The sequence below is a fragment of the Streptomyces sp. NBC_00554 genome (assembly GCF_041431135.1).
Classification (GTDB): domain Bacteria; phylum Actinomycetota; class Actinomycetes; order Streptomycetales; family Streptomycetaceae; genus Streptomyces.
Genome location: NZ_CP107799.1, coordinates 2,353,307 through 2,583,992, shown reverse-complemented (window position 1 = coordinate 2,583,992; position 230,686 = coordinate 2,353,307). Strand labels below are relative to the sequence as shown.

At 69.7% G+C, this 230,686-nt stretch carries 177 protein-coding genes, 1 pseudogene and 1 riboswitch (1 of these 179 only partly in view); of the genes and pseudogenes, 102 read left to right on the top strand and 76 right to left on the bottom strand.

The features are described from left to right. Nucleotides 1-318: 318 nt before the first annotated feature. Together nrdR and OG266_RS11215 are read left to right on the top strand one after the other, a co-directional pair. Complete coding sequence (gene nrdR / locus OG266_RS11220) at nt 319-882, top strand: transcriptional regulator NrdR (RefSeq protein WP_266833575.1); 564 nt, start codon at nt 319-321, stop codon at nt 880-882. Nucleotides 883-1,032: 150 nt separating this feature from the next. Beyond that, entirely contained in the window at nt 1,033-3,933 is a 2,901-nt protein-coding gene (locus tag OG266_RS11215) for a vitamin B12-dependent ribonucleotide reductase (RefSeq protein ID WP_329545145.1), read from the top strand. A gap of 140 nt (nt 3,934-4,073) precedes the next feature. Here OG266_RS11215 and OG266_RS11210 read toward each other — a convergent pair whose 3' ends face one another. Beyond that, complete coding sequence (locus OG266_RS11210) at nt 4,074-4,607, bottom strand: TerD family protein (protein WP_266474329.1); 534 nt, start codon at nt 4,605-4,607, stop codon at nt 4,074-4,076. A gap of 155 nt (nt 4,608-4,762) precedes the next feature. On the opposite strand from OG266_RS11210, the gene OG266_RS11205 reads away from it, so the two are divergent. From OG266_RS11205 to OG266_RS11190, 4 genes are all read left to right on the top strand, one after another. Continuing rightward, complete coding sequence (locus OG266_RS11205) at nt 4,763-5,368, top strand: DUF4937 domain-containing protein (protein WP_266474328.1); 606 nt, start codon at nt 4,763-4,765, stop codon at nt 5,366-5,368. Nucleotides 5,369-5,472: 104 nt separating this feature from the next. Beyond that, a complete protein-coding gene (locus OG266_RS11200) occupies nt 5,473-6,132 on the top strand; it encodes a histidine phosphatase family protein (protein ID WP_266474327.1) in 660 nt (219 codons plus the stop codon). A 12-nt stretch (nt 6,133-6,144) separates the two neighbouring features. Continuing rightward, nucleotides 6,145-7,074, top strand: a complete 930-nt coding sequence (locus OG266_RS11195; protein WP_371545154.1) for an ADP-ribosylglycohydrolase family protein — start codon at nt 6,145-6,147, stop codon at nt 7,072-7,074. 372 nt (nt 7,075-7,446) lie between these two features. Continuing rightward, a complete protein-coding gene (locus OG266_RS11190) occupies nt 7,447-9,150 on the top strand; it encodes a DUF4153 domain-containing protein (RefSeq protein WP_371545152.1) in 1,704 nt (567 codons plus the stop codon). A 228-nt stretch (nt 9,151-9,378) separates the two neighbouring features. Here OG266_RS11190 and OG266_RS11185 read toward each other — a convergent pair whose 3' ends face one another. Further along, nucleotides 9,379-10,938 (bottom strand): MFS transporter, encoded by a 1,560-nt coding sequence (locus OG266_RS11185; protein WP_371545149.1) that lies wholly within the window; start codon nt 10,936-10,938, stop codon nt 9,379-9,381. Nucleotides 10,939-11,111: 173 nt separating this feature from the next. On the opposite strand from OG266_RS11185, the gene OG266_RS11180 reads away from it, so the two are divergent. The 3 genes from OG266_RS11180 to OG266_RS11170 all read left to right on the top strand — a co-directional run bounded on the left by OG266_RS11180 (nt 11,112) and on the right by OG266_RS11170 (nt 13,352). After that, complete coding sequence (locus OG266_RS11180; RefSeq protein ID WP_266474319.1) at nt 11,112-11,735, top strand: TetR/AcrR family transcriptional regulator; 624 nt, start codon at nt 11,112-11,114, stop codon at nt 11,733-11,735. Nucleotides 11,736-11,955: 220 nt separating this feature from the next. Further along, nucleotides 11,956-12,657 (top strand): ribonuclease HII, encoded by a 702-nt coding sequence (locus OG266_RS11175; RefSeq protein ID WP_266474317.1) that lies wholly within the window; start codon nt 11,956-11,958, stop codon nt 12,655-12,657. A 68-nt stretch (nt 12,658-12,725) separates the two neighbouring features. Continuing rightward, nucleotides 12,726-13,352 carry a hypothetical protein gene (locus tag OG266_RS11170; protein ID WP_371545145.1) on the top strand — a complete coding sequence of 209 codons (627 nt, stop codon included), beginning with the start codon at nt 12,726-12,728 and terminating at the stop codon, nt 13,350-13,352. Between the two features lie 449 nt (nt 13,353-13,801). Here the strand turns inward: OG266_RS11170 and OG266_RS11165 are convergent, their stop codons facing one another. Next, the gene (locus OG266_RS11165; RefSeq protein WP_266474313.1) at nt 13,802-14,437 is read right to left on the bottom strand and encodes a hypothetical protein; all 636 of its coding nucleotides are present in this window, start codon (nt 14,435-14,437) and stop codon (nt 13,802-13,804) included. A 221-nt stretch (nt 14,438-14,658) separates the two neighbouring features. Continuing rightward, nucleotides 14,659-16,839, bottom strand: a complete 2,181-nt coding sequence (locus tag OG266_RS11160; protein WP_371545143.1) for a RecQ family ATP-dependent DNA helicase — start codon at nt 16,837-16,839, stop codon at nt 14,659-14,661. 133 nt (nt 16,840-16,972) lie between these two features. Here OG266_RS11160 and OG266_RS11155 point away from each other — a divergent pair, with 133 nt between their 5' ends. From OG266_RS11155 to OG266_RS11125, 7 genes are all read left to right on the top strand, one after another. Next, complete coding sequence (locus OG266_RS11155) at nt 16,973-18,811, top strand: DUF4192 family protein (protein ID WP_371545142.1); 1,839 nt, start codon at nt 16,973-16,975, stop codon at nt 18,809-18,811. A 410-nt stretch (nt 18,812-19,221) separates the two neighbouring features. Continuing rightward, nucleotides 19,222-21,261 carry a glycogen debranching N-terminal domain-containing protein gene (locus tag OG266_RS11150; protein ID WP_371545139.1) on the top strand — a complete coding sequence of 680 codons (2,040 nt, stop codon included), beginning with the start codon at nt 19,222-19,224 and terminating at the stop codon, nt 21,259-21,261. A 131-nt stretch (nt 21,262-21,392) separates the two neighbouring features. After that, a complete protein-coding gene (locus OG266_RS11145; RefSeq protein ID WP_266474305.1) occupies nt 21,393-22,151 on the top strand; it encodes an NUDIX hydrolase in 759 nt (252 codons plus the stop codon). A gap of 125 nt (nt 22,152-22,276) precedes the next feature. Then, on the top strand, nt 22,277-24,037 hold the full coding sequence (locus tag OG266_RS11140) for an ATP-binding cassette domain-containing protein (protein ID WP_371545136.1): 1,761 nt from the start codon (nt 22,277-22,279) through the stop codon (nt 24,035-24,037). Between the two features lie 162 nt (nt 24,038-24,199). Continuing rightward, nucleotides 24,200-25,087, top strand: a complete 888-nt coding sequence (locus OG266_RS11135) for a FadR/GntR family transcriptional regulator (RefSeq protein ID WP_266474301.1) — start codon at nt 24,200-24,202, stop codon at nt 25,085-25,087. A gap of 408 nt (nt 25,088-25,495) precedes the next feature. Then, nucleotides 25,496-27,034: an RNA polymerase sigma factor gene (locus tag OG266_RS11130; RefSeq protein WP_266474299.1), complete on the top strand. Its 1,539-nt coding sequence runs from the start codon at nt 25,496-25,498 to the stop codon at nt 27,032-27,034. A 132-nt stretch (nt 27,035-27,166) separates the two neighbouring features. Beyond that, complete coding sequence (locus OG266_RS11125) at nt 27,167-27,985, top strand: serine protease (protein ID WP_371545133.1); 819 nt, start codon at nt 27,167-27,169, stop codon at nt 27,983-27,985. A gap of 109 nt (nt 27,986-28,094) precedes the next feature. On the opposite strand, the gene OG266_RS11120 is transcribed toward OG266_RS11125, so the two are convergent. Further along, the gene (locus tag OG266_RS11120; RefSeq protein WP_121406526.1) at nt 28,095-28,325 is read right to left on the bottom strand and encodes a hypothetical protein; all 231 of its coding nucleotides are present in this window, start codon (nt 28,323-28,325) and stop codon (nt 28,095-28,097) included. A 442-nt stretch (nt 28,326-28,767) separates the two neighbouring features. Between OG266_RS11120 and OG266_RS11115 the strand changes: the two genes are divergently transcribed. The 6 genes from OG266_RS11115 (at nt 28,768) to OG266_RS11090 (ending at nt 35,955) form a co-directional block, all read left to right on the top strand. After that, complete coding sequence (locus OG266_RS11115) at nt 28,768-30,891, top strand: type IIA DNA topoisomerase subunit B (protein WP_266474297.1); 2,124 nt, start codon at nt 28,768-28,770, stop codon at nt 30,889-30,891. 532 nt (nt 30,892-31,423) lie between these two features. Further along, on the top strand, nt 31,424-31,951 hold the full coding sequence (locus OG266_RS11110; RefSeq protein ID WP_371545130.1) for a DUF1453 domain-containing protein: 528 nt from the start codon (nt 31,424-31,426) through the stop codon (nt 31,949-31,951). Further along, nucleotides 31,948-33,099 (top strand): sensor histidine kinase, encoded by a 1,152-nt coding sequence (locus tag OG266_RS11105; protein WP_371545128.1) that lies wholly within the window; start codon nt 31,948-31,950, stop codon nt 33,097-33,099. Before OG266_RS11110 ends, OG266_RS11105 begins: the two co-directional genes overlap by 4 nt. Beyond that, nucleotides 33,096-33,773, top strand: coding sequence for a response regulator (locus OG266_RS11100; protein ID WP_371545125.1), 678 nt, complete (start codon nt 33,096-33,098; stop codon nt 33,771-33,773). The genes OG266_RS11105 and OG266_RS11100 overlap by 4 nt, the downstream gene beginning before the upstream one ends. Before the next feature lie 104 nt (nt 33,774-33,877). Beyond that, nucleotides 33,878-34,366, top strand: a complete 489-nt coding sequence (locus OG266_RS11095) for a DUF485 domain-containing protein (protein WP_266474293.1) — start codon at nt 33,878-33,880, stop codon at nt 34,364-34,366. Next, nucleotides 34,363-35,955, top strand: coding sequence for a cation acetate symporter (locus tag OG266_RS11090; RefSeq protein ID WP_266474292.1), 1,593 nt, complete (start codon nt 34,363-34,365; stop codon nt 35,953-35,955). Before OG266_RS11095 ends, OG266_RS11090 begins: the two co-directional genes overlap by 4 nt. Before the next feature lie 18 nt (nt 35,956-35,973). Here the strand turns inward: OG266_RS11090 and OG266_RS11085 are convergent, their stop codons facing one another. The 4 genes from OG266_RS11085 to OG266_RS11070 form a co-directional block, all read right to left on the bottom strand. After that, the gene (locus tag OG266_RS11085; RefSeq protein WP_371545123.1) at nt 35,974-36,654 is read right to left on the bottom strand and encodes a response regulator; all 681 of its coding nucleotides are present in this window, start codon (nt 36,652-36,654) and stop codon (nt 35,974-35,976) included. Then, a complete protein-coding gene (locus tag OG266_RS11080; protein ID WP_371545121.1) occupies nt 36,651-38,441 on the bottom strand; it encodes an ATP-binding protein in 1,791 nt (596 codons plus the stop codon). The genes OG266_RS11085 and OG266_RS11080 overlap by 4 nt, the downstream gene beginning before the upstream one ends. Nucleotides 38,442-38,725: 284 nt before the next feature. Then, nucleotides 38,726-39,670 carry a sucrase ferredoxin gene (locus tag OG266_RS11075; RefSeq protein ID WP_371545119.1) on the bottom strand — a complete coding sequence of 315 codons (945 nt, stop codon included), beginning with the start codon at nt 39,668-39,670 and terminating at the stop codon, nt 38,726-38,728. 99 nt (nt 39,671-39,769) lie between these two features. Continuing rightward, the gene (locus OG266_RS11070; RefSeq protein WP_371545117.1) at nt 39,770-41,029 is read right to left on the bottom strand and encodes a citrate synthase; all 1,260 of its coding nucleotides are present in this window, start codon (nt 41,027-41,029) and stop codon (nt 39,770-39,772) included. 97 nt (nt 41,030-41,126) lie between these two features. Here OG266_RS11070 and OG266_RS11065 point away from each other — a divergent pair, with 97 nt between their 5' ends. Beyond that, nucleotides 41,127-42,293, top strand: coding sequence for a citrate synthase/methylcitrate synthase (locus tag OG266_RS11065; protein ID WP_371545114.1), 1,167 nt, complete (start codon nt 41,127-41,129; stop codon nt 42,291-42,293). Between the two features lie 134 nt (nt 42,294-42,427). Here the strand turns inward: OG266_RS11065 and OG266_RS11060 are convergent, their stop codons facing one another. Both OG266_RS11060 and OG266_RS11055 read right to left on the bottom strand, forming a co-directional pair. Continuing rightward, a complete protein-coding gene (locus tag OG266_RS11060) occupies nt 42,428-42,664 on the bottom strand; it encodes a hypothetical protein (RefSeq protein ID WP_266474281.1) in 237 nt (78 codons plus the stop codon). 338 nt (nt 42,665-43,002) lie between these two features. Then, the gene (locus tag OG266_RS11055) at nt 43,003-43,509 is read right to left on the bottom strand and encodes a DUF6082 family protein (protein ID WP_266474278.1); all 507 of its coding nucleotides are present in this window, start codon (nt 43,507-43,509) and stop codon (nt 43,003-43,005) included. A gap of 412 nt (nt 43,510-43,921) precedes the next feature. Between OG266_RS11055 and OG266_RS11050 the strand changes: the two genes are divergently transcribed. Beyond that, entirely contained in the window at nt 43,922-45,001 is a 1,080-nt protein-coding gene (locus OG266_RS11050; protein ID WP_371552737.1) for a GTP-binding protein, read from the top strand. A 10-nt stretch (nt 45,002-45,011) separates the two neighbouring features. Here OG266_RS11050 and OG266_RS11045 read toward each other — a convergent pair whose 3' ends face one another. After that, on the bottom strand, nt 45,012-47,468 hold the full coding sequence (locus tag OG266_RS11045; RefSeq protein ID WP_371545111.1) for a DNA topoisomerase (ATP-hydrolyzing) subunit A: 2,457 nt from the start codon (nt 47,466-47,468) through the stop codon (nt 45,012-45,014). A gap of 258 nt (nt 47,469-47,726) precedes the next feature. Between OG266_RS11045 and OG266_RS11040 the strand changes: the two genes are divergently transcribed. The 4 genes from OG266_RS11040 to OG266_RS11025 all read left to right on the top strand — a co-directional run bounded on the left by OG266_RS11040 (nt 47,727) and on the right by OG266_RS11025 (nt 52,514). After that, on the top strand, nt 47,727-49,070 hold the full coding sequence (locus OG266_RS11040) for a M16 family metallopeptidase (RefSeq protein ID WP_371545108.1): 1,344 nt from the start codon (nt 47,727-47,729) through the stop codon (nt 49,068-49,070). Beyond that, on the top strand, nt 49,067-50,455 hold the full coding sequence (locus OG266_RS11035) for a M16 family metallopeptidase (RefSeq protein WP_371545105.1): 1,389 nt from the start codon (nt 49,067-49,069) through the stop codon (nt 50,453-50,455). The genes OG266_RS11040 and OG266_RS11035 overlap by 4 nt, the downstream gene beginning before the upstream one ends. Before the next feature lie 213 nt (nt 50,456-50,668). Beyond that, a riboswitch (cyclic di-AMP (ydaO/yuaA leader) is annotated at nt 50,669-50,829 on the top strand. 12 nt (nt 50,830-50,841) lie between these two features. Further along, nucleotides 50,842-51,606 carry a M23 family metallopeptidase gene (locus OG266_RS11030; RefSeq protein WP_371545103.1) on the top strand — a complete coding sequence of 255 codons (765 nt, stop codon included), beginning with the start codon at nt 50,842-50,844 and terminating at the stop codon, nt 51,604-51,606. Between the two features lie 212 nt (nt 51,607-51,818). After that, on the top strand, nt 51,819-52,514 hold the full coding sequence (locus tag OG266_RS11025; protein ID WP_266474267.1) for a GntR family transcriptional regulator: 696 nt from the start codon (nt 51,819-51,821) through the stop codon (nt 52,512-52,514). A gap of 209 nt (nt 52,515-52,723) precedes the next feature. Here the strand turns inward: OG266_RS11025 and OG266_RS11020 are convergent, their stop codons facing one another. Next, nucleotides 52,724-53,005 (bottom strand): HPr family phosphocarrier protein, encoded by a 282-nt coding sequence (locus OG266_RS11020; protein WP_266474265.1) that lies wholly within the window; start codon nt 53,003-53,005, stop codon nt 52,724-52,726. A gap of 206 nt (nt 53,006-53,211) precedes the next feature. Here OG266_RS11020 and OG266_RS11015 point away from each other — a divergent pair, with 206 nt between their 5' ends. From OG266_RS11015 to OG266_RS11000, 4 genes are all read left to right on the top strand, one after another. Continuing rightward, nucleotides 53,212-56,289 carry a GNAT family N-acetyltransferase gene (locus OG266_RS11015; protein ID WP_371545099.1) on the top strand — a complete coding sequence of 1,026 codons (3,078 nt, stop codon included), beginning with the start codon at nt 53,212-53,214 and terminating at the stop codon, nt 56,287-56,289. A 64-nt stretch (nt 56,290-56,353) separates the two neighbouring features. Further along, complete coding sequence (locus tag OG266_RS11010) at nt 56,354-56,941, top strand: DUF5998 family protein (protein ID WP_266474263.1); 588 nt, start codon at nt 56,354-56,356, stop codon at nt 56,939-56,941. After that, entirely contained in the window at nt 56,941-58,128 is a 1,188-nt protein-coding gene (locus tag OG266_RS11005) for an alkaline phosphatase family protein (protein ID WP_371545096.1), read from the top strand. The genes OG266_RS11010 and OG266_RS11005 overlap by 1 nt, the downstream gene beginning before the upstream one ends. Before the next feature lie 48 nt (nt 58,129-58,176). Then, entirely contained in the window at nt 58,177-58,827 is a 651-nt protein-coding gene (locus OG266_RS11000; RefSeq protein ID WP_266474261.1) for a thymidine kinase, read from the top strand. On the opposite strand, the gene OG266_RS10995 is transcribed toward OG266_RS11000, so the two are convergent. Beyond that, nucleotides 58,814-59,743 (bottom strand): LysR family transcriptional regulator, encoded by a 930-nt coding sequence (locus tag OG266_RS10995; RefSeq protein WP_371545093.1) that lies wholly within the window; start codon nt 59,741-59,743, stop codon nt 58,814-58,816. The genes OG266_RS11000 and OG266_RS10995 overlap by 14 nt on opposite strands. Nucleotides 59,744-59,814: 71 nt before the next feature. Between OG266_RS10995 and OG266_RS10990 the strand changes: the two genes are divergently transcribed. Further along, nucleotides 59,815-60,702, top strand: a complete 888-nt coding sequence (locus tag OG266_RS10990) for an SDR family NAD(P)-dependent oxidoreductase (protein ID WP_371545091.1) — start codon at nt 59,815-59,817, stop codon at nt 60,700-60,702. A gap of 53 nt (nt 60,703-60,755) precedes the next feature. On the opposite strand, the gene OG266_RS10985 is transcribed toward OG266_RS10990, so the two are convergent. Further along, complete coding sequence (locus tag OG266_RS10985; RefSeq protein ID WP_371545089.1) at nt 60,756-61,559, bottom strand: VOC family protein; 804 nt, start codon at nt 61,557-61,559, stop codon at nt 60,756-60,758. A gap of 324 nt (nt 61,560-61,883) precedes the next feature. Here OG266_RS10985 and OG266_RS10980 point away from each other — a divergent pair, with 324 nt between their 5' ends. Further along, nucleotides 61,884-62,711, top strand: coding sequence for a sulfurtransferase (locus tag OG266_RS10980; protein WP_371545086.1), 828 nt, complete (start codon nt 61,884-61,886; stop codon nt 62,709-62,711). Nucleotides 62,712-62,789: 78 nt separating this feature from the next. On the opposite strand, the gene sepH is transcribed toward OG266_RS10980, so the two are convergent. Further along, nucleotides 62,790-63,875 carry a septation protein SepH gene (gene sepH / locus OG266_RS10975; RefSeq protein ID WP_266474255.1) on the bottom strand — a complete coding sequence of 362 codons (1,086 nt, stop codon included), beginning with the start codon at nt 63,873-63,875 and terminating at the stop codon, nt 62,790-62,792. A 457-nt stretch (nt 63,876-64,332) separates the two neighbouring features. Between sepH and OG266_RS10970 the strand changes: the two genes are divergently transcribed. After that, a complete protein-coding gene (locus OG266_RS10970) occupies nt 64,333-65,091 on the top strand; it encodes a hypothetical protein (RefSeq protein WP_371545082.1) in 759 nt (252 codons plus the stop codon). Here OG266_RS10970 and OG266_RS10965 read toward each other — a convergent pair. Then, complete coding sequence (locus OG266_RS10965) at nt 65,015-66,334, bottom strand: D-arabinono-1,4-lactone oxidase (RefSeq protein ID WP_371545079.1); 1,320 nt, start codon at nt 66,332-66,334, stop codon at nt 65,015-65,017. The genes OG266_RS10970 and OG266_RS10965 overlap by 77 nt on opposite strands. Next, nucleotides 66,294-67,532, bottom strand: coding sequence for an MFS transporter (locus OG266_RS10960; protein WP_371545076.1), 1,239 nt, complete (start codon nt 67,530-67,532; stop codon nt 66,294-66,296). Before OG266_RS10960 ends, OG266_RS10965 begins: the two co-directional genes overlap by 41 nt. 176 nt (nt 67,533-67,708) lie before the next feature. Here OG266_RS10960 and OG266_RS10955 point away from each other — a divergent pair, with 176 nt between their 5' ends. Together OG266_RS10955 and OG266_RS10950 are read left to right on the top strand one after the other, a co-directional pair. After that, nucleotides 67,709-68,836: a ferrochelatase gene (locus tag OG266_RS10955; protein ID WP_371545074.1), complete on the top strand. Its 1,128-nt coding sequence runs from the start codon at nt 67,709-67,711 to the stop codon at nt 68,834-68,836. An 8-nt stretch (nt 68,837-68,844) separates the two neighbouring features. Beyond that, complete coding sequence (locus OG266_RS10950; protein ID WP_266474248.1) at nt 68,845-69,660, top strand: inositol monophosphatase family protein; 816 nt, start codon at nt 68,845-68,847, stop codon at nt 69,658-69,660. Nucleotides 69,661-69,780: 120 nt separating this feature from the next. On the opposite strand, the gene OG266_RS10945 is transcribed toward OG266_RS10950, so the two are convergent. After that, nucleotides 69,781-69,954 (bottom strand): hypothetical protein, encoded by a 174-nt coding sequence (locus tag OG266_RS10945; RefSeq protein ID WP_167459062.1) that lies wholly within the window; start codon nt 69,952-69,954, stop codon nt 69,781-69,783. Between the two features lie 391 nt (nt 69,955-70,345). Here OG266_RS10945 and OG266_RS10940 point away from each other — a divergent pair, with 391 nt between their 5' ends. The 4 genes from OG266_RS10940 to OG266_RS10925 all read left to right on the top strand — a co-directional run bounded on the left by OG266_RS10940 (nt 70,346) and on the right by OG266_RS10925 (nt 73,877). Next, the gene (locus tag OG266_RS10940) at nt 70,346-70,999 is read left to right on the top strand and encodes a response regulator transcription factor (protein WP_266474245.1); all 654 of its coding nucleotides are present in this window, start codon (nt 70,346-70,348) and stop codon (nt 70,997-70,999) included. Nucleotides 71,000-71,005: 6 nt separating this feature from the next. Beyond that, nucleotides 71,006-72,238, top strand: coding sequence for a HAMP domain-containing sensor histidine kinase (locus OG266_RS10935; protein ID WP_266474244.1), 1,233 nt, complete (start codon nt 71,006-71,008; stop codon nt 72,236-72,238). 393 nt (nt 72,239-72,631) lie between these two features. After that, complete coding sequence (locus OG266_RS10930) at nt 72,632-72,928, top strand: DUF4193 domain-containing protein (RefSeq protein ID WP_003997302.1); 297 nt, start codon at nt 72,632-72,634, stop codon at nt 72,926-72,928. A 13-nt stretch (nt 72,929-72,941) separates the two neighbouring features. Beyond that, entirely contained in the window at nt 72,942-73,877 is a 936-nt protein-coding gene (locus OG266_RS10925; protein WP_266474243.1) for a hypothetical protein, read from the top strand. Between the two features lie 52 nt (nt 73,878-73,929). Here the strand turns inward: OG266_RS10925 and OG266_RS10920 are convergent, their stop codons facing one another. Continuing rightward, nucleotides 73,930-74,391 carry a DUF3093 domain-containing protein gene (locus tag OG266_RS10920; RefSeq protein WP_266474242.1) on the bottom strand — a complete coding sequence of 154 codons (462 nt, stop codon included), beginning with the start codon at nt 74,389-74,391 and terminating at the stop codon, nt 73,930-73,932. A 58-nt stretch (nt 74,392-74,449) separates the two neighbouring features. Between OG266_RS10920 and OG266_RS10915 the strand changes: the two genes are divergently transcribed. From OG266_RS10915 to OG266_RS10880, 8 genes are all read left to right on the top strand, one after another. Next, complete coding sequence (locus tag OG266_RS10915; RefSeq protein ID WP_266474241.1) at nt 74,450-75,034, top strand: PaaI family thioesterase; 585 nt, start codon at nt 74,450-74,452, stop codon at nt 75,032-75,034. Continuing rightward, the gene (gene dut / locus OG266_RS10910) at nt 75,031-75,546 is read left to right on the top strand and encodes a dUTP diphosphatase (RefSeq protein WP_329545112.1); all 516 of its coding nucleotides are present in this window, start codon (nt 75,031-75,033) and stop codon (nt 75,544-75,546) included. Before OG266_RS10915 ends, dut begins: the two co-directional genes overlap by 4 nt. Before the next feature lies 1 nt (nt 75,547). Then, a complete protein-coding gene (locus OG266_RS10905) occupies nt 75,548-76,309 on the top strand; it encodes a DUF3710 domain-containing protein (RefSeq protein WP_266474239.1) in 762 nt (253 codons plus the stop codon). Between the two features lie 226 nt (nt 76,310-76,535). Next, on the top strand, nt 76,536-77,756 hold the full coding sequence (locus tag OG266_RS10900) for an alginate lyase family protein (RefSeq protein WP_371545063.1): 1,221 nt from the start codon (nt 76,536-76,538) through the stop codon (nt 77,754-77,756). Between the two features lie 177 nt (nt 77,757-77,933). Continuing rightward, nucleotides 77,934-80,480 (top strand): ATP-binding protein, encoded by a 2,547-nt coding sequence (locus tag OG266_RS10895; protein ID WP_371545061.1) that lies wholly within the window; start codon nt 77,934-77,936, stop codon nt 80,478-80,480. Continuing rightward, a complete protein-coding gene (locus OG266_RS10890; protein WP_266474236.1) occupies nt 80,477-81,160 on the top strand; it encodes a response regulator in 684 nt (227 codons plus the stop codon). Before OG266_RS10895 ends, OG266_RS10890 begins: the two co-directional genes overlap by 4 nt. 72 nt (nt 81,161-81,232) lie before the next feature. Then, the gene (locus OG266_RS10885; protein WP_266474235.1) at nt 81,233-81,631 is read left to right on the top strand and encodes an OB-fold nucleic acid binding domain-containing protein; all 399 of its coding nucleotides are present in this window, start codon (nt 81,233-81,235) and stop codon (nt 81,629-81,631) included. Nucleotides 81,632-81,634: 3 nt separating this feature from the next. Next, nucleotides 81,635-82,390 (top strand): DUF3159 domain-containing protein, encoded by a 756-nt coding sequence (locus OG266_RS10880; protein WP_371545058.1) that lies wholly within the window; start codon nt 81,635-81,637, stop codon nt 82,388-82,390. Nucleotides 82,391-82,463: 73 nt separating this feature from the next. Here OG266_RS10880 and OG266_RS10875 read toward each other — a convergent pair whose 3' ends face one another. Together OG266_RS10875 and OG266_RS10870 are read right to left on the bottom strand one after the other, a co-directional pair. Further along, entirely contained in the window at nt 82,464-83,141 is a 678-nt protein-coding gene (locus tag OG266_RS10875) for a TrkA family potassium uptake protein (RefSeq protein ID WP_266474233.1), read from the bottom strand. After that, nucleotides 83,141-83,812, bottom strand: coding sequence for a TrkA family potassium uptake protein (locus OG266_RS10870; RefSeq protein WP_266474232.1), 672 nt, complete (start codon nt 83,810-83,812; stop codon nt 83,141-83,143). The genes OG266_RS10875 and OG266_RS10870 overlap by 1 nt, the downstream gene beginning before the upstream one ends. A 402-nt stretch (nt 83,813-84,214) precedes the next feature. On the opposite strand from OG266_RS10870, the gene OG266_RS10865 reads away from it, so the two are divergent. From OG266_RS10865 to OG266_RS10855, 3 genes are all read left to right on the top strand, one after another. Continuing rightward, nucleotides 84,215-86,269, top strand: coding sequence for an APC family permease (locus OG266_RS10865; RefSeq protein ID WP_266474231.1), 2,055 nt, complete (start codon nt 84,215-84,217; stop codon nt 86,267-86,269). 120 nt (nt 86,270-86,389) lie between these two features. Further along, on the top strand, nt 86,390-87,718 hold the full coding sequence (locus tag OG266_RS10860) for a class I SAM-dependent RNA methyltransferase (RefSeq protein ID WP_371545055.1): 1,329 nt from the start codon (nt 86,390-86,392) through the stop codon (nt 87,716-87,718). Between the two features lie 452 nt (nt 87,719-88,170). Beyond that, nucleotides 88,171-88,914 carry a CDP-alcohol phosphatidyltransferase family protein gene (locus OG266_RS10855; protein WP_266474229.1) on the top strand — a complete coding sequence of 248 codons (744 nt, stop codon included), beginning with the start codon at nt 88,171-88,173 and terminating at the stop codon, nt 88,912-88,914. Nucleotides 88,915-88,918: 4 nt separating this feature from the next. Here the strand turns inward: OG266_RS10855 and OG266_RS10850 are convergent, their stop codons facing one another. Beyond that, nucleotides 88,919-89,689: an FkbM family methyltransferase gene (locus OG266_RS10850; protein ID WP_371545052.1), complete on the bottom strand. Its 771-nt coding sequence runs from the start codon at nt 89,687-89,689 to the stop codon at nt 88,919-88,921. 187 nt (nt 89,690-89,876) lie between these two features. Then, nucleotides 89,877-91,487, bottom strand: coding sequence for a sulfatase (locus tag OG266_RS10845; RefSeq protein ID WP_371545049.1), 1,611 nt, complete (start codon nt 91,485-91,487; stop codon nt 89,877-89,879). Between the two features lie 742 nt (nt 91,488-92,229). On the opposite strand from OG266_RS10845, the gene OG266_RS10840 reads away from it, so the two are divergent. The 4 genes from OG266_RS10840 to OG266_RS10825 all read left to right on the top strand — a co-directional run bounded on the left by OG266_RS10840 (nt 92,230) and on the right by OG266_RS10825 (nt 98,132). Then, entirely contained in the window at nt 92,230-94,014 is a 1,785-nt protein-coding gene (locus OG266_RS10840; RefSeq protein ID WP_371545046.1) for a protein kinase, read from the top strand. A gap of 243 nt (nt 94,015-94,257) precedes the next feature. Next, nucleotides 94,258-96,195, top strand: coding sequence for an FHA domain-containing protein (locus tag OG266_RS10835; RefSeq protein ID WP_371545042.1), 1,938 nt, complete (start codon nt 94,258-94,260; stop codon nt 96,193-96,195). Between the two features lie 264 nt (nt 96,196-96,459). Next, complete coding sequence (locus OG266_RS10830) at nt 96,460-97,158, top strand: alpha/beta hydrolase (RefSeq protein WP_371545040.1); 699 nt, start codon at nt 96,460-96,462, stop codon at nt 97,156-97,158. Next, nucleotides 97,155-98,132 (top strand): phosphotriesterase, encoded by a 978-nt coding sequence (locus tag OG266_RS10825; RefSeq protein WP_371545037.1) that lies wholly within the window; start codon nt 97,155-97,157, stop codon nt 98,130-98,132. The genes OG266_RS10830 and OG266_RS10825 overlap by 4 nt, the downstream gene beginning before the upstream one ends. Here OG266_RS10825 and OG266_RS10820 read toward each other — a convergent pair. After that, entirely contained in the window at nt 98,129-99,067 is a 939-nt protein-coding gene (locus tag OG266_RS10820; RefSeq protein WP_371545034.1) for an AraC family transcriptional regulator, read from the bottom strand. The two genes, OG266_RS10825 and OG266_RS10820, sit on opposite strands and share 4 nt — an antisense overlap. 147 nt (nt 99,068-99,214) lie before the next feature. Here OG266_RS10820 and OG266_RS10815 point away from each other — a divergent pair, with 147 nt between their 5' ends. Next, nucleotides 99,215-101,437: an MMPL family transporter gene (locus tag OG266_RS10815; protein ID WP_371545032.1), complete on the top strand. Its 2,223-nt coding sequence runs from the start codon at nt 99,215-99,217 to the stop codon at nt 101,435-101,437. 110 nt (nt 101,438-101,547) lie between these two features. Here the strand turns inward: OG266_RS10815 and OG266_RS10810 are convergent, their stop codons facing one another. From OG266_RS10810 to OG266_RS10795, 4 genes are all read right to left on the bottom strand, one after another. Continuing rightward, nucleotides 101,548-102,399: a GNAT family N-acetyltransferase gene (locus OG266_RS10810; RefSeq protein ID WP_371545029.1), complete on the bottom strand. Its 852-nt coding sequence runs from the start codon at nt 102,397-102,399 to the stop codon at nt 101,548-101,550. A gap of 59 nt (nt 102,400-102,458) precedes the next feature. Further along, nucleotides 102,459-103,361: an alpha/beta fold hydrolase gene (locus OG266_RS10805; protein ID WP_266475044.1), complete on the bottom strand. Its 903-nt coding sequence runs from the start codon at nt 103,359-103,361 to the stop codon at nt 102,459-102,461. A 136-nt stretch (nt 103,362-103,497) separates the two neighbouring features. Continuing rightward, the gene (locus OG266_RS10800; protein ID WP_266474216.1) at nt 103,498-104,466 is read right to left on the bottom strand and encodes an RNA polymerase sigma factor; all 969 of its coding nucleotides are present in this window, start codon (nt 104,464-104,466) and stop codon (nt 103,498-103,500) included. An 83-nt stretch (nt 104,467-104,549) separates the two neighbouring features. After that, the gene (locus OG266_RS10795) at nt 104,550-108,551 is read right to left on the bottom strand and encodes a molybdopterin-dependent oxidoreductase (RefSeq protein ID WP_371552735.1); all 4,002 of its coding nucleotides are present in this window, start codon (nt 108,549-108,551) and stop codon (nt 104,550-104,552) included. A gap of 210 nt (nt 108,552-108,761) precedes the next feature. On the opposite strand from OG266_RS10795, the pseudogene OG266_RS10790 reads away from it, so the two are divergent. Further along, nucleotides 108,762-108,890: pseudogene (locus tag OG266_RS10790) on the top strand (HoxN/HupN/NixA family nickel/cobalt transporter); the annotation flags it as partial. A 69-nt stretch (nt 108,891-108,959) separates the two neighbouring features. On the opposite strand, the gene OG266_RS10785 reads toward OG266_RS10790, so the two are convergent. Next, nucleotides 108,960-109,544 carry a TerD family protein gene (locus OG266_RS10785; RefSeq protein WP_266474214.1) on the bottom strand — a complete coding sequence of 195 codons (585 nt, stop codon included), beginning with the start codon at nt 109,542-109,544 and terminating at the stop codon, nt 108,960-108,962. A gap of 175 nt (nt 109,545-109,719) precedes the next feature. On the opposite strand from OG266_RS10785, the gene OG266_RS10780 reads away from it, so the two are divergent. Beyond that, the gene (locus tag OG266_RS10780) at nt 109,720-110,739 is read left to right on the top strand and encodes an endonuclease/exonuclease/phosphatase family protein (RefSeq protein ID WP_371545025.1); all 1,020 of its coding nucleotides are present in this window, start codon (nt 109,720-109,722) and stop codon (nt 110,737-110,739) included. Between the two features lie 36 nt (nt 110,740-110,775). Here the strand turns inward: OG266_RS10780 and OG266_RS10775 are convergent, their stop codons facing one another. Further along, complete coding sequence (locus OG266_RS10775; RefSeq protein ID WP_371545022.1) at nt 110,776-112,821, bottom strand: molybdopterin-dependent oxidoreductase; 2,046 nt, start codon at nt 112,819-112,821, stop codon at nt 110,776-110,778. Nucleotides 112,822-113,025: 204 nt separating this feature from the next. Here OG266_RS10775 and OG266_RS10770 point away from each other — a divergent pair, with 204 nt between their 5' ends. Further along, complete coding sequence (locus OG266_RS10770; RefSeq protein WP_371545020.1) at nt 113,026-114,297, top strand: hypothetical protein; 1,272 nt, start codon at nt 113,026-113,028, stop codon at nt 114,295-114,297. A 21-nt stretch (nt 114,298-114,318) separates the two neighbouring features. Here the strand turns inward: OG266_RS10770 and OG266_RS10765 are convergent, their stop codons facing one another. The 6 genes from OG266_RS10765 to OG266_RS10740 all read right to left on the bottom strand — a co-directional run bounded on the left by OG266_RS10765 (nt 114,319) and on the right by OG266_RS10740 (nt 121,739). Continuing rightward, nucleotides 114,319-114,999 carry a response regulator gene (locus tag OG266_RS10765; RefSeq protein WP_371545017.1) on the bottom strand — a complete coding sequence of 227 codons (681 nt, stop codon included), beginning with the start codon at nt 114,997-114,999 and terminating at the stop codon, nt 114,319-114,321. Between the two features lie 123 nt (nt 115,000-115,122). Next, nucleotides 115,123-116,304: a sensor histidine kinase gene (locus OG266_RS10760; RefSeq protein WP_371545014.1), complete on the bottom strand. Its 1,182-nt coding sequence runs from the start codon at nt 116,302-116,304 to the stop codon at nt 115,123-115,125. Nucleotides 116,305-116,410: 106 nt separating this feature from the next. Next, nucleotides 116,411-118,624, bottom strand: coding sequence for an MMPL family transporter (locus tag OG266_RS10755; RefSeq protein WP_371545012.1), 2,214 nt, complete (start codon nt 118,622-118,624; stop codon nt 116,411-116,413). A gap of 169 nt (nt 118,625-118,793) precedes the next feature. Further along, nucleotides 118,794-119,837 carry a zinc-binding dehydrogenase gene (locus tag OG266_RS10750; protein WP_371545009.1) on the bottom strand — a complete coding sequence of 348 codons (1,044 nt, stop codon included), beginning with the start codon at nt 119,835-119,837 and terminating at the stop codon, nt 118,794-118,796. Between the two features lie 68 nt (nt 119,838-119,905). Then, the gene (locus tag OG266_RS10745) at nt 119,906-120,670 is read right to left on the bottom strand and encodes an SDR family NAD(P)-dependent oxidoreductase (RefSeq protein WP_329545064.1); all 765 of its coding nucleotides are present in this window, start codon (nt 120,668-120,670) and stop codon (nt 119,906-119,908) included. A 100-nt stretch (nt 120,671-120,770) separates the two neighbouring features. Beyond that, nucleotides 120,771-121,739, bottom strand: coding sequence for an SGNH/GDSL hydrolase family protein (locus OG266_RS10740; RefSeq protein WP_371545007.1), 969 nt, complete (start codon nt 121,737-121,739; stop codon nt 120,771-120,773). A 235-nt stretch (nt 121,740-121,974) separates the two neighbouring features. Here OG266_RS10740 and OG266_RS10735 point away from each other — a divergent pair, with 235 nt between their 5' ends. After that, complete coding sequence (locus OG266_RS10735; RefSeq protein WP_371545004.1) at nt 121,975-122,490, top strand: MarR family winged helix-turn-helix transcriptional regulator; 516 nt, start codon at nt 121,975-121,977, stop codon at nt 122,488-122,490. A gap of 177 nt (nt 122,491-122,667) precedes the next feature. Continuing rightward, the gene (locus OG266_RS10730; protein ID WP_371545001.1) at nt 122,668-123,414 is read left to right on the top strand and encodes a response regulator transcription factor; all 747 of its coding nucleotides are present in this window, start codon (nt 122,668-122,670) and stop codon (nt 123,412-123,414) included. 16 nt (nt 123,415-123,430) lie between these two features. On the opposite strand, the gene OG266_RS10725 is transcribed toward OG266_RS10730, so the two are convergent. Continuing rightward, complete coding sequence (locus OG266_RS10725; protein WP_371544999.1) at nt 123,431-124,201, bottom strand: SDR family NAD(P)-dependent oxidoreductase; 771 nt, start codon at nt 124,199-124,201, stop codon at nt 123,431-123,433. A 286-nt stretch (nt 124,202-124,487) separates the two neighbouring features. On the opposite strand from OG266_RS10725, the gene OG266_RS10720 reads away from it, so the two are divergent. The 4 genes from OG266_RS10720 to OG266_RS10705 all read left to right on the top strand — a co-directional run bounded on the left by OG266_RS10720 (nt 124,488) and on the right by OG266_RS10705 (nt 127,983). Beyond that, a complete protein-coding gene (locus OG266_RS10720) occupies nt 124,488-125,726 on the top strand; it encodes a cytochrome P450 (RefSeq protein WP_326720185.1) in 1,239 nt (412 codons plus the stop codon). Between the two features lie 37 nt (nt 125,727-125,763). Beyond that, the gene (locus tag OG266_RS10715; protein WP_266474197.1) at nt 125,764-125,961 is read left to right on the top strand and encodes a ferredoxin; all 198 of its coding nucleotides are present in this window, start codon (nt 125,764-125,766) and stop codon (nt 125,959-125,961) included. A gap of 8 nt (nt 125,962-125,969) precedes the next feature. Continuing rightward, nucleotides 125,970-127,169, top strand: a complete 1,200-nt coding sequence (locus OG266_RS10710) for an NAD(P)/FAD-dependent oxidoreductase (RefSeq protein ID WP_266475041.1) — start codon at nt 125,970-125,972, stop codon at nt 127,167-127,169. Between the two features lie 376 nt (nt 127,170-127,545). Next, on the top strand, nt 127,546-127,983 hold the full coding sequence (locus OG266_RS10705; protein ID WP_266474196.1) for an SDR family oxidoreductase: 438 nt from the start codon (nt 127,546-127,548) through the stop codon (nt 127,981-127,983). Nucleotides 127,984-127,992: 9 nt separating this feature from the next. Here the strand turns inward: OG266_RS10705 and OG266_RS10700 are convergent, their stop codons facing one another. Both OG266_RS10700 and OG266_RS10695 read right to left on the bottom strand, forming a co-directional pair. Next, nucleotides 127,993-129,705 (bottom strand): hypothetical protein, encoded by a 1,713-nt coding sequence (locus OG266_RS10700; protein WP_266474195.1) that lies wholly within the window; start codon nt 129,703-129,705, stop codon nt 127,993-127,995. Between the two features lie 94 nt (nt 129,706-129,799). Then, nucleotides 129,800-130,219, bottom strand: coding sequence for a molybdopterin-binding protein (locus OG266_RS10695; protein WP_266474193.1), 420 nt, complete (start codon nt 130,217-130,219; stop codon nt 129,800-129,802). 175 nt (nt 130,220-130,394) lie between these two features. On the opposite strand from OG266_RS10695, the gene OG266_RS10690 reads away from it, so the two are divergent. The 4 genes from OG266_RS10690 to OG266_RS10675 all read left to right on the top strand — a co-directional run bounded on the left by OG266_RS10690 (nt 130,395) and on the right by OG266_RS10675 (nt 133,184). Next, nucleotides 130,395-130,784: a cell division protein SepF gene (locus tag OG266_RS10690; protein WP_266474191.1), complete on the top strand. Its 390-nt coding sequence runs from the start codon at nt 130,395-130,397 to the stop codon at nt 130,782-130,784. Between the two features lie 165 nt (nt 130,785-130,949). Continuing rightward, complete coding sequence (locus OG266_RS10685) at nt 130,950-132,101, top strand: ATP-binding protein (protein ID WP_371544995.1); 1,152 nt, start codon at nt 130,950-130,952, stop codon at nt 132,099-132,101. Nucleotides 132,102-132,187: 86 nt separating this feature from the next. Next, nucleotides 132,188-132,520 (top strand): nucleotide pyrophosphohydrolase, encoded by a 333-nt coding sequence (locus OG266_RS10680; protein WP_266833718.1) that lies wholly within the window; start codon nt 132,188-132,190, stop codon nt 132,518-132,520. A gap of 181 nt (nt 132,521-132,701) precedes the next feature. Next, the gene (locus OG266_RS10675) at nt 132,702-133,184 is read left to right on the top strand and encodes a DUF6099 family protein (RefSeq protein ID WP_266474186.1); all 483 of its coding nucleotides are present in this window, start codon (nt 132,702-132,704) and stop codon (nt 133,182-133,184) included. Nucleotides 133,185-133,242: 58 nt separating this feature from the next. Here OG266_RS10675 and OG266_RS10670 read toward each other — a convergent pair whose 3' ends face one another. After that, on the bottom strand, nt 133,243-133,407 hold the full coding sequence (locus tag OG266_RS10670; protein WP_371544991.1) for a hypothetical protein: 165 nt from the start codon (nt 133,405-133,407) through the stop codon (nt 133,243-133,245). A gap of 237 nt (nt 133,408-133,644) precedes the next feature. On the opposite strand from OG266_RS10670, the gene OG266_RS10665 reads away from it, so the two are divergent. The 6 genes from OG266_RS10665 to OG266_RS10640 all read left to right on the top strand — a co-directional run bounded on the left by OG266_RS10665 (nt 133,645) and on the right by OG266_RS10640 (nt 141,468). Next, a complete protein-coding gene (locus tag OG266_RS10665; protein ID WP_371544990.1) occupies nt 133,645-134,568 on the top strand; it encodes an LLM class F420-dependent oxidoreductase in 924 nt (307 codons plus the stop codon). Between the two features lie 93 nt (nt 134,569-134,661). Beyond that, nucleotides 134,662-135,096: a hypothetical protein gene (locus OG266_RS10660; protein WP_371544988.1), complete on the top strand. Its 435-nt coding sequence runs from the start codon at nt 134,662-134,664 to the stop codon at nt 135,094-135,096. Nucleotides 135,097-135,196: 100 nt separating this feature from the next. Then, a complete protein-coding gene (locus OG266_RS10655) occupies nt 135,197-135,871 on the top strand; it encodes a DUF305 domain-containing protein (RefSeq protein WP_371544985.1) in 675 nt (224 codons plus the stop codon). An 84-nt stretch (nt 135,872-135,955) separates the two neighbouring features. Next, nucleotides 135,956-137,137, top strand: coding sequence for a permease (locus OG266_RS10650; protein ID WP_371552733.1), 1,182 nt, complete (start codon nt 135,956-135,958; stop codon nt 137,135-137,137). 312 nt (nt 137,138-137,449) lie between these two features. Continuing rightward, a complete protein-coding gene (locus OG266_RS10645) occupies nt 137,450-138,934 on the top strand; it encodes a 3' terminal RNA ribose 2'-O-methyltransferase Hen1 (protein ID WP_371544983.1) in 1,485 nt (494 codons plus the stop codon). Next, nucleotides 138,931-141,468, top strand: coding sequence for a polynucleotide kinase-phosphatase (locus tag OG266_RS10640; RefSeq protein WP_371544981.1), 2,538 nt, complete (start codon nt 138,931-138,933; stop codon nt 141,466-141,468). The genes OG266_RS10645 and OG266_RS10640 overlap by 4 nt, the downstream gene beginning before the upstream one ends. Before the next feature lie 132 nt (nt 141,469-141,600). Here the strand turns inward: OG266_RS10640 and OG266_RS10635 are convergent, their stop codons facing one another. Both OG266_RS10635 and OG266_RS10630 read right to left on the bottom strand, forming a co-directional pair. Continuing rightward, nucleotides 141,601-142,500: a hypothetical protein gene (locus OG266_RS10635; protein WP_371544980.1), complete on the bottom strand. Its 900-nt coding sequence runs from the start codon at nt 142,498-142,500 to the stop codon at nt 141,601-141,603. Continuing rightward, on the bottom strand, nt 142,497-143,543 hold the full coding sequence (locus OG266_RS10630) for an SPFH domain-containing protein (RefSeq protein ID WP_266474176.1): 1,047 nt from the start codon (nt 143,541-143,543) through the stop codon (nt 142,497-142,499). The genes OG266_RS10635 and OG266_RS10630 overlap by 4 nt, the downstream gene beginning before the upstream one ends. A gap of 173 nt (nt 143,544-143,716) precedes the next feature. On the opposite strand from OG266_RS10630, the gene OG266_RS10625 reads away from it, so the two are divergent. Further along, a complete protein-coding gene (locus OG266_RS10625; protein WP_326720173.1) occupies nt 143,717-144,940 on the top strand; it encodes an arginine deiminase in 1,224 nt (407 codons plus the stop codon). A gap of 61 nt (nt 144,941-145,001) precedes the next feature. Next, nucleotides 145,002-146,009 carry an ornithine carbamoyltransferase gene (argF, locus tag OG266_RS10620; protein ID WP_371544977.1) on the top strand — a complete coding sequence of 336 codons (1,008 nt, stop codon included), beginning with the start codon at nt 145,002-145,004 and terminating at the stop codon, nt 146,007-146,009. 22 nt (nt 146,010-146,031) lie between these two features. On the opposite strand, the gene OG266_RS10615 is transcribed toward argF, so the two are convergent. The 6 genes from OG266_RS10615 to OG266_RS10590 all read right to left on the bottom strand — a co-directional run bounded on the left by OG266_RS10615 (nt 146,032) and on the right by OG266_RS10590 (nt 150,795). Continuing rightward, complete coding sequence (locus OG266_RS10615) at nt 146,032-146,484, bottom strand: ATP-binding protein (protein ID WP_371544975.1); 453 nt, start codon at nt 146,482-146,484, stop codon at nt 146,032-146,034. A gap of 273 nt (nt 146,485-146,757) precedes the next feature. Continuing rightward, nucleotides 146,758-147,999 carry a sulfate adenylyltransferase subunit 1 gene (locus tag OG266_RS10610; protein WP_371544972.1) on the bottom strand — a complete coding sequence of 414 codons (1,242 nt, stop codon included), beginning with the start codon at nt 147,997-147,999 and terminating at the stop codon, nt 146,758-146,760. A 2-nt stretch (nt 148,000-148,001) separates the two neighbouring features. Further along, the gene (gene cysD, locus OG266_RS10605) at nt 148,002-148,940 is read right to left on the bottom strand and encodes a sulfate adenylyltransferase subunit CysD (RefSeq protein WP_371544970.1); all 939 of its coding nucleotides are present in this window, start codon (nt 148,938-148,940) and stop codon (nt 148,002-148,004) included. After that, nucleotides 148,937-149,488, bottom strand: a complete 552-nt coding sequence (gene cysC / locus OG266_RS10600; RefSeq protein WP_329545041.1) for an adenylyl-sulfate kinase — start codon at nt 149,486-149,488, stop codon at nt 148,937-148,939. The genes cysD and cysC overlap by 4 nt, the downstream gene beginning before the upstream one ends. 188 nt (nt 149,489-149,676) lie before the next feature. Then, nucleotides 149,677-150,501, bottom strand: coding sequence for a PaaX family transcriptional regulator C-terminal domain-containing protein (locus OG266_RS10595; protein ID WP_371544968.1), 825 nt, complete (start codon nt 150,499-150,501; stop codon nt 149,677-149,679). Nucleotides 150,502-150,600: 99 nt separating this feature from the next. After that, a complete protein-coding gene (locus tag OG266_RS10590) occupies nt 150,601-150,795 on the bottom strand; it encodes a DUF5999 family protein (RefSeq protein WP_266474166.1) in 195 nt (64 codons plus the stop codon). Nucleotides 150,796-151,070: 275 nt separating this feature from the next. Here OG266_RS10590 and OG266_RS10585 point away from each other — a divergent pair, with 275 nt between their 5' ends. Beyond that, complete coding sequence (locus tag OG266_RS10585) at nt 151,071-151,502, top strand: DUF6299 family protein (RefSeq protein ID WP_371544966.1); 432 nt, start codon at nt 151,071-151,073, stop codon at nt 151,500-151,502. A 95-nt stretch (nt 151,503-151,597) separates the two neighbouring features. Here the strand turns inward: OG266_RS10585 and OG266_RS10580 are convergent, their stop codons facing one another. Further along, the gene (locus OG266_RS10580; protein WP_371544963.1) at nt 151,598-152,392 is read right to left on the bottom strand and encodes a hypothetical protein; all 795 of its coding nucleotides are present in this window, start codon (nt 152,390-152,392) and stop codon (nt 151,598-151,600) included. A gap of 281 nt (nt 152,393-152,673) precedes the next feature. On the opposite strand from OG266_RS10580, the gene OG266_RS10575 reads away from it, so the two are divergent. From OG266_RS10575 to OG266_RS10560, 4 genes are all read left to right on the top strand, one after another. Then, nucleotides 152,674-154,482: a CHAT domain-containing protein gene (locus OG266_RS10575; protein WP_371544960.1), complete on the top strand. Its 1,809-nt coding sequence runs from the start codon at nt 152,674-152,676 to the stop codon at nt 154,480-154,482. 186 nt (nt 154,483-154,668) lie between these two features. Next, complete coding sequence (locus OG266_RS10570; protein WP_371544958.1) at nt 154,669-158,616, top strand: hypothetical protein; 3,948 nt, start codon at nt 154,669-154,671, stop codon at nt 158,614-158,616. Nucleotides 158,617-158,656: 40 nt separating this feature from the next. Continuing rightward, nucleotides 158,657-160,546 (top strand): hypothetical protein, encoded by a 1,890-nt coding sequence (locus OG266_RS10565; protein ID WP_371544957.1) that lies wholly within the window; start codon nt 158,657-158,659, stop codon nt 160,544-160,546. An 18-nt stretch (nt 160,547-160,564) separates the two neighbouring features. After that, nucleotides 160,565-165,415 carry a hypothetical protein gene (locus tag OG266_RS10560; RefSeq protein WP_371544955.1) on the top strand — a complete coding sequence of 1,617 codons (4,851 nt, stop codon included), beginning with the start codon at nt 160,565-160,567 and terminating at the stop codon, nt 165,413-165,415. A gap of 22 nt (nt 165,416-165,437) precedes the next feature. On the opposite strand, the gene OG266_RS10555 is transcribed toward OG266_RS10560, so the two are convergent. The 8 genes from OG266_RS10555 to OG266_RS10520 all read right to left on the bottom strand — a co-directional run bounded on the left by OG266_RS10555 (nt 165,438) and on the right by OG266_RS10520 (nt 179,764). After that, the gene (locus OG266_RS10555; protein ID WP_371544953.1) at nt 165,438-167,156 is read right to left on the bottom strand and encodes a hypothetical protein; all 1,719 of its coding nucleotides are present in this window, start codon (nt 167,154-167,156) and stop codon (nt 165,438-165,440) included. A gap of 4 nt (nt 167,157-167,160) precedes the next feature. Next, nucleotides 167,161-168,309 (bottom strand): hypothetical protein, encoded by a 1,149-nt coding sequence (locus OG266_RS10550; protein ID WP_371544951.1) that lies wholly within the window; start codon nt 168,307-168,309, stop codon nt 167,161-167,163. After that, nucleotides 168,309-169,355 carry a hypothetical protein gene (locus OG266_RS10545; RefSeq protein WP_371544949.1) on the bottom strand — a complete coding sequence of 349 codons (1,047 nt, stop codon included), beginning with the start codon at nt 169,353-169,355 and terminating at the stop codon, nt 168,309-168,311. Before OG266_RS10545 ends, OG266_RS10550 begins: the two co-directional genes overlap by 1 nt. Nucleotides 169,356-169,415: 60 nt before the next feature. Beyond that, a complete protein-coding gene (locus OG266_RS10540; protein ID WP_371544947.1) occupies nt 169,416-171,911 on the bottom strand; it encodes a hypothetical protein in 2,496 nt (831 codons plus the stop codon). Then, nucleotides 171,908-175,147 (bottom strand): tubulin-like doman-containing protein, encoded by a 3,240-nt coding sequence (locus OG266_RS10535; protein ID WP_371544944.1) that lies wholly within the window; start codon nt 175,145-175,147, stop codon nt 171,908-171,910. The genes OG266_RS10540 and OG266_RS10535 overlap by 4 nt, the downstream gene beginning before the upstream one ends. Before the next feature lie 132 nt (nt 175,148-175,279). Beyond that, nucleotides 175,280-177,550 carry a vWA domain-containing protein gene (locus tag OG266_RS10530; RefSeq protein ID WP_371544942.1) on the bottom strand — a complete coding sequence of 757 codons (2,271 nt, stop codon included), beginning with the start codon at nt 177,548-177,550 and terminating at the stop codon, nt 175,280-175,282. 388 nt (nt 177,551-177,938) lie between these two features. Next, on the bottom strand, nt 177,939-179,468 hold the full coding sequence (locus OG266_RS10525; protein WP_266474161.1) for a UDP-N-acetylglucosamine 1-carboxyvinyltransferase: 1,530 nt from the start codon (nt 179,466-179,468) through the stop codon (nt 177,939-177,941). Between the two features lie 95 nt (nt 179,469-179,563). Further along, on the bottom strand, nt 179,564-179,764 hold the full coding sequence (locus OG266_RS10520) for a DUF4236 domain-containing protein (protein ID WP_326720160.1): 201 nt from the start codon (nt 179,762-179,764) through the stop codon (nt 179,564-179,566). 251 nt (nt 179,765-180,015) lie between these two features. Between OG266_RS10520 and acnA the strand changes: the two genes are divergently transcribed. The 5 genes from acnA (at nt 180,016) to OG266_RS10495 (ending at nt 190,096) form a co-directional block, all read left to right on the top strand. Continuing rightward, on the top strand, nt 180,016-182,730 hold the full coding sequence (acnA, locus tag OG266_RS10515) for an aconitate hydratase AcnA (protein ID WP_371544940.1): 2,715 nt from the start codon (nt 180,016-180,018) through the stop codon (nt 182,728-182,730). 165 nt (nt 182,731-182,895) lie between these two features. Then, on the top strand, nt 182,896-183,612 hold the full coding sequence (locus tag OG266_RS10510; protein ID WP_371544938.1) for a response regulator transcription factor: 717 nt from the start codon (nt 182,896-182,898) through the stop codon (nt 183,610-183,612). Then, on the top strand, nt 183,609-185,213 hold the full coding sequence (locus OG266_RS10505; protein ID WP_371544935.1) for a sensor histidine kinase: 1,605 nt from the start codon (nt 183,609-183,611) through the stop codon (nt 185,211-185,213). Before OG266_RS10510 ends, OG266_RS10505 begins: the two co-directional genes overlap by 4 nt. A 193-nt stretch (nt 185,214-185,406) precedes the next feature. After that, nucleotides 185,407-186,483, top strand: coding sequence for a lytic polysaccharide monooxygenase (locus OG266_RS10500; RefSeq protein WP_371544933.1), 1,077 nt, complete (start codon nt 185,407-185,409; stop codon nt 186,481-186,483). Between the two features lie 337 nt (nt 186,484-186,820). Then, entirely contained in the window at nt 186,821-190,096 is a 3,276-nt protein-coding gene (locus tag OG266_RS10495; protein ID WP_371544930.1) for a GH92 family glycosyl hydrolase, read from the top strand. A gap of 73 nt (nt 190,097-190,169) precedes the next feature. On the opposite strand, the gene OG266_RS10490 is transcribed toward OG266_RS10495, so the two are convergent. Beyond that, entirely contained in the window at nt 190,170-193,997 is a 3,828-nt protein-coding gene (locus OG266_RS10490) for a GH92 family glycosyl hydrolase (protein WP_371544927.1), read from the bottom strand. 485 nt (nt 193,998-194,482) lie between these two features. Between OG266_RS10490 and ngcE the strand changes: the two genes are divergently transcribed. From ngcE to OG266_RS10440, 10 genes are all read left to right on the top strand, one after another. Further along, entirely contained in the window at nt 194,483-195,928 is a 1,446-nt protein-coding gene (gene ngcE / locus OG266_RS10485; RefSeq protein WP_266474148.1) for an N-acetylglucosamine/diacetylchitobiose ABC transporter substrate-binding protein, read from the top strand. Between the two features lie 33 nt (nt 195,929-195,961). Then, nucleotides 195,962-196,894, top strand: coding sequence for a carbohydrate ABC transporter permease (locus OG266_RS10480; protein WP_371544924.1), 933 nt, complete (start codon nt 195,962-195,964; stop codon nt 196,892-196,894). A gap of 15 nt (nt 196,895-196,909) precedes the next feature. Beyond that, nucleotides 196,910-197,848, top strand: coding sequence for a carbohydrate ABC transporter permease (locus OG266_RS10475; RefSeq protein ID WP_371544921.1), 939 nt, complete (start codon nt 196,910-196,912; stop codon nt 197,846-197,848). Between the two features lie 263 nt (nt 197,849-198,111). Next, entirely contained in the window at nt 198,112-199,311 is a 1,200-nt protein-coding gene (locus OG266_RS10470; RefSeq protein WP_266474144.1) for an ROK family transcriptional regulator, read from the top strand. A gap of 122 nt (nt 199,312-199,433) precedes the next feature. Further along, a complete protein-coding gene (locus tag OG266_RS10465; protein ID WP_266474143.1) occupies nt 199,434-200,519 on the top strand; it encodes a sugar ABC transporter substrate-binding protein in 1,086 nt (361 codons plus the stop codon). A gap of 294 nt (nt 200,520-200,813) precedes the next feature. Further along, nucleotides 200,814-201,605: an ATP-binding cassette domain-containing protein gene (locus OG266_RS10460; protein WP_266474142.1), complete on the top strand. Its 792-nt coding sequence runs from the start codon at nt 200,814-200,816 to the stop codon at nt 201,603-201,605. Continuing rightward, nucleotides 201,602-202,909, top strand: a complete 1,308-nt coding sequence (locus OG266_RS10455; protein ID WP_371544918.1) for a sugar ABC transporter permease — start codon at nt 201,602-201,604, stop codon at nt 202,907-202,909. The genes OG266_RS10460 and OG266_RS10455 overlap by 4 nt, the downstream gene beginning before the upstream one ends. 199 nt (nt 202,910-203,108) lie before the next feature. After that, complete coding sequence (dxs, locus tag OG266_RS10450) at nt 203,109-205,049, top strand: 1-deoxy-D-xylulose-5-phosphate synthase (protein ID WP_329545027.1); 1,941 nt, start codon at nt 203,109-203,111, stop codon at nt 205,047-205,049. Between the two features lie 145 nt (nt 205,050-205,194). Next, entirely contained in the window at nt 205,195-206,718 is a 1,524-nt protein-coding gene (locus OG266_RS10445; RefSeq protein WP_371544916.1) for an amino acid permease, read from the top strand. Between the two features lie 82 nt (nt 206,719-206,800). After that, complete coding sequence (locus tag OG266_RS10440; RefSeq protein WP_371544913.1) at nt 206,801-208,258, top strand: ArnT family glycosyltransferase; 1,458 nt, start codon at nt 206,801-206,803, stop codon at nt 208,256-208,258. 138 nt (nt 208,259-208,396) lie between these two features. Here OG266_RS10440 and OG266_RS10435 read toward each other — a convergent pair whose 3' ends face one another. The 6 genes from OG266_RS10435 to OG266_RS10410 form a co-directional block, all read right to left on the bottom strand. Next, nucleotides 208,397-208,762 carry an NTP pyrophosphohydrolase gene (locus tag OG266_RS10435; RefSeq protein WP_371544910.1) on the bottom strand — a complete coding sequence of 122 codons (366 nt, stop codon included), beginning with the start codon at nt 208,760-208,762 and terminating at the stop codon, nt 208,397-208,399. 109 nt (nt 208,763-208,871) lie between these two features. Beyond that, complete coding sequence (locus tag OG266_RS10430; RefSeq protein ID WP_371544907.1) at nt 208,872-210,998, bottom strand: 3-hydroxyacyl-CoA dehydrogenase NAD-binding domain-containing protein; 2,127 nt, start codon at nt 210,996-210,998, stop codon at nt 208,872-208,874. Next, nucleotides 210,995-212,221 (bottom strand): acetyl-CoA C-acyltransferase, encoded by a 1,227-nt coding sequence (locus OG266_RS10425; protein WP_371544904.1) that lies wholly within the window; start codon nt 212,219-212,221, stop codon nt 210,995-210,997. The genes OG266_RS10430 and OG266_RS10425 overlap by 4 nt, the downstream gene beginning before the upstream one ends. 278 nt (nt 212,222-212,499) lie before the next feature. Continuing rightward, the gene (locus OG266_RS10420; protein ID WP_371544901.1) at nt 212,500-213,783 is read right to left on the bottom strand and encodes an HRDC domain-containing protein; all 1,284 of its coding nucleotides are present in this window, start codon (nt 213,781-213,783) and stop codon (nt 212,500-212,502) included. Nucleotides 213,784-214,160: 377 nt separating this feature from the next. After that, the gene (locus OG266_RS10415) at nt 214,161-214,823 is read right to left on the bottom strand and encodes a response regulator transcription factor (protein WP_266474130.1); all 663 of its coding nucleotides are present in this window, start codon (nt 214,821-214,823) and stop codon (nt 214,161-214,163) included. A 378-nt stretch (nt 214,824-215,201) separates the two neighbouring features. Then, nucleotides 215,202-215,828 carry a DUF3000 domain-containing protein gene (locus OG266_RS10410; protein ID WP_371552732.1) on the bottom strand — a complete coding sequence of 209 codons (627 nt, stop codon included), beginning with the start codon at nt 215,826-215,828 and terminating at the stop codon, nt 215,202-215,204. A 258-nt stretch (nt 215,829-216,086) separates the two neighbouring features. Here OG266_RS10410 and hemE point away from each other — a divergent pair, with 258 nt between their 5' ends. Further along, the gene (hemE, locus tag OG266_RS10405; protein WP_266474129.1) at nt 216,087-217,157 is read left to right on the top strand and encodes a uroporphyrinogen decarboxylase; all 1,071 of its coding nucleotides are present in this window, start codon (nt 216,087-216,089) and stop codon (nt 217,155-217,157) included. 7 nt (nt 217,158-217,164) lie between these two features. Here the strand turns inward: hemE and OG266_RS10400 are convergent, their stop codons facing one another. Beyond that, a complete protein-coding gene (locus OG266_RS10400) occupies nt 217,165-217,980 on the bottom strand; it encodes a rhomboid family intramembrane serine protease (RefSeq protein ID WP_371544898.1) in 816 nt (271 codons plus the stop codon). Nucleotides 217,981-218,229: 249 nt separating this feature from the next. Here OG266_RS10400 and OG266_RS10395 point away from each other — a divergent pair, with 249 nt between their 5' ends. After that, nucleotides 218,230-218,571, top strand: a complete 342-nt coding sequence (locus tag OG266_RS10395; protein ID WP_266474126.1) for a hypothetical protein — start codon at nt 218,230-218,232, stop codon at nt 218,569-218,571. A gap of 38 nt (nt 218,572-218,609) precedes the next feature. Here OG266_RS10395 and OG266_RS10390 read toward each other — a convergent pair whose 3' ends face one another. Then, on the bottom strand, nt 218,610-220,022 hold the full coding sequence (locus OG266_RS10390; protein WP_371544895.1) for an FAD-dependent oxidoreductase: 1,413 nt from the start codon (nt 220,020-220,022) through the stop codon (nt 218,610-218,612). A 27-nt stretch (nt 220,023-220,049) separates the two neighbouring features. Beyond that, entirely contained in the window at nt 220,050-221,036 is a 987-nt protein-coding gene (locus OG266_RS10385) for a DUF4349 domain-containing protein (RefSeq protein WP_266474124.1), read from the bottom strand. A 159-nt stretch (nt 221,037-221,195) separates the two neighbouring features. On the opposite strand from OG266_RS10385, the gene hemG reads away from it, so the two are divergent. Both hemG and hemQ read left to right on the top strand, forming a co-directional pair. Further along, nucleotides 221,196-222,656 (top strand): protoporphyrinogen oxidase, encoded by a 1,461-nt coding sequence (hemG, locus tag OG266_RS10380; protein WP_371544892.1) that lies wholly within the window; start codon nt 221,196-221,198, stop codon nt 222,654-222,656. Nucleotides 222,657-222,660: 4 nt separating this feature from the next. Continuing rightward, nucleotides 222,661-223,380 (top strand): hydrogen peroxide-dependent heme synthase, encoded by a 720-nt coding sequence (gene hemQ / locus OG266_RS10375; protein ID WP_266474122.1) that lies wholly within the window; start codon nt 222,661-222,663, stop codon nt 223,378-223,380. A gap of 25 nt (nt 223,381-223,405) precedes the next feature. Here the strand turns inward: hemQ and OG266_RS10370 are convergent, their stop codons facing one another. From OG266_RS10370 to OG266_RS10335, 8 genes are all read right to left on the bottom strand, one after another. Continuing rightward, nucleotides 223,406-225,034, bottom strand: coding sequence for an alpha/beta hydrolase (locus OG266_RS10370; protein ID WP_371544889.1), 1,629 nt, complete (start codon nt 225,032-225,034; stop codon nt 223,406-223,408). 120 nt (nt 225,035-225,154) lie between these two features. Further along, a complete protein-coding gene (locus tag OG266_RS10365; protein WP_329545014.1) occupies nt 225,155-225,943 on the bottom strand; it encodes a TIGR04222 domain-containing membrane protein in 789 nt (262 codons plus the stop codon). A 99-nt stretch (nt 225,944-226,042) separates the two neighbouring features. After that, on the bottom strand, nt 226,043-226,810 hold the full coding sequence (locus OG266_RS10360; RefSeq protein ID WP_266474119.1) for a DUF4142 domain-containing protein: 768 nt from the start codon (nt 226,808-226,810) through the stop codon (nt 226,043-226,045). A 249-nt stretch (nt 226,811-227,059) separates the two neighbouring features. Then, nucleotides 227,060-228,370, bottom strand: a complete 1,311-nt coding sequence (locus OG266_RS10355; protein ID WP_371544885.1) for a DUF692 domain-containing protein — start codon at nt 228,368-228,370, stop codon at nt 227,060-227,062. Between the two features lie 185 nt (nt 228,371-228,555). Beyond that, nucleotides 228,556-229,344 carry a DUF4142 domain-containing protein gene (locus tag OG266_RS10350; RefSeq protein ID WP_266474116.1) on the bottom strand — a complete coding sequence of 263 codons (789 nt, stop codon included), beginning with the start codon at nt 229,342-229,344 and terminating at the stop codon, nt 228,556-228,558. A gap of 84 nt (nt 229,345-229,428) precedes the next feature. Next, complete coding sequence (locus OG266_RS10345; protein WP_371544882.1) at nt 229,429-230,088, bottom strand: TIGR03086 family metal-binding protein; 660 nt, start codon at nt 230,086-230,088, stop codon at nt 229,429-229,431. Next, on the bottom strand, nt 230,085-230,495 hold the full coding sequence (locus OG266_RS10340) for a hypothetical protein (protein WP_371544880.1): 411 nt from the start codon (nt 230,493-230,495) through the stop codon (nt 230,085-230,087). Before OG266_RS10340 ends, OG266_RS10345 begins: the two co-directional genes overlap by 4 nt. A 117-nt stretch (nt 230,496-230,612) precedes the next feature. Beyond that, a protein-coding gene (locus OG266_RS10335; RefSeq protein ID WP_371544877.1) for a TetR/AcrR family transcriptional regulator crosses the window boundary here: on the bottom strand, nt 230,613-230,686 show its end. The gene runs 571 nt beyond the window's last position; only the last 74 of its 645 coding nucleotides appear in the window; the start codon falls outside the window, past its right edge; the stop codon is at nt 230,613-230,615.

Genomic DNA, 230,686 nt, shown 5'->3' with positions numbered 1-230,686 from the left:
TGGGCCGCTGCCCAGTCTGCCATCCGGTACCCCGTCGACCGGGAACCGCCCCCCATTCCGTGCGGCGACCACGCTATCCCTGTGTGTCTGAAATCGGTATGGCCTTGCGGCACATGCCAATACGTGTGCGACACGCGCGTCATCGGTGAATTTGCGGGCCAAGCCCCACATGTAGTGGTTGGATTGCAGTAGCAGCCCAGAAGTTGTGGTCCCCCGGGTCTCCGGCCCCTCGGTCATCGCCTATGCTTGGGGCTGCTTCGAGGGACCCAAGGGGTCTCCCGAGCTCTATGAGTCGTGCTGTGAAGGAGGGTTGGAGCCATGCACTGCCCCTTCTGCAGGCACCCCGACAGCCGCGTCGTCGACAGTCGTACGACCGATGACGGCACGTCGATCCGCAGGCGCCGCCAGTGTCCCGACTGCTCCCGTCGTTTCACGACCGTGGAGACGTGCTCGCTGATGGTGGTCAAGCGCTCCGGCGTGACCGAACCCTTCAGCCGTACCAAGGTCATCAATGGCGTCCGCAAGGCGTGCCAGGGGCGGCCTGTCACCGAGGACGCACTCGCCCAGCTCGGCCAGCGGGTCGAGGAGGCGGTGCGAGCCACCGGAAGTGCCGAACTGACCACCCACGACGTGGGACTGGCCATACTCGGCCCGTTGCAGGAACTCGACCTCGTCGCCTATCTGCGATTCGCGTCCGTCTACCGGGCGTTCGACTCGCTCGAGGACTTCGAGGCGGCCATCGTGGAACTCAGGGAAGAGACGAGGCAGCGCCCCGCTGCGGACGAGGCGGACGACGAAGACGCCTCCGCGGAGCGCCCGGAAAGCGACCGCGGGTCCGGAGAGGCCGTCCAGGTCCCCGTGCCCGCCAACGCCGCCGACTGACGGGAAGGCCGACTCGGGTCGGCTCGTCGGTGGCGACCACAGACCTGTTGCGGGCGGCCGCGCATGCGGCGCGCGCAGCATCAGACACACACCGTGCCACGGGAAGAACGAGGCACTTCTGGGCGTTTTAGCCCGATACAGGGAGGCGGCATGACAGAGACGGCGAGCGGTCCGGCACGAGGTTCCCGCGCCAAGGGAACCAAGGCCAGCAAGGGACTGCGCATCGAGCGCATCCACACCACTCCTGGCGTGCACCCGTACGACGAGGTGGAATGGGCGCGCCGTGACGTCGTCATGACCAACTGGCGCGACGGCTCGGTCAACTTCGAGCAGCGTGGCGTCGAGTTCCCCGACTCGTGGTCGGTGAACGCGGTCAACATCGTCACCAGCAAGTACTTCCGCGGTGCTGTCGGCACCCCGCAGCGCGAGGTGAGCCTCAAGCAGCTCATCGACCGCATCGTGAAGACGTACCGGAAGGCCGGAGAGGACTACAAGTACTTCACCTCGCCCGCCGACGCCGAGATCTTCGAGCACGAGCTGGCGTACGCGCTCCTGCACCAGATCTTCAGCTTCAACTCCCCGGTGTGGTTCAACGTGGGCACGCCGCAGCCCCAGCAGGTCTCCGCCTGCTTCATCCTGTCCGTCGACGACTCCATGGAGTCGATCCTCGACTGGTACAAGGAAGAGGGCATGATCTTCAAGGGCGGCTCCGGCGCCGGCCTGAACCTCTCCCGCATCCGCTCCTCCAAGGAGCTGCTCTCCTCGGGCGGCAACGCCTCGGGTCCGGTCTCCTTCATGCGCGGTGCCGACGCCTCCGCAGGAACGATCAAGTCGGGTGGCGCCACGCGCCGCGCGGCCAAGATGGTCATCCTCGACGTCGACCACCCCGACATCGAGGGCTTCATCGAGACCAAGGTGAAGGAAGAGGAGAAGATCCGCGCCCTGCGTGACGCGGGCTTCGACATGGACCTGGGCGGCGACGACATCACGTCCGTCCAGTACCAGAACGCCAACAACTCGGTCCGTGTGAACGACACGTTCATGAAGGCGGTCGAGGCGGGCGGCAAGTTCGGCCTGACGTCCCGTATGACCGGCGAGGTCATCGAGGAGGTCGACGCCAAGTCGCTCTTCCGCAAGATGGCCGAGGCGGCCTGGGCCTGCGCCGACCCCGGCATCCAGTACGACGACACGATCAACGCCTGGCACACGTGCCCGGAGTCCGGCCGGATCAACGGCTCGAACCCGTGCAGTGAGTACATGCACCTGGACAACACGTCCTGCAACCTCGCCTCGCTGAACCTGATGAAGTTCCTGAAGGACGACGGCAAGGGCCACCAGTCCTTCGACGTCGAGCGCTTCTCGAAGGTCGTCGAGCTGGTCATCACCGCGATGGACATCTCCATCTGCTTCGCGGACTTCCCGACCCAGAAGATCGGCGAGAACACCCGCGCCTTCCGTCAGCTGGGCATCGGTTACGCCAACCTCGGCGCCCTCCTGATGGCGACCGGCCACGCCTACGACTCCGACGGCGGTCGCTCCCTCGCCGGCGCGATCACCTCGCTGATGACCGGCACCTCGTACAAGCGTTCCGCGGAACTCGCCGCGGTCGTCGGCCCGTACGACGGCTACGCCCGCAACGCGCAGCCGCACCAGCGCGTCATGAAGCAGCACTCCGACGCCAACGCCGTGGCCCCTCGCGTGGACGACCTGGACAGTCCGATCTGGGCCGCCGCCACGGAGTCCTGGCAGGACGTTCTGCACCTCGGTGAGAAGAACGGCTTCCGCAACGCGCAGGCCTCGGTCATCGCCCCGACCGGCACCATCGGTCTCGCGATGTCCTGTGACACCACCGGTCTTGAGCCCGACCTCGCGCTGGTCAAGTTCAAGAAGCTGGTCGGCGGCGGCTCGATGCAGATCGTCAACGGCACCGTTCCGCAGGCCCTGCGCCGCCTGGGCTACCAGGAGGAGCAGATCGAGGCGATCGTCGCCCACATCGCCGAGAACGGCAATGTGATCGACGCCCCGAGCCTCAAGCACGAGCACTACGAGGTGTTCGACTGCGCCATGGGCGAGCGCTCCATCTCCGCGATGGGCCACGTCCGCATGATGGCCGCGATCCAGCCGTGGATCTCCGGCGCGCTCTCCAAGACGGTCAACCTGCCGGAGACGGCGACCGTCGAGGACGTCGAAGAGGTCTACTTCGAGGCCTGGAAGATGGGCGTCAAGGCGCTCGCGATCTACCGCGACAACTGCAAGGTCGGCCAGCCCCTCTCCGCGAAGACCAAGGACAAGGAGAAGGTCGAGGTCACTGCCAAGGCCGAGGAGACCATCCGTACCGCGGTCGAGAAGGTCGTCGAGTACCGCCCGGTCCGCAAGCGTCTCCCCAAGGGCCGTCCCGGCATCACCACCTCCTTCACGGTGGGCGGCGCCGAGGGCTACATGACCGCCAACTCCTACCCGGACGACGGTCTCGGCGAGGTCTTCCTGAAGATGTCGAAGCAGGGCTCGACCCTCGCCGGCATGATGGACGCCTTCTCCATCGCCGTCTCGGTGGGCCTGCAGTACGGCGTGCCCCTGGAGACGTACGTCTCCAAGTTCACGAACATGCGCTTCGAGCCGGCCGGTATGACGGACGACCCGGATGTGCGGATGGCGCAGTCGATCGTCGACTACATCTTCCGCCGCCTGGCGCTCGACTTCCTGCCCTTCGAGACGCGCTCCGCGCTCGGCATCCACTCCATCGACGAGCGTCAGCGTCACCTGGAGACCGGGTCGTACGAGCCGTCCGACGACGACGTGGACGTCGAGGGCCTTGCCCAGTCCGCGCCTCGCGCGCAGGAACTGAAGGCCGTCGCCGCCCCCAAGGCGGAGGTCGTGATCGAGGCGGCCAAGCCCGCCCCGCAGGAGGCCCGCACCAGTGCCGAACTGGTGGAGATGCAGCTGGGTATCCAGGCGGACGCCCCCCTGTGCTTCTCCTGCGGTACGAAGATGCAGCGGGCCGGATCCTGCTACATCTGCGAGGGCTGCGGCTCGACCAGCGGTTGCAGCTGATCTGAAGAACTGAAGGGCGGCACGGCCACTGGCCGTGCCGCCCTTCAGCGTTTTCGCGTCCTGCTGATGTCCTACTGACGCCTTAGTGCTGTCCTACGGAGAGGCCTGTTTTGAAAACGCGGTCCCCCAAGGAGTGCGTTTCAGGAGTCCTCGCCGCTCCCCATGATCCTGGCGAAGGTCGCCGGGTCCGTGTCGTATCCACGGATGCCGGGGTGGAAAGTCCACTCTCCGGAACCGTCGCGCAAAAACTCCCCGACGGTAGCCGCCGTCGACCCCAGGACATCGCCGAATTCGTCCTCGGCCAGGACGGTGTAGCCCTCGCGCATGCGTAGACCGGGGTTCAGCACGCCGACGAACGTCTTGTGGCCGGAGCGCTGTTGGATGAGCACGCCGACGACCACGCGCGCGTAGCGGCTGTCGAGGCGGTTCAGCTCCAGCGTCATGACCTCGTCCCAGCCGAAGCCCTTGCCGTCCTTGCTGTCCCGGTTCAGATAGATGGTGCCGTCCGGGGAGCGGCTGTCGAAGTGCACTACGTAGGCGGGCTTTCCCTGCGGATCGGCCGCCAGATATGTCGCCGCGATGATGTCGAGATCGGTCGAGGGCTCACCTACGGGACTCGGATCCCACTTCACCGCGAGCTCGACCTTGCGGATGCCCTTGTTGAGACCGTTCACCAGATCTCCCCTCCCCGTTCCCCATCTGCTTCCCGACCCAACTGCTGTGAAATCAGGGTTGGTTGCCCATCGTGCCACGCGCGCGGGGGCGCTCGCGCGGCTGCAGTGCGCCGGAGCGTGACCGGCGCCACGTTCCATGGCCGTACGATGGCGCGGTGCTGGTCAAGTGGATTCGCTGCACCGTGGTGGACCGCCGCGGTTTCGAGCGGGGGCAGCGAAAGTGGGCGGGGCTTCTGGGGGAGCCGGGTTTCCGGGGACAGGGCGGGGGATGGAGCCGGGGGCGGTCCGGCGTCGCGCACATTTTCGCCTTCTGGGAGAGCCGTGCCTTCTACGACTCCTTCATGGCCCGTTCTCACGACAGGCTCGCCGCGACGCAATCGGGCACCTTCAAGGATTCCCAGGTCAAATTGTTCGACCACCGTTTCGACGTGAAGACCGGCTTCGAGCCGCGCTTCACGGACACCGACCTGTTGCGGGTGGCTCACTGCCGTATCCACGAGGAACGGGCCGAGCACTTCGCGCTGATGCAGGAGAAGGTCTGGAACCCCGCGATGGCTGGTTCGCCCGGCATGGTGCGGGGCCTCTTCGGGGAGGCGCCAGGACATGAGTTCCTGATCCTCTCCATGTGGCAGTCCGCCGCCGAGTTCGGCAAGTACCGCTCCGAGCGCGTGGAACGGCTCGCGCTGCGCGCTCAGACCGAGGCCGACGTGGCCGCCCTCGCGGGCGACATCGTGGAGCTGGAGCCCGCCTGGACGGTCTGACGAGGCCGCCTGCCGCGCCCCGTGTGTGCCGATGTTGTGTGATCTACGCCGTATGGAGCCCGTACGAGTGCTCGATCCGGGGTCACTCGACTTAGGGTCTTGGCATGGCACGACCACGGCGCATCGTCCTTGTCCGGCACGGCGAGTCAACGGGCAACGCCGACGACACCGTGTATGAACGCGAGCCCGACCATGCCCTGGCGCTCACCGAACGGGGCTGGCGGCAGGCGGAGGAGACCGGGAAGCGGCTTCGGGAGGTGTTCGGGCGCGAGAGCGTAAGCGTTTACGTCTCCCCGTACCGGCGTACGCACGAGACGTTCCGCGCCTTCCACCTCGACCCGGAGCTCGTACGGGTACGCGAAGAGCCGCGGCTGCGCGAGCAGGACTGGGGCAACTGGCAGGACTGCGACGACGTACGCCTTCAGAAGGCCTACCGGGACGCGTACGGGCACTTTTTCTACCGCTTCGCACAGGGCGAGTCCGGCGCCGACGTGTACGACCGGGTCGGCGGCTTTCTTGAGAGCCTTTACCGGAGCTTCGAGGCTCCCGACCATCCGCCGAACGTGCTCCTGGTGACTCACGGCCTCGCCATGCGGCTGTTCTGCATGCGCTGGTTCCACTGGACGGTCGCGGACTTCGAATCGCTGTCGAACCCGGGGAACGGGGAGTCGCGGATGCTCGTCCTCGGCGAGGACGGCAGGTACACGCTAGACCGGCCTTTCGAACGCTGGCGTGATCCGGAACCGTACGGAATCACCGGATAGAGTGGCAGTGCGATGACCGCTGACTCCTCTTCCCCCGGACGCCTGGACCGTGCCATGGCCAGCCTGCGTGGACTCGCGGTGGGGGACGCGCTGGGCTCGCAGTTCTTCGTGCCCGCGAACTACCCGCTGCTCAAGCGCCGTGAGCTGCCGCCCCGACCGTGGCAATGGACCGACGACACCGAAATGGCCTGCTCCGTAGTGGCCGTTTTGGCCGTACACGACCGCATCGACCAGGACGAGCTGGCCCGCTCCTTCGCCGAGCACCACGACTTCGACCGGGGGTACGGCCCCGCGGTCAACCGGCTGCTGAGGCTGGTCCGAGAGGGCGGTGACTGGCGCGCGCTGTCGTCCGCCCTCTTCAACGGACAGGGTTCGTGGGGCAACGGTGCCGCGATGCGGATCGCCCCTCTGGGAGCCTGGTACGCGGACGATCCGGAGCAGGCCACGCACCAGGCCGAGATCTCCGCCTACCCCACACACCAGCACCGCGAGGCCGTGGTCGGCGCCATGGCCGTCGCCGCTGCCGCCGCGCTGGCCGCCGACCCCGCCGGCCCGCCGAGCGCCGAGGCCCTGCTCGACGGCGTCATCGCGCTCGTCCCGCGCAGCGCCGTCGGCGCGGGGCTGCGGCGCGCCCGGGACATGCTCGACTACGCCGATACCGCCACCGTCGCCGCCGTCCTCGGCTGCGGGCGGCGTACTACGGCCCACGACACCGTTCCTTTCGCGCTCTGGTCGGCGGCCAGAGGCCTGGGCGACTACGAAAAGGCCTTCTGGGCGACCGCCCAGGTGGGCGGCGACATGGACACGACCTGCGCCATCGTGGGCGGCGTCGTCGCCTCCGGGAAGGCGGGGGCGCCGCCGGGGACTTGGCTGGAGCGGACGGAAGGGCTGCCGGACTGGATGCCGGGGGCGGCGTACGGGCGTATGGCGAGCGGGGCCTAGGGCCTGTCCGGCGGATCAGGCCGGAGACGCCCGGCCTTGGTGGGCGTCTCCGGTGGGCCGCAGTGGTGCTTCCTGTCTACGGCCCGCTGTGTGACTGCTTCGTGGAGGGCGATCCGCTTCGGAGGGATCCGGGACGCTGACGGGTCCCGTGAGGGGCGCGCCACACCGACGCCCGTGCCGGTAACGGCGGCCTCTGTCACAGGCTTGCTACAGCGCCACAGCCACACCCTGAGGCAGGTTGCCTGTGGATACCCTTTCCGCCACGCCGCCTGTTGATCATGCCGGGCGTGCGCCGACAAGACACCGGTCACCAGCCCTTCCGCCGTCGCGGCGTGTTGTGGGCTGTGTCAGGGCCGGCAGGGAGGGGGTTCCGTGTCCGACATACCGTCCACGTCCGAGCCGAGAGATCAGGGGACCGCGCGGCCGGGAGATGCAGAGCCCGATGCGCCGAAGATCGTGGGTTCGAGCGGAATTCGTGATCCTGAAGATGCCGTCCCCAAATCGGCCTCCAAGGGGGGCGCGACCGAGCCCGACGGGGAGGACGCGAGCGAACCCGACGAGGACACGCACTGGGCCCATCCGTCGCCCGTCCCCGTCCCCTGGCTTGCCGAGCTCCAGGTGGAGGCCCCCGCCCCGGTGCGTACGGCCACACTGTGGGCCGCGCTCGCCACCGGACTGCTCAGCATGCTGCTCCTGGGTGACGGCCTGGCGCTCAACCTGGTGATGGTCGCGATCCCGGCTGCGCTCGCCGCGTACTTCGCCGCCCAGGCCGCGGGACGACGCCCGCGTGCGTGGACGCTCGTCTGGGGCATCGGCGGAATCGCCCTGCTGGCCGTGCCCGCACTGCGCGACGCGGACTGGCCTTCGTTCCTGGCCGTGGTCACCGCGATCGCGCTGGGCTCGATGGCGGTGCACGGCGGCCGTACCTGGCCGGCCGTCCTGCTGGGCCCCATCGGCATCCTCAACGCCCTGGTCACCGGCCCCGCGTGGGGCTGGCGCGGTCTGCGCGAACGGTCCGGGAGCTCCCGTGGCAACGTCGGATCGGGGCTGCGCGCGCTCGCTGTGACGGCGGTTCTGCTGCTGGTCTTCGGGGCGCTGTTCGCGGGTGCCGACGCTGCCTTCGCCGATCTGCTCGGTGCTCTGGTGCCGGACACCTCCGTCTCCGGCGGACCCTGGCGCTTCCTGCTCCTGCTGCTCGGCCTGGTCGGCGCGCTCGCGGTGGCGCACACAGCCGCCGCGCCCATCCAGTGGGACCGCGTCGAGGTACCTGCGGGACGGCCCCGCGGCCGACTCGAGTGGGCGCTGCCGCTGATCGTGCTCACCGGGCTTTTCGCGGCCTTCAACGCCGTCCAACTCGCCGTCCTCTTCGGCGGATACGAATCCGTACTGAAGAAGACCGGCCAGACGTACGCCGAGTACGCGCGCCAGGGCTTCTGGCAGTTGCTCCTCGTCACGCTTCTGACCCTGCTCGTCATCGTCTTCGCCCTGCGCTGGGCGCCGCGTGACGGCGGGCGTGACCGGAAGCTGGTGCGCGGTGTGCTGGGAACTCTGTGCGTGCTGGCGCTCGTTGTCGTGGCATCGGCGGTGCGGCGTATGGACATGTATGTGGAGGCTTATGGACTGACGCGGCTGAGGGTCTCCGTGGTGGCCGTGGAGCTCTGGCTGGGCCTGGTCATTGTGCTCATCATGGCGGCCGGAGTGTGGGGCGCTCGCTGGTTGCCGCGTGTGGTCGCGGCGAGTGCGGCCGCCGGTGTACTCGCGTTCGGGCTGATGTCGCCCGACGGCCTGATCGCCGAGCGCAACGTTCAGCGGTACGAGGACACCGGCAAGTTCGACCTCGACTACGCGCGAGGCCTGTCCGCCGACGCGGTACCCGCCCTTGACCAGCTGAAGGAACCGTTGCGTTCGTGTGCGCTGCGATCCATCGCGGCTGACCTGGAAGAGGGCGCCGAACCCTGGTACGCCACCAGTTGGGGGGAGGCCCGTGCCCGGGACATCCTCCGCGACCAGCCCGTGTCGAAGGACGCGGACTGGAGCGCGTGCAGTGGGCTGAGCAACGAGCTCCTGTACCGGTGAGACCGGCGTGGGTCACTGAGGCGACAGCTGTCGCGCGGTGACCTGGGCAGCAGAGGTGAAAGTGCGCCGCTGAGACGCGCTCGTCGCTCGTACTTCAGACCTGCTCGTTCTTCAGATCTGCTCGTTCGTCGTACTGGAGTCCCACTTTCATGGTCCTCCTGCGGATGGCCGGACCGGCGTCCTCGCCGTCGATCCCCGGACCCCGGGCCCGGCCCTCCGCAGCCCGCGTCAGCCTCCGGCCGGCCCTGCTGTGCTTGCCGTGCCGGCGAGGGCGTCCAGGTCGCTCTTGCGGACCCGGATCACCAACGTTGCGGTAATCAGAGCCAGTAGAGCCATCGCGACGGCCGGGATGAAAGCGGTCGAAATGCCGTTGGCGAGCACCTCGTGACCCCAAGGGGCGGGCAGCTGCTGCGTCTTGGCGAACTCGGCCTTCTGTTCGGCCGAGGCGTTCGCCATGAAGTCCGGGATCTGCTTCTCCGCCTCGTTGCGGCTGGCCGAGCCGAAGACCGTGGTCAGGATGGAGAGTCCGAGCGAGCCGCCCACCTGCTGGGTGACATTGAGCATGCCTGAGGCCGCGCCTGCCTCGTGGACGGCGACACCAGAGACCGCCGTGAGGGTCAGCGTGACGAAGTTCAGCCCCATGCCGAAGCCGAACAGCAGCATCGGGCCCAGCACCCCACCGACGTACGAACTTCCGGGGTCGATGAAGGTCTGCCAGCCGAGCCCGAGCGCGACGAGCGCCGAACCGACGAGCATGAACGGCTTGGGCCCGAGGACCGGCAGGAACCGCTGGGACAGACCCGCGCCCGTGACGATCGCGACGGTCACCGGAAGGAAGGCCAGGCCCGCCTCGATCGGTGTGTAGTCCAGCACGTTCTGCACGAAGAGGACGATGAAGAAGAACATGCCGAACATGGCCGCGGCCAGGCTGAGCATGATCACGTAGGTGCCCGAGCGGTTGCGGTCGGCGAACATCTTCAGCGGGGTGATCGGTTCCTTGGCCCGCATCTCGATGAACACGAAGGCCGCCAGCAGCACCACCGCGGCACCGAAGGACCCGATGGTGAGGCTGTCGCTCCAGCCCTCCTCCGCGGCGCGGATGAACCCGTACACCAGGGCGGCCATGCCGGCTGTCGAGGTGAGCGCGCCGGAGATGTCGAAGCGCCCGGGATGGCGTTCGGACTCGCTGATGTACAGCGGTGTGAGTACGGCGATCAGCACACCGATGGGCACGTTGACGAAGAGCACCCAGCGCCAGTCGAGCCACTCGGTGAGCATGCCGCCCGCGAGGAGCCCGATCGCGCCGCCGCCGGCCGAGACCGCGGCGAAGACTCCGAAGGCCCGGTTCCGCTCCGGTCCTTCGGGGAACGTGGTGGTGATGAGGGCCAGCGAGGTGGGCGACGCGATCGCGCCGCCGACCCCTTGGAGGGCGCGCGCGGCCAGCAACTGCCAGGGTTCCTGGGCGAATCCGCCCAGCAGTGAGGCGAGCGTGAAGAGCAGGATGCCGGTCATGAAGACCCGGCGCCGCCCGAGGATGTCACCAGCGCGCCCGCCGAGAAGCAGCAGGCCACCGAAGGTGAGGGTGTACGCGCTGACCACCCAGGTGAGATCGGTCGTACTGAACTTGAGCGCGTCTTGAATGTGCGGGAGGGCGATATTCACAATCGTCGCGTCGAGTACCACCATGAGTTGGCAGGCCGCGATGACGGTGAGTGCGATGCCGGGATGCCCCTCCCGGCGGGCCGCTCCTGGTTTTGGGCCGTCCTGAATCAACTGAGAGGTTGTCACTATGGGTCCCCCACAAGTGCGTTAGTGAACGCTCGCGTTCACTGTTGCGTCAACGGTAGTGAGTCCCCGACAGTGAACGCAAGCGTTCACTGAATCTCTGCCGCGTGACGTCATGAGACCAACTCGCCCCGCCCTGGAAGTCCCGCTCCCTCATGCTCAACGGAGACACTCAGATGGTTACTTCGCGTTGGACGGCTGCCCCCGCTCGGACGGCCTCCCCGCGTCGACGCGGTGCCGTACTCGAACGGGCGATCCTCGAGGCCGCGCTGGAGCAGCTCAGTACGGTCGGCTGGAACGGCCTCACCATGGAGGGTGTCGCGGCGCGCGCCCAGACAGGCAAGGCCGCGGTCTACCGCCGCTGGCCCTCCAAGGAGGACCTTGTCGCGGACGCGCTCCAGGCCGGACTGCCGAGCCTGACGGAGGCGCCCGACTTCGGGAGTGTCCGGGAGGACCTGCTCGAGCTGTGCCGACGGGTGCGCGAGGCGATGTTCTCGCAGCCCGGTTTCGCGCTTCGCTCAGTTCTTTACGAATGCGATGCAGCTCAGGCTGAACGCTTCCATGCCGTGATCCTCGGCGGAGTCGTCGAGCCGACGCTGCACCTGCTTCGCGAGGTCATTCACCGTGGAATGGAGCGGGGAGAGGTGCGACCCGACGCCGCGAACGCATACGTCTTCGATGCCATCCCGGCGATGATGATGTACCGCTCAAAGGTGTGCGCGAGCGAATGGAGTGATGGGGATCTGGAGGAGATGATCGACCAGCTGATGGTCCCGCTGCTGCGGCGGGAGGCTGTCTGAGCGGCGTCGCGCGAGGTGCCGGATCCACCTGGTTCGAGGTGCCTGATCGGCCTTGGTCGACGGGTCCGACCGGTGTCGCTCAGGGTGCCTGATCGGTACCGCTCAAGGTCTCTGATCGGTTCCGTTCAAGGCGTCTGATCGGCCTCGCCGCGGAGCCCGTGGTCGCTCGGGAAAACCAGGGTGTCGCGAGGGGCTCCGGGCGGCGTAGTCTGATGACGCCATGCCGTACGAACCACCCACCCACACCGTCGAGCGCTCCCTCCGCGCCACGACCGGAGCGAAGATCATTGCCGGTGTCGACGAGGTGGGGCGCGGCGCTTGGGCCGGCCCGGTCACCGTCTGCGCCGCCGTCACGGGACTGCGTCGTCCCCCCGAAGGGCTCACCGACTCCAAACTCCTGACCGTCAAGCGGCGTACCGCGCTCGCAGCCGAGTTGGAGAAATGGGTGACGTCGTACGCCCTTGGTCATGCGTCTCCGGAGGAGATCGACAGCCTGGGGATGACGGCCGCCCAGCGGCTGGCGGCCGTACGCGCGCTGGAGGCCTTGCCCGAGCGTCCGGACGCCGTCATTCTCGACGGGAAGCACGACTATGTCGGCTCTCCGTGGCGGGTCCGGACGGTGATCAAGGGCGACCAGTCCTGCGTGTCCGTCGCGGCGGCCTCGGTGATCGCCAAGGTTCAGCGCGACAAAATGATGGCCGAACTGGGTATCGACCATGCAGACTTCGGTTTTGCGGCCAACGCCGGGTATCCGTCGCCCGTGCACAAGGCCGCACTGGAGGAGCGGGGCCCCACCCCGTACCACCGGCTGTCATGGGCGTATCTTGATGCGCTGCCCCAGTGGCGGCACCTCAAGAAGGTCCGCAGCTGGGCGGATGGAAGCGTTCCAGAGATCGAGGGCCAGCTCGGCTTCGATTTCTGACGGTTCCGCTCGCACTCATGTGCCACCCGCCGACGCGAGTCGCACCGGCGTTTGATAAAAATCAGCTCATGCCTCTCATTCCCGAGGAGCCTCAGATTCACGAGAGTGCCCAGGGTCCCCGCGCTACTCCGGCCAGTGGCCGCACCGCGCCGACCCCCCGTCCCGTACCTGGTCCCCGTCCCGCGGCTCCGCCGCGTCCCGGCCGTCCGGGTCCTGTCCGGCCGATGCCGGCCCAACGCACCCCGCGCGAGCCGGTCGTGGCCGCTCCGGGGCCGTCCGCCCCGGCAGCCGCAGCCGCAGCCGCCACTCCGCAGATCCAGCTCATCCCGGCCTCGGCCGAGGGCGCGCTGGACGCCGCCGAAGAAGCCGTCGACCTGCTGTTGGAGTCGGGCCGCGCCCCCGGTGAGGTGCTGGTGATCACCACCGGCGAACCGCACCCGTGGGCCGCGCACGAACTCTCCTTCGGCGAGACCGCCTACTGGGCGCAGCACGACGCGGGCGACGACGTCTTCTACGCCGACGCCTCAGTTGTGGGCCGGGCCGCGTCCCGTCCCGTGGTCGTGGTCGCCGTCAACGGCGGTCCCGACCCTGTCGCCGCCACCGCCCTGCCGCTGGCCATTGGCCGGGCCGGTGCCTTGCTGATCGTCTGCGGTGACCCGCAGCAGATCAACTCGGTGCTGGGCGCGGGGGTCTGAGCGCGTTCCGGACGTCGTCCGGGGCACGCTCGGGGGGACGCTGAGGGTGCCGCCGCGGCGGCACCTGTCCGGCGGTCATCTTGACGTGCGCGCATGCCTGTGCGCCTGTGCGGGGTGTTCCATCGGCGGTGCCCCGCGAGGGCGGTACTCCTTGCGAGCTTGCCGCATGCGGGGCCTGTAGGCGGCTTTGGCGTACGACGGGCTCTGCAGGGATCGTGCGTGCCGGTACGGGGCGTACGACTGTTGTGGCCCCGGAGGCGGGGGTTCGAGACGTGGTTCGCGAGGTGCCGTCATCTCGCCCGGCATGCGTGGGCACTTCCTCGCGACGCCTGGCCGTACGTCCTCTCGGCTGCCGTACGTCCTGCCAGCTCGCTTGGGAGATTGTTCGCCCCGGTTTTGGCTGACGGAGGCAAGCGGCTGCCCCGCCTTGGCCTGCGGTTGCCTCGGGCTCAGCGGGCGGCTGCCCGGCGAAGCACCTCCGAGGCGGCGCCGCCGGTGCGCGGCAGCAGCGGCGGTGCCGCCGTCGCGGTGAAGGACTCCGGGGGTGAGTCCGTGTTCGGACGGCGTCCGCCGCGGCCCTCGCCGAGGACCTGCCAGCCGTCACGCGTCAGTGTGATGTACGCCCCGCAGCGCAGCCCGTGAAGCGTGCAGGCGTCCCGCAGCCCCCACATCCAGGCCCCGTCCTCCTCCGTCCAACGCGCGTCGCCGTCACGGCAGTAGAGCAGCACGGCCGTGCGCACCGGAGTGCGGCGCCGCAGGTCGTGCGGGATGACCCGGCGCAGCTGCGCCAGCAGCGCGTTGCGGAACATCCAGCCGTCCGCCGGATCCGGACGCCGGGTGAACGAGGCGCTCGCGCTCAGCCGCTCGTCCGGATCAAGGACGGCCACGACCGCGGTCGAGGGCCTTGGCCGGTGCCGCGCATGCAGTCCGCTGACGACCTCACGGGGATTGCGCAGCAGCGGAATCCCGGCGGAGGCCCACTCGGCGGGTTCGAGCATCCGGGCCAGTGGGTCGGTGGAAGCGGCGGACAGATCGGCAGACGTCGACAAGGATGCCGCCGAGGACGGAGCGAATCCGAAGGTCACGTTCCTCCCTTCGGCTACGCGCCCACACTGCGGGCGGGGGTCGGACTTGGGGGAGCGCGCCGCGGCACAGCCCTACCGGACCACCGATGAGGCGTGCGGGGAGCGATCCCAATTCTTCCTGTCGAACTGGGATGCGGCAACGAGCAATTGGGGCCACCGACCGTTTTCCGGCTATACGTCGCCTATATCCCTGCCCACTGTTCTTGGTAGCGACACGAGAGTCACGCTTGCACGGCGAGGACCAGCGGCAACACCCCCTGCGCACCGGCTCGTCGAAGCATGCGCGACGCCACGGCGAGAGTCCAGCCGGTCTCCGTCGCGTCATCCACAAGCAGCACTGGACCGTCCGCTTCTTTCAGAGCGGCAGCCAGCTCGGGTGACACGGTGAGCGCTCCGTCGAGCGCCTTGAGCCGCTGAGCGCTGTTGCTCCGGGAGATCTGGGCGGCCGCACCGACGTACTCCACGGACCCCAGCAGCGGCAGCCGGCCGATCTCCGCGATCCGTGCGCCCAGCGACTGGATGAGCTGCGGACGCGCCCGTGAGGCCACGGTGACGACACCGGCCGGGCGGGGTTGTGCGTCGGGCTGCCCCGAGGCCCAGCCACCGGGTCCCTTCGCCCAGTCGGTCAGCACACCGACCACGGCTTTGGCGACATCGTCCGGCACGGGTCCGTCCGGTGCCTGGGGCGCGAGGATCGGCCGCAGCCGATTGCCCCAGCCGATGTCCGAGAGTCGCCCCAAAGCGCGCCCCGGCGCGGCCTGTTCGCCGACCGGGATACGCCCCTTCAGGTCGACGCCGACCGCAGGCAGGCCCGTCGGCCACATCTTCCGGGGTTCGACCTCGACGCCCGCGCGGCCGAGCTCGCCATTGGCCGTGTCCAGTGCTCCGGGCGAAACTGACGCCTCGAACCGGGCTCCCGCGCAGTTGTCGCAGCGCCCGCAGGGTGCCGCTCCTTCGTCGTCCAGCTGCCGCCGAAGGAACTCCATGCGGCAGCCGGTCGTCGTGATGTAGTCGCGCATCGCCTGTTGCTCGGACGCCCGCTGCTTGGCCACCCAGGCGTAGCGCTCGGTGTCGTACGTCCATGGGTTGCCCGTGGAGATCCAGCCGCCCTGTACGCGCCGCACCGCCCCGTCCACGTCGAGCACCTTGAGCATCGTTTCGAGGCGGGACCGGCGCAGCTCCACCAGTGGTTCCAGGGCGGGGAGCGACAGCGGCCTGCCCGCCTGGGCCAGTACATCCAGCGTGCGGCGTACCTGCTCCTCCGGAGGAAAGGCGATCGACGCGAAGTACTGCCAGATCGCCTGGTCCTCCTTGCCCGGCAGGAGCAGCACTTCCGCATGCTCCACTCCGCGGCCCGCGCGTCCCACCTGCTGGTAGTACGCGATGGGGGAGGAGGGCGAACCCAGGTGAACCACGAATCCGAGATCGGGTTTGTCGAAGCCCATGCCCAGCGCCGAGGTGGCGACCAAGGCCTTGACGCGGTTGGCGAGCAGGTCCTCCTCGGCCTGCTGACGGTCCGCGTTCTCCGTCTTCCCGGTGTACGACGTCACCGTGTGCCCGCACTGGCGCAGGAACGCGGTGACTTCCTCGGCGGCGGCCACGGTGAGGGTGTAGATGATGCCCGAGCCCGGCAGGTCACCGATGTGCTCGGCGAGCCAGGCCATCCGGTGGGCGGCGTCCGGGAGCCTCAGCACACCGAGGCTCAGGCTTTCCCGGTCCAGCGGCCCGCGCAGGACGAGGGCGTCCGTGCTGACTCCGGTGCCCAGCTGCTCGGCCACATCGGCCGTCACACGCGCGTTGGCCGTCGCGGTGGTGGCCAGGACGGGGACGCCGGGCGGGAGATCGGCGAGCATGGTGCGCAGTCGGCGGTAGTCCGGCCGAAAATCGTGGCCCCAGTCGGAGATGCAGTGCGCCTCGTCGACCACGAGCAGGCCGGTCGCGGCGGCCAGCTTGGGCAGCACCTGGTCCCGGAAGTCGGGGTTGTTGAGCCGCTCCGGGCTCACCAGGAGAACATCGACCTCGCTCGCCGCGACCTCGGCCTGGATCGTCTCCCACTCCTCCGTGTTGGACGAGTTGATGGTCCTCGCGCGGATTCCCGCGCGTGCCGCCGCCTCCACCTGGTTGCGCATGAGCGCGAGGAGCGGCGAGACGATGACGGTGGGCCCGGCGCCGCGCTCGCGCAGCAGGGCGGTCGCGACGAAGTACACCGCGGACTTGCCCCAGCCGGTGCGCTGCACGACCAGGGCTCTGCGCTTGTCGGCCACCAGGGCCTCGATGGCGCGCCACTGATCCTCGCGCAGCCGGGCCTCGCCGGGCCGGGCGCCGACGAGGCGGGCCAGCACGGCATCGGCCGCGGTACGCAGTTCTTCGTTGGCCGTGGGTCGCGGGTCTTCGTTGGTCATGGCCCCATGCAACCCGATGGGTCGGACAAAGCGCGAACGAAGCCCGTGAGCTGTGGACAAATCCTGTCGTGACCATGGTCATGGTTATCCACAGGGCAAAGCGGAATTTTGAGATCCGCGGGATGGTCACGGCATGACGAATCACGACGAAGCGGCCGGCTGGTCCGGCGACATGTACGGCAAGACGTCCGACAGCGCGTCCGGCGAAAGGTCCGACGACACGTCCGACATCGGGTTCGGTGGCGGGCGAGTCGAGCCCACGGAGCCGGGCGGGAGTATTGGCGGTGCCGGTCGCGCGGGCCATGGCGGGACTGGGCAGTACACGGGGCATGGCACCCCTGAGCCGGACTCACCGTACGGCATCCTCGAGCCGGACTCACCGCGTGGCGCCCCCGAGCCGGACCCAGCGACGGACGCACCCGGGCAGCACGCGGGACACGGCGCCCCGGGCGGCGAGCATCAGGTGACCCTGCGCACACCGGCGGAACTGGCCGACGCCCTGCCGTATTTGCTCGGGTACCGGCCCGAGGACAGCATCGTGCTGGTTGCCCTGCACGACGGGGAGCGGCGCGGTCGCTTCGGCGGGCGTGCTCGGCTCGGCATCCCCGCCAACGCCGAAGACTGGTCGTCCGTGGCCGAGGAGCTGGCGCAGGGGCTGGTGAAGGGGAGCGAGCGGCGAGGTGCCCGGCCCGAGAGCATGGTCGCCTACCTCTGCCAGGAACCGGCACGCGGTGAGTCGGGACGGGAGGTCATGGAACGGCTGCGCTCGCTGGCGCAGCTACTGCGTACGGCTTGCGGCCGCCTCGACGTTCCGGTGATCGAGGCCCTCTGCATCTCCGACGGTCGCTTCTGGTCGTACTGCTGCCCGGGCCAGGGGTGTTGCTCGCCCGAGGGTGAGTCGATGGGCCTGCCCGGCACCTCGGTTCTCGCCGCCGCCGCGACTTACGCGGGACTCCAGGTGCGGGGCACCCTGCGGGAACTGACGGCCAGGCTCGTTCCTTGGGAGACCGCGGTGGCGCTGGAGCAGGAAGCCGCGCTCGACACGGCGAGCATGGCCCTCGTTCCCAGGATTCTGGACGGTGAGAACCGTGCCGCTGTGGCCAAGGAGACCCTCGAACTCGCCCAGCGGGTCATGGTTCGGTTCACCGACGCTCCGCCTGTGTCCGGGACGCGTCCGGCGGACCTGCGTGACGACGGCCTGGTGGAGCACGAGGAGGCAGCCACCTTGATCCTCGGCCTTCAGGACCGCACGACCCGCGACCGTGCCGCCGAGTGGATGGAGGGCGAGGAGGCCGGACCCGCCCTGCGGCTGTGGCGAGCCTTGGCGCGCCGCTGCGTCGGCCCCTACCGCGAGCACGCCGCGGCACCCCTCACGCTAGCCGGGTGGGTCGCCTGGTCGACCGGTGACGAGCTTGAGGCGCGCGAGGCCTTGGCCATGGCTCTCGGTGCCGATCCCGATTACCTCTTCGCCCGCCTCCTCCACCAGGCGTGCAACGAGGGCCTGGACCCGGAATCGGTCCGCCGCTGCCTGCGCGCGGAGCGCACCGACCGTGTCGCAGCGGGAACGGAGCATCCCAGGGATCTTGCGGCACCGTTCGACGCAGCTGAACCGGCGCCGGGTTCCCGGACGGCAGGAACCGGGGCAGGACCGGTGGCCGGACCCGGGGTCGAACCAGTGGCCCGGTCACAGTCACTCGACGTCGTGGCGTCCTCGACCGACTTTGTTTCGGTCGAAGGAGCCGCTCCGCCCTCAGCGACCCCCGCCCGGCGCCGGCGCCGGGCACGCCCGGCAGGGAGCGGCGACGCACGTCAGAGTCGCCGGGCCCCTGGCGGAGGCAGTGCCCGGCGGCGTCGGCCCACCGAAGGGGGTTCGCCCGCAGGGGACGGACCAGGACGTGCGGCCGAGGGCGCGAGCAGTCGGTCACGAAACCGCCGTGAGGGCGGTCGGCATGGTGCGGAGGAGGACACGTGAGCGCCGGCTCCCACCGGGCCGACGACGTACGGCGCCTCCGGCACGCAAGGGCTTACGGCTGCGCAGCCCCGGGATCGAGCGTCGGCCGCGCCGAGCACGCCGACAGTGCACTTCCGCGGCGCGTCAGGCCCTGCCCGCCACCCCACCGCCATTCGGTCGGCTTCCCCGGTCGAGAGCGTGACCCCGAGTGGGGCCGCTCCGTTCACCTGAGTGGCGGAACCGTGGCCGGGCCGCGCCGCCGCAACGCCCCTGCCCCTCCGGAGCCCCCCACCCGGCGCCGAGTGCGCCCAAGGCGCGCCGAGCGCGGAGGAAACCGCCCCATGTCCTTGCCCACCCCGCCCTCGGCCCCCGACGGCGACCGTCCGCCCCTTCACAGAACCCCGCAGCCCTTCACGAGTAGAAGCGGCCCAATGAACCCGCGCGCGGCAAGGGACAGCGCCCGGCCCTCCTCCGCGGCGGCAGGCGGCTCCGGGGATCCCCAGGCGTCGCTGCCCACACCGCCCCGGGCCGTGGACCTGCCACCCGCCCACACTGCCCTGATCTGTGTTGCCCTGCCGGGACTGGTGATCTCCACGGATCAGGGGCAACTGACCGGCCGGGGGCTGGAGGGCTTCTACCGCGCGGGACGGCGGATGCTCTCCCGGTGCCAGGTCCGGGTCGCCGGACGCGAACCGCTCGCGGTTCAGGCCCGGATGCTCGCGGCCGACCGCGCTCGCTTCGTGGGGACGCTGCGCGCGTCCGCCGACGGAGGCCCGGATCCGGACGTCGTCGTGGAACGGACACGGCATGCGGACGGAACGGAGCGGATCACCTTGCGGAGCGCGGCCACCCGCACGCTGCGACTGCCCGTCGAAGTCGCTCTGGGTACGGATTTCGCGGAACTGAGCTCGGTGGCCGCGGGCAGAGCTGGGCCCGAACTGCCCGCCAGCGTTCACGACTCCGGCCTGCGCTGGTCCTGTGCCGCAGGACACTCGGCCGTCACCGCCGATCCGCCGCCCACCGACGCGCTGGCCTCCGCGGGACTGCTGCGCTGGGAGTTCGAACTGCCGCCCGGCGGCACCCGGAGCGTGGAGCTGCGCGTCCGGCCGGACGGTGCGGGGGCCGGCAGAGCGGTGGGACGCGGTGCGACAAGCCCGTTCGCCGAGGCCCGGGCAGCGGGCGACGACTCAAGGGTCCAGGCACTCCTGCACTCCTGCGTCGAGGATCTCCGGGCTCTGTTGGTGCGTGACCCCGGGCACCCGTCCGACACACACCTCGCGGCCGGGGCGCCCTGGCGGTGCGGCCTGGCCCCGGCCGAAGCGCTGGCCGCGGCGCGTATGACCCTGCCGCTCGGCACCCGGCTCGCAGCGGGCACCCTGCGGACTCTCGCGCGTACCCAACTTGCGGGCCCGAGGTCCGGGCTGATTCCCGGGCCGCGCCGGGACGCGGGCCCACACCTGCCGCCGGGGTGCACGGCCACCGAGGCGACCCTGTTGTTCCCCGCACTCCTTGCGGAAGCTCGGCGCTGGGGGCTCGCGGCGCAAGAGGTCGAGGAGCTGCTGCCCACGGCCGAGCGGTGCCTGGAGTGGCTCCGGACGGCTGTCGGCGACAGCACCTACCTCCCCGACTCCTACCCCGGCGGGCCGCTCCGCTGCGAGACACAGGCTCACGCCCACCGGGCGGCGCTGCTGGGCGCCGACCTGCTCGACGCTCACGGGCGGCCGGGTGGCGCGGGGCTGCGGCAGTGGGCCCAGGCGCTGCGAACCGCGTTCCGCGAGGACTTCTGGTTCGAAGACCGGGGAGGAGGCAGACCCGCGGCCGCCCGCGCCCCGGACGGACGCCTCGTGCCGCACCTCGGCGCGTCCACCGCCCACCTCCTCGACACCGGGCTGCTCGGCGCCGGCGCGACAGCCCCCGGCCTGCTCGACAAGGTGCAGACCGAGCAGCTCGCGCGGCTGCTCGGCGGCCCCGCCATGGACTCGGGGTGGGGGCTGCGCAGCCTCGGAGTGAAGGAAGCGGCGTACAACCCGTTCGGTCATCGCGCCGGCGCCGTACGCGTTCAGGAGAGCGCGGTCGCCGTCGCGGGGCTGGCCGTCGCGGGCTATGAGAAGGAGGCCAGCTCGCTGTTGCACGGAGTGCTGGCGGCGGCCGAGACCTTCGGCCACCGGCTGCCCGAGATGTACGCGGGGGAGCAGCGCGCGCAGGGCAGCGCACCACTGCCCCATCCCGCAGCTTGCAGACCCGCGGCCACGGCCGCCGCTGCGGGAGTGCTGCTCCTGACCTCCCTCGCGGGGATCCGCCCCGACGCCCCGGCCGGGACGGTCACCCTGCGCCCGGTCCGCAGCGCTCCGCTGGGCGAGATCGGGCTGACGGGACTGCGGATCGCGGGCGCCCCCTTCTCCGTACGCGTCAGCAGGCTCGGCCTGGCCATGGTCGAGGAAGCGGCCGAAGGGCTGCAGTTGGGAGTGTGACCTTGCCTGAAGCGCCTGCGTACGGCGACCGGCCGCGGTCGGGGAGACCTGTACCGGACGGAAGTGGATCAGCCTTGGAAGCGGTCGGCGAAGGGCGTGTTTATCGTCAGGCAGACGACTATGATCGCGGCATGCCCTACGACCCGTCAGCGTTTCCGCCCTTCGCCGTGACCGTGGACCTGGTTGTGCTGACAGTGCGCCGCCACGCCCTGTGTGCGCTGGCGGTACGCAGGGGTGAGCAGCCGTTCCAGGGTCGGTGGGCGCTCCCGGGTGGCTTCGTACGGACCGACGAGGATCTGTCGCAGGCGGCGGCGCGCGAGCTGGTCGAGGAGACCGGGCTGTGCGCCCACGACCCGTCCGCTCCAGCCCAGGACAACGGTGCACACCTGGAGCAGCTCGCGACGTACGGCGACCCCAAGCGCGACCCGCGGATGCGGGTGGTCAGCGTCGCCCATCTCGCCCTTGCCCCCGATCTGCCCGCGCCCAGGGCCGGTGGCGACGCCAACAGCGCGCGCTGGGCGCCCGTCGAGGAGTTGCTGCAACAGGGTGGCTACGGCCGTGACGGCGAGCAGGCGGCGCCCCTCGCCTTCGACCACGCGCAGATCCTCTCGGACGGGGTGGAGCGCGCCCGGTCCAAGATCGAGTACTCGTCGCTGGCCACCGCCTTCTGTCCCACGGAGTTCACCGTCGGCGAGCTGCGTCGGGTGTACGAGGCCGTCTGGGGTGTGGTGCTCGACCCGCGCAACTTCCATCGCAAGGTGACGGGCACACCGGGCTTCCTGGTGCCCACAGGCGGTACGACCACCCGCCAGGGCGGCCGGCCGGCCCAGCTTTTCCGCGCGGGCGGCGCCACGCTGCTCAATCCACCGATGCTGCGCCCCGAGGTCTGACGAAGAGCGGAGAACGCAGGTCCGGGCGTCGAGGACCGGAGTGTGCCCGCGAGCGCCCCGAGTTCCGTCCGAGACGAGCCTCAAGGTGCCCGAAAAAACAGACATTTCGCGCTATCTTGCTTCGGGTGATCCAGGCCATCGGACTGACCAGCAACCCCCGCAAGGAGCTTCCGCCCGCCGTCGACGACGTGTCCTTCGAGGCGCGCGGGGGCCGGGTCACAGCGATCGTCGGAGCCCCGGGCGCGGGCAAGACGACGGTGCTGAAGCTCCTGCTCGAACTCCAACAGGGCCGCGGAATCACCTACTTCAGAGGCCGGCCGCTGCACCGGATCGCTCACCCGTCGCGCGAAGTCGGCGTACTCCTGGGCGAGGTGCCGGGCCATCCGGCGCGGACCGTCCGTGGTCAGCTCCGCATGCTGTGCGCCGCCGCCGGTGTGCCCGTACGGCGCGCCGACGAAGTCCTTGAAGTGGTCGGCCTCGTCAGCCTGCGCGACGAGCGCCTGGGCACGCTGTCGCGTGGCATGGACCGGCGCCTCGGTCTGGCGTGCGCACTGTTGTCCGACCCGCACACCCTCGTCCTCGACGACCCGGCCGATGGGCTCTCCGCCCGCGAAGGCCGTTGGCTGCACGGGATTCTGCGCGCGCATGCGGCTCAGGGCGGCACGGTGCTGTTCACCACGGACGACCCGAAGGAGGCCGCGCACACCGCCGACCGTGTCGTCACGCTGGAAGCGGGCCGACTCGTCGCCGACCAGGAGGTCGCGGACTTCGCTCGTACCCGGCTGCGGCCCCGAGTCGCCGTCCGCAGCCCGCACGCCGCCCGGCTCGGTGCCCTGCTGACAAAGGAGGCCCGCACCGCGCGGCGTTCCGTCGAGATCGTGCGCGAGGACGGAAACCGGCTCTCGGTGTACGGCAGCACGTGTGCCGACGTCGGCGAGACCGCCTTCCGGCACGGCGTCCTCGTACACCAACTCGCCGACGAGATCGGCGACATGGGGCCTGTCGCCGCGCCGCCGGCCGAGGGCGACGCGCACCCTGGCGACGAGCCGCGCCCGGCCGGGACGCCGACCGTGGACGGCCTGTCGCCCCTCCCACCGCCCATCGCCGTGCGCCAGGCGCCCAGCCCCCTGCGCCCCCTGCGCTACGAACTGCGCCGCGCAGCCGGAGTCGGCACCGGATACCTCACCACGGTCGCCGTCCTCGCCGTCTCGGCCCTCCTGTCCGTGCTGCTGGCCAGAATCGGTCACACGCCCCAGCCGCGCCTGCTGGCCGCCTGGCCGCAGGAGCTCCCGCTGCCGCCCGCCGCGCTCGGCGCGGGACTGCTCGGCGCGATCGCCTTCGGCGACGAGTTCCGCCACCCCGCCCTGGCCGCGGACCGCGGCACCGTCCCCCGCCGCCTGGGACTGCTCGCCGCCAAACTCCTCGTCGCCTCGGTCACCGCGCTGATGCTGGCTCTTCTCACCATCGGATGCGACCTCGAAGCGCTCTATCTCGTCTACGGACGGGAGCTCACCGGAGTTCCCGCCGACTGGCTGTCCCTGAGCGCGAGTTGGACCGGCCTTGTGGTGGGCTGCGCCTGGGCTGGTGTGCTGGCCTCGGGCATCTTCCGGTCCACGACCGCCGGGCTCGCCGCGGTGCTCGCCGTGCCGATCCTCGTCGTACCCCTCGTACAAAAGGCCTTGGAGGGGCCGTCTGTGCGGACCGCGGCCGGGTTCTCCGGAAGGCTGCGGGAGCTGGTGCTGATGCAGTGGCCGTTCGGAGGAGAGCGCTATCTGGCGGCCGGGGTGCGGATGGTCGCCCAACCTGTCGGCGGTGCGCTGATGTTGTCGCTGACCGCTCTGCTCTGCGCATATCTGCTCACGACACTGCGGAGCAGGGTCCGATGACGACCTGCGGCGCCCTTCCGGTTCCGTGGTGCGCACAACTCCCCGGAGAACGCCCATTTCTTTCCGATAAGGCGTCAATTGCGACGGGGTGAGCGATCACCCTTTCGTGTGCTTTTCACCAAAGACCTCAAGGGAGTTGGAGACAGCGCCGACAAAGGATCCGTGAGTACCCTTGCGCAGACCATGATGACCGCCGCCCGCTCCGCAGACTCCGGCCTGGCCGGCCCGGGCGAACTCGACCGCTATCCCTATGCCGAGGCCCCTGGTGCCGGCCGCGTGGGTCCCCCCGCCTGGGAGAGTGCGGAACCTGAGCTGGGCCGTGTGGGCCGGCGTGCCGCGGGCAGCCGCGGACGCGGGCTGCACGGTCAACTCGTCCAGCAGCTCGGCCAGATGATCGTCTCCGGCGACCTGGGCGCGGACCGCCCGCTCGTTCCCGAGGAGATCGGTCAGCGGTTCGAGGTCTCCCGCACCGTCGTTCGTGAATCGCTCCGCGTCCTGGAGGCGAAGGGACTGGTCAGCGCCCGCCCCAACGTCGGTACGCGGGTACGCCCGGTCAGTGACTGGAATCTCCTCGACCCGGACATCATCGAATGGCGGGCCTTCGGACCGCAGCGCGACGATCAGCGGCGTGAGCTGAGCGAGCTGCGCTGGACGATCGAGCCGCTCGCCGCGCGTCTTGCCGCGGGTCACGGGCGCGAGGATGTCCAGCAGCGGCTCGGCGACATGGTCGAGATCATGGGCCATTCCATGGCGCAGGGTGACTCCCTCACCTTCTCGCGGGCCGACGCGGAGTTCCACGCGCTGCTCATCCAGCTCGCGGGCAACCGGATGCTGGAGCACCTCTCCGGGATCGTGTCGGCCGCGCTGCAGGTCTCCGGCAACCCCGTCACCGGCTGCGACCGGCCGAACGAAGCCTCCCTGGGGCACCACGCCCGGATCGTCGACGCCCTCGCCGCGGCGGACGGCGCAGCGGCCGAAGCGGCCATGCGCCAACTGCTCACCGTCCATCCCGAGGTGGAGCGCGTGGTGCCCGCGCCGCGCGAGCACTGACCGCGCATCGAGGGCGACACGGTCGGGGGCGTGTGCTCTCTCGTGGCATCGCCTGGCCGGCGAACCATCTCCCACGGGACCCCGTCGGATCCTTCTTGGACCTGGCGGGGTCCGGCGGTGTGATGGGGCGGCGGGCCCATCGGCTGACCTTCTCTGACCGTATCTGGCCGCTTTTGCGCGCTTACGGGGTGTGACTCGGGCCACGCAGATTGGGCGTAACGCTCGTCGAGGCAGCGCGATGACCTAAGAGGTGGCAGCCGAGGAGGGAATACAGACGCCGTTCATGGCGCTGTGCATCTTCCAGGCCCCCGCCCGCGCCGTCGGCCCATCCCCAAGTCGGCGGTCGTCGGCTCCTGTCCGTAGTGGACGGGGCCGGAAGCCGTTTTCCAACGTTCCGAGAGGTTGTTCGTGTCGGCCAGCACATCCCGTACGCTCCCGCCGGAGATCGCCGAGTCCGTCTCTGTCATGGCGCTCATCGAGCGGGGAAAGGCTGAGGGGCAGATCGCCGGCGATGACGTGCGTCGGGCCTTCGAAGCTGACCAGATTCCGGCCACTCAGTGGAAGAACGTACTGCGCAGCCTCAACCAGATCCTCGAGGAAGAGGGTGTGACGCTGATGGTCAGTGCCGCGGAGCCAAAGCGCCCCCGAAAGAGCGTCGCAGCGAAGAGTCCGGCCAAGCGCACCGCCACCAAGACGGTCGCGGCGAAGACGGTGACCACCAAGAAGGCCACCGCCACCGCCGCCCCGGCCGTGCCCGCCGCCGACGACCCGGCTGAGGACGCGACCGCCCAGAAGGCCGCTGCCAAGAAGGCGACCGCCAAGAAGACCGTCGCCAAGAAGACGGTCGCCAAGAAGGCTGTAGCGAAGAAGACCACCGCCAAGAAGGACGACGCGGAGCTGGTCGACGACGAGGCGGCCGAGGAGACCCCCGGCGGCAAGCCCGGCGAAGAGGAAGAGGAGGGGGCCGAGAACAAGGGCTTCGTCCTCTCCGACGACGACGAGGACGACGCGCCGGCCCAGCAGGTCGCCGTGGCCGGTGCCACCGCCGACCCGGTCAAGGACTACCTCAAGCAGATCGGCAAGGTCCCCCTCCTCAACGCCGAGCAGGAGGTCGAGCTCGCCAAGCGCATCGAGGCCGGTCTGTTCGCCGAGGACAAGCTGGCCAACGCCGACAAGCTCGCGCCGAAGCTCAAGCGCGAGCTGGAGATCATCGCCGAGGACGGGCGCCGCGCCAAGAACCACCTCCTGGAGGCCAACCTCCGCCTGGTGGTCTCCCTGGCCAAGCGCTACACCGGCCGCGGCATGCTCTTCCTGGACCTCATCCAGGAGGGCAACCTCGGTCTGATCCGCGCGGTCGAGAAGTTCGACTACACCAAGGGCTACAAGTTCTCCACGTACGCCACCTGGTGGATCCGTCAGGCGATCACCCGCGCCATGGCCGACCAGGCCCGCACCATCCGTATCCCGGTGCACATGGTCGAGGTCATCAACAAGCTCGCGCGCGTGCAGCGCCAGATGCTCCAGGACCTGGGCCGCGAGCCCACCCCGGAGGAGCTGGCCAAGGAGCTCGACATGACCCCTGAAAAGGTCATCGAGGTCCAGAAGTACGGCCGTGAGCCGATCTCCCTCCACACCCCCCTGGGTGAGGACGGCGACAGCGAGTTCGGTGACCTCATCGAGGACTCCGAAGCCGTCGTCCCGGCCGACGCGGTCAGCTTCACGCTCCTCCAGGAGCAGTTGCACTCCGTTCTCGACACCCTGTCCGAGCGCGAGGCGGGCGTCGTCTCGATGCGCTTCGGTCTCACCGACGGTCAGCCGAAGACCCTCGACGAGATCGGCAAGGTGTACGGCGTGACGCGCGAGCGGATCCGCCAGATCGAGTCCAAGACGATGTCGAAGCTGCGTCACCCGTCGCGCTCGCAGGTGCTGCGCGACTACCTCGACTAGGTCTCGGCCGTACGTCACTGAGGGCCCGACTCCCACGGGGGAGCCGGGCCCTCAGTCCGTGCGCGGAGTGCGAGTCCCCGTGTGCTGGATCACTCTGGGTTTTCCATGACCATCCCAGAGTGAGGAGCGCGCATGCGCCGTCCCCTTGCCTCCGCACTGGCCCTCGCGGCCGCTGCGGTCGCGATACCGCTGGCTTCCCCCGCCCCGGTGGCGGCCGACAGCATCATCATCGGCGGCTATCCGGTCGAGATCTCCGAGACTCCGTGGACGGTGGCGCTGTCCAGCCGTGACCGGTTCGGAGGTACGCGCGCGGGCCAGTTCTGCGGAGGCGTGGTGATCAGCCCGTCCACGGTCCTGACCGCGGCCCATTGCCTGGGGACGGACGTGCTGGGGGCGCCACCGCAGCAGGTCCGCGACCTGAAGGTCATCGCCGGCCGGGGAGACCTGCTGTCGGGCGGCGGCAAGGAGATCCCGGTGAGCGGCATCTGGGTCAACCCCCAGTACGACAGCTATACGAACGCCGGGGACTTCGGCGTGCTCACCCTCGCCGCGCCGCTTCCCGAGAGCTCGGTCGCCCGTATGGCGCCGGCTGGAGACGCCGCGTACGCGCCGGGTACGGCCGCCGTGGTCTACGGCTGGGGCGATACGACGGGCGGCGGCGACTACGCGCGCAGTCTGCGGGCCGCGCGTGTGACTGTGCTCCCCGATGCCGCCTGTGGGGGCGCCTATCCGGGCAGCGCGGTCGGCACCTACCAGGCGGCGTCCATGCTGTGCGCCGGGGAGCTCACGGGCGGGCGGGACGCCTGCCAGGGGGACAGCGGCGGGCCACTGGTCGCCCAGGGGCGGCTCATCGGCCTGGTGTCGTGGGGGAGCGGCTGTGGGCGGGCCGGGAGCCCCGGTGTCTACACGCGGGTCTCCGATGTCGTCCGGAGGCTCGGCGGGAAACGCTGAGCGCTACCTGTGACGCGGTACGAGTACGGGCGGCCACTCCCTGTGTCCAGGGAGTGGCCGCCCGTACACCGGCCTGATGCCGGCACCCGCTCGTCGTTGATGCGAAGTGTCAGCGTTCTTCGTCGTTGACGCTTTCCGGAACGGACGTCAGTCGCTCCGTCTCGTCCTGTATCTCAGCGGCGATCTTCTTGAGTTCCGGCTCGAACTTGCGACCGTGGTGGGCGCAGAAGAGCAGTTCTCCGCCGCTCAGGAGGACGACGCGCAGATATGCCTGGGCGCCGCAACGGTCGCAGCGGTCAGCGGCCGTCAGCGGGCTCGCGGGGGTCAGAACAGTAGTCACGTCGCCTCTTCTCTAGCTCGACGAGCTGTCGTACCAGGGTCAACATCCAACCAGGCCGAAAACGTTCCCGCTCGTGGCTTTTCCTCGAAAATTTCTCTCCGGGGCGGCTGTCTGCTGCCAGGTGGCGGCGAATGGGCCGTATTGCGTGTCTTCGTGTCTTACGGGTTCGCGCTGTCTGTCAGGGGGTCGGTCCTCCCGGCTGGCTTGCCGGTTGTTCATGAGGACGTGCCCGGAGCCTAAATGGTTCATGCCCCGAAGGGAACGTGATATGTACTTCACTCCATCGAGGGATCGAACACCCATACGATCCTGGACTAGTGTGAGTTCGTGCGAGGGTGGCGTTACAACGGCTCTACCAGGCCTCGGTACCCTCTCAGCGGGGACCGAAGCCCGGCCCTTACCCAAAAGGGCCCCATTTGAAATTCAGCGAGGAGCGAACCGCGTGACCGCCGAGACGTCCGTGCCGTCCACTGCGTTGCTGACCGGAGCAGACCGGGACGGTTCCAACTACACCGCGCGGCACCTGCTCGTCCTCGAGGGGCTCGAGGCCGTGCGCAAGCGCCCGGGCATGTACATCGGGTCGACCGACAGCCGCGGCCTGATGCACTGCCTCTGGGAGATCATCGACAACTCTGTGGACGAGGCCCTTGGGGGGTACTGCGACCACATCGAGGTGATCCTGCACGACGACGCCTCGGTGGAGGTGCGGGACAACGGCCGTGGCATCCCGGTCGACGTGGAACCCAAGACCGGCCTCTCCGGCGTCGAGGTCGTGATGACCAAGCTGCACGCCGGCGGAAAGTTCGGCGGCGGCTCGTACGCGGCCTCCGGCGGTCTGCACGGCGTCGGCGCCTCCGTGGTGAACGCGCTCTCCGCCCGCCTGGACATCGAGGTGGACCGCAGCGGTCACACCCACGCGGTGAGCTTCCGGCGCGGCACCCCCGGAGAGTTCAAGACGGACGGCCCCGACGGGGCGTTCGACGCGGCGGGTGGGCTGCGCAAGCTCAAGCGGATCCCCAAGACCCGCACCGGCACGCGCGTGCGCTACTGGGCCGACCGTCAGATCTTCCTCAAGGACGCCAAGCTCTCCCTGGAGGGCCTGCACCAGCGGGCCCGTCAGACCGCCTTCCTGGTGCCGGGCCTGACCATCGTCGTGCGCGACGAGTACGGGCTCGGTGAGGGCGGCAGCAAGGGCGAGGAGTCCTTCCGCTTCGACGGCGGCATCAGCGAGTTCTGCGAGTATCTGGCCACCGACAAGCCCGTCTGCGACGTCCTCCGTTTCTCCGGACAGGGCAGCTTCAAGGAGACCGTCCCGGTCCTCGACGACCACGGACAGATGACGCCGACCGAGGTCACCCGCGAGCTGGGTGTCGATGTCGCGATGCGCTGGGGCACCGGGTACGACACGACCCTGCGGTCCTTCGTGAACATCATCGCCACGCCCAAGGGCGGCACCCACGTCGCAGGCTTCGAGCAGGCGGTCGCCAAGACGATGAACGAGGTGCTGCGGGCCAAGAAGCTGCTGCGCGTCGCCGAGGACGACATCGTCAAGGACGACGCGCTGGAAGGCCTGACCGTAGTCGTCACCGTCCGCCTCGCCGAGCCGCAGTTCGAGGGACAGACCAAGGAGATTCTCGGCACCTCGGCGGCCCGCCGCATCGTGACGAACGTGGTGTCCAAGGAGCTCAAGGACTTCCTCACCACCACGAAGCGGGACGCCGCCGCACAGGCCCGGGTCGTGATGGAGAAGGCCGTCGCCGCCGCCCGTACGCGGATCGCGGCCCGTCAGCACAAGGACGCGCAGCGTCGGAAGACGGCCCTGGAGTCCTCCTCGCTGCCCGCCAAGCTGGCCGACTGCCGCAGTGACGATGTCGGACGCAGCGAGCTGTTCATCGTCGAGGGTGACTCCGCGCTCGGTACGGCCAAGCTCGCCCGGAACTCCGAGTTCCAGGCGTTGCTGCCGATCCGGGGCAAGATCCTGAACGTCCAGAAGGCGTCCGTCACGGACATGCTCAAGAACGCCGAGTGCGGGGCGATCATCCAGGTCATAGGGGCCGGGTCCGGTCGGACGTTCGACATCGACGCGGCTCGCTACGGCAAGATCATCATGATGACCGACGCCGATGTGGACGGGTCCCACATCCGCACGCTGCTGCTGACGCTGTTCCAGCGCTACATGCGGCCGATGGTCGAGGCCGGGCGGGTGTTCGCGGCGGTTCCGCCGCTGCACCGGGTCGAGCTCAGCCAGCCCAAGAAGGGGCAGGACAAGTACATCTACACGTACTCGGACCGTGAGCTGCGGGAGACGGTGCTCGAGCTGCAGCGCAAGAACGTGCGGTACAAGGACTCGATCCAGCGGTACAAGGGTCTCGGTGAGATGGATGCCGACCAGCTGGCCGAGACCACGATGGATCCGCGCCATCGGACTCTGCGGCGGATCAACATTTCTGACCTGGAGGCGTCGGAGCAGGTGTTTGACCTGCTGATGGGGAATGACGTGGCTCCGCGTAAGGAGTTCATTTCCAGCTCTGCGGCTACGTTGGATCGGTCTCGGATCGATGCGTAGGCGCGGCTGCTGGGCTGCGGCTGGCGGCTGCGGTTGGGTGGTGGGTCGGGGCCGGGGGCCGGTACATCCGCCCGTCGCCGACGGATCAGACCTTGGCCGAGCAGTGAAGCGTCCGGTGACGCGAACGTACGCGACGGGCATTTGATGTACCGGCCCCCGGCCCCTTCCGCCGGTGGGCGGCTGCGGGTGCGTTTTCGGTGGGGGCACGTAGCGCCATCGCGTTGCCCCACCCTCTCGTCGGGGCTGGGGTTTCAGCCCGTCCGGCGTTTGAGGACGAGCCCTTCGGGCGAACGGGGGTCTGGGGGCGGAGCCCCCGGGTACGGGTTGGGTAGGGGCGGAGGGGGCGAAAAACGTCCTGGGCCGGCAGCCGTGTGGTGAGAGGCTCCACCCGTGGGTGGAGGTTTGGTCTGGGTGGAGATCCACCTGTGGTCCACCCTGGCTCCGATCCGCTGACCAGCCATTTTCCGTAGCGTCGAAGGCGTCGACAGCTCCCGCTGTCGGCACTCGCTCTTCTTCGTCCACGGAGGCCGTGATGTCTGGGCTGGTCGATGCCTTGGCGATCTTCGCCGTTGTCGTGCTGGTGATCGTGCGGCAGTTCCGCGCGCAGAGGATCAGTGCGGACAGGCGCTGGTGGATCCTGCCTGCCGTTCTGGGTTTCATAGCTCTGCGAGAGCCGGGGGTGATCGACCCTCACCACCAGGCGGAGGCGATTTTCCTGCTTGGCGCGGAGCTGCTCATGGGCCTTGCCACTGGAGCCGGTTGGGCGTGGACGACGCGGATATGGACGGCGCCGGACGGCTCGGTGTGGGGCAAGGGCACCAGGGCAAGCGTGGTCGTGTGGGGTGTTGGTATAGGTCTGCGCGTGGGGCTGTTCGGCATCGGTGTCCTGCTCGGTGTGCATCAGGACGCCACTGCCATGGTCCTGCTGGCGCTCGCTGCCACGCTGTTGGTCCGCTCCGGAATTCTGGCCTGGCGGTCGCAATCCCTGCATCCGGCGAGCCGGCAGGGCGCGGCGTACGGTGACGTCGTGCCCCAGGCCCCGTGGAAGGAGCGTGTGTGACGGCGGACGTCTGGACGCGCTGGCCCTCTCGCGAGGCGCTGTCCCGAGCGGAACTGACCCGGCCCCGGCGCATGCTCGCCTGGGCCACGCGCATCGGCGCCTTCGGCATTCTTCTGGGGACAACCTTCACCAACAGCGACCTGCACGGCTGGGGTATCGCGGCGGGTGTTCTGGGAGTCGCGGCGTGCGGGGTCGCAGCGTGGGGCTTCTGGCGGACCACGCTTGAACACCGCCTGCTGCCTTCGCTGGGGCTGCTCGCGCTCCTGCTCGGGATCGCCACGGTGGGGCAGAGTGTCGGATTCCGGGTTCCGGCCCTCGTGCTGTGGTGCGGGTGCGCCATCAGCGCCATCGAGCGGTTGCCTCTCGCGGCTGCGCTTCCCGCGACTTCCGTGGCGCCGGGGGCGTACGCGGTGGTCAACGACGATGTCTGGCTGACCACCCTGGCCACGACGGTGGGGCTCGCCCTGGCCGGGTATGTGCTGCGCCTGGACGCGGAGGCGCGGGGGAGTGCGCAGCGACTGCTGGCTCAGGAGCGTGCGGCGCGTGCGGCGGAGGCGGAGTCTGCGGCACTCGCGGAGCGGGGCAGGATCGCGCGGGAGATCCACGACGTGCTGGCGCACAGCCTCTCGGCACAGCTCGTGCACCTGGAGGCGGCCCGTCTGCTCATCGAGCGCGGTGCCGACCGGGAGACGATCCTCGAACGGGTCGTGGCGGCACGGGGCATGGCACGGGAGGGGCTTGCCGAGACCCGGCAGGCGCTGTCCGCCTTGCGCGGCGAGATGTCCCCGCTGGAGGACTTCCTGAGCGAGCTCGTCGCCACGACCGACGGTGCCGACGTCACTGTGACGGGTGAAAGGCAGCCGTTGCGCGCGGAGGCCTCGCAGGCGGTGCGCAGGGTCGCTCAGGAAGCTCTGACGAACGTCCGCAAGCACGCTCAGGGCGCCAAGGTCCAGATATCGCTGGACTACGGCGAGCGTGAAGTGACCCTGGGCGTACGGGACTCGGGCGGGACGTCGGGTGAGCTCAGCGGCTCCGGCGCCGGGTACGGTCTGCTCGGCATGAGGGAGCGGGCCGAGTTGCTGGGCGGCTCGCTGGAGGCCGGGCCGGACGAGGAGGGGTTCGTCGTGACGCTGAAGGTGCCCGTATGACGGATCAGGAGGGGAGGAAACCGGCGCGGGTCGTGGTGGCGGACGACCAGACCGTGGTGCGCGAGGGCATCGTGATGCTGCTGGGGCTGTTGCCCGGGATCGAGGTCGTCGGTGCGGCCGGAGACGGTGACGAGGCCGTGGCGCTTGTCGCCGAACTCGCCCCGGACGTCGTGCTGATGGATCTGCGGATGCCTCGTTGCGACGGTGTCGAGGCGACCCGGCGCATCCGTGCCGAGTACCCGGGAACGCAGGTCGTCGTGCTCACCACGTACGAGGACGACGAGTCTCTGTTTCCCGCGCTCAGAGCGGGGGCGCGGGGCTATCTGACCAAGGACGCGGGAGGTGACGAGATCGTCAGAGCGGTGCGGAGTGTGCTCTCCGGGGAGGCGGGGCTCTCGCCGAGTGTCCAACGGCGGCTGCTGGAGCGGCTGTCGGAGCCGGAGCCGGTCGCGCCTCCGGAAGCGCCGGACGGGCTCACCGCACGCGAGACGGAAGTGCTGCTCCTGATCGCCGAGGGCCTCACCAACCAGGAGATCGCCCGCGCGTTGCACGTCTCCACGGCGACGGTGAAGACTCACATCAACAACCTCTTCGCCAAGACGGGGATCAAGGACCGGGCTCAGGCAGTCCGTTACGCCTATGGGAAGGGTCTCGTACGGCCACCGGCAGGCTGAGTCACCTGATGGAGTGAAGAGCGCGGGGAGAAGAGTCCGGGATCTTCCCGATCTGCACATCCTTGGGCACGCGGCGGAAACGGGCCGCGGACAAGGAGAGTTCGGTGGAGAAGCACGACGGTCGTGACACCGGGAAGGTCCGGTTCGACGACCCCTGGTACGACGCGCTTGCCTCCGGCTGGGGTGAGTTGGACGGCACGGGTGCGCCCGCTCCCGCCGTGCCGCCCGCGCACCCGGAGCAGGAACGTCGGGCGGGCGGGGCGGCAGACGTCTATCTGGAGGTGCAGCGCAGTGCGGCCTTCCAGGAGGTGCGGAGCCGGTACCGGAGGTTCGTGGTCCCCGGCGTCGCCGTCTTCTTCACCTGGTACGTGGGCTATGTGGTGACGGCGACGACGGCACCCGGCTTCATGGCCAGGCCCGTTGCCGGGGCGGTGAACGTGGCGATGGTCGCGGGGCTCGGACAGTTCCTCACCACCTTCCTGTTCACCTGGGCGTACGCGCGGCATGCGCGGTTGCGCAGGGACCGGGCCGCGCTCGATCTGCGCTGGGACACCCAGGAGCTGACCCGCAGTGTCAGAGGTGGTGAGCGGTGAGCGGCAACCATCAGACGCTGGCGCTGCTGCTGTTCAGCGCGTTCGTCGCGGTGACGTTGGCGATCACGACATGGGTGAGCCGCAACCGGCATGGTTCGGCGGAGGAGTTCTATGCCGGCGGACGACTGTTCTCGCCGATGGAGAATGGTTTTGCCATCTCCGGTGACTACATGTCGGCGGCGTCCTTCCTGGGCGTCACAGGACTGATCGCGCTCTTCGGCTATGACGGGCTCCTGTACGTCGTGGGGTTTCTGGTGGCCTGGCTCGTGGTCCTGTTCCTGGTCGCCGAGTTGGTGCGCAACTGCGGGCGGTTCACGCTCGCCGACGTCGTCGCGGCCCGGATGAGCGAGCGGCCGGTGCGGATCGCGGCGGGAACTTCGTCGGTGACGGTGTCCGTTCTGTATCTGGTGGCGCAGATGGTGGGAGCGGGCAGCCTGGTCGCGCTGCTGCTCGGGGGTACGAGCGAGGCGGCGCGGAACTGGACGGTCATCGGCGTCGGCGCGCTCATGGTGATCTATGTGTCGATGGGCGGGATGCGGGCCACCACGTGGATTCAGATCGTCAAGGCGGTCCTGTTGATGGGCGGGGCCATTGCGCTGACCGTGCTTGTCCTCGTCCGGTTCCACGGGGACTTCAACCAGTTGCTGCGCTCGGCGGCGGCGCGCAGCGGACACGGTGACGCGTTCCTCGCGCCCGGGCTGAAGTACGGCGGGGACTGGACGGCACGCTTGGACTTCATCAGCCTGGGCCTCGCGCTGGTGCTGGGCACGGCCGGGCTGCCGCACATCCTGTCGCGGTTCTACACCGTGCCGACGGCGCGGGCCGCACGGCGTTCGGTGGTCTGGGCGATCGGCCTCATCGGGAGCTTTTACCTGATGACGTTCGTGCTGGGCTTCGGTGCGGCCGCGATCGTCGGTCCGGAGGCGGTGCGTGGGTCGAACGCGGCGGGGAACACGGCGGTTCCGCTGCTGGCGCTCGATCTGGGCGGTGGCGCCGACTCAACGGGAGGAACGGTTCTGTTCGCGATCGTCGCCGCCATCGCGTTCGCAACGATCCTCGCGGTCGTCGCCGGAATCACCCTCGCGTCCTCGGCGTCCGTCGCCCACGACCTGTACGCGTCACTGCGACGACGGCGTGCCAAGCCACGCAGCGAGGTCGCCGTGGCGCGCACCGCGGCGGTCGGTATCGGCGTGGTCGCGATCGCGCTCGGCCTCCTCGCCCGCGACCTGAACGTGGCCTTCCTGGTGGGCCTCGCCTTCGCGGTCGCCGCGTCCGCGAACCTGCCCGTCCTGCTGTACTCGCTGTTCTGGCGGGGCTTCACGACGCGCGGCGCGGTGTGGGCCGTATACGGGGGACTGGTGCCCGCGCTGTTGCTCGTGCTGCTGTCGCCGGTGGTGTCGGGGAGCCCCGAATCGCTGTTCCCGGGAGTGAACTTCCAGTACTTCCCGCTGCAGAACCCGGGCCTCGTGTCCATCCCGCTGGGCTTCCTCGCGGGCTGGCTGGGCACGGTCACCTCGGCGGAGCCGCCGGACGAGGCCAAGCACGCGGAGACCGAGGTGCGGTCGTTGACGGGGGCCGGGGCGGTCTGAGGGCGTCGCCGCGTGCCCTCAGACGTGGGTCGCCCAGACGTAGCGATGCTCCGGGCGGCCGGCGTCGCCGTACTTCAGGGTCAGCCGGGCCCGTCCAGTGCGCTCCAGGAGCTTCAGATAGCGCTGGGCGGTCTGCCGGCTCAGTCCGGTCTCCTCCGCCACCTCCTGGGCCGACAAGGGGCCCTCGGAGTTCACCAGGGCGCGGCGTACGAGCTCCGCGGTCGTGGCGGAGTGCCCCTTGGGCAGGTCCGTCTCCGTGCTCGCCGACAAGGCGCCGAATATCCGGTCCACCTCGGCCTGTTCGGCCTCTCCGCCGCCGTCGAGGGTGCGGCGCAGATCCGCGTACGCCTCCAGCTTGGCGCGCAGGCCCGCGAAGGCGAACGGCTTGACCAGGTACTGGAGCGCGCCCTGCCGCATCGCAGCCTGGACGGTCGAGATGTCACGGGCGGCGGTCACCATGATGACGTCGGTCTGGTGGCCGCGCTGGCGCATCTCCTGGACGACTGCCAGGCCCGTGTCGTCCGGCAGGTAGTGGTCCATGAGGACCAGGTCCAGGTGGGGCAGCGCCTCCATCCGGCTCAGAGCCTCGGCCGCACTGTGGGCCTCACCCGCGACATGGAAGCCCGGAACCTTCGCCACGTATGCGGCGTTGACCCGCGCGACCCGGATGTCGTCGTCCACGACCAGGACCTCGATCATCGCGACCCTTCCTTGGCATCCATGGCTGTGGTGGTGACGGCAGGGGATTCAGGAGGCTGGTGCGGTTCGGGTACGAGCTGCGGGCGCGTCCCTGGTGCGAGGCCCGCCTCCGGCGTGAGCCCCGCGTCCGGTGCGTGGCCCGGCTCCGACGCGAGACCCGCCTCCGGCTCAAGCACCGGTTCCCTGAGTGCCTCCGGTAGTACGACGGTGAACTCCGCGCCTCCGCCGTCCGCCTCGGCCACCTGTGCGCTGCCGCCCTGCCGTTCGGCGAGACGGCGCACCATGGGGAGACCGATGCCGCGCTTGCCGTGCGCGGGCGGCTTCTTGGTGGACCACCCGTCCGTGAAGATCAGCTCCCACCGATCCTCCGGGATTCCGGGCCCTGTGTCCCGTACCCGCAGCACGGCGGTACGCCCCGTGGCGCGCAATTCGACCTCCACGCGCGCGTGGGGCGTGCCCGCGACGGCGTCCAGCGCGTTGTCGACCAGATTGCCGACGACCGTGACCAGCCCCCCGGGGTCCACCAGGCGATCCGGCAGGAACGTCGTGTCCGAGATCCACAGGGCCACGCCCCGCTCGGCCGCCACGGCGGACTTGCCGACCAACAGGGCGGCGAGCAGCGGGTCGTGGATCTTCTCGGTGACCTGTTCGGCGGTGACCCTGTGGTCTCCGACCACCTCGCCGACGAACTCCTTGGCGTCGTCGTACATCTCCAGTTCGAGCAGCCCCAGGAGTGTGTGCATCCGGTTGGCGTGCTCGTGGTCCTGGGCGCGCAGGGCGTCGATCAGGCCGCGTGTGGAGTCGAGTTCGCGGCCGAGCTGCTCCACCTCGGTGCGGTCGCGCAGTGTGGCCACGGCGCCGCCGTCGTCCGTGGGCATGCGGTTGGCGACCAGGACGCGTTGGCCGCGAACGGTGAGCAGGTCGGTGCCGGTGACACGCCCGGCCAGCACATCGGTCGTACGTCCCGGTCCGAGCGTGTCGTCGAGCGGCTGTCCGATGGCCTCCGCATCGAGCCCCAGCAGGCGTTGCGCCTCGTCGTTGAGGAGGCGTACGCGGCCGTCGCCGTCCAGCGCGACGACGCCCTCACGTATGCCGTGCAGCATCGCCTCACGCTCCGCGAGCAGCGCTGAAATATCAGAAAAGGCCAGGTCGCGAGTCTGCCGCTGAACCCGGCGGGAGATCAGGTAAGCGGCCAGCGCACCGACGGCCAGAGCTCCGCCCGCGTACGCCAGCAGCCCGGGGATCGCGTGGATCAGCCGGGCCCGCACGCTGTCGTACTCGATACCGACCGAGATCGCGCCGACGATGTCGCCGTCGGCGTCGCGCAGCGGCACCTTGCCGCGGGCGGAGCGGCCCAGGGTGCCGTCGTCGATCTCCATGACCTCCTTGCCGGCCAGAGCCTGGCTGGGGTCGGTCGAGACGACCTTGCCGATCTGCGTGGTGTCGGTGTGCGACCAGCGCACGCCGTCCATGTTCATCACCACGACGTACTCGGCCCCGCTGGCCTTCCGTATCCGCTCCGCCTCGGCCTGCACCGGCCCGTCCACGGACGGCCGTGTCGTCTGCAGGTCCTCGGCGATCTGTGGCTGGACCGCTGTGGTCTGCGCGATCGCGAGCGCGCGTCGCATCGCCTGGTCGTCCAGCTGCGCGCTGAGCGGGGCGAGGAACAGCCCGGTCGCGAGCACGGCGACACCGGCGGCGATCGCCACCTGCATCAGCAGTACCTGCGAGAACGCCCGCCGCGGCAGACCGAGGCGCAGTCGTCGTACGGGGGGAGTGGGGCTCATGTCTATGACGGTACGGCGGTGAGCGGGTCCTGCCGTAGGGGTGTGGCGTGGATCTCTTGGGCGCCGGGTTTGAGGGCCGGGACTGGACGGTGCGGCGCGGACTGAGTGCGGTCGACCTCAGGTGCGGGTGCTGGGCCCGGTGGGCTCGGGCGGCGTCGAGCGGCGGATGTGGCCGTCGGTGGGCCGGTCGCGTGTCTGGTGCCCCGCCCGGCCTCGCTGCAGACCCGTGAACTGGCCACCTTCGATATCTCGCCGCGGCACGCCTCTGTCGGGCCGAGAGTCGATCAGCAGGGCAGGGGAAGCGGTGCCGGGGACAGTTCCCGTACCGCCACCACGTCCATCCGGGCCGGTGAACCCAGGGCCGAGCCGCAGCTCTCCGGGCGGGGCGGGAGCGAGGTGCCCTGGGCGACGACGACGCGCCACACGCGGCCGTCGGTGTGGGCGACGGTCACCTCCCAGCGTGGGGCCTCGCCGTCCGTGCGGACGACGCTCAGGGTGTCCACGGCGTGCTCTCTGGCGGCGGTACGCACGGCCAGCTCGGCCGCCTGTCCGGGACGCTCCCAGGCGGAGCCCCCGCGACAGCCCTCGGTGACCACACGCCCCTCCCGGACGCCCTGGAGGATCTCCTTGACGGCATGGGCCTCGGCCCGCCCGTACGCGTATCCGTACGGCAGGACGAGCAGGGTGGGCGAGAAGCGGTGACCGCCGAGGTGGGTGACCTCCCAGGCGCCCTCCACTCCGGAGGCTGCGAGCTCGGCCGCGAGAGGGCGGCCGAGCAGGGCGCAGCAGCGGTCGCGCTTGCCGTTGGTGCAGACGAGGGCGAGTGGATCGCCGGTGTGGGACCGGCCCCCGAGAACGGCGTCGAAGGTGTGATGGTCCCCCATACCGAGCGCCGTGAAGTCGAGGTTGAGCAACTGCTCCGGGTCGGACGTTGTGGCGCTGTGCAGCCATACGTTTCCCGGAGCTGTGTGGGCCGCATACACCTGGCGCTCGGCGGGCTGACCGAAGTCTGCGTGCCGTCCCGGGCGCCGGATGAGTGCGACCCGTACGCCGGTGTCCGCCGCGGCTGCCTCCAGGGCGCGGCCGAGCACGGGGTCCAGGTGGCTCGAAGTGAGCGCCTTGGCACCCCAGGGACCGGGCTGCTCAAGGAGCAGCCATGTCTTCGCGGTGGCCGCGGTCCCCGCGAGGGGCTCATCGAGGTCCCGGGACGCGGTCGTGCACGTACTCACAGAGGTGAGCCTAACCTGACTTCGGTCAGGGCGACTTCCGGTCGCGGGGAAGGGGGCGCACTTTCGGCGCGTTCGGCGCGCGTCGGCGTGAGGGAGCGCTCACCCGGGGAGCGGCTGTGGCGGCCGCGCGCCCACGTACCGACCGCTGGGACGCATGCGCAACGGGCGCTCTTCGTACTCCTCGAGGATGTGGGCGATCCAGCCCGCCGTACGGGCGATGGCGAAGACCGTCTCGCCTGCGGAGGCGGGCATGCCGGAGGCGACCGTGAGGACGGCGAGCGCCAGGTCGACGTTGGCGTGCAGCGGCCTGTGGCGGGCGGTGGTGGCCACGATGTCGTGGGCCGCCGCCAGGGCGGGCGCCGCGCCGGGAACCTCCTCCAGGAGGGCGAAGAGGGCACGCGCGCGTGGGTCCTCGCCGGGGTAGAGGCGGTGGCCGAGCCCCGGGACACGGCGACCGGCGCGCAGCTCGTCCGCGACGACGGGGGCCGCGGTGCCCTGCTCCAGGACGTCGAGGAGCAGCCGGTGCGCGAGTCCGCTGGCCGCGCCGTGCAGAGGGCCCTCGAGGACGCCCAGACCGGCTGACACGGCTGCGTAGGCGTGTGCCCGGGCCGACGCGGCGACCCTGACCGCGAGTGTCGAGGCGGCCAGATCGTGGTCGACGAGCAGTCCAAGTGCCGCGTCCAGTGCGCGCAGCGACGCCTCGTCGGGCGTGCGGCCGCTGAGCCGTGTCCACAGGCGGTGGGCCAGCGGGCCGTCGTCCTGGGGGGCGTACCGCGTCGGTGGGAGGGCGGCGACGAGGGTGGGGATGAGGGTGCGTGCGGTGCCGAGGACGGCGTTCTCGGAGAGGTCGAAGCGCAGCGGGTCGTTGGCCGAGGCGGCGATCGCGGCGACGCGCAGCCGGTCCGTCGGGCCGCTGTGTTCGGGCAGCGCGTCGACAGCGCGGCGGGCGGCGGTCACGGATGCCTCCGGGGCGCTGAACAGTACGCCGGGGCGCAGCTCTCCCGTCCACAGCCACTCGGCGATCTCCTCGTAGGAGTGCCGGGCCGCCAGTTCGGTCGCGTCGACGCCCCGGTAGTAGTACCGGTCGTCGTCGATCAGGGTGATGCCGGTACGGACGGACAGCTCGCCGCCGGTGCTCGAACTCCCGCCGGTCTCCCGTCTGTTGCGCCGTGCGAGCGCCTCCACCTCCCCGGCGTCGAACGTGCTCCCGCGGCCGCCGGATTCGCGTCGGCTGCCGAGCTGGCCGCGGCTCACGTACGCGTACACGGTCTCGGGCTTCACCCCGAGCAGCTCGGCGGTCTCCTTGGTGCTGAGCCGCCGGCCCTCGTCGCCTCGGGTTACCGCTTGTTGATCCCTCATGTGTGCCACCGTATCCATGGATCGATATATTGATTGAATCAATATTGACAGTGAATGAGTCAATCATGGACAGTCGAATCAAGTCCAGGGAGGAAACATGTCGATCAGCAGGGCCGCGACCACCTCTGTCGACGTACCGCGAGGGCTCGCGGGCGTCGTCGTCACCGACACCGAGTTGGGTGACGTCAGGGGGTTGGAGGGCTTCTACCACTACCGCCAGTACTCGGCCGTCGAACTCGCGCAGGCCCGCGGTTTCGAGGACGTCTGGCATCTCCTGGTCCACGGTGAACTGCCGGACGCGGTACAGCGCGCCGAGTTCGCCGGGCGGACCGCTGAGCTGCGGCGGCTGCCGGACGAGGTGCGTGCCGCGCTGCCCGCGATCGCTGCGGCGACCGGCCACTCCGGGGCGCTCGCCGGGCTGCGGACCGCGCTGTCCCTGCTCGGGGCCTCGCTGGGGTTCCGGCCGGTGTACGACATCGACGCCGGCCGGCGTCGCGCGGACACACTCGCGGCGTGCGCGGCCGTGCCCACGCTGCTCACCGCGCTGTACCGGCTCGGGCAGGGGCTGGAGCCGGTGGAGCCACGCGAGGATCTCGCGTACGCCGCCAACTACCTCTACATGTTGACTGGTTCGGAACCGGACGATGCGCGTACGCGGGCGATCGAGCAATACCTCATCTCAACCATTGACCACGGATTCAATGCGTCAACATTCACGGCGCGGGTGATCGCGTCCACCGGGGCGGACGTGGCGGCCTGCCTGGTCGGCGCCGTAGGAGCTCTCTCGGGCCCCCTCCATGGCGGTGCCCCGAGCCGCGCCCTGGACACCCTCGACGCGATCGGCACCCCCGACCGCATCGACCCGTGGATCCGCGAACGCGTCCTCGCCGGCGAACGCATCATGGGTTTCGGCCACCCCGTCTACCGCACGGAAGACCCCCGCTCACGCATGCTCCGCGGCATCGCACGCGGGTTCGGCGGCCCGTTGGTCGACTTCGCCGTCGAGGTCGAACGCCAGGTGGAAGCGATCCTGGCCGAGCTCAAGCCCGGCCGCGAACTCCACACCAACGTGGAGTTCTACGCAGGCGTGGTCATGGAACTCTGCGGGCTGCCTCGGGAGATGTTCACGCCGACGTTCGCTGCCGCCCGCGTGGTCGGATGGAGCGCGAACATCCTGGAACAGGCGGAGGACTCGAAGATCATTCGGCCGGCGGCTCGGTATGTGGGGCCGATTCCGGCGGCGGCGGTACCGACGGTGAACTGACGGAATCGCAGGTCGCGACTCGTCAAAAGCCTGGCATCGAGCCGATGCCAGGCCTGCGCGTCGGGGCCGAAGGGGTAACCGGGCGGAACCTATTTGTCGGTTCCTTGAGGCCTCAGTTCCTCGGGTTTGCGATGTCAAGCATCCGGAATGTCGCTTTTCGCGCGTAGCAGTGTCTCGCGCGTGATGATTACGATCCGCTCGTAATCGGCTCGTGCGGCGTCGGGTGGGAGCTCGGGGTCCAGCTCCATGGTGGCCTCTCGTCCAATGACAGCGAAGCTGCCGTCACTGAGCTCGAAGATGTCGGGGCATGTCTGGCCAGAAGCGCTGCCGCGCTCGCGTGGACTAGCCCCAACACGTCGCACGATCTTCACAGAGAGGTACCAACCTTATGGCTCGGAATGATGGGCGTCCTCCGAGCTGAGGGGTCCTCGGAGCGTGACGGACTCCGAGCGGAGATGTGCGCCGGAGGCAATGTCTCCGAGCGCAGGGGTGTTCGTCGGAGTGGTCAGGAATCTGGCCAGGCGACAACTTACTGGCTTCTGTCGTCCGTAGTGCAGAAAGAAACAACGAGCAGCCGAGTGAAGTTCGACATCCTCCCTTGACGAACAGTGGCATAAGGGTGCATCGGGGTCACTGGTGGCGCACGGGGGTACGGGAGGGCGCGCGAAAGGTGCGGGCCACCTGCGAGGGTGCCGTCTGGTGTGAAGAGTCACTGCGACTCGTCGTCGGGCTCTCCGACGACCCACCACTCCTCGGTGTCGGAATCAGCCTGATCCTGAATCAGTCCGTCCATCATCCGGCCCAGTTTGGCCTCCTCGGACGAGTCAGGCAGGCTCTTGCGGTGGTGCTCCGTAGCCGCCCAGTATTTCCGGAAGATCATGTTCTGGCACATGACGCGGAAGTGGCCGTGGAGTTCGGCGCGCGACAGGGCTCCGATCCGGTAGAAGTACAGGGCGTTGATGTAGAGGGCATTCGCGAACAGGTACTGCCGCTGCTCCTCATGCGTGATTTCGGTCTCGTATGTGTTGAGGACGGAAGCGAGGGCCGGATCGTCCATGGCCTTGCACAACAGGTCGAAGTGGAGCCGGTGCTGCTCGGTGAGCACGGCGCGCCTGCGCTGTCGTGAGCTTCGTTCCGCGACGGAGTTGGCTGCGAACGCGAGCTTGGCCCAGGTGCCTGAGCCGAACCTCCGTATCGCGGAAATCTGTGTGGCCATGTCAACCCCCGAATCAGGCGACCGTTCCGCCGGTCGTCGGTTGTGGGGCGACAGGGAGCGGACCGGCGAGCGGTGGGCGGCGCGCTTGCCGTCTCCCAGTTTTGCCGAGCGGCTCTGATCGGCAGGGAGGCGGAGAAGAGGCGCACGGAGGGATGTGCGGGTGGCGTTCACCGGCGCCATGCCCAACGTGTGCCCCGCGAGCGCCGCTAACAATCGTTCACTTCGCGGCGTTTCCTCCCACTCGTATCCTGGGTCGGCATTCATTCCTCGTACGAGTGCCGGTGCGTGAGCCGCCCGCGTACGGGAGCCGGTCCCGAGCCGGTGTACGCACCGGTGTGAAAGAGGTCGCCCGTTGAGCCAGCCCAGTCCGCAGCAGATCCCTGGCAAGCAGCCGTCGACTGGCGAGGCAGCCATGCGGCAGATCCCGGGCGAGCAGCCGTCGACCGGGGAGGCCGCCATGCGGCAGATCCCCGTCATCGTCCTCGCCGGCTTCCTGGGATCCGGCAAGACCACCCTGCTCAACCACCTCCTGCACCGCAGCGGAGGCAGCCGGATCGGGGCCGTCGTCAATGACTTCGGCGCGATCGAGATCGACGCGATGGCGGTGGCCGGGGCGCTCGGGGATTCCACCGTCTCCCTGGGGAACGGGTGCCTGTGCTGTGCCGTCGACGCGGGTGAGCTCGATGTCTATCTGGAGCGGCTCGCTCAGCCCTCGGCCGGTATCGACGTCATCGTGATCGAGGCGAGCGGGCTCGCGGAGCCCCAGGAGCTGGTGCGGATGGTGCTGGCCAGTGAGCATCCGCGGATCGTGTACGGGGGGCTCGTCGAGGTCGTCGACGCCGCCGAGTTCGACGGCACGCGTGAGAAGCATCCCGAGATCGACCGGCATCTCGCCCTCGCGGATCTCGTCGTCGTCAACAAGATCGACCGGGCGGCGGACGGCGAGCGGGTGCTTCGCGTCGTCCGGGAACTCGCGGACCGGGCCGCCGTCGTGCCCGCCACCTACGGCCGCGTCGATCCCGAGTTCCTCTTCGACTGCAGGCCGACCGAGGAGCGCATCGGGCAGCTGTCCTTCGACGATCTCCACGAGCACGACGGGGATGAAGGGCACGACCATGCCGACCACCTCCACTCCGCCTACGAATCCCTCTCCTTCACCTCCGAAGTCCCGCTCAGCCCCCGGCGGTTGATGGACTTCCTGGACAGCAGGCCCGAAGGGCTCTACCGCATCAAGGGGTACGTCGATTTCGGCGCCCACGACCGCGGCAATCGCTACGCCGTCCATGCCGTCGGACGGTTCCTGCGCTTCTACCCGGAACCCTGGGCCCGTGGTGCCGCCGAGCGCCTCACCCAGCTCGTCCTCATCGGCTCGGGCATCGACACCGCTGCCCTCGCCAAGGAACTGGAGGCGTGCAAAGAGGACGCCCCACACGCCGACGAGCACAGCATGTGGGGCGTCCTCCGCTACGTACAGGACAAGGATTCGGAGTAACCGGATCCGGCTACGCCGGGCCTGCCACCACTCCCACCGTCTTCGCCAGGGACACACCCGAGCCGTCGCGGCGCGGGTCCATCTCCGGCAGTTCGGCCGGTGTGCCGTTCTTCTGCGCGGCCCGTGCCGGGGACGGGCCCGCCCAGGCGAGGGAGAGGCAGTCCTCGCCCTTCAGGAACCGCTGGCAGCGCACGCCACCCGTGGCGCGGCCCTTGCGCGGGTACTGGTCGAACGGGGTCAGCTTGGCCGTCGTCTGGACGGAGTCGTCGAGCGTGCCGCGCGAGCCGGCGACCGTGAAGACCACCGCGTCCACCGCAGGGTCGACCGCTGTGAAGGAGATCACCTTCGCGCCCTCGGTGAGCTTGATGCCCGCCATGCCGCCCGCCGCCCGGCCCTGCGGGCGTACCTGCGAGGCCTGGTAGCGCAGCAACTGGGCGTCGTCCGCGATGAAGACCAGGTCCTCCTCGCCGGTGCGCAGCTCGACCGCGCCGACGATCCGGTCGCCGTCCTTGAGCGTGATGACCTCCAACTCCTCCTTGTTCGAGGGATAGTCGGGGACCACGCGCTTGACGACGCCCTGCTCCGTGCCGATCGCCAGGCCCGGTGACGACTCGTCGAGCGTCGTCAGGCAGATCACCGTCTCGTCCGCCTCCAGGGAGGACAGGAACTCCGAAATCGGCGCGCCTCCGGAGAGGTTGGGCGCCGACGCCGTCTCCGGCAGTTGCGGGAGGTCGATCACGTTCAGCCGCAGCAGGCGGCCGGAGGAGATGACCGCGCCGATCTCGCCGCGGGCCGTGGCGGGCACCGCGGAGACGATCAGGTCGTGCTTGGTGCGCTTGTCCTCCTCGGCTTCTCCGAAGGGGTCGCCGTTGGCCGTACGGGCGAGCAGGCCCGTCGAGGACAGCAGGACCCGGCACGGGTCGTCCGCGACCTGGAGCGGAACCGTCGCGGCGGCGGCGCCCGCGGACTCCAGGAGCACCGTGCGCCGGTCGGTGCCGAACTTCTTGGCCACCGCGGCCAGTTCGGTGGAGACCAGCTTGCGCAGCTCCGAGTCCGAATCCAGGATGCCGGTCAGCTCGTCGATCTCGCCGTTGAGCCGGTCGCGCTCCGACTCCAGCTCGATGCGGTCGAACCTGGTCAGCCGGCGCAGCGGCGTGTCCAGGATGTACTGCGTCTGGATGTCGCTGAGCGAGAAGCGCTCGATCAGGCGCTCCTTGGCCTGCGCCGAGTTGTCGCTGGAGCGGATGAGGCGGATGACCTCGTCGATGTCGATCAGGGCGACGAGGAGGCCCTCGACCAGGTGCAGCCGGTCGCGCTTCTTGGTGCGGCGGAACTCGCTGCGGCGGCGTACGACCTCGAAGCGGTGGTCGAGGTAGACCTCGAGGAGCTCCTTGAGGCCGAGGGTGAGGGGCTGGCCGTCCACCAGCGCCACGTTGTTGATGCCGAAGGACTCCTCCATCGGCGTCAGTTTGTAGAGCTGCTCCAGGACCGCCTCGGGCACGAAGCCGTTCTTGATCTCGATGACCAGGCGCAGGCCGTGCGTGCGGTCCGTGAGGTCCTTCACGTCGGCGATGCCCTGCAGCTTCTTGGCGCCGACCAGGTCCTTGATCTTGGCGATCACCTTCTCCGGGCCGACGGTGAAGGGCAGTTCGGTGACGACGAGGCCCTTGCGCCGGGCCGTCACGTCCTCCACCGACACCGTGGCGCGGATCTTGAAGGTGCCGCGGCCGCTCTCGTACGCGTCCCTGATCCCGGAGAGGCCGATGATCCGGCCGCCGGTGGGCAGGTCGGGGCCGGGGACGTGCTTCATCAGCGTGTCCAGGTCGGCGCCCGGGTAGCGGATCAGGTGGCGGGCGGCCGCGATGACCTCGCCGAGGTTGTGCGGCGGCATGTTTGTGGCCATGCCAACGGCGATGCCCGACGCGCCGTTGACCAGCAGGTTCGGGTACGCCGCCGGGAGGACGCCCGGTTCCTGCTCCTGGCCGTCGTAGTTCGGCGCGAAGTCGACCGTGTCCTCTTCGATGGACTCGGTCATGAGCGACGTGGCGTCGGCCATCCGGCACTCGGTGTAACGCATGGCGGCCGGCGGGTCGTCGTTGCCGAGCGAGCCGAAGTTGCCGTGGCCGTCGACCAGCGGCAGGCGCATCGAGAAGGGCTGGGCCAGGCGCACCAGCGCGTCGTAGATCGACGAGTCGCCGTGCGGGTGGAGCTTACCCATGACCTCGCCGATGACGCGGGCGCACTTCACATAGCCGCGGTCGGGGCGCAGGCCCATCTCGTTCATCTGGTAGACGATGCGGCGGTGCACCGGCTTGAGGCCGTCGCGGGCGTCCGGCAGGGCTCGGGAGTAGATGACCGAGTACGCGTACTCGAGGAAGGAGCCCTGCATCTCGTCGACGACGTCGATGTCGAGGATGCGCTCCTCGAAGTCGTCGGGCGGCGGGGTCTTCGTGCTACGGCGGGCCATCGCTGCTGCGACTCCTTCACAGTCTCTGCCGGGGCATGAACGGGTTCTGACGCGCACCATTGTGGACCGCCCCACTGACAACGCGGACCACGACCCGTCCGTTGAGGGCTTTCGAGGGTCCGTCGCAGGGTCGTTCGCCGTTCGCGATTCTCGCTCTGGGCGTAGGAGGCGCGGGAACTTCGCCAGCTGTCCGCGCGCTTGCATACAGTGGCAGGACCGACAGGAAATCCGTAGTTTTCCGCGATCGAAGGGACGTACATGCCCATGGGTCACACGGCCACAGCTGAGGCAGGCTCCGGCGGGCTGACAGCGACCGAGCACCGCCTGGCCAACGGCCTGCGCGTGGTGCTCTCCGAGGACCACCTGACCCCGGTCGCCGCGGTGTGCCTCTGGTACGACGTCGGCTCGCGCCACGAGGTCAAGGGGCGTACAGGACTTGCCCACCTCTTCGAGCACCTGATGTTCCAGGGCTCGGGACAGGTGAAGGGCAACGGCCACTTCGAGCTGGTGCAGGGAGCCGGTGGTTCGCTGAACGGCACCACCAGCTTCGAGCGCACCAACTACTTCGAGACCATGCCCACCCACCAGCTGGAGCTCGCCCTCTGGCTGGAGGCGGACCGCATGGGCTCGCTGCTCGCCGCGCTCGACGATGAGTCCATGGAGAACCAGCGGGACGTCGTCAAGAACGAGCGGCGGCAGCGCTACGACAACGTGCCCTACGGGACCGCGTTCGAGAAGCTGACCGCCCTTGCGTACCCGGAGGGCCACCCGTACCACCACACCCCGATCGGGTCGATGGCAGACCTGGACGCGGCCACCCTGGAGGACGCCCGCGCGTTCTTCCGCACGTACTACGCGCCCAACAACGCGGTGCTCTCGGTCGTCGGGGACATCGACCCCGAGCAGACGCTCGCCTGGATCGAGAAGTACTTCGGCTCCATCGCCGGGCACGACGGCAAGCCCGCCCCGCGCGACGGCGCCCTGCCCGACACCATGGGCGAGGAGCTGCGCGAGGTCGTCGAGGAAGAGGTCCCCTCGCGCGCGCTGATGGCCGCCTACCGGCTCCCGGAGGACGGCACGCGCGCGGGTGACGCCGCCGACCTGGCGCTGACCGTCCTCGGTGGCGGCGAGTCCTCCCGGCTCTACAACCGGCTCGTACGCCGCGACCGCACCGCCGTCGCGGCCGGGTTCGGCCTGCTGCGGCTCGCCGGAGCGCCCTCCCTGGGATGGCTTGACGTGAAGACCTCCGGCGATGTCGAGGTCCCCGTCATCGAGGCCGCCGTGGACGAGGAGCTCGCCCGGTTCGCCGAGGAGGGCCCCACGGCCGAGGAGATGGAGCGCGCCCAGGCCCAGTTGGAGCGCGAGTGGCTGGACAGGCTCGGTACGGTCGCGGGCCGCGCCGACGAACTGTGCCGGTACGCCGTCCTGTTCGGCGACCCGCAGCTCGCCCTGACCGCCGTACAGCGCGTCCTCGACATCACCGCCGAGGAGGTCCAGGAGGTCGCCAAGTCCCGCCTGCGCCCCGACAACCGCGCGGTTCTCGTCTACGAACCGATCGCCACTGAAGACGCCGAAGACACCGACGAGGAGGCGGCGAAGTGACCGAGCTCGCCACCATGGAGTTCCACCCCCAGCCGCAGGCCGGCGAGGCCAGGCCGTGGGCGTTCCCCGCACCCGACCGTGGCACCCTCGGCAACGGCCTGACCGTGCTGCGCTGCCACCGCCCCGGCCAGCAGGTCGTCGCCGTGGAGGTGCTGCTCGCCGCGCCGCTGGAGGCCGAGCCCGCGGGCCTCGACGGCATCGCCACGATCATGGCGAGGGCCTTCTCCGAGGGCACCGACAAGCTCTCCGCCGAGGAGTTCGCGGCCGAGCTGGAGCGCTGCGGGGCCACGCTCGACTCGTACGCCGACCACCCCGGCGTACGCCTGTCGCTCGAAGTCCCCGTCTCGCGCCTCCCGAAGGCGCTCGATCTGCTCGCCGACGCCCTGAGGGCACCGGCGTTCGCGGACAGCGAGGTCGAGCGGCTGGTGCGCAACCGGCTGGACGAGATCCCGCACGAGACCGCCAACCCGGCACGCCGCGCCGCGAAGGAGCTCTCCAAGGAGCTGTTCCCGGCCACCTCGCGCATGTCCCGTCCGCGCCAGGGCACCGAGGAGACGGTCGAGGCGATCGACTCGGGAGCCGTACGCGCCTTCTACGAGAAGCACGTACGCCCCGCCACGGCCACCACCGTGATCGTCGGCGACCTCACCGGGGTCGACGTCGACGCGCTGCTCGCCGACACGCTCGGCGCCTGGACCGGCTCGTCCGCCGAGCCGCGCCCCGTGCCGCCGGTGACCGCCGACGACACCGGCCGTGTCGTCATCGTGGACCGCCCCGGCGCCGTCCAGACGCAGCTGCTCATCGGCCGTGTCGGCGCCGACCGGCACGACCGCGTCTGGCCCGCCCAGGTGCTCGGCACGTACTGCCTCGGCGGCACCCTCACCTCGCGTCTGGACCGCGTCCTGCGCGAGGAGAAGGGTTACACCTACGGTGTGCGGGCGTTCGGCCAGGTGCTGCGCTCGGCCCCGGACGGCACCGGTATCGCGATGCTCGCCATCAGCGGCTCCGTGGACACCCCGAACACCGGCCCGGCACTCGACGACCTCTGGAAGGTGCTGCGCACCCTCGCCGCGGAGGGCCTGACGGACGCCGAGCGCGACATCGCCGTACAGAACCTGGTGGGTGTGGCGCCCCTCAAGTTCGAGACGGCGGCGGCCGTCGCGGGCACGCTGGCCGACCAGGTCGAGCAGCACCTGCCCGACGACTACCAGGCGACGCTGTATCAGCAGCTCGCCGCCACCGGCACCGTGGAGGCCACCGCGGCCGCCGTGAGCGCCTTCCCGGTGGACCGCCTGGTGACCGTCCTGGTGGGCGACGCCGCGACGATCGAGGAGCCCGTCAAGGCGCTCGGAATCGGTGAAGTGAGCGTCGTTCCGGCGGAGTAGGGCCGAGTAGGACAGAGCGGAACAGCACGCTCCCATGGGGGCCCAGGAGACCACGGAGTCTCCTGGGCCCCCATTTGTCCGTATTGATAGAGAGGTTGCCTGTCTGCCCTGTGGCATGCGCTACAAAAGCCGTGATCCGTTTGTCGATTGAAAGATGTCCCGTTTAGCGTCGGTCCGGCTGTTCGTCAGGCAGTGCGCCGCGCCCGCGGCACCGGACAGCCATCGCTTAGTCCCCGTACGGCGTGAGCCAGGGGAGCCGGGGACCCACACGTAGTCCCTGGGGTGAATCGGACGCCCTCTCCGGAGGTGGTCCGTAGGAGACCTTCCTGCTCCGAACCCGTCAGCTAACCCGGTAGGCGAGAAGGAAGGAAAGGATCAGCCCCTACATGGCGTTCACCTGTGGCACAGGCAAGCACCGTCGCCCGAGCCGCGTGCAGCGCACGACCAAGAACGCCATCGGCGTCGCGGCGCTCACCACCACCGGCGTCCTCGGCTCCCTGGCCTCCCCGGCGCTCGCCGCGGACAACTCGGTCGAGCAGACCGGTCTGACCCAGGCCATCGAGATCGGTGACTCGATCGCCGACCAGATCGACGCGCAGGCCGCGGCCCAGCAGCACGCCGCCGACGAGGCAGCCGCGAAGAAGAAGGCCGACGCGGCCGCGAAGAAGAAGGCCGAGGAGAAGGCCAAGGAGGAGCGCGAGGCCAAGGAGCGCGCCGCCCGCGAGGCCGAGCGCAAGCGCCTCAACACCTTCGTCTCACCGGTCACCGGCTCGTACGTCTCCACCGGCTACAAGACCGGCGGCAGCCTCTGGTCCTCCGGCAGCCACACCGGCATCGACTTCCATGCCGCGTCCGGCACCTCGGTCCACGCGGTCGGCTCCGGCACCGTCGTCGAGGCCGGCTGGGGCGGCGCCTACGGCAACAACATCGTCATCAAGATGAACGACGGCACGTACACGCAGTACGGCCACCTGTCGTCCATCGGCGTCTCCGTGGGCCAGACGGTCACCCCGGGCCGGCAGATAGGCCTCTCCGGGTCCACCGGCAACACCACCGGGCCGCACCTCCACTTCGAGGCCCGGACGACCGCCGAGTACGGCTCGGACATCGACCCCGTCGCGTACCTCCGCTCGCACGGTGTGAACGTCTGACGCCGCCCGGCATGAACGACTGATCACTCGCTTACGTACCTGTACAAGGCCCCGGCTCGCACGAGCCGGGGCCTTGTGGTTTCGAACCGCTTCCTGTCCAAAAAATATCCATGGATTCCGGTCCGCCATCGGAAATTCCGAGTCTCTGCAATAGAGTCACTGAACAAGCGTCAATCGACGGCGTTTCACGGGGATTAAAGCGGAGGTCCGGTATGCGTGTTCCTGCGCACTCGGTATGCACAGCGATCCGCGACGACATCGTCGCGGGTGTCTACGAGCGCGGCAGCCGGCTCACCGAGGAACTGCTCGCGCGCCGCTACGGCGTCTCGCGCGTCCCCGTGCGTGAGGCCCTGCGCACGCTGGAAGCCGAGGGCTTCGTCGTCACCCGGCGGCACGCGGGCGCGTGTGTCGCGGAGCCGACCGAGCAGGAGGCCGGGGACCTGCTCGAGATGCGCATGCTCCTTGAGCCGCTGGGCGCCGCGCGGGCCGCACAGCGCCGCACCGAAGCCCACCTCAAGGTGCTCCGAGGCCTGGTCAGGCTGGGTCAGGAGCGGGCCAGGAGGGGCAACAGCGAGGATCTGCGCTCGCTGGGCGGCTGGTTCCACGAGACCCTCGCGCAGGCCTCCGGAAGCACCGCGCTGACCTCCACGCTCGCCCAGCTGCGGCACAAGATCGCCTGGATGTACGCGGTCGAGGCACCGGCCAACCCCGCGGAATCCTGGGCCGAGCACGGCGGGATCGTGGACGCCGTGGCGCGCGGCGACAGTGAGCGGGCCCGGGCGATCACGGCCCTGCACACCGAACGCGCGACGGCCGCGCACCGGCTTCGCTTTCCCGGCGCGGGAGATCGCCCGGACCGTGTGAGGACTTCGCAACATCCCGTAAACATGACGGGCCTGCGGCATTAACAAGAGCGCCGTATACAAAGAGGAGTAATTCGCGGGAGATTATTTATGCTGCCCGCACAATGGAATTGCGAAGGGCCCGCCCGATAATTCGGACGGGCCCTGCGTGGCATTTTTTGGAGCGTCGAACACCCCAACCATCAATTGAGAAACCCCAACGGCGCGCAACCACCACCGCGAGAGCGGCGCCGGTTAAGGCGCAAAGAGGTGTCTCAGACGGTCTCGGGAAGCTCCTCGAGCCCCTCGGCGACCAGCTTCGCCAGACGGTCGAGGGCGACGTCCGCGCCCTCGGCCTCGGACGCGAGGACGATCTCCTCGCCGCCCTGGGCACCCAGGCCGAGGACCGCGAGCATGGAGGCCGCGTTGACGGGGTTGCCGTCAGCCTTGGCGATCGTCACGGGGACGCCGGAGGCCGTGGCCGCCCGGACGAAGATGGAGGCGGGGCGGGCGTGGAGGCCCTCGGCCCAGCCGACGTTGACGCGGCGCTCAGCCATGTGATGCTGCCCTTCAGATGTCTCAGGTTGTCTAGACCAGTGTCCCATATCGTGAAGCGTGTCCGGAGCGGGCCCATTCGGTGACAAACCGTCTGTTGCCGTCTGGGGCCGTCCCGAACCCCGTCGTCGGATCCCGGCCTGGATCCGACTTCGGTCCCCCAAGACTGCCTCGCGCCGTTGTCGTACGCGAGCCGTACTGTGGGCGCATGCAGAACTCGTCGGACCGGCACGAGTACCCCTCCCACTGGGAGGCGGACGTGGTGCTGCGCGACGGCGGCACGGCACGCGTCAGGCCCATCACCGTCGATGACGCCGAGCGTCTGGTCAGCTTCTACCAGCAGGTCTCCGACGAGTCGAAGTACTACCGCTTCTTCGCGCCGTATCCGCGCCTGTCCGCGAAGGACGTCCACCGCTTCACGCACCACGACTTTGTGGACCGGGTGGGACTCGCGGCCACGGTGGGCGGCGAGTTCATCGCCACCGTACGCTACGACCGCATCAACGCCGACGGCCTGCCCGCCTCCGCGCCCGCCGACGAGGCCGAGGTCGCCTTCCTCGTCCAGGACGCCCACCAGGGGCGCGGCGTCGCCTCCGCCCTCCTCGAACACATCGCGGCCGTGGCCCGCGAGCGGGACATCCGCCGGTTCGCCGCCGAGGTACTGCCGGCCAACAATAAGATGATCAAGGTGTTCACGGACGCCGGGTACCAGCAGAAGCGGCACTTCGAGGACGGCGTCGTACGCCTGGAGTTCGACCTCGAACCCACCGACAAGTCGCTCGCCGTGCAGCGCGCGCGGGAGCAGCGCGCCGAGGCCCGGTCCGTGCACCGGCTGCTCGCCCCCGGCTCGGTCGCCGTCATCGGCGCCGGCCGCACGCCCGGTGGCGTGGGCCGCAGCGTCCTCACGAACCTCCGCGACGCCGGCTTCACGGGGCGGCTGTACGCCGTGAACAGAGCGGTCCAGGAGAGCGAGCTCGACGGAGTCCCCGCGTACCGCTCCATCGGTGACATCGGCGAGCCCGTCGACCTCGCGGTCGTCGCCGTGCCCGCGCAGTACGTCCCCGAGGTCGTCGCGGAGTGCGGTGAGCACGGCGTGCAGGGGCTCGTGGTCGTGTCGGCGGGGTACGCCGAGAGCGGCGCCGAAGGGCGGGAACGCCAGCGCGAACTGGTGCGCCAAGCCCGTACGTACGGCATGCGCATCATCGGCCCCAATGCCTTCGGGGTCATCAACACATCCCCCGAGGTGCGGCTCAACGCCTCGCTCGCGCCGGAGATGCCGCGGCCCGGACGGATAGGCCTGTTCGCCCAGTCGGGTGCGATCGGGATCGCCCTGCTCTCCCGGCTGCACCGGCGCGGCGGCGGCGTCACCGGCACCACCGGTGTGTCGACCTTCGTCTCCTCCGGGAACCGGGCGGACGTGTCCGGCAACGACGTACTCCAGTACTGGTACGACGATCCGGACACCGACGTCGCCCTGATGTACCTCGAATCCATCGGCAACCCGCGCAAGTTCACCCGGCTCGCCCGGCGGACCGCCGCGGTGAAACCGCTGGTCGTGGTGCAGGGAACCCGGCACTCTGCCGCCCCCCAGGGGCATGCGGTACGGGCCACGCGGTTGCCGCACACCACCGTGTCCGCGTTGCTGCGGCAGGCCGGGGTGATCCGGGTGGACACGATCACCGAGCTCGTCGATGCGGGGCTTCTGCTGGCACGCCAGCCGCTTCCTCACGGGCCCCGGGTGGGGATCCTCGGGAACTCGGAGTCGCTGGGGCTGCTCACCTACGACGCGTGTCTCGCCGAAGGGCTTCGTCCGTTGCCGCCGTTGGATCTGACGACGGGGGCGTCGGCGGAGGACTTCCGGGGTGCGCTGTCCGAAGCCCTTGCCGATGACGGGTGCGATGCCGTCGTGGTGACCGCCATCCCGGCGGTGGGGGAGACCGGTGCGCGGGACGCGGCCCTGGCCGAAGCCCTCCTCGCGGCGTCCGCCTCGGCTCCGGCCAAGCCTGTGCTTGTCGTGCACGTCGAGCTCGGCGGTCTCGCCGAAGCGTTGTCGGCGGCTGCCAGCACCGCACCACCTGCCGCTGCCACGGCACCCGGAGCGGAGGGCGGTGCCCACCCGTTCCGCCCTGCGGAACGCCTGCCCACCGCGGGAGCGGAGCGGCTGCCGGCCGCCGGAGCGGACCCCTCGCAGGCGGCGGGAGCGCAGCACCTGCAGGCAGAGCACGCGCCCGCCGCCGGAGCGAGCCGCTCGCACGCTGCGGAACCGCAACGCCCGCAGACCGCGCACGCGCCCGCCGCGGGAGCGGACCGACCGCTCGCCACGGAAGCCAAGAAGTCACCCACTGCCCGAGCGGACCGCCCGCCAGGCGCAGAAGCCGCGCCGCCGCCCACCGCCAAAACACCCCCACCCGACTCCCGCCTCATCCCCGCCTACCCCGCCGCCGAACGTGCGGTCCGGGCCCTCGCCGAAGCCGTGAGGTACGGCCAGTGGCGGCGGGATGCCGCCGAGCCCGGGCGGGTGCCGGAGTACGAGGACATCGATGAGAAGGGTGCCGCCGGGCAGATCGACGCCCTCCTTGCGCAGGAAGAGGGCGGGGAGGGGCTGACCCTCGGCACCGAGGAGACCCGGGAACTGCTCGGGCGGTACGGCATCGACGTACACACTGCTTTGCCCGCCCCGACATCGGACGACGCGGCGCGGGCCGCCCGCGAGCTCGGCTACCCGGTGGCCCTGAAGACCACCGCCCCGCACCTGCGGCACCGCGCGGACCTTGGCGGCGTACGGCTCGATCTGGCGGACGAGCAGCAACTGCGGCGGGCGTACGCGGAGTTGACCGAGCTGTTTGGGAAGCCGGCCGAGCTGCGGCCGGTCGTGCAGGCCATGGCGCCGCGCGGGGTCGACACGGTCGTACGGGCCGTCATCGACCCGGCGGCCGGAGCGGTCCTCTCGTTCGGGCTGGCCGGGGCCGCCTCGGAGCTGCTCGGGGACACCGCGCACCGGCTGATTCCGGTCACCGACCGGGATGCGGGCTCGCTGGTCAGGTCGATCCGGACGGCGCCACTCCTCTTCGGCTGGCGCGGCTCCGACCCGGTCGACACGGCGGCCCTCGAAGAGCTGATGCTGCGCCTCTCGCGGCTGGTCGACGATCACCCGGAGGTCGTCGCGGTCGCCCTGGAGCCCGTGGTCGTCGCCACGCACGGCCTGAGCGCGCTCGGCGCCACCGTGCGGCTGCACCGAGCCCCCGTCCGCGACGACCTCGGCCCGCGGACGCTCCCCGCCTACTGATCTCCGTCAGGCGGACCTCCCGAGCGGTGCCTCGCAGTCAGTGGGCGCCCGTAAGATGGACATCATGGCCAAGACCAGTACGACGACCCAGGGGCTGCGAGCGGCGATCGAGCGCAGCGGCTACTACCCGGCCCTCGTGGCCGAGGCGGTGGAGGCCGCGATCGGCGGCGACACCATCCGGTCGTACCTGGTTCATCAGGAGACGACGTTCGACGCGAACGAGGTGCGTCGGCACGTCACGGTGCTCGTCCTCACGGGCAACCGTTTCATCGTGAGCCACACCGACGAGCAGGCCGAGGACACCACCTCCCCGACGCCGTACGCCACCACGTCGACGGAGTCCGTGAAGCTCGGCCGGATCTCGTCGGTCGTCGTCAGCAGGGTCGTCGCCAACCCCGAGTCGTACGCACCGGGCACGCTGCCCCGCGAGGTCGTCCTCACCATCGGCTGGGGCGCGGTCTCCCGCATCGACCTGGAGCCCGCCGCCTGCGGTGACCCCAACTGCGAGGCGGACCACGGCTACACGGGCAACTCGACGGCGGACGACCTGAGCCTGCGCGTCAGCGAGGCCGGGGACGGCCCGGAGACGGTGCGCCAGGCCCTCGCCTTCGCGCAGGCCCTCTCCGAGGCGACCGCGGACATCGCGCGCTGATGGTCCTGCCCGCCTGGGACCACCCGGAACCCCTTGCCCTCGACACCGCGCCCGTCCCCGAGTACGGCGCCGGCTCGCTCGCCGATCTGCTCCCCACGCTCGCCGCGGGCATGTCCGTGCCCGGCATGACCGCCGCCATACCCGAGCTGACCGAGGCCGACCGGAACTGCGTCTTCCTGATCGACGGCCTCGGCTGGGAGCAGCTGAAGGCGCACCCCGACGAGGCCCCCTTCATGACGTCGCTCCTGGCGTCCTCGCGAGGAGGCACCGGCCGCCCGATCACCGCGGGCTACCCGGCCACCACCGCGACCTCGCTCGCATCGGTCGGCACCGGTCTGCCGCCCGGCGCGCACGGCCTGCCCGGCTACACCGCGCGCAACCCGAGGACCGGCGAGCTGATGAACCAGCTGCGCTGGAATCCGTGGACGGACCCGCGCAAGTGGCAGCCGTACCCCACTATCTTCCAGCTGGCCGACGCGGCGGGCGTACACACCGCCCAGGTCTCCTCGCCCGCCTTCCAGAACACCCCACTGACGAAGATCGCGCTCAGTGGCGGAACGTTCCACGGCCGGCTGACCGGCGAGGAGCGCATGGACGTCGCGGCCGCGCAACTCGCCGCGGGCGACCGCTCCTTGGTCTACACGTACTACGCCGAGGTGGACGGCAAGGGCCACCGCTTCGGCGTCGACTCCGACCCCTGGCGCGGCCAGCTGATGTACGTCGACCGCCTGGTCCAGCGCCTCGCGGAGCAACTGCCGCCGCGCACGGCCCTGTATGTCACCGCCGACCACGGCATGATCGACATCCCCTTCGACGAGCAGCACCGCATCGACTTCGACGAGGACTGGGAGCTGCGCGCCGGAGTCGCCCTCCTCGGCGGCGAGGGCCGCGCCCGGCACGTCTACGCCGTACCCGGCGCCGAGTCCGACGTCCTGACCTGCTGGCGCGAGGTGCTCGGCGAGCAGTTCTGGGTGGCCTCGCGCGACGAGGCGATCGCGGCGGGCTGGTTCGGCCCGCAGATCGACGAGCGCGTGTACGCCCGTATCGGCGACGTGGTCGCGGCGGCTCGCGACGACGTCCTGATCACCGCGTCCGAGCGGGAGCCGAAGGAGTCGGCGATGGTCGGCAACCACGGCTCGATGACACCGGTGGAGCAGCACGTCCCGCTCCTGCAAGTACGTTCCTGATACCTCCCCCTCCCCCTCTCCCCGTTGCCGAAAGGTGCCCAACTTCCCATGCCTGAGCTGGTGTTCTTCTCCGGAACCATGGATTGTGGGAAGAGCACTCTGGCACTGCAGATCGGGCACAACCGCTCGGCCCGCGGGCTTCAGGGTGTGATCTTCACGCGGGACGACCGGGCGGGCGAGGGAAAGCTGTCCTCGCGCCTCGGCCTGGTCACGGAGGCGGTCGAGGCCACCGAGAGCATGGACCTGTACGGGTATCTGGTCGATCAGCTGTCCAAGGGCGGCAGGGTCGACTACGTGATCGTCGACGAGGCGCAGTTCCTCGCGCCGGACCAGATCGACCAGCTGGCGCGGGTCGTCGACGACCTGGGGCTCGATGTCTTCGCCTTCGGTATCACCACCGACTTCCGCACCAAGCTCTTCCCCGGCTCGCAGCGGCTGATCGAGCTGGCCGACCGGATAGAGGCCCTCCAGGTGGAGGCCCTGTGCTGGTGCGGCGCCCGGGCCACGCACAATGCCCGCACGGTCGGCGGGGAGATGGTGGTCGAGGGCGCCCAGGTGGTCGTCGGCGACGTCAACCGCCCGGTGGGGGAGATCGGTTACGAGGTCCTGTGCCGCCGCCACCACCGTCGCCGTATGACCAGCGCCTCGGCCCACGCGAGCGTGCTGTCTCCCGACGTCCTGCCGGTCACATCGGCCTGACGACAGCGGCGTCGAGGGCCGCCGCGCGGAGGGCGGCTGCCACCCGGGTGACCGGATCGGTCGGCGGGTGGGGGAGACGGGCCAGGAGCAGGCGCCGCTGTTCCTGGGGCCCGCCGCGGACCGGGAGGACGCGGACACCCGGTGGCGCGGCGGCAGCGAGGACGGCGGGCACGGTGGTCAGCCCGCAGCCGGCGGCGACGAGTTGGAGCTTGGCGAGCCAGTCCCGGGCGGTGTGGGCGATCTCGGGCCGCTCGTCCAGGCCGGGCCATACGCCCATCAGCCGGTCCTCTCCCGAGGAGGAGCCCGCGATCCAGCGCTGCCCGCGCAGGTCGGCCACGTCGACGAAGTCGCCGCGGGCAAGGGGATGGGTGGCGGGCACCGCCAGACACAGCGCACGTTCGGTGAGCGTGTGCAGCACGAGCGGGGGCGACTCGGCGTCCGGCGGCCGGAACGGCGGCGCCGAAGCGAGCAGGGCCAGGTCGAGGCTGCCCGCCCGCAGGGCGCGCACCAGCGCCGGGGTGCTGCCCTCCCGGCCGACCACGTGAAGGTCCGGGTCTGAGTGGTGCAGCGCGGCCAGGGCCCGGGGCAGCAGGACGGCGCCGGCGCTCGGGAACCATCCCAGGCGGACCGTCCCGGCCTGGCCGGGCAGGCCGGACAGCTCCCTGGCGGTCGCGTCGATCTCGTCCAGTACGACAGTCGCGCGGCGCATGACGACGCGGCCGACCGCGGTGAGCCGTACTCCGTCGCGCCGCCGCTCCACCAGCTCCGCGCCCGCGGCCCGTTCGATCGCGGCGATCTGCCGGGACACCGCCGACTGGGTGTAGCCCAGCGACGCGGCGGCCGCGGTGAAGGTTCCCTGTTCGGCCACGGCGCGGAAGACGCGCAGCGCGGTCAGTGACACATCCGTGAAGTCCATGACGTTCACGCATGCTAGCCGTGCCGAACTCTCGTTGGACTCATGGATGCGGCGTTCCTAGCGTGGGACGCATGAACGCTTCACGCATCGCCCTCGTCACGGGCGCCAACCAAGGACTCGGCCGGGCCCTCGTCGAAGGACTGGCGGCCCGTATGAGCCCGGACGACCTGGTCCTGCTGACCGGCCGCAGCCACCAGCGCGTGACGGACGCCGCCCGCGAGGTCACCCAGCTGCCCGGTACCCGCGCCCGCGTCGAGGGCCGCGTCCTGGACGTCACCGACACCGAAGCCATCGCCCACCTCGCCGAGGACCTCCGGGCCCGCCACGGAGGGGTCGACGTCGTCATCTCCAACGCGATCGCGCGCCTGCTGCCCGAGGAGTCACAGGCCGAGCGGGCCGACGAGTTCATCGACGTCTCCAACACCGCCACTCACGCGATCCTGCGCTCTTTCGGTCCCGCCCTGCGCCCGGGCGGACGGCTGCTCGTCGTGGCCAGCAGCCTGGGCACGCTCGGCCATCTCGACCCGCGGCTGCACCACTTGTTCGACGGCGCGAGCCTCGACCAGGTCGCATACGCCGTCGAGTCGTGGCGCCGCGCCATCCACAACAGGACCGCCGCGGAGGCGGGCTGGCCGATCTGGCTGAACGTGCCCTCGAAGGTGGCTCAGGTCGCCGCCGTCCGCGCGCTCGCCGCCGAACGCCGCGAACACGACCTCGCCACCGGCACGTTGATCGCGGCGGTGTGCCCCGGCATGGTCGACACCGCCACCTCGCGCCCCTGGTTCAGCGACTACAGCCATGCCCAGTCGCCGGCCCGGGCCGCCCGAGCCGTGCTCGACCTGATCTTCGCCGACCACGCCGATCCCGCCCTCTACGGCGAACTGGTCCGCTTCGGCAAGCCTCTGCCCTGGTACGACGGCACACCCCCGGTGGAGCAGGACCGGATGCTCACGCCCTGAACGCATCAGGAGAGTGAAGTCCGGCGTCCGTTCAATGGACGGTGTTGATCACGTCAATGGACGGTGTGGATCAGGGAGAACATCGCGCCCTCCGGGTCCGCCACCGTCGCCACCCGCCCGTAGTGCGAGTCGTGGGCCGGTTTGAGGAGATGCCCGCCGAGGTCCGTGACACGGGCGACCATGTCGTCCACGTCCGCGGCCTCGAAGTACGTCATCCAGTGCGGGCCCCGGTCGCGGGGCAGGCCGTGGCCGACGCCGTGGATGCCGGCCACCGGACTGCCGTTGATGTGCAGGGTCACGTAGTCGAAGTCGGCCGAGACGACCGGCTCCAGCTCGTAGCCGAAGACCCCCTGGTAGAACTTGACGACGCTCTCGGTGTCGCGGGTCACGAGCTCGTTCCACGCGGGGGTACCGGGCACGCCGGTGATCCCTGTCCCCAGGTGGGCGGCCGCCTGCCAGATCCCGAAGACGGCGCCCGTCGGGTCCGAGGCGATCGCCATGCGGCCGGCCTCGCCCGCGTCCAGGGGGCCGACCCCCACGGTGCCGCCACTGTGCCGCACCGTCTCGGCGGTCAGGTCGACGTCGTCCGAGGCGAGATACGGCGTCCAGGCGATAGGCAGATGCCGGTCGGGCGGCAGCTGCCCGATCCCCGCCACCTCTTGATCGTCGAGCAGGGCCCGTACGTAGGGGCCGAGCTGGTGCGGGCCCGGCTGGAACTCCCAGCCGAACAGCGCTCCGTAGAAGTCCTGGGTCGTGGCCATCCCGTGCACCATCAGGCTCACCCAGCAGGGTGTGCCGGGCGCGTGCCGAGCGTGCGTTGTGCCGTTCAGGCCGGCCGACCCCCGTGCCTCGGTCATCGTCACTCTCTTCTCGGCCCCTCGCGGTGGCCGGGTCACCTTCCGCCTACCGCACGCGTACCGCGATCGCGTGCTCATAAGCCCCGTGCCGATGTTCGCACCACCGGTCGCACCGTGCGTCCCGGCCGCGCCGTCGTTCAGCGGCCTACGGCCGGAGGATGCCCGATGAGCCGTTTCCCGTCCGTTTCCGCACGATTGCCGCGTGGTGTCCATCGGCTGTACAGCATGTGCCCGATCCCATACGCCTGGTGATCGGACCCGCCCGGCGGAGCACAGTAGCCCGACATGGACGACGCGGCCACCCCGTGCGCAAGGATGGTGGCCATGAACGCCATCATCTCCGCACCCGAGCTGGCGAGCGACCTGGCCGGACCGAACCCCCCGGTCGTCCTCGACGTCCGCTGGCAGCTGGGTGGTCCGAGTCTGCGCTCCGAGTACGAGAAGGCGCACATTCCTGGCGCCGTTTTTGTCGATTTGGATTCTGAACTTGCAGGTCCGGCGGGGGCCGGGGGCCGTCATCCGCTGCCCGATCCCGAAGTCTTCGGCGCGGCGATGCGTGCCGCCGGTGTCTCGGCGGACCGCGATGTCGTTGTGTACGACGGCGGGCTCGGCTGGGGCGCCGCGCGCGCGTGGTGGCTGCTGGGCTATACGGGTCACCCGTCCGTGCGTGTGCTTGACGGCGGGTTCACCGCCTGGAGCGGTCCGGTGTCGTCGGAGCTGCCCGCCCCCGCTGCCGGATCCTTCGTACCCGTGCCCGGCGCCCGGCCGCTGCTCGACGCGGACGGGGCGGCGGCGCTGGCCCGTACCGGACTGCTGCTCGACGCCCGGGCGGGCGAGCGGTACCGCGGCGAGGTCGAACCGATCGACCCCGTGGGCGGGCACATCCCCGGCGCGGTCTCCGCGCCGACCACGCAGAACGTCACGGACGACGGACGGTTCCTGCCCGCCGCCGAACTCGCCGACCGCTTCAAGTCCCTTGGCGCGACCGGCACGTCCGAGGTCGGCGTCTACTGCGGTTCGGGCGTCTCCGGCGCGCACGAGGTGCTGGCGCTCGCCGTCGCGGGTATCCCGGCCGCGCTGTACGCGGGTTCCTGGTCGGAGTGGTCCAGGGACGGGAGCCGCCCGGTCGCGGTCGGTCCGGACCCTCAGTAGCGGCGGCCGGTCCCGATCCTCAGCAGCAGCGATGGGGCCCGCACCGAACCGGCGCGGGCCCCATCGTCGTACGACTGATCAGTCCTGCTTCTTCCGCCGTGTACCGAACACGATCTCGTCCCAGCTCGGGACCGCCGCGCGGCGGCCCGGGCGGACGCCGTCGGCCTCGGCCTGGCGGTCGGTCGCGCCGACGAGACGGTCGCGGTGGGCGCCGACCGAGCGGGGCATGAGCACGTCCGCGTAGGCGGATCCGGCACCGGCCGAGGCCGCGGGAGCCGGGGGCTCCTCGGTCTCGGGCTCGGGGGCGGGTTCCTCCGTGTCGGGCCGCTCCGTGGTGGAGGGACGCTCGGGCACCACCATGTCGCCGCGGAAGCTCGGCACCGCCTCCAGGAGGCTGGTGAGCGAGTCGCGCTCGGACTCCTCGACCGGCTCCGCAGAAGGCGCGGGCAGGCTCGGCCGCTCCATCTGCCGGTCCAGGGCGCGGTCCAGCGGACGGTCCCGGGGCAGCCGGGCGATCCGCGGCACGAACGGGAAGCTCGGTTCGGCGGCCGCCGAGAGGTCGTCGGACTCGCCGATCAGCGAGCGCGCCTCGTCGTCGACGGCCTGGACGAGCCGCCGCGGCGGGTCGTACGTCCAGCTCGCCGAGTGCGGCTCACCCGCGACCCGGTAGACCAACAGCACTTCCCAGGTGCCGTCGTCACGACGCCAGGAGTCCCACTGGGCGGTCTCCTTCTCGGCGCCGCGCAGCGTCAGCCGCTCCTGCACGGCCTCACCGAGCTGGGGTCCCGCGTTCTCGCCTGGACGGCGGACAGGGGTCTTCCTTGCGCGCTCGGCCATGAAGGCACGCTCGGCGAGGACAGGCCCCTCGAAGCGCCGCACCCGGTCGACGGGGATCCCGGCGAGCGAGGCGACCTCCTCGGCGGAGGCGCCGGCACGTATACGCGCCTGAATGTCTCGGGGGCGGAGATGACTCTCCACCTCGATTTCGATCTGGCCGAGGCGGGGACGGTCGCCGCGTACAGCGGCGCGCAGACGCTCATCAATCGGAAGCGTGTACTCCGTGCTGTCCGCAGCCTTCAGCACCAGCCGTGTGCCGTCGTTAGAGACGGCCACGACACGCAGTTCCGGCATGGGGACCTCCCGGGTGGTGCCTGCCGACGTCACGTGCGTCGCTGCTTCCGCTAGTCGAGTGTGGCCTGCCCGGGTGCAGCCTGCCACAACCTTGCCGAGTTGCCCGGCGTGTCGGGCACAGGCCCGGGATCGCCGTTATGGCACGGTTACCTATTCGCAACGCTAAGTGACGAACTCCATCACCCTGTGCAACGAGCCCCCTCCCGGCGGTCCTGCAAGGCCCCGGACACCCTGGCGGGAGTCCGGTCCCAGGGCTCGCAAGAGTACTCCATTCGGGCCACTTGCGTGGATCGGCACGCCGCCCAACTTCGAGCAGGGGGTGGTAGTTGGCCGGCGGATGCGGTGTTTTCGTGACCATGAAAAGTGGCGCACTTCACGTAATCGTCGCAAACGGAACTAATTGTTTCGCCCGTACGTCCCTTTCTCGTGCAGTCGGTCGATCAAGTGAGGCAAGTCGATCAAGTTCGGGAAAGGCAGGCAAGGTCCGGGAATGCGTGAAAAGCCGGATGTAGGTGCGGAGTCGGGGATCGGTGAGGGGGTCGGGAAGAAACGATTGGATCTGAGCGTCCCGCAAGTGGCGGGCAGTGCGGTGGCCGCGGTGGTGGCCGCGAAACTCGCCTCCTACTTCGGGGTCTACGGGACGATGCTGGGCGCAGGCCTGGTCAGCGTGGTCGCCACCTGCGGCGGCACCGTCTTCCAGCACTTCTTCAAGCGCACCGGCGAGCAGATACGCGACGTGACGGTGCAGGCCAAACCGAAGGCCCAGCAGGCTCCGGCCGCGGGGGAGTTCACCGAGGGGACCGTCTACCGCGCGCGGGTCAGGAGCTGGAGGCGGCCGGTGGTCGCGGCGGCGCTGGTCTTCGGCGTCACCATGGCGGGCATCACGACATACGAACTCGTGTCGGGCCGGAGCTTCAGCGGCGACGGCCGGAGCACGACAGTCGGCGACGCCTTCGGCGGGAGCGGCTCCAACTCCACGTCGGAGCCCGGCACATCCAGTACATCCGGTACGACGCCCTCGGCAGGGTCCTCCTCCGTGGGGCCGTCGGGCGGCAGCGGCGCCGGTGCCACCCAGGACGACGACGGAGCTACGACGCCCACGCCGACGCCGAGTTCCAGCGCCACCCCGCAGACCGGGGACGGCAGCCCGACCCCCACACCCAGCGCGACGGCTACGAGCCCAACACCCGACGCAAGTAGTCGTTCCCAAAGCGCCGATCCGGGTCGAGCCGATCCCTCAGCTCAGTGAACTCGCCGAAGCGCGGATAGACCCCGGAGAAGTACTCCGCGTCACGCGTGTGCACCTTGCCCCAGTGCGGCCGCCCCTCGTGCGCGGTAAGGATCCGCTCGGCGGCGGTGAAGTACGCCTGATAGGGGGTGCCCTTGAACATATGGACGGCGATGTACGCGCTCTCCCGCCCGGACGCCGTCGAGAGCGTGATGTCGTCCGCGGGGGCCGTGCGCACCTCGACGGGGAAACTGACCCGCAGGGACGAGCGGTCGACCATCGTCTTCAGCTCGCGCAGCGTTTCGACGAGGGCCTCGCGCGGAACGGCGTACTCCATCTCCACGAAGCGCACCCGGCGCGGAGAAGTGAAGACCTTGTAGGGAATGTCGGTGTAGGTCCGCGCGGACAGCGCGCGGCTGGAGATCTTCGCGATCGTCGGGACGGTGGCGGGCACGGCGCGGCCGAGCAGATTGGCCGCGTGGAAGACGCCGTTGGAGAGGAGCTCGTCCTCGATCCAGCCGTTGAGCTGTGGCACCGGCTTCTCGGGGCCCGCGCTGCGGTTGTTGCGCTTGGTGTTGCAGTTGCCGGTGTGCGGGAACCAGTAGAACTCGAAGTGCTCGTTCTCTGTGAACAGTTCATCGAAGTCGGCGGTGACCTTGTCGAAGGTCATCGCTTCCTCGCGGGCCGTGAGCAGAAATATGGGCTCTACGGAGAGGGTGATCGCGGTGATGATCCCCAGGGCACCGATGCCGACCCGGGCGGCCGCGAAGACCTCGGGGTTCTCCTTCTCGGAGCAGACCAGGACCGAGCCGTCGGCGGTGACCAGCTCAAGGCCCTTGATCTGGGCGGCGATCGAGGCGGAATCGCGCCCGGTGCCGTGCGTCCCGGTGCTGACCGCCCCGGAAACCGTCTGCTCCATGATGTCGCCCATGTTCGTGAGCGACAGCCCCTCGCGGGCGAGAGCCAGGTTGAGACGCTTGAGCGGGGTGCCCGCCTCGACGGTGACGGTGCCCGCCTCGCGATCGATCCTGCGTATCCCCGTCAACAGTTGAGGGCGGATCAATACGCCGTCGGTCGCGGCGACTGCCGTGAAGGAGTGCCCGGTGCCGACGGCCTTCACCTTCAGACCGTCCTCGGCGGCCCTGCGCACGGCCGCGGAGAGTTCCTCCACGGAAGCGGGGGTGACCTCTCGTGCCGGCCGGGCGGTGACCGTGCCCGCCCAGTTACGCCACGTTCCGCTCTTCCCGTTCGCTGTGCTGCTCATGGGTCCCTCCCCGATGCGGAACCGGCCTGCTCAGCCGGCGATACCCGAGGAAACCGACCGCGACCGCGACGGCTCCGGACACCGCCGGAACCCCGTACCCGGCCTTCGCACCGGCGGCGTCGATCACCCAGCCGGCCACGGAGGAACCGAGCGCGACCCCGACCGCGAGCCCGGTGCTGATCCAGGTCATGCCTTCGGTCAATTTCGCGCGTGGTACGTGCTGCTCGATGAGGGACATCGTGGTGATCATCGTGGGAGCGATGGACAGGCCCGCAACGAACAGCGCCACAGCCAGAAACGGCAAGTTTCCGACCAGTAGGAGGGGGATCATACTCACGGCCATCGCGCATATGCCCAGCAGCCACCGAGGTTCGGGCGACCCCTTGAAGTGCAGCAGCCCGAACACGGCTCCCGCCACACAGGAGCCCGCCGCGTACAGCGCAAGCACGATGCTCGCCGCACCCTTGTGGCCCTGCTCCTCGGCGAAGGCCACCGTGACCACGTCGACGGCACCGAAGATCGCTCCGGTCGCCACGAACGTGGCCACCAGGACCTGGAGTCCGGCCGAGGCCATCGCCGAACCGCCCTTGTGGTGCTCGCGCGGATGAGGCACGGGTTCGGTGGCGCGCTGGGCCGTCAGCCAGAAGACGCCGACGGCGAGGAAGCAGGCGGCGAGCAGCGGCCCGGCCTCCGGGAACCACACCGTGGACAGCCCGATGGAGATGATCGGTCCGAAGATGAAGCAGATCTCGTCCATCACGGACTCGAAGGAGTACGCGGTGTGCAGCTGCGGGGTGTCCCGGTAGAGGGCTGCCCAGCGCGCCCTGATCATCGCGCCGATGCTCGGTACGCAGCCGATGCCGGCCGAGCAGACGAACAGCACCCAGTCCGGCCACTCGAACTTCGCCGCGAGCAGCAGCCCGGCGGCCGCGGCCAGGGCGAACAGCGTCACGGGGCGCAGTATTCGCCGCTGCCCGTGCCGGTCCACCAGGCGGGAGACCTGCGGGCCCAGCGCCGCGGCGGCCAGAGCCATCGTCGCCGACAGGGCGCCCGCGAGGCCGTACCGCCCGGTGAGCTGGGAGATCATCGTGACCACGCCGATGCCCATCATCGACAGGGGCATCCGGCCGAGGAAGCCCGCGGCGGAGAATCCCTTGGTGCCGGGGGCGGCGAACAGGGCGCGGTACGGGCTGGGCACGGGGAACTCCGGTCGGCTCGGCTCGGCCCCCCGGTCACTACGGGCGGCCTGAACACCGGTAAGGCGTGAATCTGGCCGATACAGCTTACGGGTGAGGTGACCCTAACGCACTCTCGCGGACCGCTTGTCATGTGGCCGTTGTCCGTCTGTCAGCGACGGATGGCAGGATCGAAGACATGCCAGACGTGCTCGATGCCACCCCCTACGACGCCCTTCTCCTGCTCTCGTTCGGCGGCCCGGAAGGCCCGGACGACGTGGTCCCGTTCCTGGAGAACGTGACGCGGGGGCGCGGCATCCCCAAGGAACGGCTCAAGGAGGTGGGGCAGCACTACTTCCTGTTCGGCGGGGTGAGCCCCATCAACGACCAGAACCGCGCCCTGCTCGACGCCCTCCGCAAGGACTTCGCCGACCACGGCCTGGACCTGCCCGTCTACTGGGGCAACCGCAACTGGGCGCCGTACCTGACCGACACCCTGCGCGAGATGGCAGCCGACGGCAGGCGCCGCATCCTGGTCCTCGCCACCAGCGCGTACGCCTCGTACTCGGGCTGCCGCCAGTACCGCGAGAACCTCGCCGAGGCGCTGGCCACCCTCGAGGCCGAGGGCCTGGACCTGCCGAAGGTCGACAAGCTGCGGCACTACTTCAACCACCCCGGCTTCGTCCGCCCCATGGCCGAGGGCGTCCTGAAGTCCCTGGCCGAACTGGACCAGGACGTACGGGAGGGCGCGCACCTCGCCTTCACGACGCACTCCATCCCGGACGCGGCCGCAGACACGTCCGGGCCCGTGGAGGACCACGGTGACGGGGGCGCGTACGTCAGGCAGCACCTGGACGTCGCGCGGCTGATCGTCGACATCGTGCGCGAGGAGACGGGGATCGAGCACCCCTGGCAGCTCGTCTACCAGTCGCGCTCGGGAGCGCCCCACATCCCGTGGCTGGAGCCCGACATCTGCGACCACCTGGAAGAGCTGCACGGCGACGGTGTCCCGGCCGTCGTGATGGCCCCCATCGGGTTCGTCTCGGACCACATGGAGGTCCTGTACGACCTCGACACCGAGGCCACGGCCAAGGCGGCGGAGCTGGGGCTGCCGGTGCGCCGTTCGGCCACCGTGGGCGCCGATCCGCGGTTCGCCGCGGCGATCCGTGAACTCGTTCTGGAGCGCGCCGCCTCCGAGAGCGGGCGCCAGGTGACACCCTGCGCCCTGGGTGCGCTCGGCGCGAGTCACGACCTGTGCCCCGTGGGCTGCTGCCCCGCCCGCGCCCCGAAGCCCGCCGCCGCGGGCGCCGACAGTCCGTACGCCTGAGGAGCCCCGTGATCGAGCCCCTGCACACCGAACTGCTCCAGCTCGCCCACCAGGCCGCCCGCAGCGCCGGTGAGCTGCTCCGGGACGGACGCCCGGCGGACCTCACGGTCGCCGCGACCAAGTCCAGCCCGATCGACGTCGTCACCGAGATGGACATCGCCGCCGAGAAGCTGATCACCGACCTGATCACCCAGCACCGCCCCGCCGACGGCTTCCTCGGCGAGGAGGGCGCCGCCACGGAGGGCACCAGCGGCATCCGCTGGGTCGTCGACCCGCTCGACGGCACGGTCAACTACCTGTACGGGCTGCCGACCTGGGCGGTGTCCATCGCCGCCGAACAGAACGGCGAGACCGTCGTCGGAGTCGTCGCGGCGCCGATGCGCGGCGAGACCTACCACGCGGTACGCGGCCGTGGCGCCCGGGCCACCGGAGCCTGGGTCGGCGAACGCCGGCTGACCTGCCGCCCGTCGCCATCCCTGGACCAGGCCCTGGTCTCCACCGGCTTCAACTACGTGACCGAGGTCAAGACCCACCAGGCCGACGTCGCACAGCGGCTGATCCCGCTGCTCCGTGACATCAGGCGCTCCGGCTCGGCGGCGGTCGACCTGTGCGACGTCGCGGCGGGCCGCCTCGACGGCTACTACGAGCGCGGGCTCCACCCCTGGGACCTCGCGGCGGGCGACCTGATCGCCCGTGAGGCGGGCGCCCTGACCGGTGGACGCCCTGGAGAGCGCCCCGGAGGCGATCTGGCGGTCGCGGCCTCCCCGGGCGTCTTCGAGCCCCTCCAGCGGCTCCTGGAGGAGTTCGGCGCCTGGCACGACTGACGGCGCGTACAACAACGCGGCCACCACGCTTGCGAACAGGCGGCGAACAGAGCGGGGCCCCGGCACTGGATCGATGCCGGGGCCCGCTCTCGTACGGATGAAGTTTTAGAGAAGAACTGATCAGACGCGCGTCGCGCCGACCTCGACACCGTGCTCGGCGGCGAGGCGGTGCAGGTCGTCGAGCTCGGCCTGCTCGACCTCCGCGAGGAAGTCGTCGCCTGTTTCGCGAGCCCGCGTCAGGTCGGACTCGGTAGCCCTTATGCGCTGCAGAAGTCCTGCGGTGAAAGCGTCCATGCTGCGCCCCCTCGTCCTGGGTCGTGGGTCGATGGCACGGGGGTGTGCCGTTCGGAAGGGGCGATCACGTCTCCAAGGGGTGCCCAGCGCTGCCCGGCTGGGCGGCGACGGTGCCGGACACCCACGCCCACTCTGCGGAAAGCGGATTGACGTACCACAAGGTGGCTTGCCACAAGCAGAGCGTGATCGCGGGGTGTAAAGCCGTCCTCCCCCCGCTCTCTTCCGTGGAAACCTCAACCGCACGAGAAAATCTGGCATTCCCACACGCTCTCACCCGTCTTACAGCCGACTTATGGCCGAAAAGGGCAGGATGGAGGTCTTACCCCCGACAGACCCTGCCCGCATGCGCCGAAGAGGCGCTACGCGGGTGGACAGAGGAAGGACAAGCGACGTGCGTGTACTCGTCGTCGAGGACGAGCAGCTGCTCGCCGATGCGGTGGCCACCGGACTGCGCCGGGAGGCCATGGCCGTCGACGTCGTGTACGACGGCGCGGCCGCCCTGGAGCGCATCGGGGTCAACGACTACGACGTGGTCGTCCTCGACCGTGACCTCCCGCTCGTGCACGGCGACGACGTCTGCCGCAAGGTCGTCGAGCTCGGCATGCCCACGCGCGTGCTGATGCTCACCGCGTCCGGCGACGTCAGCGACCGCGTCGAGGGCCTGGAGATCGGCGCCGACGACTACCTCCCCAAGCCCTTCGCGTTCAGCGAGCTGACGGCACGCGTGCGTGCCCTCGGCCGCCGTACGAGCCTGCCCCTGCCGCCCGTCCTCGAGCGCGCCGGGATCAAGCTCGACCCCAACCGCCGCGAGGTCTTCCGCGACGGCAAGGAAGTCCAGCTCGCGCCCAAGGAGTTCGCCGTCCTGGAGGTGCTGCTGCGCAGCGAGGGCGCCGTCGTCTCCGCGGAACAGCTCCTGGAGAAGGCCTGGGACGAGAACACGGACCCCTTCACCAACGTCGTACGGGTCACGGTCATGACCCTGCGCCGCAAGCTCGGCGAGCCCCCCGTGATCGTCACCGTGCCCGGCTCCGGCTACCGGATCTGATCCACTGTGGCCACGACCCCCGCGCCTCCCACGGCGCCTCCGAAGCCCACGTGGGACCCCAGAAGAGTCGAGCCTCCGTTCCCCTGGCTGAGGCCGACCATCCGGATACGGCTGACGCTGCTGTACGGCGGCATGTTCCTGATCGCCGGCATCATGCTGCTGTCGATCATCTATCTGCTCGCCGCGCAGGCCCTGAACGTGGGCAGTGATCTGCCCTTCAGGATCGTCTCCGGCGGAGTGAGCAGCCAGACCTGCAACTTCCCGGCCCAGCCTTCGGCGACCGAGCTCAACAGCGCGATGAACGCCTGCGTCAACGAGCAGCGCCAGCACGCCCTGGACGACCTGCTCAGCCGTTCGCTGCTCGCCCTGCTCGGCCTGGCCATCATCGCCTTCGCCTTCGGTTACGCGATGGCGGGCCGGGTGCTCTCGCCGCTCGGCCGGATCACCCGCACCGCGCGCGCGGTGGCCGGCTCGGACCTCTCCCGACGGATCGAACTGGACGGCCCGGACGACGAGTTGAAGGAGCTGGCGGACACCTTCGACGACATGCTGGAGCGGCTGCAGCGGGCCTTCACCGCTCAGCAGCGCTTCGTCGGGAACGCCTCGCACGAACTGCGCACCCCGCTCGCGATCAACCGCACGCTCCTCGAAGTGCACCTCTCCGACCCCGGGGCGCCGATGGAGCTGCAGCAGCTCGGCAAGACCCTGCTGGCCACCAACGAGCGCAGCGAGCAGCTCGTCGAGGGCCTGCTGCTGCTCGCCCGCAGCGACAACCAGATCGTCGAGCGCAAGCCCGTGGACCTTGCGGAGGTCGCCTCGCAGGCCGTCGACCAGGTGCACGCCGAGGCGGACGCCAAGGGCGTGGAGATGCGCGGGGAGCGCGCCCCGGCGGTCGTCCAGGGCAATGGCGTCCTCCTTGAGCGGATCGCCCTGAACCTCGTCCAGAACGCCGTCCGGTACAACGTGCCGGAGGACGGCTGGGTCGAGGTCACCACGGAGGTCCAGCACGGGCAGGCGGTCCTGGTGGTGTCGAACACGGGGCCGGTGGTTCCCGCGTACGAGATCGACAATCTTTTCGAGCCCTTCCGGCGGCTGCGTACGGAGCGCACGGGCAGCGACAAGGGCGTGGGCCTCGGCCTGTCCATCGCCCGGTCGGTGGCCCGCGCGCACGGGGGTCTCATCGTCGCTCAGCCGCGCGAAGGAGGTGGGCTCGTGATGCGAGTCACCCTTCCCATCTGAGACCATGTCGCCGACACGCGAGGATGTTCGCTTTGCGCGGAATTTCCTGGGCATAGGTCCAGGAGTCTCGTGTGTGATCGATCACAAGGGCGATTTTCCGGCCATCTACTCTCCGTGATCAAGAAGGCCGTCGGAAAGCCGGGAAAATCCGGGTTTTCGGGGGTCCAGATCACGGGAAGTACACGGTGGAACGCCTTTGAAGTGCGGCCTTAGGACCGTGTACGGTCCGCATCGCCATCCAAGCCGATCACTCTTGAGGAGTCCGGTTGGGTGTCGATTGAGTAACAGACCTTGATGTGAGGCAAAATCTCCGCCTCGGGTCGGGCACAAGTCCGGCCTCTCACGCGTTACGTGCGCTGGAGACACCGCAGACACCCAGAGGGGGAGAGCGACATGGCAACGGATTACGACACCCCACGCAAGACCGACGACGACGTCGATTCGGACAGCCTTGAAGAACTGAAGGCTCGCCGGAACGACAAGTCGACGTCGTCTGTCGACGTAGATGAGTTCGAGGCCGCAGAAGGCCTGGAGCTGCCCGGCGCGGACCTCTCGAACGAAGAGCTGGCCGTCCGGGTCCTGCCCAAGCAGCAGGACGAGTTCACTTGCATGAGCTGCTTCCTGGTGCACCACCGCAGCCAGCTGGCCCGAGAGAAGAACGGCCAGCCGATCTGCCGCGACTGCGACTGAGGCAGGGTCGGCCGTGACTGGCTCGACCCCTCCTTGGAAGCGCCGCTCCTCCGGACGGGGAGCGGACGAAGGGCCGTCAGACGGCTCTGAAGGCGTGCGTGACGACGAGCGGGGCTCTTCCGGACCAGGATCAGCCTCGCTCGAGCCGGCGCCCGCGACAACGTCGTCAGGGGCTTTTGGGCCCGCCGACGACCTGGTGCCCGTGGGCACCCCGGCGCCCACGGCGAAGAGCCGTGCGGCCGCCGTCCGTGACGGAGTCAGGGAAGGCGTCCGCAAGGGCGGCAGCAGGGCCAGGGCAGGACTGTCCTACCTTGCCGACCGCATTATCGAGATGGCTCCGCGTATCCCCGTACGGGATCTCGCGGCCCTCCGTCGGCAGTTCCCCGGGCTGACCGCCGAGGAGCTCGCGGACAAGCTTGTCGCGGGCGCGGCCAACGCGACGTCCGCGGTGGGCGCCGGCATCGGCGCGGCCGCGATGCTTCCGGTGCCGCCCGCGATGCCGACGGAGATCGCCGCCGAGATCACCGGCGTCGCCGCGATCGAGCTGAAGCTGATCGCCGAACTGCACGAGGTCTACGGCGTACGGCCGCCGGGGAATCTGACGCAGCGCAGCACCGGGTATCTGAACTCCTGGTCCACCGAGCGCGGGATCGACGTGACGAAAGCGGCGACTCTCAGCGCGGCGTTGGGCGGCCCGATGAAGCGCCAGCTGCGCCAGCAGATCATGAAGCGCGTGGTCCGGGACCTGCCCAACCTGATGCCGTTCATGGTCGGCGCGGCGGTCGGAGCGGTGATGAACCGCCGCGACACCAAGCGCCTCGCGGAGCACATCCGCAAGGACCTGCGTAAGTCCCAGGTGCCGTGGGACGCGCTTCCCGAACTGCCGCCGCTGGAGCGGCCCGCCGACCCCCTGCGGATGGGGGAGATCCCCAAGGAGCTCGGGAACTGAGCTCGTCCCGCCCGTCCCGAGAGCGCCCCGCCTGTCCGGAGGGCGCCTGTCCCTACGCCTTCGTCCGTGCGGCCACTAGGGCCGCTGCCAGGCGCTCCGGCTCCCGGGTCGACAGATACAGGTAGGGCGTCGGGTCTTCCGGGTCGGTGACCTCGACGCGGAGGGCTGTGGGGATGTAGGCGCGCAGGAGCATGAAGGCGCGAGTGTCGGCCTTGAACGTGCGCCAGGCGCGCGCCTCCTCCGGGTCCAGGATCTCGGCGTCGCCGAGGGCCGCGACCGGGATCTTCGCGTCGCCCGCGATCAGGGAGTCGCCCACGACGCGGATGCGGATCGAGCCGTACGAGCTCGTCACGACCGCCGCGACCGCGGTGCCGCCGACCAGGCCGCCGAGCAGCGGCAGCGCACCGAACGGCAGGAAGATCAGGGCCATCGAGACCCCCACCAGGAAGCAGACCAGCCACCAGGTGCGGGGCGCGTGGAGGCGTTCTTCGTACGGCGAGGCGGAGAGCTGCATGCGGCCAAGCTTGGCACGGTGCGGGTGTTGCTCTGACGCGCGGGTAAGGTCTGCGGCTGTGAGTGGTACATCCTCAGTTCTGAAGCCTCCCGCCGACGCCGTCGCGCCGGTGCGGCACCCCGACGCGCCCCCGCCCGGGGAACTCCTCGGCGCGCACTACGGAGAGTGTTTCGGGTGTGGCGAGGGACAGGCCCACGGGCTGCACCTCGAAGCCCGCGCGGGGGAGGGGGTCCGGATCACGGCCGAGTTCACCGTGCGGGCCGCCCACCAGGGTGCGCCCGGTCTCGCGCACGGCGGGGTGCTCGCCACCGCGCTCGACGAGTCGCTCGGCTCGCTGAACTGGCTGCTGCGGACCATCGCGGTGACGGGACGGCTGGAGACGGACTTCGTACGGCCGGTGCCCGTCGACACCGTGCTGTATCTGGAGGCCGAGGTCACGGCGGTGGCGGGACGCAAGATCTACTCGACCGCCACCGGGCGGATCGGCGGCCCCGAGGGGCCCGTCGCCGTCCGGGCCGAGGCCCTCTTCATCGAGGTGAAGGTCGACCACTTCATCGACAACGGCCGCCAGGAGGAGATCCGGGCGGCCATGAACGACCCGGACCAGATCCGGCGCGCCCGCGCCTTCGAGGTGAACCCGTGACCCGTAATCCCGTGGATGTGCTGATCAGGCGCATCGACCCGGAAGTTCCGCTTCCCGAGTACGCGCACCCCGGTGACGCGGGAGCGGATCTGCGCACCACCGAGAGTTGTGAACTGAAGCCGGGCGAGAGGGCCGTTCTGCCCACGGGGGTGTCTGTCGCGCTGCCCGAGGGGTACGCGGCCTTCGTGCACCCCCGTTCCGGGCTGGCCGCCCGCTGCGGTGTCGCCCTCGTGAATGCCCCGGGGACGGTGGATGCCGGGTACCGTGGGGAGATCAAGGTGATCGTGGTGAATCTCGACCCGCGCGAGTCCGTGCGGTTCGAGCGCTTCGACCGGATTGCCCAACTGGTCGTCCAGCAGGTCGAGAAGGTCCGCTTCCAGGAGGTCGCGGAGCTTCCCGACTCGGTGCGGGCCGCAGGGGGCTTCGGGTCTACCGGCGGTCATGCCGCCGTGGGCGGCGGGGCGGGTGGGAATCGATACGCTTCGGTCGTATCCGACCGGGAAGGACAGTGACGTGTTCGGACGTCGCAAGAAGGGCAGTGCCGCCGAGGACGCGGCGGGCGAGGCCGAGCAGGTCGTCGACGATGTCGACACTGAGGCGGACGGGACGGAACGGGAGCGGGTGAGGCTCGAGCCGGAGCCGCGGCCCGACGGTCCCTGGGACGACTCGGAGGTGCGCGACCCCGCCGAGGGCCGTGTGGACCTGGGCGGCATTCTGGTGCCCGGAGTCGACGGCATGGAGCTGCGGGTCGAGGTCGCGGGCGACGCGATCGTCGCCGCCACCGTCGTCCTGAAGGACAGCGCCATCCAGCTGCAGGCCTTCGCCGCTCCCAAGCGCGAGGGCATCTGGGGCGAGGTGCGCGAGGAGATCGCTTCCGGCATCACCCAGCAGGGCGGTGTCATCGACGAGGTCGAGGGTCCGCTGGGCTGGGAGCTGCGCGCGCAGGTTCCTGTGCAGCTGCCGGACGGCACGGGCGGTTTCCAGGTCGTACGGTTCGTCGGTGTGGACGGTCCCCGCTGGTTCCTGCGCGGAGTGATCTCCGGGCAGGGCGCGGTGCAGCCGCAGGCCGCAGGTCTGCTTGAGCAGATCTTCCGGGACACGGTCGTCGTCCGCGGTGAGGGCCCGATGGCTCCCCGCGACCCGATCGTCCTGAAGCTGCCGGACGACGCGCAGATGGTCGCCGAGGGTGTCCAGCAGGAGGAGCAGGCGGGTTCCCGCTTCTCCGGCGGCATGGGGCAGTTGCAGCGTGGGCCGGAGATCACCGAGGTTCGCTGACGGTTCTCGGCACGAGAGTCGGGCCGCATCCCCTTCACCGGGGGTGCGGCCCTTTCGTATGCCCAAGCTGCCCTGTCGTGTGCCCAAGCTCTGTTCCACGAAGGGCGGTTGAGGTGCGGGTCTTTCTTCAGGTCTTGACGGAAGTTTGGTCTGGACCTATGGTCCCGGCCAACGCGTGTGTTCAGTCCCCAGTGTGTCGTTCACATACGAGAACGGATTCCCTCACATGCCCGAAACCCCCACAGCCCCCCTCCGCAGACGGCGCCCGGCCTTCCTCGTCACCATCGCCGCGACCGCCGCCCTGGTCGCCGGACTCCTCTCACTGCCCGGCGCCCAGCAGCAGGCCGAAGCCGCGCCCGCCACCTTCGTGCACCCCGGAGTCGGCGTCTCCAGGGGGCAGTTGGACTTCACCCGCACCCAGGTCCTCGCCGGCGCCCAGCCCTGGAAGGGCGCGTACGACCAGATGCTGGCGAGCAAGTACGCCTCGCTGACGCGCACCCCCGCCCCTCGCTCGGTCGTCGAGTGCGGCTCGTACTCGAACCCCAACTACGGCTGCACGGACGAGCGTGAGGACGCGATAGCCGCGTACACGACGGCCCTCGCCTGGTACATCACCCGCGATGTCCGCTATGCGCAGAAGTCCATCCAGCTGATGGACGCCTGGTCGGCCACGATCACCGACCACACCAACAGCAACGCGCCCCTGCAGACCGGCTGGGCCGGCTCCTCGTGGCCGAAGGCCGCCGAGATCATCAAGTACACGTACACCGGCACCTGGGCCAACTCCGCGCGCTTCGGGACCATGCTGCGCAACGTCTACCTGCCCGAGATCATCAACGGCTCCAACTCCAACGGGAACTGGGAGCTGTCGATGATGGAGGCCGCCATCGGCATCTCCGTCTTCCTGGAGGACAAGGGGGTGTGGGACTCCGCGATGGCGAAGTTCCGTACGCGTACGGCCGCGTACGTCTACCTCTCCTCCGACGGCGCCGTGCCGAAGACCGTGCCGAGCCAGAACCTCAACACCACGGCCAAGATCGTCGCTTACTGGCAGGGGCAGTCCACCTTCACCACCGGCCTCACCCAGGAGACCTGCCGCGACTTCGTGCACACCGGGTACGGCATCTCCGCCATCTCGCACGTCGCGGAGACCAGCCGGATCCAGGGCATCGACCTGTACACCACCGACGTGGGTGAGCGGCTGCGCCAGGCGCTCGGCTTCCAGTCCAAGTACCAGCTGGGCGAGGCGGTGCCCAGCTCGCTGTGCGGCGGGTCCCTCACCCTCGGGCTCGGGCCGATCACCGAGGTCGGCTACAACGCCATGCACAACCGCCTCGGCTACGGCATGACCAACACCCAGAACCTGACCATGCAGAACCGTCCGTCCGGCACCAACAACCTGTTCGTCGCCTGGGAGACGCTGACCCACGGGGACAACCTCAGCTGACGCACTCCGCGGCCGGGTGCCTGGTGACGTCACCAGGCACCCGGCCGATGTCTTCCAGGCCCGCATCAGGGTTGCGTCAAAGTCACTCCCCGGCAGACCCCCTGCCCCTTTTGCCGGGATTATTGGCCGTAGGGTCGACGCTGCGTACACAGCGGTGACAGGAAGACAATAGGGGCCATGGGACGCGGCAAGCTTCGGATCTACCTCGGCGCGGCACCGGGCGTCGGCAAGACCTACGCGATGCTCTCCGAGGCGCACCGGCGCGTGGAGCGGGGTACCGACTGCGTCGTCGCGTTCGTCGAGCACCACAACCGGCCGCGCACCGAGGTGATGCTGCACGGCTTGGAGCAGCTCCCGCGCAGGGAGCTGGAGTACCGGGGCTCCCTCTTCACCGAGATGGATGTGGACGCCGTACTGGGGCGCGCCCCGGCCGTCGCCCTGGTGGACGAACTCGCGCACACCAATGTCCCCGGTTCACGGAACGCCAAGCGCTGGCAGGACGTCGAGGAGCTGCTGGCCGCGGGGATCGATGTCGTCTCCACCGTCAACATCCAGCACCTGGAGTCGCTGGGTGATGTGGTGGAGTCGATCACGGGCGTACGGCAGCGGGAGACCGTTCCGGACGAGGTGGTCCGGCGCGCTGATCAGATCGAACTGGTCGACATGTCGCCACAGGCGCTGCGGAGACGCATGGCGCACGGCAACATCTACAAGTCCGACAAGGTCGACGCGGCGCTGTCGAACTACTTCCGGCCCGGCAACCTGACCGCGCTGCGCGAACTGGCGCTGCTGTGGGTGGCGGACCGGGTGGACGAGTACCTGACCGAGTACCGCACCGATCACCGGGTCTCGAAGATCTGGGGTTCGCGGGAACGGATCGTGGTGGGGCTGACCGGCGGTCCGGAGGGCCGGACCCTGATCCGCCGTGCCGCACGGCTCGCGGAGAAGGGTGCGGGCGGTGAGGTGATGGCCGTCTACATCGCCCGCAGCGACGGTCTGACCTCGGCCTCGCCCAAGGAACTGGCCGTCCAGCGCACCCTGGTCGAGGACCTGGGCGGCACCTTCCACCATGTGGTCGGGGACGACATACCGGCGTCGCTGCTGGACTTCGCGCGGGGTGTCAACGCCACACAGATCGTGCTCGGCTCCTCGCGCCGCAAGGCCTGGCAGTACATGTTCGGGCCGGGCGTCGGTGCCACGGTCGCCCGGGAGTCGGGCTCCGACCTGGACGTGCACATCGTCACCCACGACGAGGTCGCCAAGGGGCGGGGGCTGCCGGTCGCGAGGGGTGCGCGGCTCGGCCGGTCCCGGATCATCTGGGGCTGGATCGTCGGCGTCGGGGGCCCGGTGGTCCTCGCGCTGCTCCTGAACACGGTGGATCTCGGCCTCGCCAACGACATGCTGCTGTTCCTGACGGTGACGGTGGCGGCGGCCCTGCTCGGCGGCCTGTACCCGGCGCTCGCCTCGGCGGCCTTCGGCTCCCTGCTGCTGAACTACTACTACACGCCGCCGCTGCACCGGCTGACGATCGCCGATCCCAAGAACATCGTCGCCATCGCGATCTTCGTCGGCGTCGCCGTCTCCGTGGCCTCCGTGGTGGACCTCGCGGCCCGCCGCACCCACCAGGCGGCACGCCTGCGCGCCGAGTCCGAGATCCTCTCCTTCCTCGCGGGCAGTGTGCTGCGCGGCGAGACCAGCCTGGAGGCCTTGCTGGAGCGGGTCCGCGAGACGTTCGGGATGGAGTCGGTGGCGCTCCTCGAGCGGGAGAGCGACGTCGATCCGTGGACGTGCGCGGGGAGTGTGGGCCCGCGTCCGCTGGTGGAGCGGCCCGAGGACGCGGACGTGGACATGCCGGTCGGCGACCACATGGCGCTCGCGCTGTCCGGGCGTGTCCTGCCCGCCTCCGACCGCCGGGTTCTGGCTGCCTTCGCCGCGCAGGCCGCGGTCGTCCTGGACCGGCAGCGGCTCCAGCACGAGGCGGACCAGGCCAAGGAGCTGGCGGAGGGCAACCGGATCCGTACGGCGCTGTTGGCCGCTGTCAGTCACGACCTGCGCACCCCGCTGGCCGGGATCAAGGCGGCGGTCTCGTCCTTGCGTTCGGACGACGTGGCCTGGTCCGAGGAGGATCAGGCGGAGCTTCTCGAAGGCATCGAGGACGGCGCCGACCGGCTCGACCACCTGGTGGGCAACCTGCTGGACATGTCCCGCCTGCAGACCGGCACCGTCACTCCGCTGATCCGGGAGATCGACCTCGACGAGGTGGTCCCGATGGCGCTCGGCGGCGTACCCGAGGACAGTGTCGAGCTGGAGATCCCGGAGAGCCTGCCGATGGTCGCGGTCGACGCGGGGCTGCTGGAGCGGGCCGTCGCCAACCTGGTGGAGAACGCCGTCAAGTACAGCCCCGCCGACGAACTGGTCCTGGTCTCGGCGAGCGCCATGGCCGACCGGGTGGAGATGCGGGTGGTGGACCGCGGTCCCGGTGTCCCCGACGAGGCCAAGGACCGGATCTTCGCGCCCTTCCAGCGCTACGGTGACGCTCCGCGCGGCACCGGGGTGGGCCTCGGCCTCGCGGTCGCCCGCGGGTTCGCCGAAGCCATGGGAGGCACACTGAACGCCGAGGACACCCCCGGCGGCGGACTCACCATGGTGCTCACGCTCCGGGCGGTGGACAGCCGCCCCGACCTGACCACCGCAGCACCAGCAGCAGAAAGGCAGGCCTCATGACCCGGGTCCTCGTGGTCGATGACGAACCCCAGATCACCCGAGCCCTCGTCATCAACCTGAAGGCACGCAAGTACGAGGTCGACGCGGCCCCCGACGGCGCCACCGCGCTCCAGCTCGCCGCCGCCCGCCACCCCGACGTCGTCGTGCTCGACCTCGGCCTGCCCGACATGGACGGTGTCGAGGTGATCAGGGGACTGCGCGGCTGGACCCGGGTGCCGATCCTGGTGCTCTCCGCCCGGCACTCCTCCGACGAGAAGGTCGAGGCCCTGGACGCGGGCGCCGACGACTACGTCACCAAGCCCTTCGGCATGGACGAGCTGCTGGCCAGGCTGCGCGCCGCCGTCCGTCGCGCGGAGCCCACCGGGGCCGGCGAGGACGACGTGATCGTCGAGACCGACGACTTCACCGTCGACCTGGCCGCCAAGAAGGTCAACCGCGACGGACGCGATGTGCGGCTGACCCCCACGGAGTGGCACCTCCTGGAGGTCCTGGTGCGCAACACGGGCCGCCTGGTCAGCCAGAAGCAGCTGCTCCAGGAGGTGTGGGGGCCGTCGTACGGCACGGAGACGAACTATCTGCGGGTCTACATGGCGCAACTGCGCCGCAAGCTGGAGGTGGACCCCTCACATCCGCGGCACTTCATCACGGAGCCGGGGATGGGATACCGGTTCGAACGCTGATCATCGCGGGTATGTTCGAACGCGGACCCTCGCGGGTACGACGCTGTGAGCGGGCCCCGGTACGCTTTCGGTATGAGTGCTGTTCCTCGTTCCGAAAAGCCGGCGGGCCGGTTCCGGCGCATGCTGGACAGGCTCTCCTCGTCCCAGGAGGACCTGGAGTCCGAGGAGCTGCGCGAGGACGCCGAGACCGCGGGCTGTACGCGCATCGGTGACTGCCACGACCGACAGATCGTGACGGTTACTGGTACCTTGCGCACGGTCACTCTGCGGCCGCGCGCGGGAGTCCCGGCCCTGGAGGCCGAGCTGTTCGACGGCTCGGCGGCCCTGGACGTGGTGTGGCTCGGCCGGCGCTCCATCGTGGGTATCGAGCCGGGGCGCAAGCTCATCGCATCGGGCCGCGTCTCCATGAGCCGGGGCCGTAGGGTGCTGTTCAACCCGAAGTACGAACTCAGACCGCTCGGACGGGAGTAGCCGGTGACGTCGCTCGACAAGCCGACCGAAGACGCCCAGCAGGATTCGAGGGCGGTGACGGAGGCCGCGCTCTTCGAGGCGTTCGGCGGTGTGCGGGGCATGGTCGAGACCGTCGTGCCCGGCCTCCTCTTCGTCACCATCTTCACGATCAACAAGGACCTGCATTCGGCGGCCATCGCCGCCCTTGCCACGTCCGTGCTGCTCGTGGTGGTCCGCCTGGTCATGAAGGACACCGTCAAGCACGCCTTCAGCGGCGTCTTCGGCGTCGCCTTCGGTGTGGTCTTCGCGATGATGACGGGCAACGCCAAGGACTTCTACCTGCCGGGCATGCTCTACACGCTCGGCCTGGCCCTCGCCTACATCGTCACCACCCTCGCGGGCGTGCCCCTGATCGGCCTGATGCTCGGCCCGGTCTTCAAGGAGAACCTCTCCTGGCGCACCCGCAACCCCGGCCGCAAGAAGGCGTACACGAAGGCCAGCTGGGCCTGGGGCCTGATCCTGCTCGCCAAGTGCGCGGTCCTCTTCCCGCTCTACTGGTGGGCCGACACCACCCAGTTCGGCTGGGTCCTGATCGCCCTGAAGATCCCGCCCTTCCTGCTCGCCGTCTGGCTCACCTGGGTCTTCCTCGCGAAGGCGCCGCCGCCGATCGACGTGTTCGCGGAAATGGAAGCCGAGGAGAAGGCCGAGGAGGAGCGGAAGGCCGCACTCGCGCAGGAGCGTGGCGAGACCACTCCGACCAGCCACCGCCGCGAGGCGTAAGCACTTCAGCCCGTACGACGATGGGGGCGCCCGGAGAATTCTCCGGGCGCCCCCATCGTCGTACAGGAAGCGGCTAGCTCGATGCGTCCTCGCGGCGCACCGACAGCAGGTCCTCCAGCTGCTCCTCGCGGGCCTGCGCGGCCACGAACAGGAGCTCGTCGCCGGCCTCCAGGGAGTCCTCCCGGGAGGGGGTCAGGACGCGGGTGCCGCGGATGATGGTGACCAGGGACGTGTCCTCGGGCCACTCGACGTCGCCGACCTGGGTGCCGGCCAGGGCGGACTCCGGCGGCAGGGTCAACTCGACGAGATTGGCGTCGCCGTGGCTGAAGCGGAGCAGTCGGACCAGGTCGCCGACGCTGACGGCCTCCTCGACCAGGGCCGACATCAGGCGCGGGGTGGAGACGGCGACGTCGACGCCCCAGGACTCGTTGAACAGCCACTCGTTCTTGGGGTTGTTGACGCGGGCGACGACCCGCGGAACCCCGTACTCGGTCTTCGCGAGCAGCGAGACGACGAGGTTGACCTTGTCGTCGCCGGTGGCCGCGATGACCACGTTGCAGCGCTGGAGCGCGGCCTCGTCCAGGGAGGTGATCTCGCAGGCGTCGGCGAGCAGCCACTCCGCCTGCGGGACGCGCTCGACCGAGATGGCGGTCGGCGCCTTGTCGATCAGCAGGATCTCGTGACCGTTCTCCAGGAGCTCGCCCGCGATCGAGCGGCCCACGGCGCCGGCACCGGCAATGGCGACTCTCATCAGTGACCGGTCTCCTCTTCAGGGCCCTTGGCGAAGGACGCCTCGACCTTGTCCACGTCGGACGTGCGCATCATCACGTGCACCAGGTCGCCTTCTTGCAGCACGGTCTGCGAGGTGGGCAGGACCGCCTCGCCCAGCCGGGTGAGGAACCCCACGCGCACGCCGGTCTCGTCCTGGAGCCGGCTGATCTTGTGGCCGACCCAGGAGGTGGAGGTGTGCACCTCGGCGAGCTGTACGCCGCCGGTGGGGTCGCGCCACAGCGGCTCGGCGCCCGAGGGCAGCAGCCGGCGGAGCATCTGGTCGGCCGTCCAGCGGACGGTGGCGACGGTCGGGATGCCGAGGCGCTGGTAGACCTCGGCGCGGCGCGGGTCGTAGATGCGCGCCGCGACGTTCTCGATGCCGAACATCTCGCGGGCCACCCGGGCCGCGATGATGTTCGAGTTGTCACCGCTGGAGACCGCGGCGAACGCCCCGGCCTCCTCGATGCCCGCCTCGCGCAGGGTGTCCTGGTCGAAGCCGACTCCGGTGACACGACGGCCGCCGAACCCGGAGCCCAGTCGTCGGAAGGCGGTGGGGTCCTGGTCGATCACGGCGACCGTGTGCCCCTGTTGCTCCAGGGTCTGGGCAAGAGCGGAACCCACTCTTCCGCAGCCCATGATGACGATGTGCACGACCGTCCTTCCGAATGTGAATGGTTACGGCTCAGGCTAAACAGGGTCTCAGACCGCCGCCCAAGCTACACACGCGCGGTCAGTCGGGGGCACCCCCGTGCACGTTCGCCCGCTGGATTTCCGCGATCAGTGGCGATCGGCCGCGATCAGCGGCGGTTGATGCTGCGGACGCTCACCAGAGTGAGGATTCCGAGGCCGATGAGTCCGGCGGCCGCGCCGATGAGCTCCGCGGTGGCGTGCATGGAACCTCCATAAGCGGGCAAATATGGACGTTTTTCATATAGGCATGCGGATCTCCGCGGGTGCGGAATCCGCAGCGCGGCATGTGCCCGTTTTCACTCGGACGCCAGATGTCGGACGGCAGGTGGGCGGGCCCCCGTTCGAACGCTTACGATCCTCTGCGTGTCCAAACTGACCGACGTGCCCAAACGGATCCTGATCGGGCGCGCACTGCGCAGTGACCGGCTCGGAGAAACACTCCTGCCGAAGCGCATCGCACTCCCCGTCTTCGCATCCGACCCGCTCTCCTCCGTGGCGTACGCACCCGGAGAAGTGCTCCTGGTCCTCTCCATCGCGGGCGTGTCGGCCTACCACTTCAGCCCCTGGATCGCGGTCGCGGTCGTCGTGCTGATGTTCACCGTCGTCGCCTCGTACCGACAGAACGTGCACGCGTACCCGAGCGGCGGTGGCGACTACGAGGTGGCCAACACCAACCTCGGCCCCCGGGCGGGCCTCACGGTCGCCAGCGCGCTGCTCGTCGACTACGTCCTCACCGTTGCCGTGTCGATCGCGTCCGGCATCGAGAACCTTGGCTCGGCGATCCCGTTCGTGATCGAGCACAAGGTGCTCTGCGCGGTCGCCGTCATCGTGCTGCTCACGCTCATGAACCTGCGCGGAGTGAAGGAGTCCGGAAAGCTCTTCGCGATTCCGACGTACGTCTTCGTGGCGGGCGTCTTCATCATGATCGCGTGGGGCTCGTTCCGTGGGCTCGTGCTGGACGACACCATGAAGGCGCCGACCGCCGACTTCCACATCCAGGCCGAGCACCAGGGACTCGCCGGCTTCGCCCTCGTCTTCCTGCTGCTGCGCGCCTTCTCCTCCGGCTGTGCCGCACTCACCGGCGTGGAGGCGATCTCCAACGGTGTCCCGGCCTTCCGCAAGCCCAAGTCCAAGAACGCCGCGACCACCCTCGCGGCGATGGGCCTGCTCGCCGTCACCATGTTCTGCGGCATCATCGCCCTGGCCATGGCGACCAAGGTGCGGATGGCCGAGAACCCGGCCGTCGACCTGATCCACAACGGCGTGGCGGTCGGCGCCGACTATGTACAGAACCCGGTGATCTCGCAGGTCGCCGAGGCAGTCTTCGGCAAGGGCAGCTTCCCGTTCGTCGTGCTGGCCGCCGCCACCGCGCTGGTCCTCTTCCTCGCCGCCAACACCGCGTACAACGGCTTCCCGCTGCTGGGCTCGATCCTCGCGCAGGACCGTTACCTCCCGCGCCAGCTGCACACCCGCGGCGACCGCCTCGCCTTCTCCAACGGCATCGTGCTGCTCGCGCTCGCGGCCGCCGTGCTCGTCTGGGCCTACGGGGCGGACTCGACCAAGCTCATCCAGCTCTACATCGTCGGTGTCTTCGTCTCCTTCACGCTCAGCCAGACCGGCATGGTCCGGCACTGGAACCGTCACCTGCGCACCGAGAAGGACCAGGCCAAGCGCCGCCACATGATCCGCTCCCGCGCGATCAACACCTTCGGAGCCTTCTTCACCGGCCTTGTGCTGGTCGTCGTACTCGTCACGAAGTTCACGCACGGCGCCTGGGTCGCCCTGCTCGGCATGGTGATCTTCTACGCGACGATGAGCGCGATCCGTAAGCACTACGACCGGGTCGCCGAGGAACTGATCGCGCCCGAGGGGCCCTCCGACGACAGCGTCCGCCCCTCCCGCGTCCGCTCCGTCGTCCTGATCTCCAAGATCCACCGCCCCACACTGCGGGCCCTCGCCTACGCCAAGCTGATGCGCTCCGACAGTCTGGAGGCGCTCAGCGTCAACGTCGACCCGGCCGAGACGAAGGCCCTGCGCGAGGAGTGGGAGCGGCGCGGCATCGACGTACCGCTGAAGGTCCTCGACTCGCCGTACCGCGAGATCACACGTCCCGTCATCGAGTACGTGAAGGGGTTGCGCCGTGATTCGCCGCGCGACGTGGTCTCCGTGATCATCCCCGAGTACGTGGTCGGCCACTGGTACGAGCACCTACTGCACAACCAGAGCGCCCTCCGGCTGAAGGGCCGGCTGCTGTTCACGCCGGGCGTGATGGTGACGTCGGTGCCCTACCAGCTGGAGTCGTCCGAGGTCGCGCGGAAGCGGGCCCGCAAGCGGCAGGACTGGAGCGCGCCAGGGGCGGTGCGGCGTGGTCCCGCCCACGAGCGTCCGAAGGAGCCGTCGGAGCCGACGAAGGGCTGATGTCCCTTCGCCTTGTGGTGAGCGGCCGGGCAGTGTCCACGTAGACTGGTGGGCTGTTGTCCGGCCGTTCCCCCTTCCCGCACCGTTTCCGCACCCATTCGCATTTGGAGTCACCCCGCCATGCAGGCAGAACCGAAGAAATCGCTGGTGGGGGAGGAGTACGAGGTCGAGATCGGCCCTGTCGCCCACGGCGGGCACTGCATCGCCCGTACGGCCGAGGGCCAGGTCCTCTTCGTGCGGCACGCCCTGCCCGGCGAGCGGGTCCTCGCGCGCGTGACAGAGGGCGAGGAAGGTGCGCGGTTCCTGCGCGCCGACGCCGTCACCGTGCTCGAACCGTCCAAGGACCGCGTCGAGGCGCCCTGTCCGTACGCCGGTCCCGGCCGCTGCGGCGGCTGTGACTGGCAGCACGCCAAGCCGGGCGCTCAGCGACGGCTCAAGGGCGAGGTCATCACCGAGCAGCTGCAGCGGCTCGCGGGCCTCACGCCGGAGGAGGCGGGCTGGGACGGCACGGTGATGCCCGCGGAGGGCGACAAGCTGCCGGCCGGCGAGGTCCCGGCCTGGCGCACGCGCCTGCAGTACGCCGTCGACGCGGACGGCAACGCCGGGCTGCGCCGCCACCGCTCGCACGAGGTCGAGCCGATCGAGCACTGCATGATCGCGGCGCCGGGCGTCAGCGAGCTGGGCATCGAGGAGCGTGACTGGTCCGGCATGGAGTCCGTCGAGGCGATCGCCGCCACGGGGTCCCAGGACCGCATGGTGATCCTGGAGCCCAGGCCCGGCGCCCGCCTGCCCCTCGTCGAGCTCGACAAGCCCGTCTCCGTCATGCGCGTCGAGGAGCACGACGGCGGTATCCACCGCGTCCACGGCCGCGCCTTCGTCCGCGAGCGGGCCGACGGTCGCACCTACCGTGTCGGCAGCGGCGGCTTCTGGCAGGTCCACCCGCAGGCCGCGGACACCCTGATGAAGGCCGTCATGCAGGGCCTGACGCCGCGCAAGGGCGAGATGGCGCTCGACCTGTACTGCGGCGTCGGCCTCTTCGCCGGCGCCCTCGCCGACCGCCTCGGCGACAAGGGCGCGGTCCTCGGCATCGAGTCCGGCAAGCGCGCGGTCGAGGACGCCCGCCACAACCTCGCCGCCTTCGACCGCGTCCGGATCGAACAGGGCAAGGTCGAGGCGGTCCTCCCGCGCACCGGAATCACCGAGGTCGACCTGATCGTCCTCGACCCGCCCCGCGCGGGCGCCGGCAAGAAGACCGTCGAGCACCTGTCCTCTCTCGGCGCCCGCCGCATCGCGTACGTCGCCTGCGACCCTGCGGCGCTCGCCCGCGACCTGGGGTACTTCCGCGACGGCGGGTACAAGGTGCGGACGCTTCGGGCATTCGACCTGTTTCCGATGACGCACCACGTGGAGTGCGTGGCGATTCTGGAGCCTGCCGCAAAGGGCGCGTGACCTGCTGTTTTAGGTGGTGTACGTAATGTGCGCCGTGCGCGTTACTGGCGACGTCTGACGCAGGTTCTGACTGGTTGCCACGGTGGAAGGGGCGCTTCCCACCTTGCTCGGAGCAAGGTGGGAAGCGCCCCTTCTCGTTGCTGCTCGGCATGGCGGGGACGTACCGCTGCCTGCCGCATCCGTGTACCTCGGCCGAGGGGCCGACTCGCCGTCGTACCGCTTTTGTTGGCCCTGGTGGGCCTACTCTCTGCTCTCTCACCCCGTGGTGGCAGGGACGGGCCGGGGGCAGTACTCGCCTCCGATGGGCCTGCTCCCCGTCGGCGACGGGCTCCCGGGACAGAAAACAGTCAAATGCCTGTGCGTCAGCTGAACTCTGTGCCGTCGGCGGACGTATTGATCAGGGCACGGCGCCAATACCGGGCCGTGTTGACGGGTGGTCTTCAGGAGGAATAGTGACGGATCTCGGACAGCGAGCAGTAGATCTCCGGATCTACCCGCCGGCTCTGGGCGTCCTGGCCCAGGCGGCGGTTCTGTTTTCGCTGGCGGCGTCGGTGGGGCTCGGTGCAGCCGGTTGGCTCATCGGACTGGGATATTCCGTTGCCACGTGGGTCCTGCTCTCCCGCGCCCTGCAACATCCTGACGTTCGCCAATGGGGGCCCGCTGACAGCGTCACCTTTTGCCGGTTGATCCTGACCGGTGGTGTAGCCGCTCTTGTGGCCGACGCCGTTGTCGGAGACGAGCATCGGGCAGTACTGATCGGATTGGCTGCGGTGTCCTTGATTCTCGATGCCGGAGACGGTCAGGTGGCCCGCCGCACAGGAACCGCGTCGAGATTCGGTGCACGGTTCGACATGGAGGCGGACTCCGTCCTGGCGATTGTCCTGAGTATCTACCTCGGGACATCTCTCGGTTGGTGGGCCGTTACGATCGGGCTTTTCCGCTACGCCTTCGTACTGGCATCACGGGTGATGCCGTGGCTGGATGCCCCGCTGCCCTTCCGGATGTCCCGAAAAGTTGTGGCCGCATCACAAGGAGTTGTACTGGTTGTCGCCAGTGCAGGTCTCCTTCCCACGCCAATGGCCCAAGCCTGCGTCGCGGTCTCGATCGGTACGCTGGTCTGGTCGTTCGGCATCGATGTCGGGTATCTGTGGCGACAGTCGGCGCTGAAGCGCGTGAGGGAATTCAGTTACAACTAATTCGTTACAACTGACTTGCGCTCGGCAGTGACAGGCAGTAGATGTCGCCGGCGTTGGCCTCATGCGGAAGCGCCAGAATATGAGCGGCCATCGTCTCCGACGAAACCCAGTCGTCGAACTCCAGGTTCATGCTCTCTCCCATGGACAGATTGAAGAGCTCGAACCCCAGTCCGGTCACGCGGTCGAGGCAGCGCTGCGCCACTGAACGTTCGATCGTCGTGAACTCGAATGACAGTGCGGGCAACGCGTGGTTGAGGCCGTCCAGCACTGCGGCTTCGAAACCTTCGACATCGACCTTGACGAACGCGGGCGTACCGTAGGTTCGAATGAGATCGTCGAGCGTGACGACCGACACGTCCATCTCCGCGTCCCATACCTGGTCCTGCCAGCCGCTCGCTCCATCAGCGGCTTTCACGAATTCCGCCGATGCTGTGGAAACGGTGGGATTCGCCGAGTTGACATAGAACTTCGTGGCTCCTCCGTGTGCACCGCACACGGCTTCGACCAACACCACGTCTTCGTCACCGGCATAGATTTCTCGGATGGCCCGGATGCACAGTGGTTGCGGCTCAACTGCCGTCACACGTGCACCTAGACGACGAAAACTGCCGATGCGATCACCGACGTGGGCACCAATGTCGAAAACGAGGTCGCCGGGCTTCACGAACTGGCCGTAGAAAGCGTCCATCGCCACGTCTTGGCCGGCGTTTCCGTAGTAGAACTCGAGCGACCGGCGGATAGAAGAAGCAGCCGGATCGGCCTTGAGGGATTCCAACGCGCCACGGTTTACGTTCATATGGGATTATACCCCGGCGTGGACGTCGCGCAATGCCCGAAGTTGACGCGCCGACCGACGCTCGAAACGGCCGTGAGTATTCGGGTATTCCATCAACTCGGATGTGTTGAGCGTCAGGTGGCTTCTCGGGGGCAGCGCGGTCTCGGGCTTGGCGTCCGATTCGTCATCACGGGGTCGGCGTGGAACCGTACGCCGTCAGGAACCGGTCGCGGAAGTCGCTCATCTTCCAGACCGGGGTGCTCTTTCCGGGCTGCAGCCCGTCCGTCCAGCCCCAGTCGGCGATCTTGTCGAGGACCTTCGGGTCCTTGGCGACGATGGAGACCGGCACGTCACGGCTGGCGTTGTTGCCGCTGACCCGGGCGATGGGCTGGTGGTCGCCGAGGAAGATGAGCACGGTGTTGTCGTTGCCGTACTTCACCAGGTAGTCGATGAGGCTGGTCACCGAGTACTGGATGGACTTGCCGTACTCCTCCTTCGACCTGGTGGAGTTGGTGAGAAGCTCCGACGGGTCGGTGCCCTCCTTCTCGATGGCGTCGAAGATCGAGCCGTCGCCGAGCTGGTCCTGGGGGACCGTCTTGGGGATGGGCCCCCAGGGCTGGTGGCTGGAGGTCAGGATGATCTCCGACATCAGGGGCTTGTCCTGCTTCTTGCCGTGCTCCAGGCGTTCGAACGAGGCCAGGGCGAACTGGTCGGGCATGGGCGACCAGCTGAACTTGGGCCCCTCGTAACCGAGGTGTTTGGAGTCGTAGACGTTGTCGAGGCCGAAGAACTTCGCCTCCGGCCAGGTCTTCTGGACGCCCGGCATGATGCCGACCGTGCGCCAGGCGCCCGTCTTCTGGAAGGCGCTGGTGAGGGTCATGTGATCGCCGTTGGTGACCGTGCGGTAGCGCTGCTGGTTGTTGATCCACAGGCCCGACAGGAAGGTGGAGTGACCCAGCCAGCTGCTTCCGCCGTACGTCGCCGAGGTGAGCCAGCCGCTCTCCGCCGCGAACCCCGCCTTCTCCAGCTTCTCGTTCTCTGTTGTGAGGGTCGCGTTCACCCCCGGCGAGATGAGCGGGTCCTCGATCGCGCTGCGGCCGTAGCTCTCGATGAAGGTGATCATCATGTCCTTGCCGCGCAGGTCGGTAAGGAGCTGGTCCGGCGGGGTGTTGGCGAAGACGTCCTTCTTGGCCACCTTGGCGAACTCCGCCTCGTCCCGCAGGGTCGACTGCACCGCCTTCACCCGGATATGGGCGAGGTGGGCCGAGCGCTCGGCGGCGACCGGCATGTCGGCGGTGAACTGCACGCCGAGGGCCGCGCACGTGACCCAGACGGTGGCGAACACCAGGGTCGTGCGGGTCGCGGTGGTGGTGTGCCGGGCCATGACGTTGCCCAGCCGGACGACCGCCAGCACCGTGACGACGAGCACGACAAGGACGAGGACAATGATCGCGACGACGAGGCCGAGCGTGCCCTTCGCGCCGATCGTGTCCTTGAGATAGGTGTGCGCGTCGTCGAACAGGGTCCAGTCGAGGACCAGGTTGAAGTCCCGCCCGAGATATTCCTTGAACCCCATGTCGAGGACGTTCAGGATCAGCTGCACTCCGACGACCAGCCCAAGCAGCGACGCCACGACGACGCGCGGCCTGCGCGGCAGGACGATCAGCACAGCGGCGCCGAAGATCGCCTCGACCGGGATGCGTACGAAGGCGATGGGCGTCACGCCGGCGGCGTTGTTCGACATGAGCAGGGTGAACAGCACGAGTGCGGCGGCGAGGGTGTTGACGGTCCACGACACCGCCTTCGCGGCGACGGGGTACCTGTCACGCCACCCACGCCAGATGCGCCATCCTCGTCGATCGAGACCCGGGGCCACCTCCGGCGTGGGCTCGTCGGTGGTTTGGGCAGCGGTCTCCGGTGCGTTGTCCGCAGGGGTCTCACCGGCGGCCTCCGGCGTCGGCCCCTGCTCGGGCGTCAGCCCCTCTTCCGGCGTCAGTGCCTCATCCGGAGGCGCCTGCGTCTCATCCGTCGGCTCGCTCGTTTTCGGTAGCTGTCGAGAGCTGCTGTGGGATGACACCCGGCGGTCCTTCCGTGCGAAACACTGTGCTGGTGCGGCGGATCGGCCCCGAACACATGAGGGCGGTGCGCCTGCAATTGTGTACGGCACCCTGACGGCCCCCGTTCAATCACCCGGGTCCGCTTCCGGTCAAGCGGGTCACCCTGTTTGGTCAACGGGTCACCCTGTTCGGTCAAGCGGGGTCACGCGGCCCGCGCGGCCGAGCGGAGGCCAGGGGCTCGCAGAGAAGTCGACGGTATGACCGCCGCGACGTCACAACTTCCCTACAGCGAGCGGTAGTACGGGCGCTTGTCCAGGTCCGCACTTCACGAACTTCAGGTGTTTGATCATACTGTCCAAGGGCTGTGTCCGGCGGGTCGTCCGGCCGTGGCCGAACCGAAGGCAACCGCCCCGGCAGACCACGGATCCGACGGGGGCGTCGCCACTCCTCGGCCGTTCGCAAGGGACAAGGAGCAGGGCCCTCATGCCACAACAGAACACCGCGTCGCCGGACGCGGGTGCCGAACGGCTGGTCGCCGGTCGCTACCGCTTGCTGTCCGTTCTCGGCGAGGGCGGCATGGGCACCGTGTGGCGCGCCCGCGACGAGGTGCTGCACCGCGAGGTCGCCGTCAAGGAGGTACGCGCTCCCGTCGGACAGACCGTGGCGCAGGTCGAGCGGATGTACACCCGCCTGGAGCGGGAGGCCTGGGCGGCGGCGCGCATCAGTGCTCGCGGTGTGGTGACCGTCCACGACGTCGCCACCGACGACGGACGACCCTGGATCGTCATGGAGTTCGTCCGCGGCCGGTCGCTGGCCGACGCGATCGGCTCCCAGGGTGCCCTCACGCCGAGGGAAACCGCGCGCATTGGCGCCGAAGTGCTGGCCGCGCTGCGCGCGGCGCATGGCGCCGGAGTGCTGCACCGCGACGTGAAACCCGCCAACGTCCTGCTCGCGGACGACGGCAGGGTGGTGCTCACCGACTTCGGCATCGCCACCGTGGAGGGGGATTCCGCGCTGACGATGACCGGTGAGCTCGTCGGCTCTCCCGAGTACCTGGCGCCGGAGCGGGCACTGGGCCGGAACCCCGGCCCCGCGTCGGACCTGTGGTCTCTCGGAGCGTTGCTCTACGCGGCCGTCCAGGGCCGTTCGCCCTTCCGTCGGACCACCGCGCTGAGCACCCTGCGTGCCATCGTCGACGACGAGTTGCCCCCGCCGCATCGGGCCGGACCCCTCGCGTCCGTCATCGAAGGCCTGATGCGCAAGGACCCCGACGAACGGATGTCGGCCGAACAGGCCGAGCAGGAGCTGCGCCTGGCTGGTGCTGACGGCGCCTCGGGCGCCGACACGGCCACGCCGTCCACCACGCCGTCCGCCCCACTGCCCACAGCGGCCGCCGAGGAGCTGCCCACCGCCGAGTCCCCTCTCGGGGAGACCGTGCCCACGGCCACGGCCGGGGCACCGACCGTCTCGGCGTCCTCGCCTGTCCCGGAAGGCGGCACGGACGCCGGGGACACGGCGGCACCCACGGCTGACACCCCCACCGCCACGGTCGTCGTACCCACGGACGCGGCACCACCCGACGCCCCCACCGCCCAGGCACAACCCCCGCTTCCCAGTGCAGCGCCCGCGGTCACCGCCGAGACGGCAGGCCCGGTGTCAGGGCCCGTGCCCACGGCCGCTTCCGCGATGCTCGCCTCGCCGGTGGTGCTCGAGCCCGGGGACGCCGAAGCGACCGGTCGCGGCCCCACGAAGGGGAGACGGCTCATCGGGTACGCGGCGGGAGCGGTCGTGCTCGCGCTGCTCGTGGGCGGCCTGGGCTATGTGCTCGGCGGCGGCGACGATGAGGGCAGCAAGGGCAGCAGCTCGCCCACGGGGCAGGCGCAGGCCTCTTCCTCCGGGGCGGCTAGCAGCGGGTCGGACGACACTGCCGAGCAGCCCGTCTCGGTCACCGCGACCGGGGGCGCGACCACGTACGCCGGCGACTGCCCTCCGGCGGACTCGCAGGCCCCCTGGTTCACCGCGACCTTCACGGTGTCCGAGCTGCCCTTCCAGTTCTCGTACCGGTGGGTCTCGACCAACGGGTCCGTGATCGACCGGCAGTGGCGGACGCTGTCGTTCCCGGACGGCGGCCCCCGCACCCATAAGGAGACGGTGCGGCTGTCGACGTACGCACAGTCCGGAACCCTCCGCAGCGAGATGGCCGTGGAGATCCGCTCACCGTTCGAGGCGGTGTCCAACTCGGTGCCGTTCTCGGTGACTTGCTCCTAGACGAACGGCGGCTGGTCAACCGGGCGTCAAGGCCGACGCGGAGCGGCCTAGTCATCCCCGCGCATCGGCCATACTGCAACAAGCACGAGTCGGACCGAAGTTGGCCGACTCGGACATCACCGGTCAAGTGAGCCCCACTGGACCGGAGTTCGGTGGGAGTGACGTACGGCTCCCACTCTCGTAGCGGATCAACCGCAGGGCGCGGTTCCTCTGCCGCACCCGAGACGTTCGCAAGGAGTTTCTGTGTCGTCGGTCATTGTGGGACGCACGGGTCCCTTCGCCGGTCAGAGCGCGGTTCTGGGTAGCGCTCCACTGCGATTCGGACGCAAGAGCGACAACGACGTGGTCATCGTCAGTGTCAGCGCCTCCCGTCTGCACACCGAGATCGTGGCGGAGGGCGGCGAGTTCGTCCTCTACGACCGCAGCAAGAACGGCACCTTTGTAAACGACCAGCCCGTCACCCGTCACGTGCTCGTGCCCGGCGATTCCATACGCATCGGCGACGAGACCTTCCTGTTCGAGACGCAGGAGGCCGTGGAGACGGTCCTGGACCTCTCCCAGCTCGACCTGCCTCGCGCCAACGCCTCTGCGAACCCGGGCGAGTTGCGGGTCACGGTGTCCGGAGGAGGCCCGGTCGGCCTCGCCTTCGCCCTGTTGCTGGAGAACGCCCTGCCGGGGAAGGCGTCCATCACCGTCTACGACGGCCGGTGGATCAGGAACGGCTCCACCGTGGTCTGGAAGGACGAGACCCACGGCAACAACCGGCGTATGCAGGTCGTCACCGCCCAGAGCCGTCAGTACCTCGCGCTCACCGACGAGATGCAGTCGGCGCTGTTCGACGCGGGCGGATTCTCCGAGATGTGGCCCCTGGGGCCGGACTCGGTGGAGGGCCGTCCGCCTCGCAACATCCGGATCGCCTACATCGAGGACAAGCTGCTGGAACTGGCCAACGCCAAGTCCGCGATCCGCCTGGTGCCGAAGCGATTCGATGCGTCGGAGCAGCAGCGCCGGCTCTCCCAGGAACACGTCCTGGTGATCGCCGAGGGCGGCGGGTCGCGCACCCGGGAGCACTTCGCGGACCGTTTCGGCGCGGCCGACTCCTCGATCTACTCCCTCGACGGGGAGCACCTTCAGGACCTGGTCCTTGGACTGCGGGTCAAGTCCCAGCTCTCGGACCCCATGAGCGTCCTGCTGACCGTGGCGCAGAACCGGTTCCTGCTCAACTCGCTGCGTGGCGAGGGGTTCCTCAACATGAGGCTGACCCGCGAGGAGGCCGGCGCAGTGATCGGCATCGACCCGGTCCGGCAGGTCTTCGAGGATTGTGTGGCGGCCCGGCCCTGTCTGATGAGCCGTCAGGAGGACAACGAGTTCGTCTGCCCGACCCATGGGACCCTGTTCCTGCCCGCCCTGCTGCGTAGTTCGCCGCTGTGGAAGCGGATCCAGGAGGGCCTGAAGATGTTCGCCGTCCCCGAGGACGATCTCAGCGCCATCACCTCGTTCCGGCTGGACATGGTGCAGCGCCCCCGGTTCACGGCCCAGCTCAACCGCCCTACCTCCACCAGCCCCGGAACCTACGGCTTCCTGCTGGGCGACGCGGCCAACGCCATCCACTTCTGGCCCGGGCGCGGCCTCAACAGCGGTCTCGCCTCGGCTGTTTCGCTCTCCCGCTCCCTCAGCCGGGTCTGGCAGGGCCGTCCGCTGCGCGACGCCGACTTCATCCGGCACGAGGCGGCGATGTCCATGCTCCAGTACCGGCACAAGAGCCGGGCCTGGAACGCCATGGTCACCACCGACGAACGAGGCGTGACCCGCGCCATCAAGGACATCATCGCCGACAGCATGGAAGGGGAACGGGCCGTCGCCCAACCCGACGGCGAGCGGTCCGATCTCGACCTCTTGCTGGAGAGGATGCGCGCGATCCGCGAGCGCCTCGCCCCCCGCCTCCCCGGACTGCCCAGCGACGAGGAACTGCGCAGCCATCTGTCCACCCTCGCTCCGTCGACCCTGCGGTCCCTGCAGGAGAGCGGCGCCTGGGACACGCTGATCGTCGGCGGCGAGGAGGCCGACATCGACATCTTCTACCAGTCGGACGCCCCGGTTTTCGTCGGCCGCCCCGTCGATCCGCGCATCAACGGCCAGGCGACAGGACCGCGGCAGGCGGGGGCGCTCGACCCGGCGTAATGCGGGCACTCCGCCCCTGAGGCCGAAGGTCCACATCCTGTCCCGCTGTCAGAAGAAGGGGGCCCGGCACAGCCGGGCCCCTTCCGCGGTCGGAGAAGACTGTTCGGCAGCCCGGACCACTCGCCCCCCGCCGACACGCATCGCGTCCACGCGAAAGGACTGCGCGCCGACGCGAAAGACGGCCCGGCACGGGCCTGGAAAGGTCGTCTTCGAGTCGAACCAGCGAGCCAGCCGCTCGCGGTGTCATCGAAGTGGGGACCATCAATGAGTAGGCAACCGGTGAGAAACGTGGTGCTCGTCCACGGGGGATTCGTGGACGGCTCCGGATGGCAGGGGGTGCACCGCCTGCTGACGGACGACGGCTTCCGGGTCAGCGTCGTGCAGAACCCGACGCACTCCCTCGAGGGAGACGTCGCGGCGACCGGGCAGATCCTGGACGAGCAGGACGGGCCGACGATTCTGGTGGGGCACTCGTACGGCGGAGTCGTCATCACCGAGGCCGGCAACCACGACGGCGTCGCGGCGCTGGTGTACATCGCGGCGTTCGCGCCCGACAAGGGCGAGTCCGTCAGCACGCTGATCGCCGATCCCGAGCCGGGGGCGCCCGTCCCGCCGATCCTCCCGCCGGTCAACGGGGTGCTGTTCCTCGACCGGGAGAAGTTCCACGCCTCCTTCGCGGCCGATCTGTCCCGGGCCGAGGCGGAGTTCATGGCCGACGCCCAGGTGCCCTGGGGCCTCGACGCGCTCGGCGGCACCGTCACCGAGCCGGCCTGGCAGCACAAGCCGAGTTGGTACCTGGTGGCGACCGACGACCAGATGATCCCGCCTGCCGCGCAACGGGCCATGGCACAGCGGGCGGGCAGCACCGTCACCGGGACCGACGGCAGCCATGCGATCTACGTCTCCCAGCCGGGGGCCGTGGCCGACCTGATCAAGCAGGCCGCAGCCGGAGTTGCCGGATGACCGCGACCCCGCAGGTGCAGACCGTCCGCGGTCCCGTGGCGGTGAGTGAACTCGGCGCCGTACTGATGCACGAGCACGTCTTCGTGCTCAGCGAGGAACTCCGGCAGAGCCTTCCGGAGACCTGGGACGAGCAGGAGCGCGTCAGCGACGCCGTGACCCGGCTCAAGGCCCTGGCCGCGACCGGCGTCACGACCATCGTCGACCCCACCGTCATCGGGCTCGGACGCAACGTCGCGCGAGTCGCCGTGGTCAACGAACAGGTCGACCTCAACATCGTCGCGGCAACCGGCCTCTACACACTGGCCGACATCCCCGACTTCTTCCGCTACCACGGGCCGGGAACCATGCTCGGCGGCCCCGAAGGCATGACCGAGTTGTTCGTCCGCGAACTCACCGAGGGCATCGCGGACACCGGCATCAGGGCCGCGTTCCTGAAGTGCGCGATCGAGGGCGAACTCACCCCGGGAGTGGAGCGGGTGATGCGAGCGGTGGCCCAGGCGCACTTGCGGACGGGCGCTCCGATCACGGTGCACACCAGCGCGAGCGCCCGTACGGGGCTCATCGCGCAGGACGTACTGCGCAGCGAGGGCGTGGACCTCGGGGCGGTCGTCATCGGCCACAGCGGTGACACCGCCGACCTGGACTATCTGCACCGGCTCATCGACAACGGCAGTTACGTCGGAATGGACCGCTTCGGCCTCGACATCCTCCTGCCCGCCGACGAGCGGGTGGCGACCGTCGCGACTCTCGCGCGCGAAGGGTTCGCCGAACGGATGGTGCTGTCGCACGACGCGTCCTGTCACATCGACTGGTTCCCGCCCGGCGTACGCGAGCAGATCGCGCCCAACTGGCACCACACCCACCTGCACGACGAGGTACTCCCGGCGCTGCGCCGAGCCGGCGTCACCGAGGAGCAGCTCACCACCATGCTGGTGGACAATCCACGCCGGTACTTCAGCCCGGCAAACGGCTAGCCGCCGCGGGCGCTGCGTCTGGCCTCGCGAGGTGTCGTGCCGAACTCCTCGCGGAATGCGGTGGCGAACGAGGCGTGACTGCCGAAGCCGCAGGAATGGGCGATCTCCGCGATCGAGTACGTGGACCAGCTGGCGCTGACCAGACGGGTGCGGGCGACGTTCAGCCGTTCGCGGCGGATGAGGTCGCGTGAGGTGGTGTTGGCCGTCTGCAACACCTGCTGGACGTAGCGCGCGGACCAGCCGAGCGCCCGCGCGATGCCGACGACGTCCAGGTCCCTGTCGCAGGCGTGCCGGCGTACATAGCGTCGGATCGAGGCCTCGACCGTCGCCCGCTGCCCCGTGGGCGCCGAGTCGTTGCCGCCCTCCGCGGCCAGACACACCAGGTCGAGCAGCCGGTCGCAGGCGATGTCGAAGGTCGTCTCGGAGAGTTGCTCGCGCTCCTCGTGCAGTGTGGTGGTCAACTGCCGGACGACTCGGCCCAGTCCGCCGGCGCCGTTGAGTATGTGCGGCCCCCCGGCTGCGATCGGGCTGCGCCCTGCGACGTTCTGGCCGGCCATGAAGAAGGAGATCCCCCGGAGTTCGGCACCGTGGGCGAACGTCAACGGGCGGTCGATGTCGCACAGCGCCATGCTGCCGGGCCCGATCTCGACGGACGACGAGCCCTGCTCCACCCAGGCCGTCCCGGCGAGCGGTACGAGCAGTTCGTACGTGCCCCGGGGATCGGACCGGATGTGCCGGGCGTCCCTGTTGACCACTTCCTCGCCGCCGGAGCAGAGGGCGAGACCGTAGGACTTCGACCGCTGCCACTCCAGGCGTCCGCTCCAAGGAGCGTGGCGGTCCGGGACTTTGATGCGGCTCGCGCCGTGGAGGTCGGTGAAGACCTCGTCCCAGGCGCTCGCCGAGGACAGGGTCAGAACTTGGCTCCAGGAAGACACGCCTCATCGTATGGGCCGACCCGAAAGCCCCTCTCGCGCTGTGACCCAGTTCACGTTTCCCGAACCGAACTAGTAGGCCGGTCCTCCGTCTTGTCTGCGCGCAGCCGAACGGCCTCGCATCAGGATCCCCTCAGTGAAAGGAATGACATGTTTGACCGCGTTGCGGAATTGACGGTCCGGCGGCCCGGAATCGTGCTCGTCGTGGCCTCCGTGCTCGTCGCTGCGATGAGCTTTGTGGGTGTGGGCGCTTTCGGGAAACTCGTGGGAGGCGGCTTCGACGACCCGGACTCGCAGTCGACACGGGCGAGTCGGGTCATCGACGAGAAATTCGGCGGGGAAGCGAACCTCGTGCTGCTGGTCAGTAGTCGCGCACAGCGCGTCACCGACCCGGAAGTGGAGCAGGACGGCGCACAGTTGGTGGCCGAGCTGCGCAAGGAGACCGAACTCAGCAACGTCGTCTCCTACTTCGACACGCACAGCGACTCACTGCTCGCCCGGGACGGCCTCTCGGCCATGGTCCTCGCGCATGTGAAGGGCGATGAATCGACGCGGGAAGAGCACGCGCAGGACATCATCGACGCGTACGCGGGCCAGTACGAGGGACTCACCGTCCGGGCCGGTGGCGGTACCGCGGTGGGCGCCGAACTGTCGGAGCAGGTACTGCAGGACCTCCTTCTCGCGGAGGTCATCGCCGTTCCCGTGACGCTCCTGCTCCTGCTCATCGTGTTCGGGGGAGTGGTCGCGGCCTTGCTGCCGCTCGCCATCGGCACGGTGGCGGTCGCCGGGACCTTCGCGGAACTCGCTCTCCTCGGCAGCGTCACCGACGTGTCGGTCTTCTCGATCAACCTGACCACCGCCCTCGGGCTCGGACTCGGCATCGACTACGCGCTGTTGATGATCAGCCGCTTCCGGGAACAGCTCGCCCTCGGGACGAGCGTGGCCGACGCGGTCCGGACGACGGTGCACACCGCCGGACGTACGGTCGTGTTCTCGGCGGGCACGGTCGCGGTCGCGCTCACCGCGCTTCTCGTCTTCCCGCAGTACTTCCTCCGCTCGTTCGCCTATGCCGGCGTGGGCGTGGTCGTCATCGCGGCCGTCGGCACCCTCTTCGTGATGCCCGCTCTGCTCATGCTGCTGGGGCATCGCATCAACAGCGGCAGGCTTCCCTGGCCCAAGGCCGACCGTCATCGCAGGCGGGCACCGTTCTGGGGCCGGCTGGCCGGGACCGTGATGCGCCGGCCGGTGCTGATCAGCGTGCCGGTCCTCGCGGTGCTGCTGCTCGCCGCGGCCCCGCTCCTGGGCGTCACATTCGGTACCCCCGACGAACGGGTCCTTCCCGAGGACGCCGCGAGCCGACAGGTGTCCACGGCACTGCAGGCGGACTTCGAGGGAGACGACGAAGCGGCCGTCCAAGTGGTGGTCGACGGGGCCGTGGGTGACGAGGCCCTGGACGCCTACGCGGAGAAGCTGTCGCTCCTCAACGGGGTCGTTCGGGTCGAGGCGGCGACGGGCACCTACGAACAGGGAAGCTCGGGGGCCCCCGGCCCGACGAGCGAGGCCCTGAACCGCCCCGACGCACAGCGGGTCACCGTCATCGGCACCGCTCCGCCCAAGTCGGACAGCGCCCAGTCCCTCGTCCGGGTGGTCCGGGACGTCGACGCGCCCGCCGGCTCCAAGGAGGTCCTGGTGGGAGGCGGAGACGCAGAGCTGCTCGACACGAAGGAATCGATCGCGAGCCGCCTGCCCATTGCCGCTGGACTGGTCGCCGTCACCACCTTCATCCTCCTTTTCCTTTTCACCGGAAGCATCGTCCAGCCGATCCGTGCGCTGGCCCTGAACATGACCAGCCTGGCCGCGGCGATCGGCGCGATGACGTGGATGTTCCAGGACGGCCATCTCAGCTCCGTGCTGGGATTCACCGCCCAGCCGATGGACACCTCCATGACGGTATTGCTCTTCTGCATCGCCTTCGGTCTGTCCATGGACTACGAGGTGTTCGTCACCAGCAGGATCAAGGAACTCCACGACGCCGGTGAGAGCACCGAGGCCGCCGTCGTCCACGGCCTCGGACACACCGGAAGAATCGTCAGCGCCGCGGCCTGTCTCCTCGCGGTCGGATTCTTCGCCTTCGCCACGGCGAAGGTCAGCTTCATGCAGATGTTCGGCCTCGGAAGCGGTCTGGCGATCCTCATCGACGCCATCGCCGTACGTGGAGTGCTGCTGCCTGCCGCGATGCGGCTGCTCGGCCGCACGGCCTGGTACGCGCCGGGACCTCTCCGGAAGTTCCACCGGCGCTTCGGAATCAGCGAAAGCGCACCACAAGCAGCTGCGCCAACGCTTGAGTCGGAATTTGCGACGCGAATCACCTGAGATCAGGGATGTGAATCACCTGAGATCAGCGATGCGAATTAACTGAGTTCAGGCGCGACGCACCTGAACTCGACTGACCGGCCGTCTTCCAGACGGCCGGTCAGGCTGTCTCAGCGTTCGTCGGGCGTGAGCCGCCAGCGCCAGTTGCGGCGTTCGTAAGCCACTTGGAAGCCGAGGCGGAGCATGTTGTGCAGGGACGAGTTGTGGGTCCCCGGGGTCTCGGCGCCTGTCTCGGCGATGAGAAGACGACACCCCAGCTTCTGCGCCACTCGGGCCCTTGCTGCCAGCAGAGCGGTCTGGCCACCGCGGCCCCGCGCGTGGGGAAGCACGGCGCCGGCGAACAGCTGAGCCGTGTCACCGCGGACGAACAGGGTTCCGGTTCCGACGAGTTCCCCGTCCAGCCAGGCGGCGAAGGGATGCCAACCGGGCCGGGTCGCGGACGCGGCGCTCATCTCCGCGTACTGCTCGACCGGCATTCCGAAGGCCCGCATCATGACCGTTCCCCACTCGGCGGCCTGCTCCGCCTCCACGGGGGCGACGCGGATTCTGTCCGGGGTGATGTCGAGAGCGTCGGCACGGGCGACAGCCTCGTCGGTCGGGCAGACGAGCTTCACCCAGGACGAATCCGGGACGATGCCTTCCCGTTCGCATGTCTCCTGCCACTCCTCGGGCAGGAAGGCAGGTGCGATCTGGAAGACGGCCTGCGGAGTTTGCGCAGCCCGGTAGAAGCCGCAGACTTCACTGATCAACTCGGCGGTGACCGGTGCGGTGACACCGAAGCCGAGGGCCTTGCTCCAGAAGTGGGTGATGTCGTTGCGCATTGACAGCACCACTCCGCCACCTATCCGCGCGGCGCTCATTCCTAGTGCTTTGCGGACGGTCTCGGGAGCCCCTGTCTGGAATCGGAAGAGTGCTTCCGCCTCGGACTGCTCGGTGACGGACGGCTGAACGTCGGTAGTCATGAATCCGTTTCTCTTTCAGTTCCCTTGTCAGAAATCGGTTCTCTTCTCAGAACCGACGGTCACTGTGTGCCGCGTGCCGTGGCCGTCACGAAACGCGTCACCGCTTGAGAGAAGGCGGCCGGTTCCTCGATGTGGCCGAAGTGCCCGCTGTTCTCCAGGATGAGCAGCTCCGATCCGGGGATCAGCTCGTGCAGTTCCTCGGCCCACCGCACCCCGCAGATGACGTCGTGGCGGCCGACGACGACAAGGGTCGGCACGGTGAGTGAGCCGAGGTCCGCACGGTCGTCGATGACATTCGGGGAGAGGTCCTCGTCCAGGCCGGAGATGTGCGTGGCCGTCACGGAGGCGCGCAGGGGAGCGAACTCCTCCTCGCGGCCCCAGTAGTCGGCGAAGTACGAGGGGATGATCCCCCTGGCGACGGCCGTCATCTGCGCGTCGTCGGAGATGGTGGGGATGGCCTGGAACGCCGCCAGGACCTCGGGGAGTTCGGGGTGGTCGAAGTGGAGCTCGGCGAACGACTGCACCAGGCGCATGGCCTCGGCGCCGTGTTCGGGGCCGGTCACCGGCGCGCTCTCGTAGAGGATCACCCCGGCGACGCGCTCGGGGAAGTGCAGGGCGTGGTACTGGACGACGAAGCCGCCGTGCGAATGGCCCAGCAGGTGCACCTCGGGGACGCCGAGGTGCTCGATCAGCGCACCGAGGAACCGGCTGTAGCGGGGCCGGGTGTAGCCGTGCGGGTGGGAGGGCAGGCGGTCGGAGGCTCCGGTGCCGATCGGCTCCGGGTAGACGACCGTCAGATGCCGCTCCAGCGCGGGCATCCGCAGGTACTCCCAGAAAATGCCGGGCCCGCCGGAATGCGCGACGCACACCGGGCCCGTGCCGTGGACGTGATAGCGCTGCACGACTCCGTCGACTTCGACGGTGTGCGTTCCGACGGCCAGCGGATCGGCTGGACCAGCCATATCAGTCAGGTCGGTGGGGTCGATCGGGTCGGTCAAAGAGGTCGTCATGTGGGTGTCTCCGTATCCGGCAGGTGTCAACGACACCGACAGGACGCCGGAGGCAGAGCGAAGTTCGATCCGAGTTGTGTGATGGCCGTCACACGGGAAGGAGCGGGTTGGTGGCCCGCGACGGCCTGGCATGGAACAGGCGCAGCCGGTGTACGCGGCCGGTGTCGTCCAGGGTCATGAGCCAGGCGACCTCGGGCGGACAGTGCTCGGGGTTGTCGGCGGGATTGAGGATGTCCATCTCCCAGATGACGAGCGACCGCCCGGCCACGGCATGGGCGAGACGCTGCCGTACGCCGGCTTCGAGGTCGCACTCCATTCCGTGCACCAACCGATTCCTGTCGCCCACCGGGTCGTTCCCCCTGAGCAGGGCGACCTCGGGGGACCAGCGCTCGGTGAGCAGCGCGCCGAAGTGTCCGCTCTCGGCGGCGGCCAGTGTCTCGTGCGCTTCGACACGGCTGGCGCGGGTGCGCCGCGCGGTGTCGCCGTGCGGGGCGTCCGCCGTGGACGCGAGGGCGGTCGCCAGCTTGGACCGTCCCTGGCTGAGCCGGCTGCGGACCGTGCCGACCGGGACCCCGCAGACGTCGGCTATCTGCTCGTAGGAAGTGACGTGGGTGCTGAAGTGACGCAGTACCAGGGGCAGTCGCAGCGCGGGGGAAAGCTCTTCGATGGCCTCCCAGATCCAGTCCCGCATCGTGTGGTGCTCCAGCCACCGTTCCGGACCGGCGTCCGTGGAGGGCACGTGCAGATCGTCGAGCGGCTGGAAGGCGACGGAGCCTCGCAGCAGGGAACGGCCGGCGTTGCGCACGATCATCCGCAGCCATGGGCCCACGGCCGCCGGGTCGCGGACGTCGCCCACGCGCCGGAGCGCGGTCACGGCCGCGTCCTGGACCACGTCGTCGACGTCGGGTCCCGGTCCCAGAATGCTCACCGCGACCGCGCGCATACCTGCCCGGTGTCGTTCAAGGAGCAGACCCAGTGCAGCCACATCACCCGCCTGCGCGGCACGCGTGAGCACCGCGTCCTCGAGGCGTCCGGTCTCGCCCGCGTTCGTGCTCAAGGAGTTCCTCCGCCACTCTCCGTCGTGCGTTCGACCGTACTGCGCACGGCCCGGCGGCGTCACGGCGGCCCGGCGGGCCGGGGTCAGTACACGTCGCGGACGTACCGTTTCTCGGCGGCGAGCTGCTTGACGTACGCGGCGGCCCCGTCCTCGTCCAGGCCGCCGTGGACGGTGGCGATGTTGCGCAGGGCCTGGTCGACGTCCTTGGCCATGCGGGAGGCGTCACCGCACACGTAGAAGTGCGCGCCGTCCTGGAGCCATGACCACAACTGGGGGCCGTGTTCACGCATGCGGTCCTGGACGTAGACCTTGGCGCGCTGGTCGCGGGAGAAGGCGGTGTCCAGCCGGCTGAGGGTGCCGTCGGCGAGGAGGGCGGTCAGTTCGTCCTCGTAATAGAAGTCGCTGGCCCGGTGCTGTTCGCCGAAGAACAGCCAGTTGGGCGCGCGGTGACCGAGGGCGCGGCGCTCGTGGAGGAAGCCGATGAAGGGGGCGATCCCGGTGCCGGGACCCACCATCACCATGGGGGTGGCGGGGTTGGCGGGCGGCCGGAACTTCGGCGAGGGCTGGACGAAGACCGGCACGCGGATGCCGGGGGCGGCGTCGGCGAGGAAGGGCGAGCAGACGCCCTGGCGCGGTCGTCCGTCCGGGTTCTCGTACCGGACGACGGAGACCGTCAGCGAGACCAGGTGGGGGTCGGTGAGGGGGCTGGAGGAGATGGAGTACAGGCGGGGTTGGAGCGGCCTCAGCACCTCGGCCCACTCCTGGGCCGAGGCACGGACGGGGTGTTCGGCGATGACGTCGACGGCCTGGCGGCCCCAGGACCACTTGGCCAGTTCGTCCTTGTTGTCGGGGCGCAGCAGCTTCTTCAGCACGCGGTCGTGGGTGCGTTCGGCGACGAAGCGCAGCAGGTCGGGCGTGATGCGGGTGATGTCGAGATGCCGGAGCAGGGCCTCGTGGAGAGGGACCTCCCCGGTGCCGTTCAGGTCCACCGTGGCCGCCGGGTTGACGCCGGTGCCTGCCAGCCATTCGGTGACGACGTCCGGGGAGTTGACGGGGCGTACGCCGAGGGCGTCCCCGGCCTCGTAGCGGAGCGGAGTCTCGCTGTCGCGGGTGTCGAAGGTGAAGCGGCGGACCTCCTTGCCCGCGCCGGGCAGGCTGAGCAGCTGGTTGCCGGTGAGGCCGGCGGTGACGGGGGCCGGCTTCTTCGGCCGGGGAGCGGGTGCGGGCGCGGGGGCCGAGGTCGTTTCCGGGGCGCCGTTCAGGGCGGTGAGGACCTCGTCGAGCCAGGCCGTGGCCGAGAGTTCGTAGTCGGGTTCACAGTCCGTCCGCGGGGTGAGACGCACCGCGCCCAGCTCGTCGAGGCGCTGGTCCACGCGGCGGCCGTGGCCGCAGAAGTCGTCGTACGAGGAGTCGCCGAAGGCGAGGACCGCGTACCGCACGCCGTCCAGACGGGGTGAGTCGGGCGCGGCCAGGGCGTCCCAGAATCCGGAGCCGTTGTCGGGGGCGTCGCCGTCGCCGAAGGTGCTGGTGATCAACAGGACGTCGGCTCCGGTGGGCAGGTTCCCCGGGTGGGCGTCGTCCATGTCGAGGAGGGTGGCCTTGTGACCGGTGGTGGTGAGCCGGTCGGCGGCGGCCGCCGCGAACTCCTCCGCGTTGCCGGTCTGCGAGGCCCACAGGACGACGACCTCCCGGACGGGGGCGGCAAGTGCCGCCGGTGCGGCGGGCGTTGTGGGCACGGCCCTGGAGTACATGCCGGCCAGCACGCCGTTCACCCACAGCGCGTGCTCGGGGCTGAACGGCGCGCCCGGCGGCAGCACCGGCACACCGGGAGCGCCTGAGTCGATCCCGGCGAGGAATCCGATCAGGTACTGGCGCTCGTGCTCGGCCAGCACGGGCGGCGGGGCGGGCTCCAGCCCGAAGGCGCCGGCGGGACCGGCGGTGGGAGCGGCCGGTTGGGGAACCACCACGGACGTGGGAGTTACGACGGACACCGGAGCCGCCACCTTCGTAAGCGACACCGCGCAGACCTTGAACTCCGGCTGGAAGGAGAGCGGGTCGACGGCGTCGCTGGTGACGGCGTTGACGCTCAGGTACTCGCCGAACAGGTCGTTCCAGTGGAAGGGCGCGAAGCAGCAGCCGGGCCGAACCCGGTCTGTCACCACGGCGGGCAGCACCGCCCGTCCGCGCCGCGAGGCGACCTCCACCGAGTCGCCGTCGGCGATGCCGAGAGCGGCGGCGTCGCCGGGATGCAGCTCCACGAACGGCCCGGGGTTGAGCCTGTTGAGTTTGGCGACCTTGCCCGTCTTGGTGAGGGTGTGCCACTGGTGCTGCAGCCGCCCGGTGTTCAGGACGTACGGATAGTCGTCGTCGGGCATCTCGGCGGCCGGGATGTGCGGTCGGGCGTGGAACACCGCCCGGCCGCTCGCCGTCGGGAAGACCGGACCGCCGAAGCCGCTGCCGTCCCCATCCATGTAGCGGATCGGATTGCGGTCGGGCCCGTCGGTGCTCGCCGCCGGCCACTGCACGGGGGTGGACCGCAACCGTTCGTAGGTCACGCCCCGAAGGTCGTATCCGGTCTTCGGATTCCAGGCGCCCTTGATCTCCTCGAAGACCTCTTCCGCGCTGTCGTACGAGAAGCCCTCCTCGTATCCCATCGCGCGTGCGACGGCGGCGATGATCCGCCAGTCGGCCATCGCCTCCCCGGGCGGCTCCACGGCGGGCTGCGCGAGGGTGAGGTTGCGCTCGCTGTTGATGAGGACGCCCTCGGTCTCGGTCCACAGCGCTCCGGGCAGTACGACATCCGCGTACGCGTTCGTCTCCGTCTCGGCGAAGACGTCCTGGGCGACGACGAACTCGGCCCTCTCCAGGGCCTCGATGACGGTCTTGCGGTTGGCCACGGAGGCGACGGGGTTGGTGCAGATGATCCAGCAGGCCTTGATGTCCCCGTCCGCCATCTTCTGGAACATCTCGACGGTGCCCTGGCCGACCCCGTCCTTGCGGACCGTGCCAGGGGGCAGGTCCCACAGCTCCTCGACGAAGGCGCGCTCCTCGTCCACCAGCACCGACCGCTGGCCGGGCAGCCCTGGACCCATGTAACCCATCTCCCGGCCGCCCATGGCGTTGGGCTGGCCGGTCAGCGAGAACGGACCGGAACCGGGGCGGCAGATCGCGCCCGTCGCCAGATGCAGGTTGACCAGGGCGTTGGTGTTCCAGGTGCCGTGTGTGGACTGGTTGAGGCCCATGGTCCAGAGGCTCATCCACTCACCGGCCGAGCCAATGAGCCGGGCCGCCTCCTGGATGTCGGCCTCGGCGAGGCCCGTGAGCTCGGCGACCGTGGCGGGCGGGTAGTCGGCGAGGAACTCCGGTATCGCCTCCCAGCCCTCGGTGTGGGCGGCGATGAAGTCGGGGTCGGTGTCGCCGTTCTCGTGCAGGAGGTGCAACAGGCCGTTCAGCAGCGCGAGGTCCGTGCCCGGCTTGATCTGCAGGAACAGATCGGCCTTCGCGGCGGTGGCGGTACGGCGCGGGTCCACGACGATCAGCTTCGCGCCCGCCTTGACCCGCTCCATCATGCGCAGGAAGAGGATGGGGTGGCAGTCGGCCATGTTGGAGCCGATGACGAAGAAGACGTCCGCGCGGTCGAAGTCCTGGTAGGAGCCGGGCGGGCCGTCCGCGCCGAGCGACAGCTTGTAGCCGGTGCCCGCGCTGGCCATGCACAGCCGCGAGTTCGACTCGATCTGGTTGGTGCGGACGAAGCCCTTGGCCAGCTTGTTCGCCAGGTACTGGGCCTCCAGGCTCATCTGCCCGGAGACGTAGAAGGCGAAGGCGTCGGGCCCGTGCTCGTCGATCACCGCCCGCAGCCTTCGTGCCGTCTCGGCGATCGCGGCCTCCACGGGGGCGGGCTCGGCCTGCGCCCCGCGTTCGGGGCGCGTCAGCGCGGTGGTCAGCCGGCCCGGGGCGGCGAGCATGTCGGCCGTGGTCGCGCCCTTGGTGCACAGGCGGCCGAAGTTGGCGGGGTGCGCCTTGTCGCCGGACGCCTTGAGGACCGTACGCCGCCCGTCGGGGCCCATCCCGATGTCGAGCACCATCCCGCAGCCCACACCGCAGTACGAGCAGACCGTCCGTACCTGCGTGGGGGTCGTGGTCACGGGCGGCCCTTCAGGCGATCGGATGCTTTCTCCCTCGACGCTACGAAGTGCCCGTTACGCGGTTGTCACACCGTTCGATCATTGGGGGTTACGCCCTCCACACAGCTGTGATCGAGGGTCTGTGAGGAGGACGGGATCCTCGTGTGCGACATCGGCTACGTCGTCGTCGGCCTGTTCTTCGCCACCTGGGCGGTCGCCCTGCTGGTGTGGAAGTTCGGCCGGATCGAGGAGAAGTGGACGGCGGGACTGGCTCAACCTGCCGAACAGGGAGCCGAGTAGGGGCCCTGATCGCCGCACGGTATGCCGCAGGTCGGGTCGGCGCCGGTGTCGGCGCCGACCCGGACCGCGCTACTTGCTCACGGCGAAGCGCATCAGGGCCTTCTCGTCGCCCTGCTTGATCTTCCCGGTCTCGTTGATCACCTGGAGCTTCCAGCTCGCGCCGTCCCGCATGGCCTTGGCCACGGCGCAGCCGTTGTCCGAGCTGAGCAGGCTCGGCCAGATGTCGGCGACCTGCTGGGAGCTGCCGCCCGTCGCGTCGTACACCTTGAAGCTGATGTTCCGCGCCTTCTGGAAGTTGCTGCCCTTCTTGTACGCGGCGGCGACGAACACGATGGACGTGATGTTGCCCGGCACCTTGGCGAAGTTGACGGTCACCGTCTCGTCGTCGCCGTCCCCCTGCCCGGTCTGGTTGTCCCCGCTGTGCAGCAGCGAGCCGTTGCCCAGCGGATCCAGGGAGTCGAGACCGGCCAGCCGCACCGGCTCCGAACCCTGCATCGCGATGGCGATCAGGTCGAGGTCGGTACCGACCTTCTGGCGGATCTTCCCTATGATGCCGCCGCTGCTTCCAACGGTCGGGTCCCAGGACGCTCCGATGGTCAGATGGGTCACCCCATCCAGATCCGCCGGGCCGTCTTCTTTCGTGAGCGTGATCATTCGTGAACCCCTTGGTGAGGCGACTGCGACAGACGAATTGTCCCTGGAGTCTCTGTGCTTCGGCGCACCAGGTCCAGTAATGCCGGGACCGATTACGGAAGGCGCGCGCGACCAGAGGGGCTCGGGGCGGGATTCGGCCAAGGAAGATCGCTCCGTGTAGTGGCGTCGCGGCTGTATGTGCTCATTTCGGTGGTGTGGGTGCTCAGGGACTCAAGCGCTTGCTGCGCGCCTACGATGTGGTCGTGTGACGTCGTGCGAGTGGCCGGGCTGGAGACAAGGGCGCGTCCTGGCGCTGCTTTCCCTGTTGCTCGCTCTCCTGTTGGTCTTTCATTCCGTTCTGCCCAACACGCTCGGGCACCTGGGCAGCCTTCTTGAGACGTTCCTTCCTTGGCTCGGACTGGCCGTCCCGGGACTGCTGGTCGCGGCATTGCTGCGCCGCTCGTTCGTCGGGCTGATCGCGTTGCTGCTGCCCGTCGCCGCCTGGATGAGCCTTTTCGGCGATCTGCTACTTCCCGGCCACGACCTGGCGGACTCGGCGGGCCGGATCACCGCGCTCCAGCACAATGTCAGCGACGTCAATCCAGACCCGGCGGGCACCGCGAGGACCTTGGTCGAGACCCGGGCCGACCTCATCGCCCTGGAGGAGTTGACGCCTTCCGCGTTGCCGGCCTTCGCGGCGGTCATGGCGTCGGACTATCCCCACCATGCGACCAAGGGCACGGTCGGGCTCTGGTCGAAGTACCCGCTCTCCGACGTGCGGTTGGTGGACATCAGGCCGGAGGGGATCGGCGAGGGCTGGAACCGCGGGCTGAGGGCGACCGCCACGACGGCACAGGGGGATGTCGCTGTCTATGTGGCTCATCTGCCGTCCGTGCGCCTCGGTCCCAGGAACGGATTCAGTTCCGCGCTACGGGACGAAAGCGCTGTTCTCCTCGGTGAAGCGATCGCGGCCGAGCGGCTGGACAAGGTGATTCTGCTCGGGGACCTCAACAGCACTGTGGACGACCGCGGTCTGGCACCGGTCAGTTCACAGCTGAACGCGGCGGGCTCAGGATTCGCGTTCAGCTGGCCGGCGTCGCTGCCCATGGCTCGCATCGACCAGATCATGGCCCGCTCGGCGACAGTCACCGAAGTCTGGTCGCTGCCCGAGACGGGGAGCGACCACCTGCCGATAGCCGCTCACATCGGACTGTGAATCGGATCGAGGGAAATCGAGGGAATCGGCGAGGGATCAGAGCGGCACGATCTCAACCCGGTTGTCATGGAAGACGGCGCCCCCGCCGAGGTCGGTGTCCCGTTCGGCGACGGTGGCGTTCACGCCCGTCCCGCTGTCCTCCTGGAGTTTGGGCCAGTGGCCCTTCTCGGTGAGGGCGACTCCCGGGGTGACCCGGTCCTCGACGGCGATGAGGGCGGTGAAGGATCCGCGGTCGTTGATGACACGGGCACGGTCGCCGGGCTTCAGGCCGCGTGGGGCGGCGTCGTCGGGATGGAGGACGACCGTGGGCGGGCCCGCGCGGCGGCGCAGCTCCGGCTTGTTGCCGAAGACGGTGTTGATGGTGAAGTGCTGGGCGGCCGAGATGAGCACCAGGGGGTGGCGGTCGGAGGCCGGTTCCGCCGCGGGCACATGGCCGGGCAGCGCGTCGTGGCCGTCGGCCGCGGCCGTCCCCGAGACGAATTCGAGCCTGCCGCTCGGTGTGGGGAAGCCGTCGGAGAACGGCAGCCGGTCGGTGATCAGCCGGGCCCAGCCGCGTTCCCGCAGGCTCTCCACCGTGATGCCGTCCAGGGAGGGGTGGTCCGAGTCGAGGAACTGGCGGGCCAGGTCCTCGTCCGAGTCGTACAGGGCAGGTTCGGTCAGCCCGAGCGCGCGGGACAGGCGGCGGAACGTCTCGGTGGTGGAGGCGCATTCGCCGGGCGGCGAGACGGCGGGTTCGTTCCAGGCCAGGTAGTGGTGGCCGTAGGCGTCGTGGATGTCGAGGTGTTCGGTCTGCATGGTGGCGGGGAGCACGATGTCCGCCCAGTCGGCGGTGTCGGTGCGGAAGTGGTCGAGGACGACCGTGAACAGGTCCTCGCGGGCGAGTCCCTGGCGGATGCGGGTCTGGTCCGGTGAGCTGACGGCCGGGTTGGCGCCGTAGACGAACAGGACCTTGACGGGCGGGTCGTCGGTCTTCAGCAGGCCCTCGGCGAGGCGGGTCATGGACAGGCCGCGTACGGGGTGGGGGAGCAGGTCGTCACGGGTGAGGGCGGCGAGGTTGCCGCCGTGGGCACCGTCGGTGGCGTAGTGCAGGCCGCCACCGGGGTACTGCCAGTCGCCGGTCACGCCCGGTATGCACGCGAGGGTACGCAGCGCGGTGCCGCCGCCCGCGTGGCGCTGCATGCCCATGGAGGTGCGGATCGCGGTGGGCCGGGTGTGGGCGAGGCGCCGCCCCAGGGCGGTGATCCGCTCGGGGGCCAGTCCGGTGTCGAGGGCGGCCCGCTCCGGGGTGAACTCCTCGATGCGGGACCGGAATTGCTCCCAGCCGTGGGTGTGCCGGGCCAGGTAGGCGCGGTCCTCCGCGCCCTCGGCCAGGACCACGTTCAGGAGCGCGAGGGCGAGCGCCGCGTCGCCGCCGGGGCGGATCGGCAGGTGCTCGTCGGCCTGTTCCGCGGTGCGGGTACGGACCGGGTCGATGGCGACGACGTACGCACCCTTCTTCCGCGCCTCTTGGATCAGCCGCCACAAGTGGTGGCCGGTCGTCAGGGTGTTGGTGCCCCAGAGGAGGATCAGGCGGGAGTGGCGCAGGTCTTCGGGGTCCATGCCCTCGCTGGTGCCCTGGGTGTACCTCAGTCCCGCGGACCCGGCGCTCGCGCAGATGGTCATCCGGTGGCGGGAGGCGCCCAGGACGTTCCAGAGGCGGCTGCCCGCCCGGCCCTGGAGACCTTGCAGGTAACCGAGGGTGCCGGTGCCCTGGTAGGGCCAGATCGCCTCGCCGCCGTGGGTGTCGATCGTCTCGCGCAGACGGGCGGCGATCTCCGCCAGTGCCTCGTCCCAGCTGATCCGCTCGAACCTGTCCTCGCCCTTCGCGCCCACCCGCCGCAGCGGGAACATCAGGCGGCCGGGGGCGCGGGTGTGCTCCAGGTACTGGTTGACCTTCACGCACAACGCGCCCCGCGTGTACGGGTGTTCGCGGTCTCCGCGCAGCCCGGTCGCCAGCCCGTCCCGAACGGTCACGGTCCAGGCGCAGCCGTCCGGACAGTCCAGCGGGCAGGCGCCGGGGACCTGCCGCTCGCCGCCGCTCACGGCCCGGCCTCTGTACTGCGGTCGAGTTCGTCGAGATCGGCGCATGGCATTGGTCCAGTACAGCAGAGAGGCCCCGGCGGGGTGACCGGCAGCCGCGATCACCCGAACGGCCCTGCCCGGAAGGTCGCACCCGCCGCCACCACTGAGGCTGGACGTGATCTCTAGCGAGGAGCCTTCCATGGCGGAGAAGACCGGTCCGGCCGCATGACGAGCACGGGAGCGCAGGAGGAGCTGACCGAACTACGCGCCAGAGTCGCGGAGTTGGAGAAGCGCGGCCCCAAGGTTCACAGGCATCGCGTACGGGCGATCCTTGCCGTGCTGCTGATCGTCCTCGCCGCCGTGCTCACCCCGCTGAGCGCCGTCGCGTCCTGGGCGAGCGACACGGTGGGGGACACCGACCAGTACGTGAAGACCATGGAGCCCCTCGCCTCGGACCCCGACCTCCAGGCCGCCGTCGCCAACCGGGTGACCGACGCGGTTATGGAGAGACTCGACGTAGCGACGATCCTCTCCTCCGTCGAGCCCGCCGACCGCCCGCTGGCCGGCAAGGCCCTGGACGCGCTGAGCGGCCCGGTCACCACCGGGATCAGCGGGTTCGTGCACAGCACGGCGCTGAAGTTCGTGAGCAGTGACGCGTTCGCCACCCTGTGGACCCAGCTCAACAGGAGAGTTCACGCGGCCGTCGAGAAGGCGCTGACCGGAAGCGGCGGCGGAGCGGTGAAACTCACCGACGACGCCGTGATCATCGACCTCGCCCCCGTCATCGAAAAGGTCAAGCAGGCGCTCGTCGACAACGGACTCGCCGTGGCCTCGAAGATCCCCGAGGTGCACACCGAGTTCACGGTCATGACCTCCGAGTCCATCGGCAAGGCCCAGAAGGGCTTCAGGCTGCTGCAACTCGTCGGATTCTGGCTGCCCGTGCTGACACTGCTGCTCGCGGCGGCGGGTGTGCTCACCGCCGTACGCAGACGCCGTGCCCTGGTCGTGGCCGCCCTCGCCGTGGCGGTCGGCGCGGCACTCCTCGGACTGGCGCTCTGGGTGTTCAGGGCTCTCTACCTCGACGGCCTCCCGGCCGGGGTCTCCCAGCCCGCCGCGGGGGCCGTCTTCGACACCTTGGTGCGCTTCCTGCGGACGACGGTACGGATGGTGATCACCCTCGGCGTGATCGTCGCGCTGAGCGCCTGGCTGACCGGTAAGGGCCGTGCGGCCTCCCGGGTCCTGGCCGCGTGGACGGGCGGCATCGGCGCCGTACGCGACGCTACCGGGTTCGCCGCGGGGCCGACCGGAGAATGGGTGCACCGCGTCAAACCCTGGCTGAACTGGACGGTGGTCGCGGTCGCCGCCGCCACGCTGCTCGCCTGGAACCGCCCGACGCCCGCCGTCACCGTGTGGATCGCACTGGGCGCGCTGCTGGCGTTGGCCCTGGTCGAGTTCCTGGACGACCGGGAACCGCATCTCGCCGCCGGCACTGCGTGACGACCACCTCCTGCCCTGCGATCAGCCCTGCGGCGGCATGGGGCGTACCAGGCCGGACTGGTAGGCGATCACGACCAGTTGGGCGCGGTCACGGGCGTTGAGCTTCGTCATCGCACGGTGGACATGGGTGCGTACGGTCAAAGGGCTGACGAAGAGCCGCTCGGCGATCTCGGTGTTGGAGTGACCCTCCGCGGCCAGCGCCATCACCTCGCGCTCACGGGCGGTGAGGGCGTCGAGGGCACCGGGGAGCGCCAGCGGGGTGCCGGGTGCCGGGGTGGTGAGGAAGCGGGTGATGAGGGCACGGGTGGCCAGCGGTGAGAGGAGGGTGTCCCCGGCGGCCACGGTGCGGATGGCGTCCAGGAGTTCGTCGGCGCGGACGTCCTTGCCGAGGAAGCCGCTGGCACCTGCGCGCAGCGCCTGGGCGACGTACTCGTCGATCTCGAACGTGGTGAGGATCAGTACGCGGGTGGCCGACAGGTCCGGGTCGGCGCAGATCGCGGCGGTGGCGGCAAGGCCGTCCGTGCCGGGCATCCGGATGTCCATCAACACGATGTCGGGATGGTGCACACGGGCGAGCTCGACCGCTTCCTTCCCATCAGTGGCCTCCGCGACCACCTCCAGGTCGTCACAGGAGTCGATCAGGATCCGAAAGGTGGCCCGCAGAAGGGCCTGGTCGTCGGCGAGGAGAACGCGGATGGTCATTTTCTTCTTCCGGATCTTGGCTTGGATACGAGGGGGAGGGGAGGCGCCCCAAAGGGGCGCGGGGAACTGCGCGACCAGCCACAGCGAGCCCGCAGACGAAGCACCACACCTCCTGCGGAGCGCCTACACACGGATCGGCAATTCCGTCGTCACGGTGAAGCCACCGCCTGGCCGGCGGCCGGCCTCGAGACGCCCCCCGACGGACTGGGCACGCTCCCGCATCCCGATGAGACCGAAACCGCCGCTCGGCCCCGGAACGGCGGGCCCCGCAGCGTCCCCGTCATCGCTGACAGTGACGGTCAGCCGATCGCGGGAGTACGCGAAGCGAACCCGCGCCGTCTTCGCGGCGGCGTGCTTCGCGACATTCGTCAGTGCCTCCTGCACGATCCGGTACGCGGTCAGGTCCACGCCCGGTGAGAGCGGCCGCTCCTCACCTTCCGTGGTGACACTGACGGTGAGCCCGGCGGCGGCGAACGCGGTGGTCAGGTCGGAGAGCCGGCCGAGCCCGGGGGAGGGCTCCAGGGGCGCGTCGGGCTCGTTCGCCTGCCGCAACAGGCCGACGGTGGACTTGAGTTCACGCAGTGCCGAGGACGTCGTGTCGGCGAGGTCGTCGAGCATCCGCGGGACCCGGTCGGGATGAGTACGGGCGAGGTGCGCGGCCGTCCCGGCCAGGGCGTTGGCCAGCGCCATGTGATGGGCGACGACGTCGTGCAACTCGCGGGCGATGCGTACGCGCTCCTCGGCGACCCGGTGCCGCGCCTCCTCCTCGCGGGTGCGCTCGGCGTGTTCGGCGCGGGCCTGCACGGCCTCGACGTAGGCGTGGCGCAGCCGGGTCGCGGTGCCCCAGGCCAGTGGCGACAGCACCCAGAACACGGGGCCGATCGTCTCGAGGGGCCACGGATGGTCGTAGTGGTCGCCGAACACGGCCGTGCCGACGAGAAGGACGACGACGGCGAAGAGGGCGATGCGGCCCGTCCTGCGGTTGGTGTACATGGCCAGCGCGTACAGCGCGACCATGAGCGGTGCGAGCAGCAGGGGTGTGAGCAGATAGCCCACCGCGCTGCCGGTGTTGACGGTGACCGCGGTCACCGCCACGACGGTGCGGGGGTGGCTGCGCCGCCACCAGAGGGCCCCGGAACCGATGACTCCCAGGAGTGCGCCGGGCCACCAGGGGACCTCGACGCCCGACGGTTCCCGGAGGCTCGTCGCGCTACCGAGGACGGCGATGAGCAGCACCTGCACGATGACCATCAGGTCGACGAAGCGTGGATGGTCTTTCGCGTACCGCTGCAAGTTGTTGATCATCGGTTCTCCGGTCGGGGTGGGGCTGGGTCCATCGTGAGCGTCGGCGCGGACGAACCGCCGCCGAGGACCGCCCGTGTCGCCACGGACGGCCCTCGGCGCGGTGTCCTCAGACCCGGGCCTTCTCCAGGTCGGCCGCGTCGTCCTGGGCAGGGGCAGCGGTGACGGACTGCCCGCCGAGCGCCTCACCCTCCACATCGACCTTCGGCAGCAGCCGGTCCAGCCAACGAGGCATCCACCACGCCGCCCTGCCGAGCAGCGCGAGGACCGCGGGCACGAACACCATGCGGACGACGAACGCGTCGAAGAGGACGGCGATGGCCAGACCGAAGCCGATCATCTTGATCATGGATTCGCCGGCGCCGATGAACCCGGAGAACACCGCGATCATGATCAGCGCGGCCGCCACCACGACCCGGGCGCTGTACCGGAACCCGGTGACCACCGCCTGACCGGGCCCGTCCCCATGGACGTACGCCTCACGCATCCGGGCGACGAGGAACACCTCGTAGTCCATCGCGAGACCGAAGACGATGCCCACCAGGAAGATCGGCATCATGCTCATGATCGGCCCGGTCGACTCGACGCCCAGGAGCTCCGCGCCCCAGCCCCACTGGAAGACCGCGACGACGGAACCGAGGGCCGCGAGGACCGACAGGAGGAAGCCGAAGGCCGCCTTTATCGGTACGAGGATCGAGCGGAAGACCACCATCAGGAGCACGATCGCCAGGCCCACCACGACGATCAGGTACGGGATCAGCGCGTCCTGCATCTTCTGCGCGACGTCGATGTTCAGCGCGGTGGTTCCAGTGACCTCGAACTCGGCGCCGGTCGAGGACTCGGTCGCGGGACGGTCGTCGCGGATGGTCTGGACGAGGTCCTTGGTCTTCTCGCTGGTGGGCGCGTCGGCCGGGACCGCGGAGAAGACGGCCGTGTCACCCGCGGGGTTGAACCGCGCGGCCGACACGGAGACGACTCCCTCAGTGTCACCGATCTTCTCCTCGATCACCTGGACCGCGGCCTTCGGGTCGGCGGCGCCCTTGGCGTCCACGACGATGGTCAGCGGGCCGTTGAAGCCGGGGCCGAAGCCCTGGGCGAGGTCGTCGTAGGCGCGGCGCTCGGTGGTGGAGGTGGGCTTGGCCTCGTCCCCGCTCGTGCCCAGCTGGAGGTCGAGGACCGGGATCGCGAGGGCGCCGAGGCCCACGACCGAGAGGAGGAGCACCGGCAGCGGACGGCGCAGCACGAACCGTGCCCAGCGGGTGCCCCCGTTCTTCTCGCCGGCCTCCTTCACCCGGCCGCGCTTGCGGGCGGAGCGGGACAGCACGGCGTTCGGCCAGAAGCCGAGCAGGGCCGGGACCAGCGTCAGCGCTATGAGGACGCCCACGGCGACCGCTCCCGCGGCGGCCAGACCCATCTTGGTGAGCATCGGCACGCCGACGACCGCGAGCCCTGCCAGCGCGATGACGACGGTGAGCCCGGCGAAGACGACCGCGGACCCGGCGGTTCCGGTGGCAAGACCCGCCGCCTCCTCGGGCGCATGGCCCTTGGCGCGCTCCTCGCGATAGCGGGAGACGATGAACACGGCGTAGTCGATGCCGCACGCGAGGCCCAGCATCGAGGCCAGCGTGCCGGTCGTCGAGGACAGGCCGAACGTACTGGCCAGAGCCATGATCGCGGCCATGCTGACGCCGACTCCGATGATCGCGGTGAGCAGCGGAAGCCCGGCGGCGGTCAGTGAACCGAACGTGACCAGCAGCACGACGGCCGCGATGGAGATACCGATCACCTCGGCCATTCCGCCCGCCGAAGGCTGGGTCGCCAGCGCGGTCCCGCCCACCTCGACGGTCAGATCCGAGCCCTGGGCCTCCTTGATGGCGGCCTTCAGGGTGTTCTTGGCGGCGTCGGTGAGGTCGTCGGCCTTCGCCGTGTAGGTGACGGTGGAGTACGCGGTCGAGGCGTCCTCACTCACCGCCTTCGCCTGGAAGGGGCTCACCGCACTGGCGACCTGCGAACCGTCGGACGCCTCGGCCACGAACTTCTCGATGACCGCACGGTTCTCGGACGAGGTGACCTTCTGCCCGTCGGGCGCGACGAACACGATCCGGGCGTTCGCCCCGTCGGCCGTGGAGCCGGGGAAGCGCTGCTCCATCAGGTCGAACGCCTTCTGGGACTCGATGCCCGGCATCGAGTTGCTCGCGTCGGGGGCGGCGGGCGCCGTGGCCGCGCCGAAGCCGACGCCGCCGAGCACCGCCACCCATAGAAGGGCGGCGAACCAGCGCCGCCGGAAGGCCAGTCGGCCCAGTCGATTGAGAAAAGTAGCCACGGGCAGAGGTCTCCACATCTGATCTCGGATACATCCCCAGACTCGCGGGGAGAGGGGTGTCCCGTCGTCGTGCGCCTGCCGACAATCCGGACTACTGAGAACGCAGTACGTCGGCCCTGGCGCGTGGTCCCCGAGCACGACAGCCCGGGGGCCACGGCATGCACGGTGGCTACGCCTGGCCGTCGAAGGTGACGACGACCTTCTCGGCGGCGCCGGGCGTCATCGTCAGCTCGAAGGCGTGCTCGACCTCGGAGAACGGAACGCGGTGGCTGATGAGCCTGGCGAAGCGCTCATGGTGCTCGGCGATCTCCGCGGTCACTTCGAAGATCTCGGTGGGGTAGCCCTGGGAGGCGATGAGCGTCAGTTCGCTGCGCAGCATGCCGCCGAGGTCGATGGCGTCGGACTTCTTCTGTACGGCGACCATGACCAGCTTTGCTTTCCACTTGGCGGAGGCGATGGTGGCGTTGAAGACGGCGGGAGCCCCGGCGGCGTCGATGTAGATGTCGGTGCCGGCGCGCGGCTGGCCGAGGGCGTTGGCGGCCTGCCCGTGGAGTTCGGTCAGGCGGGCGGTGACGTCCTCGGTGGCCGAGTTGATGACGGCGTCCGCGCCGATGGCGAGCGCGGTCTCCAGGCGCTCGGGGATGACGTCGGCGACGACCACGTGCTCGACGCCGCGCAGCTTGAGCCAGATGGTGGCGCCGAGTCCGATGGGTCCGGCGCCGAAGACGACGACCTTGTCGGCGGGCTTGGCCTCGGAGCGGTTGACGCAGTGCCGGGCGACGGCCATCGGCTCGTTGAGCGCGGCGACATCGAAGGGCACGTGGTCGGGGAAGACGGCCACACTCTTGCCCACGACGGCGTCCTCGATCAGCAGGTAGTCACTCATGCCGCCGAGCCTGCCGCCGCAGCCGATGATGCCGGAGGGCGCGCCCTGCGGGTTGACGACCACCCGGTCGCCCGCCTTCAGACCGCTGACCTCGGCCCCGACCTCGACGATCTCACCGGCCGGCTCGTGCCCCAGCGGCACCGAGATCATCGAACCGCCCGGCCCGAACGGCATCCCGCCCATGTGCAGGAAGGTCACATCGGTGCCGCAGATGCCGCAGGCGCGGATCCGCAGCAGCGCGTCCTTGGGGCCGGGCGTCGGACGTTCCACGTCGACGACCTCGACCTTGCCGACCGCGCCGGTCCGTACGGACTTCATGGTGGTCATGGAGTTGCTCGCATTCTCTCGGGTGATGGCTGACTGTCGGACTCGCTCGGTGCCTCGGCTTCGGCCGCTCAGACCGCGGCCCAGCCGAAGTCGACCGGCAGGATCACGCCGTTGACGTTGCTGGCCGCGTCGGAGGCGAGGAAGACGATGGCGGCGGCCTGTTCCCTGGGGTCGGCCACCTTGCCGGAGAGGCCGATGTAGGGGCCGATGACACCGGGGCCGTGGGCCGTCCGCTCGGCATCGACCTGGATGCTGGTCGCGGTGGGACCGGGGGCGATGGCGTTGGTGCGGATTCCCTGGCCCCGGTACATCACGGCGAGGGACTTCGTCAGGCCGACGATGCCGTGCTTAGAGGCGGTGTACGCGGCACCGGCCGCGCTGCCCCGCAGGCTCGCCTCGGACGCGGTGAACACGATCGAGCCGCGGCCCGCCGCCAGCATGTGCGGCAGCACGGCCCGGCTGAGCAGGAACGGCGCCGTCAGGTTGACCCGGATGACGCGCTCCCACTCGGCGTCGGTGGTGTCGGCGAGGGCCGACATGTTGTCCATGACGCCCGCGTTGTTCACCAGCACGTCCACGCCGCCGAAGGCGTCCACGGCCACCGCGACGACCTCGTCCACCACCAGCGGGTCGCTGAGATCGCCGACGACCGCGCGGGCCACACCGCCCGCCTCCTCGATCTCCTTGACGACCTGCTCGGCGGAGTCCTTGTTCAGATCGGCGACCAGGACCTTCGCGCCCTGCCCGGCGAACTCAAGGGCGGCGGCCCGCCCGATTCCGGACCCCGCTCCGGTGACGACGACGCCGCGCCCTTCAAGACCTGTGCTGCTCATGCCCTGCTCCTCTTGCTCGATGTACTCGATGTGCTCGATCTACTCGTTGGATTCGCTGTACGCCGGTACGGACGGCCGGTGTTCGCGGTGTGCCCCGGGCTCATCGCAAAGCCTTGAGGGTGCGCAGGACGGCGTCGGCCATGCCGCGCTCCCCGCGCTCGTTGGGGTGCACGGGGGCGGCGGGGTTCGCCGGAATGAGGGGCTCGACCCAGCGGGTCTCCCGCGCCGAACAGGCGTCACGGCCGGCGGAGGGGGTGTACGTGTCGACGTACCCGGCACCGGCAGACGCCGCCTGCTCCCGCAGCACGCTGTTGAGCTGACGCTCCTTGTCGTCGAGGTAGGTGGCGTCGTCGGGCGCGAGGGTCATGTCGTCGTCGCAGCCGGCGCCCTTGGCCGGCAGGATCGCCGGGTATCCGACGACGTACACCTGGGCCTGCGGGGCGCGGCGCTCGACCTCGCGCAGTGTGTCGGCCAGGCGTTCCCCCGCCGCCTGGATCCGCTGGCGCACCTCGTCGGTGTCGCCGGAATCGGAGACGTACCGGCCGCGGCAGGGCGCGTCGTCGCCGGTGTACTTGCCGCTGCCGGTCGCGACGTAGAGGGCGCCCTGCTTGACGCAACTCTCGACCAGCGAGCCGAACCCGATGTCGTTCCCGCCGATGCCGATGGTGACCAGCCGGGTCGAGGCCGACAACGCCGACAACTGGGCGGGGTTGACCCCGTCGCCGGTGGTCTGCGGCGCGGACAGGTCGGCGAGGGTGGCGCCGCTGCAGCTCACGTCCCGGAAGTCGGCCGCCTTGATCTCCAGCTCCTGGGCGACCAGCGCCGGGTAGTTGCGGTCGGAGCGGTCGCATCCGGCGGGCGTGCCCGTCTGGGCCGGGATCCCCGGGCCGGAGGTGTAGGAGTCGCCGAGGGCGACGTACGGGCCCTTCGGCGGCGCGGCGGTCGCGTTCCTCGGCTGTGTGGAGGCGGCCGGGTCGTCGTCGCCGTTGTGCCCGACGCTGAGTGCGAGGAGCAGCAGGCCGCAGGTGACACCTGCGCCGGCCAGCCCCACTCGTGTGTACGTTCCCATCTCGGTGTCCTGTCTTCCGTCTCAGGTGGTCCCTGCGCGGTGTTCGCCTGATACGCGCAGTGCTCGACTTCGCAGGCTCGCCGGGAGAGGGGTGTCCCGTCGTCGTGCGCCTGCCGACAATCCGGACTACTGAGAACGCAGTACTTGAGTCAGGCAAGCATGTGTGACTTACTTGAGTCAAGCAAGCTAGTCGCCAATTTACTTGAGTCAGGCAAGTAGATGGTAAAGTGTGTCCATGCCCACCACACCGCCAGCAGACGACTCGGTCTCGACCGACATCGCGGCGATCGAGAGTGCCCTCAATCGCATCTCCTACCTGACCGGCCGGGTCCGGCAGCACGACCGCCTGATGGCCCTGGCCGGAGTGACGCTGGACCGAGCGGCCGTGGCGCTCCTGCGGCAGGTCGCCGATTCGGAGCCGCTGCGTCTCGGCGAGCTGGCGGGCCGGCTCGCCGTGGAGGCGTCCCACGTCACCCGGCAGGTGCAGCAGCTGGAGAGGACGGGCTACCTGACCCGCGTCCCGGACCCGGACGACCGGCGTGCCCAGCGGATTCAGATCACCCCGCTCGGCCAGGAGGCGATCGACCGCATCCGCGAGGCGAGCTGCCGGGGTATGGAGGTCGCCCTGAAGGACTGGTCCCCGGAGGAACTGCGGCAGCTGGCAGGTCTGTTCCACCGGATGGTCGACGACTTCCACTCGGCGGAGGACGTGGACGTCTCGTACGAGCGCGCCCAGGCGGCACGGGCCTGACGGCGCGCACGTCTGCTGTACGGGCGTACCGCTCGGCCGGCCCACTGCTCGACTGGCTTACTGCTTACGGATGTAGTGCTTTCCGGAGTCCGCGCAGGCGTGCTCCGTCCGGAGATCCACGGAGGAATCCGTGCCGTCCCGGTCCGAGGCCCGATCCCTACGCGAATGGGTTCTGTGATGTCGATGCTCAATGGTCTGTCCGTGGACGGGAGCGTCAGCGAGAAACCGTCGCCGATGCGTGGAAACGGGCAGCACGTACTGGTCGCGGTGGACGACCCCGCCGCCGTCGAACTGCTCTCGACCACCCTTGAGTTGGCGGGCTATCAGATCGACACGGCGGGCTGCGGGACCGAGGCGCACGCGCGGCTCATGGAGCACCGGTTCGACCTGATGGTCCTCGACGTGACGCTGCCGGACATGGAGGGCCTGTCCCGCGGACACCGGCTCACCCCCGCCGCCGACCGTCCGCCGGTCCTCTTCCTGGTCGCCTGCGAGTACCTGAGCCGGCTGCTCCCCGGGCTCGGCCCGGGCGCCAGCGACTACGTCACCCAGCCGTTCCGGATAGCCGAAGTGCTGGCCAGGGCGCAGGTGCTGCTGTGCGGCAGAACCCCCGCGTGGCGGGGCAGTACGCCGTACTACGGCGATCTCGTCCTGGACGACAGCACCTGCCAGGCATGGCGCGGGCGCCGGGCCCTCGACCTCACGCCCGCCGAGTACCGGCTGCTGCGCTATCTGCTGGTCAACGCGGAACAGGTGATCTCGAAGGGGCAGATCGGCCGGCACGTCTGGGGCGAGGTCCGTGCCGACAACGCGATCGAGCAGCTCCTCTCCCGCCTCCGGCGCAAGGTGAACCAGGAGCAGCCGGCCCTGATCCACACGCGTCGGGGGTTCGGCTACTGGCTGGGCCGGCCGACGCGATTATGAACGGCCGACAAGCGGGCTAGACGCTGTACCCGCCATCCACCCCCAGCGCCTGCCCGGTGATGAAACCGGCACGGTCGGACGCCAGGAACGCGACCGCCTCGGCGATGTCCGTCGCGGCGCCGAACCGGCGCAGTGGGATGTTGCGCCGGGTGATCTCCAGCGCCTTGTCGTCGAGTTCGCCGGAACTGATCAGACGTGCGGCGTTGCCGTCGGTCAGCATGCCGGGGCCGACACAGTTCACACGTACCCCGTACCGGCCCTCCTCGGCGGCCAGCGCCCGTGCGACCGCCTCGACCGCGCCCTTCGTGCCCGAGGAGAGCCCGTCCCGGACCGGGAAACGGCGCGTGGCCACCGTGGTGACGGCGACGATGCTGCCCCGGCTCTCCCGCAGTCCCGGCAGCGCGGCATGAACCAGGTTGAAGAACGCCCCCGCGTCCGCGTCGAGTTGGGCGCGGTACTGACTCGGCGACACTCGGCTCAGGTGCACCATCGGCACGGGCGGGCCCGCCGCGTACACGACGGTGTGGATGCCGCCGCCCGCCGACGCGGCCTCGGACACCGCCTCCGCCGTGGCCGACTCGTCGCTCAAGTCGAGCCGCAGCGCCAGCACTTGGCGCCCGTACGCCTTCACCTCGCCGGCGAGACCGTCGGCCGCCGCCTGGTTCGCGCGATAGGTGAACGCCACGTCGCTGCCCCGCTCGGCCAGCGTCCGCACGATCGCCGCGCCGATGCCACCCGTGCCGCCCGCGACGAACGCGGTACCCGTCCTGTTCGCGAAGTCCGACATCACAGTCCCCAGGGAATCGGCGTAGAGCCGGGCGATCGGTCACTCCTGCATCTACCGGTAATCGCCGAAGAGTTGAAGACGGCGAGGGGCGGCCGGGCGATCGAGCTTCCTCTCCGAGTACGTGACCTACGTCACGTCAGTCCGCTGTCAGGTATCTGACCGGCAGCTGTCAGTCCGTTCCGCTTGCATGTGATCACCGAGGCCCCCCAATCGGCCTCGCGACCCCAAGTCCCCGCTCTCCGTTCTCCGTTCGCTGTTCCGACGGAGCCCCCACCGAGGAGTGACATTGGCCGAGACACTGACAGATCCCGCGGACGACGCGGCCCGGATCGCCGAGTACCCGATGCCCAGGGCGACCGGCTGCCCCTTCGCCCCGCCGCCTGCCCTCGAGGCGCTGCGCGAGGAGACGCCGGTCACCCAGGTGAGGATCTGGGACGGCAGCGAGCCCTGGCTCATCACCGGCCACGCCCAGCAGCGGGCCCTGCTCGCCGATCCCCGCGTCAGCAACGACGACCACTTCGGCAGCTTTCCGCATGTGAGCGAGTACCGGGCGCAGATCGCGCCGTTCACCCCCAGGATGATCGTCAACACCGACGCCCCCGAGCACACCCGGCTGCGCCGCATGGTCACAGGACCGTTCCTCATCAAGCGGATCGAGAAGCTGCGGGAGCCGATCCAGAAGATCGTCGACGATCTCATCGACGACATGCTCGCGGGCCCCAACCCGGCGGACCTGCTCACGGCCCTTGCCCTCCCCGTGCCGTCCCTGGTCATCTCCGAACTGCTCGGAGTGCCCTACGCCGACCACGAGTTCTTCCAGCGCAACAGCAGCCTCGCCCTCGACCGGGCCGCGCCGCCGGCCGAGTCCCAGGCGGCGAGCCGGGCCATGAGCGACTACCTGGACAAGCTGCTCGGCGAGAAGCTCACCGACCCGGGCGACGACACGCTGTCCGAACTCGCGGGCCGGGTCAACGCCGGCGAGATGACGCGCAGCGAGGCCGTCCACATGGGCGTCGCGATGCTCATCGCCGGGCACGAGACCACCGCCACGATGATCAGCCTCGGCACCCTCGCCCTGCTGGAGAACCCCGAGCAGCTCGCCGTGCTGCGCGACACCGAGGACCCGAAGGTCGTCGCGAACGCGGTCGAGGAACTCCTGCGCTACCTGACCATCGTCCACTCCGGGCTCCGTCGGGTCGCCAAGGAGGACATCGAGATCGACGGCCGGACCATCCGCGCCGGGGACGGCATCCTCGTCGAGATCACCGCCGCCAACTGGGACAGGGAAGTCTTCCCCGACGCCGACCGGCTGGACCTCTCCCGGCCCGCGCGCCACCACAACGCGTTCGGCTACGGCCCCCACCAGTGCCTCGGCCAGTCCCTCGCCCGCCTGGAACTCCAGGTCGTCTACAGCACGCTCTACCGCCGCGTTCCCACGCTGCGCCTGGCGGCCCCGATCGAGCAGCTGGAGTTCGACAACAGCGGGACCACGTATGGCGTCCGCTGCCTGCCCGTCACCTGGTGAACCTCTCCCCCCCACAGAACAGCCGAGGAAGAAACCCATGCGTGTAGAACTGGACGAGCCGAAGTGCGTGGCATCGGGGCAGTGCGTCGTCGCGTCTCCGGAGGTCTTCGACCAGCGTGACGACGACGGCGTCGCGATCCTGCTGGTCGAGGAGCCCGGCGCCGAACTCCTCGACGGAGTACAGGAAGCCGTGGCGATCTGCCCGGCGGCGGCGATCCGGCTGGTCGAGAAGTGAGCCGAGACATCGGGCGGATCCTCGTCGTCGGTGCCTCGGCCGCCGGGCTCGCGGCGGCCGAGACACTGCGCCGCGAGGGGTACGACGGCACGATCACCCTCGTCGGCGACGAACCGCACGTCCCGTACGACCGGCCGCCGCTGTCCAAGCAGATCCTGGCCACGCAGTGGGAGCCCGAACGGCTGGCCCTGCGCACGCCGGGCGACCTGGGCGCCCTGGACCTGGACCTGCGCCTCGGCGCCACCGCGACCGGCCTCGACCTCGCCGGACGCACGGTGCTGCTGGCCGACGGCCCACCGGTGCCGTACGACGGTCTGATCGTGGCAACGGGGGTACGGCCCCGCCGGCTCCCGGGTGAGGGCGCGCACGTACTGCGCACCCTGGGCGACGCCCTGGCCCTGCGGGAACGGCTGGGCCCCGGAAAGCGGTTGGTCGTCGTCGGCGCCGGATTCCTCGGGGCGGAGGCAGCCGCCGTGGCCCGGGGCCTCGGCGCCGTGGTCACCCTCCTCGAACCGGCGCCGGTGCCGCTGGCCCACGCGGTCGGCGAAGCGGTCGGGCGGGTGCTGTCGGAGGCCCATCTGGTGAGCGGTGTGGATCTGCGGACCGGGGTCACGGTGAGCGAGGTGACCGACGAAGGGGTACGGCTCGCGGACGGTGAACTGATCGAGGCCGACGAGGTGTTGGTGGCCGTCGGCTCGCTGCCGAACACCGAGTGGCTGGAGGGCAGCGGGCTGACCCTGGGTGACGGTCTGGTGTGCGACGAGTACTGCGAGGCCGCGCGGAACGTGTACGCGGCCGGTGACGTGGCCCGCTGGTACAACCCGCTGTTCGGCACCTCGATGCGCATCGAGCACCGTACGAACGCCGCCGAGCAGGGCATGGCCGCCGCACGGAACCTGCTCAACCCCGAGGCCCGCAAGCCCTTCGCTCCCGTGCCGTACTTCTGGTCCGACCAGTACGACATGAAGATCCAGGCGTTCGGCTACCTCCGCAGCCATGACGAAGTCGCCGTGGTGGAAGGGGACTTGGACGAGCGCCGTTTTGTGGTCGCCTATCGCGCCGGCGACCGGCTGACCGGAGCCCTCGCGGTCGGTATGCCGCCCAAGGCGATCCGCCCCTGGCGGCAGGCGATCGCGGCGAGCGCCCCGTGGCGGGAAGCCGTGAAGACCTCAACAGGAGCTGAAAACAAGGAGGTTGGCCGTGGATGACCGACCGCATGAGTCCCGTCGTGACATGGTCGTGGTCACCGGGTTCCTCCGAGGATGCCTCAGCCTTCAGACCGGCGAGGAATCGGACTCCTGCGGAGCAGGGCAGGAAGCGGTGTTTCGTCCCCAGGGCGAAACACCGTCCACCTGATCGGGTAAGCTGTGCGCCGTGCGTTGCGAGAACCAAGCGCGTACGCCGTGCTGATCGAGAGCCAAGACAGCACATGCACCTCCGAGTTTTGCCGTATCAAACCGGGCTGGTTTCAACCCGGCTGGTGTTGATCGTGGAAGACCTGTTGGGTTGCTGACCCACAGGCAGCGTGAGCCAGGAATCCCCCTGCTTCAGCTGGGGGAGGATTCAATGGTGTGCGTCTCCAGCATGGCCGGTCACTACGCGTCCCTGAGCGGCGCGGACGAGGCCGCCCTCGCGACGACTCCCACGGAGGAACTCCTGGGACTCGACGTCGTCACCGCCATCGGAGACGACGCGCAGTCCGCGTACATCGTGTCCAAGCGCGCCAACCACCTGCGGGTACAGGCCGCCGCACTCGCCTGGAACCTCCGCGGCGCCCGCGTGAACAGCGTCAGCCCGGGTGTGATCTCCACCGCGATGGCGAAGGCCGAGGCCGAGTCGCCGTCCGGCGAGCACATGCTGAAGATGCTCGACGCGTGCGGCGCGGGCCGCACCGGAACGCCCGGAGAGATCGCCGAGGTGGTGGCCTTCCTCGTCGGTCCCGGGGCGCCGTACATCACCGGCACCGACCTCCTCGTCGACGGCGGCCAGGCCGCCTGGATCCGCTGGCACCGGCCGCGATGACGGCACCCGTCAGCTCTTCTCGACGGCCGGCAGGTGCACATCCGCGCTCGACAAGGTCATTGGCGAGGCTGAGAAGGCCCGTATGCGGATGCGTACGCCGGCGCGGGGGAGGGCGAACCTGCCGCTGGGCGGCAGGAGTTCGTACCGCGCGGAGCTGTGGGCGGGGATTGTGGTCAGGCCGGAGGCGATGAACCAGTAACGGCCCATGCCCTGGCCCGTGGTGAGGGTGAAGTGGGGGCGCAGCGCCGAGTCGCCGAGGTTGGCGGCGCGGACGGTGAGTCCGGCGAGGGCGCCGGTGGTCCGGCGGGCTCCGAGGACCTGCATACGCAGAGGTGGTGAGCCCGTCGCCGCCAGGGTCACCGCCGCCAGAGACGGGGTCAGCAGGAGCAGGGCCGTGGCCATACGGGCCCCGCGCCGGTGCGGACCGCGCAGGAAGGCCGGGCGGGGCTGCCACGCGGTGGTGAAGGACTGCGGGGGCGCGGTGACGGCCGCCGCCAGCCACAACGGGGTCATCAGCAGGTAGTAGCCGTCCTGCGAGCGGGTCGCCAGAAAGAACGCGCACCAGGGCAGGACCGTCGCCGCAGGACCCAGCCGCCGTACGAAGAGGACGAACAGCGCCAGCAGGGCGGCGGCCAGCAGCAGGCTGGCGTGGGAGTACCAGGCCAGGCGGCCGCTGCCGTCGGTGAGGTAGAGCGAGATGCCGACCAGACCCTGGCCGTGCAGGTCCGCCTTCTGGGTCAGGGGCAGCGCGATGCCCGAGAGCCAGGCGCGCGGCTCGCTCACGATGAAGTACGCGTTGATCAGCAGCCAGGTCGTGGCGGCCACGCCCACGATCCGGCCCACGGCGGCCGCGGCGGCGCGCGGTCCCAGTTCGCCGCGGCGCAGTGCGTAGATCCCGGCCAGCAGGAACGGCGCCAGGAACCAGGGCAGTTGCTGCGCCGCGCAGGCCGCGCCCAGGCACGCCGCCCGCACCAAGTCGCCCCGGCCGCCGCCGCCCATCCGGGGCCAGCCGACCACCACCGGGACCAGTAGGGCGAGCGCGACGATCGCCGGATAGCCGAGCCTGCCGTACACCGGCAGCAGACCGAAGCCCAGGCAGACCAGCGTGGCCGCGGAACGCCACGGCACCGGCAGCAGCCGCCACATCACGATCGCGCCCAAGATCAGGGCTAGGGTGCTGACCAGCGTCGCCGCGGCGGCACCGTGACCGATCCACAGCAGCGGTGCGGTGAGCATGAGGGGCAGCGGCGGATAGCCGTACGTGTAGTCGTAGCCGCCCGTCATCGTCGGGGTGAGCGCGACGCCGTGACCGAACAGCCAGGGCCAGGGCCGCCCGTAGACCTGGTGACCGGCGAGGAACTCATGGGCGGCCCGAGTGGTCAGCACCGCCTCGTCGCTGCCGCCGTGGTTCATGGCGTACGCGCACAGTGCGAGCGTCACGGCGGTCACGAGGACGCAACCGTCGAGACGGGCGAGCGTGCGGCGCCGGCGTACGACCAGGGCCAGTACGCCGGTCGCGAGGATCGAGGCGTAGCAGAGCGAGACGACCGCGGCCACGACCAGGTGGTGACTCGCGGCCTGCGTCCACACCGCACGCGTACCGATGAAGAGGCTGATGTCGGCGAGCAGCGTCAGGACCCGATGCCACTGAGCGGGCGCCTCGTCCGGCGCTGTCCCCGTGAGGTCCTGTCCGCTGGTCGGCGACGGTCTCGTATCTGCCAAGTACACGGCTCGGGACGTTAATTCGCGCAGGTGAGCGGCGTACGGGCGGAGGTGAAGAGTCCGGTGTGAGGCGGGTAAGAGGGGCGGCTGCCCGTCAGGCGTTGGAGAGTGACACCTCGGTGGCCTTGATGAGTGCGACGACCGGGGAGCCGGTGGCCAGGCCGAGTTCGGTGACCGCGTCCTTGGTGATCGCGGAGGTGAGCTCGGCGCCCGCGACGTCGACCTTGACGCGGGCCATGGCGCCGCCGGTGGCGACGTCGGTGACCGTGCCGGGGAGCTGGTTGCGGATGCTGACCCCGTTCACCGGGCCGGTGGCCAGGGACACCTCCGTCGACTTGATCAGTGCGCGGACCGCGGAGCCCGTGGTCAGGCCCAGGTCCTCGACGGCCTCCAGGGTGACGGCCGCGGTGAGGTCCTGACCGCCGTCGAGACGGATCTTCACCGTCGCCATCACCTCACCCGGGGTGACGGAGGCGACGGTGCCGGGGAGTTGGTTGCGGATGCTCAGACTCATGGGAGAAGGCCTCGATTGCTGAGGGGTGCTGGTTTTGGCTAATTATGTCCGCATCGTCACCGCGTCGGCGCCTGCGAACGGGTCGCGGACCGTGTCGCTGTTGGGCCGAACGGGTGACCATGCGTAAGAATTGCCCGGTGCAGACAACCAGTGCGAGCCAGGACGGGGTGGAGCGGTGAACAGTCACGACGCCACCGACGAACAGTGGGAGGGGCTCGCCCAGGTCGTTCCGTTGCGAGGCCGGGACGCCTGGCCGTCGGCGGTCGACCACCGGTCGATACCCGAGGCCCCCACGGAGGCGCGCCGCCGCTTCGTGGTCCTGCGGATCAACGTGTTCGCGGACGCCCGCGAGGTCGCCGAGACGCTGATGGCGGGGATACCCGTCCTCCTCGACCTGACCGCCGCGGAGACCGACGTCGCCAAGCGGGTCCTTGACTTCAGTACGGGCGTGGTCTTCGGGCGGGCGAGCGGCATGCACCGCGTCGACCGGAACGTGTTCCTGCTGACACCGCCGGGGACCGAGGTGAGCGGGCTGATGGAGGGGGCGGGGGCTCCTGGAGGGTGATGCGGGGGTTGTCGGCCGCTGACACCCAGTGGTCCATCGACCGCTGAAACTCTGCGGTCCGTCGCCCGCTGAAATCCTGCGGTCCGTCGCCCGTCCGTCCCTCGATCGTAGGAAGGTCACCTAGGCGGAACGGTTCGCCTGTCGGCGGAGGCCTAACGTCCGGATATGACCATGTCATCCCTGGAGGCCCCCGCGGCGGCGGAGGCGCGCCCCGACCGCCCGGGCGTCACCGAACTGCGGCTCGCCGCTTTCGCCACGCACCGGCGCGTCCGGTTCCCGCTGGGACCGCTCACCCTCATCGCGGGGCCGAGCGGCAGCGGCAAGACCAGTGCCCTGCGGGCGTACGAGGCACTGGCACGGCTGGGCAGCGGCGCCGAGCTGGAAGAGGTGTTCCCGGACCCGGTCACCTGCGTGCCCGAACGGGCCCGGCCCGATGCCCAGCGGCGCCGCGGCTTCCGCATCGGCTGCACGGTCGACGGTCCCGAAGGCCCCGTACGCCTTGACGTCGCCGTACAGGCCGAGCCCGAACTGCGCATCGTGGGCGAGCGGTTGACAGCGGGCGGCGTGACCCTGCTGGAGACGGCGTTACGGGATCCGGGGCGCCCCGTCGTCCAGGCCGCCTGGCACACCGGAGGCACGTCCGCGGTGACCCGCGGCCCCCTCCCCGACGACCGCCTCGGCACCGCGCTCCTGCCGCTGCGCGTCGCGGGCAGGACCGACGGGGAGCGCCAAGTCCTCGCCGCCGCCGAGCAGATGGTGCTCGCCCTGCGGTCCGTCTACGCCTGCGACCCGAGCCCCCGCCGGATGCGCGCCCCCGTCGCGGTCGGCTCCGGCCTGCTGCTGCGGGGCTGCGACAACATCGCCGAAGTGCTGTGGCGTACGCGGGCGGAGTGCGCCCGGCGGCATGCGCTCCTGGTCGGCGCGGTCGGGGCCGGATGCGCCGGCCCGGTCATGGACGTCCTGGGCGAGACCCTGCGCGACGGCACGATCCGAGGGTTCCTCGACCGCGGCGATGGCGTTCGTACGGAACTGGGGCTGCTCGGGGACGGCGAGTTGAGGTATCTGGCGCTGGCCCTGGTGCTGCTCACCGGACCTGGCGTGCTGGCGGTCGACCAGGCGGGAGAGGTGCCCGCCGCGCTCCAGACGCTGACCGTTCTGGCCGACGGTCTCGACCGCTGTCTGGACGCCCGGCAGACGGGGGAGCTGGTGCGGCTGGCGGCGCGGATGTGCGAACGCGGGCACATCCGGCTGGTCGGCGCCATGAGCGACGCTTCCTGGGCCTGCGGGGTGCCGGGTGTGAGGGTGGTGGATCTTTGACCTTGGCCTTGACGGAGACTGGACGTGAGCCGTGAGCGGGGCGGCAGGGCTGGGGCGTGAGCCGTGACAGAGACTGGACGTGAGCCGTGACCGAACTGGACGTAGCGAAGCTGCAGCGCCGCCTTGCCGAGTTCGCGGCCGCGCGGAACTGGGGGCCCTACCACACCCCCAAGAACCTCGTCGCCGCGCTGAGCGTGGAGGCGTCCGAACTGGTCGAGATCTTCCAGTGGTTGACGCCGGAGGAGTCGGCCCGGGTGATGGACGACGCGGACACCGCCCACCGTGTCACCGACGAGGTCGCGGACGTCCTGGCCTATCTGCTCCAGCTCTGCGAGGTGCTCGGCATCGACCCGCTCGCCGCGCTCGACGCGAAGATCGACCGGAACGAGCGGAGGTTTCCGGCGCCGGAGGAGTCGTGACAGCGGGCGGATTCGGCAGTCTGTCACTCTCCGGAGTTGTCGAGTTGTCCACACTCAACTCCGTGTCCACCGATTTCAGGCTTCCTCTGGCTTTTCGTCCCGGGCTCCCTCACTCTGGGTAGTGGACGGCGGAGTTCGGGCGGACGTGTGTTGAGCGCGTCGGGACAGACGGGGGCAGCGCATGGATGCGGTGCGTCTCATTGTGGCGAGCAGGCGTGCACTGGCGGAGACGGGAGAGTCCCCGGAGGTGATGGAGGAGGCGTGGCAGGCGCACTCCCTGGCTCAGGCGATCGGCAGCCGTTTCGCCGTCTCCGGCCCCCCTGAACTCCGGGGCGAGGCCCTCGGCCTGACCGAGCTTGCGGGACGGGGCTGCGGTGTCCTCGGGGCTCCCGTCCTCGACGTCGGTGCCTTACGGGCCGCCCAGCTCACCGAGTTGGGCGACGCCCGCGAGGCGCTCCTCTGCCTCGGCGGTCTCCTCGGCGAGGTCGGCATAGCCCTCGTCGGCATAGCCTGCGCGGCGGACGACCACGGGACCTACTGGCAGTGCATGGAGGCCATCGACGCGGCAGACGAGTCCCGGGACCGGGTGCTGGAGATGCTGAGACGGCTGGCGGTGCGGGACCGGATGGTCCTGGAGCGTGAGCGGGATTCGGCGGCGGGGTGACGCGTCTCGGGAATTGCAGGACGGACCGTGCCCCCGCCGCCGCTGGCAGCAGCAGGCTTCAGGCGTGGTCGGGCTCGTCCGTGAGGGCGGGCCGGGTGCCCGAGAGGTCCGCGTCCAACTGGGACAGGTCCGCGTTGAGCGACGCCATGAGCTCTTCCATCTGCTGAAGCAGCCCCTTCGGCTGTGCAGGTACCACCTGCTGCGGAACTGCGTCTTGGGACATGACGGCCTCCTCGGCCCTTGGCCCCTGAGCGGGACCGATGCGGGTGACGCCCCGGCGACCGCCGGCGACGGGCGCCGGGCGGTCCGGCTCCGCCCGAGCCAACGATCACCGCCGAGCGGGGTCACTGGCGCGAACCCGCAGCACACGCGGGGTTGACGGATTTTCACCCGACCGGGGACGGGAGTGACCGGCGGGACCGGTGGGGTTGACCGGCACACGACCGTGCAGGATGGAGGCATGGATCTTCGAATCTTCACCGAGCCCCAGCAGGGCGCCACCTACGACACCCTCCTCGCTGTCGCCAAGGCCACCGAAGACCTCGGCTTCGACGCCTTCTTCCGTTCCGACCACTACCTCAGCATGGGTTCGGCCGACGGCCTTCCGGGCCCGACCGATGCCTGGATCACCCTCGCCGGGCTCGCCCGCGAGACCAAGCGCATCCGGCTCGGCACGCTGATGACCGCCGGCACCTTCCGCCTGCCCGGAGTCCTCGCGATCCAGGTCGCACAGGTCGACCAGATGTCCGGCGGCCGCGTCGAACTGGGCCTGGGCGCGGGCTGGTTCGAGGAGGAGCACAAGGCGTACGGCATCCCGTTCCCGAAGGAGAAGTTCGCGCGACTGGAGGAGCAGCTGGCGATCGTCACCGGGCTGTGGGCGACCGAGGTCGGCAAGACCTTCAGCCACCACGGCACCTACTACGACCTCACCGACTCGCCCGCTCTGCCCAAGCCCGCCCAGGCGAAGGTGCCCGTCCTCATCGGCGGCCACGGCGCGACCCGCACCCCCCGGCTCGCCGCGCAGTACGCCGACGAGTTCAACATCCCGTTCGCCTCGATCGAGGACAGCGAGCGCCAGTTCGGCCGGGTGCGTGCCGCGGCGGAGCAGGCCGGCCGCAAGGCAGCAGGCATCACGTACTCCAACGCGCTCGTGGCCTGCGTCGGCAAGGACGATGCCGAGGTGGCCCGCCGCGCCGCCGCGATCGGCCGCGATGTCGACGACCTGAAGGCGAACGGCCTGGCCGGTTCCCCGGACGAGGTCGTCGAGAAGATCGGCCAGTACGCCGCGATCGGCTCCCAGCGGATCTACCTCCAGATCCTCGACCTCGACGATCTGGACCACCTCGACCTGATCGCGGCGCAGGTCCAGTCGCAGCTCGCGTAACCGGACGCGCGCAAGAGCTGAGACACCCGGTGGGGGTATCGTCGTGCCCGCACCGCAGGACGCGTACGACCGAGTGAGGGAGCGCGAGGCAGAGTGGACCGCAGGCTGACGTGTGGGCCGGGAGTTCCCCGGCTGCTCGCGCTGTGTGCTGTCCTCTTCGGGCTGTTCCTCATGCACGGGGCGCCGGTGAACGCCGGTGGCGGCTGTCACGGCGAGGGCGTCATGCCGGCGCCCGTGAGCATGCCCGCGCATTCGGGCCACGCGGCCGCGCAGGGTGAACAGGCCGTCGTCCCCGCCGTCTCCCTCACGACAGCCATGGCCGCGATGAGCGGCGAGCTGTGCGTGTCCACTCCCGCCCGTGACCGGTTGCCGCTCCCCGCGAGCGGGCTGCTCGCCGGTCTGGGCCTGGTGGCCCTGGTGGTGTGGGGGCTCGCCGGGTGTCCCTCGGCGATGTGGGGGCCGGCACGGCGGGGACCGCCATCGGGCGGCAGAGATTTCCTGCTTCAGGTGTGCGTCGCGCGGACGTGACAGGCATCCACCGGATCCGGCCCCGAGCCGGACCGGCAAGGAGAACCTGCCCCTTTCGCGCGCCACCGGTGTGGCGCGTCCACCCGGAAAGAACCCTGTGATGTCCGCTTCTTCGTCTTCCGCTGCCCGCCGCCGCACTCTCGCGGCCGCCGGCACCGTCGCCGTTCTCGCCCTGGCCCTGGCGGCCTGCGGCTCGGACGGTTCCACGTCCAACGACTCGTCGATGCCCGGGATGAACCACGGCTCCGGCAGCGCTTCGGCGTCGGCCACCCCGGACAGCGCTTTCAATGACGCGGACGTGATGTTCGCGCAGCAGATGATCCCGCACCACCAGCAGGCCGTCGAGATGGCCGAGCTCGCCGACGGCCGCGCCGACGACCAGGAGATCAAGGACCTGGCCGCCGCGATCGAGAAGGCCCAGGACCCCGAGATCAACACGATGGAGGGCTGGCTGAAGTCCTGGGGCAAGCCGCTGCCCTCGGCCTCGTCGTCGACGGGTGACATGGCCGGTATGGATCACGGTTCGGGCGAATCCTCCGCGATGCCCGGGATGATGTCCGACCAGGACATGACCGACCTCCAGGCAGCCAAGGGCAAGGACTTCGACAAGGAGTTCGCCCAGCTGATGATCGGCCACCACCAGGGTGCGATCACCATGGCCAACGACGAGCAGAAGAACGGCGAGAACGCCGACGCGAAGAAGCTCGCCACGGCCATCGTCACGGCCCAGACCGCCGAGATCGAGAAGATGAACGAGATCCTCGACCGGCTCTGACCCACAGTGGGGTGGGCCTTCGTCCCGGCGAAGGCCCACCCCTGCCAAAGCTCCTCCACCGGAAGGCAAGCCGTGGATGCCGCACTGCAGGCCGTACTGCATGCCCTGTCCATCACCGGGTCGATGACCTGGGAGATCACCTGGGCCCTGATCCTCGGCTTCGGCCTGTCCGCCGTCGTCCAGGCGGTGGTGCGCAAGGCCACGATCGTCCGCCTGCTCGGTGACGACCGGCCCCGGACCCTCGCACTGGCGGCAGGCCTCGGCGCGGCCTCGTCGTCGTGCTCGTACGCCGCCGTCGCCCTGGCGCGTTCCCTGTTCCGCAAGGGCGCGAACTTCACCGCCGCGATGGCCTTCGAGATCGCCTCGACCAACCTGGTCGTCGAACTCGGCGTGATCCTGGCCCTGCTGATGGGCTGGCAGTTCACCGCGGCGGAGTTCATCGGGGGACCGATCATGATCGTGGTCCTCGCGGTGCTCTTCCGCCTCTTCCTGCGCGACAAGCTGCTGCGTGAGGCGGGCGAACAGGCCGAACGGGGCCTCGCGGGCTCGATGGAGGGCCACGCCGCGATGGACATGTCCGTACGGAAGGAGGGCTCGTTCCGCCGGCGGCTGTTCTCCGGAGAGGGCTTCACCTCCACCGCCCATGTCTTCGTCATGGAGTGGGCCGCGATCCTGCGCGATCTCGTCATCGGCCTGCTCATCGCGGGAGCGATCGCCGCATGGGTGCCGGACTCCTTCTGGAGCGCGTTCTTCTTCGAGGGCCACCCGCTGGCGTCCAAGCTCTGGGGCCCGCTGATCGGCCCGCTCGTCGCCATCGCCTCGTTCGTCTGCTCGATCGGCAACGTGCCGCTGGCCGTCGTGCTGTGGCAGGGCGGCATCAGCTTCGGCGGCGTGGTCGCGTTCATCTTCGCCGACCTGCTGATCCTGCCGATCCTCAACATCTACCGGAAGTACTACGGAGCGAGGATGACGCTCTTCCTCCTCGGCACGTTCTACGTGGCGATGGTCGTCGCCGGCTACATCGTGGAACTCGTCTTCGGCGGCCTCGGCCTCGTCCCCGACCAGGCCGACGCCACGATCCCCATGGAGGGCATCACCTGGAACTACACGACCTGGCTCAACATCGCCTTCCTCCTACTGGCGGCCACACTGATCGCGCGCTTCTTCCGGACCGGCGGGACGGACATGCTGAGGATGATGGGCGGGGCACCCAGCGACGGCCACGACGCCCACGACGGCCACGACGCCCACGACAGCCGCGACTGAGGGCGGTCGGTGCGGTCGCGGCGGTCGGCGGAAAATGCCTGAGTACGCCCGAGGCGTTCGCTGTACGTTGTGCAGGCGCGCCGAACAAGGGGCGTTGCGCATGCGGGGCTGACCGCGGCGCGGCGTACGCATCGCTACGAGGTCGAGGAAGGGCCGGGAGCTGTGATCACCGAGGCGCGCTCACCCATCACCGCGGTTCATCGCGGCCGACGTATGTGCGTGAGATACGGCCGACATATGTGCGCGCGATCCGCGACCTGATGTCCGCCTGAAAGTATCCGCAGTTCAGAAGACGTTTAGAGGCAACCCACCGTGTTCCTGACGATCAGTGCCACCGGCACCCCAGAGCGCCCCGCGACCGACCTCGGCTACCTGCTGCACAAGCATCCCGACAACGCGCAGACGTTCTCGACCTCCTACGGCACGGCGCATGTCCTCTACCCCGAGGCGTCCGCCGAGCGGTGCACGGCCGCGCTGCTCCTCGAGGTCGACGCGGTCGCGCTGGTCCGGCGCGGCAAGGGCAAGGGCCGCGGCGGCGCACCCGACGCCGCGCTCGCCCAGTACGTCAACGACCGCCCGTACGCGGCCTCCTCGCTGCTCGCCGTGGCGCTGAGCGCGGTGTTCTCCAGCGCCATGAAGGGCCAGTGCAACGCCCGGCCCGAGCTGCCCGCGCGGCCCCTCCCGCTCCGCATCGAGGTGCCCGCACTGCCCGCCCGAGGCGGCGCGGACCTCGTACGCGCGCTGTTCGAGCCGCTGGGATGGACGGTGACGGTCGAAGCCGTGGCGCTGGACGCGGAGTTCCCGGGGTGGGGCGACTCGCGGTACGTGCGCCTCGTACTGGAGTCGGAGCGGCTGACCCTGTCCGAAGCCCTGCGTCACCTCTACGTCCTCCTCCCGGTGCTCGACGACGCCAAGCACTACTGGGTCTCGTCCGACGAGGTCGACAAGCTGCTGCGGGCGGGCGACGGCTGGCTGCCGGACCACCCGGAGCAGAAGCTGATCACCAGCCGGTATCTGTCGCGCCGTTGGTCGCTGACGCGTGAGGCGATGGAGCGGCTGGAGCTCGTACGGCTCGCCGAGGCCGACGACAGCGCGGTCGAGGAGATCGACAACGCGGTGGCCGAGGAGACGGAGGCCGACTCGGAGGACGCTGCGGAACCGGAGGAGAGGTCCGTGTCCCTCGCCGTCCAGCGGCGGGACGCGATCCTCGCCGCACTGCACGCCTCCGGTGCGGCGCGGGTGCTCGATCTCGGCTGCGGACAGGGCCAGTTGGTGCAGGCGCTGCTCAAGGACACACGGTTCACCGAGATCGTCGGTGTCGACGTGTCGATGCGCGCGCTCACCGTCGCCTCGCGGCGGCTCAAGCTGGACCGCATGGGAGAACGGCAGGCCGAGCGCGTCAAGCTCATCCAGGGCTCGCTGGCGTACACCGACAACAGGCTCAAGGGGTACGACGCCGCCGTGCTCAGCGAGGTCATCGAGCACCTCGACCTGCCCCGGCTGCCCGCCCTGGAGTACGCGGTGTTCGGCTCCGCACGCCCCAAGACCGTGCTCGTGACCACGCCGAACGTCGAGTACAACGTCCGTTGGGAGACCCTCCCGGCCGGCCACTCCCGGCACGGCGACCACCGCTTCGAGTGGACGCGGGAGGAGTTCCGGGCGTGGGCGGAGCGCGTCGCCGGGCGGCACGGATACGGCGTGGAGTTCACGCCCGTCGGCCCCGATGACCCGGAGGTGGGGCCGCCCACCCAGATGGCCACGTTCACCATGACCACGAAGGAGGAGAAAGCAGCATGACCGACACCAAGGGGCGCACCCTGCCCGTCACCGACCTCTCCCTCGTGGTGCTGATCGGCGCGTCCGGCTCGGGCAAGTCCACCTTCGCCCGCAGGCACTTCAAGCCGACCGAGATCATCTCCAGCGACTTCTGCCGCGGCCTTGTCGCCGACGACGAGAACGACCAGAGCGCCAGCGGCGACGCCTTCGACGTGCTCCACTACATCGCGGGCAAGCGCCTCGCGGCGGGCCGCCGTACGGTCGTCGACGCGACGAACGTGCAGCAGGAGAGCCGCAAGCAGCTGATCGAACTCGCCAGGCAGTACGACGTGCTGCCCATCGCCATCGTGCTCGACGTGCCCGAGGAGGTCTGCGCCGAGCGCAACGCCGCACGCTTCGACCGCGCCGACATGCCGCGCCGCGTCATCCAGCGCCACACCCGCGAACTCCGCCGTTCCCTGCGGCACTTGGAGCGCGAGGGGTTCAGGAAGGTGCACGTCCTGCGGGGTGTCGAGGAGGCCGAGAGCGCCGAGATCCGCACCGAGAAGCGCTACAACGACCTGACCCACCTCACCGGACCCTTCGACATCATCGGCGACATCCACGGCTGCGCCTCGGAGTTGGAGACGCTGCTCGGCAAGCTCGGCTATGTCGACGGGGTGCACGCGGAGGGCCGTACGGCCGTCTTCGTCGGCGACCTCGTCGACCGCGGCCCGGACACCCCCGGCGTACTGCGCCGAGTGATGTCCATGGTCGGATCCGGCAACGCCCTGTGCGTGCCCGGAAACCACGAGAACAAGCTCGGCCGCCACCTCAAGGGGCGCCAGGTCCAGCACACGCACGGACTCGCCGAGACCATCGAGCAGTTGGAGGGGGAGAGCGACGAATTCATCGCGGGTGTACGGGAGTTCGTCGACGGGCTCGTCAGTCACTACGTCCTGGACGGTGGGCGTCTCGTCGTCTGCCACGCGGGTCTGCCCGAGAAGTACCACGGCCGTACGTCGGGCCGGGTGCGCTCGCACGCGCTGTACGGGGACACGACCGGCGAGACCGACGAGTTCGGGCTGCCGGTGCGCTACCCGTGGGCGGAGGACTACCGGGGGAGGGCGGCCGTGGTGTACGGCCACACCCCTGTCCCCACCGCCACCTGGCTGAACAACACCATCTGCCTCGACACCGGTGCCGTCTTCGGCGGCAAGCTCACCGCGCTGCGCTGGCCGGAGCGCGAGCTCGTCGACGTACCGGCCGAGCGCGTCTGGTACGAGCCGGCGAAGCCGCTCGCCTCGGAGGCGCCCGGCGGGCACGAGGGACGGCCGCTCGCCCTCACTGACGTGCAGGGCCGGCGGGTCGTCGAGACACGGCACGCGGGCCGGGTGTCCGTCCGTGAGGAGAACGCGGCCGCGGCCCTGGAGGTCATGAGCCGCTTCGCCGTGGACCCGCGGCTGCTGCCGTACCTGCCGCCGACGATGGCTCCGACGGCGACCTCGCACGTCGAGGGCTACTTGGAGCACCCGGCCGAGGCGTTCGCCCAGTACAAGGACGACGGGGTCGCGCGGGTTGTGTGCGAGGAGAAGCACATGGGTTCGCGGGCGGTGGCGCTGGTGTGCCGGGACGCGGAGGCCGCGCGCGAGCGGTTCGGAGTGGAGGGGCCCACGGGTGCGCTGTACACGCGTACCGGTCGTCCCTTCTTCGACTCCGCCGAGGTGACGGAGGAGATCCTCGGACGGGTGCGGGCCGCCGTGAGTGCCGCGGGGCTGTGGGCGGAACTCGAGACCGACTGGGTGCTGCTCGACGCCGAGTTGATGCCGTGGTCGCTGAAGGCTTCCGGGCTGCTGCGGACGCAGTACGCGGCGGTGGGCGCCGCGGCCGGGGCCGTGTTCCCTGGCGTGCTCGCCGCGCTCGAAGGTGCCGTCGAGCGGGGTGTCGACCTGCGGGATCTGCTGGTCAAGCAGCGCGAACGGGCCGCCGACGCGGCGGCGTTCACCGATGCATACCGGCGGTACTGCTGGACCACGGACGGACTGGAGGGTGTGCGGCTCGCCCCCTTCCAGATCCTCGCCGTCCAGGGGCGCAGTCTGGCCGCCCTCCCGCACGACGAGCAGCTCGGTCTGATCGACCGGCTCGTCGAGCACGACGGGAGCGGGCTGCTGCAGACGACTCGGCGGTTGTACGTGGACACCGGGGACGCGGAGTCCGTACAGGCCGGCGTCGACTGGTGGCTGGAGATGACCGGGCGCGGCGGCGAGGGCATGGTCGTCAAGCCGGTCGGTGCGGTGGTGCGTTCCGGATCCGGGCGGTTGGTGCAGCCCGGCATCAAGTGCCGGGGGCGGGAGTACCTGCGGATCATCTACGGGCCCGAGTACACCCGTCCGGAGAACCTCGCCCGGCTGCGCGGCCGTTTCCTGAACCACAAGCGGTCGCTTGCGATCCGTGAGTACGCGCTGGGGCTCGAGGCCCTGGACCGGCTCGCGGAGGGCGAGCCGCTGTGGCGGGTGCACGAGGCGGTGTTCGGGGTGCTGGCGCTGGAGTCGGAGCCGGTGGACCCGAGGCTGTGAGGCCACTTCGAACGCCGGACGGGGGAGTCTTCAGCCTGTCCGGCGTTTGAGGACGAGCGCGAAGCGCGAAAGGGGGGTCTGGGGGCGCAGCCCCCAGGATCGGGACGGGTAGGGGCGGAGGGGGCGAAAAAACTACCCCACCAACCGCAACCGCACCCCCGCCACCCCCACCCGCACCGTCTGCCCCCACACCAGCTCCACCGCATCCCCCTCCATCCCGTCCCCGAAGGCGATGAGCCGATCCGACTCGACGGTGAGCCGCAGCCGGGCGTCCACGGCGAGATGCCCGGCGACCAATGACGTCCCCGTGGCGGGCGACGGCCATGCCTCGCGCACGAACCACAGCAGGTGCGGCTCCGTGGGCCGGGGCAGCACCATCCCCCCACCCCGCTCCTGCCACACCGACCGCAGCCACCCACTCGCCCCGGTCCCGGTCCCCACGAGCACCCCGGAGGAGGCTTGGGGCTCGACGACACCCCTGTCGTCGTCGAGCCCCAGCCGGTACCGGACGGTCTGGTGTCCCGCGGCTCCGAGATAGATCTCGTTCAGCGCCAGCAACCGCTGCGTGTCGTCCGCGACGGCCTCGACCATGGTGAGCTCGTCGGCGACCCCGCCCCGGGCCACCGCCGAGGCGATCAACGCGCCCGCGTCGTCAGCCCGATGCCGCACCAGGACCCCCGGATTGCGCCCGGGATCGGTGTCGATCCCGACAACGGGCTGCCCCGCCAGGTACTTGGCGACGTTGGCGACCAGCCCGTCCTGCCCGACGACGACCACGACGTCCTCGGGGGCGAAGAGGAAACGGTCCAAGTCGGCGCGCTCGACCCGAGCCTGACGCCATGTCAGAGGTATGGCGGAGGCGATGTCGGCCAGCGCCCGCCGCGTCCGACGGAACCGCTCCGCCACCTCCTCGATGTCCCGTCCCCGGGAGGAGAGGAAGAAGGCGGCCTGGCCGTGCGTTCCGTGCCGGGCCACCAACTCCTCGTACTCCGTGGTGCGATGGACGAGTACGACGCGCGGCGCGAGACTCACGCCGGTTCCCCGGAGGCCCCGTTGCTCAGCTTGGCGAGCAGCCCCGTCAGGACGTCCGGCGACACCGTGACGCTGTCGATGCGGGGCAGGTTCTCCGCGAGCCGGGTGCCCGTCAGGGCGTGCAGCGTTGCCACGTCCACGTCTCCGTGGACCTGCAGCCAGGCGGCCTGGGCCGCGGCCCGCGCCTCGCCGACCTCGCGCGCGGCCTCCGCCTCGGCCTTGGCGAGCCGCACCACACGGGTTCCCTCCGCGTCCGCGAGGCGCACCGTGCGCGCCGCCTCCGCCGTGGCGCGCACCGCGTCCGCCGCCGCGTGCTCCTCCGCCTCACGCCGCGCGTTGGTGCCGCGCTGGTCGACCAACTGCTCCTCGCGCCGGGCGAGTTCGATCTGGCTGGCGAGTTCGTTCTCGGCGATGGCGCGCTCCCGCTCGACCGCGACGGCACGGCGTTCGTACGTGGCCTTGTCCGCGTCCTGCTGGATCTGCTCACGGGCGGGAGTGCGCAGCGCCCGCTCCACCTCGGGCTCGGGACGCAGCGCGACGACCCGTACGGCCACGATCTCGATCCCCGTCGCGGGCAGCCGGGGTTCCGCGGCGAGCCCGCCCGCGATCCGTTCCCGTACCGCCGCGACACCGTCCATCAGGGCGGCGGCCAGCGACGTACGGGCCAGGACGTCCAGCGCGTGCTGCTGGGCCGTCTCGGTCAGCAGCGAGCCCAGCTGTTCGAGGGGCGCGCCGCGCCAGGAGCCCGTGTCGGGGTCGATGGAGAAGTCCAGGCGGGCGGCGGCGAGCGCCGGATCGTCGATGCGGTACGTGACGGTCGCCTGCACCGCGACATCCTGGAAGTCGGACGTACGGGCATGGAAGGTCATAGCCAACTCGCGGTCGTCGACCGGGACTTCGGAGAGCGCGGCGGTCAGGGAGCGGTACCAGAAGCTGAGTCCGGGACCGTCGTGCAGCAGCTTGCCCGACCGATGGTGCCGGACATGGGCGGTCGGCGCTCCCCGCAGATGGCGCCAGGCGAGACGCCGGGTGATGTCGGCCATGAGTACCCCCTCGTCGCTGAGCTGCCCAGTGGCACCTCGGCGACCCTCGTCCGTCATTGTCGTCACTGCGACGATAATGGAGGGGGGTGGTTATCGTCAAGAGGACGAAATCAAACGGAGCGGGTCGGCCCGATCGGCGGGTGAACACGCGTCCGGATGGTCAGGATGGAGGCATGGGATTCCATGTCGACTCCGAGGCCGGGCGGCTGCGCCGCGTCATCCTGCACCGGCCGGATCTAGAGCTCAAAAGGCTCACACCCAGTAACAAGGACGCTCTGCTCTTCGACGACGTGCTGTGGGTGCGCCGGGCGCGCGCGGAGCACGACGGGTTCGCGGACGTACTGCGCGACCGCGGGGTCACCGTCCACCTCTTCGGTGATCTGCTCACGGAGGCCCTGGAGATCCCGGCGGCCAGATCGCTCGTCCTGGACCGCGTCTTCGACGAGAAGGAGTACGGACCGCTCGCCACCGACCACCTCCGGGGCTCCTTCGAAAACCTGCCCGCGCCCGAGCTGGCGGCCGCACTGGTCGGCGGTATGACCAAGCGCGAGTACCTGGACGCCCACATGGAGCCGACCTCGGTGCGCTTCCATGTCATGGACCTCGACGACTTCCTGCTCGGCCCGCTGCCCAACCACCTCTTCACCCGGGACACCTCCGCCTGGATCTACGACGGGGTCTCCATCAACGCCATGCGCTGGCCGGCGCGGCAGCGCGAGACCGTGCACTTCGAGGCGATCTACCGGCACCACCCGCTCTTCCGTGACGAGACCTTCAATCTCTGGTCGCGGGGGCAGGCGGACTACCCCTCCACGATCGAGGGCGGCGACGTGCTCGTCATCGGCAACGGCGCCGTGCTCATCGGCATGAGCGAGCGGACGACTCCGCAGGCCGTCGAGATGCTCGCGCACAAGCTGTTCGCCGCCGGGTCCGCGCGCACCATCGTGGCGCTCGACATGCCCAAGCGGCGGGCCTTCATGCACCTCGACACCGTGATGACCATGGTCGACGGCGACACCTTCACGCAGTACGCCGGACTCGGCATGCTCCGCTCGTACACCATCGAACCGGGCGTGGGGGACAAGGAACTGAAGGTCACCGACCACCCCCCGGAGCACATGCACCGCGCGATCGCCGCGGCCCTCGGCCTGAACGAGATCCGTGTCCTGACCGCCACGCAGGACGTGCACGCGGCCGAGCGTGAGCAGTGGGACGACGGCTGCAACGTCCTCGCGGTCGAACCGGGCGTAGTGGTCGCGTACGAGCGGAACGCCACCACCAACACCCATCTGCGCAAGCAGGGCATCGAGGTGATCGAGATTCCGGGCAGTGAGCTGGGACGGGGGAGGGGCGGGCCCCGCTGCATGAGCTGTCCGGTCGAACGCATGGCTGTATAGAAATGCTGAGAGTCGTATAGAATTCCAAGGGTCCGTGTCCCGTAACCGTTGGAGCGCCCCCATGGCGACAGTCCCGACCGCCCTCGCCGGCCGCCACTTCCTCAAGGAACTGGACTTCACCGAGGACGAGTTCCGCGGTCTGCTCGAGCTGGCCGCCGAGCTGAAGGCGGCCAAGAAGGCAGGGACCGAGCCCCAGCACCTGCGGGGCAGGAACATCGCGCTGATCTTCGAGAAGACCTCGACGCGTACGCGCTGCGCGTTCGAGGTCGCGGCGGCGGACCAGGGCGCCTCGACGACGTATCTCGACCCGTCCGGTTCGCAGATAGGTCACAAGGAGTCGGTGAAGGACACCGCGAGGGTACTCGGCCGGATGTTCGACGCGATCGAGTATCGGGGTGACAGCCAGGCCGCCGTCGAGGAGCTGGCCGCGTACGCCGGTGTGCCCGTCTACAACGGTCTGACCGACGACTGGCACCCCACCCAGATGCTGGCCGACGTGCTCACGATGACGGAGCACAGCGACAAGCCGCTCGGTGGGATCGCCTTCGCCTATCTCGGCGACGCCCGCTTCAACATGGGCAACTCGTATCTGATCACCGGCGCGCTGCTCGGCATGGACGTCCGTATCGTCGCCCCGCAGGCGTACTGGCCCGCCGACGACATCGTCGCCCGGGCCCGCAAGCTCGCCGAGAGCAGCGGCGGCCGCGTCACGCTCACCGAGAGTGTCGCCGAGGGCGTCCTCGGTGCCGACTTCGTCGCCACCGACGTGTGGGTCTCCATGGGCGAGCCGAAGGACGTGTGGGACGAGCGGATCGGCGCGCTGTCCCCGTACGCCGTGACGATGGACGTCCTGCGCGCCACCGGCAACCCGGACGTGAAGTTCCTGCACTGCCTCCCCGCCTTCCACGACCTGGGCACGAAGGTCGGCCGGGAGATCTACGAGAGGCACGGCCTGGAGTCGCTGGAGGTCACCGACGAGGTCTTCGAGTCGGCGCACTCGGTCGTCTTCGACGAGGCGGAGAACCGGCTGCACACGATCAAGGCGATCCTGGTCGCGACACTGGCCTGACCGGCCGGTCGGCGGCCGGGGGTTACACCCGTCGTCGCTGCCGCGGTACCACGGGCAGTCTGAACCAGACCGCCTTGCCGGTGCCCGTGGGGCGGTGGCCGCAGGACGAGCTGAGGGTGCGGATCAGGAGGAGGCCGCGCCCGTGCTCCTGCCAGGGGTCGGGCTCGCAGGCCGGGTCGGGGACCGTGAGATCGCCCGGCGGCGCCGGGTCCGGATCGTGTACTTCGACCTGGCAGCCGGTCGGCAGCAGCTCTACGACCAGCTCTATGGGGCCGTCCCCGGCGGTGTGCTCCACGGCGTTGGCGACCAGCTCCGCGGTGAGCAGTTCGGCGGTGTCGCTGTCGGCCGCGTGCTCCAGTTCGGCCAGCGCCGTACGGACCAGCGCGCGGGCGACGGGCACGGCCGCGGCGGTGTGCGGCAGCGCGATGCGCCAGGAGGCAGGGGCGGGAGTGTCGGGCAAGGAGGGTCCGTTCATGGAGCAGGCTGTCCTGCTTTCAACTTTACAAATGGTACGACTCGACGGGACAGAGGCGCTCGGCGGGCGTATTCCGGGACTTTTGGCCCGGCACGGGCTGTGTACCCAGGTGAACGGTCCGTCTCCCGCGCGTGCTCCCACCGTTACGGGGCTATAGACGATCCGTGACTCAGTGACGGGGGTCCCCGGGCTCTGTACGGGGGCGAACGCACGAAAGCCCCCGAGCCCCCCTCGTATCCGAGGGCTGGGGGCTCGGGGGCGTCCGACCGGGTTCTACGAGGAGAGGTCGGCCATTCCCGCCGTCAGGGTCGAGCCGTCCGCCGGGTCGATCAGGAGGAACGCGCCGGTGCGGCGGACCTCGGCGTAGTCGTCGAGCGCGAGCGGCTCGGCGGTGCGCAGGGTGATCCGGCCGAGGTCGTTCGCTGTCAGCTCGGCCACGTCGCCCAGATCCTTGACGATCGCCTTCACGGTCCGCGTCGTGTGCCTGACGAGGACGCGGTCACCGACGCGGAGCGCCCGGTCGGCCAGATGGCAGACGGCCGCCCGGACGTCCTGGGTGAGCGTGGGCACGTCCGCCCCCGCCGTGATCATGTCGCCGCGTGAGATGTCGCGCTGGTCGGCCAGGCGCAGGGTCAGCGACTGGGGCGCATACGCGACGTCCGCGTTCCTGCCGAGCACGTCGATGCCGACGATCTCGGAGTTCTCGCCGGACGGGTGGACCGTCACGCGGTCGCCGACCCGCAGGGCGCCGGACACCAGCTGGCCCGCGTAGTGGCGGACTTCGTCGTGCCTGATCACGTACTGGACCGGGAAGCGCGCCGGAGCGGACGGGAGGTCGGAGCCGACCGGCACCGTCTCCAGGAACTCCAGGAGCGCCGGACCCTCGTACCAGTCCATGTGCGCCGAACGCTCCACCACGTTGTCGCCGCAGAGCGCGGAGACCGGGATCGGCGTGAAGCCGGGGAGGCCCAGCTCGGCGGCGTGGCCCGCGAAGTCCTCGACGATGCGGTCGAAGTCCTTCTCCTCGTATCCGACGAGGTCCATCTTGTTGACGGCGAGGACCACGTTCGGGACGCGCAGGAGGGCGGCGACGGCGGCGTGCCGGCGGGTCTGCTCGACCACACCGTGGCGCGCGTCGATGAGGATGATCGCCAGCTCGGCCGTGGAGGCGCCGGTGACCATGTTCCGCGTGTACTGCACGTGCCCGGGGGTGTCGGCGAGGATGAACCGGCGGCGCGCGGTCGCGAAGTAGCGGTAGGCGACGTCGATGGTGATGCCCTGCTCGCGTTCGGCGCGCAGGCCGTCGGTGAGGAGGGCGAGGTCGGGGGTGTCCTGGCCGCGGCTCTGCGAGACGCGTTCGACGGCTTCCAGCTGGTCGGTGAGGACCGACTTGGAGTCGTGGAGCAGGCGTCCGACGAGGGTGGACTTGCCGTCGTCGACGGAACCGGCCGTCGCGAAGCGCAGCGTGTCGATGGTGGTGGGTGCGCCAACCATGGCGGTGGTGGTGCTGGTCATGGTTAGAAGTACCCCTCGCGCTTGCGGTCTTCCATCGCGGCCTCGGACATCTTGTCGTCGGCGCGGGTGGCGCCGCGTTCGGTGAGGCGGGAGGCGGCGATCTCGGTGATGACGGCTTCCAGCGTGGTGGCGTCGGAGTCGACGGCGCCGGTGCAGGACATGTCACCGACGGTCCGGTAGCGCACCAGGCGCTTCTCGACGGTCTCGCTCTCGCGCGGGCCGCCCCAGTCACCGGGCGTCAGCCACATCCCAGCCCGCTGGAACACCTCACGGCGGTGGGCGAAGTAGATGCCCGGCAGTTCGATGTGCTCGCGGGCGATGTACTGCCAGACGTCGAGTTCGGTCCAGTTGGAGAGGGGGAAGACGCGGACGTGTTCGCCGGGTGCGTGGCGGCCGTTGTAGAGCTGCCAGAGTTCGGGTCGCTGGCGGCGGGGGTCCCACTGGGAGAACTCGTCGCGCAGGGAGAAGACGCGTTCCTTGGCGCGGGCCTTCTCCTCGTCGCGGCGTCCGCCGCCGAAGACGGCGTCGAAGCGTTCGGACTGGATCTTCTCCGTCAACGGCACGGTCTGCAGGGGGTTGCGGGTCCCGTCGGGGCGTTCGCGCAGCACACCGCGGTCGATGTAGTCCTGGACGGAGGCCACATGGAGACGCAGTCCGTGTGCGGCGACCACACGGTCGCGGTACTCAAGGACTTCGGGAAAGTTGTGCCCGGTGTCCACATGCAGCAGCGTGAAGGGGATCGCCGCGGGCGCGAAGGCTTTGAGGGCGAGGTGCAGCATGACGATGGAGTCCTTGCCGCCGGAGAAGAGGATCACCGGCCGCTCGAACTCGCCCGCCACCTCGCGGAAGATGTGCACCGCCTCGGACTCCAGAGCGTCCAGATGCGAGAGCGTGAAGGACCGCTCAGCCGTTGCCGTTGCCGATGCGGATGCCGAGGTCACAGGATCCCCCTCGCCGCGAGCACCGCGTGCACGGAGGCCGCGGACTCCTCCGCGGTCTGCAGGTGCGTCTCCAGCGTGAGAGCCGGGTCGACCGGTGGCTCGTAGGGGTCGTCGACGCCGGTCAGCCCGCTGATCCGGCCCGCGGCCTGCTGGGCGTACAGCCCTTTCACATCGCGCTCGCTGCACACCTCGACCGGGGTGGCGACATGCACCTCGACGTACGGCGTCCCGCTTGCCTCGTGCCGCTTGCGGACGGCCTCGCGGCTGTCGGCGTAGGGCGCGATGACGGGGACCACGGCGAGCACGCCGTTACGCGCGAGCACCTCGGCGACCAGGCCGATGCGCTGCACGTTCGTGTTGCGGTCCTCGCGGGAGAAGCCGAGGCCCGCGGAGAGGAAACGGCGGACCTCGTCACCGTCGAGGACCTCCACACGGTGCCCCTCGGCCTTCAGGCGGTTGCCCAGAATGCCGGCGATGGTCGTCTTGCCCGCGCTCGGCAGGCCCGTGAGCCAGACGGTGGCTCCCTGAGCCCTTGCCGTGTTGGTCATACGTGCAGTCCTCTTCCTGTCCTGGCGTCGTGCGGCTCACGACGCTAGGTAAGGAAGATGAGAAGAGGCAAGGAAGAGGCTGAGGGTTGTCTTAGTGACTGATGTTGTAACTGAGATCACACACCACAGCCGCCCCTGCGTACCGAGTTGATGCCTATGTCCGTTTTCCGGCATGCGGGAGCCGGCGCCTAGCCCCGCCCGGGTACGTCGGCGAAAGCCGCCCCCGCGTCCCGCAGCCGCTCGTGCAGTGCCCGGAAGACGGCGGCCGAACGCGCGCCGGGCCAGTCCTGCGGAAGCAGCGCGGCGGGCAGTCCCGGGTCCGTGTACGGGAGATGGCGCCAGGAGTCCAGGGCGAGCAGATAGTCGTGGTACGCCGCCTCCGGCGGGGTGTCCGCGCGCCGCTCCCAGGCGTGCAGCACGTGCGCGTGCTCGTCGAGGAACACCTCGTGCTGCTTGGCGATCGAGGCGAGGTCCCACCAGCGCGCCACCGCGTCCGCCGTCGCGGCGAAGCCCAGATGCTCCCCGCGGAAGAGCTCCACGTACGGGTCGAGCCGCAGCCGCTCCAGCGTGTGCCGCGCCTCTTCGTGGAGCCGGGCCGGGGCGAGCCACACCCCGGGGGCCGCCGTCCCGAAACCCAGACCTGCGAGCCGCGAGCGCAGCACATGTCGCTTCTGCCGCTCGGACTCGGGAACGGAGAAGACGGCGAGTACCCAGCCGTCGTCCTTGGGAGGCTCCGTCGCGTACACCCGCCGGTCGCCGTCGTCGAGCAGCTGCCGCGCGTCGGGCGACAGCGCGTACCCGGCCGCGCCGGCTGCCGTACGTACCGGTTCCAGCAGGCCGCGGCGTTTGAGCCGCGATACCGACGACCGTACGGAGGGTGCGTCCACGCCGACCGCGGCGAGGAGCCGGATCAACTCGGACACCGGCACCGGGCCGGGCATGAAACGGCCGTACGCGCCGTAGAACGTGACGATGAGGGACCGTGGTGCGTGCTGCTCTGACACGTTGATCACTCTAGTCCGCGAAGATCACTTGGGATCGCCGCAGGTGGATCCGGTCGAGCTCGACGGGCTCACCGCGCCGGCGCCGGACCCGGCCGAAGGAGAACGGACTCAGGCCGCGACGGCCAGCTGCTCGACGAACACCCGGCGGGGAGCGACCACGCTGCCGTCGGGGTGCAGTTCGCCGGTGTCGTCGAAGACGATCGCGCCGTTGCACAGGAGGTTCCAGCCCTGCTCGGGGTGGGCCGCCACGATGTGCGGGGCGTTGCTGTCCGCGGACGGGAACGAAGACTGGTGTGAACACATGGCGCACCTCCACGTCGTATGCGATGAGTTCCGACGGCGTTGCGCCGTCCTCGCATACATAGACCATGCTCGCGCGGCGAACTCATCGGAACAGCGGGTCGTGAAGCGTGACAACACGCGGACAACACTTGGACGTCCCCAAGACGGACGGTGCGGATTCGCCACCAAAGGAGTGATGATCAGGGCCCTCGGGGTGCCGGACGCCGCCTTCGGGGCCGTGGACCGGTACCTGTGGAGCGCCCTTTTTTCAGGCCCCCGTTCCAGGAGGTATCCCCATGTCCGTGCGCCAGGTCCTCGGCGCGGCCACCGCCGCCGCGCTGCTCCTGCTCGCCGCCCCGTCCGCCGTCGCGCAGTCCGGACCGTACGACCAGGTGACCGTCGACCCCACCGGTCGGGTCGCGGCCGACGGAACCGTCACCCTCTCCGGCACCTACCGCTGCCTGAGCAGTTCCGGCCCGGTGTTCGTGTCCTCCTCGGTGTCGCAGGGCGACCCCCGGGTGCGCCAGGGCATCGGCGGCACCTCGGCGGTCTGCGACGGCGCGGTGCACCCCTGGACCAACTCGGAGAAGCGCACGCCCGGCACCCTCACCCCGGGCGCCGCCCACGTCGAGGCCACCCTGATGGAACTGAGCCCCGGCCCGGGCGGCCTGCCGCTGCCGAACTTCCACGCGAGGCAGCAGCAGGACATCGTGCTGACCGAGGGCTGACGCGGGATCAGCCCCTGAGGTGACCGCTGGATCTCTACGGGTTCCGCAGGCTGACAGTGGAGGAGTGGTCCGTACCACCGTCAGCCTGCTTTCCTTCAGCTGTTTCCGCCGGTCTCTTCCTTGTCGTCCCCGTCGAAGGTTTGGCTGCTCACCTCGTCCACGTACCACTCGGCCTCGGCTTCGTCGCCCTCGGGCTCAGCGTCGTCGAGGTAGCCGGGCTCGTCGTCGCGGAACCAATGCCGCAGGATGCCCCGCACCCGGTAGAGGGGGGTGAGCTTGCCCTCGGACAGGAGTTGCAGGCTCGCCATGGAGCCGCCGGTCCAGCGCAGTCCGCCGGATGCCGTGAGCAGGTCCAGGCCGCTGATGCCGGGGTCGGCGTTGGCCTTGAGCTCAACGCGGTCCTTGCGGTTCTTGCACATGAGGACCGTGGTGTTCGCGGCGTGGGTGACCTCGGTCACCACTACGTAATCGCGCTTCCATTTGTTGTCTGCGCGCAGTTCCAGCATCTTGGCCTCGACTGCCTCGATGTTCTTGATCTCCTCGGACCAGCAACCTGTCGCGTGGAAGAGCACTGCGTAGGCCTTGCCGAATTCCAGGACGAGCGAGGCGTCTGCCGTTACGGGACCGCCACCGGCGTCGGCTGCCGCGTCGAGATGAATCTGCACGGTGCCGTTCGAGTCGCAGTGGTAGGAGCTGCGCCTCTTGCGCGCAGGGGCAGGCACGATATCGACGCCGTACAACGTCGTGAACGTGCCCTTGCGCTCGAACTGCCCGTTCCTGAACAGGCCCACGTCGCCGAGCTTTCGATGAGCGTCGGGCGGCCACGACGGCTGCATCCCGATGGCGGCGCGCACTTCCCCGATGTACTGCTTGTGGCGGTCCTTGGGCATTGGCGTCCCAATCGTTCCGAATCGTTCCGAATCGTTCCGAGCGGTGAACTTCGCCTCACTGTAGGGAGTTTGACGGTCATTCAGAGCGGATAACGGGAGACCGGAGGGAAGCGCGCGACAAGGAGGCCGAAGCAGGCATGATCCGATCCGCAGTGCTCACCATCTCCCACTGTCGTCGTGCTGCGGAAGGCGGCCGTCCCACGTCTTGGAGGTGGGTTCTCCAGCGGCCTGACACCTTCAGAACCAAAACCGCGCGAGTGCATCTCGATGGTGGTGATCTTGTGGAACTGGACCGGCTCTACGCGCTTCCGCAGCGGATTGCCGTGCTGCGCGGGAAGCGGGACGGGCTCCCGCGGATCGAGGACGAGGTGCGGGCCGCGGGGGAGTGGATCGCGTGCGTCGGGCTGGGGGAGATGGCCGGCCACCTCAAGGAGTTAGGCCCGGCCGTGGTGCGGCTGGAACTGCCCCCCGAACTGGCCGACTTCGAGGCGCTGCCGTGGGAGCTGGCGCTGGTGGAGGACCGGCCGTCGGCGCCGCACGGTGCCCAGCCGCTGGCCCTGCACGGCACGACCATGGTGCGCGGGGTGGGGTCGCGATCCGAGGTCGTCCCACGTGGTGCGCCGGTCCTGCCCTCGCGCCTGCGCATGCTCGCCCTGTTCAGCCTGCCGCGGGCCACAGCCACGCTGGACCTCGGAGCCCATCGCACGGCCCTGCGCGGAAAACTGCTCGAACTCGCGGTGGGCGGGCAGAGCGGTGCGTTGCCGTTGGAGCTGAGAACGCGGCAGTTCGGGGTGGGCCGGTCGACGCTGCGCGGCATGCTGGACGAGCCGGACGGGTGGGACATCATCCATGTCGTCGCCCACGGCCTCCCTGGGATTCTGCGCCTGGAGCACCCGGACGGCACTGAGGACCAGGTGACGACCCAGGATTTGGTCGAGCTGTTCGGCCGGGCGCGGAACCGCGTGCGCCTGGTGGTCCTGTCGGCGTGCTGGTCGGGCGGCGAGGTTCCCGGTGCCGGGGGCCCGGAAAGCGCCGACGCGACAGACACACCGCATTCCGCACTCACTTCGCTGGCCTCGGCCATGGCGGACGATCTGGGCTGTGCGGTCGTCGCAATGCGTTTCCCCGTGGGCAACGGCTTCGCCCTCGCTTTCTCCACCCGCCTCTACACCCACCTCCTCCGGCATCGGCAGGCCCTTCCTCAGGCCCTGCACAACGCCTTGAGGGAGACTGTCGCCGACCCCGAACTCGGCGAACACCGCTACCCGTTGTTCTCCGCCGGCGCGCCGATGCTGTACGGTGCCGCCGCCGCGGACCAGAAACTCCCGGGCAGGCCGCTGCCCCGCACACGTCTGCCAGGGCGCTACGAAGGCAGTGCCGGGCCGCTGCCCGATCGGCCGACGTCCTTCTTCGGGCGGCTGCCCGAGATGGTGGGCGCGAATGTGGCGTTGGCACCGGAGAGCGGCGTACGGGGCGCGGTGCTCCACGGCGCAGCGGGGATGGGTGCCACGACATGTGCGTCACTTCTCGCACACGATCACCGCGAGGCGTTCTCCACGATCGTCTGGCACCCGAGACCGGAATGGGCTGAGGAAATCACGCCGTCCCGCGCCGATCCCCTCGCGGATTTCCTGTGGCATCTGGAAATTCGGCGCCCCGAACTCGCGGGGATCTCGCGCGATCTTCCACGGACCGAGGCCGTCGCCCGTATCGTCTCGCTGCGCCTTCTTCTGGTCTTCGACGCCGCCGATCGGGCCCTCGCCCGAGACCCCCGCCTGGCCGGAATGATCGAGGCCCTTGCTGCGGCCGAAGGCCCCGGCAAGCTCCTGCTGACCTCTCGCACGGATCTGCCGGATCTCGCACCGGCCTTGCGCCGCGTACCGTTGGACCCGCTTGGCGACGCTGAGATTCGGGAGATCGCGCGCACCCTGCCCCTGCTCGGGCCGATGTCGCGTACTCGGGCGACCTCCCGGACTGCCGCGAGGGTGCTGTCGCGGACGCAGGGCAACCCGGGAGTGCTGTACGACGCGGAGGCCCACGCGGGGGTTCCGGAGGCGCTGGACCAGTGGCTCCTTGATCGATCCGCCTGAAATCGCAGATTTCTTCGAATTTGCTGCGCATTTCTGATCTTGCCCCGAGAATTCCATGTCATCTATTTCGTCTCTTTGGGGTGCGCGCAGTCCGCGTGGGTCTACCCTGCTCTCCATTGGCATATGCGAGGGGTTCTTAGGGGGACTGAGAACATGCCGGGGGAGTACGACGCCTTACTGGAGGTCTTGGACTTTGCCAAGAACGAGGGGGGTGCGCCGAGTTGGAAGTGGAAACTGACCCTCAAGCAGGGGGCGCGACAGGTCAGCGAGAACGTCAATCTGGAGCCGGGTGCGGACGGGGAGAATCTCCCTGATCATTACCGGTTCCTCACCAACCCCTACGACTTCATACGGAACAGGGCGCTCGACGACGAGGGGGAAGCCAGGGTTCTGAGGAATCTGGGCGAGTGGCTGCGTAGATCCGTACTCACCGAGACCATCTGGCGGGCGCTGCCCAAGGAGCGGCCCTCGACGGTGCTGGTGAAGCTGAACGGGGAAGGCCTGGAACGCGAGATACTCCGCTACCCGCTTGCCCTGGCGGCTGAAGACCGGGTCTCGCTCGCGGATCGCAAACTGACCTTTGTGTACGACGTGACAGTCGAGGGCGGCCGGTCGGCCGTCGATCTGGGCCGCCGGGCTGAGGACAACTCCCCTCTCCATCTCGTCGGAGTCTTCAACCGCACTGAAGCGGGTGAGCCGCTGGATCTGCACGCCGAGCAGACCCGGGTCTTCAAGACAGTGCGCAGGATCGCCGCCCACGGCGAGGGCAGGGACATCACACTGAGCGCCCTGGCCTACCACGTGACGCACGCGCGGCTGAGGGACCGGCTGGACAGCGCCAGCCGGTCCAGCCAGCATGACGACGGCAGACCGTGGCAGATGATTCTGCATCTGGCCGACCGGGGCGTGCCGGGCAGTTGGTCCGCCGTCGACGCAAGCCGCCGGAAGACCCCCCTGGATGCGGACACGCTGGTCGACATGCTGCAATCCGGAGGCAATGATTTCCGGCTGAGGCTGGCTGTGATCACCACTCGGCCGGCGGGTAGTCCCTCTCTCGCGGACCAACTGGAGAAGTTCGGCATCCGCTCACTGCGCCCGGCCGCGACCGACACCGCCGCGGACGACCTGGTGCAGGACGACCAACTCCCCGTCGTCCTGGCCCGGGAGCTGGGATGCGCAGTGCTGGCCTTCCGGCACCGGATCGCGGACCGGTCCGCGATCGACATCGTGGAGACGGTCTACGCGAAGCTGCTGCAGAAGCACCTCACTCTGCCGCAGGCCCTGGCGGAGGCCATCAAGGAGCACCGCACGTCGCTCGAGCCCCTGGACGTCGCGGCTCCGATCCTCTACGGGGCGGACGCCTGCGGCCTGCGGGTGAGGCCTCCCGCGCGGGAGAGGGGCCGGTACAACGGGGGGCCGCTGCGGCAGCATCCGGCTCCTCGTCTCATCGGACACCACAAGACGATGTGGACCGCAAGTGAGATCTTCTCCGAACTCCCTGTGGGCGAGGTCAACGGCGCCGTGTTGTACGGCATGGACGGGGTGGGCAAGACCACCTGTGCCACCGAGTTGATCAGCCACTATGCCGACGGTTACCGCACCGTCCTGCAGTATCCGCCGGTCGGCGGGAGGGTGAGCGCCGATCCCTCCGAGGCGCTGAAGGACTTCGTCGCCGTCCTGCTGGCGGACGAGGCGATGGGAGAGGCATTCAAGAGTCACGGACAAATCGTGCCGGGTCCAGCGACGTTGGAGAACTTCCTTGGTGACGAGACCAACTTCAGTCAGCTCTGCCTCTATGTCACCGACTGGTTGACGAGCAACAACCACTCGAACGCCCTGGTGTTCCTCAGCGACGTAAAGAACCTGCTGGAGCCCGAGGCCGCCCCCGGCCAGAGTCCTTGGCTGCACTCGTACTGGACTCGGCTGATCGCGGCCATGACTGTTCCGAAGGCCTGGGGATTCCGGTTGCTGATCACCAGCCCGTACCCACTCGGCCTGGGGGCGAGCATGCCGGATGTGCCAGTGCCGCTGCTGGCACCCGACGAGGCGTTCCTGTACGCCCTGAGCCTGCCCCGCCTGGGCAAGCTCATCGGCGCGGCGCCCAAAGGCGTACCCGACAAGGCGAAGCGCAAGCTCGTTCACGACGTCCTGTCGTTGGCCGACGGGCATCCCGGCCTGCTCCAGTACGCGGACGAGGCGGCAGGAAAGGGCGCGGAATATGTGCGCCACCTTGCCGACACCGGGATCGAACGACTGGCGGAGGACGAGCCGGGTCAACGGCCCAGGGCCTGGCGCGAGATCGCGGACTGGACGGTCGACGCCCTGCGGCGCATCCCGTGCGACGACCCTCGGTACGTGCTGTTTCTCGTGCTGTGCCGGCTCAGGCCGGTGCATCGGATCCTGCTGCGCCCACAGGTCGACAACCCGACACCGTGTCTGCTGTCCGAGATCTGGGCCGCTCTGCGCAGCGGTCAGGCGGGGAGGCAGCCGGTGGCCGAGGAGTTGGAGGAGTTGCTGAAGGGGTTGTGCCGGGAGTCGCTGATCGACCTGATCGACCTGCCCGGCGAGGGGAACGCAGGTGCGAAGGTCAAGGTGCGCGTTCACCCGGCGGTCGCCGACGCGGCGGGTCACAGCGATGTGAGGCTGAGCGATGGGGCGTCGCTGCGGGCGGAGGTGGACCGGATCGCCATACAGCACACGGCGGGGCGGGCCAATGAGGCGCTGCGGCACCGGCTGTACGGCGGGTCCGCCGATGTACAGCGGCTCATCAGCGAGGCGCTGCCCTATCTCGAACGCCGCGGAGACTGGGACACGCTCCTGCTGTTCATGGCCGTACTGATGGCCAGGTCGCGGAACAACTACGGCCTGGACGTCATGATGAACCGGCTCAAGCGGGCCCGGGACCGAATATCGGGCACGGCCTCGGCCCAGTCCACCATGGCCACCCGCCTCCTCCAGGTCCTTGAGGCACTGGTCAACGGCGCCAGCCCCGGGCTGTCGACGCTGCTGGGCGAAGGTCCCGGCGACGTCGTCGTGGACAAGTCACCACTGGCCACCGCCATGGGCGCTGGGATTCTCAACGGTCTGCGCTATACCGGCCGTCTCCAGCTGGCCAGCGAGGTGGCTGACGACTACCTCCAGCATGTGGAACCCGGCAGCCCGGTCAGCCTGATCGCCAGCGCTGTCGAGACGGAGCTGCTGAGGGTGATGGTGGACCGGGGGGAGCTGACCCAGGCCCTGGAGCGGACCTCTGCCGTCTTCGAGGCCCTCGTCGACGTACGTTTCCGCGCCGCCGACCACGAGGCGGCGGAGGGGGAGATCCTGCGAAAGAAGCTCTTCGCCATCCGGCGGGACAGCCATGTCCTGCTGGCCGAGGATCCCGGCCTCGGTGCGGAGGCCCAGGCCGTTCACATTGAGCAGGCTCGCGCGGCCCATTTCAGTCTCGGGAAGTACCTCGAATTCGAGGGTTCGACCGACGAGGAGCAGCATCTGCACGCTGTGGACGGCTGCCTCACCGGGCTGGACCGGAGGCTCGACGGAAATCGTGAACAACTGGAGTCCTACGACGCCGAGTTGACCGTTCTGCTGCCCAGGATCGAGCGGTCGGGCGACATCGCCCTACGGGCCATGACCGACGTGGCCCGTGCCCGGATCTTCCGGGAACGAGCGCTTCGGGCCCGTACCAAGAGATTGGGGAAAGAGGAACACGACGCCATGCAGACCGTGCGGGACTACGAGCTCAAAGCGCTGCGGCAGTTCTACGTCGAGGGCACCCCGATGGATGTGGGCGCCTGTCACCGGCGGATCGCCGATGACCAACTGGCCTGTGAGTACGAGCCTTTGACGGAGAGTACGCCTGTCCACCAGATGTATGCGGCGTTGGTCGGCGATCTCACCGGAGCGTATCTGCTCCGCGGTCGGCCACACGAGCGTGAGGAGTGGCGCCTCCGCGGCGCCGTCGGCGGGGTTCCCGCCACGTACCAGGAACTGTGCGAACGCGTCCGCGGCGAACTCGACATGACCAGGGGGGACCGCATACCCGGCGTGCCGGATCCTGAGCGGCTGCTCCGCAATGTCGTCGATGACGAAGCGGAGTTGACGGAAGCTTTCAAGAGAATTACAGCGGATGTCTAGGTTCCTCCAAGGACTTCCCCTGATATTGGGGGTGAGATGAATGGCGCGTGTTGTTCACCTGAGGCTCGAAGCCGCCGAAGGATCATCCACGGCGGCCTATAGCGTCAAGGCGACGATATTCGAGGAGAATGGGGTTACGGAGCCTCCGGTGATTCCTGTCCCGCCGGAACCGGACGGGCAGGGCAGGGCGTTGTGGGGCGCGCTGGCGGGATTCTTCCCGCCGGCACCCGCAGCGGCGCCCACGCCGGCGCCCGACAGCGGCATCGGTGCTATGGCTCTGGCCGTGCTGCGCATCCACGCTCCCGAGCTGCACGACATCGACTGGGAAGGCTTGGCGCGCGAGACGTCGGAAGCGGGCGTGACGCAACCGGTCACCGTGCTGCGCAGTGAGGTCGGAGCGGGCAATTTTCAGCCAGGTGAGTCGATGTCGTTCCGCGATCTTCCGTTGCGGGTACTGGTGATTGGGGTGGATCCGAGCGTGGAGCAGGGGGCGGAACCCACGTGGCACGAGGACGTGGCCGTACATGCCGCCCTCTCCGCGCACGCCGAGCGGTGGGAGGTCGACGTGCTCCCGGGGCCAGCGAGTCACGATTCCCTTGCCGAATCCCTCAAAGAGATCCAGCCCCATGTGCTCCACCTCGCAGGAGAAGCCGCCCGTGACCTGCGGGTGGACGGTCCGTACGCCCTTGGCGGGCTCAATCTTTCCTCCGTCCGGCTGGTGGTCTCCAGCAGTGCCGCCACCCCGCCGGAAGCGCACCGACTGCTCCGCCCTTATGTGCGGGCGGACGCGCCGCATCCGGTGCCGGCCGCGATATCCCTGACGCCCTGGCCGGAGTACACCAGCGATCTCTGTTCGCCGGTGAAGGCGCTGTACAAGGCACTGGCCGAGGGCCGCGGCATAGACGACGCTGTGGCCTGTGCCGTCACTGGTGAACACGGGCCCCTGGCCGCCGCCTCCGTCACGGTGAACTGCCTGCCCGGCCGGGTCCTACCCGGGCCCCCTGCCCAAGTCGCCGCTCCTGCCGCCCAGGACAGAGAAGACGTCCACGAGCTCTACCAGCCGCTGATCGGAGCCACCGACCGGGTCGCGCAGCGCAGGAAAGCACTGGACCTGCTGGAGTCGGGGGCACACTTCAAGCAGCTGATCGTGCTGTCCGGGAGCGGTGCGGGGGACCAGATAGGGACGACCTGCCTGATGCTCTCGCTGCTCCGGGTCTGGGAGAAACGGCCCCAATGCCGGGCGCTCTATCTGAACTTCAAAAAGCTGCGCAGCAACATGCCGCTGCGGCCCGCCGGAGCCCCGCCTGGACCGCGGCCCGATGTGGTCGTCGAGACGGTGGCCCTGCTGGCCGAGAGCGTCAAGCGGGACAGCGGGCGCAACGGCGGATGGGGCATCGACGAAGATCTCGATGCCCTGGTCCGTGACATCGACCGCCTACGCGAGGGCCACCGAAAGGGTGGCCACGAAGTCAGCATGGGCGTGACCCGCGAGGACATCCTGAAGAAGGCGACGGACCTGGTCGTCAAGCTGGCACCGCCCGGCACCCACCTCGTACTCGCGCTCGACCACTTTGCCGAGACCGACGCCGAGCGGAGCGAGGCGCCGGGCCTGGTGACCCATCTGTTCGACACCGTCCTGCACAGCCGCAGTGTCGTGAGCATCGTGACTACCGCCAGAGACCCGGGGAGTCAAGCGGCGGAATGGCTCGAATGCTTCACCCCTTCCCCGCACCACATCACCCTCCAGCCGTGGCCGTCGCTGCGCGCCGGTCCACTGTTGCGTGAGCTCGGTGTCCAGTTGATGTACGACTGGCACGACAATCACGAATGGCAGGAGATGGTGCGGGAGAAACTGAGAATGATCACCGGGGATTTCGGGCCCAAATTCTTGAACGAAGTGTACGGCGCTGCCGTAACCCAGATTGGCTGAGAGAGGGGGACGAGGGGTATGGGATTCGGGTCACGGGCCCTGGACGTCGGGGTCGGCATGTACGACGAGTCGTACCGTCTTTTCCACCGCTCGCGCGATCGCGACCAGGTGCGGTACGAGGTGCTGAAGCGCTGCAGTCTGATGACCTGCGTCAGCCAGTCCGCCTTCGACGCGGCCGCCAGCGACCTCGACTACTCCTTCGGGCAGTTACGACGCGTACTGGTGGCCTACCCCGCCGAGACCGGGTGGTTCCAGATCAACGGGGTGACCCGGATGGGTGCCTGGGCGGCCTGGTGGCGTGACTCCGAGGGCGTCGACCCGAGGACCGGCCGCCCCGCCGGCATGGCTGAGACGGCGTTGCGACTGGCCGGTCACCTCGCCACCGTGGACGGCGACACCGCGATGGTGGAGCGCTTGCGGCTGCTGGTGGTGGCGGGGGACCGGGACCAGGCAATTCGCCACTTCGACAGCTGGTACGCCGCGTTCGAGGCGGTGGCTGACTTCACGGTCTGCCGACGGCTGACGGAGGCCGTCGCGCCGGACGAACTGGGGGAGTTCGCCGCCGATGAGACCTGGCGCGATCTGCTGGACCGTCGGCGACGGGCCGAACGCCGGTTGGCGATGGGCGCGGGTCTGCGCGAGTACTTCGAGCAGACCAGGGACTATCTCTCCCGCCCGGAGCTGGAGGGCATTCTGGAATCGGCGGTTGTCGGCACAGGGCCACCTCGCGTCGGACTGATTCACGAGGACAACGAGGACATGCCACCTGGCCCGCCCAAGGTGATCCACATGCACGCGCCGGGCGGTATGGGCAAGAGCACGCAGTTGGCCTGGCTCGTGGCGAGGCACGGAGCACAGCAGGATCCCCCGGTGCTGTCCGCCGTCTGCGACGTCCAGACGCTGGTCATAGACCGGCTCCTGGCCCGCCCGGCACTGCTGCTGGTGAAGGTCGCTGAGCGGTTCGTGGAACAGGAGCAGGCGCTCGGATACAACCGCAGAGCCGGACTGCTCAAGGAATTCAGCCGGAAGTACGCGAAATATCGACGGGACCTCGACCCGAAATTCGGCAGTTCCGACGGCACTCCTTTCCAGTGGCATACCGAGCCCCCCCCACAAAGCCTGGTCACCGATTTCATCGATGCCCTGAACGGCCTTGCGCAGGCACCCCTTCTGCTGTGCCTCGACACCACGGACGAACTCCTCCAGGCGGGCTCGTCCGAACTCGCGGGCCTGCTGCAACTGCTCGGTGAACTCGTCCGGAAGATCTCATGGCTGCGTGTCGTACTCTCCGGCCGCGCGGACGTCACCGAGAGGACCGTCTTCCAGGACGCCTTCAGCAAGGTGCCCTGGCGGGCGCTGGAACTGGGGCCGTTCACGGCCCGGCAGGCGAACTGCTATCTGCGGGACCTCCGTGGAATCGACGCCGGGCAGGCCGAGCGGATAGTGCGTGTGTGCGAGCAGGACATCGAGGGGGCGCCCGGCTTCACCCCCCTCATTCTCGCGCTGCTCGCCGACACCCCGTCCGAACTGCCTTCCGCCACCGGTAAGTCGCTCTACCTGTTCGTCGTGGACCGGGAACTGGCCAACATCGAGGACGAACGCACGAGCCTCGCCCTCACCTACTGTTCTGTCGCCCGGCATCCCACACGCGAGTACTTCGACAAGGTCCTCGTGCCGTTGCTGGACACCGGACGCCGCGGGAGTGACGGATCCTCGGCCGGTGAGGATCCCATGGAGCTGTGGGACAGCCTGATCAAGTACGCCAAACGCTCGGCGTGGATCAAAGCCGAGGACAAGCGCCTGCTCGTGCACGTGAACGTGCGGCGCGAACTGCGCCGGCGCATGCGCTCGGACGAGGAGTCGGCTTGGAAGAGGCTCCACCGCGACGGCGCCCAGCGCTGTGCGGACCTCGCCGAGCAGGCACGCAAGAGGGAGAACCACGACGAGGCCGCCGGATGGGTCGCCGAACAGGTCTACCACCAGCTGCACGACGCCGCCGAGCGACAGCGGGGCCATCAGGACAAGCTGTGGTCGGCAGCCCAGACCTGGTACCGCGAAGTCGCCCGTGCCTGGCGGCGGGGAGCCTTCGCCACCGTGATCGACCTCGCCGACCGGCTGCTCAGCGCGGATCTGGAGACCGCGGAGAGCGAGCGGGAAGGCCTCGGTGAGCCCGACCCCCGGGTGATGCCGCCTCAGCTCTGGTACGACATCGCTCTGGAACGGGCCTACGGCGAGCTGTACGCCGTGCTCTACGACGACAGGCACAGCTGGTGGGACGTCAACCGGTATCTGAAACTGGCCCGCAAACGGGCCGGTATGAGCGTCACGGGAGAGCCTCCGGTACGACCCGACGAACGCCGCGCGGAGCTGATCGCCGCCGCACTCGAGCTGCATGAAGGGGTACGTACCGGCGCCGGCCCGGTGCTGGCTGCCGACGAGAAGCTGCGGCGCGTCCTGGACTCGTACGGGAGTGACCCGGAGCCCCGCGACAGCCTTCAGGACCTCTGGGTCTCCGATGCCCGGCTCCTGCTGGCCAGTTGCCGCGTCCGCATCGGCCGCACCCAGGACGACGGCAGCCACAGCCACGCGCAGGCCGAACGCATGTTCACCGGGATGTTCGACATGGCGGTGGAACGCCGGGCCCCGCAGGCAATGCTGGTCGCCCGGTATGCGGTACGGGACTGGCAGCTGGCGGACCGCCCGGACCTGGTACGGAACTGGTTGCAGCGCTACGAGACGCAGTCCGAGCAGCACACCGGCCGAACGCCGGACTGGGTGCTGCTGGCTGGAGCGGAGGCGGATCTGAGGTCGGGCACACCGGTGTCGCGGGAGCTGCCCGGCGGCTCGGCTCTGGATGGCGTGGCCCTGCGTGCCGACATTCTGCGAGCCAGGTCCCACCTGCTGGCCGGTGCCCCGGATGCCGCCGAGTCCCTGCTACGGGAGTTGACTCTGCCCGCGGTCTCAGGCCAGGTGGAACATGAGCTGGCCTTTGACACGCTCATGGTTCTCGCCCAGGCCAACGCCGCGATGCTGGAGCTCGAAGAGGCCGAGACCAATGCCGGCAGGGCGATGAACCGCGCCTCCGACGACGAGGAGCGGCTGTCGGTCATGGCGTTGCGCGCCACCAGCGCCCTGGCCGACGCGGGAGATCTGGCCCTGGCCGGCCGGTGGATCGCCCGGGCCAGGCCGTTGCGCGAGGACCCGCGCGGCGCGGCGGGTACGGTTGTCAACCGCGCGGAGTGCGTCCTGTTGCACCGCTGGGGGCGCACGGACGACGTGGTTGAGCTGCTGGCCGCATGGGCGGCGCAGTTGCGGGACCGCCGCGACGGTGTGGACGGGCAGAGCCCGCCGACTCCCGCCGAGTGGCTCGCGTACGGGCTGCACGCCCTGGTGTGCGGACGGTCACAGGAAGCCAAGGTGCATCTCGCGACGATCACTGTGGCGCTGGAGTCCATCCCGGACACCGGCCGCCGGCTGATGCTGCTCGCCGACGAAGTACGGCTGTACGGCCCTGTCGCCGACGAACCGCTGCTCACCGACAGGCCGCGAATCGACGCCGCCCAACGCCTGTTGGCCCGGCGCCGCACCGGGCGCGGCGGAGATCCACAGGCGGCCGGGCTCGCGGCGCTGTGGGCGGCGCAGCTGCATGCTCGCCTGCTCGGCGCCGACGCCGCCCCTCGCGTGGCGGCCGAGATGCGCGCGGCCGTCGAACTGCTGGGCCGGGGCAACGGCCGGGTGCATGCCACCTGGTTGCAGCTGCACCGGCTGCTGCCGGCGGATCTGGTGCCCGCCCCCCTGCCGCCCGCCGACCCCCAGGATCCCCAACGGCCCGTGCTGCGCGCCGCGGACCTGCTGGCCAGGGCGCACCACACTGGAAGATGGCGGACGAACAAGACCGCCGTCCAGGCCGCCGCGCTCCTCGGCCCGGCCACCGCCACGCCAACCGAATGGCATCTGCGGGCCGCTCGGCACGGCGCCGACGTCGGCCTGTCCGCCGACGCTCTGGCCGAGCGGCTGCACTCGCCTCAGCTGGAGGAGTCGCGTCGTCAGAATCTGCAGTTCGCCCTGCAACGGCTCGGGCGCTACGAGGGGGAGACCCTGCCCGCAGGCAAGCCCGATGACGCCTGGCGGAAGGTATGGGCGGCGCTGCAACGCGAGGCTCCGGGGGGTGTGCCGGCGCATCTGCGGCAGGCCGTGCTGGAGGTTGCCACCGAACGGGCTGTCACCCAGGTCGAGATCGATGTCCAGGGCGATACCGCCGTGGGAAGCGCCCCGCGGGCCGTGGTTCCACCGAGAGGCAGTGCGCCGTCCGCGCCCTCCGGCGCTCCGGTCGTCTGGCCGGTGACGGAGAACTTCCTGTTCTCCGGAGGGAGCGATGGGCTGGACCCGGACAGGACGGTCGACGTCATCCTGCTCCATGGTGAGATGCGTCCCCTCGACCGGGGCGCGGCCCTGCGGCTGCCGGGTAGCGCGCGGTCCATCCGTCCCGAGGATGTGGACGGGGCCGTACGCAGACTGTGCGAGCAGCGGCGGCAACCACCGCCGTTGCTGGTGCTGGACGCCCTGCCGCAGGACATGGTTGACGGCAGTGAGTCGCAGTTGCGTGACCTGTTCGCGTATCAGCTGCACCTGCTCGGCTACGTGCCGGCCGTGCTGGCTTCGGGCCCCGTGGTTTCCGACCCGGAGGGCACCTGGCGCGAGACGGCGTTCAGTCACGCCATCGGCTTCGGCCGGACCGCGGAGCAAGTGGCTGAACGACTGCGGCAGTTCGCGTTGCCGGGGCACGGCAGCGGGCGCCCGGCGGCGGCCCGGATCCGGTTGCTGTCCCATATCCCGGAGGAGGAGATGTTCGGGATCGGCCTGCTCTGAGGGCGCGGGGTACCGTCAGGACTCACAACAGGGTCAGCCAGATGAGCAGGACGACCCCAGCAAGGGGTACGAAGATCAACAAATACGCCTTGGCAATCAACCGCACATCCGGGGACAGTCCTCCCGTGCGCGCTGGCCGCCGCAGGGAGTGGGTCGGTGCGTCCGGGCACAGGAACGGGGGGATCGCCAGATGCCCCAGTACGACGAAGAAGGCGTGGTGGATGACGACGGTGTGGCGCTCGGACTGGTCGAACATCCTCCGCACCACCTTGCGCAAGGGCTCGGGCAGTCCCACCGCCGCCTCGTCCCGTAGGAACGCGGCCCAGGCATGGGCGGGCTCCTCGTGCGCGATGGCGCGATGGATGAGCAGGTCGTAGAGGTACTGGGGATCGTTGAGGGTCACCTTCCCCCATGAACTCACCGTGCCCTCGGCATCCGCAAGGCCGAGCCGTAGGCCGATCGCCTTTAGGCAGGCGGCATCGATCTCCTGTGCGCTGCAGCGGTCGACTTCGCTTTCCAGCGACAGCCGCAGCTGCCGGTCGTCGGTCTCACTGTGTGGCTGGAGCAGCCACTCGACCAGTGCGGCGGCGTTGAAGCGACCGGGCTTGGGGGTCGACGCCGGATCCTCGGCCGGGGGCTCCGGGAAGTCCGGTGTCGACGAGGGCGACTGCGCCGGGGCGGGTGTTTCGGGAGCTTCCTCGGCCGTGGCATCCGGTTGCTCCGCCATGGTGTCGACGGCGGACCCTCCCAGTTCGTCGGCCCCTTCGATGGGATATGCGGATGCATACGCCGGTGTCGGTTCCGGCACCGCGTCCGACGGCAGCCTCGGACACGCAGGCCCGGTCGCATGCACGGACAGTGTGCTCACCAGCGACTGGGTCCGTTCGGCCGGCTGCATCTGATGCCAGTGCCCCGCATCCCGGCCCAGTATCTCCAGTCCCTCCAGGCCGTGTTCCTGGTAGCGGGCCACGAGCATCTCCGCCGCGAGGCGGGCGTCTTCGTCGGGTGCGAGGCTCCCGCCCAGGCGAAGGCGGTGGTGTTCGGGACTGCCGGCGCGGGGCCATTCCGGCATGACGATGAGGCGGTAGGCGTGGGATTCGGCCGATTCCCGGGTCGAGAAGGACCAGGGGCCGGGGACGAGGGGGTCCAGGATGTCCACGAGGCCGAGCAGGACGGCTCGGGGGTGGTCGCCGATCACCCGGGCGATGACGGAGAGTCTCTGTCCGGGCTCGTTCAGCACCCAGGCCACCAGGTGGTTCAGAGGTTCCGTGAGGGTCGGGTCGCGACTGACCTTGCGGAGCCGTGCGGCGCCGTCGAGGGCACGGCGGTGCAGATCCGCGTAGCCCAAGCGGGACAGTGGATAGTGCAGTTGTACGGGCGGAAGCGATTCGCCGAGCGGCCAGTCGGCCGGGTCGAGGCCGAGGCCGAACTGGGCGGTGAACTGGCCCGGGGAGCCGATCAGGGCCTGACTGAGCACATTGCCCCGGGACAGGGCGTCGCGGGCGATGGTCCGCCGCACGATCAGTTCCTCGCCGGAGGGCAGTAGGTCGCACGCGATCGAGTCGAGTGCGGTGGGGGAGTCGCCGGGGGGCCGCAGCATGCGCTCCGCGAGCTTGAAGAGGCTGACTGCCTGGGGCATGCCGAAGGAGGCGGCGACCGGGCCGAAGCCTCTGTTGTCGGAGGGGTTTTCGGGGTTGTAGGCGCAGATCATCTGGTTGACCGCGGAGTTCGACGCGGGCATGGCCTCACACCTCCCTGAGCCGGGGAGTCGGCCCCGGCGAGTCCAGGAGACCGCACATCTGGAACACGGATAGAAGCGGGCCGAGGACCCGGCGGGGCCGGATGCCTCCGGCGAAGGCGGTGGGCGTTCCGGTGGCCACCGGGTGCCCGTTGGCGACGGGCGGGGCGGCGGGTGACATGCCGGTGGCCGAGACGAAGTGCAGAGTGCAGCGTCGGCACTCCATGAACGGCCGCAACCATGGGGTCGCCTGATGATGCGTCAGAAAAGCGTAGACGTCCTGGCTCTCCCGGTAGGTCTGCGCGGGGTCGGGAGTGCCCTCGATGCGGCCGTCCTCACGCAGCCAGTGATCGATGGGGGGTTCGAAGCGCAGGACATCGCACTTGTTCAGCACGATTGCAGTCGGCACCTCGCACAGATCCCTGGGGCGCGGCAGCCGGTCCAGGACGGCGGAGAAGGTGGGGTCGGCGATACCCGCCTGCCGCTGGGGGACGCCAGCGGTCTCCCGGGCCGGGATCAGCTGCTTCAGGCGCAGCGCCCGCAGTGCGTCGACGACGAAGATCAACGCGTCCACGCCGAGGAGGAACTCGGTGACTTTGCCGGGGAGTTGCAGCGACTCCCCGGCGATGTCGAAGAAGGCCACCGGCCGGGTCCGCCCGTTGACCGTGACCAGCAGTGCGTCGGTGAACTCCACGAAGTCCGTGGCACTGGTGGCGGGCAGCACCCGCCCCGCTTCCAGTTCGTTGACCGCGCGAGCCAGAAAGGCGTGATGCTGGGAGGTGTTGACCGAACGGCAGCGGATGCCCAGGGAGTCCAGGCCACCGCGGCCGATCTCGGCCATCATCGCGGCCAGCAGATGGGTCTTGCCGGTGCCGGACTGACCGACGAAGGCGATGGTGAGCGGTGGGCCGAAGACCAGGTAGGGCACGGGCAGGAAGTGCGCCTGGGTACTCTCGTTGGGGCACTTCAGGAAAGCCCGGTTCATCTGGTCCTGCCGCCGGACAGCGTTCGGCTCGGTGGCGGGGTCCCACAGTTGGGGCTTGTCGGTCTGGGGATCGGTGAGGTAGAGCCGCCGCTCGTCGAAGTACAGCTCCTCCAGGCAGCTGGGGCAGCGCACCGGCTGTCGTGACTGCTCGTCCGGCATTCCGTAGTCCACTATCCGCCTTCCTCTGCCCTGCGGTGACTCGTTCCCCATCGGCCCGTCCCGCCGGCGCGGGGCCGGCGCCGTGGCCAGGCCGTGCCGGGCTCGTGCTCGCCATCCGCCCTGGGGGGTGCGGCGGCCTCGGGCGGGTCCGGCTGCCGGACGGCGGACGGTATGGGCCAGGCCAGCGGGCCCTTGTCGGCCAGAAGTTCGGCGAAGTGCTTGCGGCCCGCCTGGAGCGGGTCCGCCGGACGGCCCAGGTCGTCCCAGGGGTCCGGGGCGGCGATCCGCCGCAACATCGTTCTTGCGTCCGGACGCTGCCCGGCGTGTTCGGCGAAGACGTTCCTGAGCAGGTCGTCGCGAACCGGTCCGGCCAGCGGCGGCATCCGACTGCCGCTCGACTCACGGGAGTTGGCGACGAAGTACACCAGTTGACCGGCGCTCCAGATGTCGTCGCGGTGGTCGATGGTGCCGATACCCTCGCGCTGCTCGGGCGAGGCCCACGGCAGGGCGCCGAGCCGCTGCCGGGGTCGGCCCGCCCGGTCGGCCGAGCCAAGATTGGTCAGCTGCACGCGAGCACCGTCCCAGCGTACGGTCGCCGGACTGATCGAACGGTGTACCAGGCCCGCCCACTCCAGCAGCCGCAGTGCCCGGAAGAGGCTGCTCTCGAACTTCTTCTGTTCCGTCGACAGCACCAGACCCCGGGCGATCTCGGCCATGGGCTGCCCTTCCCGCAGCAGATCAAGGAGCAGGAACGGCGCCTCCACCTCGATGGCGTACCCGGCGAGCCGGGTGAACTCCGGCGGGTACAGCACCTCGCGGAAGGCCCGGATCAGGGTGAGGCCGGCGCGGATCTCCGCCTCCAGCACGTCCAGGCTCTCCGCGCGGAGAGCATGAGCGGGCAGCAGCCGCCGTTGCAGCATCCGACGCCCGTCCTCCAGGCGCACGACCCGGGTGCGGAACCCGGAACCCGGCTGGTGGGGTTCGTCCGCGCCGATGTCGAGTATCCGGACGCGCTCAGGCATGCCGGAGGAGTCGACAAAGGCAAGCGTCTCGTTCATTCGGCCACTCTCCGCAAACCCTTCAGCGCTCCGGCCAACCTTTCCGTGTCCTTCGCCGCCTCACCCGGTCTCACCCGGCGTGCGGGACGCCGACGGGGGCGAGGAGGTCTCCCGTGCGGTCTCGACGGCCTCCTCGGGCCACACCGAGCGGACGGCGCCCGACGACAGCGGCACCAGTCGCAGCAGTCCGGCGAACCGTCCCGATGCCGTCCAGACGATCTCCGGCAGCTGCGCCGACATCGACGCCGACGACCGGGCCGCCGGCCAACTGGGGCCCGGCCGCTCCTCGTCCACGCCGCCACCCTCGCCGTCCTGCCCATGCCGGGCGCCCGTGGCGCCCGGCTGGTCCTCCACCGTCTTCCAGAACGCACCCTGCACTGCCTGCGGTACGAATCCGAAGCTGCGGGCCGCGGCCGGGGTCCGGTCGAGCATGCGCAACTGGTCCGGGGAGCACAGCTGGAGGGCTTCGCCGCGGCTGTCCGGCAGCAGCACGTCCACGATGCGGTTCAGGTCCACCCCGACCAGGGTGGCAGGATCCGGCCGGTTGGCAGGCACCAGCGCGAACGGCGGAGCGGGCGTGGTGCCGACGCGGGCCAACTGCTGCTGGTACTCGTGGACCAGTTCATCGGTGCGGGCCACCACCGGCAGCGACGCGGCGCTGGACGGGTCGCGCAGCACCACATGCCAGTACGGGGAGAGCACCTCGGCCACCAGATCGGTGATGTCCCCGGCCAGCGTGACCTGCAAGGCCTGCCCGGCCTGGCCCACGTACTCCACCGCGAACGTGCTGCCACCGCGTTGGCCGGCCGGCCCCGCGCGCCCGGTTCCGCCGGGGGCGGCGGGCCAGGCAGGGCGGGCCCGACGTCCGAGTTGCTCGGCGAACTCAGCCAGCGTGCCGCAGACCGTCTGCACCAGGTGGGCCAGGGCTTTGGCCTGGTCGGATGCTCCGGCCCTGGCGTCGGCCAGCAGCCAGTGCCCCAGTACGCCCTGGTCAAGGACGTCCCCGAGGTGCTCGGCAGCCGCGACGGCCTCGCTGAGGCCGGTGTCCGCCCGCCAGTCCCGCACGGTCGCCGTCCAGAGGGAGTGGGCGGACAGCGCCACCGCGAGCAGGGCCAGCACCATGAGCGGGGCGCCGGCCCAGGCGGGCAGGCCGCTCGCGCGCAGGGCCAGGCCCGCGGCGCTGCCGACCGCCCAGGCCCCCGCCAGCGCGAAGGCGACCACCCACGGCACCCGCCGGACCGATCCCGCCGTACGGACCGTCCCCGCCATCAGTAACAGCAGCACCAGCCCCGCCCCCCATATGCCCAGCGGGCTCACCGCGGCCAGCAGCGCGGCGGCGAACCCCCACAGCCCCGGGCGTACCACGTTGTTGCCCACCACCGGGGGCGGCGGTTCCACCAGCGTGTCCAGCAGGGAGTCGGGACAGACACGGTGCAGTCGGTCGATCTGGGCCGCGCTGCCGGTGGGCGCCGAACGTCCGGCGAAGTCCCGTAGCCAGGACACGATCTCGGGCAGCGGGTGACGACGCTCCAGTCGAAGCATCACCTGCCGGCGAAGCTCGTTCCCTACTTCGTCGGGGCGAGTGCCGGGCACATGCGGTAGCTGGATGCCCATCTGCGTCAGATGGTCGCGGCCGTCGGCATTGAGCCCAGCCCGGCCGTCCACCCACTCGAAGGTCTGCTCGATGGAGTCTCGGTAGTCGGCCAGCGAGTGTCCGGCTTCGCGCAGCGACTCGACCACCCCGGCGGCCGGATCCTCCAAGCGCAGCAGCCCACGCCAGCTCGCCAGCCGGTTCAGGCCGTCGTCCGCCTCGCTGAGCCGCTGCACGCTGTGCCAGTGGGCCTGCCGCAGTAGGCTGCTCTCCGGCAGGCAGTCGGCCACCGACAGGTCCTCGGGCTCGGCGTATCCGGCGAGCACGCCGAGCGTCCCGCCCGGCGCGGGCCCGGCGCGTAGGTCGTCGGGAGGTGAAACGCAGGCGTCCAGGGCCTGCAGCTGGGCACGCATGAGATCCTCTTCGGGCACCTCATGCACGAGCAACCGCAGTGCGGGGCTGGCCACTGCCGACGGCAGTTCGCCGAGCGTCGCCACCGCTCCGTCGAACACCTCGGCCACTTGCAGGAGTTCGATCAGCGGCTCCAGGCCGGCGATGTCGTCCGCCGCGAGGTCGGTGTCGGTCAGCGCTAGCGAAGGGGCCTGCCCCGGCCGCCAGCCGACGCCCCGTACATCCCCGATCCACAGCGTGGCCGCCACCGGGGACCGCAACTGCGCGGGCAGGCTCAGTACATGCTCCTCCGGCCCCGGCGCCGGTCCCACGGCCAGACACAGCACCGTGGACACCAGGGACTTCGAGCAGAGTCGTTCGTACGCCGCATGGTGGGACAGCAGGGCCGCGGCGGTGTCGATGACCAGCACACGGGAGACATCCGCGGACCGTAAGTGCGCCTCACGCATCGCGTCCCGGAAACGCTCGTCCAGCGTCTGCGGGTCCATCACCTCGGCCAGTTCATGGCGCAGGTCGAGGCAGACGACGAGTTTGTCGCCGCTCGGGCCGCTCATTGCTCCTCCCTCTGGGAACTCTGAGGACCTGGGGGACTTTTGGGGCCTCCGGCGGGATCGGCGCCGCCGGTGCCGAAGCGCCGGTCGTGCACCGTGGGCGGGTACGTGTCCGGGGCGGACGGGAAGGACTGGTCGAGCTTGCGCAACGTCCAGCCGGACATCCGGTGCGCCCGGGGGAACGGCAGATCGAGCGCACCGGGCAGGGTCTCGTTCCAGAACGCCGCCAGGTCGGTGTACCCGGCCGTCCGCCGCCCGTCCGTCCGGTCCTCCGTATGACGCAGCAACTTGCTCTGCCGCGGTGCCACCTCGTGCACCAGCGTGCGGAACAGCCCGTGCGGTGGCACCGGCGCGGCCTCCAGACCGTATGGAGTGGTCGCCATGAGCTGTTCGCAGAAGGCGTTGCGGATGCCGCCGCTGTCCTCGGCCAGCGTCCAGGACTCGTACGCGCGCAGGAGACTGCCCCAGCTGGACATCCCCCCGCCGGGCACGTCCAACGGGCAGACCATGGCAGCCGAGTCGCGGTCCTGTAGTCCGATGCGGATCTGCCGGGGGCTGGTGACGTCCCCGAAGACCTGGAACTGGTCGTTCCACATCGCGCACAGCAGTCTGTGCAGTATGTGCCGCCGGTCCTGCTCGGTGCCCATCAGGAAGTCGTACTCGTAGCCCAGCCGCTGACGCCACCTCAGGTGGTCACCGGGCTGCTCGGACGCGAGTGCCTCCGCCCACAGGGTCAGTGTCCCTCGCACTTCCGGCACCTCGGTCAGGCTCATCGAGCTGCGGAACAGCACCACCGTGATCGACTCCGTCGACACCGGCCGGAACTCGATCTCCCGCTCGTTGTCGCGGGGCAGCCGCATCTCCCGTTCGAGGAACTTGCGCACGGTCGCGTCCGAAGGCGTCGCCGGATACACGATGAGCACTTTCAGCCGGCCGCTGCCTTCCGGGGAGAATCCCACTGGCAGTAGCGAGGCAAGCTTGTGCCGGCACTGTTCCAGTGCGTCCTCGCCGACCTGCCCTCCGCCCCCGGCCGCTGCCGCGGCCAGCAGCGTGCCCAGCCGCGGCAGCAGCGGCCGCTCCTCCAGGCTGCCGGATTCCACGAACAGCCGCTTGACCCGGTGTTGGAGATGCTCCTTGACCACCCCGACCGCGCGCCGGGGGTCGGTACGCGCCTCACCGAAGGCGGCCCGCCACTGCTCGGCGTTCACCAGTCTTCCCAGCAGGGCGTGTTCGTCGTCGGTCTCCCGCAGCCCTTCGGAAATCAGCAGTCGCTGCACCACCGAGTCGTAGAACGACGCCAGATCGCTCTGCGCGGGCAGCAGGTACGAGACGCCGGTACGCGGCCGGTACAGATGCCGCGCGCGCTGGGTGAACGAGGTGTGCTCGTCGTCGGCCTGCTCGCGGAAGGCGGCCACCAGTGCGTTGAGCTCGGCTTTGAGCCCGGCCAGCGTACGGTCCCAGCGCAGCGCGTGATCGGCCCAGTGACGGTGCCAGGTGCGCCGGGACTCCCACTGGTACCAGGTGTCCTGCTGGGCCAGGACAGCGGTCACCTCCGGATCGGTCCACTTGGCCTTGACCAGCCCGCCCATGCGGTCCCGGACGCCCTGGGACGACGGAGGGCCGGTCGTCAGCCCCGGTGGGCGCTCGGGTTCGCGGCGGCGGCTCTCCAACAGGCCTGCGAAGCCGACCCGCTCCAGCCGGTCCCGGGCGCCCGGGTCGCCCAGGACGACTCTGTGGACCTCCAGCAGATCGCACCGGCCCAGCAGCTGGCGTACGCCACGCACCGGGTCGAAGCCGGTGGCGAGTTCGGCGACCTGCTGGCGCAGCTGGCGGTCCAGGTCGCCCAGGGCATCCTCCATCGCGGCCTGGCGGGTGGCCAGCGTGTCGAGGATCGCGCGTGCGCCGGTGACGGGGCGCGGCTCGTTGAACGGCAGGCCGGCCCGGCTCCACAGCGGGTCGATGTTGGAGGTCGTGAAGAGGTCGCGGACGAGTTCGCGCCTGGAGCCGTCCGACGGTCGTGCGGCGGAGCTCTGCAGCCGTAGTGCGGTGGCCTGCAGCCGGGAGGCAAGGAGTTCGGCAAGCTCGTCGACCGGCACCGTCATGGAGGCCACCAGACTGGTCGATACCCCGCGGTGGCCGATGCCGGTGGGCGCTACTGCGGCCCGTTCCACATTCGTGTTGATGAACGAGTCGGCGAACGACTGGTAGAGGTGGTCGCTGTCGTGTACCCGCCCGTCGTCGTCGCCCAGTTCGGTGCCCAGCAGCGACATCACCAGAGACACCACGCTTCGGTGCAGGTCCTCGCGCTCGATTCCGGACGTGCGGCTGAACAGGAACGCGGTCTGCGCGGTGGACGGTCGCAGTCGCAGCGCCCGCCCTCCCGGGTACTCCAGTCGTAATTGTGCCTGTACTCCCACGTCGTCCAGGCTGTCGTCGGCGTCGGGCGCGTTCTGGTCGTCCACCAGGCGGAACAGATCCACCAGGGAACGGCCGGCGTTGAGCCGTGCGGCGCGTCCGCCGCCCCGGCCGTCGTCAAAGGCAGAGGGCATCAGGACCAGGGGATAGATCTTGACCCGGTAGCGGGCCTCTTCGAAGGCCTGCCCGATCAGATGGAGATAGTCGTAGAAGATGCCCGAACCGGTGCCGCCCGCCACGGAGAACGCCACGAACACGTCGCAGCTGTCGGCCAGTGTCCCGCCCAGGGACGTCAGATCCCCGCCGGACTTGCTGATCAGCGAGATCGCCTCCCGCAACGGCTCCAGCGCCGGACTCAGGCCACTGCGGAATGTCTCGAACAGCGCTGACCGCCCCACCGTCGGCAGCTGCCCGGCCCCCCGGATCAGCGGTGCGATTCGCGGTTCTCCGGTGCGTGGCGGGAGCCACCGGCACAGCGGCCCCGGCAGATTGGTCCGCAGGCTCCGGGCAACCTCGGGGTAGGAATCGAAACGCGGCAGCAGCCCGAACGTGGCCCGCGACGTCCTGCTGTACGCGGCCTTGAGCGGGCCGTCCGCGCGCATGTGGGGCAGCCGGTTCAGCTCGGCCTCGTTGAGGTCGGCGTACACGAACTGCACGCAGTCCGGCAGCTGGTACGGCAGCAACTGCCGGCCCCGCAGCACAGGTAACAGCGCGCTACCGTCCGGTCCGCACAGCGCCTCACGCAGACGGTTCTCCAACTCCGCCCCGATCAGGCACCCGGTGCCACCGAGGCCGACGAAGAGCATCGGCTGATAGATCTTCACTGGGCTTCACCTCGTGATGACATGCCGAATACGCTCGGTGGCCTGGTAGTTGTGTCGAAGAACGGGGCGTCCTGCCCGCGCGGCAGCGGCAGCGGAGGAGTCCGCCCGTTCGCCGACCAGGCAGGGCGCACCTCAGAAGTCGTCGTCATACGGCCGCCGCGTGACGAGTGTGGTGTTGTCGGCTTCGCCCTTGCGTGTACGTGCGCGGCCGCGCGACCGTTGTTCCGGGGCGGCCTGCTGGGCGTCCCGGGCAGTGCCGCGCCTGGACTGCGGAGTCCCGGCTGCTCCGGCCGCCCGTTTGGCCGCCTGTTTGGCCGGGCGGTGGTCGGCGAAGCCAAGGGCGAGTCCGTCGGCCAGCGCCGAGCGCTGTCCGCGCGGGACGGTGATCCGCTCGCCGCCGGGCGGCCGCACCGTCAGACCGCCGTCCTTGGACCGGCGTACTCGGTGGCGTTTGGCGGAGTCGTCCAGCAGCAGTCGCTGGGTGCCGTGCGGACCGGCGCGAAGGGAGAAGCCGAATTCGGGGCCGGCTCGTGCGGGGGCCCGCAGTCGGCTCACCTCTGCCTCGTCCCTGTACAGGATCAGCTGGATGTCCGAGGTGTCCCGGATCCGACGTCGGTCCTGCCAGCGCAGCGCCAGCACCACGAGCAGCGCCAGCAGCACCGCGGCGGCGACGCCGATTCCCTTGCCGTACCGGTCCAGGGAGCCTGGCACCGGCACCACCCGCACGGTGACAAAGGCCTGGGTGACGACCCGGCCCGATGTCTCGTCCCGCACAGTAAGGCTCCCCGGCACTGATCCCAACGTCGCATCGGCTCCGAATACCAGACGCAACGGCACCCGTACCTGCTCGCCTGCCGCCACCGTCATGCTCTGCGGGGTGATGGTGAGTTGGGTGTCCGTCGAGCCGCCCGCCAGCGTCAGCCGCAGACGGTGCGAGGCGGCGTCGGTGTTGCTCAGCTCGATGCCGCCGTGCGCGGTGCCGCCCGGGTGGACTTCGTGGTCGTCCAGCACGATCGCGCCGGTCAGCAGAGGCGCAGAGGGGGCCAGTTTCGTCGCGTACGCACGCTGATCGCCCGCGATGCCTTCGCCGGTCATCAACCCGGTGAAGGACAGCGCTCCGTTGGCGGTGCGCGGCACGGTGATGTGCGCCGAGAACTCACCGTCGCCGGCCCTTGGATCCGCTCCCTTGCCATCGTCTCTGAGCTGTGACTTACGTGCGCTGAACCCGTCGCCCGTCAGGTTGACCGACACCCTGATCCCGGCCAGCTGCCGCCGCTCGGTGAGCACCACGCCCTGCCGGGTCTGCAAGGTCACATGGGCCGTCACCTGTTGCCCGGCGGTCGGCGCGGGCGGGTCCACGAGGATGTACGAGCGCAGCACTCCCTGCCAGATCGCGGTGGCCGTGATCCGCTGCGTCGACGCCCCGTCGAGCACCTCCACATGCACCCGCCACGTGCCCGGATAGGGATTGCGAATCCGCAGCGCCTCCACCGGTCCCGACTGCCCGACCAGTTCGAACTGCGAGCCGTCGGCCTCGCCGTGCAGCTTCACCTTCCGCCCGCGCGGGTCGTAGTACGTCACCGCGACCGCGTCGGGATCCTGTTTGACCACCTCGATGGAGCCGTCCGTGGCCACCGGCGGGATGGTCACCTTCAGATCGAGGCTGGACGACGTTTCGCCCGTCTGGCCGGGCGTCGTGTTCGCGCACCGTGCCCCGGCGAAAGCGCTGAGCAGCACCTCGGCCACGTCGGAGGAACCCGCTGCGATATTCGCGGTCGGCCGCGCCGAGGGCAGGTCGGCGCAGCGACTCTGGTAGCCGCCCTCGGCGAGCGCCGTCAGCTGCGCCTTGTCGATGTTCGAGCCGAAACCCAGGGGCCAGATCTGCACCTTGTCCGAGCGGGCCTGCGCGACCTTCATTTTCAGCAACTTCTGGGCGTTGGCGTTGCGGGAGGCGGCGTCAACGCCGTACGAGGGGCTGTCGCTGACGTCGAGGCGACCGTCGGTGAGCAGAAAGATGATCTTCGGGGTGTCGTTGTCGCCCGCCAGCAACGACAGGCCTTGAGTCAATGCCGCCGGGAAGTCTGTCCCGTTGCCCTCGCCATCGGTGCGTCGATGCAGCCGCGGCACGCACGAACTCAGCTGCTCGCGCCCTGCCGCATCCGCCTTTGTCAGCGGACACACGGTGTCCACCGGACTCTGCCCGTCCCGCGACGCACTCCCGAACCCCACAACGGCAGCCCGCGACTTGTCCGAGACCTCCCCCAGCACCAGCAACGCTGCCGCCGCGCGCTCCGCTGCTACGTCCGCCGCCGACAGACTGCCCGACTCGTCCACCAGGATCACGAAGTCGACCGGCGTCGGGGCCAGCGGGTCCTCCGCGTGGGCCTGCTGCGCCGGAGTCACGGGCAGCAATGTCAACAACAGCGCGCACACGGCCCCCATAGCACTGGCACGGCCCGCGCGTCGTAGTGAACTCCCCGTTCCGGACCAGCGATTGGAGAGGTCCGTCTGCACCGGACCACCCCCCATTGGCGTCCTGCGAGAACCGCGCTAGAGGGCAGTTGTAGCATCGCGCGATGACTCCCCGTAAGGGATTCGCGCAATCCCGTAAGAGTGATGCTTCGGTCCGTCGAACCGGGACAGAAGGAACACGGCGATGCCGTCGGCGAATCTCATCGGGTGGCTGCGCTTGAACAGTCACGCCAATGGTGTCGGTGTGATCCGATGGCACCGCCGAACCCCTCCGAATCAGCGTTTTCGCCGTTCGGAGGGGGTGTTGTGGAAATTCGCCCTAAATATCCCGGAACGTCTCGATCTGCGCCCCGATCGAGTTGAGCCGCTCGGCGAGGTCCTCGTAGCCGCGGTTGATGACGTACACGTTCCGCAGGACGGAGGTGCCGTCGGCCGCCATCATGGCGAGGAGGACGACCACGGCGGGGCGCAGTGCGGGCGGGCACATCATCTCGGCGGCGCGCCAGCGGGTCGGGCCCTCGACCAGGACCCGGTGCGGGTCGAGGAGTTGGAGCCGGCCGCCGAGGCGGTTCAGGTCTGTGAGGTAGATCGCGCGGTTGTCGTAGACCCAGTCGTGGATCAGCGTCTTGCCCTGCGCGGAGGCCGCGATGGCCGCGAAGAACGGGACGTTGTCGATGTTCAGGCCCGGGAACGGCATCGGGTGGATCTTGTCGATCGGCGCCTCCAGCTTGGAGGGCCGGACGGTGAGGTCGATCAGGCGCGTACGGCCGTTGTCCGCGAAGTACTCGGCCGTACGGTCGTGATCGAGGCCCATCTCCTCAAGCACCGCGAGCTCGATCTCCAGGAACTCGATCGGCACCCGGCACACCGTCAGCTCGGACTCGGTGACCACCGCGGCGGCCAGCAGGCTCATCGCCTCGACCGGGTCCTCGGAGGGCGAGTAGTCCACGTCGACGTCGATGTTCGGCACGCCGTGCACGGTGAGCGTCGTGGTGCCGATGCCCTCGACCCGTACGCCCAGGGCCTCCAGGAAGAAGCACAGGTCCTGGACCATGTAGTTGGAGGAGGCGTTGCGGATGACGGTCACGCCGTCGTGGCGGGCGGCGGCGAGCAGCGCGTTCTCGGTCACCGTGTCGCCGCGCTCGGTCAGCACGATCGGCCGGCCGGGGGAGACCGAGCGGTCCACCTGCGCGTGGTAGATCCCCTCGGTCGCCGCGATGTCGAGCCCGAAGCGGCGCAGCGCGATCATGTGCGGCTCGATGGTCCGCGTCCCCAGGTCGCAACCACCCGCGTACGGCAGCTTGAAGCTGTCCATGCGATGCAGCAGCGGCCCGAGGAACATGATGATGGACCGCGTGCGGACGGCGGCCTCGGCGTCGATCGACTCCATGTCCAGCTCGGCCGGGGGCACGATCTCCAGGTCGACCCCGTCGTTGATCCACCGGGTGCGGACGCCGATCGAACCGAGTACCTCCAGAAGGCGGTACACCTCTTCGATACGGGCGACCCTGCGCAGCACCGTGCGCCCCTTGTTGAGCAGCGTCGCGCACAGCAGCGCAACACACGCGTTCTTGCTGGTCTTGACGTCGATCGAACCGGACAGACGACGCCCGCCGACCACGCGCAGATGCATCGGACCCGCATAGCCCAGAGAGACGATCTCACTGTCCAGGGCTTCACCGATTCGGGCGATCATCTCAAGGCTGATGTTTTGGTTGCCGCGTTCGATGCGATTGACGGCACTCTGGCTGGTGCCGAGAGCCTCCGCGAGTTGCGACTGTGTCCAGCCCCGGTGCTGCCGGGCGTCACGGATGAGCTTGCCGATGCGTACGAGGTAGTCGTCTGCCATGGCGCGACCGTATATCTCCTGTGAGATAAAGCGAAACGGAACGCGCCCATCCGAGTGTCGGCCTCATCGAGGGCCGGGGGCGGGGGAGTTCGGGGTCAGCTGTCCCGCCGGCTCTGCCTGGTGCGCCGCCACCCGAAGGGGCCCGGCAGGTTCTGCGACGTGGTCCGGCGCCCTGTGGTGCTCCGCGTGTGCCGGGGCCCGCGGCCCTCTCCGGTGGTGATGGACATTGAGCGGCGGTTGATGTTCAGCCGTACCCCGGGAAAGATGCGGAAACTCTTGCGGAACGTGAGTGGCATGGGTGCCCCCTCTTGTGGCGATTACGCCGGGTGGTTCCCGGCCGACACCGGGTACCCCGAAGGAGGCCGGGCATGACCAGCCCGCGCCCATGTACTAGAGTTATCTCGACATCGAGATATCTGCCGAGGCGCACCGAAAGCCGCCACTCCAGTAAGGCATACCTAACTTAGCCTTACCTTAGCGGATCGTCGAGAAGCCGTGGCGGCAGGATGCGGTAGCAAGCGCACATATATGCATGAAGGAGACTGTCGTGTCGGCGAACAGCTTCGACGCCCGCAGCACGCTGCAGGTGGGCGACGAGTCGTACGAGATCTTCCGGCTGGACAAGGTGGAAGGCTCGGCTCGCCTTCCGTACAGCCTGAAGGTGCTGCTGGAGAACCTCCTCCGCACCGAGGACGGCGCGAACATCACCGCCGACCACATCCGGTCCATCGGCAACTGGGACTCCCAGGCGCAGCCCAGCCAGGAGATCCAGTTCACGCCCGCCCGCGTGATCATGCAGGACTTCACCGGCGTGCCCTGCGTCGTGGACCTCGCCACCATGCGTGAGGCCGTCAAGGAGCTCGGCGGTGACCCGGCGAAGATCAACCCGCTGGCGCCGGCCGAGCTGGTCATCGACCACTCCGTGATCGCCGACAAGTTCGGCACGAACGAAGCCTTCGCGCAGAACGTCGAGCTGGAGTACGGCCGCAACAAGGAGCGCTACCAGTTCCTGCGCTGGGGCCAGACCGCCTTCGACGAGTTCAAGGTCGTCCCGCCGGGCACCGGCATCGTCCACCAGGTCAACATCGAGCACCTGGCGCGCACGGTCATGGTCCGAGGCGGCCAGGCCTACCCCGACACGCTGGTCGGCACCGACTCGCACACCACGATGGTCAACGGCCTGGGCGTGCTCGGCTGGGGCGTCGGCGGTATCGAGGCCGAGGCCGCGATGCTCGGTCAGCCCGTCTCGATGCTCATCCCGCGCGTCGTCGGCTTCAAGCTCACCGGTGAGCTCCCGGCCGGCACCACCGCCACCGACCTGGTGCTCACGATCACCGAGATGCTGCGCAAGCACGGCGTCGTCGGCAAGTTCGTCGAGTTCTACGGCGAGGGCGTCGCCGCCACCTCCCTCGCGAACCGCGCCACCATCGGCAACATGTCGCCGGAGTTCGGCTCCACCGCCGCGATCTTCCCGATCGACGACGAGACCCTGAAGTACCTGCGCCTGACCGGCCGCGACGCCCAGCAGGTCGCGCTCGTCGAGGCGTACGCCAAGGAGCAGGGCCTCTGGCTCGACCCGGCCGCCGAGCCCGACTTCTCCGAGAAGCTGGAGCTGGACCTCTCCACGGTCGTCCCGTCGATCGCCGGACCCAAGCGCCCGCAGGACCGGATCGTCCTCGCCAACGCCTCGCAGCAGTTCGCGCAGGACGTGCGCAACTACGTCGAGGACGACGACGAGGCGGGCAAGGAGTCCTTCCCGGCCTCCGACGCCCCGGCTGCCACCAACGGCGTACCGACCCGCCCGACCACGGTCACGGCGCCCGACGGTTCGACCTACGAGATCGACCACGGCGCCGTCACCGTCGCCGCGATCACCTCCTGCACCAACACCTCGAACCCGTACGTCATGGTCGCCGCCGCGCTCGTCGCGAAGAAGGCCGTGGAGAAGGGCCTGACCCGCAAGCCGTGGGTCAAGACCACGCTCGCCCCGGGTTCCAAGGTCGTCACCGACTACTTCGACAAGGCGGGGCTCACCCCCTACCTCGACAAGGTCGGCTTCAACCTCGTCGGCTACGGCTGCACCACCTGCATCGGCAACTCGGGCCCGCTGCCCGAGGAGGTCTCCAAGGCGGTCAACGAGCACGACCTGGCCGTGACTTCGGTGCTCTCCGGCAACCGCAACTTCGAGGGCCGGATCAACCCCGACGTCAAGATGAACTACCTGGCCTCCCCGCCGCTGGTCGTCGCGTACGCGCTCGCGGGCTCCATGAAGGTGGACATCACCAAGGACGCCCTCGGCACGGACCAGGACGGCAAGCCGGTCTACCTGGAAGACATCTGGCCCACCGAGGCCGAGGTCAACGACGTCGTGGCGAACGCCATCGGCGAGGACATGTTCAACAAGTCCTACGCCGACGTCTTCGCGGGCGACGCCCAGTGGCAGGCGCTGCCGATCCCGACCGGCAACACCTTCGAGTGGGACCCGCAGTCCACCTACGTGCGCAAGCCCCCGTACTTCGAGGGCATGGCGCACGAGCCGTCCCCGGTCACCGACATCACCGGTGCCCGCGTGCTCGCCAAGCTGGGCGACTCGGTCACCACCGACCACATCTCCCCGGCCGGCGCGATCAAGGCCGACACCCCGGCGGGCAAGTACCTCACCGAGCACGGCATCGAGCGGCGTGACTTCAACTCCTACGGCTCGCGCCGTGGCAACCACGAGGTCATGATCCGCGGCACCTTCGCCAACATCCGCCTGCGCAACCAGGTCGCGCCGGGCACCGAGGGCGGCTACACCCGCGACTTCACCGTCGAGGGTGCTCCGGTCTCCTTCATCTACGACGCCTCGCGCAACTACATCGCGCAGGGCACCCCGCTGGTCATCCTGGCCGGCAAGGAGTACGGCTCCGGCTCGTCCCGCGACTGGGCGGCCAAGGGCACCGCGCTGCTCGGCGTCAAGGCCGTCATCGCCGAGTCCTACGAGCGCATCCACCGCTCCAACCTCATCGGCATGGGCGTCATCCCGCTGCAGTACCCGGCGGGCCAGTCCGCCGAGTCCCTCGGCCTGACCGGCGAGGAGGCCTTCTCCTTCGCCGGCATCACCGAGCTGAACGACGGCACCACCCCCCGTACGGTCAAGGTCACCACCGACACCGGTGTGGAGTTCGACGCGGTCGTCCGCATCGACACCCCCGGCGAGGCCGACTACTACCGCAACGGCGGCATCCTGCAGTACGTGCTGCGCAGCCTGATCCGCAAGTAGGCAGCCTGATCCGCAAGTAAGCGGCCAGGTAAGGCAGTTGAGGGCCGCATCCCCGGAAACGGGGGTGCGGCCCTTCGCCATTCCGCCCAGACCGCGCGTTCGGGACATGGGTTCATCTCAGGCGGAACACAGGGTTCCCCCAGTGAACCGGGACAGGATCGTCACATGTCTGGCACCCGAAGCGACCGTGTGCGCGTGCTGATCGTCGACGACGAACCCAGCCTCACGGAACTGCTCTCCGTGGCCGTCACGGAGGCGGGCTGGCGGCCCTATCCGGCGGCCGACGGGGAGAGCGCGCTGCGCGTCGCGCGCGGCTGCGCCCCGCATGCCGTCGTCCTCGACGGGATGCTGCCCGACCTGGACGGACTCCAGGTCCTGCGGCGGCTGCGGTACGAGCGGCCGAAACTGCCCGTGCTCATGCTGACCGCGCGGGACGCCCTTGAGCACCGCCTCGACGGGCTCGAGGCTGGCGCCGACGACTATGTGACGAAGCCCTTCTCGCTGGAGGAGGTCGTACTGCGGCTGCGCGCACTGCTGAGGCGCTCCGGTGCCGAGGAGGACCGGTCCGAAGGGGCAGCGCGTGTCCTCGGCGACCTGGTGCTGAGCGAGGACACCCGTGAGGTGCACCGCGACGGTACGCCGGTCCAGCTCACCGCCAAGGAGTTCGACCTGCTCAGCCTGTTGCTGAGCCACCCGCGCCAGGTGCTGAGCAAGGCCCAGATCCTCGACCACGTGTGGAGCAGCTCCTTCGACGGCGGCGGAAACCTGATCGAGGTGTACATCTCGAGCCTGCGCCGGAAGCTCGACAAGGGCCGGGCGCCCATGATCCACACCGTGCGCGGGGTCGGGTACGCCATCAGGCCGCCGGAGGACGGGAGATGAGCTCCCGGTCGCGGCGCCGCTCGCTCTGGGCCCGCCTGCGTGGGAGGTCCCTGCGCACGCGGCTGCTGGTGTTCATCGGCGCCACGCTCGTCGCCGTGTACGTGGCCATGGCGCTCACCACGGTCTTCGCCCAGCGCGACAGCCTGCTCGACCACCTCGACCAGCGGGTCACCGACGCCGCCGAGCGCAGCCAGGGCGGGGTCCAGGTCGGACCGGACGTCGGCGACGGCCTCGCCTTCCTCGGGGAGCAGGGGCAGTCCGTCGGTACGGTCGGCGCCCGGCTCGACAGTGCCGGGAACGTCGTAGCCGCCGAGGTGGTGACCAGCGACGGCACCCAGCGGGCCCTCACCGACGCCCAGCGCGACGCCCTCGACGGCATCACGGCCGACGGCTCGCTGCACACCCGGACCGTCCCGGGACTCGGCACCTACCGGGTCACCGCCCTCCAGGCCGACGGGAATCCCGTGCTCACCGGCCTCCCGATGGAGGACGTACAGGACATGATCAGCGGTCTGGTGATGGTCGAGGCCGTGGTGGCCGCCGCGGGTCTCGCCGTCGCGGGCTGCGTCTGCGCCGTCGTCATCCGGCGCCAGCTGCGCCCCCTGGGACGGGTCGCCGCCACCGCGGTGGAGGTCTCCCGCTCGCCGCTCGGACACGGTGAGGTCATCGGCCTCATCCGGGTGCCCGAACGCGACACCGACCCCGGCAGCGAGGCCGGCCAGGTCGGCGCCGCCCTCAACCGCATGATCGACCACGTCGAGTCCTCGCTCAGCGAACGCCAGCGCAGCGAGGAACGCATGCGCCGCTTCCTGGCCGACGCCAGCCATGAACTCCGTACGCCGCTCGCGTCGATCGCCGGATACGCGGAACTGATGAACCGCGGCACCGAGTGGATCGAACCCACCCTGGCCTGGCGCCGGGTCTCCGCCGAGTCGGCGCGGATGACCGGCCTCGTCGAGGACCTGCTGCTGCTCGCCCGGCTCGACGAGGGGCGGCCCCTGGAGTCCGCCGAGGTGGACCTCGCCGCTCTCGTCGCGGAGGCGGTCTGGGACGCGCGGGCGGCCGGGGACAGCCACCACTGGCAGCTGGCGCTGCTCCTGGACTCCCCGGCCATGGTCCTCGGGGACGAGGCGCGCCTGCACCAGGTGTTGGCCAACCTGTTGGCCAACGCCCGTGTGCACACACCTGCCGGCACCACCGTCATCGCCTCGGTGGAGGCCACCGAGGCGTGCTGCACCATCCGCGTACGCGACGACGGTCCCGGCATCCCGCCGCACCTGCTCCCCAACGTCTTCGAGCGCTTCACCCGGGGCGACGTCTCCCGCGCCCGCAGCGGACCGGCGGACGGCGGCTCCGGGCTCGGGCTCGCCATCGTCGAGGCCATCACGGCGGCGCACGGAGGCCTGATCGAGGTCCGGAGCGAGCCGGGGCACACGGAGTTCGCGATCGTGCTGCCGCCCGTCGGCCGCCCGGCGCTGGTGTCGGCCGGATCGGATCCGGTCGCCCAACTCCCGTCCGCAGGGCTCGACCGTGTCGCTCCGTTCCCTTCGGACGCCGCTCAGGTCACTGCTCGGGAGTCGTCGGCGCGCGGCCGCCCGTAGCGGAGGTGCGGTGACGGCCGCGCCCGCCCGTGTGGGGGTGCGGCCCTTGTGTGCGAGGCGTTTACAGAGGTTCCCGTGCGCGCTAACTTCCGAATGGGGTGGGAGCGCTCCCACTCGGTGGACCGGAACCCGCCGCGGAGTCGCTCCCACCTCATCCGGACCCCAACAGACACTGAGCAAAGGGGCTCTTGTCATGCTCATGCCCGTACGCGTGACGCGATTACCACTGTCCACCCGCCACAGAGCAGTCCTCCTGGTCCTGCTCGCCCTCCTCGCCACCGTCCCGGCCCTCGGCCTGGTCGTCACGGCGGGCGGCGAGGCCGAAGCCCACGGCACCCCCATGAAGCCGGCCAGCCGCACCTTCCTGTGCTGGCAGGACGGGCTGACCGACACCGGCGAGATCAAACCCGTGAACCCGGCCTGCAAGGCGGCACAGCAGGTGAGTGGCACCACGCCGTTCTACAACTGGTTCTCGGTGCTCCGCTCGGACGGCGCAGGCCGCACCCGCGGCTTCGTCCCGGACGGCGAGCTGTGCAGCGGCGGCAACACCAACTTCACGGGCTTCAACCAGCCGCGCGACGACTGGCCGCTCACGCATCTGACCTCGGGCGCGACGGTCGACTTCTCGTACAACGCGTGGGCCGCGCACCCGGGTTGGTTCTACGTCTACATCACCAAGGACGGCTTCGACCCGACGCAGACGCTGACTTGGGACGACATGGAGGACTCGCCCTTCCTCACGGTCGACCACCCGCCGCTCAACGGCAGTCCGGGCACGGTCGAGGCCAACTACTCCTGGTCCGGGACACTTCCGGCGGGCAAGTCGGGCCGCCACATCGTCTACGTGGTCTGGCAGCGCTCGGACAGCGCGGAGACCTTCTACTCCTGCTCCGACATCGTCTTCGACGGCGGCAACGGCGAAGTGACGGGCATCCACGACCCGGGCAACCCGACCGAGCCCCCGCCCGGTGCGTGCGCGGCCACCCGCCGTACGACGAACAGCTGGTCCGGCGGCTACCAGGCCGAGGTGACCGTCACCAACACCGGCGACGTCCCGATGCTCGGCTGGATGGTCGACTGGACCCTCCCGAGCGGGCAGTCGGTCGCCAGCCTCTGGAACGGCAACGCGACATACGAGGGCCAGGCCGTGATGGTGCACAACGCCGACTGGAACGGGGAACTCGATCCGGGCGAGAGTGCGACGTTCGGATACGTCGTCCAGGGCGCAGGTGACGATCCGTCAACCGCACTTCCCTGTCGGGTCGGTTGATCGGCTCAGGGCGGACCGGGTGGGTGGTACGAACTCACCCGGTCCGCGAGCCCGGGCCGGTCGGGGGAAATCCGGCCCGGGTTGGTGCGTGGCTTGTGACGACCATGGTGGGCGACAACGTTGTCGAATGGTCTGTGCATGACTCTATCGCCTCAACGGACAACGATGTCAAGCCAGTTGGTTCCCGGCGGCCCGCGTGCTGGGCCATCGGGGTGCCCGCCGGGCGAGTCTGCGGCCCCGTACGCGGTCTTCCGTGGTACCCGTGGCGCACGTTACTGTCCCTGCGGCTTGTGCGACCTGTGGTGCGCGACCCGTCCGAAGGAGGAGGGGCCGCGTCATGCGTTTCCGTCCGTCATACATCCTGCTGGCCGTCGCTCTGACGGTCGGCGGCGCCACCCCGGCGCTCGCCGCGACCGCCGCACCACCGGACCTCGTCCGGGACCCCACCGCGTACGTCGACCCGCTCATCGGCACCAAGAACGGCGGCAATGTCTTCCCCGGCGCCGTCGCTCCGTTCGGCATGCTCTCCTGGAGCCCCGAGAACACCCGGGGAAGCGCCACCAGCACGGCCGCGCCCGGCGGCTACCAGTACGACGCCACCCGCATCCGCGGCTTCAGCCTCACCCACATGTCCGGCACGGGCTGCGCGGGCGGCAGTGGCGACATTCCCTTCTTCCCGTACGCGGGTGAGGTCACCTCCTCACCCGCGAGCGACACCAAGGACGCGGTGTACGCCGCCGACTTCGCGCACGCCGACGAGAGCGCGGAGCCCGGCCACTACAAGGTGGGCCTCGCCTCCGGCGTCACCGCCGACCTCACGGCGACCACCCGCACGGGCTCGGGCCGCTTCACCTACCCCGCCGACAAGCCCGCCTCGCTGCTGATCCGTACCGCCAACTCCGAGGTGGGGTCGACGGCTTCGGACGTCAAGATCGACCCGGCGACCCGCACCGTCTCCGGCTCCGTGACCTCCGGGAACTTCTGCGGATACCTCGACCCGGAGGGCCAACGCGCCTACTACACCCTCTACTTCACCGCCCACTTCGACCGCGACTTCAAGGCGACCGGCACCTGGCAGGACGACAAGCTGAACCAGGGGTCCACCGAGGCGAGCGGCGGCACCGGCGGATTCGCCACCGGCGGGCGTCCGGTCGCGGGCAAGGGCGCGGGCGGCTATGTGGAGTTCGAGCCCGGCGCCGGCCCCGTGAACGTCAAGGTCGGCATCTCGTACGTCAGTCAGGCGGGCGCCAAGGCCAACCTCGCGGCCGAGAACCCGCCGACCCGGACCTTCGCGGACGTCCAGGACGCCGCCCACCGGGCCTGGCGCGACGAGCTCGACGCGGTCAAGGTCGGCGGCGGCACCGACGCCGACCGCACCACCTTCTACACCGCGCTCTACCACGCCCTCCTGCACCCGAACGTCATCAGCGACGCCGACCGCAGATACAGAGGCAGCGACGAGAAGGTCCATGTCGTGAGCAAGGGCCACAAGGCCCAGTACGGCACCTTCTCCGGCTGGGACGTCTACCGCTCCCAGGTCCAGCTGCTGACCCTCCTCAGCCCGGACACCGGCTCCGACATCGCGCAGTCGCTGCTCGAACTCGCCCGGCAGAACGGCGGGATCTGGGACCGCTGGCTGCACGGAGCGAGCGGCACCCACGTCATGAACGGTGACCCCTCACCGGCCGCGCTCGCCGGCATCCGGGCCTTCGGCGGCACGGACTTCGACCTGGACGGCGCCCTCGACTCGCTGGTCAAGGCGGCGACCGTACCGACCGAGCAGGACCTCTCGCCGGCAGGCAAGCCGGTTCTCTCGGTGGGCCAGCGCCCCTCCCTCGACAAGTACCTGGAACAGCACTACATGCCGTCCGTGTCCAACGCCTGGGGTGGTGCCGCCGAGACCCTGGAGATGTCCGGCGCCGACTTCGCCATCTCCCAACTGGCCGCGGCAGCAGGGGAGAAGAACACGGCTGCCGAGTTCGCCACCCGCTCCCAGTGGTGGCAGAACAACTTCAACATCGCCGCCGACCCGACGGGCGGCTACATCGCCAACCGCAAGGCGGACGGCAGCTGGGTCACCGGCTTCACCCCGGCGACCGGCAACGGATTCGTCGAGGGTACGGCGGCCCAGTACACCTGGATGGTGCAGCACAACCCCGCCGGGCTCTTCGCGGCCATGGGCGGCAAGGACGAGGCCCTGGACCGCCTGGACACCTTCTTCCACAACGCCGACGGCAGCTGGGCGTTCACGGGCAGCGGCGGCGACAAGTCCGAGCTGGACAACGAGCCGTCGACCAACGTGCCTTACCTGTACGCCTACGCGGGCGCGCCCTACAAGACGCAGGAGACCGTCCGCGCGGCCATGAACCAGCTCTGGTCGACGCAGCCGGGCGGTATCCCCGGCAACGACGACCTCGGCGCCATGTCGTCCTGGTACGTCTTCTCCGCGCTCGGCATGTACCCCCAGGTGCCGTCCCGCGCCGAACTCACCCTGTCCTCACCGCTGTTCCCGAGGGTCGAGATCGACCGCCCGGGCAGCGCCGACATCAAGATCCGTGCCACGGGCGCGGCCGCCGACACCCCGTACGTGCAGTCGCTGAAGGTCAACGGGCGCACCAGCGACCGTGCTTGGCTCCCGGCGTCCTTCGTCCGCAACGGCGGCACGCTCGACTACACCCTTGGCGCCACTGCCAACAAGCAGTGGGGCAGCAGCGAGGCCGCAGCCCCGCCCTCCTTCCGCGAGGGCGAGCAGCCGTACCAGATCGGCGTGGGCCCGACCGCCGCGACGCTCGCACCCGGCGGCTCCACGAAGCTCGACATCCGCGCCCTCGCCCTCAGCGGCGGCGCGGGCCCCGAGGTCCGCTTCCGGGTGGACGTGCCCGAGGGCGTGACGGCAACGCCCGCCGAGGGAACGGTGGTTGACGGCGTGCAGTCGATCACTCTGTCCGCCGCCTCGGACGCCAGACAGGGCTTCTACGACGTCAAGGTCACCGTGACATCGGCCGACACGTCGTACGGGCAGCCGGTGGCCCTCACCGTCGCCGCCCCGGGCTCCCTCCTCGCCGCGTACAACAACACCGGCGTCTCGGACGACGTCGGCGACCACGACGAGGCCGACTACGACGGAGGCGGCTGGAGCTACTCCCGCCAGGCGCTGGCGGCCGCGGGCCTGACCCCCGGCCGGCAGGGCACGCTGTCCGGCGGCCTCACCTACACCTGGCCCGACTCGCCGTCCGCCCGCCCGGACAACGCCTCGGCGACCGGCCAGACCATCGAACTCACCCAAGCCGCAAGCCAGTTGTCCTTCATCGGCAGCGCGGTCAACGGCAACCAGCAGACCAAGGCGACCGTCACCTACACCGACGGCACCACCGACCCCGTCGACCTCTCCTTCACCGACTGGACCGTCGGCGGCGGAGGCGGCACCGTCCAGTATGACAACGAGACCGTCGCCAGGGCCGCTTACCGCAACGTCGCGGGCGCGGACAAGGACCCGGTGGCCACGTACGTCTTCGCCACCAAGCCCTTCCAGGCCCCGTCCGGCAAGACCGTCCGGAGCGTGAAACTGCCCGACAACGCCGATCTCCACGTCTTCACCCTTGCGGTGAGCTGACCCCGGTCAAGGGTTGAGGGGCGGCCGCGGAGTCAGGACTCCGCGACCGCCCCTCTCCCGTGGGGGGTATCGGTCAGGCCAGCAGTTCCACCTCCGCCAGCGTCGCCGCACCGTCGAGGACCAGGCGGTAGTGGGTGTACGAGCCCGGTTTCGCGACCGAGAACGCCCGGGTCTGCTTGTCCCAGGTGAAGGACTCGCCGGAGCGCTTGTCCAGGTCGGTCCACTTGGTGCCGTCGGACGAGCCCTGGAGGACCCAGCCCGTCGGCGCCTTGGTGTGGTCCGAGGGTGACGTCAGCGTGTACTGAACTCCCTCGGTGGACGCGGTGACGGGCAGCTCCACCGACTCGACGCCCGCTTCCGTCGCCGACGTGTTGTCGAACAGTGCGCCCGCGCCCTTCAAGGTGTCAGTACGCGGCGCGGGCACCTTGTCGTCCTTCGTGATCGACACGGGCGCCGCGTTCTTGCCGGTGCCCCACGAGGACGGCTTCGGGCCCATGTCGAACTCCAGCACCGCGCCCTTGGAGATGAGCGAGTGGGGGAGCGAAGTCGACGTCCACTTCTTGCCGTTGACCTTCAGACCCTGCACGTACACGTTCTTCGCGCTGTTCTTCGGCGCCTTGACGACGAGGTCCTTGCCGTTCTCCAGATGAACCGTCGCCTTGGTGAACAGCGGGGAGCCGACGGCGTATTCGCCGGAGCCCATCACCAGCGGATAGAAGCCGAGCGAGGAGAAGAGGTACCAGGCCGACTGCTCGCCGTTGTCCTCGTCGCCGTGATAGCCCTGCCCGATGTCGCTGCCGGTGTAGAGGCGGGAGAGGACCTCGCGGACGTTCTCCTGCGTCTTCCAGGGCTGGCCCGCCGCGTCGTACATGTAATTCACGTGGTGGGCCACCTGGTTGGAATGCCCGTACATGCCCATCCGTACGTCACGGGCCTCCGTCATCTCATGGATGACCCCGCCGTACGAGCCCACGAAGTCCGGCGAGGCCGTCTCGGGCGTGGCGAAATACGTGTCGAGCTTCTCGGCCAACCCGCTCCGACCGCCGTACAGATTCGCTAGACCCTTTGAATCCTGCGGCGCGGTGAAGGCGTACCCCCACCCATTCGTCTCGGTGTAGTCGTAACCCCACACGCGCGGGTCGTACTTGGACGACTCGACCCGCCAGTCGCCCGTCGCGTCCTTGCCCTGGAAGAAGCCGGCCTGGGAGTCGAAGAGGTTGACGTAGTCCTGGGCCCGGTTGAGGAAGTACGCGGCTTCCTCCTTGTAGCGCTTCTCGCCGGTCTTCTTGTAGAGCGCCTCGCCCATCTTCGCGATGCCGTAGTCGTTGAGATAGCCCTCCAGAGCCCATGACAGGCCCTCGTGGGTGTCCGTGCTCGTGTAGCCGAGGAAGGGCGAGGTGGTCATGCCCTTGCGGCCCACACCGGAGGAGGGCGGGACGACGGTCGCGTTCTTGACCGCCGCGTCGTACGCCGACTCCGCGTCGAAGTCGACACCCTTCACGTACGCGTCCGCGAAGGCCACGTCCGAGGACGTGCCGGTCATCAGGTCCGCGTATCCGGGCGAGGACCAGCGCGAGGTCCAGCCGCCGTCCTTGTACTGCTGCACGAACCCGTCGACCATCTCACCCGCCTGACCGGGAGTCAGAAGTGAGTACGCCGGCCAGGTCGTCCGATAGGTGTCCCAGAAGCCGTTGTTGACGTACACCTTGCCGTCGACGATCTTCGCGCCGGTGTGGGTGGGTGTGTCCGGACTCGGCATCGGCGAGAACGGCGAGGCGTACTGGTACTTCGAACCGACCTTCTCGAAGCCGGAGTTGGGGTACAGGTACAGCCGGTACATGCTCGAGTACAGCGTCGTCAGCTGGTCCGGCGTCGCGCCCTGGACCTCGACCGTGCCGAGGATGTCGTCCCACTGCTGCTGGGCCCGCGCCTTGACCTTGTTGAAGGACGTGCCGTCGGGGATCTCCTGGCGGAGGTTGTCCTTGGCCTGGTCGACGCTGATGAGCGAGGTGGCCAGGCGCAGGGTGACGGTCCGGTCGTCGCCGGCGTCGAACTTCAGGTAGCCCTTGACCCCGGACGAGTCCCCTTCCGTGACCGGCGCGTCGAACACCCCGTACACGAAGAGCCGCGTCGCCCCCGTCGACAGCCCGGACTTCACGTCCGAGTAGCCGGTGACGATCCCGTTCTCCTTGTCGAGCGTCAGCCCGGCCTGGTCGGTGACGTTGTCGAAGACGACACTCGCGTCGTCGCCGGGATATGTGAACCGCAGCGCGGCCGCGTGGTCCGTGGGCGCCATCTCGGCCTTGAGACCGTTCTCGAAGGTGACGCCGTAGTAGTACGGGCGCGCGATCTCGTTGTCGTGGTTGAAGGCGAGCTCGCGTGCGTCACGGCCGGTGGCGGGGGTGCCGGAGGCCGCCGACGGCATCACCTGGAAGGTCTGCCGGTCACCCATCCAGGGGCTCGGCTCATGGCTCGCGCTGAACGCCTGGATGGTGGGCAGGTTGTCCGCGTTGTTGGACCGCGCATAGTCGTAGAGCCAGCTCAGCGAGCCCGCGTTGGTCACCGGCGTCCAGAAGTTGAAGCCGTGCGGGACGGCCGTCGCGGGGAAGTTGTTGCCGCGCGAGAAGCCGCCGCTGGAGTTGGTGCCGCGGATGGTCGACGCGTAGTCGGACAGATGCGCCTTCGGCTTCTCGGGCGCCACCGTCTTCAGCGACACGTCGTCCAGCCAGCCGCGGAACTTCGCCGGGCCCTTGGCGGAGTCGTACGCCACCAGGATCCGGTCCACGGTCTTCCCGGCCGCGACCGAACCGATCCGCGAGGCGACGCTGTTCCACTGGTTGACGTAGAGGACGTTGGACGCGCCCTGCCCCTGCGGCGTCAGCGCGAACCCGTGCTGGTCCAGGGCCTTGAGGTCACTCAGATAGGTGCCGTCCGTGAACACCAGGTCCACGGCCACGTTCGTGGCGTCGTAGTCCAGGTCGCCGTCCGCCATCGACGGGAAGACCTTGTACGACAGCTCGGTGTTGCGGCCGACGGCCACATCGACGTCGAAGACCTTGTTGTACGAGTACGCCCGGCCGTCCGCCTTGTGCGTACCGGCGTACCGCAGGGCCCGCTTGCCGGTGAAGCCCGCGCCCGCCTTGGCCGTCGGGGAGCCGCTGGGGCCGCGGTCCACCAGCGAGAGCATGTCCTTGGGCGTCGGGTCCTCGGTGGCGCCCGTGGAGAACTGGACGTCGGCGAGCTGAAGGATGTCGCCGCCGTTGTTCTTGGTGATGTCGAGCCGGAAGTGCTGGTACTCGACGGGACTCGCGATGTCGTACGACTTCGTCTGGAACCGCTCGCCGAACGACTCGCCGGAGCGCGTGTCGAGGGTCTTCCAGTCCTTGCCGTCCGTGGAGCCCTGGAGGGTCCAGTCCTTGGGGTCGCGCTCGTCGTGGTCGTTGGCCGAGGTCAGCGCGTACGTGACCACCTTGACCGGCGCGCTCAGGTCGAACTCCGCCCAGCCGGTGGGCTCGAAGACCAGCCACTTGGTGCTGGGCTCGAGGTCGGCGAGGTTCTCCTTCACCTCGCCCCCGCCCGTGTTCTCGCCATTGGCCCGGACGTCGGTGACCTGGTCGGTCACATTTCCGGGGATGCCGGTGCTGTAGCCGCCGTCGACACCCGACGCCCGTTTCACTCCTTCGGGTGTCATATCGACCGTGTTCAGCCAGTTCGGTGCGGGATCACCCGATTCGAACGAGGAGGCGAACTCCTGGTCGGGGGCGGCGGCTTGGGCGGGCAGGGCCACTGCCGCGCCCTGTGAGGCGACCAGCAGTGAGAAGGCGGCCAGCCCTACAACTGCGGTCCAGCCCCCTCTGCGCCTAGCCGGAGAACTCCGTCTGTACCGAGCTCTGTGCTGCATGCGCGAGCACCCTCCCTGCACCTGGACAACGTTGTCAGATTCGCTGCGCAAGGACCAGTAGGGAGTCAAGTTGTCAGCGATGTCAAGGGTGTTGAAAGTGGCGTCCGGGGTGAATGCCGCACGACAAGCCGCGCATTACTCCCATCATGGGAGGTTGGCACCCTGTGGATCTTCTTCGGGGTAACGCACGGGCCCTCCACATTTCCGCGAGGTCTCAACTCGGAAAAGACCAACAGCCAAACGTGCATTCGATCTTGCTCAGTTGGCGGGAAGTGGACTATACCTGTCGGCGTCTGCCCAGCTGTTCGACGGCTGTGTACAGGCGCGACCCGGGGGGAAATCTGGAGGCGGCGGACCGTGTCATATGCACCGACCACCGTGTCGTTCCACTGAATCCCTCATGTACGACCCCAGCTTGACCTAACCGCGGTGCCGGGGAGGATCCGGTTCACCGCCTGAGTCCTGAAGAAGGCGAGGACTTGAGCATGGGATCCAATTCCGCCGAGAACAGCAACCCCGAGGGCGTCGGACGGCGCGATCTGATCAAGCGGTCGGCAGCGCTCGGCCTGATTTCCGTTCCGACGATGAGCTTCCTGTCCGCCTGTGCGAGCGGCGGGGGCGACGACACCTCCGACGACCCGACCAAGGGCGCGACCAGCGCCGAGAACCCCTTCGGGGTGGCGAAGAGCAGCGCGCTCGACGTCGTCATCTTCAAGGGCGGCTACGGCGACGACTACGCCAAGGCCTGGGAGGCGGCCTTCGACAAGAAGTGGGGCACCAAGAGCGCGCACACCGGCACCCAGGAGATCACCGGCAAACTCCAGCCGCGCTTCAACAACAACACCCCGCCCGACGTCGTCGACGACTCCGGCGCCCAGCAGATCAAGCTCGACGTGCTCTTCAAGAACGGCCAGCTCCTCGACCTGGCCGCCGTCCTCGACTCGCCGTCCATCGACGACCCGAGCAAGAAGGTCCGCGACACCCTGATCCCCGGCACGCTCGACCCGGGTCTGCAGGGCGGCAAGAACGTCGCTCTCCCGTACGTCTACACGGTGTGGGGCCTGTGGTACTCCGGCAAGCTCTTCAAGGACAAGGGCTGGGAGGCGCCGAAGACCTGGGACGAGTTCCTCGCGGTCTGCAAGGCGGCCAAGGACGACGGCATCGGGGGCCTCGCGCACCAGGGCAAGTACCCGTACTACATCAACGTCGCCATCATGGACCTGATCGCCAAGAAGGGCGGTCTGGACGCCATGAAGGCGATCGACAACCTCGACCCGAAGGCGTTCGTCGGCAACGACGCCGCCAAGGCGGCCATCGAGGCGATCTACGAGGTCGTCGAGAAGGGCTACCTGATGGCCGGCACCAACGGCCTGACCCACACCGAGTCGCAGACCCGCTGGAACCAGTACAAGGCCGCCTTCATCACCTCCGGCTCCTGGCTGGAGAACGAGCAGCTCAAGCAGACCCCGGCCGACTTCGACATGAAGTTCCTGCCGATGCCGAACCTCCCGGACAGCAAGCTGCCCTTCGAGGCGATCCGGGCCGGCTCCGGTGAGCCCTTCATCATCCCGGCGAAGGCCAAGAACCTGGCCGGCGCCCAGGAGTTCCTGCGCTCCATGCTCTCGAAGGAGTGGTCGACACTCTTCGCCCAGCAGGCGAACTCGCTGAGCATCCTCAAGGACGGCGTCGACTCCGGTGTGGAGCTGCGCCCAGGCACCCAGTCCACGGTCGAGGCCTCGAAGGCCGCGGGCGACAACACCTTCAACTTCCTGTACCCCAACTGGTACAGCGAGATGGACGTCTCGATCCAGAACGCGTCAAATGAACTGATGGCCAAGCGAATTCAGCCCGCGGAATGGCTGAAGCGCGCCCAGGCGGCCGTGGACAAGGCGGCCAAGGACCCGGAGTCCAAGAAGAACCACCGCGACTGATCAAGCACACCGGAACACCAGGGGCAGGATGCCATGCGAAAAGGGCAGTACCGGTTTGTCGCGGGGTTTCTCCTCGCACCATTGGCTCTGTATCTGATCTTCGTGATCTGGCCGTACATACAGACCATCGGCTACTCCTTCACCGACTGGCAGGGGCAGTCGCAGACATTCAGTTTCGTCGGTCTGGACAACTACAAGGCGTTGTTCCAGGACGACATCTTCCTGGGTGCGATCTGGCACAACCTCCTGTTCCTGGTGTTCATCCCGGTGATCACCATCCTGCTCGCCCTGTTCTTCGCCTTCATGGTGAACGCGGGCGGGCGGGGCGGCTCCGGCGGCGTGCAGGGCGTCACGGGTTCGGGCTTCTACAAAATCGTCTACTTCTTCCCGCAGGTGCTTTCGCTGGCGATCCTCGCGGTGCTCTTCGGGGCGGTCTACCGAAGCGACGAGGGCGGTCTGCTCAACGGTGTCCTGGTCAAACTGGGCCTGGTGGACGCGAGCAGCCCGATCGAGTGGATGAACGAGCCCAACCTGGTCCTCTGGTGCCTGATGGCCGTGGTCGTCTGGCACGGCGTGGGCTTCTATCTGGTGCTGTTCTCGGCGGCGATGCAGTCCGTCCCGAAGGACATCTACGAGTCCGCGCTGCTCGACGGCGCCGGCCGTGCGCAGACCTTCTTCCGGGTGACCCTGCCGCTGCTGTGGGACACCGTGCAGACCGCCTGGGTCTATCTGGGCATCATCGCGATGGACATGTTCGTCCTGGTCTCCACCATGACCTCGGGCACCGGCTACGGCGGCGGCCCGGACAACCACAGCGACGTCATGGCGAACGTGATGATGCGCAACTTCCTCTACTTCGGAAAGAGCGGCTACGCCTGCGCCATGGGCGTGGTCATGCTGCTCCTCACCCTGATCCTGTCCGTGGTCACGCTGCGCGCCACCCGCCGCGAGCGCATCGAGTTCTGAGGCGGAGACAGACTAATGAGCGCACCCATCAAGGAGCCGACGCAGACCGGCGACGGCATTCCCGGCAGGCCGTCGGTCACCAAGGCACCGCCCCGTCCGGGCGGCGCCGGGCGGAGCGAGGGCATCACCCTCAACGTCTTCTCGCACGGATTCCTGGTCCTGTGGGCCGTGTTGATCGTCCTGCCGCTGATCTGGCTGGTCCTGGGCTCCTTCAAGACCGATGCGCAGATCGGCGGTTCGGCTCTGAGCTGGCCGTCGAACTGGCAGCTCGACGTCTTCAGCAGGGCCTGGGACAAGGGCATCGGCGACTACTTCACGAACACGATCATCGTGCTCGTCTTCTCGGTCCCGCTGACCATGCTCTTCGGCTCGATGGGGGCCTACGTCCTGGCCCGCTACGAGTTCCCGGGCAACCGCTTCATCTACTACTTCTTCGTCGGCGGGGCGATGTTCCCCGTGTTCCTCGCCCTGGTGCCGCTGTTCTTCATGGTCAAGCGTCTCGAGATGTTGAACACGTACCAGGGGCTGATCCTGGTGTACGTCGCCTACTCGATGCCCTTCACCGTCTTCTTCATGCACGCCTTCTTCCGGACGCTGCCGACGGCGGTCTTCGAGGCGGCGGTGCTCGACGGCGCCTCACACACCCGGGCCTTCTTCCAGGTCATGCTGCCCATGGCCAAGCCCGGCCTGCTGAGCGTCGGCATCTTCAACGTCCTGGGCCAGTGGAACCAGTACATCCTCCCGTCCGTCCTGATGCAGCCACAGAAAGGCGGCGATCCGGAGCGCTATGTCCTGACTCAGGGCCTCATCCAGCTCCAGCAGCAGCAGGGTTACGCCACCGACCTCCCCGTCCTCTTCGCTGGTGTGACCATCGCGATGATCCCGATGCTCGTCGTCTACCTCTCCTTCCAGCGCCAGGTCCAGGGAGGTCTCACCTCGGCGACGCTCAAGTAGCACTTTGCAACGCCGTTCGCCGGCGCATCACCCGCCCCTTCGTGTTCACCTCCTCCGACCGGGGAGTGGCGAGTACGTGTCCGCAGGGTGACGGAAACGGATTGTTGCTCGGCGGCCCCGATTTCCGTCAAGGACTTGACTGCGGTAACCCGTTCAGCGGAGCTTGGAGTTCACAACTTGTAGTGACCCGGGTTCCACTGCTGTGACCTGGGTCACATGGGCGGCATCGGGGCCGCCCACCTACGGCGGGAGTGGATGAGTCGATGGAGACTCCGGGATCGCAGTCGTCGCTGCACCGAGCCAATCTGGAGCGCGTCGTACGTGCGGTGCGTCTCGCCGGTTCGCTCACGCAGGCGGAGATCGCGAGGACGACGGGCCTGTCCGCGGCGACCGTCTCCAATATCGTCCGGGAGCTCAAGGACGGGGGAACGGTCGAGGTCACACCCACTTCGGCCGGCGGCCGACGGGCCCGCAGCGTCAGTCTGAGCGGCGACGCGGGCATCGTCATCGGCGTCGACTTCGGGCATACGCATCTGCGCGTCGCGGTCGGGAACCTCGCCCATCAGGTGCTCGCCGAGGAGTCCGAGCCGCTGGATGTGGACGCCTCCGCCGCGCAGGGCTTCGACCGGGCGGAAGAGCTGGTCAGCCGCCTGATCGCGGCAACCGGTGTCGACCCGACGAAGATCGCCGGCGTGGGCCTCGGCGTGCCCGGGCCGATCGACGTCGAGTCGGGCACCCTCGGCTCCACCGCCATCCTGCCGGGCTGGACCGGCACGAAGCCCGCCGAGGAGCTCGGGGGACGGCTCGGAGTGCCGGTGCACGTGGACAACGACGCCAACCTGGGCGCACTGGGGGAACTGGTCTGGGGGAGCGGGCGCGGGGTCAAGGACCTGGCGTACATCAAGGTCGCGAGCGGTGTCGGCGCCGGCCTGGTGATCAACGGCAAAATCTACCGCGGCCCGGGTGGCACAGCGGGAGAAATAGGGCATATTACCCTTGATGAATCCGGCCCCGTCTGCCGTTGCGGTAACCGGGGCTGCCTGGAGACCTTCGCGGCCGCCCGCTATGTGCTGCCGCTCCTCCAGTCCAGCCACGGCACGGATCTGAACATGGAAGGCGTCGTCAGGCTGGCGCGGGACGGTGATCCGGGCTGCCGTCGGGTGATCGCCGACGTCGGCCGCCACATCGGCAGTGGAGTGGCGAACCTCTGCAATTTGCTGAACCCGAGCCGGGTGGTCCTGGGCGGCGATCTCGCCGAGGCCGGGGAGCTGGTTCTCGGGCCCATCAGGGAGTCGGTGGCCCGCTACGCGATCCCCAGCGCCGCACGTCAACTCTCGGTCCTTCCAGGGGCCCTTGGGGGCCGTGCGGAGGTCCTCGGAGCGCTCGCTCTCGCACTCAGCGAAATGGGCGATTCGACCCTTTTGGACGGGTCTCTGCATGCTGCGAGCCCCGCCTTCACTTAGAGAACGCACGAGGCCGTTGCCATCTCGTTAAGTATTTACTTCTTGACGTCGCACGTACGGCCGAGTTGACTTCGAGCCACCTCGGCCGCAACGACGCGGCCTCGTCAGGGAGGTTTTACAAAATGAACACGTTCGCGCGTCGTGCCGCAGTGGCTCTCACCGCCACCGCGATGGCAGCGTCGCTCGCCGCTTGTGGCGAGGCCGGGGATGACAGTGGCTCCTCCGGCGACAACAAGACGATCGGCCTGCTGCTCCCCGAGAGCAAGACCACGCGTTACGAGTCGTTCGACTACCCGCTGATCAAGGCGAAGGTCACGGAGCTCTGCTCCGACTGCAAGGTCGACTACAAGAACGCCAGCGAGAACGTCTCCACCCAGAAGCAGCAGTTCGACGACCTCATCGCCTCCGGCGTGAAGGTCATCATCCTCGACACGGTGGACTCCCCGTCCGCCAAGGCGTGGGTGACGGAAGCCGCGAAGAAGGACGTGAAGGTCGTCGCGTACGACCGCCTCGCCGAGGGCCCGGTCTCCGCGTACGTCTCCTTCGACAACGAGAAGGTCGGCCAGCTCCAGGGCCAGGCCCTCGTCGACGCGCTCGGCTCCAAGGCCGCCACCGCCAACGTCGTGATGATCAACGGCAAGGAGAGCGACCCGAACGCCGCGCTGTTCAAGACGGGCGCGCACTCGGTCCTCGACTCCAAGGTCGGCAAGATCGTCTACGAGCAGTCCGGTGAGTGGGACCCGGCGATCGCGGGCCAGAAGGTCGGCGCCGCCATCACCTCCCTCGGCAAGGACGGCTTCGACGCGGTCTACTCCGCGAACGACGGCATGGCCGGTGGCGTGATCGCCGCCCTCGAGTCGGCCGGCATCAAGAACATCCCGGTCGGTGGCCAGGACGCCGAGCTCGCCGCCCTCCAGCGGATCCTCGCGGGCACGCAGTCCTTCACGATCTACAAGCCGTACAAGCCGGAGGCCGAGAAGACCGCCGAGATCGCGGTCAACCTCCTGAACGGCAAGGCGATCGACTCGCTGGCCGACACGACGATCGACAGCCCCAGCAACAAGGGCATCCCGTCGTCGCTGCTCGAGCCGACCGTCGTGACCAAGGACAACATCAAGGACACGATCATCAAGGACAACTTCTACAAGGTGTCCGAGATCTGCACCGCCGACTACGCCGCCGCCTGCAAGGCCGCCGGCATCTCGTAGTCCGCAGACCGGTACGGCGCTCCGCTCCTCCGCATGCCCCGCGATCGGGGCGGGGCGCCTTACCCACTGACGGATCACCCAAGACCGGCCGCCGCGGCAGGCACATGTGCCGCGCGGCCGGCACCTTTCACCCCCCCTCTCGGGCCGTATCCCCCCACGGCCCTTGCACAACTCAGATTTTCGCGCGTTGATGCGGACGTAGCCCGGTTCCTGGTGCTGACCTCAGCCCCCGTTGCCCCGGCGCGGCACCCCTCGTCAGTGTGGTAAATCCCCGCCGGTCAGGCGGCGAAGGAGATGGTTCACGTGTCCGCTACGCCAGTGTTGGCGTTGCGCGGAGTGTCCAAGCGGTTCGGTGCGGTTCAGGCGCTCACCGATGTCGATCTGGATGTTTTCGCAGGCCAAGTAGTCGCCCTGGTGGGCGACAACGGCGCAGGTAAGTCGACGCTCGTCAAGACGATCGCGGGTGTCCACCCGATCGACGAGGGCGTCATCGAGTGGGAGGGCAAGCCGGTCTCGATCGGTCGGCCGCACGACGCCCAGAACCTTGGCGTCGCCACCGTCTACCAGGACCTCGCCCTGTGCGACAACCTGGACGTCGTGGCCAACCTCTTCCTCGGCCGCGAGCTCGGCAAGGCCGCGGTGCTCGACGAGGTCGCCATGGAGAAGCGGGCCAAGGAACTCCTGGACACCCTCTCCATCCGCATCCCCAGCGTGCGCATCCCGATCGCCTCGCTCTCCGGTGGTCAGCGCCAGGTCGTGGCGATCGCCCGCGCCCTGGTCGGCGACCCCAAGGTCGTGATCCTCGACGAGCCCACCGCGGCTCTCGGTGTCGAGCAGACCGCTCAGGTTCTCGACCTGGTCGAGCGGCTGCGCGAGCGCGGCCTCGCCGTCATCCTCATCACCCACAACATGGCCGACGCGAAGGCTGTCGCCGACGAGGTTGCGGTTCTGCGGCTCGGCCGCAACAACGGCGTCTTCGAGGTGAAGTCCACCTCGCAGGAAGAAATCATCTCCGCCATCACGGGCGCCACGGACAACGCCGTGACCCGTCGTGCGGCCCGTAGCAACGGGGAGGTTCAGAAGTGAGCACCGACAAGACCTCCACGCCCGAGGCGACGCCCGTCGACGAGCACATCGTCGAGAACCCGGAAGCGGCCGCCGGGGCCAACACCGCGGTCGACCCCCGACTGCTCATCCGTGAGGAGGGCTTCGGCGGCTACCTCACCGAGTTCAAGCGGAAGATCCGCGGTGGCGAGCTCGGCGCCGTCCCGGTCGTCTGCGGCCTGATCATCATCTGGGCCATCTTCCAGGGCACCACCGGCCGCTTCCTGGAGCCGGACAACCTCAGCAACATCGCGCAGTACATCGTCGGCCCCGGCCTCATCGCCACCGGCATCGTCTTCGTGCTGCTGCTCGGTGAGATCGACCTGTCGGCCGGCTCCCTCGCCGGTCTGACCGCGGCGCTCGCCGCCGTGATGGCCGTCAAGAACGGCATGAACGAGACGCAGGCCGTGATCCTCGCGCTGCTCGCCGCAGCCGCCATCGGCGCGCTGCAGGGGTTCTTCTTCGCCAAGATCGGCGTCCCGGCGTTCGTGGTCACCTTGGCCGGCTTCCTGGGCTGGAGCGGCCTCCAGCTGCAGGTCCTGGGCAACACGCTCTCGCTCAACAACATCGCCGACGGTGTCATCTACTCGCTGAACAACACCTACTTCTCCAACGTCGCCTGGGCCAACACCGCGGCCATCGTCGCGGTCGCCGTCCACGCGCTGTCCCAGCTCAGCGACCGGCGCCGGCGCAAGGCCGTCGACCTGCCGTACCGCCCGCTGAGCGAGATCGCGCTGCGCTCCGGTGTCGTTGCGGCGCTCGCCTTCGGTATTGCGGCCGTCTTCAACCAGGCGCGCGGTTTGCCGCTCGGCATCACGATCTTCCTGCTGATCGTGGTGATCTCCAGCTTCGTGCTGCGCCGTACCCGCTACGGCCGGCAGATCTTCGCGGTCGGCGGTGGCATCGAGGCCGCCCGCCGTGCCGGTATCAACGTCGCCTGGATCCGCATCTCGGTGTTCACCATCTCCGGGTTCCTCGCGGGCCTCGGCGGTCTGTTCATCGCCTCGCAGTCCGGCGTCGCGGACAGCACCCTCGGCGGCGGCAACGTCCTGATGATGTCCATCGCGGCGGCCGTCATCGGTGGCACCAGCCTCTTCGGCGGCCGGGGCACCCCCTGGTCGGCGGTACTCGGCATCCTCGTCATCCAGTCGATCATCACGGGCCTGTACATGGGCGGCAGCTCCACCCAGGCCGTGCAGTACATGATCACCGGTGTGGTGCTGCTGGCCGCCGTCGTCCTGGACTCGGTCTCGCGCCGTACCCAGAAGTCGGCCGGCCGCGCTTAGCGGTAGCCCTCTGAATCCTGTGCCCGGCACCAATGGCGGTGCCGGGCACAGTCATGTCCGGCAACGGGAACACCCGTACGACGATTTACAGCCGTTCGCGTGACGTACAACGCACAGCCCGGACGCCGACATGAAAGGCGGAACATTAGACTCGACAGACCCGGCAAAGCTCGAACAGCTCTATCGCAAGGAGGCACGGGTGCCGCTGCTGACCCGCATCAGGGGACCGCGCGATCTGGACCGGCTCAGCCTGGAGCAGCTGGACCAGCTGGCAGGCGAGATCCGGACCTTCCTCGTCGAAGAGGTCTCCAAGACCGGCGGCCACCTCGGCCCGAACCTCGGTGTCGTGGAGCTCACCATCGCTCTGCACCGCGTCTTCGAGTCGCCCAAGGACAGGGTGCTGTGGGACACGGGCCACCAGTCCTACGTCCACAAGCTGCTCACCGGCCGCCAGGACTTCTCGAAGCTGAAGATGAAGGGCGGCCTCTCCGGGTACCCCTCGCAGGCCGAGTCCGAGCACGACGTCATCGAGAACTCGCACGCCTCCACGGTCCTTGGCTGGGCCGACGGCCTCGCGAAGGCGAACGAGGTCCTGGAGCGCGACGACCACGTGGTCGCGGTCATCGGCGACGGCGCCCTCACCGGCGGCATGGCCTGGGAGGCGCTCAACAACATCGCCGACGCCAAGGACCGCCCCCTGGTGATCGTCGTCAACGACAACGAGCGCTCCTACGCGCCGACCATCGGCGGCCTGGCGAACCATCTGGCGACCCTGCGCACCACGGACGGCTACGAGCGCTTCCTGGCCCGCGGCAAGGACCTCCTGGAGCGCACCCCGGTCGTCGGCAAGCCCCTCTACGAGACCCTGCACGGCGCCAAGAAGGGCCTCAAGGACTTCATCGCCCCGCAGGGCATGTTCGAGGACCTCGGCCTCAAGTACGTCGGCCCGATCGACGGCCACGACATCGAGGCCCTGGAGTCGGCCCTCGCCCGCGCCAAGCGCTTCGGCGGCCCGGTCATCGTGCACTGCCTCACCGAGAAGGGCCGCGGCTACCAGCCCGCCCTCCAGGACGAGGCGGACCGCTTCCACGCCGTCGGCAAGATCCACCCGGACACGGGCCTGCCGATCGCCTCCTCCGGCGCCGACTGGACCTCCGTCTTCGGCGAGGAGATGGTCAAGCTCGGCGAGGAGCGCAAGGACATCGTCGCCATCACGGCCGCGATGCTCCAGCCGGTCGGACTCGACAAGTTCGCCAAGGCATTCCCCAAACGGGTGTACGACGTCGGAATCGCCGAGCAGCACGCGGCCGTCTCCGCGGCCGGCCTCGCCACCGGCGGCCTGCACCCCGTCTTCGCCGTCTACGCGACCTTCCTCAATCGCGCCTTCGACCAGGTTCTGATGGACGTGGCCCTGCACAAGTGCGGCGTCACCTTCGTCCTCGACCGCGCGGGCGTCACCGGCACCGACGGCGCCTCGCACAACGGCATGTGGGACATGTCGATCCTCCAGGTCGTCCCCGATCTCCGGCTGGCCGCTCCGCGCGACGCCGACCAGGTCCGCGCCCAGCTGCGCGAGGCCGTCGAGGTCACCGACGCGCCCACCGTGGTCCGCTTCTCCAAGGGCGCGGTCGGCCCTGCCGTACCCGCCCTGGGCCGGATCGGCGGCATGGACGTGCTGCGCGAGCCGGGCACCGACGCTCCGGACGTCCTCCTTGTCTCGGTCGGCGCCCTCGCGCCGATGTGCCTGGAGATCGCCGGCCTCCTCGACAAGCAGGGCATCTCCACGACCGTCGTCGACCCGCGCTGGGTCAAGCCCGTCGACGAGGCCATGGCCCCGCTCGCCGAGCAGCACCGCGTGGTCGTCACCGTCGAGGACAACTCCCGTGTCGGCGGCGTCGGTTCGACGATCGCGCAGGCCCTGCGCGACGCGGGCGTCGACGTCCCGCTGCGCGACTTCGGTATCCCGCCGCGCTTCCTCGACCACGCCTCCCGCAAGGAGGTCATGACGGAGATCGGCCTCACCGCGCCGGACATCGCCCGCCAGGTCACCGGCCTCGTCGCCAAGCTCGACGGACGGTTCGAACGCACCACCGCGGAAGCCGTGGACGCGGTGGACGCTGTGGAGCCCGCGCGCGACTGACGTACCCCGTAGGCCCGATGGGCCGGTTTCATCACTCTGAAGGGGTGGTGAAACCGGCCCATTTGCGTGAACCTGTCCGCGCCGGGGCATGCGCAGCACACGCCCCCTCGATCATGTCGAGGACGTCAAGCGTGGAGGTACACCCGTGAGCAGCACCCTCTTCAGAACGAAGAAGGTCGAACAGTCGATCTTGGACACTGAGGAGCCGGAGCACGCACTCAAGAAGTCGCTGTCGGCTCTGGATCTCACCGTGTTCGGCGTCGGTGTCATCATCGGCACCGGCATCTTCGTGCTCACCGGCACGGTTGCCAAGAACAACGCCGGCCCCGCCGTCGCCTTGGCCTTCGTGGTGTCCGGTGTCGTCTGCGCGCTTGCCGCGATCTGCTACGCCGAGTTCGCGTCCACCGTCCCGGTCGCCGGCTCGGCGTACACCTTCTCGTACGCCTCGCTCGGCGAGCTGCCCGCCTGGATCATCGGCTGGGACCTCGTCCTTGAGTTCGCGCTGGGCACGGCGGTGGTCGCCGTCGGCTGGTCCGGCTACATCGCCTCGCTCCTTGACAACGCGGGCTGGCACCTGCCAGCGTCGCTCAGCGGGAGAGAGGGGGCCGACGGCTTCGGCTTCGACATCCTGGCCGCCGCCCTCGTACTGGTGCTCACCGGCATCCTCGTACTCGGCATGAAGCTCTCCGCCCGGATCACCGCTGTCGTCGTCGCCATCAAGGTGACCGTCGTCATGGTCGTGATCATCGCCGGTGCGTTCTTCATCGAGGGCGACAACTACGACCCGTTCATCCCGAAGGCGCAGACCGTGGAGGCGGGCGGCGATCTCCAATCCCCGCTCATCCAGCTGATGTTCGGCTGGGCGCCCTCCAACTTCGGCGTGATGGGCATCTTCACCGCCGCTTCCGTCGTCTTCTTCGCCTTCATCGGTTTCGACGTCGTGGCCACGGCCGCGGAGGAGACGAAGAACCCGCAGCGGGACATGCCGCGCGGCATCCTCGGCTCGCTGATCATCTGCACCACCCTGTACGTCGCGGTGGCGATCGTCGTGACCGGCATGCAGCATTACACCAAGCTGTCCGTGGACGCGCCGCTCGCCGACGCGTTCAAGGCCACCGGGCACCCCTGGTTCGCGGGCTTCATCAGCTTCGGCGCCGCCGTCGGCCTGACCACGGTGTGCATGATCCTGCTCCTCGGCCAGACCCGGGTCTTCTTCGCGATGAGCCGCGACGGACTGCTGCCGCGCTTCTTCTCGCACGTCCACCCGCGCTTCAAGACACCGCACAGGCCGACCATCCTGCTCGGTGTGATCATCGCGATCCTCGCGGGGTTCACCAGCCTGAGTGAACTCGCCGAGCTGGTGAACATCGGCACGCTGTTCGCCTTCGTCGTGGTCGCGATCGGCGTGATCATCCTCCGTCGCACCCGGCCGGAGCTGCCCCGCTCCTTCCGTACCCCCTGGGTGCCCTTCCTCCCCATCGTCTCCGTCCTCGCCTCCCTCTGGCTGATGCTGAACCTGCCCGCGGAGACCTGGCTGCGGTTCGGGATCTGGATGGTGATCGGCTTCGTCATCTACTTCCTGTACGGGCGCTCGCACAGCCGTCTCGGCCTGCAGCAGGAGGCTGCGGTGGGCGAGGTGCCGAGGCCGCAGAGCGGCGACACCAAGTAACCGTTCCCCGAAGCCCGGTTGTCGCTCCGGCCCCGTATGTCCCGGTTAGGCGGAGACTGCGGGGCCGGATAGCGTGCACCGTATGCTCGTCGAGCTCCTGGAATCACCACGGTCCGCAGTCGAGTCGCGAGTATCGGACCGCGGCTTCTGGAGACGGGCACTGCCCCTGCTGGCGCTGCTCGCCTGCGTCACCCGGGCCCCCTCCTTCGTGCAGCCGCTGTGGAACCCCGACGAGGGCTATCTCGCCGTCCAGGCGCGGATACTGGCGGACGGCGGAGAGCTCTACGAGACGGTCGTGGACCGCAAGCCGCCGTTCGTGCCGTGGCTGTACGAGGCGGCCTTCGCGGTGTTCGGCTCCGGGTCGCTGACCTCCGTACGGGTCCTCGCGGTAGTGGCCCAGCTGTCCACCGCCGTGCTGCTCGCGTCGCTGGCCAGACGCCGCTGGGGCGACCGGGCGGGGCGCACGGCGGGCGTGCTGTATCTGCTGGCCTCCATCGGGCTCAACCCCGAGGACGCGCAGGCCGCGACCTTCGAGGTGTTCATGCTGCCGTGCACGGCCGCGGCGATGTGGTGCGCGGACCGGCGCCGGTGGGGTGCGGCCGGGGTCGCCGTCGCGTGCGCGTTCCTGGCGAAGCAGACGGGCGGGGCGGTACTCGTTCCGGTGGTGTGGCTGCTGTACCGGCACGGCGCACCGCGAACCGACCTGGTGCGCCTCGGAGTTGGAGCCGCCCTGCCCGTCCTCTGCGCGGCGCTGCTCACCGACCCGGCGGGGTTCCTGTTCTGGACGGTCACCGGATCGGGTGCGTACGCCTCCTTCACCGGCTCCGAACTCCACGTCCTGGGGCGGGGGTTGACCAACACCGCGATCCTGGCGGTGGCCTGCGCGGGCCTGATCCCGCCGGTGGTACGGGTTCTGCGCATCGCCCGCACCGGTTCCGCGGAGCTCTGGCTGTGGGGAGCCTCGTCAGCGGCGGCGGTACTCCTCGGCTTCCACTTCTTCGGCCACTACTACCTTCAACTCATCCCGCCCGTCGCCCTGTTGGCGACGGCGGCACTCCAGATCCTGCCCCACGACCGGCTGGTGAAGGCCGTACTCACCTCCGCCTGCTGCTGCACCCTGTTCCTCGCCTGGGGCCTCGTCGCCCCGCGCCCCGACCTCACCCACGCGCAGCGCCTGGCGGCCGCGGTGGCCCACCGCACGGACCCCGGCGACCGGGTCCTGGTGTGGGGCATACACCCGGAGATCTACTGGCTGGCCGACCGCACCCCCGCCAGCCGCTTCCTCACCGCCGGCCTCCTCACCAACTACAGCGGAGGCCGCAACGGCCCCCAGGTGGGCGAGAAGTACGCCGTAGAGGGCGCCTGGCCGGCCTTCCGCGCCGAGATGTCAGCCCACCCACCAACCCTCGTGGTCGACGACTCCCACGACAAGCCGTACGCACCGGAACGGGTGCCGACGCTGAGACGGCTGCTGGCCGGGGGGTACGAGGAGGTGGGGGTGGTGGACGGGGCGGTGCTGTACGCGCGGGAGCGAGGCTGAAGTTTCTCCGCCTGGCCGGGGGAGATCTTTCAGCCCGTCCGGCGTTTGAGGACGAGCGCGCAGCGCGACACGGGGGTCTGGGGGCGGAGCCCCCAGGAACAAGGGACGGGCAGGGGCGGAGGGGGCGAAAACCATCCCTCACGAGCCCCCACGTACCGCCCGAGGCCCCGCCACCTCCGCCCCGAACTCACCCACCCGGCGCCGCAGTTCACGATCAGCCGTAACAACAAGGCAGGGCCGCCCGGCGGCGTCGGCCGCCAGCTCGGCGATCCGGTCGTCCCCGCTCCCGGCCGCCGACTCCACCCGCACCCCCGGCACGGACTCCACACCCCGAGCGGCCCCCTCGACCACAAGGACGATCTCCACCGCCCCCTCGTGCCCGGGGACCCCGTCCACCGCGAGCCGGTCCCGCAACCGCTCCGCGGCCCCCCGCCGATCACGCCACCACCCGTCGGGCACGGATCCGACGACATTGGCGGCGTCGATGATCACGAGTGTCGTCACGGCGGTTCCTCCGGAGATCTGGGTCCTGGTGCGACTGAAGCACGAAGAGGGCCCCGCCAAAGCGGGGGCCCTCGAACGCGCGCAGGGAAACACCTACGCAGGCAGACGGTTACGCGGGAACCGAAGCCACCCCGGCCTCAAGGAACCGCTTCCCGTTCACCCGCTCGGACACACCCTCACGGTCCAGGTACGGCGTGATGCCACCCAGGTGGAAGGGCCACCCCGCACCGGTGATCAGGCAGAGGTCGATGTCCTGCGCCTCGGCGACGACACCCTCGTCGAGCATGAGCCCGATCTCCTGGGCGACGGTGTCGAGGACCCGGTCGCGGACCTGCTCCTCGGTCAGGACGACATCGCCCTGCTTCAGCAGCGCCGCAACCTCGGGGTCCAGCTCCGGCTTCCCGGAGTCGTACACGTAGAAGCCGCGCTTGCCCGCCTTGACGACGGCCGCGAGGTTCGGGGAGACCGTGAAGCGGTCCGGGAAGGCCCGGTTGAGGGTCTCCGAGACGTGCAGACCGATGGCCGGCCCGACCAGCTCGAGGAGCACCAGCGGCGACATCGGCAGACCCAGCGGCTCGACCGCCTTCTCGGCGACCTCGACCGGCGTTCCCTCGTCGATGACGTTCTGGATCTCGCCCATGAAGCGGGTGAGTATGCGGTTGACGACGAACGCCGGGGCGTCCTTCACCAGAACCGCGGTCTTCTTGAGCTTCTTGGCGACACCGAAGGCCGTGGCCAGGGCCGCGTCGTCGGTCTGCTCGCCGCGGACGATCTCCAGGAGCGGGAGGATCGCGACGGGGTTGAAGAAGTGGAAGCCGACGACCCGCTCGGGGTTCTTCAGCTTCGACGCCATCTCCGTCACCGACAGCGAGGAGGTGTTGGTGGCGAGGATCGCGTGCGCCGGAGCGACCGCCTCGACCTCCGCGAACACCTGCTGCTTGACGCCGATCTCCTCGAAGACGGCCTCGATGATGAAGTCGGCGTCGGAGAAGCCCTCGGCCTTGTCCAGCACACCGGTGACCAGGGCCTTGAGGCGGTTGGCCTTGTCCTGGTTGATACGGGACTTCAGCAGCAGCTTGTCGATCTCGGCGTGGACGTAGCCCACACCCTTGTCGACGCGCGCCTGGTCGATGTCGGTCAGCACGACCGGCACCTCGAGGCGGCGCAGGAAGAGCAGGGCGAGCTGCGAGGCCATCAGGCCCGCGCCCACGACGCCCACCTTGGTGACCGGACGGGCCAGCGACTTGTCCGGAGCACCGGCCGGGCGCTTGCCGCGCTTCTGGACCAGGTTGAACGCGTAGATGCCGGAGCGCAGTTCGCCGCCCATGATCAGGTCGGCGAGCGCCACGTCCTCGGCGTCGTAACCCTTCTGCAGGTCACCGTCCTTCGCCGTGGCGATGATCTCCAGCGCGCGGTACGCGGCCGGAGCCGCCCCGTGCACCTTGCCGTCGGCGATGAAACGGCCCTTGGCGACGGCCTGGTCCCAGGCCTCGCCGCGGTCGATCTCCGGACGCTCGACCGTGACGTCGCCCTTGAGGACGGACGCGGTCCAGAGCAGCGACTGCTCCAGGAAGTCGGCGCCCTCGAAGAGGGCGTCCGCGATACCGAGGTCGAAGACCTGCTGGCCCTTGAGCTGCTTGTTCTGGTTGAGCGAGTTCTCGATGATGACGCTGACCGCACGGTCGGCGCCGATCAGGTTCGGGAGCAGCGTGCAGCCGCCCCAGCCCGGGACCAGACCGAGGAAGACCTCGGGCAGCGAGAACGCCGGGAGCGACTTGGAGACGGTCCGGTACTCGCAGTGCAGACCGACCTCGACGCCACCGCCCATCGCCGCGCCGTTGTAGTACGCGAAGGTCGGGACGGCGAGGGTCGCGAGCCGCTTGAAGACCTCGTGGCCGCCCTTGCCGATGGCGAGCGCGTCGTCGTGGTTCTTCAGGAGCTCTACGCCCTTGAGGTCCGCGCCGACCGCGAAGATGAACGGCTTGCCGGTGACGCCGACACCGACGATCTCGCCGGCCGCGGCCTCCGCCTCCACCTGGTCGATGGCGGCGTCGAACTTCGCCAGCGAGGCCGGGCCGAAGGTGGTCGGCTTGGTGTGGTCGAAGCCGTTGTCGAGCGTGATGAGCGCGAAGCGCCCGGCGCCGAAGGGCAGGTCGAGGTGGCGTACGTTCGCCGACGTCACGACCTCGTCAGGGAACAGCTCGGCCGCACCCTTCAGGAGTTCAGCAGTGCTCACTTGTCGCCTCCGGCGTCCTTGTGGTGCGGGTTCTCCCAGATCACCGTGGCGCCCATGCCGAAGCCGACGCACATGGTGGTGAGGCCGTAACGGACCTCCGGCTGCTCCTCGAACTGGCGGGCCAGCTGAGTCATCAGACGCACACCCGAGGAGGCCAGCGGGTGACCGTAGGCGATGGCGCCGCCGTACTGGTTGACACGCGCGTCGTCGTCGGCGATGCCGTAGTGGTCGAGGAACGCGAGGACCTGGATGGCGAAGGCCTCGTTGATCTCGAAGAGGTTGATGTCCTCGATCGACAGGCCGGCCTTGGCGAGGGCCTTCTCGGTCGCCGGGATCGGGCCGTAGCCCATCACCTCGGGCTCGACGCCCACGAAGGCGTACGAGACCAGGCGCATCTTGACCGGCAGGTTGTTCTCGCGCGCGAAGTCCTCGGACGCGATGATCGACGCGGTGGCGCCGTCGTTCAGACCGGCGGCGTTACCGGCGGTGACCCGGCCGTGGACGCGGAACGGCGTCTTGAGCCCGGCGAGGTTCTCCAGGGTGGTCCCCGGGCGCATCGGCTCGTCGGCGGTGACCAGGCCCCAGCCGGTCTCACCGACCTCCGCGTTGGTGTTGCGCACCGAGATCGGCACCAGGTCCTGCTGGATCTTGCCGTTGGCGTACGCCTTGGCGGCCTTCTCCTGCGAGCGCACGGCGTACTCGTCGGCGCGCTGCTTGGTGATGTGCGGGTAGCGGTCGTGCAGGTTCTCGGCGGTCATGCCCATGAACAGGGCGGACTCGTCGACCAGCTTGTCGCTGACGAAGCGCGGGTTCGGGTCCACGCCCTCGCCCATCGGGTGGCGGCCCATGTGCTCGACACCACCGGCGATGACGGCGTCGTACGCACCGAACGCGATCGAACCGGCCGTGGCCGTGACGGCGGTCAGCGCGCCGGCACACATGCGGTCGATGGAGTAGCCGGGGACCGACTGGGGGAGACCGGCGAGGATGCCGGCCGTGCGGCCGAGAGTCAGACCCTGGTCACCGATCTGCGTGGTCGCGGCGATGGCGACCTCGTCGATCTTCTTGGGGTCCAGGCCGGGGTTGCGGCGCAGCAGCTCCCGGATGGCCTTCACAACGAGATCGTCGGCGCGGGTCTCGTGGTAGATGCCCTTCGGGCCCGCCTTGCCGAACGGGGTGCGGACGCCGTCGACGAAGACGACGTCCCTGACGGTACGAGGCACGATGGCTCTCCTCCAGATGCGGGATGGCACTGCTGCGCGACACACACGCCCTGAGCGCGCGCTCACCCACATGCTACTTGCGGGTAACCATGCTGCCCAGTCCCGGAGGCGGGAGCGGCGAAGGTCACATGGAAACCCGGCTGTGCGGGAGCGCCCGGAAGGAACCGTGCGAGCAGCCGCATCCCCTGCACCGCCCGAAGATCATGGCGTGATCTCGACGTTGCCGCGCCCCACAAGGGGCGCGGGACCGTGACATCGCGCGCCAGGCGGCCAGGCGCTCAGGCCTTGGGTGCCGTCTCGGAAAGCGCCGCCGCCAGCACGGGCGCGACCTGCTCGACCTGCCAGGGGCGTGCCCCGTACCCGGCGAGCGCGGTGGCCACGGACTCCGCGTCCGGCGTCGACGGCGGCTCCCAGCACACGCGCCGCACGGTGTCCGGGGTGATCAGGTTCTCCTGCGGCATGTTCAGCCGCTCGGCGAGGGCCGACACCGCGGCGCGCGCGGCGGAGAGCCGGGCCGCGGCGGCCGGGTCCTTGTCGGCCCAGGCGCGCGGCGGCGGGGGACCGGTCACCGGCTGGCCCGGCTGCGGCAGCTCGGAGTCGGGCAGTTCCTTCGCCCGGTCGACGGCGGCCTGCCACTGCTCCAGCTGTCGGCGTCCCATGCGGTGTCCGAAGCCGTTCAGCGCGGCCAGGGCGTGCACATTGGCCGGCACGGCCAGCGCCGCCTCGACGATCGCCGCGTCCCCGAGCACCTTGCCGGGCGAGATGTCCCGCCGCTGTGCGACGCGGTCCCGGGTCTCCCACAGCTCCCGTACGACGGCCATCTGCCGGCGTCGGCGCACCTTGTGCATCCCGGACGTACGGCGCCAGGGGTCCTTGCGCGGCGGCGCGGGATCGGCCTGCGCGATCGCGTCGAACTCCTGCCGGGCCCACTCCAGCTTGCCCTGCCGGTCCAGCTCCTTCTCCAGCGCGTCCCGCAGGTCGACGAGGAGCTCCACGTCCAGAGCCGCGTACCGCAGCCACGGGTCCGGCAGCGGACGTGTCGACCAGTCGACCGCGGAATGCCCCTTCTCCAGTACGAAGCCCAGGACGCTCTCGACCATCGCGCCAAGGCCCACCCGGGGGAACCCGGCGAGGCGTCCGGCCAGCTCGGTGTCGAAGAGGCGGGACGGGATCATGCCTATCTCGCGGAGACACGGCAGGTCCTGGGTGGCGGCGTGCAGCACCCACTCCACACCGGAGATCGCCTCGCCGAACCCCGAAAGATCGGGACAGGCCACGGGGTCGATCAGCGCGGTGCCCGCGCCCTCGCGGCGGAGTTGTACCAGGTAGGCGCGCTGGCCGTACCGGTACCCGGACGCGCGTTCGGCGTCGACGGCGACGGGGCCGGACCCGGCGGCGAAGGCGGCGATCACCTCGGCCAGCGAGGCGTCGTCGGCGACGACGGGCGGAATGCCGTCTCGGGGCTCAAGCAAAGGGATCGGCGCCGATTCGACGTCGTCCGGAGGGCCGCCTCCGGTGGTTCGCAGTGAGCTGTCTGCTGCGGTCTCTTGGGCGTCGGTCACCTGTCAAGGGTATCGGGATGTTCGAGCGCCTGACCTGCATCTTCAAGTCATTGGTCGGTTCACCTGCGAAAACGCTGTTCAAGTGGATCTCAGGGACGGCATGTGGTTCTTGTCCCGAGTGTCCCGCGTGCTCCGATCGTGCTTCCGCGACACCCGCCCGGGCCCGGAACCCGGTCCGGCCGAGAGCCCGCTATCGCCAGGGAAGCCCGGATTTCGTCGGCGGGCGATGTCCTTCATCTCGCTTTTGCCCCAAGGGAGTTGCAGCGTCCCGGCGCCAAGAGAAAAGCGCCCGCCGACGGAAGATTCCGTCGGCGGGCGCTCGGGTCGTAAATCAGCCAGGTCGGTGAAGGACCAGGTTCACGGGTGTGTGGTGCGGGTCAGTGGATGATTCCCGTGCGCAGGGCCACCGCGACCATCCCGGCGCGGTCGCCCGTGCCGAGCTTGCGGGCGATACGGGCGAGGTGGCTCTTGACGGTCAGTGCGGACAGGCCCATCGAGACGCCGATGGCCTTGTTCGACTGGCCCTCCGCGACCAGCCGAAGCACCTCGACCTCTCGTCCGGAGAGCTCGCGGTAGCCGCCCGGGTGGCTCGGGGACCCCGGGGGGCGGCGGTGCATACGGGCGGCGGCTGAACCGATCGGCGCGACGCCGGGCCGGGTGGGGAGCCCGACGTTGTTGCGGGTGCCGGTGACGACGTAGCCCTTGACGCCGCCCGCGAGGGCATTGCGTACGGCGCCGATGTCGTCGGCGGCGGAGAGGGCGAGGCCGTTGGGCCAGCCCGCGGCACGGGTCTCGGACAGCAGGGTGAGCCCGCTGCCGTCGGGCAGATGGACATCGGCGACGCAGATGTCGCGTGGATTGCCGATTCTGGGACGGGCCTCCGCGACGGACGACGCCTCGATGACGTCGCGCACTCCGAGCGCCCACAGATGGCGGGTGACGGTGGAGCGGACCCGGGGGTCGGCCACGACCACCATGGCAGTCGGCTTGTTCGGGCGGTAGGCGACCAGGCTTGCGGGCTGCTCGAGGAGAACGGACACCAGGCCTCCTGGGGTGCGGGACGGTACCGGCTCTGGGGATGAAGCCGGGACGAACCGTGCTTTCAAGGTCACAGACGTCTTCGGCACCAAACCCGTCCGCCTTTAGAGAATGATCACGATTTAGTGAGTAACAATCCGTGCAATTCGGACACGCGATCGATCATCCGAAGATCGAACCGAGTCGCTCGACGTCATTCCGCGTCAATCCGTGTCACCACACGGCCGAAAGTTGGCATATCGACAAAGAAGCAGCGCGAACCATGTACTCAACGGGAGCGCGGGTTCGAGCGGACACGAAGAGAGCGTGCGGTCAACGTGACCGCACGCTCAGCGGGACTGCGGACTCAGCCGGAACGCGGAGTCAACGGGGCTGCGGAGTCAATGGGACTGCGGCCCCCGGCGCTGCGGCAGCGTGACCACCGACGCGTCGCCCGGCGTCAACGGCGGGAGCCCGGCGACCTGGCACAGCAGATCGCACCAGGCGGCGAGGTGCGTGGCCGTGTCCGGTACGCCGCCCATGCCTTCCCGGGGCGTCCACGAGGCCCGGATCTCGATCTGGGAGGCGGCCGGGCGCTCCGCGATGCCGCCGAAGTAGTGCGAACTCGCGCGCGTGACGGTGCCGCTCGGTTCGCCGTACGACAGACCGCGGGCCTGGAGCGCGCCGGTCAGCCACGACCAGCAGACGTCGGGCAGCAGCGGGTCGGCGGCCATCTCCGGTTCCAGCTCCGCGCGGACCAGGGTCACCAGACGGAAGGTGCCCTGCCAGGCGTCGTGCCCCGCCGGGTCGTGCAGCAGCACCAGGCGGCCGTCGGCCAGATCCTCGTCGTCGGAGACGACCGCCGCCTCCAGCGCGTACGCGTACGGGGCCAGGCGCTTCGGCGCAGGCGTCGGGTCGATCTCGATGTCCGGCCGCAGCCGCGCGCCCTTCAGCGCGTCGACGGCGGCCCGGAAGGGTGGCGGAGCCGTCTCCATCGCATCCCGGTTCCCCTCCTTCGAGTCGTCCATTCCGCCAGCGCCGTCCGACAGTCGTCCCTGAGCCGCAGCCATGCGGGGAAGATTAAGGGGAACGGAGCCTTCGCGCAGGGAGAGACACCCGTGCGTGGGACCACTGTCCGGATCGCGCCGCACGAACGCGCCTTCGCGAGCGCCGGTGCCCGGGGTCCGGCCGGGTGCTGAGGGCTTGTCCGGTACCGGGCGCCGGGGTCGGCCGGGCACCGGGTGCCCCGGACTTGGCTGTCGGCGGGCCGTGGGAGACTTTCCGTCGTGAGTGCCAACGAGCGCCCTGATGGGCAGCAGCCGAAAGCCACGTACGAATCCGCCTTCCTGAAGGCGTGCAGGCGCGAGCCCGTGCCGCACACGCCGGTGTGGTTCATGCGCCAGGCCGGCCGCTCGCTGCCCGAGTACCTCAAGGTGCGCGAGGGCATCGCCATGCTGGACTCCTGCATGCGGCCCGACCTGGTCGCCGAGATCACCCTCCAGCCGGTGCGCCGGCACAACGTGGACGCGGCGATCTACTTCAGTGACATCGTCGTACCGCTGAAGGCCATCGGCATCGACCTCGACATCAAGCCGGGCGTCGGTCCGGTCGTCGAGAAGCCGATCCGCACCCGCGCCGACCTGGCCCAGCTGCGCGATCTGACCCCCGATGACGTGTCGTACGTCACCGAGGCGATCGGACTGCTCACGGCCGAGCTCGGCTCGACCCCCCTCATCGGCTTCGCCGGCGCGCCTTTCACTCTCGCGAGCTACCTCGTGGAGGGCGGCCCGTCCAAGAACCACGAGCACACCAAGGCGCTCATGTACGGCGACCCGCAGCTGTGGGCCGACCTGCTCGACCGTCTCGCGGAGATCACCTCCGCCTTCCTGAAGGTGCAGATCGAGGCGGGCGCGAGCGCCGTCCAGCTCTTCGACTCCTGGGTCGGTGCCCTGGCACCCGCCGACTACCGGCGCTCGGTGATGCCGGCCTCCACGAAGGTCTTCGAGTCCGTGGCTTCGTACGGCGTCCCGCGCATCCACTTCGGTGTCGGCACCGGAGAGCTGCTGGGCCTCATGGGCGAGGCGGGCGCGGACGTCGTCGGTGTCGACTGGCGTGTCCCGCTCGACGTGGCGGCCACGCGTGTCGGCCCCGGCAAGGCCCTTCAGGGCAACCTCGACCCGGCCGTCCTGTTCTCCACGACCGAGGCCGTGGAGACGAAGACCCGCGAGGTGCTCGACGCGGCCGCCGGTCTCGAAGGCCATGTCTTCAACCTCGGCCACGGTGTCCTGCCGACCACCGACCCGGACGCGCTGACCCGGCTCGTGGAGTACGTCCACGAGCAGACCGCGGGCCGGTAGTACTCCGTCAGGTGTGCCGCGCCCGCCTGCCCCACAGCAGGCGGCGCGGTTCCGGTGGGGGCGGGGTGCCCGGGCGCAGGGGCCAGGCCAGCAGCATCCCGGCCAGGAAGCCGACCACATGGGCCGCGTACGCGACGGTCCCGGCCTCGGAGACTCCCTCCCCGGACGAGTACACCGCCTGGAGAACGAACCAGAAGCCCAGCACCATCCACGCGGGCAGGCGCAGCGGCAGGAAGATCAGGAACGGGACCAGGACCCACACCCTGGCCTTCGGATAGAGCACCAGGTATGCGCCCAGCACCCCGGCGATCGCTCCGGAGGCGCCGATCAGCGGGTCGCCGGAGTCGTCGTTCAGGTACGCGAAGCCGTACGCGGCCGCGTAGCCGCAGGCCACGTAGAACAGCGTGAACCGCACATGGCCCAGGCGGTCCTCGATGTTGTTGCCGAAGATCAGCAGGAACAGCATGTTGCCCAGCAGGTGCAGCCAGCTGCCGTGCAGGAACATCGCCGTCAGCACCGAAAGCGCCGGCGACTTGTCGTAGTCCGGCGGGGCGACCACACAGCCGGTTCCCTGCGGGCCGACGCCGACATCTCCCGTGGGCACCAGCCCCGGCATCTGGTGGTGGATCAACTCCTGCGGCACCGCGGCGTAGTGGTCCAGGAACGCCTGCAGATGACAGAGCTGCGACAGACCGCTGTCACCGGCCACGGAACCGGCTATGCCGGGCGTGTAGAGGAAGACGAGCACGTTGGCGGCGATCAGCGCGTACGTCACATAGGGCGTGTGCCGCACCGGGTTGACGTCATGGACGGGTATGACCACAAGGAAGTACTGCCCTCGATGCGCGTCGGGAATCCGTGCGCCGGCCGGGCGCGCGCCGGCTGTGGCCGGAGGGGCGCGCTGGGTTCGGGAGGGCGCCACCATGCACGCCCGCACGCCCCACCTGCGCCCCCTCACGCCCCAAAGCACGCCCTGAGCCGCTGAACACCCCCGCACCCCCATGCGTATGTCTCCTCAACCGCCCGCGCCGCGACGAAGACGTGACGCGAGGAAGACGTGAGGACACAGGCGATGAACGACCGAGTTACTCCTCCGATGCAAGCTCTGCCCGACGGTGAGGCGGAGATCGCCCTGGTGCTGCACCTGCCCTGGGAAGATGTCGCCGCGCTCGGCCAGGAGGCCGGCCGGCTCGCGGCGCGGATGCAGCGTCCGGTGACCCTCGACGAGGCGGTCAGCCACCGGCTGCGCTCCGCCCGGGCCGCCGCGCACGCGAAACCCCCCACGGCGCAGCCCGCGGCCGTCACCTCCTCCGCCTCCGTCTCCTCGCTGCCCGGGCGGCCGCCCGCCGAGCAGGCCAGGCAGGCCATAGACCGCATCAACGGGACGACGGTGTCCGGGCACGAGACGGCGTAGGGCGAGCTCCCTGGGGCCCCTGGGGAAGAGCCTCGGAATCACGCGCCCCGCGCGCGTACCGCCGCGACCGCCTTGCGCGCCGCCACCAGGATCGGGTCCCAGACCGGTGAGAACGGCGGCGCGTAGCCCAGGTCCAGGGCTGTCATCTGTTCCACCGTCATGCACGCGGTCAGCGCGACCGCTGCGATGTCGACGCGTTTCGCGGCGCCCTCACGGCCGACGATCTGCACGCCGAGCAGCCGTCCGGTGCGGCGCTCGGCGAGCATTTTCACGGTCATGAGGTCCGCGCCCGGGTAGTAGCCCGCGCGGCTCGTCGACTCGATGACGACGGTCTCGAACTGCAGGCCCGCCCTGCGCGCGTCCTTCTCGCGCAGCCCGGTGCGGGCGATCTCCAGGTCGCAGACCTTGCTCACAGCCGTGCCGACGACGCCCGGGAAGGTGCCGTAACCGCCGCCCACGTTGGCGCCGATGACCTGCCCGTGCTTGTTGGCGTGGGTGCCCAGGGCGATGTGCCGTTCGCGCCCCGAGACCAGATCGAGCACCTCGACGCAGTCGCCGCCCGCCCAGATGTTCTCGTGCCCGCGCACCCGCATCGCGAGGTCGGTCAGCAGCCCGCCGTGGTCACCGAGGGGCAGCCCGGCGGCCTTGGCGAGCGCCGTCTCGGGGCGCACGCCGATGCCGAGCACGACCACGTCCGCCGGGTACTCGGCGTCCTCCGTGACGACCGCCCGTACCCGCCCGTCCTCGCCGGTGAGGAGCTTGGTGACCTGGGCGTCGTTGACCATGGTGATGCCCAGGCCCTCCATGGCCGTGTGCACCAGGCGGCCCATGTCGGGGTCGAGCGTGGACATCGGCTCCTTGCCGCGGTTGACGACCGTCACCTCGTACCCGCGGTTGATGAGCGCCTCGGCCATCTCCACACCGATGTATCCCGCGCCGACGACCACCGCGCGGCGGCCCTCCGTCGCGGCCAGCGTGTCGAGCAGGGCCTGTCCGTCGTCCAGGGTCTGCACGCCGTGCACGCCCGGCGCGTCGGCGCCCGGGAGGTCGGGCCGGATCGGGCGCGCGCCGGTCGCGATCACGAGTTTGTCGTACGGCGTCCACTCCTCGGCCCCGGTTTCGAGGTCGAGGGAGCGGACCCGGGCGCCCGCGACGTCGATCTCCGTGACCTCCGTACGCATCCGCAGGTCGATGTCGCGCTCCCGGTGCTCCTCGGGAGTCCGCGCGATCAGCTGGTCCCGGTCGGCGACATCACCACCCACCCAGTACGGGATGCCGCACGCCGAGTACGAGGTGAAGTGCCCCCGTTCGAACGCCACGATCTCCAGCTCGTCCGGCCCTCGCATCCGGCGCGCCTGTGACGCGGCGGACATGCCCGCCGCGTCACCGCCGATCACGACCAGTCGCTCCGTCACACCGCCGGTGGTACCGCTCGTACGGTTCATGCTCATACGAACACGCTACGGGGGCGCGGCATTTCAGTCCTGCTCGCGTCCCTCCTCCTGCTCCCGGACGGGCGGGGCGACCGGCAGCGTGCCGGTCGGGGAAGCCGCGGCCGGGGCCGGGCGGCGCGGGAACCGGCTGCGCAGGAGCCGCACCCACAATGCCCACAGCACGAGGAGCAGCGCCGCACCCGCCGCGAACGGGAGAATCGCGCCGAACGCCACGGCGATCCAGCGCAGCATCGTGACGAACGCGTTCCAGCCGCCCGCGAGCGCGTCCACGAAGCCCGGATCGTCGTCCTTCTCCACCTGCTTCACCGGGGTCTCGGACAGGGTCAGGGTGATGGTGGCCAGGCTGGTGCGGTCCTTCAGGGAGGCCTGCTGGGCGAGCAGGGACTCCAGGTCGGCCTGACGGGAGCTCAACTCGCCCTCCAGGGTGACCACATCGCTGAGCTTGGTGGCCTGGTCCATCAGCTCACGGATCCGGGCCACGCTGGCGCGCTGCGTCTGGATGCGGCTCTCCACGTCGACGACCTGGTCCGTGACGTCCTGCGCCTTGGCCGTACGTTCGAGGAGCTTGCCGGTGCCTTCCATGTCGGCGAGCACCTCGTCGTACCGCTCGGTGGGCACCCGCAGGACGACGCGGGTGTGCTCCTTGCCCTCCTCGTCCCGGGTGGTGGTCTCGTCACCGACGAAGCCGCCCGCGTTCGCGGTGGTGGTGCGGGCCTCGTCCAGGGCCGCGGGTACGTCCTTGACCTGCACGGTCAGGGAGGCGGTGCGGATGATCCGGTTCGCGGAGAGGTCCGGGGCCTTCGTGGGGGCCTGGGCCCCGCTCTTGCTGTCCTCGGCGCCCGCGGCGCCCTCCTGGACCGCGGCCTTGTCCCCGGCGCCGGCGGCGGAATCGCTGGACGCGCCGTCGTCACCGCCGGCTGAGCAGCCGGCGAGTGCGAGGGCGGCGGCAAGAAGAATCCCGGCCAGGACCTGAGTGGGGCGTACGGGTCGTACGGAGCTTCGTGTGCGCATGTGGGCATCCCCCCGGGCGTTTTGACGACTGACGCTCCTTCGACGCCCGAACGGGGTGCGGCGTTGGGCGGATCCGGTCCCGATGCGGTCACGGTCAGGACTCGCGGAGGACACCGGGGGCCTGGTGGGAGTGTCAGTGGGGTCTGCGACAGTGGAGACATGCGCGCACAGGGCACTCGTACGGGTACGGGACACGTCGTTGTCGTCGGGGGCGGGATCGCGGGTCTGGCCGCCGCCCACCGATTGCTGGACAGCGGCGTGCGCGTGACCGTTCTGGAGGCGTCGGACCGCGTGGGCGGCAAGCTGCTGCCCGGCGAGATCGCGGGCGCACGCGTCGACCTGGGCGCCGAATCGATGCTCGCGCGCCGCCCCGAGGCGATCGCCCTGGCCCGCGAGGTGGGCCTCGCCGACCGCCTCCAGCCGCCCGCCACCGCGACGGCCTCGCTCTGGACCCGCGGCGCCCTGCGCCCGATGCCCAAGGGACACGTCATGGGCGTCCCCGGCACCGCGTCCGCCCTCTCCGGCGTCCTCTCCGACGAGGGACTGCGCCGTATCGAGCGGGACGCCGAGCTGCCCCGCACGGAGATCGGCGACGACGTGGCCGTGGGGGAGTTCGTGGCGGCCCGCCTCGGCCGCGAAGTGGTCGACCGCCTGGTCGAGCCCCTCCTCGGCGGTGTCTACGCGGGCGACGCCTACCGCATCTCGCTGCGCTCTGCCGTTCCCCAGCTCTTCGAGGCCGCCCGGACCCACGACTCCCTGACGGAGGCGGTCCGCGAGATCCAGGCCAGGGCCGCCCGGAACCAGCAGACGGGACCGGTCTTCATGGGCATCGAGGGAGGCGTCGGTCAACTGCCGCTCGCGGTCGCGGAGTCGGTGCGAGCACGGGGCGGCGAGATCGTCACCGGGGCACGCGTGACGGAGCTGCGCCGGGAGGCACACACCGGCTGGCGCGTCGTCGCCGGAGGCCAGGTACTCCACGCCGACGCCGTGGTTCTCGCCCTGCCCGCCCCCGCTGCCGCCGGCCTGCTGCGCGCCGAGGCGCCCGCCGCCGCGGCCGAGCTGGCCACCGTGGAGTACGCCTCCATGGCGCTCGTCACCCTCGCCTACCGGCGCAGCGAAATCGCCCTCCCCGAAGGGAGCGGTTTTCTCGTACCGCCTGTTGACGGGCACACCATCAAGGCCTCCACCTTCGCCTCCCAGAAGTGGGGCTGGATCGCCGAGGAGAACCCCGGCCTGCTCGTCCTGCGGACCTCGGTCGGGCGGTACGGAGAGACGGAGGTGCTCGGGCGGGAGGACGACGACCTGGTGGAGGTGTCCCGGCACGACCTGCGCGAGGCCACCGGCCTGGACGCCGCGCCCGTCGCGGCCCGCGTCACGCGCTGGGACGACGGGCTGCCGCAGTACCCCGTCGGGCACCACGCACGCGTGGCCCGCATCCGCGACCACGTCGGCAAGCTGCCGGGGCTCGCCGTCTGCGGCGCCGCCTACGACGGGGTCGGCATCCCCGCGTGCATCGCGAGCGCGTACGCCGCCGTGGACCAGCTCGGCGGCGACCGCGGCGGACTGGATGCCCTGATGGCGAACCCGGTGCAGAGTCTGCACGGCGGCGCGGGAGAATAGGCCCATGAGTGACGACGCCCCCGCCAAGATCCCGAACGCCGGCAAGAAGGCCAAGGACCTCAACGAGGTCATCCGCTACACCCTGTGGTCCGTCTTCAAGCTGAAGGACGTGCTGCCCGAGGACCGCGCCGGTTACGCCGACGAGGTCCAGGAGCTCTTCGACCAGCTCGCCGCGAAGGATGTCACCGTCCGCGGCACGTACGACGTGTCGGGGCTGCGCGCCGACGCCGACCTCATGATCTGGTGGCACGCCGAGACCGCCGACCAGCTCCAGGACGCGTACAACCTCTTCCGCCGCACCAAGCTGGGCCGCGCCCTCGATCCGGTCTGGTCGAACATGGCGCTGCACCGCCCCGCCGAGTTCAACCGCTCGCACATCCCGGCGTTCCTCGCCGACGAGACGCCGCGCAACTACATCAGCGTCTACCCGTTCGTACGCTCCTACGACTGGTACCTGCTGCCCGACGAGGACCGTCGCCGCATGCTCGCCGACCACGGCAAGATGGCCCGCGGCTTCCCGGACGTGCGTGCCAACACGGTCGCCTCGTTCTCCCTCGGCGACTACGAGTGGCTCCTCGCCTTCGAGGCCGACGAGCTGTACCGCATCGTCGACCTCATGCGTCACCTGCGCGCCTCCGAGGCCCGGATGCACGTCCGTGAAGAGGTCCCGTTCTACACGGGCCGCCGCAAGGACATCTCCGAGCTGGTCGCCGGCCTCGCCTGAGCGGACTCGCGGGCGCCGGGCGGTCCTAGGAAGCCTTCTTGTTGGCCTTCGAACGATCGCCCGGTGCCACCGGCTTCGGCTCCGCGTGCGGCGCGCATGCCGCGCGCCGTACCGGGAGCCTGCCCTCCAGGAGATAGGCGTCCAGATAGCCGTTGACGCACTGGTTGGGCCCGCCCCCGATCCCGTGCGTCCCGGCGCCGTTCTCGGTCACCAGGACCGAGCCGGACAGCCGCCGGTGCAGCGCCACCGCACCCTCGTACGGAGTCGCCGCGTCCCGCTCGGCCGCCAGGATCAGGGTCGGCGGCAGCGCGCCGGGCAGCGTCCGCACGTCCAGGGGCTTCTGCCGCGGCACGGGCCAGTACGCGCAGGGCAGGTTCATCCACACGTTGTCCCAGGTCTCGAACGGCGCCTTGCGCGCGAGCTGCGTGTTGTCGCGGTCCCAGGTGTGCCAGTCGGTCGGCCAGGGCGCGTCGTTGCACTCGACGGCCGTGTAGACCGCGTTGCCGTTCTCCTGCTCGGCGGCCGCCTCCGGATACGGCCCGGCCTGCTCGATCAGCGGCTTCGGGTCGCCCTTCAGGTACGCGGACAGCGCCTGGGCGCGGTGCGGCCAGTAGTCGTCGTAGTACCCGGCCTGGAGGAACGCGCCCTGCAACTGCCCGGGCCCCACCTTGCCGCCGGCGGGCGAGGCGGCGAGCCGGGCCCGCGCCTTCTCGTAGCTGCGCAGCACCTCTTCGGGCGTGGCGCCGAGCCCGTACACGTCGTCGTGCCGGGCGATCCAGGCGCGGAAGTCCGCCCAGCGGATCTCGAACGCGGCGGACTGGTCGAGGTTGTTCTGGTACCAGATTTGGCCGGGGGCGGGGTTCACCGCCGAGTCGAAGACCATCCGGCGTACGTGCGAGGGGAAGAGCGTCGCGTAGAGAGCCCCGAAGTACGTGCCGTAGGAGGCGCCCATGAAGGTCAGCCTCCGCTCGCCGAGCGCGGCGCGCAGTACGTCGAGGTCGCGGGCGTTGTTGAGCGAGGTGTAGTGCTGGACGGCCTTGCCGGAGCGCTTGAGGCAGCCGCGCGCGTACGCCTTCGCCTCCGCGATCCGCTCCTTCTTGTACGACTCCGAGGGGAACGTCGGTGACTGCGTCGGCCCCTTCACCAGCCGCTTGGGGTCCTGGCAGGACAGCGGGGCGCTGCGGCCCACCCCGCGCGGGGCGTAGCCGACGAGGTCGTACGCACCCGCGAGGCGCTTCCACTCCGGGAGGAAGCCGATCAGCGGGAAGTACATGCTGGAGGCGCCGGGGCCGCCGGGGTTGTAGACCAGGGCGCCCTGGCGCGGGACCTTCCGCTTCGAGTTCTTCGCGTCCTTGCCGGTGGCTTTCACACGGCTGACGGTCAGTTTGATCTGCTTGCCGTCGGGGTGTGCGTAGTCGAGGGGCACCTTGACCGTGCCGCACTTGACGTCGTCCGGAAGGTCCTCCTCCTTGGAGCAGGTGCCGAAGCGGACCCCGGCGGCCGCCGCGCGCTCGGCGGCGACGGCGGTGCCGCGGGTGTCGGCCCCGGGCCCGAGGGGATCGCCGGGCCACCGGGGTTCGCCGCCCGCGGGGACGGTGACGAGGGCGGACAGGAGCAAGGATCCTGCGGTTCCGTAGAGGACGGCAGCTCTCATCGCGTTTCCCTTCGGCGCACGGCAGCGACAAAGGGGATGTTTCGTTCGGCGGTTGGTGAAGTAAAGGACCGGGCGGCAGTGTCGGCTCCAATGACCCCGATGCGCCCCCTGGCGCGCCCGTCAGCCCCTTCGTTCCGGGTTTCCCTCGCGGTGGGTGAAGGCCGCGCGCAGGTCGGGCTCGCCGATCGCGCGGATGCCGCGTACGGCGACGGAGGTGAGGTACGTACGGTCGTCGCCCGTGCCGTCGGGGTGCCGGGTGAGGGTGCCCAGCAGGCGCTGTCCGGCCGGGGACGCCCAGCGCGAGTAGGGGTGCACCTCGATGCGGGCGATCGCGAGGCAGCTCAGCGTGAGGGTGAGCGGGAGCGCGAACCAGACGGCGACCGGCACCTCGTATTCGGACGTCTGGGCCTGAGAGGGCAGCAGCAGGGCCACGGCGCCCAGAACGAGCACGGCCGCCGCGGCGGCCTGGACCTGGCGGACGGCGCTCGCGACGGTGCCGCGCTCGCCGTCGGGCACGGCGAGGCCCGCGGCGACGAGGCGGTCCGCGAGACGGCGTACCGAATCCGCGGCGGCCGCGCTCGCCCGCACGGGCGCTATCCGGGACTGCCCCTCCGGACCGATCGCCCCGATGACCGAGCGCTCCATCTCGTCGTGCCCACGCGGGTCCACGACGGTCGCCCAGCCCGTGTGCGCGAGCAGCAGACGGCGCTGGCGGGCCATCGACACCAGGGTCAGCTCGGCGACCCGGGCCGGACCGCCGGACAGGAACGCCGCCTCGTACAGCGTGAGGCCGTGGTCGCGGGCCGCCTTCGCGTCGACGGCCGCCGTGCGGACGGCGGCCAGGCACAGGCGGGTGCAGGAGGTGCCGGCCGCGGCCCAGGCCAGGAGCAGGAGAAGTACCCAGAACATGGCGTTTTTCTATGCGATGGGCCGGGTGAGCGCCATGCCTTATTCACATGATGGACGGAGCGTTGGCGGTATGTGATGTTCCGCTTCCCGCCCATGCGGCTAGGGGGCCGAGGGCGAGTTGGCGCGTGAGGCGGCCGGGGGAAGGGTGAAGCCCGGGGACGGGGTCACCGGAATCGGCGAGTCCGGGGACTGGGTGGGCCCGGGCAGAGCGGGGGAGTTGGTGATCGGGGGCGGGGCGGCGCCGGCCGCGTCCTCGGCGAGGGCGTCGAAGTCGACGTATCCGGTGGCCTCGAGGACCTTGATGTGGTCGAGCACGGTGCTGTTCGCGTCGTCGGCGAGGTCGCGTACGAGGGAGTTGCGGGTGTTCGCGCGGACCTGGGCGACGAGGGAGAAGACCTTGCCGTGGGCCTTGCGGAGGATGTTCGCGAACTCGCGGTCGTAGTCCACGCCCTGCGCCGCGCTGAGCGTGGTCAGCCACCCGCGCTGCTGCTCGCTGGCCTGGTTGGGCAGCTCAAGGCCGAGCCGCGCGGCGACGTTGCGGACCCGGGCGTCCAGGAACGTGTGGCCCTCGATGAGGTGCGCGCCGGCGGTCCGTACGGCCTCCGTGGTGCCGCGTTCCTGGGCCTGCTGGCCCGCGGGCAGCTCCCAGAGCCCGGCCAGCCGGACCTTGGTGATGAACTCCCGGTCCAGCGCCGAGAGCGGGCCGAACTGCGTCGACACGGTCTGAGCGTTCAAGGTGTCCAGGCCGGTTCCGGAGCGGTCCTCGTACGACCAGATCGGGATGGCCAGGGCGACCAGGGTGGCCGTGAGGCCCGTGACGATGAGCCCTGTTCCACTGACCAATCCGGTGCGGTTGATGGATCGCATGGTGCCTCCTGTTGCGGCACCGCACATGAGTGCGTTCCGCGTGCGGATTGGCATGCTACTGCGGGTGCTGTGCCAACTGCCGCACGGGAAAACAGGGTTGATGGGTAGGTGGAACGCGCGGGATGTGGTGGTTCGGGCGCACGGCAGACCGTCTCAAAGGCGTGGAAACAGGGCGCGCACATCCCCTTCACAGAAGGACGTGTTAACCCGCGCACACTCCGCGGCGGTGCGGGACCGCCGTGCGCGTACTCAGCGGCGCAGCAGCACCCGGCGGGTGGCGCGGGCGAGGCGGGCCGCGGGGTGTCCCGACAGCGGGGCCGGGCCCGAGCGCTCCAGCCACCAGTGACGCAGCCGCCGTCGTGTCTCGGCGTCCTCGGGGCGGCCCGCGAGGAGCAGGTGCTCGGCGAAGTCCAGGGCGTCGCGCCGGTATCCGCCGGTCATCGGATGTCCCTGCGCGTACGCGAGGAACGCCGGCCGGTACCCCTCCGCCAGGATCTGCGGCAAATCCTCAGCGACCTTCGCCACGACATCCGCCCGCTTGGCGGCCAGCGCCCGTGCCTGCACCCCGAGCCGTACCCGGTCGAACCCCTCGGGCACGGGGGTTCCCCCGACAAGGGCGGAGAGCAGCGCGGTCTGCGCGAGGGCCAGGCGCTGGCGGGCGGGGTCGGTGTCGGCGTCGGTGTCGGTTTCGCGAGGGGTGACCGGCTCCGGGAGCGCGCTCTTCGGGGCCTGCGCCCCCGCCCGCTCCAGCGTTCCCCGGATCGCCCCCAACTCCTGCTCCAGCTCCCCGGGCTCGGGGAAGTTCTCGTCCCGTTCCAGGAGGACACCCGGCGGGGTCACCCGGGATGCGAGGTCGGACAGGATGTCGAGGACCGGCTGCGGGACGGGGTGGGCGTGGCTGTCGTGCCAGACGCCGTCCCGTTCGAAGCCGCCGGCGACATGGACGTAGGCGATGGCTTCGACGGGGAGCTCGTCGAGGGCCTTGGCCGGGTCCTCGCCCCGGTTGACGTGGTTGGTGTGGAGGTTGGCGACGTCTATGAGGAGGCGTACGCCCGTGCGGTCGACCAGGTCGTAGAGGAACTGGCCCTCCGACATCTCCTCGCCGGGCCAGGAGATCAGCGCGGCGATGTTCTCCACCGCGAGGGGAACGGGCAGCGCGTCCTGCGCGATACGGATGTTCTCGCACAGGACGTCCAGCGCGTCCCGGGTGCGCGGGACCGGCAGCAGGTGCCCCGCCTCGAGGAGCGGCGAGGCGGTCAACGGCCCGCCCGCCCGTACGAACGCGATGTGCTCCGTGACGAGCGGCGAGCCCAGCGCCTCGGCCCGCTCGGCCAGGGCCGTGAGGCGTGCCTCGTCGGGCCGGTCCGCGCCGCCCAGGCCGAGGGAGACGCCGTGCGGGATCACCGTGACGCCGCGTTCACGCAGGCGCAGCAGCGACTCGGGGAGATGGCCGGGGCAGAGGTTCTCGGCCACGGCCTCGACCCAGTCGATGCCCGGCATGCGCTCCACGGCGTCCGCGATCTCCGGTCGCCACCCGATGCCCGTCCCCAGTCGCTCCATCGTGCCCTCCTTCACCCCACCTGCACGGCTTCACCTGGATCGGCTGTGTCGTCTCCTTTGACGGACCGATGTTCCGGCGTGACGGAGGTATGGCCCCGACGTCCGGGTCCGAACCTCGTACTCATCACCTTCAGAGCAACATTTGAGGTTCGGATCCGGGGCGCGGGCGGGCCCTGGGGGGCCGGTTATCCCAGCACGCCGTCCGAGTCCACCGGGTCCGGACGGGCGGTGTTGACCGTGCCAGGCGCGCCGGGCGAGGGCGAGGACGAGGTCGAGACGTCGCCGGTCGCCTGAGCGGCAGGCGCCGAGGGTGCCACCTGGCCGGGCACGGGTGCCGCGGGGCCGGTCGGGCTGGCCGTGGAGGTGGCCACCGCGGCGTTGGCGATGGCGTCGAAGTCGACCTTCCCGGTCTTCTCCAGCATCGTGATGTGGTCGAGCACGGTCTGGTTGGCGTCCGAGGCCAGCTGGCGCACCAGGGTGTTCCGCGTGGTGTTCCGGACGGCGCCGATGGCAGGGAAGATGCTTCCGTGCGCGGCCCGCAACAGGTTCACGAACTTGTACTCGTAGTCCGCGCCGGTCGCCGCGGTCATCTCCTTGAGCCAGCCGGTCTGCAGCTCGTTCGGCTGGTTCGGCAGTGCGACGCCGAGCTGGGCCGCGACGATCCGCACCCGCTTGTCGAGGTCGGTGTGGCCGACGATGAGGTGGTCGGCGACCTCCTTTATCGCCTCGGAGGGCGCGCGTTCGAGCGCCTGCTGTCCCGCCGGCAGCTCCCACAGACCGGCCAGCCGAACGCGGACGATCAGATCGCGGTCCTGGGCGGTCAGCGGACCCCAGCGGGTGTTCACGGTGCCTGCCGCCACGTTCGCCTGCCCGGTGCCTGAGCGGTCCGCGTAGGACCACACGGGGAACGCGAGCGCTCCGACTGTGGCGACGAGTGCCGCCATGACGAGGGCGGTACCGTTGATACGCCGCACAATGAGCCTCCCGGGAAACCAACTGGTCGTTGGGTGTTTGTACTTGGCCAGCGTCAGGAGGTACGTGCGGGACGGATGTGTTGTTCAGCCTCCACTCAAACCTCTTTGCGATTGGATGTTCGGCTCCGGCCGGTCCGCCCTCGTCAGCGGCCACTTCTCCGGGGCGCGCCCCAGCAGGCGCAACGCCTCGTCCAGGGGGCCCGCCCCGGCCGGTACGTCGAGGATCGGAGCGAAGGCGAATCCCGGACCCCGGCCCGCCGGATCCCTCGGTACCAGCCGCGCGACGGCTAGCGCCGCCTCCAGGACGTGCCCCGGGAGGTCGAGCCCGACGCCGAGCGTGGCGGCCACGTCCCACGCGTGCACCACGTAGTCGATGAAGTGGAAGCCGACGGCCATCCGTCCGGGAAAGGCGCCCCCGAGCTCCGGCAGTACGAACTCCCGCTCAGCGACTGCCGGTTCGGCGAAGGCGGTGAGCACCACCGTGGCCGCTACCCGGTACGTCTGCCCCGGCTCGCTCATGTCCTCCGGCTCCCGCCAGTACGTCGCCTCGCTCCCCGCTCCTTGCGCGGCCGCCGCGAACCCGTAGTGCTGTGCGGCCATGTGTGCCACCAGCCGCCGCAGGGTCCACCCCGTACAGGGTGTGTCCCGTTCCCAGTCCGCCTCCTGCGCCAGCTCCACGACCCTGAGCGACTCCTGTACGGCGATCCGGTCGAGGGCGACGATGTCCGGTGCTGGCGATGTCATGCGGTGTGTCCTCCGGTGATCAGGTGGTGCGCGTGCGCCCATGTGTCCGCCGCGTCGAAACCGGCGGTCTCCCAGTCCGTCGACCGCAGCACCCCATGGCCGCGGTACGCGCGCACGATCCGTATGTGGTCGGGCCGGCCGACGAACTCCTTGAGCCGTGCCTCGTCGGTCCAGACGGCCACGGAGCCCGAGCGCCGCCGCAGTGGATCGGCCCACAGCCACATGCCGATCGCGCCCGGGGTCTCGGGCCAGGTCCGGCGGAGCCGGAGTCCGTCGACGGCGACGGACCACGACCGCCGGAAGGTGTCGGAGGTGAAGTCGGTGAAGCTCACCAGCGCGGGTCCGTGATGGGCGTCGGCGGCAGGACCGGGTTGCCAGGGCGAGCGAAGGATCGTTTGGCGTCGCATGGTCCGAGCATAAAACTAAGCGAACGGTCGTGCTACTTGTTTGGTGAACTTGCATGAAGGGCAATTGCCCTCCGGATCAAGGGACTTCAGGCGGCCCTCAAGGAACTTCGGTCGACCTCAGGGAACTTCGGGAACCCGGGACGGATCCGTCGCCGCGATGCGTAGCCGGGAGGCGATGGCGACGCGGGCCC

Coding starts and splice junctions, on each gene's coding strand:
- OG266_RS11160 (WP_371545143.1), bottom strand. CDS start 16,839: ATGACCAACGAAGACCCGCGACCCACGGCCAACGAAGAACTGCGTACC.
- OG266_RS10875 (WP_266474233.1), bottom strand. CDS start 83,141: ATGAGAGTCGCCATTGCCGGTGCCGGCGCCGTGGGCCGCTCGATCGCG.
- OG266_RS10765 (WP_371545017.1), bottom strand. CDS start 114,999: ATGACCATCCGCGTTCTCCTCGCCGACGACCAGGCCCTTCTGCGGGCC.
- hemQ (WP_266474122.1), top strand. CDS start 222,661: ATGAGTGACGACGCCCCCGCCAAGATCCCGAACGCCGGCAAGAAGGCC.
- OG266_RS10840 (WP_371545046.1), top strand. CDS start 92,230: ATGCCACAACAGAACACCGCGTCGCCGGACGCGGGTGCCGAACGGCTG.
- OG266_RS11005 (WP_371545096.1), top strand. CDS start 56,941: ATGGTCCTGCCCGCCTGGGACCACCCGGAACCCCTTGCCCTCGACACC.
- OG266_RS11215 (WP_329545145.1), top strand. CDS start 1,033: ATGACAGAGACGGCGAGCGGTCCGGCACGAGGTTCCCGCGCCAAGGGA.
- OG266_RS11200 (WP_266474327.1), top strand. CDS start 5,473: ATGGCACGACCACGGCGCATCGTCCTTGTCCGGCACGGCGAGTCAACG.
- OG266_RS10780 (WP_371545025.1), top strand. CDS start 109,720: ATGTGCTCATTTCGGTGGTGTGGGTGCTCAGGGACTCAAGCGCTTGCT.
- OG266_RS10745 (WP_329545064.1), bottom strand. CDS start 120,670: ATGAGCAGCACAGGTCTTGAAGGGCGCGGCGTCGTCGTCACCGGAGCG.
- OG266_RS10625 (WP_326720173.1), top strand. CDS start 143,717: ATGGGATTCCATGTCGACTCCGAGGCCGGGCGGCTGCGCCGCGTCATC.
- OG266_RS10735 (WP_371545004.1), top strand. CDS start 121,975: ATGCCCACCACACCGCCAGCAGACGACTCGGTCTCGACCGACATCGCG.
- OG266_RS10965 (WP_371545079.1), bottom strand. CDS start 66,334: ATGAGCAGCACAGCGAACGGGAAGAGCGGAACGTGGCGTAACTGGGCG.
- OG266_RS10565 (WP_371544957.1), top strand. CDS start 158,657: ATGGCGCGTGTTGTTCACCTGAGGCTCGAAGCCGCCGAAGGATCATCC.
- OG266_RS10995 (WP_371545093.1), bottom strand. CDS start 59,743: ATGGACTTCACGGATGTGTCACTGACCGCGCTGCGCGTCTTCCGCGCC.
- OG266_RS11180 (WP_266474319.1), top strand. CDS start 11,112: ATGGTTACTTCGCGTTGGACGGCTGCCCCCGCTCGGACGGCCTCCCCG.
- OG266_RS10945 (WP_167459062.1), bottom strand. CDS start 69,954: ATGGACGCTTTCACCGCAGGACTTCTGCAGCGCATAAGGGCTACCGAG.
- OG266_RS10695 (WP_266474193.1), bottom strand. CDS start 130,219: ATGAGTCTGAGCATCCGCAACCAACTCCCCGGCACCGTCGCCTCCGTC.
- OG266_RS10480 (WP_371544924.1), top strand. CDS start 195,962: ATGCGAAAAGGGCAGTACCGGTTTGTCGCGGGGTTTCTCCTCGCACCA.
- nrdR (WP_266833575.1), top strand. CDS start 319: ATGCACTGCCCCTTCTGCAGGCACCCCGACAGCCGCGTCGTCGACAGT.
- OG266_RS11015 (WP_371545099.1), top strand. CDS start 53,212: ATGCAGAACTCGTCGGACCGGCACGAGTACCCCTCCCACTGGGAGGCG.
- OG266_RS10495 (WP_371544930.1), top strand. CDS start 186,821: ATGCGTTTCCGTCCGTCATACATCCTGCTGGCCGTCGCTCTGACGGTC.
- OG266_RS10440 (WP_371544913.1), top strand. CDS start 206,801: ATGCTCGTCGAGCTCCTGGAATCACCACGGTCCGCAGTCGAGTCGCGA.
- OG266_RS10955 (WP_371545074.1), top strand. CDS start 67,709: ATGCCAGACGTGCTCGATGCCACCCCCTACGACGCCCTTCTCCTGCTC.
- OG266_RS11170 (WP_371545145.1), top strand. CDS start 12,726: ATGCCTCTCATTCCCGAGGAGCCTCAGATTCACGAGAGTGCCCAGGGT.
- OG266_RS10510 (WP_371544938.1), top strand. CDS start 182,896: ATGTCTGGCACCCGAAGCGACCGTGTGCGCGTGCTGATCGTCGACGAC.
- OG266_RS10470 (WP_266474144.1), top strand. CDS start 198,112: ATGGAGACTCCGGGATCGCAGTCGTCGCTGCACCGAGCCAATCTGGAG.
- OG266_RS10685 (WP_371544995.1), top strand. CDS start 130,950: ATGACCATGTCATCCCTGGAGGCCCCCGCGGCGGCGGAGGCGCGCCCC.
- OG266_RS10555 (WP_371544953.1), bottom strand. CDS start 167,156: ATGCCCGCGTCGAACTCCGCGGTCAACCAGATGATCTGCGCCTACAAC.
- OG266_RS10390 (WP_371544895.1), bottom strand. CDS start 220,022: ATGAGCATGAACCGTACGAGCGGTACCACCGGCGGTGTGACGGAGCGA.
- OG266_RS11100 (WP_371545125.1), top strand. CDS start 33,096: ATGACGGATCAGGAGGGGAGGAAACCGGCGCGGGTCGTGGTGGCGGAC.
- OG266_RS10770 (WP_371545020.1), top strand. CDS start 113,026: ATGACGAGCACGGGAGCGCAGGAGGAGCTGACCGAACTACGCGCCAGA.
- OG266_RS10830 (WP_371545040.1), top strand. CDS start 96,460: ATGAGTAGGCAACCGGTGAGAAACGTGGTGCTCGTCCACGGGGGATTC.
- OG266_RS10815 (WP_371545032.1), top strand. CDS start 99,215: ATGTTTGACCGCGTTGCGGAATTGACGGTCCGGCGGCCCGGAATCGTG.
- OG266_RS10885 (WP_266474235.1), top strand. CDS start 81,233: ATGAGTGCTGTTCCTCGTTCCGAAAAGCCGGCGGGCCGGTTCCGGCGC.
- OG266_RS10665 (WP_371544990.1), top strand. CDS start 133,645: ATGGATCTTCGAATCTTCACCGAGCCCCAGCAGGGCGCCACCTACGAC.
- OG266_RS11055 (WP_266474278.1), bottom strand. CDS start 43,509: ATGGCCACACAGATTTCCGCGATACGGAGGTTCGGCTCAGGCACCTGG.
- OG266_RS10900 (WP_371545063.1), top strand. CDS start 76,536: ATGCCCGAAACCCCCACAGCCCCCCTCCGCAGACGGCGCCCGGCCTTC.
- OG266_RS11195 (WP_371545154.1), top strand. CDS start 6,145: ATGACCGCTGACTCCTCTTCCCCCGGACGCCTGGACCGTGCCATGGCC.
- OG266_RS11065 (WP_371545114.1), top strand. CDS start 41,127: ATGTCGATCAGCAGGGCCGCGACCACCTCTGTCGACGTACCGCGAGGG.
- OG266_RS10715 (WP_266474197.1), top strand. CDS start 125,764: ATGCGTGTAGAACTGGACGAGCCGAAGTGCGTGGCATCGGGGCAGTGC.
- OG266_RS10345 (WP_371544882.1), bottom strand. CDS start 230,088: ATGACATCGCCAGCACCGGACATCGTCGCCCTCGACCGGATCGCCGTA.
- OG266_RS11125 (WP_371545133.1), top strand. CDS start 27,167: ATGCGCCGTCCCCTTGCCTCCGCACTGGCCCTCGCGGCCGCTGCGGTC.
- OG266_RS11030 (WP_371545103.1), top strand. CDS start 50,842: ATGGCGTTCACCTGTGGCACAGGCAAGCACCGTCGCCCGAGCCGCGTG.
- OG266_RS10525 (WP_266474161.1), bottom strand. CDS start 179,468: ATGGCAGACGACTACCTCGTACGCATCGGCAAGCTCATCCGTGACGCC.
- OG266_RS10365 (WP_329545014.1), bottom strand. CDS start 225,943: ATGTTCTGGGTACTTCTCCTGCTCCTGGCCTGGGCCGCGGCCGGCACC.
- OG266_RS10795 (WP_371552735.1), bottom strand. CDS start 108,551: ATGGTGCTCGACATCGGGATGGGCCCCGACGGGCGGCGTACGGTCCTC.
- OG266_RS10465 (WP_266474143.1), top strand. CDS start 199,434: ATGAACACGTTCGCGCGTCGTGCCGCAGTGGCTCTCACCGCCACCGCG.
- OG266_RS10810 (WP_371545029.1), bottom strand. CDS start 102,399: ATGACTACCGACGTTCAGCCGTCCGTCACCGAGCAGTCCGAGGCGGAA.
- OG266_RS10785 (WP_266474214.1), bottom strand. CDS start 109,544: ATGATCACGCTCACGAAAGAAGACGGCCCGGCGGATCTGGATGGGGTG.
- OG266_RS11155 (WP_371545142.1), top strand. CDS start 16,973: ATGACGAATCACGACGAAGCGGCCGGCTGGTCCGGCGACATGTACGGC.
- OG266_RS10890 (WP_266474236.1), top strand. CDS start 80,477: ATGACCCGGGTCCTCGTGGTCGATGACGAACCCCAGATCACCCGAGCC.
- OG266_RS10370 (WP_371544889.1), bottom strand. CDS start 225,034: ATGAGAGCTGCCGTCCTCTACGGAACCGCAGGATCCTTGCTCCTGTCC.
- OG266_RS10475 (WP_371544921.1), top strand. CDS start 196,910: ATGAGCGCACCCATCAAGGAGCCGACGCAGACCGGCGACGGCATTCCC.
- OG266_RS10560 (WP_371544955.1), top strand. CDS start 160,565: ATGGGATTCGGGTCACGGGCCCTGGACGTCGGGGTCGGCATGTACGAC.
- OG266_RS10355 (WP_371544885.1), bottom strand. CDS start 228,370: ATGGAGCGACTGGGGACGGGCATCGGGTGGCGACCGGAGATCGCGGAC.
- OG266_RS10545 (WP_371544949.1), bottom strand. CDS start 169,355: ATGAACGAGACGCTTGCCTTTGTCGACTCCTCCGGCATGCCTGAGCGC.
- OG266_RS10980 (WP_371545086.1), top strand. CDS start 61,884: ATGAACGCCATCATCTCCGCACCCGAGCTGGCGAGCGACCTGGCCGGA.
- OG266_RS10490 (WP_371544927.1), bottom strand. CDS start 193,997: ATGCAGCACAGAGCTCGGTACAGACGGAGTTCTCCGGCTAGGCGCAGA.
- OG266_RS10590 (WP_266474166.1), bottom strand. CDS start 150,795: ATGTGTTCACACCAGTCTTCGTTCCCGTCCGCGGACAGCAACGCCCCG.
- OG266_RS10740 (WP_371545007.1), bottom strand. CDS start 121,739: ATGGGAACGTACACACGAGTGGGGCTGGCCGGCGCAGGTGTCACCTGC.
- OG266_RS10460 (WP_266474142.1), top strand. CDS start 200,814: ATGGTTCACGTGTCCGCTACGCCAGTGTTGGCGTTGCGCGGAGTGTCC.
- OG266_RS11110 (WP_371545130.1), top strand. CDS start 31,424: ATGTCTGGGCTGGTCGATGCCTTGGCGATCTTCGCCGTTGTCGTGCTG.
- OG266_RS10540 (WP_371544947.1), bottom strand. CDS start 171,911: ATGAGCGGCCCGAGCGGCGACAAACTCGTCGTCTGCCTCGACCTGCGC.
- OG266_RS11150 (WP_371545139.1), top strand. CDS start 19,222: ATGAACCCGCGCGCGGCAAGGGACAGCGCCCGGCCCTCCTCCGCGGCG.
- OG266_RS10725 (WP_371544999.1), bottom strand. CDS start 124,201: ATGTCGGACTTCGCGAACAGGACGGGTACCGCGTTCGTCGCGGGCGGC.
- OG266_RS11045 (WP_371545111.1), bottom strand. CDS start 47,468: ATGGCCCGCCGTAGCACGAAGACCCCGCCGCCCGACGACTTCGAGGAG.
- ngcE (WP_266474148.1), top strand. CDS start 194,483: ATGGGATCCAATTCCGCCGAGAACAGCAACCCCGAGGGCGTCGGACGG.
- OG266_RS10675 (WP_266474186.1), top strand. CDS start 132,702: ATGGATGCGGTGCGTCTCATTGTGGCGAGCAGGCGTGCACTGGCGGAG.
- OG266_RS10860 (WP_371545055.1), top strand. CDS start 86,390: ATGCAGGCAGAACCGAAGAAATCGCTGGTGGGGGAGGAGTACGAGGTC.
- OG266_RS10750 (WP_371545009.1), bottom strand. CDS start 119,837: ATGACCACCATGAAGTCCGTACGGACCGGCGCGGTCGGCAAGGTCGAG.
- OG266_RS11050 (WP_371552737.1), top strand. CDS start 43,922: ATGCGGCAGATCCCGGGCGAGCAGCCGTCGACCGGGGAGGCCGCCATG.
- OG266_RS10930 (WP_003997302.1), top strand. CDS start 72,632: ATGGCAACGGATTACGACACCCCACGCAAGACCGACGACGACGTCGAT.
- OG266_RS10990 (WP_371545091.1), top strand. CDS start 59,815: ATGAACGCTTCACGCATCGCCCTCGTCACGGGCGCCAACCAAGGACTC.
- OG266_RS11175 (WP_266474317.1), top strand. CDS start 11,956: ATGCCGTACGAACCACCCACCCACACCGTCGAGCGCTCCCTCCGCGCC.
- OG266_RS11040 (WP_371545108.1), top strand. CDS start 47,727: ATGCCCATGGGTCACACGGCCACAGCTGAGGCAGGCTCCGGCGGGCTG.
- OG266_RS10360 (WP_266474119.1), bottom strand. CDS start 226,810: ATGCGATCCATCAACCGCACCGGATTGGTCAGTGGAACAGGGCTCATC.
- OG266_RS11000 (WP_266474261.1), top strand. CDS start 58,177: ATGCCTGAGCTGGTGTTCTTCTCCGGAACCATGGATTGTGGGAAGAGC.
- hemG (WP_371544892.1), top strand. CDS start 221,196: ATGCGCGCACAGGGCACTCGTACGGGTACGGGACACGTCGTTGTCGTC.
- argF (WP_371544977.1), top strand. CDS start 145,002: ATGGCGACAGTCCCGACCGCCCTCGCCGGCCGCCACTTCCTCAAGGAA.
- cysC (WP_329545041.1), bottom strand. CDS start 149,488: ATGACCAACACGGCAAGGGCTCAGGGAGCCACCGTCTGGCTCACGGGC.
- OG266_RS10730 (WP_371545001.1), top strand. CDS start 122,668: ATGTCGATGCTCAATGGTCTGTCCGTGGACGGGAGCGTCAGCGAGAAA.
- OG266_RS11070 (WP_371545117.1), bottom strand. CDS start 41,029: ATGAGGGATCAACAAGCGGTAACCCGAGGCGACGAGGGCCGGCGGCTC.
- OG266_RS10340 (WP_371544880.1), bottom strand. CDS start 230,495: ATGCGACGCCAAACGATCCTTCGCTCGCCCTGGCAACCCGGTCCTGCC.
- OG266_RS10895 (WP_371545061.1), top strand. CDS start 77,934: ATGGGACGCGGCAAGCTTCGGATCTACCTCGGCGCGGCACCGGGCGTC.
- OG266_RS10670 (WP_371544991.1), bottom strand. CDS start 133,407: ATGTCCCAAGACGCAGTTCCGCAGCAGGTGGTACCTGCACAGCCGAAG.
- OG266_RS11010 (WP_266474263.1), top strand. CDS start 56,354: ATGGCCAAGACCAGTACGACGACCCAGGGGCTGCGAGCGGCGATCGAG.
- OG266_RS10615 (WP_371544975.1), bottom strand. CDS start 146,484: ATGAACGGACCCTCCTTGCCCGACACTCCCGCCCCTGCCTCCTGGCGC.
- OG266_RS10985 (WP_371545089.1), bottom strand. CDS start 61,559: ATGACCGAGGCACGGGGGTCGGCCGGCCTGAACGGCACAACGCACGCT.
- OG266_RS10610 (WP_371544972.1), bottom strand. CDS start 147,999: ATGACCAGCACCACCACCGCCATGGTTGGCGCACCCACCACCATCGAC.
- OG266_RS10825 (WP_371545037.1), top strand. CDS start 97,155: ATGACCGCGACCCCGCAGGTGCAGACCGTCCGCGGTCCCGTGGCGGTG.
- OG266_RS10655 (WP_371544985.1), top strand. CDS start 135,197: ATGTCCGCTTCTTCGTCTTCCGCTGCCCGCCGCCGCACTCTCGCGGCC.
- OG266_RS10500 (WP_371544933.1), top strand. CDS start 185,407: ATGCTCATGCCCGTACGCGTGACGCGATTACCACTGTCCACCCGCCAC.
- OG266_RS10970 (WP_371545082.1), top strand. CDS start 64,333: ATGCGTGAAAAGCCGGATGTAGGTGCGGAGTCGGGGATCGGTGAGGGG.
- OG266_RS11020 (WP_266474265.1), bottom strand. CDS start 53,005: ATGGCTGAGCGCCGCGTCAACGTCGGCTGGGCCGAGGGCCTCCACGCC.
- OG266_RS11145 (WP_266474305.1), top strand. CDS start 21,393: ATGCCCTACGACCCGTCAGCGTTTCCGCCCTTCGCCGTGACCGTGGAC.
- OG266_RS10920 (WP_266474242.1), bottom strand. CDS start 74,391: ATGCAGCTCTCCGCCTCGCCGTACGAAGAACGCCTCCACGCGCCCCGC.
- OG266_RS10410 (WP_371552732.1), bottom strand. CDS start 215,828: ATGGACGACTCGAAGGAGGGGAACCGGGATGCGATGGAGACGGCTCCG.
- OG266_RS10580 (WP_371544963.1), bottom strand. CDS start 152,392: ATGCCCAAGGACCGCCACAAGCAGTACATCGGGGAAGTGCGCGCCGCC.
- OG266_RS10505 (WP_371544935.1), top strand. CDS start 183,609: ATGAGCTCCCGGTCGCGGCGCCGCTCGCTCTGGGCCCGCCTGCGTGGG.
- OG266_RS11085 (WP_371545123.1), bottom strand. CDS start 36,654: ATGATCGAGGTCCTGGTCGTGGACGACGACATCCGGGTCGCGCGGGTC.
- OG266_RS10630 (WP_266474176.1), bottom strand. CDS start 143,543: ATGGCCGACATCACCCGGCGTCTCGCCTGGCGCCATCTGCGGGGAGCG.
- OG266_RS10805 (WP_266475044.1), bottom strand. CDS start 103,361: ATGGCTGGTCCAGCCGATCCGCTGGCCGTCGGAACGCACACCGTCGAA.
- OG266_RS10705 (WP_266474196.1), top strand. CDS start 127,546: ATGGCCGGTCACTACGCGTCCCTGAGCGGCGCGGACGAGGCCGCCCTC.
- OG266_RS10520 (WP_326720160.1), bottom strand. CDS start 179,764: ATGCCACTCACGTTCCGCAAGAGTTTCCGCATCTTTCCCGGGGTACGG.
- OG266_RS10760 (WP_371545014.1), bottom strand. CDS start 116,304: ATGATCAACAACTTGCAGCGGTACGCGAAAGACCATCCACGCTTCGTC.
- OG266_RS11080 (WP_371545121.1), bottom strand. CDS start 38,441: ATGAGCCCCACTCCCCCCGTACGACGACTGCGCCTCGGTCTGCCGCGG.
- OG266_RS10385 (WP_266474124.1), bottom strand. CDS start 221,036: ATGCGCACACGAAGCTCCGTACGACCCGTACGCCCCACTCAGGTCCTG.
- OG266_RS10395 (WP_266474126.1), top strand. CDS start 218,230: ATGAACGACCGAGTTACTCCTCCGATGCAAGCTCTGCCCGACGGTGAG.
- OG266_RS11025 (WP_266474267.1), top strand. CDS start 51,819: ATGCGTGTTCCTGCGCACTCGGTATGCACAGCGATCCGCGACGACATC.
- OG266_RS10585 (WP_371544966.1), top strand. CDS start 151,071: ATGTCCGTGCGCCAGGTCCTCGGCGCGGCCACCGCCGCCGCGCTGCTC.
- OG266_RS10640 (WP_371544981.1), top strand. CDS start 138,931: ATGACCGACACCAAGGGGCGCACCCTGCCCGTCACCGACCTCTCCCTC.